The organism is Xanthomonas campestris pv. badrii (assembly GCF_012848175.1).
Lineage (GTDB): Bacteria > Pseudomonadota > Gammaproteobacteria > Xanthomonadales > Xanthomonadaceae > Xanthomonas > Xanthomonas campestris_C.
The window spans coordinates 1,376,444-1,607,129 of the sequence record NZ_CP051651.1; the positions used below are offsets into that span (position 1 = coordinate 1,376,444).

Annotated in this window: 193 protein-coding genes, 2 tRNA genes, 3 other RNA genes and 7 pseudogenes (2 of these 205 cut by a window edge); 106 read left to right on the forward strand and 99 right to left on the reverse strand. The window is 66.4% G+C overall.

What is annotated here, in order from left to right; translation table 11 throughout:
• Positions 1–506 carry the 5' portion of a 4'-phosphopantetheinyl transferase family protein gene (locus tag HG421_RS05820; protein ID WP_169705606.1) on the reverse strand. It extends 244 nt beyond the left edge of the window, so 506 of the gene's 750 nt are visible here — the first part of the coding sequence; it begins with the start codon at positions 504–506; its stop codon lies off the left edge, out of view.
• Positions 507–774: 268 nt separating this feature from the next.
• Here HG421_RS05820 and HG421_RS05825 point away from each other — a divergent pair, with 268 nt between their 5' ends.
• From HG421_RS05825 to HG421_RS05860, 8 genes and pseudogenes are all read left to right on the forward strand, one after another.
• Positions 775–1,950 (forward strand): acyl-CoA dehydrogenase family protein, encoded by a 1,176-nt coding sequence (locus HG421_RS05825; RefSeq protein WP_211161827.1) that lies wholly within the window; start codon positions 775–777, stop codon positions 1,948–1,950.
• An 88-nt stretch (positions 1,951–2,038) separates the two neighbouring features.
• Positions 2,039–4,580: pseudogene (locus HG421_RS05830) on the forward strand (DUF3857 domain-containing protein).
• Between the two features lie 142 nt (positions 4,581–4,722).
• Positions 4,723–5,361 (forward strand): glutathione S-transferase family protein, encoded by a 639-nt coding sequence (locus HG421_RS05835; RefSeq protein ID WP_169705608.1) that lies wholly within the window; start codon positions 4,723–4,725, stop codon positions 5,359–5,361.
• A 166-nt stretch (positions 5,362–5,527) separates the two neighbouring features.
• Positions 5,528–7,468, forward strand: coding sequence for an asparagine synthase (glutamine-hydrolyzing) (gene asnB / locus HG421_RS05840; protein ID WP_169705609.1), 1,941 nt, complete (start codon positions 5,528–5,530; stop codon positions 7,466–7,468).
• A gap of 214 nt (positions 7,469–7,682) precedes the next feature.
• The gene (locus HG421_RS05845; protein ID WP_169705610.1) at positions 7,683–8,237 is read left to right on the forward strand and encodes an NADPH-dependent FMN reductase; all 555 of its coding nucleotides are present in this window, start codon (positions 7,683–7,685) and stop codon (positions 8,235–8,237) included.
• 221 nt (positions 8,238–8,458) lie between these two features.
• On the forward strand, positions 8,459–9,889 hold the full coding sequence (locus tag HG421_RS05850) for a replicative DNA helicase (protein WP_169705611.1): 1,431 nt from the start codon (positions 8,459–8,461) through the stop codon (positions 9,887–9,889).
• 527 nt (positions 9,890–10,416) lie between these two features.
• Positions 10,417–11,835: a cryptochrome/photolyase family protein gene (locus tag HG421_RS05855; RefSeq protein ID WP_169705612.1), complete on the forward strand. Its 1,419-nt coding sequence runs from the start codon at positions 10,417–10,419 to the stop codon at positions 11,833–11,835.
• A gap of 249 nt (positions 11,836–12,084) precedes the next feature.
• Positions 12,085–12,810 carry an OmpA family protein gene (locus HG421_RS05860; protein ID WP_169705613.1) on the forward strand — a complete coding sequence of 242 codons (726 nt, stop codon included), beginning with the start codon at positions 12,085–12,087 and terminating at the stop codon, positions 12,808–12,810.
• Positions 12,811–13,055: 245 nt separating this feature from the next.
• Here the strand turns inward: HG421_RS05860 and HG421_RS05865 are convergent, their stop codons facing one another.
• Positions 13,056–14,087, reverse strand: a complete 1,032-nt coding sequence (locus tag HG421_RS05865; protein ID WP_169705614.1) for a LysR family transcriptional regulator — start codon at positions 14,085–14,087, stop codon at positions 13,056–13,058.
• A gap of 129 nt (positions 14,088–14,216) precedes the next feature.
• Between HG421_RS05865 and HG421_RS05870 the strand changes: the two genes are divergently transcribed.
• The 6 genes from HG421_RS05870 to HG421_RS05895 all read left to right on the forward strand — a co-directional run bounded on the left by HG421_RS05870 (position 14,217) and on the right by HG421_RS05895 (position 21,875).
• Positions 14,217–14,444, forward strand: a complete 228-nt coding sequence (locus HG421_RS05870; protein ID WP_169705615.1) for a hypothetical protein — start codon at positions 14,217–14,219, stop codon at positions 14,442–14,444.
• On the forward strand, positions 14,441–15,214 hold the full coding sequence (locus HG421_RS05875; protein WP_169705616.1) for an SDR family oxidoreductase: 774 nt from the start codon (positions 14,441–14,443) through the stop codon (positions 15,212–15,214). Before HG421_RS05870 ends, HG421_RS05875 begins: the two co-directional genes overlap by 4 nt.
• Entirely contained in the window at positions 15,211–16,401 is a 1,191-nt protein-coding gene (locus tag HG421_RS05880) for an efflux RND transporter periplasmic adaptor subunit (RefSeq protein ID WP_169705617.1), read from the forward strand. The genes HG421_RS05875 and HG421_RS05880 overlap by 4 nt, the downstream gene beginning before the upstream one ends.
• Positions 16,402–16,506: 105 nt before the next feature.
• Positions 16,507–19,683, forward strand: a complete 3,177-nt coding sequence (locus HG421_RS05885) for an efflux RND transporter permease subunit (RefSeq protein WP_169705618.1) — start codon at positions 16,507–16,509, stop codon at positions 19,681–19,683.
• A 42-nt stretch (positions 19,684–19,725) separates the two neighbouring features.
• Positions 19,726–20,457 carry an SDR family oxidoreductase gene (locus HG421_RS05890; RefSeq protein ID WP_169705619.1) on the forward strand — a complete coding sequence of 244 codons (732 nt, stop codon included), beginning with the start codon at positions 19,726–19,728 and terminating at the stop codon, positions 20,455–20,457.
• The gene (locus HG421_RS05895; protein ID WP_169705620.1) at positions 20,451–21,875 is read left to right on the forward strand and encodes an efflux transporter outer membrane subunit; all 1,425 of its coding nucleotides are present in this window, start codon (positions 20,451–20,453) and stop codon (positions 21,873–21,875) included. Before HG421_RS05890 ends, HG421_RS05895 begins: the two co-directional genes overlap by 7 nt.
• Positions 21,876–21,965: 90 nt before the next feature.
• On the opposite strand, the gene HG421_RS05900 is transcribed toward HG421_RS05895, so the two are convergent.
• Positions 21,966–22,940, reverse strand: coding sequence for a GGDEF domain-containing protein (locus tag HG421_RS05900; protein ID WP_169705621.1), 975 nt, complete (start codon positions 22,938–22,940; stop codon positions 21,966–21,968).
• A 95-nt stretch (positions 22,941–23,035) separates the two neighbouring features.
• On the opposite strand from HG421_RS05900, the gene HG421_RS05905 reads away from it, so the two are divergent.
• Positions 23,036–23,338, forward strand: a complete 303-nt coding sequence (locus tag HG421_RS05905) for a hypothetical protein (RefSeq protein ID WP_169705622.1) — start codon at positions 23,036–23,038, stop codon at positions 23,336–23,338.
• Between the two features lie 223 nt (positions 23,339–23,561).
• Here HG421_RS05905 and HG421_RS05910 read toward each other — a convergent pair whose 3' ends face one another.
• Positions 23,562–25,277 carry a sensor domain-containing diguanylate cyclase gene (locus HG421_RS05910; RefSeq protein WP_169705623.1) on the reverse strand — a complete coding sequence of 572 codons (1,716 nt, stop codon included), beginning with the start codon at positions 25,275–25,277 and terminating at the stop codon, positions 23,562–23,564.
• A 154-nt stretch (positions 25,278–25,431) separates the two neighbouring features.
• Between HG421_RS05910 and HG421_RS05915 the strand changes: the two genes are divergently transcribed.
• Positions 25,432–25,665 carry a hypothetical protein gene (locus tag HG421_RS05915; protein WP_169708101.1) on the forward strand — a complete coding sequence of 78 codons (234 nt, stop codon included), beginning with the start codon at positions 25,432–25,434 and terminating at the stop codon, positions 25,663–25,665.
• Positions 25,666–25,789: 124 nt separating this feature from the next.
• Here HG421_RS05915 and HG421_RS05920 read toward each other — a convergent pair whose 3' ends face one another.
• Positions 25,790–26,023, reverse strand: coding sequence for a hypothetical protein (locus HG421_RS05920; protein WP_169705624.1), 234 nt, complete (start codon positions 26,021–26,023; stop codon positions 25,790–25,792).
• A gap of 195 nt (positions 26,024–26,218) precedes the next feature.
• Positions 26,219–26,615, reverse strand: a transfer-messenger RNA (tmRNA) gene (gene ssrA, locus HG421_RS05925).
• A 133-nt stretch (positions 26,616–26,748) separates the two neighbouring features.
• On the opposite strand from ssrA, the gene HG421_RS05930 reads away from it, so the two are divergent.
• A complete protein-coding gene (locus HG421_RS05930; RefSeq protein ID WP_169705625.1) occupies positions 26,749–29,184 on the forward strand; it encodes a S8 family serine peptidase in 2,436 nt (811 codons plus the stop codon).
• 132 nt (positions 29,185–29,316) lie between these two features.
• On the opposite strand, the gene smpB is transcribed toward HG421_RS05930, so the two are convergent.
• Positions 29,317–29,820: an SsrA-binding protein SmpB gene (gene smpB, locus HG421_RS05935; protein WP_029221007.1), complete on the reverse strand. Its 504-nt coding sequence runs from the start codon at positions 29,818–29,820 to the stop codon at positions 29,317–29,319.
• A 60-nt stretch (positions 29,821–29,880) separates the two neighbouring features.
• Between smpB and HG421_RS05940 the strand changes: the two genes are divergently transcribed.
• Both HG421_RS05940 and HG421_RS05945 read left to right on the forward strand, forming a co-directional pair.
• Positions 29,881–30,312: a type II toxin-antitoxin system RatA family toxin gene (locus tag HG421_RS05940; RefSeq protein ID WP_169705626.1), complete on the forward strand. Its 432-nt coding sequence runs from the start codon at positions 29,881–29,883 to the stop codon at positions 30,310–30,312.
• 7 nt (positions 30,313–30,319) lie between these two features.
• Entirely contained in the window at positions 30,320–30,589 is a 270-nt protein-coding gene (locus HG421_RS05945; protein WP_169708102.1) for an RnfH family protein, read from the forward strand.
• Positions 30,590–30,642: 53 nt separating this feature from the next.
• On the opposite strand, the gene HG421_RS05950 is transcribed toward HG421_RS05945, so the two are convergent.
• On the reverse strand, positions 30,643–31,038 hold the full coding sequence (locus HG421_RS05950; RefSeq protein WP_169705627.1) for an outer membrane protein assembly factor BamE: 396 nt from the start codon (positions 31,036–31,038) through the stop codon (positions 30,643–30,645).
• Positions 31,039–31,142: 104 nt separating this feature from the next.
• Here HG421_RS05950 and fur point away from each other — a divergent pair, with 104 nt between their 5' ends.
• Positions 31,143–31,553 carry a ferric iron uptake transcriptional regulator gene (gene fur / locus HG421_RS05955; RefSeq protein WP_046963472.1) on the forward strand — a complete coding sequence of 137 codons (411 nt, stop codon included), beginning with the start codon at positions 31,143–31,145 and terminating at the stop codon, positions 31,551–31,553.
• A gap of 1,019 nt (positions 31,554–32,572) precedes the next feature.
• Here fur and recN read toward each other — a convergent pair.
• Positions 32,573–34,237 carry a DNA repair protein RecN gene (gene recN, locus HG421_RS05960; protein WP_169705628.1) on the reverse strand — a complete coding sequence of 555 codons (1,665 nt, stop codon included), beginning with the start codon at positions 34,235–34,237 and terminating at the stop codon, positions 32,573–32,575.
• 139 nt (positions 34,238–34,376) lie between these two features.
• Between recN and hrcA the strand changes: the two genes are divergently transcribed.
• The 6 genes from hrcA to HG421_RS05990 all read left to right on the forward strand — a co-directional run bounded on the left by hrcA (position 34,377) and on the right by HG421_RS05990 (position 41,945).
• Positions 34,377–35,408 carry a heat-inducible transcriptional repressor HrcA gene (gene hrcA, locus HG421_RS05965; RefSeq protein ID WP_169705629.1) on the forward strand — a complete coding sequence of 344 codons (1,032 nt, stop codon included), beginning with the start codon at positions 34,377–34,379 and terminating at the stop codon, positions 35,406–35,408.
• Positions 35,409–35,509: 101 nt separating this feature from the next.
• Complete coding sequence (gene grpE / locus HG421_RS05970) at positions 35,510–36,028, forward strand: nucleotide exchange factor GrpE (RefSeq protein ID WP_010366360.1); 519 nt, start codon at positions 35,510–35,512, stop codon at positions 36,026–36,028.
• A 141-nt stretch (positions 36,029–36,169) separates the two neighbouring features.
• Positions 36,170–38,095, forward strand: a complete 1,926-nt coding sequence (gene dnaK, locus HG421_RS05975) for a molecular chaperone DnaK (protein ID WP_169705630.1) — start codon at positions 36,170–36,172, stop codon at positions 38,093–38,095.
• A 160-nt stretch (positions 38,096–38,255) separates the two neighbouring features.
• Entirely contained in the window at positions 38,256–39,383 is a 1,128-nt protein-coding gene (dnaJ, locus tag HG421_RS05980) for a molecular chaperone DnaJ (RefSeq protein ID WP_169705631.1), read from the forward strand.
• Positions 39,384–39,912: 529 nt separating this feature from the next.
• The gene (pdxY, locus tag HG421_RS05985) at positions 39,913–40,821 is read left to right on the forward strand and encodes a pyridoxal kinase (protein ID WP_169705632.1); all 909 of its coding nucleotides are present in this window, start codon (positions 39,913–39,915) and stop codon (positions 40,819–40,821) included.
• Positions 40,818–41,945, forward strand: a complete 1,128-nt coding sequence (locus tag HG421_RS05990) for a prephenate dehydrogenase (protein WP_169705633.1) — start codon at positions 40,818–40,820, stop codon at positions 41,943–41,945. The genes pdxY and HG421_RS05990 overlap by 4 nt, the downstream gene beginning before the upstream one ends.
• 236 nt (positions 41,946–42,181) lie before the next feature.
• On the opposite strand, the gene HG421_RS05995 is transcribed toward HG421_RS05990, so the two are convergent.
• The 16 genes from HG421_RS05995 to HG421_RS06070 all read right to left on the reverse strand — a co-directional run bounded on the left by HG421_RS05995 (position 42,182) and on the right by HG421_RS06070 (position 65,009).
• Positions 42,182–42,376, reverse strand: a complete 195-nt coding sequence (locus HG421_RS05995) for a hypothetical protein (RefSeq protein WP_169708103.1) — start codon at positions 42,374–42,376, stop codon at positions 42,182–42,184.
• A gap of 196 nt (positions 42,377–42,572) precedes the next feature.
• Positions 42,573–43,976 carry a TolC family protein gene (locus HG421_RS06000; RefSeq protein ID WP_169705634.1) on the reverse strand — a complete coding sequence of 468 codons (1,404 nt, stop codon included), beginning with the start codon at positions 43,974–43,976 and terminating at the stop codon, positions 42,573–42,575.
• Positions 43,973–45,061 (reverse strand): HlyD family secretion protein, encoded by a 1,089-nt coding sequence (locus HG421_RS06005; RefSeq protein WP_169705635.1) that lies wholly within the window; start codon positions 45,059–45,061, stop codon positions 43,973–43,975. Before HG421_RS06005 ends, HG421_RS06000 begins: the two co-directional genes overlap by 4 nt.
• Positions 45,045–46,733, reverse strand: coding sequence for an ABC transporter ATP-binding protein (locus HG421_RS06010; protein WP_169705636.1), 1,689 nt, complete (start codon positions 46,731–46,733; stop codon positions 45,045–45,047). The genes HG421_RS06005 and HG421_RS06010 overlap by 17 nt, the downstream gene beginning before the upstream one ends.
• Before the next feature lie 88 nt (positions 46,734–46,821).
• Entirely contained in the window at positions 46,822–47,721 is a 900-nt protein-coding gene (locus tag HG421_RS06015) for a hydrogen peroxide-inducible genes activator (protein ID WP_169705637.1), read from the reverse strand.
• A 92-nt stretch (positions 47,722–47,813) separates the two neighbouring features.
• Complete coding sequence (locus tag HG421_RS06020; protein ID WP_169705638.1) at positions 47,814–49,583, reverse strand: ABC transporter transmembrane domain-containing protein; 1,770 nt, start codon at positions 49,581–49,583, stop codon at positions 47,814–47,816.
• Positions 49,580–50,182 carry an IMPACT family protein gene (locus HG421_RS06025; protein WP_169705639.1) on the reverse strand — a complete coding sequence of 201 codons (603 nt, stop codon included), beginning with the start codon at positions 50,180–50,182 and terminating at the stop codon, positions 49,580–49,582. Before HG421_RS06025 ends, HG421_RS06020 begins: the two co-directional genes overlap by 4 nt.
• Before the next feature lie 238 nt (positions 50,183–50,420).
• Positions 50,421–51,014, reverse strand: a complete 594-nt coding sequence (locus tag HG421_RS06030) for a TIGR00730 family Rossman fold protein (protein WP_169705640.1) — start codon at positions 51,012–51,014, stop codon at positions 50,421–50,423.
• Between the two features lie 221 nt (positions 51,015–51,235).
• On the reverse strand, positions 51,236–52,672 hold the full coding sequence (gene lpdA, locus HG421_RS06035; protein WP_169705641.1) for a dihydrolipoyl dehydrogenase: 1,437 nt from the start codon (positions 52,670–52,672) through the stop codon (positions 51,236–51,238).
• Positions 52,673–52,818: 146 nt separating this feature from the next.
• Positions 52,819–54,033, reverse strand: coding sequence for a dihydrolipoyllysine-residue succinyltransferase (gene sucB, locus HG421_RS06040; protein WP_169705642.1), 1,215 nt, complete (start codon positions 54,031–54,033; stop codon positions 52,819–52,821).
• 42 nt (positions 54,034–54,075) lie between these two features.
• The gene (locus HG421_RS06045; protein WP_169705643.1) at positions 54,076–56,904 is read right to left on the reverse strand and encodes a 2-oxoglutarate dehydrogenase E1 component; all 2,829 of its coding nucleotides are present in this window, start codon (positions 56,902–56,904) and stop codon (positions 54,076–54,078) included.
• Between the two features lie 180 nt (positions 56,905–57,084).
• Positions 57,085–58,017 carry a GNAT family N-acetyltransferase gene (locus HG421_RS06050; RefSeq protein WP_169705644.1) on the reverse strand — a complete coding sequence of 311 codons (933 nt, stop codon included), beginning with the start codon at positions 58,015–58,017 and terminating at the stop codon, positions 57,085–57,087.
• Positions 58,014–59,543: a cupin domain-containing protein gene (locus HG421_RS06055; protein ID WP_169705645.1), complete on the reverse strand. Its 1,530-nt coding sequence runs from the start codon at positions 59,541–59,543 to the stop codon at positions 58,014–58,016. The genes HG421_RS06050 and HG421_RS06055 overlap by 4 nt, the downstream gene beginning before the upstream one ends.
• A 630-nt stretch (positions 59,544–60,173) precedes the next feature.
• Complete coding sequence (locus HG421_RS06060; protein WP_169705646.1) at positions 60,174–61,343, reverse strand: hypothetical protein; 1,170 nt, start codon at positions 61,341–61,343, stop codon at positions 60,174–60,176.
• A gap of 940 nt (positions 61,344–62,283) precedes the next feature.
• The gene (gene purB / locus HG421_RS06065) at positions 62,284–63,651 is read right to left on the reverse strand and encodes an adenylosuccinate lyase (RefSeq protein ID WP_169705647.1); all 1,368 of its coding nucleotides are present in this window, start codon (positions 63,649–63,651) and stop codon (positions 62,284–62,286) included.
• A 35-nt stretch (positions 63,652–63,686) separates the two neighbouring features.
• Positions 63,687–65,009 (reverse strand): hemolysin family protein, encoded by a 1,323-nt coding sequence (locus HG421_RS06070; RefSeq protein WP_169705648.1) that lies wholly within the window; start codon positions 65,007–65,009, stop codon positions 63,687–63,689.
• A gap of 285 nt (positions 65,010–65,294) precedes the next feature.
• Between HG421_RS06070 and HG421_RS06075 the strand changes: the two genes are divergently transcribed.
• Positions 65,295–66,698 carry a class II fumarate hydratase gene (locus tag HG421_RS06075; protein ID WP_169705649.1) on the forward strand — a complete coding sequence of 468 codons (1,404 nt, stop codon included), beginning with the start codon at positions 65,295–65,297 and terminating at the stop codon, positions 66,696–66,698.
• 134 nt (positions 66,699–66,832) lie between these two features.
• On the opposite strand, the gene HG421_RS06080 is transcribed toward HG421_RS06075, so the two are convergent.
• The 7 genes from HG421_RS06080 to HG421_RS06110 all read right to left on the reverse strand — a co-directional run bounded on the left by HG421_RS06080 (position 66,833) and on the right by HG421_RS06110 (position 71,452).
• Positions 66,833–67,255, reverse strand: a complete 423-nt coding sequence (locus HG421_RS06080) for a hypothetical protein (RefSeq protein ID WP_029220976.1) — start codon at positions 67,253–67,255, stop codon at positions 66,833–66,835.
• 340 nt (positions 67,256–67,595) lie between these two features.
• The gene (locus tag HG421_RS06085; protein WP_169705650.1) at positions 67,596–68,126 is read right to left on the reverse strand and encodes a DUF2884 family protein; all 531 of its coding nucleotides are present in this window, start codon (positions 68,124–68,126) and stop codon (positions 67,596–67,598) included.
• A 22-nt stretch (positions 68,127–68,148) separates the two neighbouring features.
• Positions 68,149–68,973 carry a DUF4097 family beta strand repeat-containing protein gene (locus tag HG421_RS06090; protein WP_169705651.1) on the reverse strand — a complete coding sequence of 275 codons (825 nt, stop codon included), beginning with the start codon at positions 68,971–68,973 and terminating at the stop codon, positions 68,149–68,151.
• 10 nt (positions 68,974–68,983) lie between these two features.
• Positions 68,984–69,970 (reverse strand): ABC transporter permease, encoded by a 987-nt coding sequence (locus HG421_RS06095; protein WP_169705652.1) that lies wholly within the window; start codon positions 69,968–69,970, stop codon positions 68,984–68,986.
• Entirely contained in the window at positions 69,967–70,842 is an 876-nt protein-coding gene (locus tag HG421_RS06100; protein ID WP_169705653.1) for an ABC transporter ATP-binding protein, read from the reverse strand. The genes HG421_RS06095 and HG421_RS06100 overlap by 4 nt, the downstream gene beginning before the upstream one ends.
• Positions 70,839–71,201 carry a GntR family transcriptional regulator gene (locus HG421_RS06105; RefSeq protein ID WP_003483692.1) on the reverse strand — a complete coding sequence of 121 codons (363 nt, stop codon included), beginning with the start codon at positions 71,199–71,201 and terminating at the stop codon, positions 70,839–70,841. Before HG421_RS06105 ends, HG421_RS06100 begins: the two co-directional genes overlap by 4 nt.
• Positions 71,202–71,203: 2 nt before the next feature.
• Complete coding sequence (locus HG421_RS06110) at positions 71,204–71,452, reverse strand: hypothetical protein (RefSeq protein WP_169705654.1); 249 nt, start codon at positions 71,450–71,452, stop codon at positions 71,204–71,206.
• Between the two features lie 133 nt (positions 71,453–71,585).
• Between HG421_RS06110 and HG421_RS06115 the strand changes: the two genes are divergently transcribed.
• From HG421_RS06115 to HG421_RS06165, 11 genes and pseudogenes are all read left to right on the forward strand, one after another.
• Entirely contained in the window at positions 71,586–72,143 is a 558-nt protein-coding gene (locus HG421_RS06115) for a glutathione peroxidase (protein WP_169705655.1), read from the forward strand.
• A 90-nt stretch (positions 72,144–72,233) separates the two neighbouring features.
• Complete coding sequence (locus HG421_RS06120) at positions 72,234–73,205, forward strand: FKBP-type peptidyl-prolyl cis-trans isomerase (RefSeq protein ID WP_169705656.1); 972 nt, start codon at positions 72,234–72,236, stop codon at positions 73,203–73,205.
• Between the two features lie 24 nt (positions 73,206–73,229).
• A pseudogene (locus tag HG421_RS06125) lies at positions 73,230–73,361 on the forward strand (hypothetical protein); the annotation flags it as partial.
• An 11-nt stretch (positions 73,362–73,372) separates the two neighbouring features.
• Positions 73,373–73,536 (forward strand): annotated as a pseudogene (locus HG421_RS06130) (UDP-glucose 6-dehydrogenase); the annotation flags it as partial.
• Positions 73,529–73,765, forward strand: coding sequence for a SlyX family protein (locus tag HG421_RS06135; RefSeq protein ID WP_008576524.1), 237 nt, complete (start codon positions 73,529–73,531; stop codon positions 73,763–73,765). The pseudogene HG421_RS06130 and the gene HG421_RS06135, both read left to right, overlap by 8 nt.
• An 18-nt stretch (positions 73,766–73,783) precedes the next feature.
• A complete protein-coding gene (locus HG421_RS06140; protein WP_169705658.1) occupies positions 73,784–74,491 on the forward strand; it encodes a DUF2058 domain-containing protein in 708 nt (235 codons plus the stop codon).
• Between the two features lie 467 nt (positions 74,492–74,958).
• Positions 74,959–75,747 carry a transporter gene (locus HG421_RS06145; protein WP_429001909.1) on the forward strand — a complete coding sequence of 263 codons (789 nt, stop codon included), beginning with the start codon at positions 74,959–74,961 and terminating at the stop codon, positions 75,745–75,747.
• Positions 75,748–75,963: 216 nt separating this feature from the next.
• Positions 75,964–77,097, forward strand: coding sequence for a LacI family DNA-binding transcriptional regulator (locus HG421_RS06150; protein ID WP_248279472.1), 1,134 nt, complete (start codon positions 75,964–75,966; stop codon positions 77,095–77,097).
• A 13-nt stretch (positions 77,098–77,110) separates the two neighbouring features.
• Positions 77,111–78,421, forward strand: a complete 1,311-nt coding sequence (gene fucP, locus HG421_RS06155; protein ID WP_169705661.1) for an L-fucose:H+ symporter permease — start codon at positions 77,111–77,113, stop codon at positions 78,419–78,421.
• Entirely contained in the window at positions 78,418–79,404 is a 987-nt protein-coding gene (locus HG421_RS06160; protein ID WP_169705662.1) for a carbohydrate kinase family protein, read from the forward strand. The genes fucP and HG421_RS06160 overlap by 4 nt, the downstream gene beginning before the upstream one ends.
• Positions 79,401–80,606, forward strand: coding sequence for an AGE family epimerase/isomerase (locus HG421_RS06165; protein WP_169705663.1), 1,206 nt, complete (start codon positions 79,401–79,403; stop codon positions 80,604–80,606). The genes HG421_RS06160 and HG421_RS06165 overlap by 4 nt, the downstream gene beginning before the upstream one ends.
• 153 nt (positions 80,607–80,759) lie before the next feature.
• On the opposite strand, the gene metH is transcribed toward HG421_RS06165, so the two are convergent.
• From metH to HG421_RS06180, 3 genes are all read right to left on the reverse strand, one after another.
• On the reverse strand, positions 80,760–83,513 hold the full coding sequence (gene metH / locus HG421_RS06170) for a methionine synthase (RefSeq protein ID WP_169705664.1): 2,754 nt from the start codon (positions 83,511–83,513) through the stop codon (positions 80,760–80,762).
• Between the two features lie 304 nt (positions 83,514–83,817).
• Positions 83,818–84,957 (reverse strand): homocysteine S-methyltransferase family protein, encoded by a 1,140-nt coding sequence (locus tag HG421_RS06175; protein ID WP_169705665.1) that lies wholly within the window; start codon positions 84,955–84,957, stop codon positions 83,818–83,820.
• A complete protein-coding gene (locus HG421_RS06180; protein ID WP_169705666.1) occupies positions 84,954–85,949 on the reverse strand; it encodes an ArsR/SmtB family transcription factor in 996 nt (331 codons plus the stop codon). Before HG421_RS06180 ends, HG421_RS06175 begins: the two co-directional genes overlap by 4 nt.
• A 153-nt stretch (positions 85,950–86,102) precedes the next feature.
• Between HG421_RS06180 and HG421_RS06185 the strand changes: the two genes are divergently transcribed.
• Positions 86,103–87,221, forward strand: coding sequence for an acyl-CoA dehydrogenase family protein (locus tag HG421_RS06185; RefSeq protein WP_228331710.1), 1,119 nt, complete (start codon positions 86,103–86,105; stop codon positions 87,219–87,221).
• Between the two features lie 148 nt (positions 87,222–87,369).
• Positions 87,370–88,893: a platelet-activating factor acetylhydrolase IB subunit gene (locus tag HG421_RS06190; protein WP_169705668.1), complete on the forward strand. Its 1,524-nt coding sequence runs from the start codon at positions 87,370–87,372 to the stop codon at positions 88,891–88,893.
• Positions 88,894–89,053: 160 nt separating this feature from the next.
• On the opposite strand, the gene HG421_RS06195 is transcribed toward HG421_RS06190, so the two are convergent.
• Positions 89,054–89,140: transfer RNA gene (locus HG421_RS06195), tRNA-Leu, on the reverse strand.
• 121 nt (positions 89,141–89,261) lie between these two features.
• On the opposite strand from HG421_RS06195, the gene rnr reads away from it, so the two are divergent.
• The 5 genes from rnr (at position 89,262) to HG421_RS06220 (ending at position 96,883) form a co-directional block, all read left to right on the forward strand.
• A complete protein-coding gene (gene rnr / locus HG421_RS06200; protein ID WP_169705669.1) occupies positions 89,262–91,790 on the forward strand; it encodes a ribonuclease R in 2,529 nt (842 codons plus the stop codon).
• Between the two features lie 131 nt (positions 91,791–91,921).
• On the forward strand, positions 91,922–92,395 hold the full coding sequence (locus HG421_RS06205; protein WP_169705670.1) for a GFA family protein: 474 nt from the start codon (positions 91,922–91,924) through the stop codon (positions 92,393–92,395).
• A gap of 327 nt (positions 92,396–92,722) precedes the next feature.
• Positions 92,723–93,472 carry a 23S rRNA (guanosine(2251)-2'-O)-methyltransferase RlmB gene (gene rlmB, locus HG421_RS06210; protein ID WP_169705671.1) on the forward strand — a complete coding sequence of 250 codons (750 nt, stop codon included), beginning with the start codon at positions 92,723–92,725 and terminating at the stop codon, positions 93,470–93,472.
• Between the two features lie 95 nt (positions 93,473–93,567).
• Positions 93,568–93,644, forward strand: a non-coding RNA gene (locus tag HG421_RS06215) — sX9 sRNA.
• A gap of 206 nt (positions 93,645–93,850) precedes the next feature.
• Complete coding sequence (locus HG421_RS06220; RefSeq protein WP_169705672.1) at positions 93,851–96,883, forward strand: ligand-binding sensor domain-containing diguanylate cyclase; 3,033 nt, start codon at positions 93,851–93,853, stop codon at positions 96,881–96,883.
• A 241-nt stretch (positions 96,884–97,124) separates the two neighbouring features.
• Here the strand turns inward: HG421_RS06220 and rnt are convergent, their stop codons facing one another.
• From rnt to HG421_RS06260, 8 genes are all read right to left on the reverse strand, one after another.
• Positions 97,125–97,766, reverse strand: coding sequence for a ribonuclease T (rnt, locus tag HG421_RS06225; RefSeq protein ID WP_211161789.1), 642 nt, complete (start codon positions 97,764–97,766; stop codon positions 97,125–97,127).
• Between the two features lie 345 nt (positions 97,767–98,111).
• Entirely contained in the window at positions 98,112–98,822 is a 711-nt protein-coding gene (gene phoU / locus HG421_RS06230; RefSeq protein ID WP_104540581.1) for a phosphate signaling complex protein PhoU, read from the reverse strand.
• Positions 98,823–98,949: 127 nt separating this feature from the next.
• A complete protein-coding gene (gene pstB, locus HG421_RS06235; protein ID WP_064509259.1) occupies positions 98,950–99,780 on the reverse strand; it encodes a phosphate ABC transporter ATP-binding protein PstB in 831 nt (276 codons plus the stop codon).
• A 22-nt stretch (positions 99,781–99,802) separates the two neighbouring features.
• Positions 99,803–100,672: a phosphate ABC transporter permease PstA gene (pstA, locus tag HG421_RS06240; RefSeq protein WP_169705674.1), complete on the reverse strand. Its 870-nt coding sequence runs from the start codon at positions 100,670–100,672 to the stop codon at positions 99,803–99,805.
• A complete protein-coding gene (pstC, locus tag HG421_RS06245) occupies positions 100,672–101,646 on the reverse strand; it encodes a phosphate ABC transporter permease subunit PstC (RefSeq protein WP_169705675.1) in 975 nt (324 codons plus the stop codon). Before pstC ends, pstA begins: the two co-directional genes overlap by 1 nt.
• Positions 101,647–101,761: 115 nt before the next feature.
• Positions 101,762–102,853: a phosphate ABC transporter substrate-binding protein PstS gene (gene pstS, locus HG421_RS06250; RefSeq protein ID WP_064509256.1), complete on the reverse strand. Its 1,092-nt coding sequence runs from the start codon at positions 102,851–102,853 to the stop codon at positions 101,762–101,764.
• Positions 102,854–103,201: 348 nt separating this feature from the next.
• Entirely contained in the window at positions 103,202–104,221 is a 1,020-nt protein-coding gene (gene pstS, locus HG421_RS06255) for a phosphate ABC transporter substrate-binding protein PstS (RefSeq protein WP_169705676.1), read from the reverse strand.
• A gap of 193 nt (positions 104,222–104,414) precedes the next feature.
• Entirely contained in the window at positions 104,415–105,665 is a 1,251-nt protein-coding gene (locus HG421_RS06260) for an OprO/OprP family phosphate-selective porin (RefSeq protein ID WP_169705677.1), read from the reverse strand.
• Positions 105,666–106,001: 336 nt separating this feature from the next.
• On the opposite strand from HG421_RS06260, the gene HG421_RS06265 reads away from it, so the two are divergent.
• Together HG421_RS06265 and HG421_RS06270 are read left to right on the forward strand one after the other, a co-directional pair.
• Entirely contained in the window at positions 106,002–106,322 is a 321-nt protein-coding gene (locus tag HG421_RS06265) for a hypothetical protein (RefSeq protein ID WP_211161828.1), read from the forward strand.
• Positions 106,323–106,435: 113 nt separating this feature from the next.
• The gene (locus tag HG421_RS06270; protein WP_169705679.1) at positions 106,436–107,116 is read left to right on the forward strand and encodes a carbonic anhydrase; all 681 of its coding nucleotides are present in this window, start codon (positions 106,436–106,438) and stop codon (positions 107,114–107,116) included.
• Between the two features lie 131 nt (positions 107,117–107,247).
• Here HG421_RS06270 and HG421_RS06275 read toward each other — a convergent pair whose 3' ends face one another.
• Together HG421_RS06275 and HG421_RS06280 are read right to left on the reverse strand one after the other, a co-directional pair.
• Positions 107,248–108,072 carry an IS3 family transposase gene (locus tag HG421_RS06275; RefSeq protein WP_168968454.1) on the reverse strand — a complete coding sequence of 275 codons (825 nt, stop codon included), beginning with the start codon at positions 108,070–108,072 and terminating at the stop codon, positions 107,248–107,250.
• A complete protein-coding gene (locus HG421_RS06280; protein WP_169705294.1) occupies positions 108,072–108,389 on the reverse strand; it encodes a DUF1153 domain-containing protein in 318 nt (105 codons plus the stop codon). Before HG421_RS06280 ends, HG421_RS06275 begins: the two co-directional genes overlap by 1 nt.
• A 52-nt stretch (positions 108,390–108,441) precedes the next feature.
• On the opposite strand from HG421_RS06280, the gene HG421_RS06285 reads away from it, so the two are divergent.
• The gene (locus HG421_RS06285; RefSeq protein ID WP_169705680.1) at positions 108,442–109,914 is read left to right on the forward strand and encodes a SulP family inorganic anion transporter; all 1,473 of its coding nucleotides are present in this window, start codon (positions 108,442–108,444) and stop codon (positions 109,912–109,914) included.
• Between the two features lie 205 nt (positions 109,915–110,119).
• Here HG421_RS06285 and nth read toward each other — a convergent pair whose 3' ends face one another.
• The 3 genes from nth to HG421_RS06300 are packed head-to-tail and all read right to left on the reverse strand — an operon-like array spanning position 110,120 to position 111,996.
• The gene (gene nth / locus HG421_RS06290; RefSeq protein ID WP_429001913.1) at positions 110,120–110,785 is read right to left on the reverse strand and encodes an endonuclease III; all 666 of its coding nucleotides are present in this window, start codon (positions 110,783–110,785) and stop codon (positions 110,120–110,122) included.
• A 41-nt stretch (positions 110,786–110,826) separates the two neighbouring features.
• A complete protein-coding gene (locus HG421_RS06295) occupies positions 110,827–111,207 on the reverse strand; it encodes a hypothetical protein (protein ID WP_169705682.1) in 381 nt (126 codons plus the stop codon).
• Positions 111,208–111,213: 6 nt separating this feature from the next.
• Positions 111,214–111,996, reverse strand: coding sequence for an enoyl-CoA hydratase/isomerase family protein (locus HG421_RS06300; RefSeq protein ID WP_169705683.1), 783 nt, complete (start codon positions 111,994–111,996; stop codon positions 111,214–111,216).
• A gap of 164 nt (positions 111,997–112,160) precedes the next feature.
• Between HG421_RS06300 and HG421_RS06305 the strand changes: the two genes are divergently transcribed.
• From HG421_RS06305 to HG421_RS06320, 4 genes are all read left to right on the forward strand, one after another.
• Positions 112,161–112,859, forward strand: coding sequence for an FKBP-type peptidyl-prolyl cis-trans isomerase N-terminal domain-containing protein (locus HG421_RS06305; protein ID WP_169705684.1), 699 nt, complete (start codon positions 112,161–112,163; stop codon positions 112,857–112,859).
• A 117-nt stretch (positions 112,860–112,976) separates the two neighbouring features.
• A complete protein-coding gene (locus tag HG421_RS06310) occupies positions 112,977–113,774 on the forward strand; it encodes a CoA pyrophosphatase (RefSeq protein ID WP_169705685.1) in 798 nt (265 codons plus the stop codon).
• Positions 113,771–114,643, forward strand: a complete 873-nt coding sequence (locus HG421_RS06315) for a sulfurtransferase (RefSeq protein WP_169705686.1) — start codon at positions 113,771–113,773, stop codon at positions 114,641–114,643. The genes HG421_RS06310 and HG421_RS06315 overlap by 4 nt, the downstream gene beginning before the upstream one ends.
• A gap of 84 nt (positions 114,644–114,727) precedes the next feature.
• On the forward strand, positions 114,728–115,681 hold the full coding sequence (locus HG421_RS06320) for a DUF1684 domain-containing protein (RefSeq protein ID WP_169705687.1): 954 nt from the start codon (positions 114,728–114,730) through the stop codon (positions 115,679–115,681).
• 36 nt (positions 115,682–115,717) lie between these two features.
• Here HG421_RS06320 and HG421_RS06325 read toward each other — a convergent pair whose 3' ends face one another.
• Positions 115,718–116,293 (reverse strand): N-acetylmuramoyl-L-alanine amidase, encoded by a 576-nt coding sequence (locus tag HG421_RS06325; RefSeq protein WP_169705688.1) that lies wholly within the window; start codon positions 116,291–116,293, stop codon positions 115,718–115,720.
• A 23-nt stretch (positions 116,294–116,316) separates the two neighbouring features.
• Here HG421_RS06325 and HG421_RS06330 point away from each other — a divergent pair, with 23 nt between their 5' ends.
• The 10 genes and pseudogenes from HG421_RS06330 to HG421_RS06375 all read left to right on the forward strand — a co-directional run bounded on the left by HG421_RS06330 (position 116,317) and on the right by HG421_RS06375 (position 124,543).
• Positions 116,317–116,808 carry an MOSC domain-containing protein gene (locus HG421_RS06330; protein WP_169705689.1) on the forward strand — a complete coding sequence of 164 codons (492 nt, stop codon included), beginning with the start codon at positions 116,317–116,319 and terminating at the stop codon, positions 116,806–116,808.
• Positions 116,805–117,332 (forward strand): hypothetical protein, encoded by a 528-nt coding sequence (locus HG421_RS06335; RefSeq protein ID WP_169705690.1) that lies wholly within the window; start codon positions 116,805–116,807, stop codon positions 117,330–117,332. Before HG421_RS06330 ends, HG421_RS06335 begins: the two co-directional genes overlap by 4 nt.
• A gap of 40 nt (positions 117,333–117,372) precedes the next feature.
• A complete protein-coding gene (locus HG421_RS06340) occupies positions 117,373–117,879 on the forward strand; it encodes a GNAT family N-acetyltransferase (RefSeq protein ID WP_169705691.1) in 507 nt (168 codons plus the stop codon).
• A gap of 186 nt (positions 117,880–118,065) precedes the next feature.
• A complete protein-coding gene (locus tag HG421_RS06345) occupies positions 118,066–119,019 on the forward strand; it encodes a class I SAM-dependent methyltransferase (RefSeq protein ID WP_169705692.1) in 954 nt (317 codons plus the stop codon).
• A gap of 110 nt (positions 119,020–119,129) precedes the next feature.
• Positions 119,130–119,409, forward strand: a pseudogene (locus tag HG421_RS06350) (ABC transporter ATP-binding protein); the annotation flags it as partial.
• Positions 119,388–119,579 (forward strand): annotated as a pseudogene (locus tag HG421_RS06355) (hypothetical protein). The pseudogenes HG421_RS06350 and HG421_RS06355, both read left to right, overlap by 22 nt.
• Complete coding sequence (rlmKL, locus tag HG421_RS06360; protein ID WP_169705693.1) at positions 119,576–121,711, forward strand: bifunctional 23S rRNA (guanine(2069)-N(7))-methyltransferase RlmK/23S rRNA (guanine(2445)-N(2))-methyltransferase RlmL; 2,136 nt, start codon at positions 119,576–119,578, stop codon at positions 121,709–121,711. The pseudogene HG421_RS06355 and the gene rlmKL overlap by 4 nt, the downstream one beginning before the upstream one ends.
• 205 nt (positions 121,712–121,916) lie before the next feature.
• Positions 121,917–122,693, forward strand: a complete 777-nt coding sequence (locus tag HG421_RS06365) for an NAD kinase (RefSeq protein ID WP_169705694.1) — start codon at positions 121,917–121,919, stop codon at positions 122,691–122,693.
• 147 nt (positions 122,694–122,840) lie between these two features.
• The gene (locus HG421_RS06370; protein WP_064509238.1) at positions 122,841–123,806 is read left to right on the forward strand and encodes a 5'-nucleotidase; all 966 of its coding nucleotides are present in this window, start codon (positions 122,841–122,843) and stop codon (positions 123,804–123,806) included.
• Positions 123,803–124,543 carry a transferase gene (locus tag HG421_RS06375; protein WP_169705695.1) on the forward strand — a complete coding sequence of 247 codons (741 nt, stop codon included), beginning with the start codon at positions 123,803–123,805 and terminating at the stop codon, positions 124,541–124,543. The genes HG421_RS06370 and HG421_RS06375 overlap by 4 nt, the downstream gene beginning before the upstream one ends.
• Before the next feature lie 164 nt (positions 124,544–124,707).
• Here HG421_RS06375 and HG421_RS06380 read toward each other — a convergent pair whose 3' ends face one another.
• The 8 genes from HG421_RS06380 to can all read right to left on the reverse strand — a co-directional run bounded on the left by HG421_RS06380 (position 124,708) and on the right by can (position 134,062).
• A complete protein-coding gene (locus HG421_RS06380; protein WP_169705696.1) occupies positions 124,708–125,274 on the reverse strand; it encodes a DUF2939 domain-containing protein in 567 nt (188 codons plus the stop codon).
• Positions 125,275–125,396: 122 nt separating this feature from the next.
• Positions 125,397–126,083 carry a DUF2461 domain-containing protein gene (locus HG421_RS06385; protein ID WP_169705697.1) on the reverse strand — a complete coding sequence of 229 codons (687 nt, stop codon included), beginning with the start codon at positions 126,081–126,083 and terminating at the stop codon, positions 125,397–125,399.
• Positions 126,080–127,525 carry an exodeoxyribonuclease I gene (sbcB, locus tag HG421_RS06390; protein WP_169705698.1) on the reverse strand — a complete coding sequence of 482 codons (1,446 nt, stop codon included), beginning with the start codon at positions 127,523–127,525 and terminating at the stop codon, positions 126,080–126,082. Before sbcB ends, HG421_RS06385 begins: the two co-directional genes overlap by 4 nt.
• 171 nt (positions 127,526–127,696) lie before the next feature.
• On the reverse strand, positions 127,697–129,064 hold the full coding sequence (locus HG421_RS06395; RefSeq protein WP_169705699.1) for an FAD-dependent oxidoreductase: 1,368 nt from the start codon (positions 129,062–129,064) through the stop codon (positions 127,697–127,699).
• Positions 129,065–129,236: 172 nt separating this feature from the next.
• A complete protein-coding gene (kynU, locus tag HG421_RS06400) occupies positions 129,237–130,511 on the reverse strand; it encodes a kynureninase (protein WP_169705700.1) in 1,275 nt (424 codons plus the stop codon).
• A gap of 33 nt (positions 130,512–130,544) precedes the next feature.
• Positions 130,545–132,659 carry an FUSC family protein gene (locus HG421_RS06405; RefSeq protein ID WP_169705701.1) on the reverse strand — a complete coding sequence of 705 codons (2,115 nt, stop codon included), beginning with the start codon at positions 132,657–132,659 and terminating at the stop codon, positions 130,545–130,547.
• 124 nt (positions 132,660–132,783) lie between these two features.
• A complete protein-coding gene (locus HG421_RS06410; RefSeq protein ID WP_169705702.1) occupies positions 132,784–133,314 on the reverse strand; it encodes a 3-hydroxyanthranilate 3,4-dioxygenase in 531 nt (176 codons plus the stop codon).
• 85 nt (positions 133,315–133,399) lie between these two features.
• Positions 133,400–134,062 (reverse strand): carbonate dehydratase, encoded by a 663-nt coding sequence (gene can, locus HG421_RS06415; protein WP_169705703.1) that lies wholly within the window; start codon positions 134,060–134,062, stop codon positions 133,400–133,402.
• Between the two features lie 568 nt (positions 134,063–134,630).
• Between can and HG421_RS06420 the strand changes: the two genes are divergently transcribed.
• Positions 134,631–135,368: a hypothetical protein gene (locus HG421_RS06420; RefSeq protein ID WP_169705704.1), complete on the forward strand. Its 738-nt coding sequence runs from the start codon at positions 134,631–134,633 to the stop codon at positions 135,366–135,368.
• 251 nt (positions 135,369–135,619) lie between these two features.
• Here HG421_RS06420 and HG421_RS06425 read toward each other — a convergent pair.
• The 5 genes and pseudogenes from HG421_RS06425 to asnS all read right to left on the reverse strand — a co-directional run.
• A pseudogene (locus tag HG421_RS06425) lies at positions 135,620–135,871 on the reverse strand (FMN-binding negative transcriptional regulator); the annotation flags it as partial.
• Between the two features lie 4 nt (positions 135,872–135,875).
• On the reverse strand, positions 135,876–136,202 hold the full coding sequence (locus tag HG421_RS06430) for a hypothetical protein (protein WP_169705705.1): 327 nt from the start codon (positions 136,200–136,202) through the stop codon (positions 135,876–135,878).
• Positions 136,199–136,504 carry a hypothetical protein gene (locus HG421_RS06435; RefSeq protein ID WP_169705706.1) on the reverse strand — a complete coding sequence of 102 codons (306 nt, stop codon included), beginning with the start codon at positions 136,502–136,504 and terminating at the stop codon, positions 136,199–136,201. The genes HG421_RS06430 and HG421_RS06435 overlap by 4 nt, the downstream gene beginning before the upstream one ends.
• Positions 136,501–136,758 carry a hypothetical protein gene (locus tag HG421_RS06440; RefSeq protein ID WP_169705707.1) on the reverse strand — a complete coding sequence of 86 codons (258 nt, stop codon included), beginning with the start codon at positions 136,756–136,758 and terminating at the stop codon, positions 136,501–136,503. The genes HG421_RS06435 and HG421_RS06440 overlap by 4 nt, the downstream gene beginning before the upstream one ends.
• A gap of 1 nt (position 136,759) precedes the next feature.
• Complete coding sequence (asnS, locus tag HG421_RS06445; RefSeq protein WP_169705708.1) at positions 136,760–138,154, reverse strand: asparagine--tRNA ligase; 1,395 nt, start codon at positions 138,152–138,154, stop codon at positions 136,760–136,762.
• A gap of 205 nt (positions 138,155–138,359) precedes the next feature.
• On the opposite strand from asnS, the gene HG421_RS06450 reads away from it, so the two are divergent.
• From HG421_RS06450 to zipA, 6 genes are all read left to right on the forward strand, one after another.
• Entirely contained in the window at positions 138,360–138,698 is a 339-nt protein-coding gene (locus HG421_RS06450) for a HesB/IscA family protein (protein WP_169705709.1), read from the forward strand.
• A gap of 354 nt (positions 138,699–139,052) precedes the next feature.
• Positions 139,053–139,484, forward strand: a complete 432-nt coding sequence (rpsF, locus tag HG421_RS06455) for a 30S ribosomal protein S6 (protein WP_003485869.1) — start codon at positions 139,053–139,055, stop codon at positions 139,482–139,484.
• 11 nt (positions 139,485–139,495) lie between these two features.
• On the forward strand, positions 139,496–139,726 hold the full coding sequence (rpsR, locus tag HG421_RS06460) for a 30S ribosomal protein S18 (protein ID WP_002804494.1): 231 nt from the start codon (positions 139,496–139,498) through the stop codon (positions 139,724–139,726).
• Between the two features lie 192 nt (positions 139,727–139,918).
• Complete coding sequence (gene rplI, locus HG421_RS06465) at positions 139,919–140,368, forward strand: 50S ribosomal protein L9 (RefSeq protein WP_169705710.1); 450 nt, start codon at positions 139,919–139,921, stop codon at positions 140,366–140,368.
• Positions 140,369–140,579: 211 nt separating this feature from the next.
• Positions 140,580–144,083: a chromosome segregation protein SMC gene (smc, locus tag HG421_RS06470; protein WP_169705711.1), complete on the forward strand. Its 3,504-nt coding sequence runs from the start codon at positions 140,580–140,582 to the stop codon at positions 144,081–144,083.
• 56 nt (positions 144,084–144,139) lie between these two features.
• On the forward strand, positions 144,140–144,874 hold the full coding sequence (gene zipA / locus HG421_RS06475; RefSeq protein WP_169705712.1) for a cell division protein ZipA: 735 nt from the start codon (positions 144,140–144,142) through the stop codon (positions 144,872–144,874).
• 581 nt (positions 144,875–145,455) lie between these two features.
• Here the strand turns inward: zipA and HG421_RS06480 are convergent.
• On the reverse strand, positions 145,456–146,580 hold the full coding sequence (locus tag HG421_RS06480) for a pyridoxal phosphate-dependent aminotransferase (protein WP_169705713.1): 1,125 nt from the start codon (positions 146,578–146,580) through the stop codon (positions 145,456–145,458).
• Positions 146,581–146,971: 391 nt separating this feature from the next.
• On the opposite strand from HG421_RS06480, the gene ligA reads away from it, so the two are divergent.
• From ligA to HG421_RS06510, 6 genes are all read left to right on the forward strand, one after another.
• Entirely contained in the window at positions 146,972–149,473 is a 2,502-nt protein-coding gene (gene ligA, locus HG421_RS06485; protein WP_169705714.1) for an NAD-dependent DNA ligase LigA, read from the forward strand.
• On the forward strand, positions 149,470–150,432 hold the full coding sequence (gene epmA / locus HG421_RS06490; RefSeq protein WP_169705715.1) for an EF-P lysine aminoacylase EpmA: 963 nt from the start codon (positions 149,470–149,472) through the stop codon (positions 150,430–150,432). The genes ligA and epmA overlap by 4 nt, the downstream gene beginning before the upstream one ends.
• A gap of 283 nt (positions 150,433–150,715) precedes the next feature.
• On the forward strand, positions 150,716–151,399 hold the full coding sequence (locus HG421_RS06495; RefSeq protein ID WP_169705716.1) for a DUF3011 domain-containing protein: 684 nt from the start codon (positions 150,716–150,718) through the stop codon (positions 151,397–151,399).
• Positions 151,400–151,909: 510 nt separating this feature from the next.
• Positions 151,910–152,974, forward strand: coding sequence for an S-methyl-5-thioribose-1-phosphate isomerase (gene mtnA / locus HG421_RS06500; protein WP_169705717.1), 1,065 nt, complete (start codon positions 151,910–151,912; stop codon positions 152,972–152,974).
• 209 nt (positions 152,975–153,183) lie between these two features.
• The gene (gyrA, locus tag HG421_RS06505) at positions 153,184–155,892 is read left to right on the forward strand and encodes a DNA gyrase subunit A (protein ID WP_169705718.1); all 2,709 of its coding nucleotides are present in this window, start codon (positions 153,184–153,186) and stop codon (positions 155,890–155,892) included.
• Positions 155,893–156,115: 223 nt separating this feature from the next.
• Complete coding sequence (locus HG421_RS06510) at positions 156,116–158,578, forward strand: membrane-bound PQQ-dependent dehydrogenase, glucose/quinate/shikimate family (protein WP_169705719.1); 2,463 nt, start codon at positions 156,116–156,118, stop codon at positions 158,576–158,578.
• 162 nt (positions 158,579–158,740) lie between these two features.
• Here HG421_RS06510 and HG421_RS06515 read toward each other — a convergent pair whose 3' ends face one another.
• From HG421_RS06515 to hutI, 6 genes are all read right to left on the reverse strand, one after another.
• Positions 158,741–159,466, reverse strand: a complete 726-nt coding sequence (locus HG421_RS06515; protein ID WP_169705720.1) for a hypothetical protein — start codon at positions 159,464–159,466, stop codon at positions 158,741–158,743.
• Between the two features lie 130 nt (positions 159,467–159,596).
• A complete protein-coding gene (locus HG421_RS06520) occupies positions 159,597–160,706 on the reverse strand; it encodes an acyltransferase family protein (protein ID WP_169705721.1) in 1,110 nt (369 codons plus the stop codon).
• 469 nt (positions 160,707–161,175) lie between these two features.
• The gene (hutU, locus tag HG421_RS06525) at positions 161,176–162,843 is read right to left on the reverse strand and encodes a urocanate hydratase (protein ID WP_169705722.1); all 1,668 of its coding nucleotides are present in this window, start codon (positions 162,841–162,843) and stop codon (positions 161,176–161,178) included.
• Between the two features lie 16 nt (positions 162,844–162,859).
• Positions 162,860–163,717 carry an N-formylglutamate deformylase gene (gene hutG / locus HG421_RS06530; protein WP_169705723.1) on the reverse strand — a complete coding sequence of 286 codons (858 nt, stop codon included), beginning with the start codon at positions 163,715–163,717 and terminating at the stop codon, positions 162,860–162,862.
• Positions 163,718–163,904: 187 nt separating this feature from the next.
• Positions 163,905–165,446: a histidine ammonia-lyase gene (gene hutH, locus HG421_RS06535; RefSeq protein ID WP_169705724.1), complete on the reverse strand. Its 1,542-nt coding sequence runs from the start codon at positions 165,444–165,446 to the stop codon at positions 163,905–163,907.
• A gap of 17 nt (positions 165,447–165,463) precedes the next feature.
• Positions 165,464–166,669, reverse strand: coding sequence for an imidazolonepropionase (gene hutI / locus HG421_RS06540; protein ID WP_169705725.1), 1,206 nt, complete (start codon positions 166,667–166,669; stop codon positions 165,464–165,466).
• Positions 166,670–166,729: 60 nt separating this feature from the next.
• On the opposite strand from hutI, the gene HG421_RS06545 reads away from it, so the two are divergent.
• Positions 166,730–168,106 carry a formimidoylglutamate deiminase gene (locus HG421_RS06545; protein ID WP_169708104.1) on the forward strand — a complete coding sequence of 459 codons (1,377 nt, stop codon included), beginning with the start codon at positions 166,730–166,732 and terminating at the stop codon, positions 168,104–168,106.
• A gap of 4 nt (positions 168,107–168,110) precedes the next feature.
• Here HG421_RS06545 and HG421_RS06550 read toward each other — a convergent pair.
• Positions 168,111–168,187, reverse strand: a non-coding RNA gene (locus tag HG421_RS06550) — sX9 sRNA.
• A 106-nt stretch (positions 168,188–168,293) separates the two neighbouring features.
• On the opposite strand from HG421_RS06550, the gene hutC reads away from it, so the two are divergent.
• Positions 168,294–169,031: a histidine utilization repressor gene (gene hutC, locus HG421_RS06555; protein ID WP_169705726.1), complete on the forward strand. Its 738-nt coding sequence runs from the start codon at positions 168,294–168,296 to the stop codon at positions 169,029–169,031.
• A 418-nt stretch (positions 169,032–169,449) separates the two neighbouring features.
• Here the strand turns inward: hutC and HG421_RS06560 are convergent, their stop codons facing one another.
• The 3 genes from HG421_RS06560 to HG421_RS06570 form a co-directional block, all read right to left on the reverse strand.
• A complete protein-coding gene (locus HG421_RS06560) occupies positions 169,450–170,436 on the reverse strand; it encodes a restriction endonuclease (protein WP_169705727.1) in 987 nt (328 codons plus the stop codon).
• 354 nt (positions 170,437–170,790) lie between these two features.
• Complete coding sequence (locus HG421_RS06565) at positions 170,791–171,357, reverse strand: phasin family protein (protein ID WP_169705728.1); 567 nt, start codon at positions 171,355–171,357, stop codon at positions 170,791–170,793.
• Between the two features lie 160 nt (positions 171,358–171,517).
• Positions 171,518–171,793, reverse strand: a complete 276-nt coding sequence (locus HG421_RS06570; RefSeq protein ID WP_169705729.1) for a polyhydroxyalkanoic acid system family protein — start codon at positions 171,791–171,793, stop codon at positions 171,518–171,520.
• Between the two features lie 236 nt (positions 171,794–172,029).
• Here HG421_RS06570 and HG421_RS06575 point away from each other — a divergent pair, with 236 nt between their 5' ends.
• Positions 172,030–172,839: an FHA domain-containing protein gene (locus tag HG421_RS06575; protein WP_169705730.1), complete on the forward strand. Its 810-nt coding sequence runs from the start codon at positions 172,030–172,032 to the stop codon at positions 172,837–172,839.
• Here HG421_RS06575 and msrQ read toward each other — a convergent pair.
• On the reverse strand, positions 172,781–173,437 hold the full coding sequence (msrQ, locus tag HG421_RS06580) for a protein-methionine-sulfoxide reductase heme-binding subunit MsrQ (RefSeq protein ID WP_169705731.1): 657 nt from the start codon (positions 173,435–173,437) through the stop codon (positions 172,781–172,783). The genes HG421_RS06575 and msrQ overlap by 59 nt on opposite strands.
• Positions 173,438–173,561: 124 nt before the next feature.
• Positions 173,562–174,530, reverse strand: a complete 969-nt coding sequence (msrP, locus tag HG421_RS06585) for a protein-methionine-sulfoxide reductase catalytic subunit MsrP (protein ID WP_169705732.1) — start codon at positions 174,528–174,530, stop codon at positions 173,562–173,564.
• Positions 174,531–174,705: 175 nt separating this feature from the next.
• Here msrP and serC point away from each other — a divergent pair, with 175 nt between their 5' ends.
• From serC to aroA, 3 genes are all read left to right on the forward strand, one after another.
• Positions 174,706–175,791: a 3-phosphoserine/phosphohydroxythreonine transaminase gene (gene serC / locus HG421_RS06590; protein WP_169705733.1), complete on the forward strand. Its 1,086-nt coding sequence runs from the start codon at positions 174,706–174,708 to the stop codon at positions 175,789–175,791.
• A gap of 66 nt (positions 175,792–175,857) precedes the next feature.
• Entirely contained in the window at positions 175,858–177,102 is a 1,245-nt protein-coding gene (gene pheA, locus HG421_RS06595; protein ID WP_169705734.1) for a prephenate dehydratase, read from the forward strand.
• A 124-nt stretch (positions 177,103–177,226) separates the two neighbouring features.
• On the forward strand, positions 177,227–178,543 hold the full coding sequence (gene aroA / locus HG421_RS06600) for a 3-phosphoshikimate 1-carboxyvinyltransferase (RefSeq protein WP_169705735.1): 1,317 nt from the start codon (positions 177,227–177,229) through the stop codon (positions 178,541–178,543).
• Here aroA and HG421_RS06605 read toward each other — a convergent pair.
• Together HG421_RS06605 and HG421_RS06610 are read right to left on the reverse strand one after the other, a co-directional pair.
• Entirely contained in the window at positions 178,527–179,093 is a 567-nt protein-coding gene (locus tag HG421_RS06605) for an energy transducer TonB (protein ID WP_169705736.1), read from the reverse strand. The genes aroA and HG421_RS06605 overlap by 17 nt on opposite strands.
• A gap of 246 nt (positions 179,094–179,339) precedes the next feature.
• Positions 179,340–180,002 carry an energy transducer TonB gene (locus HG421_RS06610; protein ID WP_169705737.1) on the reverse strand — a complete coding sequence of 221 codons (663 nt, stop codon included), beginning with the start codon at positions 180,000–180,002 and terminating at the stop codon, positions 179,340–179,342.
• A 110-nt stretch (positions 180,003–180,112) separates the two neighbouring features.
• Here HG421_RS06610 and serS point away from each other — a divergent pair, with 110 nt between their 5' ends.
• Entirely contained in the window at positions 180,113–181,393 is a 1,281-nt protein-coding gene (gene serS / locus HG421_RS06615; protein WP_169705738.1) for a serine--tRNA ligase, read from the forward strand.
• A gap of 511 nt (positions 181,394–181,904) precedes the next feature.
• On the opposite strand, the gene HG421_RS06620 is transcribed toward serS, so the two are convergent.
• Entirely contained in the window at positions 181,905–182,483 is a 579-nt protein-coding gene (locus HG421_RS06620; RefSeq protein WP_169705739.1) for an FMN-dependent NADH-azoreductase, read from the reverse strand.
• Positions 182,484–182,584: 101 nt separating this feature from the next.
• Here HG421_RS06620 and HG421_RS06625 point away from each other — a divergent pair, with 101 nt between their 5' ends.
• From HG421_RS06625 to HG421_RS06635, 3 genes are all read left to right on the forward strand, one after another.
• The gene (locus tag HG421_RS06625; protein WP_169708105.1) at positions 182,585–183,601 is read left to right on the forward strand and encodes a LysR family transcriptional regulator; all 1,017 of its coding nucleotides are present in this window, start codon (positions 182,585–182,587) and stop codon (positions 183,599–183,601) included.
• Positions 183,602–183,981: 380 nt separating this feature from the next.
• Positions 183,982–184,071, forward strand: a tRNA-Ser gene (locus tag HG421_RS06630).
• A gap of 293 nt (positions 184,072–184,364) precedes the next feature.
• Positions 184,365–184,931: a UDP-N-acetylglucosamine acyltransferase gene (locus tag HG421_RS06635; protein WP_169705740.1), complete on the forward strand. Its 567-nt coding sequence runs from the start codon at positions 184,365–184,367 to the stop codon at positions 184,929–184,931.
• Between the two features lie 638 nt (positions 184,932–185,569).
• Here the strand turns inward: HG421_RS06635 and HG421_RS06640 are convergent.
• Positions 185,570–187,681: a methyl-accepting chemotaxis protein gene (locus HG421_RS06640; protein WP_169705741.1), complete on the reverse strand. Its 2,112-nt coding sequence runs from the start codon at positions 187,679–187,681 to the stop codon at positions 185,570–185,572.
• Between the two features lie 364 nt (positions 187,682–188,045).
• Here HG421_RS06640 and HG421_RS06645 point away from each other — a divergent pair, with 364 nt between their 5' ends.
• Together HG421_RS06645 and HG421_RS06650 are read left to right on the forward strand one after the other, a co-directional pair.
• Entirely contained in the window at positions 188,046–189,560 is a 1,515-nt protein-coding gene (locus HG421_RS06645; RefSeq protein WP_169708106.1) for an ATPase domain-containing protein, read from the forward strand.
• Entirely contained in the window at positions 189,547–191,619 is a 2,073-nt protein-coding gene (locus HG421_RS06650) for a PAS domain-containing protein (protein ID WP_169705742.1), read from the forward strand. The genes HG421_RS06645 and HG421_RS06650 overlap by 14 nt, the downstream gene beginning before the upstream one ends.
• Before the next feature lie 168 nt (positions 191,620–191,787).
• Here the strand turns inward: HG421_RS06650 and HG421_RS06655 are convergent, their stop codons facing one another.
• The 14 genes from HG421_RS06655 to HG421_RS06720 form a co-directional block, all read right to left on the reverse strand.
• Entirely contained in the window at positions 191,788–192,501 is a 714-nt protein-coding gene (locus HG421_RS06655; RefSeq protein ID WP_169705743.1) for a tetratricopeptide repeat protein, read from the reverse strand.
• Positions 192,501–192,986 (reverse strand): cytochrome c-type biogenesis protein, encoded by a 486-nt coding sequence (locus HG421_RS06660; protein WP_169705744.1) that lies wholly within the window; start codon positions 192,984–192,986, stop codon positions 192,501–192,503. The genes HG421_RS06655 and HG421_RS06660 overlap by 1 nt, the downstream gene beginning before the upstream one ends.
• Entirely contained in the window at positions 192,983–193,525 is a 543-nt protein-coding gene (locus HG421_RS06665) for a DsbE family thiol:disulfide interchange protein (protein ID WP_169705745.1), read from the reverse strand. Before HG421_RS06665 ends, HG421_RS06660 begins: the two co-directional genes overlap by 4 nt.
• Positions 193,522–195,510: a heme lyase CcmF/NrfE family subunit gene (locus HG421_RS06670; protein WP_169705746.1), complete on the reverse strand. Its 1,989-nt coding sequence runs from the start codon at positions 195,508–195,510 to the stop codon at positions 193,522–193,524. The genes HG421_RS06665 and HG421_RS06670 overlap by 4 nt, the downstream gene beginning before the upstream one ends.
• 64 nt (positions 195,511–195,574) lie before the next feature.
• On the reverse strand, positions 195,575–196,045 hold the full coding sequence (gene ccmE, locus HG421_RS06675) for a cytochrome c maturation protein CcmE (RefSeq protein WP_169705747.1): 471 nt from the start codon (positions 196,043–196,045) through the stop codon (positions 195,575–195,577).
• The gene (gene ccmD / locus HG421_RS06680; RefSeq protein ID WP_169705748.1) at positions 196,042–196,248 is read right to left on the reverse strand and encodes a heme exporter protein CcmD; all 207 of its coding nucleotides are present in this window, start codon (positions 196,246–196,248) and stop codon (positions 196,042–196,044) included. Before ccmD ends, ccmE begins: the two co-directional genes overlap by 4 nt.
• On the reverse strand, positions 196,245–197,003 hold the full coding sequence (ccmC, locus tag HG421_RS06685; protein ID WP_169705749.1) for a heme ABC transporter permease CcmC: 759 nt from the start codon (positions 197,001–197,003) through the stop codon (positions 196,245–196,247). Before ccmC ends, ccmD begins: the two co-directional genes overlap by 4 nt.
• 11 nt (positions 197,004–197,014) lie before the next feature.
• Positions 197,015–198,340, reverse strand: a complete 1,326-nt coding sequence (locus HG421_RS06690; RefSeq protein WP_169705750.1) for a S8 family serine peptidase — start codon at positions 198,338–198,340, stop codon at positions 197,015–197,017.
• A complete protein-coding gene (locus HG421_RS06695) occupies positions 198,337–198,984 on the reverse strand; it encodes a zf-HC2 domain-containing protein (RefSeq protein WP_169705751.1) in 648 nt (215 codons plus the stop codon). The genes HG421_RS06690 and HG421_RS06695 overlap by 4 nt, the downstream gene beginning before the upstream one ends.
• Positions 198,981–199,574 carry an RNA polymerase sigma factor gene (locus HG421_RS06700; protein ID WP_211161791.1) on the reverse strand — a complete coding sequence of 198 codons (594 nt, stop codon included), beginning with the start codon at positions 199,572–199,574 and terminating at the stop codon, positions 198,981–198,983. Before HG421_RS06700 ends, HG421_RS06695 begins: the two co-directional genes overlap by 4 nt.
• Positions 199,575–199,626: 52 nt before the next feature.
• A complete protein-coding gene (locus HG421_RS06705; RefSeq protein WP_169708108.1) occupies positions 199,627–200,367 on the reverse strand; it encodes a hypothetical protein in 741 nt (246 codons plus the stop codon).
• A gap of 462 nt (positions 200,368–200,829) precedes the next feature.
• Positions 200,830–201,219 carry a c-type cytochrome gene (locus HG421_RS06710; protein WP_169705752.1) on the reverse strand — a complete coding sequence of 130 codons (390 nt, stop codon included), beginning with the start codon at positions 201,217–201,219 and terminating at the stop codon, positions 200,830–200,832.
• 34 nt (positions 201,220–201,253) lie between these two features.
• Positions 201,254–202,600 (reverse strand): cytochrome C, encoded by a 1,347-nt coding sequence (locus tag HG421_RS06715; RefSeq protein WP_169705753.1) that lies wholly within the window; start codon positions 202,598–202,600, stop codon positions 201,254–201,256.
• A 71-nt stretch (positions 202,601–202,671) separates the two neighbouring features.
• The gene (locus HG421_RS06720; protein WP_169705754.1) at positions 202,672–203,292 is read right to left on the reverse strand and encodes a cytochrome b; all 621 of its coding nucleotides are present in this window, start codon (positions 203,290–203,292) and stop codon (positions 202,672–202,674) included.
• A gap of 309 nt (positions 203,293–203,601) precedes the next feature.
• Between HG421_RS06720 and HG421_RS06725 the strand changes: the two genes are divergently transcribed.
• The 11 genes from HG421_RS06725 to HG421_RS06775 all read left to right on the forward strand — a co-directional run bounded on the left by HG421_RS06725 (position 203,602) and on the right by HG421_RS06775 (position 214,914).
• Positions 203,602–204,024, forward strand: a complete 423-nt coding sequence (locus HG421_RS06725; protein WP_169708109.1) for a sugar 3,4-ketoisomerase — start codon at positions 203,602–203,604, stop codon at positions 204,022–204,024.
• A gap of 161 nt (positions 204,025–204,185) precedes the next feature.
• Entirely contained in the window at positions 204,186–205,304 is a 1,119-nt protein-coding gene (locus HG421_RS06730; RefSeq protein WP_282434635.1) for a DegT/DnrJ/EryC1/StrS family aminotransferase, read from the forward strand.
• Positions 205,301–206,554 carry an O-antigen translocase gene (locus HG421_RS06735; RefSeq protein ID WP_169705755.1) on the forward strand — a complete coding sequence of 418 codons (1,254 nt, stop codon included), beginning with the start codon at positions 205,301–205,303 and terminating at the stop codon, positions 206,552–206,554. The genes HG421_RS06730 and HG421_RS06735 overlap by 4 nt, the downstream gene beginning before the upstream one ends.
• Complete coding sequence (locus HG421_RS06740) at positions 206,551–207,504, forward strand: glycosyltransferase (protein ID WP_169705756.1); 954 nt, start codon at positions 206,551–206,553, stop codon at positions 207,502–207,504. Before HG421_RS06735 ends, HG421_RS06740 begins: the two co-directional genes overlap by 4 nt.
• 37 nt (positions 207,505–207,541) lie before the next feature.
• On the forward strand, positions 207,542–208,630 hold the full coding sequence (locus HG421_RS06745) for a hypothetical protein (protein ID WP_266103391.1): 1,089 nt from the start codon (positions 207,542–207,544) through the stop codon (positions 208,628–208,630).
• Positions 208,631–208,672: 42 nt separating this feature from the next.
• On the forward strand, positions 208,673–209,521 hold the full coding sequence (locus tag HG421_RS06750; RefSeq protein ID WP_169705758.1) for a Wzz/FepE/Etk N-terminal domain-containing protein: 849 nt from the start codon (positions 208,673–208,675) through the stop codon (positions 209,519–209,521).
• A 267-nt stretch (positions 209,522–209,788) separates the two neighbouring features.
• Complete coding sequence (locus HG421_RS06755; protein WP_169705759.1) at positions 209,789–210,631, forward strand: class I SAM-dependent methyltransferase; 843 nt, start codon at positions 209,789–209,791, stop codon at positions 210,629–210,631.
• A 12-nt stretch (positions 210,632–210,643) separates the two neighbouring features.
• Positions 210,644–211,864 (forward strand): amidohydrolase family protein, encoded by a 1,221-nt coding sequence (locus tag HG421_RS06760; protein ID WP_169705760.1) that lies wholly within the window; start codon positions 210,644–210,646, stop codon positions 211,862–211,864.
• Complete coding sequence (locus HG421_RS06765; protein WP_169705761.1) at positions 211,861–212,559, forward strand: class I SAM-dependent methyltransferase; 699 nt, start codon at positions 211,861–211,863, stop codon at positions 212,557–212,559. The genes HG421_RS06760 and HG421_RS06765 overlap by 4 nt, the downstream gene beginning before the upstream one ends.
• 115 nt (positions 212,560–212,674) lie before the next feature.
• A complete protein-coding gene (locus tag HG421_RS06770; RefSeq protein WP_169705762.1) occupies positions 212,675–213,805 on the forward strand; it encodes a glycosyltransferase family 4 protein in 1,131 nt (376 codons plus the stop codon).
• On the forward strand, positions 213,802–214,914 hold the full coding sequence (locus tag HG421_RS06775; RefSeq protein WP_169705763.1) for a glycosyltransferase family 4 protein: 1,113 nt from the start codon (positions 213,802–213,804) through the stop codon (positions 214,912–214,914). The genes HG421_RS06770 and HG421_RS06775 overlap by 4 nt, the downstream gene beginning before the upstream one ends.
• A 241-nt stretch (positions 214,915–215,155) precedes the next feature.
• Here the strand turns inward: HG421_RS06775 and HG421_RS06780 are convergent, their stop codons facing one another.
• Together HG421_RS06780 and HG421_RS06785 are read right to left on the reverse strand one after the other, a co-directional pair.
• Positions 215,156–216,370 carry a nucleotidyltransferase family protein gene (locus HG421_RS06780; protein WP_169705764.1) on the reverse strand — a complete coding sequence of 405 codons (1,215 nt, stop codon included), beginning with the start codon at positions 216,368–216,370 and terminating at the stop codon, positions 215,156–215,158.
• A 217-nt stretch (positions 216,371–216,587) separates the two neighbouring features.
• Positions 216,588–218,142 (reverse strand): annotated as a pseudogene (locus HG421_RS06785) (B12-binding domain-containing radical SAM protein).
• 155 nt (positions 218,143–218,297) lie between these two features.
• Here HG421_RS06785 and HG421_RS06790 point away from each other — a divergent pair.
• The 4 genes from HG421_RS06790 (at position 218,298) to HG421_RS06805 (ending at position 223,025) form a co-directional block, all read left to right on the forward strand.
• Positions 218,298–219,353: a serine kinase gene (locus HG421_RS06790; RefSeq protein ID WP_169705766.1), complete on the forward strand. Its 1,056-nt coding sequence runs from the start codon at positions 218,298–218,300 to the stop codon at positions 219,351–219,353.
• A gap of 58 nt (positions 219,354–219,411) precedes the next feature.
• Positions 219,412–221,136 carry an ATP-binding cassette domain-containing protein gene (locus tag HG421_RS06795; protein WP_169705767.1) on the forward strand — a complete coding sequence of 575 codons (1,725 nt, stop codon included), beginning with the start codon at positions 219,412–219,414 and terminating at the stop codon, positions 221,134–221,136.
• Positions 221,137–221,462: 326 nt separating this feature from the next.
• Complete coding sequence (locus tag HG421_RS06800; RefSeq protein WP_169705768.1) at positions 221,463–222,464, forward strand: LLM class flavin-dependent oxidoreductase; 1,002 nt, start codon at positions 221,463–221,465, stop codon at positions 222,462–222,464.
• Positions 222,465–222,524: 60 nt separating this feature from the next.
• On the forward strand, positions 222,525–223,025 hold the full coding sequence (locus tag HG421_RS06805) for a pyridoxamine 5'-phosphate oxidase family protein (RefSeq protein WP_169705769.1): 501 nt from the start codon (positions 222,525–222,527) through the stop codon (positions 223,023–223,025).
• 269 nt (positions 223,026–223,294) lie between these two features.
• Here HG421_RS06805 and HG421_RS06810 read toward each other — a convergent pair whose 3' ends face one another.
• Positions 223,295–223,966 carry an exopolysaccharide biosynthesis protein gene (locus HG421_RS06810; protein WP_169705770.1) on the reverse strand — a complete coding sequence of 224 codons (672 nt, stop codon included), beginning with the start codon at positions 223,964–223,966 and terminating at the stop codon, positions 223,295–223,297.
• A complete protein-coding gene (locus tag HG421_RS06815; RefSeq protein ID WP_169705771.1) occupies positions 223,950–225,290 on the reverse strand; it encodes a hemolysin family protein in 1,341 nt (446 codons plus the stop codon). The genes HG421_RS06810 and HG421_RS06815 overlap by 17 nt, the downstream gene beginning before the upstream one ends.
• Before the next feature lie 272 nt (positions 225,291–225,562).
• On the opposite strand from HG421_RS06815, the gene HG421_RS06820 reads away from it, so the two are divergent.
• The 3 genes from HG421_RS06820 to HG421_RS06830 all read left to right on the forward strand — a co-directional run bounded on the left by HG421_RS06820 (position 225,563) and on the right by HG421_RS06830 (position 228,196).
• Positions 225,563–226,189 (forward strand): DUF47 domain-containing protein, encoded by a 627-nt coding sequence (locus tag HG421_RS06820; RefSeq protein ID WP_039412104.1) that lies wholly within the window; start codon positions 225,563–225,565, stop codon positions 226,187–226,189.
• A gap of 9 nt (positions 226,190–226,198) precedes the next feature.
• A complete protein-coding gene (locus HG421_RS06825) occupies positions 226,199–227,326 on the forward strand; it encodes an inorganic phosphate transporter (protein ID WP_169705772.1) in 1,128 nt (375 codons plus the stop codon).
• Positions 227,327–227,434: 108 nt separating this feature from the next.
• Positions 227,435–228,196, forward strand: coding sequence for a YdcF family protein (locus HG421_RS06830; protein WP_169705773.1), 762 nt, complete (start codon positions 227,435–227,437; stop codon positions 228,194–228,196).
• Between the two features lie 218 nt (positions 228,197–228,414).
• On the opposite strand, the gene parE is transcribed toward HG421_RS06830, so the two are convergent.
• Positions 228,415–230,304 (reverse strand): DNA topoisomerase IV subunit B, encoded by a 1,890-nt coding sequence (gene parE / locus HG421_RS06835; RefSeq protein WP_169705774.1) that lies wholly within the window; start codon positions 230,302–230,304, stop codon positions 228,415–228,417.
• 161 nt (positions 230,305–230,465) lie between these two features.
• On the opposite strand from parE, the gene HG421_RS06840 reads away from it, so the two are divergent.
• Positions 230,466–230,686, forward strand: the 5' portion of a protein-coding gene (locus HG421_RS06840; RefSeq protein ID WP_169705775.1) for a hypothetical protein. It continues 22 nt past the right edge of the window; only the first 221 of its 243 coding nucleotides appear in the window; it begins with the start codon at positions 230,466–230,468; its stop codon lies beyond the right edge, outside the window.

Consider the following 230,686-nt stretch of genomic DNA (forward strand, 5'->3'; position numbering starts at 1 on the left):
GTCCATCGGCTCGATGTCTGCACTGCGTGCAGCAGCTCCAGCTCGACTGAATTCACCACCGCACCGAGCAAGGCATCGCGTGCTTCCGGGCTCACCAGATGTTCCAGGTCGATGCCGATGCCACGTCTGCTCTGCGCCGGTACCACGGCAGCGGCGGCCAATCGTTCGGTGTGGCTGATGCTGCCGATGATGCCTGGTGGCCACAGCGGTTCGCGGGCGCCGCCGGTGCCGACCTGCACAGCGATGGCAGGATCGATCAATGCCTGTTGCCGCATCGCTTGGCGAGCCGCCAGCCGGCCGAAGAAATACTCTGCCTGACGCTTGCGCACGCTACGGGCAATGGCCGCAGGGCAGGCAATGCCCGCTTGCGTGAATGCCTCGATGGCGAAGTCGTCGCGGCCGAAGGCGAGCACCTGCACCGATAACGCGGTTCCGTCCGGCCAGGGCAGGGTGTAGTGCCAGTGTTGGTGCAGGCCGGGCAGGGAGGCGGCGAGCGCGCTGTCCATCGGGGGCGGCTGCCTGCTCAGCACGGTTGGGTCGTGCTGGCTGCCGCGACACCGACCCCGGTCTGCTCATTCGGCACTGCGGTCGCCATCGATGCGGAAAGCCATTGTCGGTCGTTGCGCTGAAGGATGTGCCCGCGGCGGGGATCGCACCCGCATATTAAGTGAACGGCGTGCCTGCACACTACCGCTGTGTCGTTGTGGCCGGCGGGTACAGCGACACAACGATATCGCGCCGGCAACTGGCAGATAATCAGCGCTTGTCTCCTGGCTGGAAGCGACGATGCCGCTGCGTCCCGACGATTTGTTCGATGTACGTGCATTGCTGACCGACGACGAGCGGGCGGTGCAGGATGCGGTGGCGCGCTTCACCGACGAGCGCGTGCTGCCGGCGATCGGCGCTGCCTTCGATGCGGGGCGCTTCCCACACGAATGGGTGCCGGAACTGGCCGGATTGGGGCTGCTCGGTGCCAGCCTGCCGGTCAGCGACGGCGGTGCGGGCTTGGGTGCAGTGGCTTACGGACTGATCTGCCAGGAGCTGGAGCGCGGCGACAGCGGCCTGCGCAGCTTTGTCAGCGTGCAGTCTTCGCTGTGCATGTATCCCATCCACGCCTATGGCAGCGATGCGCAGCGGCAGCGCTGGTTGCCGGAGATGGCGGCCGGCCGGGTGATTGGCTGTTTCGGCCTGAGCGAGGCACAAGGCGGCTCGGACCCGGCGGCGATGACCACGCGCGCGGTGCGCGACGGCGATGGCTGGCGCTTGAACGGCGCCAAGATGTGGATCACCAACGGCAGCATCGCCGCGCTGGCGATCATCTGGGCGCAGACCGACGATGGCGTGTGCGGCTTTCTGGTGGAAACCGACAGCCCCGGCTTCAGCGCGCAGGACATCGCGCACAAGATGAGTCTGCGCGCCTCGGTCACCTCGGCCTTGTTCCTGGACAACGTGTTCGTGCCCGGGCAGATGCGTCTGCCGAACGCGGCCGGGCTGAAGGCGCCCTTGGGATGCCTGAGCCAGGCACGCTACGGCATCGCCTGGGGCGCGATCGGCGCGGCGGCGGCCTGCCTGCGCGAGGCACTGGCCTACGCCGGCGAGCGCATCCTGTTCGGGCGGCCGCTGGCTGCCACGCAGAGCGCGCAGATCAAGCTGGCGGAAATGGCGCGGCGGATCTGCACCGCGCAGCTGCTGGCGCTGCAGCTCGGTCGCCTGAAAGAGGCTGGTACGCTGCGGCCAGAGCAGATCTCGCTGGCGAAATGGAATAATTGCCGCATGGCGCTGGACGTGGCGCGCGAGTGCCGCGACCTGCTCGGCGCGGCCGGCATCACCACCGAGCATGTGGCGATCCGGCATGCCCTGAACCTGGAATCGGTGATCACCTATGAAGGCACCGAAACCGTGCATCAGCTGGTGGTGGGGCGTGCGCTGACCGGACTCAATGCGTTTTGACGAGGAGCAGGTGTTGATCGGCAAGGATGTGATGACGCGCGTACCGGGCGTGGTCCGGGCGCTGTGGGTGATGTGGGGACTGGCCGCCCTGGCGACTGCGCCGGCGCTGGCGAACGAGGCGCCGACCATGGCGCCTGCGCCGGCCTGGGTGGTGGCCGATGCCGTGCCCGACAGCGTGCCTGGCGCAGGCGGGCTGCGCTATGAGCTGGTCTCCGACCAGATCGATCTGACCGGGCGCGCCGCGCGTGCCTATCGACGGTTGAGCTATACCGTGCTGCGCGCCAAGAGCCTAGACGAGGCCGGGCAGATTTCGATCGACTACCAGCCGCAGTACCAGACGCTGGCGCTCAACAGCCTGGAGGTCTGGCGCGATGGCAAACGCATCGACATGCGCAACCGCGCGCATTACGCCAGGTTGCGTCGCGAAAGCGGGTTGGAAGACGGCCTGATCGACGGCGCGCTGACCGTGTCGATCACCCTGCCGGATCTGCGCGTCGGCGACCGGGTGGACTATGGCGTGACCATCACCGGCAGCAATCCGGTGTTCGGTAAGGGTTATCACGACGTGTTCGATGCGCGCTACGGCGTGCCGCTGGGCGAGCGCCGGGTCCGGCTGCGCTACCCGTCCGGCCTGGCGCTGCAGTGGCGGATCGGCGCGCCGGGTTTCAGCCGCAGCGTCGACAGCGCCGATGGCATCACCACGTTGAGCATCGCCGCGAGCCGCATCGCGGCCATGCAGCCGGAAAAGGATGCCCCCGACGATGTGGACCCGTACGGCCTGATCGAAGTGTCCACCGCCGGCAATTGGGCCGCCGTGGCGGACTGGGCGGCGCAGCTGTATCCGGATGCCTTCAAGGACCGGCAGGTGGCGGCCGGCATGGTGCAGAGCCTGCAGTTGCGTCGCGACGACCCGCAGGGCGCGTTGCTGCGCGCGGTGGCTTTCGTGCAGGGCGAGATCCGCTACGTCGGCCTGGACATGGGCGAGAACTCGCACGCCCCGCATGCGCCGGAAGTGACCTTGCGCAACCGCTACGGCGACTGCAAGGACAAGGCCACGCTGTTGATCGCGCTGCTGCAGCTGGCCGGCATCCGGGCCGAGCCGGTGCTGGTCAGCAGCGACAGGGGAAGCGCGCTGGACAAGCGCCTGCCCAGCCCGTACGCATTCGATCATGTGGTGGTGCGTGCGCACCTGCCGCAGGGCGAGGTGTGGGTGGACGCCACCCGCGACCGCGAGGACGGCCCGCTGGCGCAGCGCCGGCCGCTGCCGTTCGTGCGTGGATTGCCGGTACTGGCCGGGCAGGACGCGCTGGTCGCGGTGCCCTCGCCAATGCCGGCGTTGCCGCAGGTCGAGGTGAACGAAGACATCGTGATCTCGCTGCGCACGCCGCAGCGGGTGGCGACCTTCAGCGTGGACACCATTTACCGGCAGGGGCGTGGCGAGCGCGTTGCAGCGAGCTTCGAGAACGACGGCGCGGAGACGATCGGCGCGCACTATCTGGAATTCATGCAGCAGTACTACACCGCGCTGACCCAGGTGGAGGCGCCGACCATCGACGCGACCGATCCGTTGAACGTGCGCACGCGCGAGCGCTACCGCCTGCAATGGCCGGCAGAGGAGGGCGACAAGCTCGGGTTTGCGTTGTTCCAGCTGAGCGACTGGATGGACAGCTTGCCCAGGCAGGCGCGCACCAGTCCCCTGGCGCTGGGCGGCCCGCGGCTGGCGCGGCAGACCGTACGCGTGCAGGTGGACCCGCCGGTGCAGCTGAAGGCGGACACCCAGACCGTCTCCAACCCCTGGTTCCGCTTCACGCGCACGATCTCCCAGCGCGATGGCCGCATCGTCATCGTCGGCCAATGGCAGCGCTTCAGCGACCGCATTCCCGCCGATGGCGTGACGCGTGCGGCAGCCGACATGGAGCGCGCGCGCGTTGGTGTACTTCGATCACGACCTCGAGCCACAGCGCAGCAGGCAGTCAACCGACTGGCGCGCGCTGGGCTTTCCGCTGGCCGCGTTGCTGGCGCTGCTGGTGGCGGTGCTCGCCTGTCTGGCCTGGTGGCGCCGCGGTGGACTGGGCGGGATGCTGTTCGACCCGCACGCGACGGTGCAGCGCATGCCGCAGCAGGACAGCCTGCGCCGTGGCGCCTGGGTGGTGTTCGCACTGACCACGCTGGTGTCGGCATGGCTGTGGTTGCAGGCGCTGCCGTGGTGGCTGCAGGTTGCCGGTGCCATCGCCGTGGCGGCGCTGCTGGCGCTGGGCTGCGTGTTGCTCATGTATGTGCTGCGCTGGATGGGCAGTGCAGCGCAGGTGCAACGCCTGCTGCCGGCGATGGCGGGCAGCGTGCTGCCCTGGCTGGTCTGCGTGTTCGCCGCAGTGGTGGCGTCGCAGGGCCGGGTGGCGTTGTTGCAGACCGGGGCAAGCGATCCGGCCGGCATGGCGCAGGTGGCGATGGGCATCCTGCTGTTGCTGCTGGGCGGGCTGTGGTGGTCGGTGTGCGCGGTGCAGGCCATTGCCGGCGCCACCGGCTGCGCGCGGTCGCGCGCCTTCGGCGCCTGGGCCTTGGCGCTGTCGCTGCTGGGTGTGGTGAGCGCGGTGCTGGGGGTGCCGGTGGCCATCGTCGCGATGGGGTAGGGGCGGGCGAGAGATCCACGCCGCCCGTACTTCGGTCCGGCCGCGCTGGCCGCCGGCCGCTGCCGCGGCGCACAGGGCTTTGCAAAGGCGCACGGGGCTGTGACACTGCCAGCCCCCTCGTCGCTGCCGCGGAGCCAGCTTGATGTCGACCGTGCGTCCCCCGTTGACCGTCCATGGCATGTCCAGTTCCGGCAACTGCTACAAGGTGCGCCTGCTGCTGGAACAACTGGGCAGCCGCTATCACTGGGTCGAGGTCGACAGCGTGGCCGGGCAGACCCGCACGCCCGAGTACCTGGCCATCAATCCCAACGGCAAGGTGCCGATGGTGGAGCGCGACGATGGCCGCGTGCTGACCGAATCCAATGCGATCCTGTTCTGGCTGGCCGAGGGCACCCCGTACCTGCCGACCGACGCATGGCAACGCGCGCAGGCGCTGAGCTGGATGTTCTTCGAGCAATACAGCCATGAGCCGTACGTGGCGGTGGCGCGTTTCATCAGCCTGTGGACCGCGCCCGATGCGGCGCGTCGCGCCGAGCTGCCGCAGCTGCGCGTGCGCGGCGAGCAGGCATTGGCGGTGATGGAGCAGCACCTGCAGCAGCAGGCCTGGTTCACTGGCGGCGACTATGGCATTGCCGATATCGCGCTGTTTGCCTACACCCATTGCGCCGAAGACGGCGGCTTCGACCTGGGACGCTGGCCGGCGATCGGCGCCTGGCTGCACCGCGTGCGTGCGCTGCCCGGATTCGTGCCGATGCCGGCACCCGTCCCGGTGACAGCATGAGCGGCGTGCGCCACCGGTCTGCTACGGTCGTGCCCCGGTCGTACCTGCATGGTCGCTCCCCGGCGCCAAGCCGCGCGCGGCGCTCGGATCGGGTTGCAGACGCCGCAGCCGCAGCGCGATGGGGCGTTGCCGGCAGCACCGCGTTCTGCTGCGGGGAGCGCTGACGATGTGCGGATTGGCAGGATTGCTGATGGCCTCGCCGCGGCTGCATGGCGAACAGCTCGAGGCATTGGTGCGGCCGATGGGCGCGGCGCTGCGCCATCGCGGCCCCGACGATGCCGGCAGCTGGTGCGATGCGCAGGCTGGCGTGGCCCTGGCGCATCAGCGCCTGAGCATTCTGGACCTGTCGCCGCTGGGCCATCAGCCGATGCGCTCGGCCGATGGCCGCTACGTGCTGGCCTATAACGGCGAGGTCTACAACTTCGCGCAGCTGCGTGGCGCGCTGGCCGCGCTGGGGCATCGCTTCCGCGGGCATTCCGATACCGAAGTGCTGCTGGCGGCGGTGGTGGAGTGGGGCCTGGACGACACCCTGACCCGCTGCAACGGCATGTTCGCGCTCGCATTGTGGGATGAGCGCGACAACTGCCTGTTCCTGGCGCGCGACCGCGTCGGCAAGAAGCCGCTGTACTACGGCTGGGCCGGCGACACGCTGGTGTTCGGCTCCGAACTCAAGGCGCTGTGGCAGCACTCGGACTTCGACAACGGGGTCGATCGCGATGCGCTGACCCTGCTGCTGCGGCTGGGCTACATCCCGGCGCCGGCCTGCATCCACGAGCGCACCTTCAAGCTGATGCCCGGCCGGGTGCTGCGCCTGGATGCGCAGACCGTTGCCGCCGGTGCGGACGCGCATCGGCCCGATCAGGCGCAGCAGCCGTTCTGGAATGCGCGCGAGGCGATGCAGCGCGCGCTGGCAACGCCGTTCACCGGCACCGATGCGCAGGCCGAAGAGCAACTGGACAGCGTGCTGCGCGATGCGGTGGCGCTACGCATGGTGGCCGATGTGCCGGTGGGCGTGTTCCTGTCCGGCGGGACCGATTCATCCATCGTCACCGCGATGATGCAGGCGCAGAGCGCGCAGCCGGTGCACAGCTTCAGTATCGGTTTTGAAGGCTCGCACCACGACGAGGCGCCGCTGGCGCGCGAAGTGGCCACGCATCTGCGCACCGACCACACCGAGCTGTACGTCAGCGGCGCCGACGCGCTGGCGGTGGTGCCGGGCCTGCCGGACATGTTCGACGAGCCGTTCGCCGATGCCTCGCAGGTGCCCACGGCGCTGGTGGCGCGGCTGGCACGCGGTGGAGTGACGGTGGCGCTGTCCGGCGATGGCGGCGACGAATTGTTCTTCGGCTATGGCCGTTACCAGCGCGCGCTGCGTAACTGGCGCATGCATGGGCTGGTGCCCGGCCCGCTGCGTCGGCTGATGGCGCTGGCAGCGCGCAGCACTGGCGAATCCTCGCGTACCGGTGGGCTGGCTGCGTTGGTGGCCGAAGCCGGCGCACGCGGCATCGGCGACATCTACCGCAACCGTATCTCGCGCTGGCGCGATCCGGCCGCGGTGGTGCTGGGCGCCACCGAGCCCGAAAGCTTCTACAGCCTGGCCGACCCGCTGCATGGGTCGGGGACGCCGGCCGACGCCATGATGCTGGCCGATTTCGCCGCGTATCTGCCCGACGATCTGCTGTGCAAGGTGGATCGCACCACCATGGCAGTGGGGCTGGAGGCGCGTGCGCCGCTGCTGGACTGGCGCGTGGCCGAATTCGCCTGGTCGCTGCCGTTATCGCTGAAGTACCGCGACGGGGTCAGCAAGTACCTGCTCAAGCGCGTGCTGTGCCGGTATCTGCCCGACCCGATGGTCTACCGCGGCAAGCGCGGCTTCGGCGCGCCGGTCAGCGCGTGGCTGCGCGGCGATCTGCATGGCTGGGCCGATGATCTGCTGGCGCATGGCACGCTGCAGCGCGAGGGCGTGTTTGCCGCCGATACCGTGGCCGGCTTGTGGCGCGAGTTCAACGGCGGCGAACGCAAATGGCATACGCACCTGTGGACGGTGCTGATGTTCCAGGCCTGGCAGGCGCACTGGCGGCAACAACGCGCAGCCATCACGCGCTGATCGGGGTTGCGGCGACGCGCAGTGGTCAGGTGCTGAAGATGGCGCTGCGGTGCGCGGAGTGGTGCTGTTGCATGTAGCTTCGGCTCGGACATCGGACCGGGAAGGGTTCAGTGCTGCATGCAGCTGCGGCGCCGCAGACGGAGCCGGGCGCCGTTTCACCAGCCCTGAGCATGCTGCTGGGTAGGGTGGGGCCCTGTTTCCACGGAGCGTACCCATGAGCAAGCTCACCATCGCCGTGCTGGTCGGCAGCCTGCGTGCAGAGTCCTACAACCGCCAGCTGGCGCGCGCGCTGGCGCATCTTGCTGCCGACAAGGCCGTGTTCGAGTATGTGGAGATCGGCGATATCCCGCTGTACAACCAGGACCGCGACGGCGACTTCCCGGCCGAAGGCACGCGCCTGAAGCAACAGATCCGCGCCGCGGACGCAGTGCTGTTCGTGACCCCCGAATACAACCGCTCGATCCCCGGCGTGCTCAAGAACGCCATCGACACCGGCTCGCGGCCGTATGGCGACAGTGCATTTGCCGGCAAGCCGGCGGCGGTGGTCGGCATCTCGGTCGGTGCGATCGGCACCGCAACCGCGCAGCAACACCTGCGCAACGTGCTGGCGTATCTGAACATGCACGTGCTCGGCCAGCCCGAGGTGTTTTTGCACTACAAGGACGGCCTGTTCGGCCCGGACGACACCGTTGCCAATGCCGACAGCCGCAAGTTCCTGCAGGGCTTCGTCGACGCCTTCCTGGGCCTGGTTCAGCACCTGAAGCGGTGAGTTGATCACAGCCTGCGGCGCCCGCGCGGCGCGCGCCGCAGGCCCCGACCAAGGCGCGCAAACCCAGGCAGGGCAGGGGTCGCGGCCGGTGCGACCGGGTCGGCGTAGAAGAGTGCTGCACCGGCTGTCCACCAGTTATCCACAGAGTTGTGCATGGTCGCCGGCGTCGCCGATGACTATGCTTCCTGCCCTCGTGTCCCCTGCGTCAGGTCTGTTTGTCCATGTCCGCTCGTCCTGGTTTCCGTTCCAAGCGCAATCGCGATCGCGACGACGACGATTACGATCGTCCCGAGCCGCGTCTTGATCAGCTGCGCGTGCCGCCGCATTCGGTCGAGGCCGAGCAGGCCGTGCTCGGCGGGCTGATGCTGGCACCGGACGCGTTCGACCGCGTCAACGACCAACTGACCGAAAACGACTTCTATCGCCGCGACCACCGGTTGATCTACCGCGCGATCCGCGAATTGAATGAGAAGGATCGCCCGTTCGATGCCGTGACCCTGGGCGAATGGTTCGAATCGCAGGGCAAGCTGGAGCAGGTGGGCGATGGCGCCTACCTGATCGAGCTGGCCAGCACCACGCCGTCGGCAGCCAACATCGCCGCGTATGCGGAAATCGTGCGCGACAAGGCGGTGCTGCGGCAGTTGATCGAAGTGGGCACCACGATCGTCAACGATGGCTTCCAGCCTGAGGGCCGCGACAGCGTCGAGTTGCTGTCCTCGGCCGAAAAAGCCGTGTTCAAGATCGCCGAAGCCGGCGCGCGCGGGCGTACCGATTTCGTGGCGATGCCCGGCGCCTTGAAGGACGCGTTCGAAGAGCTGCGCAACCGCTTCGAAAATGGCGGCAACATCACCGGCCTGCCAACCGGTTACAGCGATTTCGATGCGATGACGGCCGGCCTGCAGCCGACCGACCTGATCATCCTGGCCGCGCGTCCGGCCATGGGCAAGACCACCTTCGCGCTCAACATTGCCGAATACGCCGCGATCAAGTCCAAGAAGGGCGTGGCGGTGTTTTCGATGGAAATGTCGGCCTCGCAGCTGGCGATGCGCCTGATCTCCTCCAACGGCCGCATCAATGCGCAGCGCCTGCGTACCGGTGCGCTGGAAGACGAGGATTGGGCGCGCGTGACCGGCGCGATCAAGATGCTGAAAGAAACCAAGATCTTCATCGACGACACCCCGGGCGTGTCGCCGGAAGTGCTGCGCTCCAAGTGCCGCCGGCTCAAGCGCGAACACGACCTGGGCCTGATCGTCATCGACTACCTGCAGCTGATGTCGGTACCGGGAAACAGCGAGAACCGCGCGACCGAAATTTCGGAGATCTCGCGTAGTCTCAAGGGCCTGGCCAAGGAGCTCAACGTGCCGGTGATTGCGCTGTCGCAGCTCAACCGCTCGCTGGAAACCCGTACCGACAAGCGCCCGGTGATGGCCGACCTGCGCGAATCCGGCGCAATCGAGCAGGACGCGGACATGATCGTGTTCATCTACCGCGACGATTACTACAACAAGGAAAATTCCCCGGACAAGGGCCTGGCCGAGATCATCATCGGCAAGCACCGCGGCGGCCCGACCGGCTCGTGCAAGCTCAAGTTCTTCGGCGAATACACCCGCTTCGACAATCTGTCGCACGATTCGGTGGGCAGTTTCGAGTAGTCGGCAGGTCGTAGTCGGCAGGTGATGCAGTCGCTCAGATAACGATCGCGCTCGCCGCTACGCAGGGGGCGCCGGCTTTGCGAGGGTATGGTGCGGATGTGTCAGGTGCGGAATGTGCGATCTGCGGCTTGGCCGCGTGGTGCTTGCCCGCCCACCATCGCAGGACACGCTGCAAGTACGTCCATGTAAGCTCCGTGGCGGCATCCATGCCGCCAAGGGTCCCGCGACGGTGGGCGGGCAAGCACCAGTCGAGATGGTCGGTGTGCAGGGCTTTGAATAAGCAGGCAGCCACGCGCTGTCCTTGCTCTTCAACAGCAACCAGCCAACTGTCTAGTGCGGTGCTCTCACCGATCCGCATGGAAGGGTTAACGGCGTGTCCCGCCAGCGCTGAGGGCGCCGCGCACTCGGCCGGGGCTGGGCGTTTGCCGCAGGGCCCTTGCCGCAGCACAAACGCCCGCCGCCGCATCGCGCCATCGTTGCATCTGCTGGCTTATGCTGCGCAACCTTGCCGCCGCTGCCGAGTCCGCATGTCCTACGCCATCGTCTGGTTCCGTCGCGATCTGCGCCTGGAAGACAATCCGGCCCTGCGTGCCGCACTCGATGCCGGGCACCATCCGATCCCGCTCTACATCGATGCGCCGCACGAAGAAGGCGAGTGGACACCGGGCGCGGCCTCGCGCAGCTGGCGGCATCGCTCGCTGGCGGCGCTGGATGCGGGCTTGCGCGCGCTAGGCAGCGGTCTGGTGATTCGCGCTGGCAACAGCGCGCAGGTGCTCGATGAGGTGATCGCGCAAACCGGCGCGGTGGCGGTGTACTGGAATCGCAAGTACGAACCGGCCACCCAGCCGCGCGATGCACAGATCAAACGCAGCCTGCGCGAGCGCGGCATCGAGGCGCAGAGCTGCAATGCGGCGCTGCTGTTCGAACCCTGGCAGCTGAGCACCCAGCAGGGCGGGCCGTACAAGGTCTTCACTCCATTCTGGCGCAACGCGCTGACCCAGTTGCAGTTGCCCGACCCGGTGCCTGCGCCGCGCAGCCTGCCGCCGCTGCCGGGCAAGCTCAAGGGCGAGGCGCTGGACACCCTTGGGCTGGTGCCGACGCTGAGCTGGGACCAGGGTTTCTGGGAGCACTGGCAGCCGGGTGAGGCCGGTGCGCACGAGATGCTGGACATCTTCATCGATGGCGCGCTCTCCGGCTACCTCGAAAATCGCGACCGTCCCGATCGTGTCGGCACCTCGCAACTGTCGCCGCACCTGCATTTCGGCGAGATCGCGCCGTGGCGGATCGCCGCTGCGTTGAATGAGCAGCGCAATGCGCGCAACGGTGCGCAGATCGATGGCTACATCCGGCAGCTGGGCTGGCGCGATTTCGCCTATCACCTGTTGCATCACTTCCCGGACACCACCAACCACAATCTCAATCCGCGCTTCGAAGGCTTCGACTGGGCCAAGGCCGATCCGGTGACATTGCAGGCCTGGCAACGCGGGCGCACCGGCATTCCCATCGTCGATGCCGGCATGCGCCAGCTGTGGCATACCGGCTGGATGCACAACCGCGTGCGCATGATCGTGGCAAGCCTGTTGTGCAAGCATCTGCGCGTGCACTGGGTCGAAGGTGCGCGCTGGTTCTGGGACACGCTGGTGGATGCGGACCTGGCCAACAACACCATGGGGTGGCAATGGGTGGCTGGTACCGGCGCCGATGCCGCGCCGTATTTTCGCGTATTCAATCCGGTGACACAGGCGGAAAAATTCGACCCGCAAGCGGCCTACATCACGCGCTGGGTGCCCGAGCTCGGCAAGTTGCCGGTGAAGGAGCGTTTTGCGCCGTGGCAGCATCCCTTGTCGCTGGCACGCCTGGCGCCGGAGTATCCGCGCTCCCCCATCATCGGGCTGGCCGAGGGGCGCGATGCGGCGCTGGCAGCGTATGCAAGAACACGCGGGTAGCGCATCCACGCCGCGTGCGGTGCCGCGCGAAAGCACGCAGAGGTTTGCTGCCCTGCTTCTTTTGCAGGATCGCTGCGGGCACGCTTGCTGCCGATCGGCGTTTCGATCCATATCGCCGAAAACGTTTTCCTGAATGGTGAGCCTGCCGCGCGCCTCCAGCGCGTGCCTTCATCATGCGCCAGTCGCGTGGCGCTGTTTATCCTCGCCGACACGATTGAGTGCCGGACGATCCGGCGATAGGAGAACACCATGTCCTCAGCAGCCACCAAGAGTCTTTCCGTTGCGCTGGCCAGCGCCATCGCGTTGTCCGCCTGCGCTACCGGCGGTTCGTACGTGCAGCGCGACCAGTACGGCGAGCAGACCCAACAGCAGAATCGCACCGGGCGCAACGCGCTGATCGGTACCGCCATCGGTGTGGCTGCCGGCCTGCTCACTGGCGACAGCGCCACCGAGCGTCGTCAGCACGCGATGATCGGCGCCGGCATCGGTGCGCTGAGCGGTGCGGCCGTGGGCCAGTACCAGGATCGCCAGGAACGCGCGCTGCGCGAGCGCACCGCCAACACCGGCATCGACGTGCAGCGCCAGGGCGACAACATCACCTTGAACCTACCGGACGGCATCACCTTCGACTTCGGCAAGTCTGCGTTGAAGCCGCAGTTCTATAGCGCACTCAACGGCGTTGCCTCGACGCTGCGCGAATACAACCAGACCATGGTGGAAGTGGTGGGCCACACCGACAGCGTGGGCAGCGATGCGGTGAACCAGCGTCTGTCCGAAGAACGCGCCGGTGCCGTGGCGCAGTACCTGACCGCGCAGGGCGTGCAGCGCGAGCGCATGGAAACCATGGGCGCCGGCAAGCGCTACCCGATCGCCGACAACAGCACCGATGCCGGACGTGCGCAGAACCGTCGTGTCGAAATCCGCCTGATTCCATTGCGCGCAGAAGGCGCTGCCAGCAATACCGGTATGCGTTGAGCAACTGGTAACCATGCACGGCACGGTGAGTGGCTCGCTAGCCCTGCAGCAGTCATGAAACAGGCCGCGAAAGCGGCCTGTTTCATGGTGTCGGCTGGAGTCTGCAAAGCGCAACGCGCTATTTGCTGGCTTCAGTTCTTCGTCTATGCGCACCATCATCCGCCCTTCGGGCACCTTCTCCTCCATGAAGGAGGGCACTGTCCCGGTGGGAGAAGGATGTCTTGAGCGCGTCGTCTCGGTCCGGCTTACGCAGTCACGTGTTCCAGAATGCGCTTGCCTTCCGCACGCTCGGCTTCCAGTTCGACTTCCACCTCTGCTTCGCTGTAGGCCTTTTGCGCAGCCAGCCGGGCAGGGCACTGCGCCATCATGTAGTCGGCGTCGAAGTTCATGCGCGTCACCAGGAAGTCCACGAAGGCGCGCACCTTGGGCGAGACCAGTCGCCCGCCGGCAAACACGGCATTGAAATCCACTTCCGGCCCGGTCCAACCCGCCAGCACACGGCGCACCAGGCCCGATTGCACGAACGGCTTGGCCATCACGTCGCCGGTCAGCAACAGGCCTTCGCCACTCAGCACCGCGCCGTTGAGCGCGGCCGGATCGTTGGCCACCATCAGTGGATTGACCGGGAAATCGCGCACGTCGCTGCCATCGCTGAGCGACCAGAAAAAGCGGTTGTTGTGCACGTTGCGGTTCTTGCGTAGCGCCAGCGTGCGGTGGAATTGCAACTCGTCCGGATGCAACGGCTCGCCATAGCGTTCGATATACGACGGGCTGGCAAACACCTGCGTGCGCAGGCTGCCGAGTTTGCGTGCGACCAGGTTGGAGTCGGGCAGGGCACCGACGCGCAGCGCCAGATCGGCTTCGCCACCGATCAGGTCCAGCTTCTCGTTGCCCAGATGCATGTCCAGCTGAATTTCCGGGTATTGCGTATGGAATTCGCCCAGCAACGGCGCGATCCAGGTGATGCCCAGCGAATACGGCACAGTGAAACGCAACCAGCCGCGTGGACCGGATTGCAATTGTCCCACCGCGCTTTCGGCTTCTTCCAGCTCGCGGGCGATGCGCTGGCAATGTTCGTGGTAGACCGAGCCGGCTTCGGTCAGCCCGATGCGGCGCGTGGTTCGATGCAGCAGGCGCGCGCCCAGGCGCGTTTCCAGCTCCTGCACCTTGCGACTGACGGTGGTCTTGGGCAGGCCAAGTGCGTTGGCTGCGGCGATGAAACTGCCTTGTTCGACCACCTTGACGAAGATCAGGGTGTCGTTGAGATCGTGTGTCATGGGACTGCCTTCCGGGGGTCAGGAGGGATTAGACCGCTTACGGGACGATTATTCCCCTAAATCCGGACTAATCAAGTGCTGCTTTGAGGCCTAGCTTATGCAGCATCCCTTCCATCCAGGAGCACGGCCATGTGGTTGTGCGATGTTTTCGGTTTGTCCTCTCCCTCGCGCAGCGCCATTGAAAGCGCCTTCGATCCGGTGCTTTCTCCGGTAAAAAGCCAGCGCGCCAGCGTTTCGCGCAGCTTTGCCGCCTCGCCGAAGCGGCAGGCCGGTGGTGCGCCAACGCAGCGGACTGGACTGAGTTCGCGTTGGGCGCAGCGCGGTATTGTCCCGATGTCGGGAACAAAAGTCCCATGAGCGGGATGGTCCGGTCCGAGACGGCCGTCATCGGCGGCGCTGGCGACGTGGGCACCGGCATCGTGGCCGCGCTGCTCGATGCCGGCATGCCGGTCGTGGCGATCGGACGCGACGCCGCCAAGCTGGCCGCCCTGCGTGCCCGGCATGGCGAGTCGGCGCTGCTGGACACCGTGCAGGGCTCGGTGGCCGACGACAGCTCCGCGCAGCGCCTGGCGGCCGAACTGGCGCAACGGCCGCGGCCGCTGGGCGCGGTGATCGCCAGCCTGGGTAGCCCGCCCAAGGCCGGCCGCCTGCTGGACCGGCCGGTGGCCGCGCTACGCCGCCGCCTGGAGCGCGACGTGCTGCCGCATCTGGCCGCCGCCCGCCATCTGCTGCCGCTGTTGGCCGAAGCCGATGGCGGCGGCCGTTATCTGCTGCTGGGCAGCCCGTGCGCGCTGCGTGCGTGGTCGGCGCACGGCGATCGCTCGGTGGCCGCGGCCGCCACCCGCATGCTGGCCCAGGTGCTGCACGAGGAAGCCAAGCCACTGGGCGTTCGCGTGCACCTGCTGTCGGTCGAGCAGCCGGTGAGCACGCCGGGCCGTACCAAGGGCGCGTGTCCGGAATGGATTCGCGCCGTGGATGTCGGTCGCGCCGCCGTTTCCCTGATCGCCGGGCCCGGCCAGCCCGGACAACCCATCGTGACCGTCAGCCGTCGTCCGCATGCCGCCCCGTCGGCGGACCGGCTGGCCGGTCTGCATTTGCCTATCACCACCCGAGAGATCTCCCCATGACCCCGAACGCCACCCCGTTCCGTTTTCCCGTGCGCCCGGTCCTGACCGCCGCTGTCCTGGCGGCCGTGCTCGCCGCGTGCGGCGGCGGTGCCGCGCAGACCGGCGCACCACCGCCGCCCAGCGTCAGCGTCGCCCCGGTGCTGATGAAGGAGATCAGCCAGTGGGACGAATTCAGCGGCCGCATCGAGCCGGTGGAAAGCGTCGAGCTGCGCCCGCGCGTGTCCGGCTACATCGACAAGGTCAACTACACCGAAGGCGCGGAAGTGAAGAAGGGCGATGTGCTCTTCAGCATCGACGACCGCAGCTACCGCGCCGACTTCGCGCGTGCCAATGCCGCGCTGGTGCGCGCGCGCACCCAGGCCACCCTGGCCAGGAGCGAGGCGGCCCGCGCGCGCAAGCTCTCCGAGCAACAGGCCATTTCCACCGAGATCTGGGAGCAGCGCCGCGCCGCCGCCGATCAGGCCGATGCCGACCTGCTGGCCGCGCAGGCCGCGGTGGACACCGCCAGGCTCAACCTGGACTGGAGCCGCGTGCGCGCTCCCATCGACGGCCGCGCCGGGCGTGCGATGGTCACCGCCGGCAACCTGGTGACCGCAGGCGATAGCGCCAGCGTGCTGACCACCCTGGTATCGCTGGACAAGGTGTTCGTGTACTTCGATGCCGATGAAGGCACCTTCCTGCGCTATTCGCAGATGGCGCGCAGCGGCGAGCGCCCGGACGAGCGCGGCGGCCAGTTGCCGGTGCGGATCGGCCTGGTCGGCGAGCAGGGGTTTCCGCACACCGGGCGGGTGGACTTCCTGGACAACCAGGTGACCCGCAGCACCGGCACCATCCGCGTGCGTGCCGTGCTCGACAACGCGCAGCGGCAGTTCACGCCGGGCCTGTATGCGCACGTGCAGTTGCTGGGCAGCGGCCAGTTCAAGGCCATGCTGGTCGACGAAAAGGCCGTGCTGACCGACCAGAACCGCAAGTACGTGTACGTGGTGGACAAGGATGGCAAGGCGCAGCGCCGCGACGTGGAGCTCGGCCGCAGCGCCGATGGTTTGCGCATCGTGCGTAGCGGCCTGGCCGCCGGCGACCGCGTGGTGATCGACGGCGTGCAGAAGATCTTCATGCCCGGCATGCCGGTCGATGCCAAGACCGTGGCCATGGCCGCGGCTCCAGACAAGCGCACCGCCTCGAACTGATCCATCGCTGCATCGCGCTTTGGACCGCCGGCCTGGTGACCAGGCCGGTCCGGGGCCGCTGTGCCGCGCCGCCACCCGGCGGCACCCTCTTTCAGGACCACCCCCATGGACTTTTCCCGTTTTTTCATCGACCGGCCGATCTTTGCCGCGGTGCTGTCGATCATCATCTTCGCGGCCGGCCTGATCGCCATGCCGCTGCTGCCGATCAGCGAATACCCGGAAGTGGTACCGCCGAGCGTGCAGGTGCGCGCGGTGTATCCGGGCGCCAATCCCAAGGTCATCGCCGAGACCGTTGCCACGCCGCTTGAGGAAGCCATCAACGGCGTGGAAAACATGATGTACATGAAGTCGGTGGCCGGCTCCGATGGCGTGCTGGTGGTCACCGTGACCTTCAAGCCCGGCACCGATCCGGACCAGGCCCAGGTGCAGGTGCAGAACCGCGTCAGCCAGGCGCAGGCGCGCCTGCCCGAGGACGTGCGGCGCCAGGGCGTGACCACTCAGAAGCAGTCGCCCACGCTGACCATGGTGGTCAACCTGACCTCGCCCAAGGGCAAGTACGACTCGCTGTACCTGAGCAACTACGCCACCTTGAAGATCAAGGACGAGCTGTCGCGCCTGTCCGGCGTGGGCCAGGTGCAGATCTTCGGCGCCAGCGACTACGCCATGCGCATCTGGCTGGATCCCAACAAGGTGGCCGCGCGCGGACTCACTGCCAGCGACGTGGTCGCGGCGATCCGCGAGCAGAACGTGCAGGTCTCCGCCGGCCAGCTCGGCGCCGAACCCATGCCCAACAAGAGCGACTTCCTGCTCCCGATCAACGCGCAGGGCCGGCTGACCACCGAAGAAGAGTTCGGCAACATCGTCATCCGTAGCGGCAACAGCGGCGAGATCGTGCATCTGAGCGACGTGGCACGGCTGGAGCTGGGCGCGGGCAACTACACCTTGCGTTCGCAGCTGGACAACAAGAACGCGGTGGGCATGGGCGTGTTCCAGTCGCCCGGCGCCAACGCGATCGAGCTATCGGACGCGGTGCGCGCCAAGATGGCCGAACTGGAGAAGCAGTTCCCGCAGGACGTGGCCTGGTCGGCGGCCTACGACCCCACCGTGTTCGTGCGCGACTCCATCAGCGCGGTGGTGCATACCCTGCTGGAAGCGGTGCTGCTGGTGGTGCTGGTGGTGATCCTGTTCCTGCAGACCTGGCGCGCGTCGATCATTCCGTTGCTGGCAGTGCCGGTGTCGGTGGTCGGTACGTTTGCCGCGCTGTACCTGCTGGGCTTTTCGATCAATACGCTGAGCCTGTTCGGGCTGGTGCTGGCGATCGGCATCGTGGTCGACGACGCGATCGTGGTGGTGGAGAACGTCGAGCGCAACATCGAAGAAGGCCTGGGCCCGTTGGCGGCCGCGCACCAGGCGATGCGCGAGGTGTCCGGGCCGATCATCGCCATCGCCCTGGTGCTGTGCGCGGTGTTCGTGCCGATGGCGTTCCTGTCGGGCGTGACCGGCCAGTTCTACAAGCAGTTCGCGGTGACCATCGCCATTTCCACGGTGATTTCGGCCATCAACTCGCTGACCCTGTCGCCGGCGCTGGCGGCCATGCTGCTCAAGGCGCACGACGCACCCAAGGACGGCCCGTCGCGGTTGATCGACCGGTTGTTCGGCTGGCTGTTCCGTCCGTTCAATCGTTTCTTCAACACCAGCTCGCACAAGTACCAGGGTGCGGTGTCGCGTGCGTTGGGCAAGCGTGGTGCGGTGTTCGTGGTGTATCTGCTGCTGCTGGTCGGCACCGGCGTCATGTTCAAGGTGGTGCCGGGCGGCTTCATCCCGACCCAGGACAAGCTGTACCTGATCGCCGGCGCCAAGCTGCCCGAAGGCGCTTCGCTGGAGCGTACCGATGCGGTAATCCGCCAGATCAGCCAGATCGCGCTGCAGACCGAAGGCGTGGACCATGCCATTGCGTTCCCGGGCCTGAATCCGCTGCAGTTCACCAACACGCCCAATACCGGCACGGTGTTCCTCACCCTCAAGCCGTTCGGCGAGCGCAAGCGCAGCGCCGAGCAGATCAACGCGGAGATCAACGCACGCATCAGTCAGATCCAGCAGGGCTTCGCCTTCGCCTTCATGCCGCCGCCGATCCTCGGCCTGGGCCAGGGTTCGGGCTATAGCCTGTACATCCAGGACCGCGCCGGGCTGGGCTACGGCCCGCTGCAGCAGGCGGTGACGGCGATGTCCGGTGCGATCTCGCAAACGCCCGGCATGCAGTTCCCGATCGGCACCTACCAGGCCAACGTGCCGCAGCTCGATGCCAAGGTCGACCGCGACAAGGCCAAGGCGCAGGGCGTGCCGTTGACCAACGTGTTCGATACGTTGCAGACCTATCTGGGCTCGGCCTATATCAACGACTTCAATCGCTTCGGCCGCACCTACCAGGTGATCGCCCAGGCCGATGGACAGTTCCGCGACAGCGTCGAAGACATCGCCAACCTGCGCACCCGCAATGCCAATGGCCAGATGGTGCCGATCGGCAGCATGGTCACGCTGGGCCAGAGCTACGGCCCGGACCCGGTGATCCGCTACAACGGCTACCCGGCCGCCGACCTGATCGGTGAAGCGGATCCGCGCGTGCTCTCCTCCACCGAGGCGATGCAGAAGCTGTCCAGCATGGCGCCGCAGGTACTGCCCAACGGCATGAACATCGAATGGACCGACCTGAGCTATCAGCAGTCCACGCAAGGCAACTCGGCGTTGATCGTGTTCCCGATGGCGGTGCTGCTGGCGTTCCTGGTGCTGGCCGCGTTGTATGAGAGCTGGACGCTGCCGCTGGCGGTGATCCTGATCGTGCCGATGACCTTGCTGTCTGCGTTGTTCGGCGTGTGGCTCACCAATGGCGACAACAACGTGTTCGTGCAGGTGGGTCTGGTGGTGTTGATGGGCCTGGCATGCAAGAACGCGATCCTGATCGTGGAGTTCGCCCGCGAACTGGAAATGCACGGCAAGAGCATCGTTGAAGCGGCACTGGAAGCCTGCCGCCTGCGCCTGCGCCCCATCGTGATGACCTCCATCGCCTTCATCGCCGGCACCGTGCCGCTGCTGTTCGGCCATGGCGCCGGCGCCGAAGTACGCTCGGTCACCGGTATCACGGTGTTCGCCGGCATGCTGGGCGTGACCCTGTTCGGCCTGTTCCTGACGCCTGTGTTCTATGTGGCGCTGCGTAAGTGGGTGACCCGTCGCGGGCCCGCGACACCGCCGGCAGTTGCGCACGATCACGCCCACGTCAACGCCTGAGCGCGCATTACTTCCCCCAACATACATTCGAAGGATTTACACATGAGCAATACCAAGATCGCACTGGTCACCGGCGCCACTCGCGGCATCGGCCTGGAAACCGTTCGTCAACTCGCACAGGCCGGCGTGCACACGCTGCTGGCCGGCCGCAAGCGCGACGACGCGGTGGCCGCCGCGCTCAAGCTGCAGGCCGAAGGCCTGCCGGTGGAAGCGATTCAACTGGACGTCAACGACGACATCAGCATCGCCGCGGCGGTCGGCACGGTGAAGGAGCGTCACGGCCACCTGGATATCCTGGTCAACAACGCCGGCATCATGGTCGAAGACATCCAGCGCAAGCCGTCCGAGCAAAGCCTGGATGCGTGGAAGCGCACCTTCGACACCAACCTGTTCGCGGTGGTCGGCGTGACCAAGGCGTTCCTGCCGCTGCTGCGTCGCTCGCTGGCCGGGCGCGTGGTCAACGTCTCCAGCATCCTCGGTTCGCTCACCCTGCACAGCCAGCCCGGTTCGCCGATCTACGACTTCAAGGTGCCGGCCTACAACGCCTCCAAGAGCGCCTTGAACAGCTGGACCGTGCATCTGGCCTACGAACTGCGCGACACCTCGATCAAGGTCAACACCGTGCATCCGGGCTACGTCAAGACCGACATGAATGGTGGCGGCGGCGAGATCGAGGTGGAGCAGGGCGCCCACAGCAGCGTGCAGATGGCGCTGCTGGATGCTCACGGCCCCACTGGCAGCTACACCCACCTGGGAGAGACCTTGCCATGGTAAGGACATTGCTCGGCACGGCACTGGCCGCGCTGGTGCTTGGCGGTTGCGCGGTGGGGCCGGATTACCGGCCCGACCCGCCCGCCTCGGTCACGCTGCAGGGCGCGCAGGACGCGTCCTTCAGCACCGAATCGCCGGTCGGCAACTGGTGGTCGCAATTCGACGACCCGGTGCTGGAACAGCTGGTGCGCGATGCGCTGTTCGCCAATCACGATCTGCGCATTGCGGTGTCGCGGGTCAAGCAGGCGCGCGCGGTGTTCGTCGAGCGTCGCCTGGACCAGGCGCCGCACATCACCGCACAAGGCAGCTTCGATCGTCGCGAACAGCAGCAGGTGATCGCCGGCAATCAGCGCTTCCTCACCGAGCAGACCACGCTGGGCCTGGATGCGGCCTGGGAGCTGGACCTGTTCGGCCGCCAGCGCCGTGCATCGGAAGCCGCACGCGCCGACCTGGACGCCGAGCAGGCCAACCTGCAGGACGTACAGGTCACCGTCGCGGCGGAGGTGGCGCGCAATTACTTCGAACTGCGCGGTACCCAGAAGCAGCTCGATGTCTCCAAGCGCACCCTGACCAATCTGCGCGACACCCAGAAGCTGACACAGACGCGTTGGGACTTGGGGGCCGGCAGCGAGCTGGATGTGCAGAGCAGCCTGGCGCGCCTGAAAGCCATCGAAGCGGATATTCCGTTGCTGGAAACCGCCGAGGCGCAGTACCGCCATCGTCTGGCCGTGTTGCTTGGCCAACAGCCCAATGCACTGGACGCCACCCTGGTCGCACGCAATATGCCGGCATTCGCGCGGCCATTGCCGCTGGGCGATACGGCCGGACTGCTGCGTCAGCGCCCGGACGTGCGTAGCGCCGAACGCCGGCTGGCGGCGGCCACCGCGCAGGTGGGCGTGGCCACGGCCGATCTGTTCCCGCGTATCAGCGTCAGCGGCTTTGTCGGCTTCCTGTCCGGCGATGCAGCGCGGCTGACCGAAGGCAATGCCAAGGCCTGGTCGATCACCCCGTCGATCAGCTGGGCGGCGTTCGATTTCGGCACCGTGCGGGCGCGCTTGCGTGCCAGCAAGGCGCAGGCCGAAGGTGCGCTGGCGCAGTATCAGCAGACCGTGCTGCTGGCGCTGGAAGACACCGAGAACGCCTTGACCGGCTACGGCCGCCAACAGACGCGCCTGGCCATCGTGGTCGAGCAGGCCAACGCCGCACGGCGTGCCGAACAGTTGGCACAGATCCGCTATCGCGAAGGTTCGGAGGACTTCCTGACCTTGCTGGATGCACAGCGCACCCAGCTGGCGGCCGACGATGCCCTGGCGCAGGCCGAGGCGGCAGTCAATGTCGGCGTGGTCGGGGTGTACAAGGCCCTGGGCGGCTGGAAGCAGGGCGAAGCACCTGCCGCACCGGTGGCGGTGGTCAAGCAGTGAACCAGGGACGGGGCGGCCGCTGGGTCGCCCTGTCGCTACAAACATAACGCGTCTTGCGTGATGTCACTGGACGAGCGAGCGGCGCCGCACTCAGTCGGCAACCCGCACGCTGTCGCGGCCACTGTTCTTGGCCAGATACAGCGCCGCATCGGCACGCGAAAACCAGTCCTGCCAGTGCGTCTCGCCGTCGTGCCGGGCTGCGCCCAGCGAGACGGTGATGCGCCCGCCGGGGCCGCGCAGCCCGTTGCGGATCACCTTGCGCAAACGCTCGGTGGCCGCTTCCAGTTCGGCCAGCGAACCGGCCCGCAGCAACACCACGAACTCTTCGCCGCCGAAGCGGAACACCTGGTGCGGCTCACGCACTTCGAAGCGCAGGATGGTGGCCAGATCCGACAGCGCTGCATCGCCGGCAGCATGCCCGTACAGATCGTTGACCTCCTTGAAATGGTCCAGGTCCAGGATGATCAGGCTGTTGAGCCGGTCCTGCGGCTGGCGCTGGTCGATCTGATGGGTGAGCGCACGTTCGAGCATGCGCCGGTTGGGCAGGCCGGTCAGCGCATCCAGCGAGGCCAGCTCTTCCAGATGCACGCGGTCGTCCTGCATGCGCAGCGAGAAGGAGTACCCCACCGCCAGCGTCACCAGCGTCACCACCACGGTCGACACGCCCTGGCCCGGGCTGACGATCAGCCCGGGCAGAAGCAGCAGCGCGGCCATCAGCGGCAGGCTCAGCAACACCGCCCGCTGCGGCCCGCACAGAAAATAATTGGTGGCCAGCACCGGGAACAACCATGGCAGGGCGCCATCGCCACCGGTCCAGCAAGCCACCAGGCAGCCTGCGACATTGATCGATGCCAGCCAGAGGCCGCCAGCGCCGGTGCGCTCGGCATTGCGCATCTTCCAGCCGCGCCAGATCGCCAGCATGCCGAGTGCGGCGGTGATCAGGCACGCCACGGCCTGGCCGGTGATGGCCAGGTACACCGCATAGAGGCAAAGCAACAGCGCGGTGATGGGCCCAAGCATCTTGACGATGCCAAGGCGGAAATCCCGCCGCAGGTGGAGGATCACATGGAAGGTTCTGTAGGAGTCGGCATCATTATCGGCCGGTCGCTGCGAAAGTTGAGCATGCAAGATGCCGCAGTAGCCGGTAGGAAAATGAAGCGTTGTCCGGCAAGACTTCGCACATCCTTGACGGCCTTGTCGCAACCGTAGTGGCTCTGTCGTTGGAGTCTGCCATGCCTACACGCGAAGAGCTCGATACACGCCTGGATGCGCTACAGGACGCCCTGCCGCAACTGTCCGCCGACGAGGACGCAGACTTCGACTACCTGGATTTCCAGGCGCGTGCCGAAGCGGTACTGCGTAGCGTCGGGCCTGACGACGCGGCATATGTGCGCACCCGCATCGACGGCATGCTGGCTGGCGCCGGCCTGATTCCGGGCGAGGACGGACAAGCCCAGCGTTGAGGCGCGTGCGCGTGCGTGGACAATCCGGCGCCTGTCGCCAGGCGTGACAGGCGCGGTAGCCGGGCATGCAGGATGCACGAAAGTTGTTTGGAGCGCGCACGTTTAGTGGTGCAATCGTTGACGGGGCGGTGCCCTGGTCGCTATGCGTGTTGACGCATAGAGCTGCCGACGCGGTCAGGGGTAATCCGCGTTGTGAAAGCGCTTGCCGGCCCACCCTGCGACTTCAAGATCCCTGCGTCGGCTCTGCACGTGGCGCCGCGGGCGCGCTGACCACCTGGTTGCGCCCGCCCTGTTTGGCCCGATACAGGGCCTCGTCTGCGCACCGCAGCAGTTGCGCCGCGCTACCGGCATGCTCGGGGAAACTCGCCGCGCCGAACGATGCGGTGACCTTCGGCAGCGACACGCCATCGGCCATCACCTGCAAGGCCGCGATGCCGGCACGCAATTTCTCGGCAATCCTGCCGGCGGTCGCCAGATCCACCTCCGGCAGAATGATCGTCAATTCTTCGCCGCCATAGCGGCAGCAGATATCTTCACCACGGGTCTGGGCCAGCAGCAGCTCGCCGATCGCCGCCAGCACGCGGTCGCCGCCGCCATGCCCATGCAGGTCGTTGAAGCGTTTGAAGTGGTCCACGTCCAGCATCAGCACCGATAGCGGCTGTACCCGGCGCGTGCAGCGCGCCAGTTCGTGATTGAGCGCATCTTCCAGGTAGCGGCGGTTGTACAGGCCGGTCAATGGGTCGCGGATCGATTGCTGGCGCAGCGTTTCGCGCAGGCGCAGGCTATGCAGCACCAGCGACAGTTGCTCCGCCGCCGCCTCGGCCACCGTCAGCGAGGCCAGGCCGCCCGGCGCGTCGCTGCGCAGCGCCAGCATGCCCAGTTGGGTGCCCTGTGCAGACAACGGGATGCAGACCGTGCTGGCGTGCGCCGCAACGGTGGCGCCGGCATGCCGGCACAGCATGCCCTGGCTGGCGTCTTCCACCACATGCGTGCGATCGCGGCGCAATGCCCAGCAGGTATCCGGTGCGATGCTGGCGTTGCCGTCGTCGGCCATCGCTCCCCAGGCCACGACCTGCTCGGCGCGGTCGCGTGATGCACGCAGCAGGTACACCGCGCCCGACGCGCCGGGAATCAGCGGTGCAATCGTGCGGGCGGTGATCTCCAGGGCCTCTTCGGCGTCGCGGCAGTTCTGCAGCAGCCCCGAATAGCGCGCCAGCGCTTCCAGTCCGGCCGAGGTGCGTTCGAGCGTGGCAAACGAATCGACCAGCCGCTCGCTGGCAAGGCTGGCCGCGTCCTCGGCACGCACGCGGCGTTGCAGTTCGCGCGCCAACAGGCGGTAGGCCAGCAGCATCACCAACAGCCCGCTGACGATACCGATCACCGTCATGCGCAACACCCACTGGGCGCTGACCGTCGTGGCCTCGGTACGCTTCACCAATGCATGGCGTTCCAGCTCGCTCATGGTCTGCACCTGTCGCCGCAACGCCGACGAGGTCTGGAACACGCCGCGTGCGATCGAGCTGCGCGCGCCCTCCAGGCCATGCGCCCGGTAGCTGTGCAACAGATCGTTGATCTGCATCAGCCGCTGGTCCACCAGGCGGCCAAGTGCGAGCGTGTTGCGCCGTTGCACCGGGCTGTCCTGCACCAGTGCTTCCAGCCGCACGATACGTTCGGGCAGGCGCCCGATGGCATCGGCATACACGCCCAGAAACGCCTCGTTGTCGGTCAGCACATAGCCGCGCACCGATGACTCGGCCGACAGCAGGCCGGCCTGGATTTCGTCGATACCGGCAAGCACCTCCTGCGTATGCGTCACCCAGCCGGCATTGGCCAGCGAACGCTGGGTGGTGAAGTAGCCGCCCACGCCGATCAGCACGAAGATGGCTCCCCCCAGCAGTAAGGCCCCGGCGGCACGGCGTTTGGCTTTCCTGGTCAGCATCTTGTTCCCCCGACACCGATGGTCTGGTTGAGGCCGATGCAAGTGGCGTGCCTCGAGGACCATCACGCGGCCGGTCAGGTGGCAGACGGGGCCGCGCTCGCCGCCATGCCGGTGCGGCGGTATGCTGGCCGCACTCCGTCGAGCCGCACACCCATTGGTCATTTTTCTTGGAAACTACCAGTTGACCTGCCACGCCGTGCAATGCAACGACGCGGCCATGTCCTGGAGCGCGGGCTGGCGTATCGACCAGATCGGCGTCAGCGGGGCCGGCGAGTTGGCTGGCGCCAGTTTGTCGCCAACCTTTCCCACCCATCGCAGCGCCATGGCCGCCGCTCGCGTTGCGGGCATGGTCACGCTGGAAGCGATGCACGCCGAAGCCCAGCGGTAACTCGAATACGTCTGAGCGCACGTCGCTGGCTGTCTGCCGTGCGCCTTGCCTGTTCGACGGCACAGGCTCTGCCAAACACCTTGTTGCAGCCCCCGCCGACGGTGGCTCGGCGGCCTTCAAGACGTCAGGCCGGGCAGGGCATGCTGATGCCGTTCGATGACGAGCGCTCCTGCGGGACGGGCATGGTCATGTTGGCATGCAGTTTGCTCTGATCAACCAGGACGCTGGGGAACGTCTTCGGAGCAGTGGAATGGATGAGCCCAACACGAGTGCCCTGGTTTTGCTGCAACAGGAAGCCACCGAGCTGCTCACCCTGTTCGACCAACTCCGTGGCGACAAACCAGCGCCACTTTCGCATGTGGGCCAACACCAGGTGTTGGCGACCGCCACCGACGATCCGACCACCTGCGTCAGTAGCTGACGCGCGGCGCGCTGTCGCCTGGCCCGCCCCGTCCAGGACGTTGCGCAGGTGTCGGCTCGGCCATGAAAAAGGCCGGGAATCCTCGGTGTCGAGAAATTCCCGGCCTTGGTCGGTCGTCTTAGGACCGTGGTGTGGTGGAGGTGGGCGGAATCGAACCGCCGTCCGGAAGCACTCCATCCCCGGCACTACATGCTTATCCCTCCGTTAGATCTCATTCTCAGGCAGCACGGCGGGCAAAGCGCACCTGAGAACCAGCCTGCTTGATCTGACCGGCAGCTGACAGGCAGCCACTACCGGCGGTTCCGTGATAATGACCCTACACTTACGAGCACGGGCACAAGTAAGTTCGGGGGTTCGCCTTAGGCGGCTGTAGAACTACAACTAAAGCCAATTAAGCGGCGATAGCGAAGTCCGAACCGTAGTTGTCGTCGTTGGCAACTAAAAGTTTGCTGCTGGATTAACGAGGAAAGCTGCCCCCTCGGCATGCGCCAAGCGACTTCGCGACCCCCGTCGAAACCAGTGCACCCCCGGGGAAAGCATCAAACGCTGACTCGGCTAGTGTAGGGATCGGCGCGCCCTGTCACAAGTGGTGCGACCTTCAGCGCTTACAGTGGCTTCAGTCCGTTCCAAACGGAAAAGTCTGTAAGCGAAGGAGCGAAGCAATGGCGACAGGCAAGCCCCCACGTTCACGGCCGGCGCGCGCGACAGCGGGCAAGACCAGCAAGCCCGTCTCCCGGCAGCGTGCCAAGGCACCGCAGGCGGATGCGGTGGAGGCCACCACCACCCGCGTGCAAGGCAAGGCACGCACGGTGATCTACATCCACGGCATCGGCAACAAGCCGCCGGCCGAGGTGCTGCGTTGCCAGTGGGACAAGGCCTTGTTCGGGCGGCCAATGGGCGAGCGCACGCGGATGGCCTACTGGGTCGATCGCGAACGCTATCCGGTGCCCGAGCCCGGAAGCTGCGATAGCCGCGATGTCGGGCCGGCGTTGAACCAGGGCGTGCAACGGGCGTTGAGCACGCTGGGTCTGGTGCCAGGCGCGCAAGACCTGCATCTGCTGGCCGACGCGTTGGCCAAGAACGCACAGGAACGCGCGGATCTGCACCGCCTGCTGGACGAACTGGAGGGCGCCAGCGCGCCGGGCAGCGTGCAGGCCAAGGGGCCGATCGATGCCATCAACCGGGTGCTGCTGCGGCTGATCTCCGCTGCGCTGCTGCAGGATGTGCATGACCTGTTCTTCGTGCCCGAACGTGCGGCGCTGATGCGCGAGAGCCTGGCGCAGCGGTTGCGTGCCGGTGGTGGGCCGTTCGTGGTGGTCGCGCACAGCCAGGGGTCGATGATCGCCTACGACGTGCTGCGGCAACTGCAGGCAGCGGAATGCGAGGTGGCGCTGTTCTTGAGCGTGGGGTCGCCACTGGGCTTGCCGCAGGTGCGCAGCATGTTCAAGCGCTGGACCGGCGCCCGCAAGTTGCCGTTTCCCGACTGCGTGCAGCGCTGGGTCAATGTGGCCGACATCCGCGACCCGATCGCGTTGGACCCCGATCTCAGTGACGACATCGGCAATGCCAAGGGGCGCTTCGAAAATCTGGCCGCTGCGCGCCTGAATCCGGATTGGCAGGACAACCCGCATTCGGGTTCGGGGTATCTGTCGATTCCGCAGGTGCGCGCGGCGGTGCGTCAGGCGGTTGGCGTCGGTTTCGATCAGCCGGTGTCCAACGCGGTGCTGATCAAGGATCTCAGCGAGCAGCTCGAAGCACATGGTGCGGAGTATCGGCATGAGGTGTTGATCGAGCTGGATCGGCGAGTGCTGGGCATCGACCCGGACGGCGTGCGCGCCCAGTTGCTGAGCCAGTTGCGGCAGGTCGCCGCGCACAGTACCGGGTTGAAGGGCGAGGCGCTGGACGAGGCGATCGAGCTGGAGGATGGCTTGCAGCGTTTCGTCTCCGCACGGCTGACGCGCTACGAGATCGAGTCGCTGCAGAGCCGTTACCGGGCACTAGGCTTTCGCCGGGTCTGGCGCGATGCCGGCAAGCGTGCGCTGATCCATGTCTCCGGCAATGTGCTGCACGCCGATGCGGCGCGCACCGCGTACCGCGCACGCGGCCAACAAATCGGCTGGGCAGTGCTGGACACCGGCATCGCGGCCAGCCATCCGCATTTCTACGTCAAGGGCCAGCGCGACAACGTGGTGGCGCAGTGGGATTGCACGCGGCGCGGCGCGCCCCGACAGCTCACGCGTGCCGATGGACAGGCGTTTGCCAGGCTCGATCGGCATGGGCACGGGACCCACATCGCCGGCATCATCGCCGGCCACTGCCATGCCTCGATTCCCGACGCGCAAGGCAATCCCGGCAGCCCGTTGGAATTTGTCGGCATGGCGCCGGACACCCGTCTGTATGGTTTCAAGGTGCTCGACGATGCCGGAAACGGCCGCGATTCGTGGATGATCAAGGCAGTGCAGCAGGTGGCCGCGATCAACGAACGCGCCGGCGAACTGGTGATTCACGGAGTCAATCTGAGCCTGGGCGGTTGCTTCGACCCGGAAAGCTACGGCTGCGGCTTCACGCCGCTGTGCAACGAATTACGCCGGCTCTGGCGGCAGGGCGTGCTGGTGGTGGTGGCAGCCGGCAACGAGGGGCTGACCTGGCTGTTGCAGAACGACGGCGGTGCGTATCCGGCCAATATGGATCTGTCGATCAGCGACCCGGGCAATCTCGAAGAGGCGATCGTGGTCGGCTCGGCGCACAAGAGCAGTCCGCACAATTACGGGGTGTCGTATTTCTCATCGCGCGGCCCCACCGCCGATGGTCGCAGCAAGCCCGACGTGGTGGCGCCGGGCGAAAAGATCGTCTCGGCCTACTACGACTTCGACCCGAAGGATCCTGCCAGCCTGATGGTGGAAATGAGCGGCACCAGCATGGCCGCACCGCACGTCTCCGGCGTGCTGGCCGGCTTTCTGTCGGCACGCCGCGAGTTCATCGGCTTCCCGGACCGGGTCAAGCAACTGATGCTCGACACCTGCACCGATCTAGAGCGCGACCGCTATGTGCAGGGCAGGGGAGTGCCGAATTTGATGAGAATGCTTGGAGCGACGTGAGGAATCGGGAATGGAGAATCGGGAATCGCAAGAGCTGGGTAGGCTCGCTGCGTCCACCTCGCGTTCGTTCAAGATGCGGACATTGCTGGATCATCGAGAAGCGCAGCGCTTCTACGATTCCCGATTCCCGATTCACGCATCGCGATTATGCCGCCGCATCACGCGCTGCTTGTCGCGCTGCCAGTCGCGGTCCTTGGCGGCGTCGCGCTTGTCGTGGTTCTGCTTGCCCTTGGCCAGGGCGATTTCCAGCTTGACCTTGTTGCTGCTCCAGTACAGCGCGGTGGGCACCAGGGTGTAGCCCTCGCGCTCGACCCGGGTGAGCACCTTGTCGATCTCGTTCCGGTGCAGCAGCAGCTTGCGGTCGCGGCGTTCCACCGGCACGGTGTGGGTGGAGGCCTGGATCAGCGGGGTGATCTGCGCGCCGATCAGGTAGATCTCGCCGGAGCGGACATACGCGTAGCCGTCGACGATGTTGGCGCGGCCGGCGCGGATCGCCTTGACCTCCCAGCCCTGCAGCGCCAGCCCGGCCTCGTAGCGTTCTTCCAGGTGGTATTCGTGGCGCGCACGCTTGTTCAACGCGATGGTTTTCGTGGCCTTCGCGCCGTTTGCTTTATCCTTGGATGGTTTCTTGCTCATGACGCCATTGTCGCCGATTCGGTGTCGTCAAACGATCTTCCGTCTTTCACAAGTTAGCGAATGCCTACCATCCGTCGTAGCGCCCTGGTCGAACACAGTGCCTCCCGCATGTTCGATCTGGTCAATGATGTCGCCGCCTATCCGCGCCGCTTCGGCTGGTGCGATGCCGCCCACGTGCTCGAGCAGGATCAGGCGCATATCGTGGCGCGGCTGGATCTGGGGCTGGGGACGTTCCGCACCTGGTTCACCACCGAGAACATCCTCGAACGCCCCGAGCGCATTGCGATGCACTTGCGCGACGGGCCATTCAAGCGCCTGGAAGGCCTGTGGGAATTCCAGGCGCTGGGCGAAAACGCCTGCAAGGTGAGCCTCACCCTGGAAGTAGAGACCAGCTCGCGCCTGCTGGGGCCGGCCCTGGCGCTGGGTTTCCAGGGCCTGGCCGACCGCATGGTCAACGACTTCGTGCGGGTCGCCGATCGCGGCGAGGTGTGAAGTGACGGTGCGGGTCGAGGTGGTGCTGGCCTGGCCGGACCGCTACAGCGCGGTGCAGCTCGCGTTGCCGGAGGGTGCCACGGTGGCCGAGGCGGTCGCAGCTTCAGGCTTGGCGGAGCAGCATCCGCCTGCAGCACTCGCCATCCATGGCCTGGTCACCCAGCCGACCCAGCTGGTGCGCGACGGCGACCGGGTGGAATTGCTCAGGCCGCTGCTGCTGGACCCGAAGGAGGCGCGCCGCCGGCGGGCCGGGCCGGGCAAGCGGGCAGGTGTGTAGCGTCCCGGGTGCAGGTCTGCGGCCAGGCGCCGAACGGCCCCTGACCTAGCTTATCAACGACCGCGCTGCTTCTTCTTGTCGCGTGCAAGGTTGCGGCCGAACTGCTTGGGTGCCGACTTGGCCAGCTGCTCGTCCTGCGACGGGAAATAATCGCCTTCCCAGCGTGCCACCTGGTCGTTCTCGAAGAACACGGTGAAATTCTTGATCTCGGTCCGCGCCAGACGGTCCACGCGTTGGGTGGAGGTATAGTCCCAGCGCTGTGCATGGAACGGGTCGGGGATCGACGGGGTGCCCAGCAATGCACTGACCTGCTGCTTGCTCTGGCCTACCTGCAGTTGCTCCACGGCGTTCTGCTTGATCAGATTGCCCTGGTAGATCGGCTGCTTGTAGATGATGCCGCAGCCAGCGGTGGACAGAGCAACGGCGGCGGCCAGCAGGAGATTGCGCATCGGGGAGTAAGTGCTGAGGAAATCACGCCGATGATACACTCCCACCGGTCGCCGCGACCCGTTTGAAGGCAGCTGGCGCTAAATCGCCAATGAACGGAGAACGTATGGAAACCCACGACCTGCGCAAAGTCGGGCTAAAGGTGACCCATCCGCGGATGCGGATCCTGGAACTGCTGGAACAGAAGAGCAACCAGCATCACCTCAGCGCAGAAGACATCTATCGCCAGCTGCTCGATCACGGCGACGAGATCGGGTTGGCCACGGTGTACCGCGTGCTGACCCAGTTCGAGGCTGCCGGCCTGGTGCTCAAGCACAATTTCGAAGGTGGCCAGGCCGTGTACGAGCTGGACCGCGGTGGTCACCACGACCATATGGTCGATGTGGACACCGGCCACGTCATCGAGTTCGAAAGCGAAGAGATCGAAGCGCTGCAGCGCCAGATCGCCGCCAAGCACGGCTACGAGTTGGAAGAGCATTCGCTGGTGCTGTACGTGCGTAAGAAGCGTTCGCGCTGAGTTTGGTGTCTGCAGAGATGGAATGACAGGGCGGCTTCGGCCGCCTTGTGCGTTCTGGGGCGCGTTGGTGGGGATGCATGCAGGCCCTGCCCCCATCCGCCCTTCGGGCACCTTCCCCCGCAAGCGGGGGAAGGGAGCAGATGGTGGTCGGTTGCAGTGCAACCGACAGATGCAGTGCAACCGATAGATAGATCACGCGCAGCCAGGCATTCCTTCTCCCGCTGGCGGGAGAAGGTGGCGCGCGGCGCTGGATGAGGGGCAACCCCGTTTGCGGCTGTCGGGCCTGTGGTGGTCGCGTCGCAGCGATGCTGCCCCCCATCCGCCCTCCGGGCACCTTCCCCCGCAGGCGGGGGAAGGGCGCGGTGGGTGGTCAGTTGCAGTGCAATCGAGAGATCACGCGCAGCCAGGCATTCCTTCTCCCGCTGGCGGGAGAAGGTGGCGCGCGGCGCTGGATGAGGGGCAACCCCGTTTGCGGCTGTCGGGCCTGTGGTGGTCGCGTCGCAGCGATGCTGCCCCCCATCCGCCCTCCGGGCACCTTCCCCCGCAGGCGGGGGAAGGGCGCGGTGGGTGGTCAGTTGCAGTGCAATCGAGAGATCACGCGCAGCCAGGCATTCCTTCTCCCGCTGGCGGGAGAAGGTGGCGCGCGGCGCTGGATGAGGGGCAACCCCGTTTGCGGCTGTCGGGCCTGTGGTGGTCGCGTCGCAGCGATGCTGCCCCCCATCCGCCCTCCGGGCACCTTCCCCCGCAGGCGGGGGAAGGGCGCGGTGGGTGGTCAGTTGCAGTGCAATCGAGAGATCACGCGCAGCCAGGCATTCCTTCTCCCGCTGGCGGGAGAAGGTGGCGCGCAGCGCCGGATGAGGGGGAGACCCGTTTGCGCCTGCCGCGCTTGTCGTGGTCGTGTTGCAGAGAGGTCGCCCCCATCCGCCCTTCGGGCACCTTCCCCCGCAAGCGGGGGGAAGGGAGCCTTGTCAGCCGGGGAGTAGAACGGGGCCTGTGAATTTTCGAGCTGCCCGCCCCGGTCAGGCGCTCTGCAGCAGCTTGCGTGCCGCTGCGCGTGCTTCCTTGCTGACTTCCACGCCGCCCAGCATGCGTGCCAGCTCTTCCTGGCGGGCCTGCGGGCCGAGCAGTTCGACCGCGCTCTGGGTCATGCCGTCCACCGGCGCCTTGCTGACCCGGTAATGCGCGTGGCCCTTGGCCGCGACCTGTGGCAGGTGGGTCACGCACAGCACCTGGCGTTCCTCGCCCAGCGCGCGCAGCTTCTGCCCGACGATATCGGCCACCGCGCCGCCGATGCCCGAATCCACTTCGTCGAACACCATGGTCGGCACGCTGTCCAGGCCAAGCGCGGCTACTTCGATGGCCAGCGAAATGCGCGACAACTCGCCACCCGAGGCGACCTTGCGCAGCGCGCGCGGTGGTTGGCCGGCATTGGCGGCGACCAGGAATTCCACCCGTTCGGCGCCATTGGGGTCCGGGCGGGCGCTCTCGTGCGGCTGCAGTTGGATCAGGAACTGCCCGCCGCCCATGCCCAGCTCGCCGATCAGCGTGGTGGTGGCGTCCGACAACGCCTGTGCCGCGCTCTGGCGGCTGGCACTGAGCACGCCGGCCGCGGCCTGCCAGACACCGGTAGCGGTGTCGATATGCTTGTCCAGCTGCTGCAGGCGCTCGTCGGCGCCGCGCAGGCTCTCGACCTCGGCGCTCAGATGGTCGCGGTGGGCGGCCAGCTCGTCCGGGGCGACGCGGTGCTTGCGGGCCAGGTCGTGCAGGCGGCCGAGACGGCGCTCCATCGCCTCGAACTGGGTGGGGTCGGCATCCAGGTCGTCGCGCACGCGGTCGAGCAGGGCCAGCGCTTCTTCGATCTGGATCACGGCGCTGTCCAGCAGCGCGTCCACCTCGCCCAGGCGCGGTTCGTGCTCGGCCACGCGCGACAAATCGTGGCGGCTGTCCTGCAACAGGCCCAGGGCGCTGGCGCCGTCATCGCCGTTGAGCTGCTGGGCGACGCTGTCGCAGGCGCCGATCAGCGCGGTGGCGTGGGCCTGGCGGCGGTGATTGACGTCCAGTGCGGCAATCGCGGCCGGGTCCAGGTCCTCGCGTTCCAGTTCGGCCAGTTGGTGTTCCAGGAAGCCGATCCGGTCGGAGACATCGCCCTGCGCCGACAGCGCATCACGCTCGTCCAGCAGCGCCTGCCAGCGCTGGCTGGCCTGGCGCACCTGCTCGCGCTGGGCGCTGTTGCGGGCGTAGGCGTCGAGCAGGGCGAGCTGGCTATTGCGGGCCATCAGCGCCTGGTGCTCGTGCTGGCCGTGGATTTCCACCAGCCGCGCCGCGAGTTCGGCCAGCTGCGAGGAGGTGACCGGGCGGCCGTTGATCCAGGCGCGCGAGCCGCCATCGGCGCGGATGATCCGGCGCAGCTGGCATTGGGCGTCGTCGTCGAGCTCGTTGTCGGCCAGCCAGGCCAGGCCGGGGTGCTCGGCCGGCAGCTGGAATTCGGCCGACAGTTCGGCGCGCTCGGCGCCATGACGGACCACGCCGCTGTCGGCGCGCAGGCCGGACAGGAAGCCCAGCGCGTCCACCATCAGCGACTTGCCGGCGCCGGTTTCGCCCGATACCACGGTCATTCCCGGCCCGAATTCCAGTTCGGTGGCGCGGACGACGGCGAAATCCTTGATCGAGAGGTGTCTGAGCATGAGGGTCGAGAGTGAATGCGTTGGGGAAGCTTAGGGCCTGATGGTGTGGGGAGGGAGTCGGATGCTTGCCATCCCCGGGGCCAGACATTATCTATGCGCTGTCTCACCGGATGATCCCATGCGCGCGTCCCAGTCCCCAATGCTCGACCCCCGCGCCCGCCAGTTGCTGCGCACGCTGATTGCGCGCTACATCCGCGACGGCGAGCCGGTGGGCTCCAAGACGCTGGCCCAGCATGCCGGGCTGGATGTCAGCCCGGCGACCATCCGCAATATCCTGGCCGACCTGGAAGACGTCGGCCTGCTCAGCTCCCCGCATACCTCGGCCGGACGCGTGCCCACTGCGCATGGCTACCGGGTATTCGTCGACAGCCTGGTGCAGATGCAGCCGCCCGGCGAAGAGGAAGTGCGCCGGCTGCGCGCGGAGCTGGCCAGCGGCAACGGGACCCAGTCGCTGCTGGGCAGCGCCTCGCAGATGCTGTCGGCGATGAGCCATTTCGTCGGGGTGGTCAGCGCCCCGAAGCGCGAGCAGTTCGCGTTCCGGCATATCGATTTCGTGTCCCTGGATGCGCGGCGGGTGCTGGCGATCCTGGTGTTTGCCGACAACGAGGTGCAGAACCGGGTGATCGAGCCGCGCCGCGCCTACGAGCCGGCCGAGCTGGAGCGGGTGGCCAATTACCTCAATGCGCAGTTCGCCGGGCGCGCGCTGTCCGATATCCGCGCCAGCCTGCTGCGCGAGCTGCGCATGGCCAAGAACGAGATGGAGCAGCTGCTGGCGCACAGCGTGGACCTGGCCAGCGAGGCGCTGGTGCCGGCCGAGACCGAGGACATGGTGATGGCCGGGCAGACCCGGCTGATGGGGGTGCAGGACCTGTCGGACCTGGATCGCCTACGCGAACTGTTCGAGGCCTTCGCCAGCAAGCGCGAGATCCTGCAGTTGCTCGAACGCACCATCCGGGCCCCGGGCGTGCGCATCTTCATCGGCGAGGAGACCGGCATGGTGTCGCTGGAAGACGTCTCGCTGGTCACCGCGCCGTATACCGCCGGCGGGCAGGTACTGGGCGTGCTGGGGGTGATCGGCCCCAAACGCATGGCCTACGACCGGGTGATTCCGCTGGTGCAGACCGCCGCCGACGTGCTGGGTGCGGCCATGGAGCCGCCCGGGGCGCGATAACCGCGCTCGATCAGGGCGATGGGTTTTCGCTTGAAACGCGCGCGGGCGCCCACATACGGGGTGACGTTGGGGCGGGCGTTCCGCTTGCCCGGGAACTGCACATGAACCAAGACCACCCCGAATTCGACTCCGAAGACCTGTCCCAGAATCCACCCGAGACCGATCCGCTCAAGGCCGAGATCGAATCGCTGCGCAGCGAGATCGCCCTGGTCAAGGCCGACGCCCTGCGCGAGCGCGCCGACCTGGAGAACCAGCGCAAGCGCATCGCCCGCGACGTGGAGAACGCGCGCAAGTTCGCCAACGAGAAGCTGCTCGGCGAACTGCTGCCGGTGTTCGACAGCCTGGACGCGGGGCTCACCGCCGCCGGCACCGAACCCAGCCCGCTGCGCGACGGCCTGGACATGACCTACAAGCAATTGCTCAAGGTGGCCGCCGACAACGGCCTGACCCTGCTCGATCCGGTCGGCCAGCCGTTCAACCCCGACCAGCACCAGGCAATCAGCCAGGGCGAGGCCGAAGGCATCGCGCCCGGCCATGTGGTGCAGGTGTTCCAGAAGGGCTACCTGCTCAACGAGCGTCTGCTGCGCCCGGCGCTGGTAGTGGTGGCCAAGCATGACTGAACCGCAGCGCCGGCTGAACTGCCAGGCGCAGACATGAAACACAGATGTGCGCCGGTGGCTTGAACACCTGCGCACCACCCCCACATCTCAGCCAGACCCGGCGTCGCCGGACACAGCTAAAGACTCATCAGGAGCGTATCCATGGGCAAGATCATTGGTATTGACCTCGGCACCACGAACTCGTGCGTGTCGATCATGGACGGCGGCAAGGCCCGCGTCATCGAAAACTCCGAGGGCGATCGCACCACGCCCTCCATCGTCGCCTACACCAAGGACGGCGAAGTGCTGGTCGGCGCCTCGGCCAAGCGCCAGGCCGTGACCAACCCGAAGAACACCTTCTACGCGGTGAAGCGCCTGATCGGCCGCAAGTTCACCGATGGCGAAGTGCAGAAGGACATCTCGCACGTGCCGTACGGCATCCTGGCGCACGACAACGGCGACGCCTGGGTGCAGACCAGCGATGCCAAGCGCATGGCGCCACAGGAAATCTCCGCGCGCGTGCTCGAAAAGATGAAGAAGACCGCCGAAGACTTCCTCGGCGAGAAGGTCACCGAAGCGGTGATCACGGTGCCGGCGTACTTCAACGACAGCCAGCGCCAGGCCACCAAGGATGCCGGCCGCATCGCCGGTCTGGACGTCAAGCGCATCATCAACGAGCCGACCGCCGCAGCCCTGGCCTATGGCTTGGACAAGAACGGCGGCGACCGCAAGATCGCCGTGTACGACCTGGGCGGCGGCACCTTCGACGTGTCGATCATCGAGATCGCCGAAGTCGATGGCGAAAAGCAGTTCGAGGTGCTGGCCACCAACGGCGACACCTTCCTGGGCGGCGAAGACTTCGACAACCGCGTCATCGAGTACCTGGTCGATGAGTTCAACAAGGACCAGGGCATCGACCTGCGCAAGGATCCGCTGGCGCTGCAGCGCCTGAAGGACGCCGCAGAGCGCGCCAAGATCGAGCTGTCGTCCAGCCAGCAGACCGAAGTGAACCTGCCATACGTCACCGCAGATGCCTCGGGCCCGAAGCACCTCAACATCAAGTTGACCCGTGCCAAGCTCGAAGCGCTGGTGGAAGATCTGGTCAAGAAGTCGATCGAGCCGTGCCGCACCGCGTTGAACGACGCCGGCCTGCGCGCCAGCGACATCAACGAGGTGATCCTGGTCGGCGGTCAGACCCGCATGCCGAAGGTGCAGCAGGCGGTTGCCGATTTCTTCGGCAAGGAACCGCGCAAGGACGTCAACCCGGACGAAGCGGTGGCCGTGGGCGCGGCGATCCAGGGCGGCGTGCTGGCCGGCGACGTCAAGGACGTGCTGCTGCTGGACGTGACCCCGCTGTCGCTGGGTATCGAAACCATGGGCGGTGTGTTCACCAAGATCATCGAAAAGAACACCACCATCCCGACCAAGGCTTCGCAGACCTTCTCCACCGCCGAAGACAACCAGTCGGCCGTGACCGTGCATGTGTTGCAGGGTGAGCGCGAGCAGGCCCGCTTCAACAAGTCGCTGGCCAAGTTCGACTTGTCCGGCATCGAGCCGGCGCCGCGCGGCATGCCGCAGGTGGAAGTGTCCTTCGACATCGACGCCAACGGCATCCTGCACGTGTCGGCCAAGGACAAGAAGACCAACAAGGAACAGAAGGTCGAGATCAAGGCCGGTTCGGGTCTGTCGGACGAAGAGATCCAGCGCATGGTCGCCGACGCGGAAGCCAACCGCGAGGAAGACAAGAAGTTCCAGGAACTGGTGCAGGCCCGCAACCAGGCCGATGGCCTGATCCACGCCACCCGCACCGCGATCACCGAGCATGGCAGCAAGGTCGGTGGCGATGTGATCGGCAAGGTGGAAGCGGCGCTGGCCGACCTGGAAACCGCCATGAAGGGCGACGACAAGGCGCAGATCGAAGCACGCAGCAAGACGCTGGAGGAAGCCGGCCAGTCGTTGTACGCAGCGGCCGCCGCGGCAGAGCAGGGCGGCAGCGCAGATGCGGCCAGCGGCAACGCGCAGGCCTCCAAGGCCGCCGACGACGTGGTGGACGCCGAGTTCACCGAGGTCAAGGACGACAAGAAGTAAGCCGTGATTTGGGAGTCGGGAGTGGGGATTCGCACGCCGCTGTGCGGGTGAATCCCCGCCCCGATATCCTCTACGCGTCGCGTCGCCAAGGCGGACCAGCACATGCTGTCCGCTTTCGCGTTTCAACGAATCTCAAATCACCAATCCCGAATCCCGGCTTATGAGCAAACGCGATTACTACGAAGTGCTGGGCGTTGCCCGTGGCGCCAGCGACGAGGAGCTGAAGAAGGCGTACCGGCGCTGTGCGATGAAGCACCACCCGGACCGCAATCCTGGCGACGCAGCTGCCGAAGCGGCGTTCAAGGAATGCAAGGAAGCCTATGAAGTGCTGTCTGATGGCAATAAGCGGCGTGCCTACGACGCGCACGGCCATGCCGCGTTCGAGCACGGCATGGGTGGCGGCGGCGGGCCGGGCGGCCCGGACATGGGCGATATCTTTGGCGATATCTTCGGCAATATTTTTGGCGGTGGCGCCGCCGGTCCGCGCGCTGCGCGACGTGGTGCCGACGTCGGTTATGTCCTGGAACTGGATCTGGAAGAAGCCGTCGCCGGCATCGAGCGACGCATCGAGATCCCGACCCTGATCGAATGCACGCCCTGCCACGGCAGCGGCTCGGAAGACGGCAAGGTCCAGACCTGCGGCACCTGTCATGGGCGCGGCCAGGTGCGCATCCAGCGCGGCATCTTCGCCATGCAGCAGAGCTGCCCGCATTGCGATGGGCGCGGCACGCTGATCCAGAATCCGTGCAAGACCTGCCACGGCGCCGGTCGCGTGGAAGAAGACAAGGTGCTGTCGATCAAGGTGCCGGCCGGTGTGGATACCGGCGACCGGATTCGTCTTGCAGGCGAGGGCGAGGCCGGCCCGGCCGGCACGCCGCCGGGCGACCTGTATGTGGAAGTGCGGGTGCGCGAGCATGCGATCTTCCAGCGCGATGGCGACGATCTGCATTGCGAAGTGCCGATCCGCATTTCGCAGGCGGCGCTCGGTGACACCGTGCGGGTTGCGACCCTCGGCGGCGAGGCGGAAATCCGCATTCCGGCCGAGACCCAGACCGGCAAGTTGTTCCGCCTGCGCGGCAAGGGCGTGCGTTCGGTGCGCAGCCGCAGCGAAGGCGATCTGTATTGCCGCGTGGTGGTGGAAACGCCGGTCAACCTCACCGCCGATCAGCGCGAACTGCTGCAGCAGTTCGAGGCCACGTTCACCGGTGAGGATGCCCGCAAGCATTCGCCCAAGTCGGCCACCTTCATCGATGGCGTCAAGGGTTTCTGGGACCGCATGACCTCGTAAGCGGCGTCTGCTTTTGCTTGGGACGCCCATCGACGTGGGCGCACTTTCCCGCGAGCGCAATCCTCGCGAGAGGCGCGAGAAGAACACATCCTTTCTCCCCTCGGGAGAAGGTGCCCGAAGGGCGGATGAGGGTGCGAGTACCGGGCACCGGCCACGCGCTTCGCACGCTCGATGCCGAGCGGCGCAGCCACGCCATGTCCACTTGCCACAGATCCTCGCGAGAGGCGCCAGAAGAACGACATCCTTCTCCCCCTCGGGAGAAGGTGCCCGAAGGGCGGATGAGGGTGCGAGTACCGGGCGCTGGCCACGCGCTTCGCACGCTCGATACCGAGCGGCCAACCACTGGATGTCGAATCGCCACAGGCACCCGAGCGCTGTCACGATCGATGGCGCTCGGCACCGTGGTTGCGCCGGTCGGCGCTCCATCTCATGCCATCCGCCCACAGCAGATCGCACTGATTGCCCACCTCGCATGTGCTCACGCATTGCAGGGGATAATGCTGCCATCTCTTCCACACACGGCCGCCTCATGAGCGATGCAACCGATAGCCATCTCGTCCACGGTCGCCGCCAGCGTCCCGACGGTCCTTCGCCGATCGATGTGATCTCGGTGCAATCGCAGCTGGTCTATGGCCATGCCGGCAACAGTGCCGCGGTGCCGCCGCTGCGTGCGCTCGGCCTGCGCGTGGCCGAAGTGCCCACCACGCTGCTGAGCAATGCGCCGTTCTACGCCACGTTGCGCGGCCGCATCCTGCCTGCCGACTGGTTGGCGGATCTGCTGCTTGGCGCGACCGAGCGTGGGCTGCCGCAGCGCGCCCGCATGCTGGTCTCCGGCTATTTCGGCAGCCTGGCCAACGGTGAGGCGTTTGCCCACTGGCTGGAGCAGACCCTGCCGCAGGCGCCGCAACTGCGCTACTGCCTGGATCCGGTGATCGGCGATACGCATACCGGCCCCTACGTCGAACCGGGACTGGAGCGCGTGTTCGCCGAGCGCCTGCTGCCGCATGCCTGGCTGGTCACGCCGAACGCGTTCGAGCTTGGGCGATTGACCGGGCTGCCGAGCCTGCAACAGGACGATGCCATTGTCGCCGCGCGCGCGTTGCTGGCGCGTGGGCCGCAGTGGGTGCTTGCCCATAGCGTGGCCGGTGCAGCGGGCGAGCTGGTCACCCTGGCGGTCAGCAACGCCGCGGTGTATCGCTGGGCGACACCGCATCTGCCGGTGGATGTGGCTGGCACCGGCGATGTGTTGATGGCCTTGCTGATCGGTTTTCTGCTGCGCGATGTGCCGTTCGAGCAGGCGGTGGGGCACGCGCTCAGCGGAGTGCATGGCGCCCTGGAAGCGACCCTGGCCGCAGGTTTCGAGGAATTCGATGTGCTGGCTGCCGCTCCGGCCGCCCTGGCTGCGGCGCCACGCTTCGCCCTCGAGCGCCTGGCATGATCGCCCAGCCGGTCGTCGGCATCGTCGGCATTGCCGGCGCCTATGGACGATGGCTGGCGCAGTTCCTGCGCACGCGCATGCAGCTGCAGGTGATCGGCTTCGATCCGGCCGAGGCCGGCGGCACGGATGAGGCGACGCTGGCCCAGCAGGCCGATGTGCTGATCTTCTCGGCGCCGATCCGCCACACCGCGGCGCTGATTCAACGCTATGTCGCGCTGGCCGGCCCACGCGCGGCTTCGCAGTTGTGGATGGATGTCACCTCGATCAAGCAGGCGCCGGTGGCGGCGATGCTGGCATCTTCGGCCGAGGTGGTGGGCCTGCATCCGATGACCGCGCCGCCCAAGTCGCCGACCTTGAAGGGCAGGGTGATGGTGGTCTGCGAGGCGCGCCTGCAGCACTGGTCGGCGTGGGTGCAGACGCTGTGTACGGCCTTGCAGGCGCAGCGCGTGGACGCGACCCCCGAGCACCACGACCGGGTGATGGCACTGGTGCAGGCGATGGTGCACGCCACCCATCTGGCACAGGCCGGCACCTTGCGCGACTACGCGCCGCTGCTGGGTGAGCTGCAGACGCTGATGCCCTACCGGTCGGCCTCGTTCGAATTGGATACCGCGGTCATCGCGCGCATCCTCTCGCTCAATCCGGCGATCTACGAAGACATCCAGTTCGGCAATCCGTATGTCGGCGAAATGCTCGACCGGCTGTTGCTGCAATTGCAGCAGTTGCGCGCATTGGTGGCGCAAGGCGACGATGCGGCGCGTGCGCAATTTCGCAGCCAATTTCTGCGTGACAACGCGCAGGCCCTGCAGCCTGACGCGCTTGCCGCTGGCAATTACACCTATGAGCGCGTGGGCTACTTGCTGGCCGATCTCACCGAGCCGCTGACCCTCAGTGTGTATCTGCCCGAAGACCAGCCCGGTTCGCTGCGCGCGCTGCTGCATGTGTTCGAACAGCACGGCGTCAACCTGTCGTCGATCCATTCGTCGCGCACACCGGTAGGCGAGCTGCATTTCCGTATCGGCTTCGACCCTGGCAGCGATCGTGCGGCCCTGGCGCAGGCGGCAGGCCAGATCGATCGCAGCGGTATCGGGCGAGTGCTGGAGCGTCACGACCGGGGCGGTTAGCAGCGTGGGAGCGCGTGGGCTCTAACGTAGCGTGTTCCGCGTCGTCGTGGCGCGCGTGTCCCTGTGCCATGGCGCGAGTGGATGCACACGCTCTGCGCTCCACAGGTTCCACACCGGCATGGCGATTCCATCCACACAGGGTGTGGATGAAAGTCGCACAAGCGTGTGGATAACGATGCATCGCCCCGCGGCGCAAGGGCGATGCGGTGTGTGGTCAAAAATTGATCAACGGGATGTCAGGGGGTGGAAAGGCGGAGTTCGCCACCCTCGGTCACGAAGCGCTGCCCCTGCCTTTGCAGATGCCGGCCATCCGGAAGCTCGTAACGTGGTGCAGACGGCCTGGTGGGGCGTGGTTGCTGCTCATCGCGGAATTCGATGATGACGTAAGGCTCGCCATCTGTACCGATTGCGGGAAATTGCCGGAAAGACATACGCACCTCCGAAAGATCCTGGGTTGCAGTGCAGATCGCATGGATCGCACGACCGGCCTGGCCGGTAGGGCGAGCATGCGCACCCAGATGTTACCCAGGCGTCGTCGTGCAGTGAGGCGCGCCAGGGTGCCGCTTGAGCTCGTCAGGCGGCTAGCGGCGGTGATGTGTCGCTCGGTCGGGACCGCGACGCAGACGCTCAGCGACTGAGCTGCAACGCATCGCGGTCGGCTGTCGCCGCGGCCAGTTCGGCGCGCGCCGAGGCGATGCGCGCCTGCGCATCGATCAGGCGCACGCGTGCATCGTTGGCGGTTTCTTCGCGCTGGTTGACCAGGAAGAAGTCGCCGGACCCCAGTTCGAAGCGGCGCCGTTCGGCAGCAGCCAGGCGGTCGGCCAGGCTGCGTTCCTCGTCGGCGATCCTGGCCAGGCGTTCGGCGGCATTGAGCGAGATCACGATGGATTCCACTTCCACCGAGATCTGGTCACGCAGGAGGCGGCTGCGCTGATCCAGCGCTTCGATCTCGGCACGCGCTTCGGCCACGCGCCCCTTGGCGGCGCGGTTTTCCAGCGGCACGCTGAAGCGGAAACCGATGATGGCATCGGTGGGCGAGCGGTTGGGGCCGCCCACGCCAGGCGGGCCCAGGTCCTTGCTGACTTCCACGCTGACATCCAGGCGCGGTTTGAGATCATTCTGGGCCAGCATCAGCCGGGCAGTGGCCTGGTCGATGCGGGTCAGCACGGCGCGGTAATCCGGGCGCTCGACCGGCGCGGTGATCTTGCTGGCGCCGGCCAATCCTTCCAGCGCGGACGTATCGGCCGGCAGGCGCTGCTCGGAGACGATCATCGGCATGCCCGCCTCATCGCGCAGGTATAGCGACAAGGCATTGGCCGCGTTGGCGAAATCCTGCTCCGAGCGCACCACCAGGGCGCGCCGGCGCACCAGGTTCTGGTCGTTCTCGGTCAACAGGATCGTGGGACGCGCGCCCAGCGTCACCTGCCGCGAGATCGCGTTGCGGCGGCGCTCGGCCAGGTCCAGCAGATCCCTGTAGGCACGCAGTTTCAATCCGGCAGCGACCCAGCTCTGGTAGGCGTCCACGGCACGCCGTTGCACCCCGATCGCCACCATCTCCGCCTCGTACCGGGCAACGTCGATGTCGGCGCTGGCCACGCTGCGGCGGGTGCGGCGCTCGTCCACCACGCGATCGCGCAGCAACGCATACAGCGCGCCGACCTTCACTTCGCCGCCGCGGTCGGTGTAGGACTTGTCTTCGTAGACCGGAAACGCGCCACGCGAGGAGCGGTAGCCGCCGTAGTAGTAGCCGCCGTTTTCCTCGAACGGACGCTTGACGCCGGTTTCGATGGTGCTGCCGTCGTAGTAGCCGGCTTCGCGCGAGCGTCCTTCGATATCGAACACGGTATCGAAGGCGCCGTCGGCGGAGATGCCCTTGCCCTCGGCCTGGCGGACCTTGGCCAGCGATTCGATGATCTGCGGCGCGGAGCGGGCCGACGATTGCAGGACCTCGTCCAGGCTCAGTGGCGTGGCCTGGGCGAGTGCCGCACCGGGGCAGAGTGCGATCAGCAGGGCAACGAGACGGCGCATCACTTCTTGCCCGTCGCGTCGTCTTCGGACTTGTCGCCGGCTGCCGGCTTGGCCTTGCCCTCGTCCTGCGTGGTCGCTGCCGGACGCCGGCCGAATTCCAGCGGGAAGTTGTTGAGCTGGCGCCACAACTCATAGCCCACCCGCACCGTTTCGCCCTGCACCCAGCCGCGCACCTTGCCGCCCTGGCGGGCGAATTCCTGCGCCGGCCAGGCCGGCTTGCCCGGCATCGGCTCGACCAGGATGCGGAACAGCCCGTCCGGCGCCGCATTGGGGTCGATCGCCCGCACGCGGCCGTCGAACATGCCGTGCGCCACCGACGGCCAGCCGCTGAACTGGATGGCGGGCCAGCCTTCGAACTCCAGCCGCACCGGGCGGCCCGGACGGATCAGGGGCACGTCGCGCCCGTCGATGTACAGCTCCACCGCACGCTCCACGCGCTCGGGTGCGATCACGGCCAGCACGGTGCCCGGCGACACCATCGCGCTGCCGCTGGCGGCGTTGAGCTGCTGCACGCGGCCATCGCGCGGGGCGCGCACCAATTGCGCGGACTGGCGGTTCAACTGGATATCGATGCGGGTCAGCTTGGCGCGCGATTCGGCCAGCTTGGCATCGGCTTCGGCCACCTTGATCTGGGTCAGTTCGAAATCGCGGCGGCCGGCCAGGCCTTCGGCAAGCAGTTGCCGGCTGCGTTCCACATCGATGCTGGCCACCGCGCGCGATTGCTGGAGAGCGGCGATCTCCGCGGCCACCTGCGCACGCTCGCTGGCAAGCCGGGTGAGCAGGTCCGGGTCCAGGTCGCTGACCCGGGCGATCGGGTCGCCCTTGGAGACGTGCTGGCCATCGTGCACATACCAGCGCTCGACCCGGCCAGGCACGAAGGCGGTGACCTGCTGCTGGCGGTCGCCCGGATCCAGCGAGACCACCTGGCCCTTGCCGCTGGCGGTCTGTACCCAGGGCGCAAACGCCAGGATGGCGCCAGCAATGGCAACGCCGATCAGCAGCATCCAGGCCAATGCCTTGGCGATGCTGGGCGGGCGCATCGCCGCCAGGGTGGGGAAGTGCGCGCTCCGGTCAGAGACGTGCTGCATCGTTCGCCTCCTGCGTGGACGCGATCAGCTCGGCGCGCGTGGCGTAGCGTTGCTGGCGCTCCGGTTCCAGCCGGAACCAGCCGTCCAGGGTGATGTCCTCCGGCCGGCCGGTGCACAGCAGCACCGTGGTGCCGGCATCCTTCAGGCGTCGCAGTATCTGGGTGAGGCGTTCTGCCGGCAGCAGGTCGTACAGCTGCGACAGCATCAGCACGCGCGGACGCACCAGCAGCGCGTTGGCCAGTTTCAACGCCATCACATCGCCGATCCACAGCGGATAGCCGGACGCGGCAAGCCGGGTGTCCAGGCCTTGCGGCAAGGCCGCGATACGCGCGCGCAAGCCCACCGCATCGATGGCCTGCAGCATGGCCTCGGAGGTCACGTCGGCCGAGGCCATCGCCAGATATTCGCGGATGGTGACCTCCACGATCGTCGGCCGATCGAGCACGGTGACCTCCGAGCGCAGCAGGTACATGTCGAACGTGGCCATGTCGGCGCCGCCTACCATCACCAGCCCGCGGTCGGGCACGACGTGGCGCTTCAGCACCATGGCCAGCAGGCGTTCGGCGCCGCCACCTGCCAACGTCACCAATTGCTCGCCGGCTTCCAGCGCGAAATTGAAGCGCGCGCCCTCGATCACCACGTCGTCCAGGCGCACGGCGCTGTTGCCCGGGGTCTCGCCTGCGGCAGCCACCGGGCGCTCCTGCGGGATGGCGTACAGCAGCGACAATTCCTCGGCGCTGGCGACCAGGTCGTAGAACACGTCCAGATAGCTGCCCAGTTGCGCGATGCCGTAGAACACCGCGCTCAGGATCAGCTCGGCGGCCACCAGCTGGCCGATCGACAGCTCGCCGCGCAGGATCAGGCTGCCGCCCAGCGCCAGCAACGCCGCGCTGGCCACCGCATAGGTCAGCAGGAAGGCCACTGTCTGGGTGAAGGTGTAGCGGAAATGGCGCCGGTGCCGCGCTACATAGGTCGCCGTCACCGCTTCGGAGCGGTCCATCGCAAAGTTGAGGTGGCGGCTGGATTTATAGAACCCGTTGGAGCCACCAACGCTCTCCAGCCAGTGCGCGGCGTTGTGCTTGGCATGGCTCAGTTCCACCGCCGAACGGATCGAGCCGCGCGACCAGATCATCCAGATCGCGAAGATGGTCAGCAGCAACAGCGCGTTGAAACCGAGGAAGAACGGGTGATAGAAGCTGGTGACGATCAGGCCCACCGCTGACTGCAGCACGATGGTGAAGGCGCCGACCGCCAGGCTGGGCACCGCCTTTTGCACCACCACCAGATCGAAGTAGCGGTTGAACATGTCGTTGCGGTTCTGGTCGGCGAAGAACGGGTTCTGCGCATGCACCGCGCGCACGGTGATTTCCGCCACCACCCGCGCGAACAGGCGGCGCTCGAACAGCGCCATCACCCACACCCGCATTGCGCTCAAGGCCGCCACCAGCAACAACAGGCCCAGCAACAGGCCCGACAGGGTCCACAACGGCGTGGGCAGCGCGGTGTTGGCGACGCTGTTGATCAGCAATTGCACCGAGATGGGGGTGGCCAGCGACAGCAGGCTGATCGCAACGCCATATACCAGGGCAAGACGCACATACGGCATGTCCGGCCCGACGATCTCCGCCAGCCAGGCCACCGCTTCCCGCCATCCGATCCGCTGCGCCGCCATTGACGATCCATTGATGAGTTCAGTGAAGCATTGACGAGTTACGGCCACAGGACAAGGCCGATGCGCTTATCCGTTGTATAGGATTTTCCTATGCGGCTGCGGCGCGCAGCAACTCGGCGATCAAACCGAACGCTGGCGCGCGTCCGGCGCCCTGGCGCCAGAGCAGGCCGATGTCGCGGTAATAGCGGCCGCCCTTGATCGGGCGCACCACCACATCGTCGCCTTCGCGGATTTCCTGGCGCACGTACAGGTCCGGCAGCAGCGCCAGGCCCATGCCCATGCCGGCCATCTGCCGGATCGCATCCAGACTCGTGCCTTCGTAATCGCGCAGCACATGCGCGCCGACATCCATCGCAATCGCGGCCACTTGTTCGGCCAGGCGATATTCGGGCATCAGCGTGAGCAGGTTGGCGCCGCGCAGATCGGCGGGGGTGATGTGGCGCTTGCTGCGCAGCGGGTGATCGGCGGCCATGGTCACGTGCAACGGCTCGCGGAACAGGCGCTCGCTGTGCAGGCTGCGGCCGGCCACCGGCAACTGCGCCAGGATCAGATCGTGTACGCCGTTGGCCAGGTCGCTGGCGAGCACGGTCGGCAGGCCTTCGCGCACGTGCACGCGCAGCGCCGGATGTTCGCGGTGCAGGCGTGCCACCAGGCTGGGCATCAGATAGGCGCCCAGGGTTGGCGAGACGCCAAGCCGGATGGTGCCGATCAGGGTGTCGGCCGAGGTGGCGCGCACATCTTCCAGGTCGGCCACGTCCAGCAGGATGCTGCGCGCGCGGTCGCGCAGGTCGCGTCCCAGCGGGGTCAGGATCGCCGGCACGCCACGTTCGAACAGCGGCGCGCCGATGATGGTTTCCAGCGCGCGGATCTGTTGCGACAGCGACGGCTGCGAGACGCCCATCTGCTCGGCTGCGCGGGTAAAGCTGCCGGTGTCGGCCAGTGCGACGAAATAGCTGAGCTGGCGGATGGTGGTTCTGGGGCGGGCCATGGCGAGCTCAGTGCGTTGGGTGGAGCGGGGCACGCCGCCCGTGCCGGGCCGCTCTACGAAACAGGGCAGCCGGCGTGGGCCTCGTCCAGCAGTCATTGATCGATGAACTGCAGCCGCGCCAATTCCGCATACAGGCCGCCTTCGGCGATCAGCTGTGCGTGGGTGCCCTGCGCGACGATGCGGCCGGCGTCCATGACCACGATGCGGTCGGCCTTGAGCACGGTGGCCAGGCGGTGCGCGATGACCAGGGTGGTGCGGCCCTGCATGAGCCGGTCCAGCGCTTGCTGTACGGCGCGCTCGCTCTGCGCATCCAGTGCGCTGGTGGCCTCGTCCAGCAGCAGGATCGGCGCGTCCTTGAGCAAGGCGCGCGCAATCGCCACGCGTTGTTGCTGGCCGCCGGACAGGCGCGTGCCGCGCTCGCCCAGCTCGCTGGCGTAGCCCTGCGGCAGCGCCCGGATGAAGACATCGGCTTCGGCAGCGGCAGCGGCGGCTTCCACCTCCGCGTCGCTGGCCTGCAGCCGGCCGTAGCGGATGTTGTCGGCGGCGCTGGCGGCGAACAGGGTGGGTTGCTGCGGCACCAGCGCGATGTGTTCGCGCAGGTGCACCGGGTCGGTGTCGCGCAGGTCCACCTCGTCGATGCGCACGCGGCCACTGACCGGGTCATGGAAGCGCAGCAGCATCGACAGCACCGTGCTCTTGCCGGCGCCGGAGGGGCCGACCAGGGCCACGGTCTCGCCGGGGCGGACATGCAGGTCGAAGCGGTCCAGTGCCGGCGCATCGGGGCGCTGCGGGTAATGGAACACCACCTGGTCGAAATGGATCGCGCCCTGCAGCGGCTGCGGCAACGGCGTGGGCGTGGCCGGTGCCACGATCGCCGGCTGTTCGTCGAGCAGTTCGCCGACGCGGCCCATGCCGCCGGCTGCGCGCTGCAGTTCGTTCCAGACCTCGGCCAATGCGCCGACCGAGCCGCCGCCGATCAGGGCATACAGCACGAACTGGCCCAGCGTGCCTGGCGTCATGCGGCCGGCCACCACATCGTGCGCGCCCAGCCACAGCACGCTGACGATGGCGCCGAAGATCAGCATGATCGCCACCGCGGTGACGCCTGCCTGAGTACGCACCCGCAGCCGTGCCGTGTCGATGGCGGACAACAGCGCCTGGCTGAAACGCTGGCTCTCGTACTGCTCGCGCGCATGTGCCTGCACGGTACGCACCGCACCCAGGGTTTCGGCGGCCAGCGTATTGGCATCGGCCACGCGGTCCTGGCTGGCGCGCGAGATCTTCTGCAGCCGGCGCGCGCCCAGCACGATCGGCAGCACCGCCAGCGGGATGCCGATCAGGGTGAAGCCGGCCAGGCGCGGGCTGGTGACCAACAGCATCACCATGCTGCCGATCACCGTCACCGAGCTGCGTAACGCCACCGACATGGTGGTGCCGATCAAGCCGCGCAGCAGTTCGCTGTCGGCCGACAGCCGCGACACCAGTTCGCCGCTGCGGCTACGGTCGTGAAAGCCGGCGTCCAGCCCGATCAGATGCGCATACAGGCGGCCACGCAGGTCGGCGACGACCTTTTCGCCCAGCAGCGAAACGAAGTAGAACCGCGCCGCCGTAGCCAGTGCCAGTACCACCGCAACCGCGAACAGCAGGGCGAACGCCTGGTTGATCTGTGCCCCGCCGGAGAAGCCATGGTCGATCATGCGCTTGACCGCGGCCGGCAGGCTCAGCGTGGCCGCCGAGGAAATCGCCAGCGCGATCAGCCATGCGGCGAACAACCCGCGCTGGCGCTGCACGAACGGCCACAGGGTGCGCAGGCTGCCAAGCTTCCGCAATGGGTTGGGCCTGGCAGCGGCTGGCTGATTCATGCGGCTTCCGATGTTGAGAGGTGGACATGGTTGCGAGTGGCGTCGCACAGACGGCTTTTCAAGCCTGCAAGCTGATCTGCAGGCACTTGCACGCGCAATGCCGCGCCATCGGCATCGAACCGCTCGTCCAGCTTGTCGGCATGGAAGGCGACCAAGGCGGCATGCACCAGCCCCAGGTCGTCGAACCGACAGTGCAGATCGAGCAGCGTCAGTGCGATCAATGGCCGTCGCGTCGCCAGCCGCAGGCACTCGGCCGCAGTGCCGCCATAGGCGCGCACCAACCCGCCGGCACCGAGCTTGATGCCGCCGTACCAACGGGTGACCACTACCACCACGCGATCGAAGCCCTGGCCATCGATCGCCGCCAGGATCGGCCTGCCTGCCGTCCCGCTGGGCTCGCCATCGTCGCTGGAGCGGTACTCCTGCCCGAAGCGGTAGGCCCAGCAGTTGTGGGTGGCATCGGGTACCGACACGCGCTGCACGATCTCCAGCGCCTGCGCGGGAGCCTCCAGTGCACCGGCGTGGGCCAGAAAGCGGCTGTGCTTGATGTCCAGGCTGTGGTGCGCGTCAGCGGCAAGGGTATCGAGCATCGCCGTCATTCTATGCGAGGCGGGGGTGACGGTTGCTGCGGGCCCGTCGTGACTGCGGTTACCAGCTCGCAGATCGGTGCGGTGCTGGGTGCTGGTGCTGCGGTGGCTCTGCAGTGAGGCTGCGGCAATGCAGTTGCTGGGCGGCAGCGCTGCTGCGGATGCCGCTGCGGTGACGCGCGCAGTGCATGCATCCGCACACTGTCGCAATGCCGCTGCGTTGGGCGCAGACGAGCTTACCGGCCGACGTTTACACCAGGGTAGAGCGGCGCTTCTCGTCGATCCACTTGGAGGCCTGGGCCGGCGTGTAATGCTGCATCCATTCCAGCATTTGCTCGATGTCGCTGCCATACCACAGGTCGGTGCGCTGGTCCGGGTGCAGGAAGCGCTCTTCCACCATGCGATCGATCATGCCGATCAGCGGCGCGTAGAAATGTTCGATATCCAGGAAGGCGCAGGGCTTGTTGCCGATGCCGAGCTGGCGCCAGGTCAGCATTTCGAAGATCTCCTCCATGGTGCCGAAGCCGCCGGGCAGGGCAACGAAGGCGTCGGAGAGTTCGAACATGCGCATCTTGCGCTCGTGCATGGAGCCGACGATCTCCAGCGTGGTCAGCCCGCGGTGCGCCACTTCCCAATCGGCCAATTGCTGCGGAATCACCCCGGTCACTTCGCCACCGGCGGCCAGCACCGCATTGGCCACCGTGCCCATCAGTCCGACATTGCCACCACCGTAGACCAGGCGCAGGCCTTGTGCAGCAATGCGCGTGCCCAAGGCAGTGGCGCGTTCGGCATAGGCCGGTTTGTTGCCGGCGTTGGAGCCGCAGTAGACGCAGATGCTTTTCATGGGATTCGGGATTCGGGATTGGGGATTAGGGATTGGTAAAAGCGGGCGCGCGCTGCGTCGATGCCATCCAGAGGCCCGCCCAGATGAACTTTGCAGGATCTTTTTGACTGTGCCTGAAAAACATAACGCCGGGTCTTAGCCCGGCGTCATGTCCTTGCCGGGAAAGGATCAGGCTAGGGAGTCGTTTACGAATCCCCACTCCCGAATCCCAAATCCCGGCCTCAGTTAGCCTTATGGATCGCCCGCTTGCTGACCGCCATCGCGGCGTCGTGGATCGCTTCGGACAGCGTCGGATGCGCGTGGCAGATGCGTGCCAGGTCATCGGCCGAGCCGTTGAATTCCATCGTCAGCACGCCTTCGTGCACCAGCTCGGACACGCCCACGCCCACCAGGTGCATGCCCAGCACGCGGTCGGTTTCGGCATCGGCGATCACCTTGACGAAGCCGGCCGGCTCGCCCATGGCCACCGCGCGGCCGATCGCCGCGAACGGGAAGCTGCCGGCCTTGTAGGCGACGCCCTCGGCCTTCAGCTGCTGCTCGGTCTTGCCGACCCAGGCAATTTCCGGCTCGGTGTAGATGACCCACGGAATGGTGTCGAAGTTGACGTGGCCGGGCAGGCCGGCGATCAGTTCGGCCACCGCGATGCCTTCCTCGAAGCCCTTGTGCGCCAGCATCGGGCCGCGCACGCAGTCGCCGATCGCCCACACGCCATCCACGCCGGTGTGGCAATGCCCATCGACCTCGATCTGGCCGCGGTCGGTGACCTTGACCCCGGTGCCCTCGGCCAGCAGGTTCTTGGTCGCGGCCTTGCGGCCCACGGCCACCAGCAGCTTGTCCACGGTCAGGGTCTGCTCGCCGGCCGCGTCGGTGTAGCTCAGCACCACCTGCTTGGCGTCGCCGCTGCCGGTGATCTCGGTCTTGCCGACCTTGGCGCCCAGCTTGATGTCCAGACCCTGCTTCTTGAATTCCTTCAGCGCGGTCTTGGCCACTTCGGCATCGGCCAGCGCCAGGAAGTCCGGCAACGCTTCGAGGATGGTGACCTCGGCGCCCAGGCGCTTCCACACGCTGCCCAGCTCCAGGCCGATCACGCCGGCGCCGATGACCGCCAGGCGCTTGGGCACCGCAGTGAAGTCCAGGCCGCCGACGTTGTCGACGATGGTGTCGCCATCGAACTTGGCGAACGGCAGTTCGATCGATTCCGAGCCGGCCGCCAGGATCACGTTGGTGCCCTTGAGCTCGATCTCGCCGCCTTCGTGCTGGGTGACCTTGACGATGTTGCCCGGCTGCAGCTGGCCGAACCCGTAGTACGGGGTGATCTTGTTGGCCTTGAACAGCATCGCGATGCCGCCGGTGAACTGCTTCACGATCTTGTCCTTGCGGCCGATCATCGTGGGCACGTCCATCTTGGCGTCGTTGAAGCTGATGCCGTGGTCGCCGAACAGGTGACCCATGTTCCAGAACTGGCGCGAGGAATCCAGCAGCGCCTTGGACGGAATGCAGCCCACGCGCAGGCAGGTACCGCCGAGCGCCGGCTTGCCGTCCTTGCCGAGTGCCGCGTCGATGCAGGCGACCTTCATGCCCAGCTGGGCCGCGCGAATCGCCGCGTGATAGCCGGCCGGGCCAGCACCGATGACGACGACGTCGAATTGTTCGCTCATTTCATTTGCTCACGGGAATGGGGAATAGGGAATGGAGAATCGCAGCAGCGCATGCGCCTGTCGCGTCCCATCCAGGTCCAGGCGGGAATGGAGCGGTCGATGGGTGCTTGTCCCATTCCCGACTCTCCATTCCCGATTCCCGGCGCTTACAGACCGAACAACATCCGGCCCGGGTTTTCCAGCTGATTCTTGATGTCCACCAGGAACTGCACCGAATCCTTGCCGTCGATGATGCGGTGGTCGTAGGACAGCGCCAGGTACATCATCGGGGCGATCACGACCTGGCCGTTCTCGGCGATCGGACGCTCCTTGATCGCGTGCATGCCCAGGATGGCGCTCTGCGGCGGGTTGATGATCGGGGTCGACAGCAGCGAGCCGAAGGTGCCGCCGTTGGTGATGGTGAAGGTGCCGCCCTGCAGGTCGTCCAGGCCCAGCTTGCCGGCGCGCGCCTTGGCGGCGTAGTCGGCGATGCCCTGTTCGACGTCGGCGAACGACTGGCGCTCGACGTTGCGCAGCACCGGCGTGACCAGGCCCTTGTCGGTGGACACCGCGATCGAGATGTCGCTGTAGCCGTGATAGATGATGTCGTCGCCGTCGATCGAGGCGTTGACCAGCGGGAAGCGCTGCAGCGCGTTGGCGGCGGCCTTGACGAAGAAGCTCATGAAACCGAGCTTGATGCCGTGCGCCTTCTGGAACTCGTCCTGCAGTTCCTTGCGTGCGGCCGACACCTTGGCCAGGTTCACTTCGTTGAAGGTGGTCAGCATCGCGGTGGAGTTCTTGGACTCCATCAGACGCTTGGCGATGGTCTTGCGCACGCGGGTCATCGGCACGCGCTCTTCCGGGCGGGCGCCCGAGGCCTTGCCCACGCCGCCGGCCTTGGCGAAGTTGACGATGTCTTCCTTGGTCACCGCACCGCGACGGCCGGTGCCTTCGACCTGCGACGGATCCACGCCCTGGGTGATCGCGGAGAACCGCGCACCCGGGGGCAGGGCATCGGCAGCGGACTTGGACGCAGCAGCTGGCGCGGCGGCGGCGGCCGGTGCCGGAGCAGCGGCCGGCGCAGCAGCGGCAGGCGCCGGTGCGTCGGCCTTCCTCTCTTCGGCGGGCGCGGCAGCGGCCACGGCGCCTTCTTCGATGATCGCCAGGATCTGGTTGCTGGTGACCGTGCTGCCGGTGTCGAACTTGATTTCCTTCAATACGCCATCGACCGGCGAAGGAACTTCCAGCACGACCTTGTCGGTTTCCAGGTCGACCAGATTCTCGTCGCGCTTGACCGCTTCGCCGGCCTTCTTGTGCCAGCTGGCGATGGTGGCGTCGGAAACGGATTCGGGCAGTACCGGAACTTTGACTTCGGTGGCCATTCGGGGAGCGTCCTAGGGTTTTCGTTCTTTGGGGAAGAGGAGTTATTCAGCGACTTGGTCGTTGAACGGATTGAGCAGCGCATCGGCGACCAGCTTCTGCTGTTCGACGATGTGGTCGGCCATGTGGCCGGCGGCAGGCGAGGGCGAACGGGCACGGCCGGCGTAATGCAGGCTCTGACCGCCGGCCAGGCAGAAGTTCAGATGGTGGCGGATCTGGTACCACGCGCCCTGGTTCTGCGGTTCTTCCTGGCACCACACCACGTCGGTGGCATTGGCATAGCCCTTAAGCTCGGCCGCCAGCTGCGCACGCGGGAACGGATACAGCTGCTCGATGCGCACGATGGCGACATCGTCCTGGCCACGCTTGGTCTGGTCTTCGAGCAGGTCGTAATAGACCTTGCCCGAGCACAGCACCACACGCTTGACCTTGGCCGCGTCGGCCTTGGCATCCGGGATCAGGTGCTGGAACTGCCCGTCGGCCAGTTCCTCCAGGCTCGACACCGCCAGCTTGTGGCGCAGCAGCGACTTGGGCGTCATCACCACCAGCGGCTTGCGGGTGGTCATGCGCATCTGGCGGCGGATCATGTGGAAGCACTGCGCCGGGGTAGTCGGCACGCAGACCAGCATGTTCTCCAGCGCGCACAGCTGCAGGAAGCGCTCCAGGCGCGCGGAGCTATGCTCCGGGCCCTGGCCTTCGTAGCCGTGCGGCAGGAACAGCGACAGACCGGCGATGCGGCCCCACTTGGCTTCGCCGGCGGCGATGAACTGGTCGATCACCACCTGCGCGCCGTTGGCGAAGTCGCCGAACTGCGCTTCCCAGATGCACAGCGCATTCGGGTCGGTGGTGGAGTAACCGTATTCGAAGCCCATCACCGCTTCTTCGCTCAGCAGCGAGTCGATGACGGTGGCGTCTTCGGGGTTCTGCACCAGCTGGCGCAGCGGCAGGTAATAGTTGTCGGTCTTCTGGTCATGCAGGATGGCGTGACGGTGGAAGAACGTGCCGCGGCCGGCGTCCTGGCCGACCAGACGCAGCTTGTGACCTTCGGCCAGCAAGGTGGCGTAGGCCAGGTTCTCGGCGAAGCCCCAGTCGCCAAGCTGGTCGCCTGCCGCCATCTTGACGCGATCTTCGTAGATCTTCGCCACGCGGGCATGCAGCTCGACGCCCTCGGGGATGGTGGTGATCAGCTTGGCCAGGCGGTCCAGCTGCTCGCGCTTGACGCGGGTGTCCACCGGATCGGCGGCGGTGCCGACCAGATACCTGGACCAGTCGATGGCGAATTCGTCCGGCTTGCGCTTGGCCAGTTCGGTGGTGTATTCGCCCGAATCGAGCTTGTTGCGGTAGCCGTCCACCAGCGCCTTGGCCTCGTCGGCGCTCAGCACGCCGTCGCTTTCCAGCTTGGCGGCATACAGCTCGCGGGTGGTCTTGTGCTTGCGGATGGTCTGGTACATCACCGGCTGGGTCGCTGCCGGTTCGTCGGCCTCGTTATGGCCCCAACGGCGGTAGCAGACCAGGTCGATGACCACGTCCTTCTTGAACTGCTGGCGGAATTCGTAGGCCAGCTTGGACACGAACATCACCGCGTCCGGGTCGTCGCCGTTCACGTGGAAGACCGGTGCGCCGATCATCTTGGCCACGTCCGTGCAGTACAGCGTGGAGCGGGCATCGTCGCGGGTGCTGGTGGTGAAGCCGATCTGGTTGTTGACCACGATGTGCACGGTGCCGCCGACCGCGAAACCGCGCGCCTGCGACATCTGGAACAGTTCCATCACCACGCCCTGGCCTGCGAATGCGGCGTCGCCATGGATCAGGATCGGCAGCACGGCCTTGCGCTCGGCATCGCCGAAGCGCTCCTGGCGCGAACGCACGCTGCCGACCACGACCGGGTCGACGATTTCCAGGTGCGAGGGATTGAACGCCAGTGCCAGGTGCACCTGCTTGTCGCCGCCGACTGCGATATCGGCCGAGAAACCCATGTGGTACTTGACGTCGCCAGTGTGCGCGCGGTCGTCATGGGCATGCTCGAACTTGCCTTCGAATTCGTCGAACAGCTTGCGCGGGTTCTTGCCCAGCGTATTGACCAGCACGTTGAGACGGCCGCGGTGGGCCATGCCGATCACGATGTCCTTGACCTGGTCATTGCCGGACTGGCGAATGATCTCGTCCATCATCGGGATCAGCGAATCGCCGCCTTCCAGCGAGAAGCGCTTCTGGCCGACGTACTTGGTGTGCAGGTAGCGCTCCAGGCCTTCGGCGGCGGTGAGCCGCTCCAGGGTGCGCTTGCGGCTGGCCGCATCGCCGGCAATCTTGCCGCCGGCATCTTCCAGGCGACGGTAGATCCACTGGCGCTGGTCGAATTCCTGGATGTGCATGAATTCGGCGCCGATGGTGCTGGCGTAGGTCGCCTTCAGGCGCACCAGCAGGTCCTTCAGCTTCATGCGCGGCTGGCCACCGATGCCGCCGGTGCTGAACTCGCTGTCCAGATCGGCCGGGGACAGGCTATGGAACGGCAGGTCCAGATCGGGCGGATTGACCGGCGGGACCAGGCCCAGCGGGTCGAGCTGCGCGCCCAGGTGACCGCGCGCGCGGTAAGCGGTGATCAGGCGGCCGACGTTGCGCTCGCGCTCGTCGCTGGCCGCGGCGCCGGTTCCGGCATGGGCGGCCTGCCTGGAGGCAGAAAGAATGTGGGCGATGGCGGCCGAATGCGGCACATCACCGGCATCGCGACCCTTGAAGCCGTCGAAATAACTCCTCCACTTCGGATCGACACTGTCCGGGGCGACGAGGTACTGCTCGTACAGATCCTCGATGTAGGCGGCGTTGCCGCCGGCGAGCTGCGATGACTGCGCGAAGTGCTTTAGGAGATTATCCACGATGGTAAGTCGGGTCTGCTGTGGGGATGATTGTGCGGAAGCGGCAGGGCAGGATGCCGTGTCGGTCGGTCTCAAATCTCAAAAAATTATACCCCCTTGCGCTTGTGAGGGGGCGTATGCGAGCTGACCGGCGGGGTAGACCACTGACGCGCGCGCCTACGTGCGAAGGGCCTTGCGGCATCAGATGCCGAGCGCGCGCGGTTCGTTCCAAAGTGCGCTGCGCTCCCATATCTGCGCGAATTCGCGCTCCAGCTGGCGGCTGCGGGCCGCGCCGGACAGCCAGGTTTCGCCGTCGTCGTAGCGATGACCTGTTGGACGAAAGTAGTAGGCGTCGTCGCCGACCACGTAGGCTGACGCATAGCTGGTATCGACCGGGTCGCTGACCGCGCGGAACCGGAACACGCTGGGCAGGCGTTGCGCCAGGCGCAGCATCGCGCTGCTGCTGGCAGTGGCGCTGGCGGTGTCCTGCACCAGGACCTGAACCCGCTTGTCGTGGCGGGCGGTGGCGAAGCGGCGCAATGCGTCCAGCACCGCGGCGTTGTCGAACAGCGGTGGATCCAGTGCGCGGGTATAGATCAGTACCTGCCGGCGCGCGCTGCACAGCAGGCCGGTGGTGGCGGCCAGGGCGGCACCCAGGGTGTCCACTGCCATCGGGCCGTCGAGCCGGCGATGGACCGGCGTGCCGGGTGGATCGCCGGCATCGACGCTGCGGTCCGCTGACAGGTCCGCAGCGCCGTCGGGAAGAAACCCCTGGCGTGCGAAGAGCGCCTCGGCGCCTGCGGTGACGCGGGCCTGCAGGCGTGGCCAGCCACGCTGGGCGGCGTTGGCCACGGCGGCGGCGAGCAGCTGGTCGGACAGGCCGCGGCGGCGCCAGTCCGGCAGCAGGCCGAGCCGGTCGATGCGCCGGTCCGGGGTCAGCCGGACCGATGCGACCAGTTGGCCCTCCTCGGTCCGCGCGGCCAGGTGCAGGCTGAGCGGGTCCAGCGCGTCCCACTCGGTCTCGGCCGGATCGCCCGGGGCCGCGCTGCCCCAGGCCAGGCGCAGCGCACGCAGGGCAGCGGCGTCTTCAGCCAGGTCCAGCGACACGATCCGTGGCCTGCCATGCGGGCTCATGTGCGCGCAGAGCTGCCTTGGTCTTCGCCGCTGTGCGAGGCATCTTCTTCGCCGTCCTCGTCCTCGTCCTCGTCCTCGCCTTTGCCTTCGTCTTCGCCGAGGTCCGCTTCGACGGCATCGACGCGCTCCTCCGGGGTGTCCGCGTCGTCGGCGACCTCCTCCACATCCGCGTCGTGGTCGATGGCGTCGTCGGCGTCCACGCTATCGGCATGGTCATCTGCGTCGTGGTGACCGGCCGACACGCTCAGCGCAGCGGCCTGTGCGTCGTCGATGTCCTCGATGTCCTCGTGCGTGTCGTCATGGGCGCGCTGGTAATGGCCCTGGGCCAGCAGCTCCAGCACCACCTCGCGGCCGCGCGCCGACAGCTGCCCATAGAGCGTGCCATCGATCTGGTCGGCTGCCGCCAGGCGAGCGGCGTCCTTGGCCGAGAGCGCGAATTCCAGGCCGCTGCAGAACAGGGTGGCGCCGCGCTTGGCCCGCCGCCAGGCCAGCCGCGACCACGGGTGGCGATACAGCACCACGCCTTCGTCCAGTGCCTGTTCCACCGCCTCGCGCGGAATCGGCTCGCGTGCCGGCACCACGTCGCCGGAGGCGCGGTAGGTGGTCATGAAGCGGCCGAACCAGTCGCCCAGGCGATCGGGGTCGTTCATGCGCAGGGCATTGAGCGCGGCGACCACGCGGTTCATCGCGGTAACGTCGATTTCGTACGGATCGGCCGGTACCTTCAGGTCTTCGTCGTGATAGCGCACCGCCTCGTCGGCATCGGCGATCAGGGTGTCCAGGTAGTCGCCGATCAGCTCGGCCGATGAGGGCGCGCGGGTGCCGATGGAGAAGGTCAGGCAAGGATCTTCGGCCACGCCGTGGTGCGGCACCAGCGGCGGCAGGTACAGCATGTCGCCCGGGCCCAGCACCCAGTCGTGGGTGGGCTTGAAGTCGCGCAGCAGCTTGAGGTCGACATCGTCGCGGAACGCCTGCGGCGTGGGCTTGCGGCCCTGCGAGGCGCGTGCGTCGATCTGCCAGCGGCGGTGGCCTTGGCCCTGCAGCAGGAACACGTCGTAATGGTCGACATGCGCGCCGACCGAACCGCCGGTGGCGGCGAAGCTGATCATGATGTCGTCGATGCGCCAGCGCGGCAGGAAGCGGAAGTGCTCCAGCAGTGCGCGCACGTCGGCGTCCCACTTGTCCACGTCCTGCACCAGCAGGGTCCAGTCATGGTCGGGCAGGCCCGGGAAGTCGGTTTCCTGGAACGGGCCGGTGCGCACGTCCCAGCCGTCGGTGGCGCGGTCGTGGCTGATCAGGCGCGCCAGCACGCCATCCTCGCAGGCCAGCCCGGCCAGGTCTTCCGGCTGCAGCGGCGAGACGAAGTCGGCGAAGGCATTGCGGATCAGCAGCGGGTGCTTGTGCCAGTAATTGCGCAGGAAGCGCTCCACCGGCATGCCCAGCGGCTGGTCGCGGGTCGCGTGGATCTCAAAGGGCAGGGGCGCGCCTTTTCTGGCGGCGGTCTTCTTTGCGGCAGTTTTTTTCATTGCGTGACGGGTCCGACCGGGAAAGCCGGCGCGGTGCGTCCGGCGAAGTGGTCTATTGTCACCCAGCCCGCTGCGCAATGCCTACAGTGCCTGCCTGATGGGTGTTGCGGTCTCATGAAAAAGGAAGCAATACAACGCTGGTGCGGGTCCGGTTCATGCGCCGCCAATGCTCGATGTGGTCGAGTCCATGAGCGACGGATCCGTCGACAGCACGGCAGAAATGCCAATGGCGATCGCGGCGCCATGGCATCAGCGTGTTGCCGGTGCCGCGGTCTTGCAGGGCGGGTTTACTGGATGGATTGGACGGTATTGTCGTCGCCGGGAAACGCACATGTTTCACCCCGGGACCAAGACCAGAGTCTTGTTGCCCTGGCGCACCAGCGCACGACGCGCCGGTGCGCCCACCACTTTTTCGCAGTGCATCCTTGATCAGGTCGTTCTCGAACAGCTGGGGAAGAGCCGGACGTACTTGCGATGACTGTGTTGCAGAAACTAAATCTGGGCTGACTCCGTTGGCAAGCCGCCTCCCACGATCAGATGGCGCCTATTTCATAGCCTCAGCTTGATGCATGAGCATTTTTAAAATGCTTATGCATCAAGAAACGATCATTGGCAATGCGCGGACGATCGCTAGGCTTGGCAATGTGCCCGGAACATCTCCTGTCCTTCCTTGATCCGCGCCACCAGTTCATCGTTGGAGTAGCCGTCGAATTCGTTGACATCAGGGAACATGGATGGTGATAAACCCGCTGAAAGCAGCAGTTTGTTGAGTAGCAGGCAACCAAAAGTTCGTGCGTTGCCATCCTCGAACACATGCGCGCGCTCCAAGGTGGCGCACGTTTGTGCCACCACATGCAGGGCGGCCTCTGCGTCGGTAGCCCTTTTTATCTTGCGATAATGCGTTCGAAGCACTTCTTGCACCAGCTTCTTGATATTTTTGCGGCCTTGTCCCTTGCACGCCCAATAATCGCTGGCATTGCCACGCGCTACCTCATTCCAGTCGATCGGACGATTATCGAGGCTTCGAAACGCAGCCCAATCGGGGAACCGGGATTGGAACTCTTTGAGTTCGTCGATCCCGGCTGGACTCAGATTCTTGGAGGTAGAAAGCTCAAACCCGACCAGCTGGTCTCGATACCCATCCTGCAATGGCATCAGGTAAACCGGCACTTCATAGCCGGCTGCCAAGTCTGCGCTTTTGATCTTATCGTTGATATTGCTGCCAGGCGCGGTCAGGGCGGCAACTGCATTCACCGCTTCGTCGGAATCGACGTACGACGGCCAACTACGCATGAAGCTGCGCCTGAACACGCCATTGACAGCGATGTCGTGCAGATTCTCCAACCAAGTCGAATCGATTTCGCGCTTTTTACGGGACGAGGAATCGGTTTCAGAGTCGATGACGAATTTCAAGCCGCGCGACATGCCGCCCATGTAGCCGGGCTCGTTGTCGAATCGCATGCCGGATGCCGCGCCTTCATCATTCCAGTGCTCTTGCTCAATGCAAAATTTCCAGGTGTGTGCAACCGGGAAAGACTGAAAAGCCGGGTGTGCGCGCATCGCGCCGGCGAGATCGGCTTCTCCTTGCAGTTTTTCCCTGACCGCATAAAGTCCGAATTGCAGCACGTTTTTTAAATCTGCGTCCATATTGTTCGCTCCGTGTCCGCGACTAATAGCTTGTCGAAGCGTTTCTGCGACCTCGATCGGCGACAAGTTTTCCGCGTTTGAAATCGCGGCGATATCGTCGATCACATGGGTCAGCAAAGCGCCAAATTCAGGGCCGTCAAATAGATCTTTCATGGTCGAACGGCCGCTGTCTAGCTCCGCTTCGAGCTGTTGCAGATGTTGGGCAGCCTGGCCCTGCCAGAACCTGCTTGTCAAAGCGCCAGCTGATGTGCCGCCCGGAGAATTGAGAAAAGTCCTAAGCCTATCCAGCGATGCGCGGGGAGAGGTTCTGTTGGATGCGCGGCCAGATCGACTGAGCCCACTATCGGCGATCTCTTGCCTGGGGCGTTCCTGGGCTATCGAACCCCTATCTTCGTGGTGTTCAACAACATAGTTGTTCGCTCTGCCACTGGCACCCGTAACGTTGAAACACCCCATGGCTCAGTTCTCCGCTCAATGATGGTGGATCTGCATACAACACCGGCAGGAATCTCTGGCGGATCGGCGTTAAATCGCTGCCGTTTTCAAACACCGAGGCGCGACCAGGCGCGATCGATTATCGAGGTTGGCTGCCGCTGAAGGTCCAATGGCGTCTCGGCGTCGGCATGCGATCGCACTATCATTACTCAACAACGGCACGCACGAGTGAGAGCAGCCAAATGGTGCTTGAGTAATTTTCATTGTTTTATATATAAGATTACAGCATCAATCGTAGTAAACCACGATCATTCTCATCACCGGGAATGGTGAGCGAATGAGCGATGCCGGATCCGAAGTCGAAGGACACGGAGATGTGGGCGCATGACCCATGGCTGCAGTCTGCGATCTGGTTGAGATATGCGCCGTCTGTTGCCAGCGGCGCGATCAGGTCGGGACAGACTCGGGCGATGCCGTGGCGATGATTGCACGGGCGGCAATGCTCCAGCACCACATGGCGGCGCTGGGTACATCAGCAATCTTAATGAGCCCGGGCCGTGCCCCATCTGCGGCGAGCGCGGCAGGTGGATGCTGCTTGGGATCTGGGCAGGCTGGCGGACAACGCCCGTCCGGCGAACCGATTGGCCTTGCCGGCAGATCAGATGGCGCGCGCCATCTGCTCGGCCAGGCCGGTGTAGCCGCCCGGAGTGAGTGCGCGCAGGCGCTGCTTGTCGTCCTCCGGCAGCTGCAGGCTTTCCACGAAGGCCTGCATCGAGGCAGCGGTGATGCCCTGGCCGCGGGTCAGCGCCTTCAATTGCTCGTACGGATTGGGCAGGCCGTGGCGGCGCATCACCGTCTGTACGGCTTCGGCCAGCACTTCCCAGGCCGCGTCCAGGTCCGCGTCCAGGCGCTCCGGGTTGACGGTCAGCTTGCCCAGGCCCTTGGCCAGCGAATCCAGCGCCACCTGGGTGTGGCCGAACGCGGTGCCGAGCGCGCGCAGCACGGTGGAGTCGGTGAGGTCGCGCTGCCAGCGGCTGATCGGCAACTTGGCGGAAAAATGCTCGAACAAGGCATTGGCGATGCCGAAATTGCCTTCGGCATTCTCGAAGTCGATCGGGTTGACCTTGTGCGGCATGGTCGAGGATCCGACTTCGCCTTCCTTCAACTTCTGCTTGAAGTAGCCCAGCGAGATATAGCCCCAGATATCGCGCGCCAGATCGATCAGGATGGTGTTGGCGCGGCGGGCGGCATCGCCGATCTCGGCGAGGTTGTCGTGTGGCTCGATCTGGGTGGTGTAGGGGTTGAACACCAGGCCCAGGCTTTCGACGAACCGCTGCGCGAACGCCGCCCAGTCCAGCTGCGGGTACGACACCAGGTGCGCATTGTAGTTGCCGACCGCACCGTTGATCTTGCCGGTCAGTTCGACCGCGGCGATCTGCCTGCGCTGGCGTTCCAGGCGCGCCACCACGTTGGCGATTTCCTTGCCCAGCGTGGTGGGCGAGGCGGTCTGGCCATGGGTGCGCGAAAGCATGGGCTGGGCGGCCTGCGCATGCGCCAGGGCGCGCAGCGAGGCGACGATGCCGTCCAGCGTGGGCAGCAGCACCTCGCGGCGGGCCTGCTCCAGCATCAGGCCGTAGCTGAGGTTGTTGATGTCCTCGCTGGTGCAGGCGAAATGCACGAATTCCAGTGCCGGGCCCAATTCGGCGTCGTCGGCAAGCTGCTCCTTGATGAAGTATTCCACCGCCTTGACGTCATGGTTGGTGGTGCGCTCGATCTCCTTGACGCGGGCGGCATGGGTGACGCTGAAGCCGTCGGCCAGCGCACGCAGGCGCTGCGCGGCGCTGTCCGAAAACGGCGCCAGCTCGGCGATCCCCGGTTCGGCGGCCAGGGCCAGCAGCCACTCGATCTCGACCTTCACCCGCGCCTTGATCAGGCCGTATTCGGAGAAGATCGGGCGCAATGCATCCACCTTGGAGGCGTAGCGGCCGTCGAGCGGGGACAGGGCGAGCAGGGCGGAATCCGACATGGGCAGGGCACTGGGAAGCTGGCGGGGCCGATATTCTACGCCGCCCCGGCCCCGGCTTCGCCCACCGGCCGCACCGTCACCGCCTGGATGCGATGGCCGGCCATGCGCCGCACGGTCAGCGCGTGGCCGTCCAGTTCCAGGGTTTCGCCTTCTTCGGGCAGCCGCTGCAGCTGGTGCACGATCAGCCCGCCGACCGAATTGACATGGTCCGGCGCGCTCAGGTCCTGGCCGAGCAGACGCTCCAGGCGGAAGATCGAAGTGCTGCCGGCCACCAGCAGCGAGCCGTCCTGGCTGCGCACCGGGGCATCGCGCACCACGTGGCGGTGTTCGTCCTCGATCTCGCCAACCACCACTTCCAGCAGGTCTTCCAGGGTGAAGAAGCCCAGGATGCGGCCTTCGTCCTCCACGCACAGCGCCAGATGGGTGGTGCCGGTGCGGAATTGCTCCAGCGCATGGGGGATCGGCGTTTCCAGGGTCAGCAGGGTGGGCGGGCGCAGCAGCGGGCGCAGGTCGTCCAGGTCCTGGCCGCGTGCCATCGCCACCAGCAGGTCCTTGGTATGCAGGATGCCCAGCACCTGCTCGCCGTCGGTGTCGAACCAGGGGTAGCGGCTGTAGCGCGACTCGCTGAATTCGGCGAGCACCGTATCCAGGCGCATGCCCTCGCGCAGGCTGCGCATGTGCTCGCGCGGGCGCATCAGGTCGCCGGCCACCAGGTCCGGTAGCTCCAGTGCGTGGCTCATCAGGGTCAGCCCATGGTCGGGCGCGGGCGCATTCGGGTCCTGGCGCCCCACGATCAGCTTGAGTTCCTCGCGCGAGTAGCGGTGCGACTGATGTTCGACATCGCCCCAACCCAGCAGCCGCAACAGGCCGTTGGCGCTGGTGTTGAGCAGCCAGATCGCCGGGAACATGATCCAGTAGAAGACATACAGCGGCGCCGCGGTCCACAGCGAGATCCGCTCCGGGCGGCGGATCGCCATGGTCTTGGGCGCCAGTTCGCCCAGCACGATGTGCAGGAACGAGATCAGGCTGAAGGCGATCGCCAGCGCGGTGAACTGTGCCGCTTCCGGCGACAGGCCGAGCATGTCCAACAGCGGCTGCAGCAGATGCGCGAAGGCCGGTTCGCCCACCCAGCCCAGGCCGAGCGAGGCCAGGGTGATACCCAGCTGACAGGCCGACAGATACGCATCCAGGTGCGCATGCACGCCGAGCAACAACCGCCCGCGCCACCCATTGTTCTGTGCCAGGCCCGCCGCCTGGGTGTGCCGCAGTTTGACCAATGCAAACTCGGCGGCAACGAAGAATCCGTTCAACAGCACCAGCAGCAGCGCGACGAACAGCAGCAAGACGTTACCGAGCATGTCCGCCTCCGCAACGATCGACTGCAACGCCCGACTGCATCAGCGCGGACAGGGGCGAAACGATGGGGCGTACAGCGAAGAACGACACGCTCGGTGCGTTTCTACAGTCAGGGTCGTCGCCCATGGCGGCGTGGTACCTCGGATGGATGAACCGGCAGTCTAGCCCACGCGTGCGACGACACCGTCGCAACGTGCCTGGCGAGTATCGTAGAGGGCCTCGCCAGCGTGGGTGCGCCCGCGGCCAGTCATTGCGTCACCACAGATCACCGATTGCGGAGAGTGCAGATGAGCGAACGTTTCAGGACCGAACACGACAGCATGGGCGAGTTGCAGGTGCCCGCCGATGCGCTATGGGGCGCGCAGACCCAGCGCGCCGTACAGAATTTTCCGGTCTCCGGCCAGCCGATGCCGCGCGGTTTCATTCGCGCGCTGGGGCTGATCAAGGCGGCTGCGGCGAGCGTCAACGCCGACCTGGGGCTGTTGCCGAAGGCGATCGCCAGGACCGTGCAGGACGCGGCCTTGCAGGTGGCCGAAGGCGCGCACGACGCGCAGTTTCCGATCGATGTGTACCAGACCGGCTCGGGCACCTCGTCCAACATGAATGCCAACGAGGTCATCGCCACGCTGGCCACGCGGGCCGGCAAGACTCCGGTGCATCCCAACGATCACGTCAATCTGGGGCAGAGTTCCAACGACGTGGTGCCTACCGCGATCCGTGTCTGTGCCTTGCTTGCGGTGCAGGAACACCTGCAGCCGGCGCTGAAGCATCTGCGCAAGACCATCGACAAGCGCGCCAGGTCGCTGGACAAGATCGTCAAGACCGGCCGCACCCATCTGATGGATGCGATGCCGCTGACCTTCGGGCAGGAATTCGGCGCCTGGTCTGCGCAACTGCGCTCGGCGCAGGAGCGGATCGACGACGCGCTCAGGCGGCTGCGTCGCCTGCCGCTGGGCGGCACCGCGATCGGCACCGGCATCAATGCCGATCCGCGCTTCGGCGCGAAGGCGGCCAAGGCCTTGTCGACGTTGAGCGGAGCCAGGTTCGAAAGCGCGGAGAACAAGTTCGAAGGGCTTGCCGCGCAGGACGATGCGGTGGAGCTGTCCGGCCAGCTCAATGCGCTGGCCGTGGCGTTGATCAAGATCGCAAACGATTTGCGCTGGATGAATGCCGGGCCGCTGGCCGGGCTGGGCGAGATCGAGTTGCCGGCGCTTCAGCCGGGCAGCTCGATCATGCCGGGCAAGGTCAACCCGGTGATTCCCGAGGCCACCGTGATGGCCTGCGCCCAGGTAATTGGCCACCACACCGCGATTACCGTGGCCGGGCAGACCGGCAATTTCCAGTTGAACGTGACCCTGCCGCTGATTGCCTACAACCTGCTGGATTCAATCACGTTGCTGGGCAATGTGTCGCGGCTGCTTGCCGATAGCGCCATTGCCGGCCTGAAGGTGCGCCAGGAGCGCGTGCGCGAGGCGCTGGACCGCAATCCGATCCTGGTCACCGCGTTGAATCCCATCATCGGCTACGAAAAAGCGGCCGCTATCGCCAAGCGCGCCTACAAGGAGCAGCGCCCGGTGCTGGAGGTGGCCAGGCAGGACAGCGGACTGAGCGAAGCCGAATTGCGCCGGTTGCTGGACCCGGCCGCGCTGACCCGCGGCGGCATCCACGCCGGTGGCGGTGGCGGCGGCTGATCGCCGCCAGCCATGGGGGGGGGGCGCATGCGGTCTTGCCGTCGATGCGGCAAGACCGGTGGCGTGATGAGGCGGGGGGCATCGCGCCCGCCGCCTGCGATCGAAGCGTCAGCGTAACTGCGCGGTTGCGTGGTTCAGTGCCGTTCGGCCTGGACGTTCCCGAAGCTTTCGCGGTACGGCTGCAGCGGCGGGATTTCTTCCAGCAGCTCAGTACTGAGCCGCTGGATTTCCGGCGTCGCGGTCAGCTTGATCGACTTGTAATCCGGGTCCGGGCCGGCGTCGTTGACCGCCTGCTGGCGCAGCATCTGCAGATGCCCGAACAGCAGTTGCAGCTTGGCGCGGGTCGGCTCCTTCTGCGGTAGCGCGATATCGTCGATCTTGAGCGTGCCGTCCGGAGTGATCTCCGCATTGGCGGCGGGCGGGCGACGGATCATCACCGATTGCGTGGTGATGGCGACGCGCGGCTTGCCGCGTTCGGCACGCCGGGACGACTGATCGCCGCAGGCGGCGAGTGTGCACAGCAACAGCGCCATGCAGAGCATCACGAACTTGTTCATGGGGTCGAAGGGTCGAGGGAAGCGCACTAGTGTAATCCCGCGCCGGTCGATCGGCCGGGCAGGGGGCTACCGGGAGCGCTGACAACATGTCGCAGGTCCTTCACCTGTGAGGTGGGGCCGCTTTCGCGCAGTCTCGACGATCGAACGGCAACTGCGCAGGTCAACCCATGCGCAGCCGCCAAAGCGCCGCGTTCAAAGGTGGCCAACGCACCTGGCGGGCGGTCGTCAGGCGGATGCGGGCGGTGCGCTCAGAACTGCGGCGTACAGCGTTGGTACCTGCCGCTTCCGGGTACAGACCGTGCCCGCCTGGCGGTGAGCACGGTCGTGTTGCCGGCCGCTGTTAGTTGCGGCAATTGTCGACATCGTGTTGCGTCAGGCTCGAGTACGGTGCGAACGCGGGCACCAGTTGTGCAGCGGCGTCCTGCGCGGTGCGTAGTTTGCCCAGCTGATCGCAGATCTGCATGGCCTTGTTCTTGAAGGTTTCCGCTTCGGCTTGGATCTTGTCGCCGATTTGATCCGGGTTGCCGCTGAGCACGCCCTTGAGCGCTTCGCCCGCCGCATGTGCGCCGAAAGCCGCACCCTGGGTGCCGATATCGACACCTTTGCTGGCCACGCCCTGGACCTGCGCGTAGTAGCTGCGCATGGCTTCACGCTGTGCCTGGTTCAAGGCCACCGGCTTGCCCCCGATGCTGAGCGCCCCATCCACGCCGATGGAGGCGGCGGGCAGGCCCTGGCGTTTGAGCGTCAGGCTCTTGCCGTTGAAGGTCACGCCGGCGCTGTCGTTCTCGCCCGACACCACCACCTTCGGCTCGGACTTGCCGCAGCCCACCAGCAACACGCTGGCCATTACCGCAGAAATAAGCAGTTTCATACGCTATCCCCCGAATGAAGAGTTACTTGTCCGCCGGTACGCGCGTAGCGCCGCCCACATCGCTGGCGCTGATGTCGCCGCTGCCCTTGCGCGCAAGGCTCACATCGCCACTGACCTTGCGCACCTCGATCGAGCCGGACTTGATCGCCTCGATCATGACGCTTCCCTGCACGTGCTCGATCTCCATCTCGCCCGACCCCACGGTGCCGACGGTGACGTTGCCTGCCACCTCGCGCAATGTGACCTCGCCGGAGCCGACCGTGCCGACGTCGGTTGCGCCACGGATCTGCCTGGCCTTCAGGTCGCCCGAGCCCACCGCCAGTACACGCAGCGCACCGATATCCTCCAGCTCGATGTCGCCGGAGCCCACCTTGGCGGTGACACGTCCCTTGCTGCGGCGGACGGTCATATCGCCCGAGCCGACATCGGCGCTGACCGATGCGGCACCGGTGATCTCGGCATCACCGGAACCCACATCGAACTGCACCAGCAGGGTGTTCGGCACGCTGCCGCGCAGGTCCAGGTACGAATAGTTTTCGCCGATGGACATGCGGATCAGGCGGTCTTCGGCCAGGGTCACCACCAGCTTGTCGCCGACCCGCTTCTGGGTCACGGTCAGCTGCTTGAGCAGCTCGGCCTTGGCCGCACAGGCACGACCATGCAGGCGTCCGCCGGTACCGGGCGCGGCGTCCAGGCGCAGGTCGTTGGAGGCGACTTCGAACACCACCGACTTCACTCCCCTCAGTTGCAAGTCCAGGCTGCGCGGCTCGGAGAACCTGCATTGCTCTTCGGCAGCCGCGGCGCCGGGCAATGCGAACAGAAGGGCCAGGGTCAGGGGCAGGCGCATGGAATGTCCTTCAGGCTTCGGAGCGCCGGCGGCGCAGGTAGATGGAGGCGACGATCAGGGCCACACCGATGGCGGCACCGATCCAGATATCGGCATTGCCGTAGACGCGTGCGCTGTCGGTGTGCTGCAGGGCCCACTGCACCAGGTCGCTGGGGTTCTGCATGGCGCTGCTGTCCAGGTTGCCGCTGACTGCACGCGGCGACCAGGTGCCTGGCAGCGCGCTGAGCAGGCCGCGATAGGCGACGATGTACCAGATCCAGCCGATCGGCAGCGACACGCCCGGCATCGCCGACAGGATGCTCAGCATCACGCAGGCCAGCAGCGGGAACAGCACCGCCCACAGGAACGGCTTGCTGTTGGCCCAGGCCGAGCAGAACATCAGCCAGCCAACGGTGGGCAACGACCACAGCAGGCTCATCGGCACGGTCTTGAGCAGCAACCAGAGCATCGTGAACGGATGCGAGTGGGTGGCCATCGCCCAGGGGCTGGGTGCACCGGCGATCAGGGCGCCGACGATGGCGATCAGCCACAGCGCCAGACCTACCACCAGGCCGATCGCGATGGCGATCAGCGGCGCCAGCAACAGCGCCCAGGCTGCCTTCGACAGTACCGTCTGTACATCCGACACCGGCAGCGATTTCCAGAACAGCACGCTGCGGTCGCGGCGATCGTCGTACAGGCTGCCCAGTGCGTAGAAGAACACCACGAAGGCCAGCACCACCGAGGCGATGCCGATCCCGCCCAGCAGCAGGCCGTCGCCAACCTGGCCCAGGGTGCGGGTGTACTCGGCCATGTCGTCCAGCTTGACGCTGTCGCCAACCATGTTGCGGCGCGCGGTGATCGCACCTATCACCGCGCCCAGCAGTGCGAAGAACACGGCGATGCCGCCGGTGATCACCTGCGCCCAGACGAAGCCGCCACGGTGTTCCCAGTATTCGCGTTTGAGCAGCCAGCCGAAGCTGCGGGCAGGCGATGCGTGCGTGGTCACAGTGTTCATGCGTAGGTCCCCTTCATGACGGCAACAAACAGGTCGGCCAGGCCGGGATTGCGGGTTTCGCCAAAGCCGGCGAGCTGTGCCTTGGGCACCCCATCGAACAGCATCACGGTCTTGCCGAACGGCAGGCTGCGCTCGTCGATCGGCTTGAGCGCACGCACGGTATCCAGGTGCTCGGCGCCGACCAGCACTTCGGTATAGCGCTCGGCCACGTCTTCCATATCGGCGGTCAACACGATGCGGCCATCGCGGATGAACAGCACATCGGTCAGGATGTGTTCGATTTCTTCGACCTGGTGGGTGGTGACGATGATGGTCTTCTGCTCGTCGAAGTAATCCTCCAGCAGGCGCTGGTAGAACTGCTTGCGGTACAGGATGTCCAGCCCCAGGGTGGGTTCGTCCAGCACCAGGATGCGTGCGTCGATGGCCATTACCAGCGCCAGATGCAGCTGCACGATCATGCCCTTGGACAGCTCGCGCACCCGCGACTTGCGATTGAGCTGGGTGTTGGCCAGGAAGCGCTCGCACTTGGCACGATCAAAGCGCGGGTGCACGCCGGCGACGAAGTCGATCGCTTCGCCTACCCGCAACCAGCGCGGCAGCACCGCCACGTCGGCAATGAAGCAGACCTCGTTCATCAGCGCGTTGCGCTCGGTGCGCGGGTCCATGCCCAGCACCTTCAAGTCGCCGTCGAAATCGGTCAACCCCAGCACGGCCTTGAGCGCGGTGGTCTTGCCGGCGCCGTTGGGGCCGATCAACCCGACGATGCGACCGGCGGCGATGGTGAAGCTGGTGTTGTCCAGCGCCAGGCGGTGTTTGTAGGCCTTGCGCAGGCCGCGTGCGTCGACGACATGGTCGGTGGAGACGGCGGTCATGGTGTTTTCCCCTGTGGCAACAGATCGTCGATGGACAGGCCCAGCCGCTGGATCCGCTCCAGCACCGCCGGCCATTCTTCATTCAAGAAACGCTCGCGTTCGCTTCCGCGCAGCTTCTGTGCCGCTTCCGGGGTCATGAACATGCCCAGGCCGCGACGCTTTTCCACCAGGTTCTCGTCGGCCAGTTCCTGATAGGCGCGCGAGACGGTGATGGGATTGAGTTGATAGTCCGCCGCCACCTGGCGCACCGACGGCAGGGCGTCGCCGGGCTTGAGGATTCCATCGAGCATCATGGCAATGACCCGTTCCTTGAGTTGGCGGTAGATGGGAGCGCCGTCGCTCCACTGGATGTCGTTCATGATCAGCTCCGTGGGCGCAGAACCTGCGCGAAGGAGAAATAGGGCATCGACAGCGAAGCGCGCAGGTGCCGGCCGGGCCGGGTGCGCGCTTCGGGGGGAGGTGTCGCGTTTTCCGTAACCGCCTCCGACACGCCATAATCGGCGCCGGACTCCGTCACCTGACTGGAAGCGGCTCCCAGCCAACCAAGAACACATAGGGTGGTGCCGAACAGCAACAGCGGAACTGGTCGCGTGACACGTGTGCTGTTCATGCTTTCCCCCTGCGTTGGATGACTGGTGTTGTATTCAACTATAACACCGACACGCAGACAGTCAACTCCCTGTCACACCCAACTGATGGCACCCCGCACGCACCGGGTCGCCCACCCAATCGAGGACCTGCCCATGTTGCTCAGACGTCTGTTGGTGATTGTATTTGCTGGCGTTTTGGCGAGTTCGGCGATGGCAGCCAGTGCGCCGCTGCTGGACCTGGACTACCGCCCGCTGGCCGGCAAGGCGCCGATCAACCTGAACCGTAGTTACGGCGGCAAGGTGCTGATGGTGGTCAACACCGCCAGCAAATGCGGCTATACCCCGCAGTACGAGGGCCTGGAAGCGCTCAACCAGCGCTTCGGCAGCCGCGGCTTTGCGGTGCTGGGCTTCCCGTCCAACGATTTCCAGGGGCAGGAACCGGGATCTGAGAAGCAGATCCAGGAATTCTGCACGCTGACCTATGGCGTCAAGTTCCCGATGTTTGAGAAGGTGCATGTGCTGGGCAAGGAGGCGACGCCGCTGTACCAGCGGCTGACCCAGGCCACGGGTGTGGCGCCGGTCTGGAACTTTCATAAGTATCTGATCGGTCGCAATGGACAGGTGGTGGCGCAGTTCCCCAGCAAGATCAAACCGGACGATCCGAGCGTGCTGGCGGCAATCGAACGCGAGCTCAATGCACCGTCGCGCTGAGCGCGGCTCTCGCAACGCCGCGTGCGCGTGCGACAATGCGTGTTCAGCGCCGTCGGTGGCGCGTCTTTTCACTTTCTGGAATTGCATCGAATGAAGATGGGAAAGCGCGGCGCGGCGACGTCGCTACTGATGGTGGCAATGGCGGCTTCGATGCCGGCGATGTCGCAGCAACCGGCCGCAGCGGCCACCAAGGAGAAGCCAGTTTTGAATGCATCGTCTGAGAAAAGCACGCGCGAGAACGTCAGCTACGCCATCGGTATGGACGTGGCGCGCTCGTTCGAGCCGATTGCCCAGGACATCGACCTGGGCGCGATGCAACGCGCCATCGAAAATGCGTTCAAGGGTGGCAAGCCGCTGCTGTCCGACGAGCAGACCCAGGCCACCGACACCGCCCTGCGCACCGCGCTGGCGGCCCGTAACGGCCAGCAGGTGCCGGGCATGGCGCCGGGCTCCGCGCCGGCCGCGCCGTCCAAGGAAAACGTCGGCCTGATGCTGGGCGACCGCGCGGTCGGTCCATCGCTGGCCGGCATCAAGGACGAGATCGACCTGTCGATCCTGATGGAAGCGGTACGCACCGTGTTCGCCAAGGGCACCACGCGTCTGACCCAGCAGGAGGCGGCCGCCACCATGCAGGCCTTCGCCACTGCCAAGCAGGGCGCTGCCGGCGCCAAGAACCGCGAAGAAGGCAATGCCTTTTTGGCCAAGAACAAGACCGAGAAGGGCGTGATCACCACCGCGTCCGGCCTGCAGTACATGGTGTTGCGCCAGGGCAGCGGCGAGCGCCCGATGCGCACCAACAAGGTCCGTGTGAACTACGAAGGAAAGCTGCTCAACGGGCAGGTGTTCGACAGTTCCTACCAGCGCGGCCAGCCGGCCGAGTTCGGCCTGGACCAGGTCATTCCGGGGTGGACCGAGGGCGTCGCCCTGATGCCGGTCGGCTCGAAGTATCGTTTCTGGATTCCATCCAACCTGGCCTATGGCCCGAATGGCACCCAAGGCGGGCCGATCGGACCGGACGCAACGTTGACATTCGATGTCGAACTGATGGGCATCCTTCCCTGATCTTCCGCAGGAGTCATTCCATCCATGCGCGTTGCGATCTTCGGCACCGGCTACGTGGGTCTTGTCACCGGTACCTGCCTGACGGAAGTCGGGCATCGGGTCGCCGGCGTGGACCTCGACCGGGCCAAGGTTGATCGGCGCAATGGTGGGGTGATTCGGACCCCGGGGTGACCGAGTGGAAGCGTTTGGCAGCCCGGATCGTGCCGGGGTCGAGCAGGCCTTGAAGGACCATGTCGTGTTCGACGGGCGCAACCTGGATGACCGGCAGCAGATTGAAGCTGCCGGTCTGGCGTATGACGCCATTGGACGAGGTCGTTCGTTGTATGCATGAGCAACTCCCGCTGCACGACCGCGCGCTGGAAGCGCGGTTGATCGAATTGGAAACGCGACTGTCCTTCCAGGAACAGGCGCTCAACGAACTGAGCGAGGCGCTTGCCGATGCCCGGCTCACCGGTGCGCGCAATGCCGAACTGATCCGCCACCTGCTCGAGGATCTGGGCAAGGTGCGCTCCACGTTGTTTGCCGATGCAGCGGATGAGCCGCCGCCTCCGCACTATTGATTGCAGATTGCCATCACCATGAGCGATACCTTACGTGACCAATTGCTTGGCCTGGGCTTCAAGTCCGCGCCCAAGCCCGAACGCAAGCCCGACGCACGGTCTGCCGCGCGTCCACACGGCAAGGGTGGCAAGCCCGCTCCCGGCGGCAACACGCCGGGTGGCCAGGGCCGCGGACCGCAGCGGCCACAGGCCGCCCCCCTTGATGGCGGCAACCTGCGCAAGCACGACGGACGGCCCGGTGGGCCGCGTCCGCCGCAGGCCGGCACCGACCGGCGCGGCCCCAGGCCCGCCCGCACGCGCGAAGACATCGACCTGGCCAAGGCCTATGCGATCCGTGCGCAGCGCGAAAAGGACGAGCGCATCGAGGCCGAGCGTCTCAAGCAGGAAGAAGCGCGCCTGCGCCGCGAAGCCAAGGCCAGGCTGGAGGAATTGCTCAAGGACAAGGGCCTGAATCACCCCGATGCCGATATCGCCCGGCATTTCCCGTATGGCGGCAAGATCAAGCGGATCTACGTCACTGCCGATCAGCTCAAGGCGCTCAATGCCGGCGAGCTCGGTGTGCTGCAACTCAACGGGCGCTACGTGCTGGTGACCGCCGAAGTGCTCGCCGAAGCCGAAGCGGTGTTCGCTCCCTCGGTCGCATTGAAGGTGGACCCCAATGCGCCTGCGGGCGACGACCCGTATGCCGACCCCAAGTACCAGGTACCCGACGATCTGGTCTGGTAACGCCTGGGAGCAGGTTGGGTTGTTCATGGGCACCTTGCGGGTGCCCATCTTGTTTGTGGCCAATCTACAACGCGATGTGTGCCCCACCGACGGCATTGCCGGGTAATTTGCAGTCGCCAGGCAGGCTGTCGATGATCGTTGCGCCATGGCAAGCGCCTGAGACCCCGAGTGACCTGGTGATGTCACCGGGCGGCGGCGCCGAGGTAATCACCACGCGTCCGTACAACGGCGGCATCACACGACGTCGTCTGCTTGCTCACGGCATGGCTGGTGCAGGCATTGCAGAGGCACGAATGGCCGCGGTCGACAATCCGGTCACGGCCGGGGCTGCACCATGCGGGCCGTTGCCGGTTGGCGCGGTCGGGCCTATGGTCGGCTGCGCTGCTGCTCACTTCCTACCGATGGTGCCGCCCATGTTCCAGTCTTCCGATGCCCTGCAACCTCGCGCCGATAGGGCGCGGTCGTCGATGTCCGCTGCCGTACCGGGCGGTGTGCGTGTGACGGCACAGCGCACTGTGGTGCTGGCCGGCGTCCTGCTGGCGCTATGCATGACCAGCGGGCAGGTGGCGGCACAGGCCGAGGATCCGCCGGCGTTCGATCGCCCCGGCATTCCGTTTGCTGCCGAGGTGCTGCAGCCCGGTGCATTTGCCTGGGAGCAGGGCTTGCCGGATGCGAGCACCGACCGCGCCGATGGCCAGCGCACTACGCTCTACACCGCCGACACCGTGCTGCGTCTGGGCCTGGCGCAGCATGTGGAGCTGCAGCTCGGCAGCGACAGTTACAACTGGCAGCACGGTGGTGGCACACGGGTCCGCGGCGGGGGCGACAGCCATGTCGGCCTGAAGGTGGCCCTGCCGTCGCGCTCGCAGAGCTTTCATTGGGCGGCGCTGGGCACCTATAGCGTGCCGACCGGCAGCCCGGCCTTCAGCGACGGCTACGCGCGCGAACTGGGGCTGACCGCATCCTGGGACCTTGCGCAGCAGCGTGCGCTGGCGCTGTACGTCAACTACGCGCGCGACGACGACGGGCATAGTTGGACCTTTGCGCCCAACTACACGTTCTTTTCCGGCGAACGCTTCAGCAGCTATGTGGAAGCGGGCGTGGAGACCGGCAGCGAGCACTCGCGTGTCGCCGGTGCCGGCGGCGCCTGGCAATTGCCGCACGCGATGCAGCTGGATGTGTCGGTGCTGCGCGGACTGACGTCGGAAAGCCCGGACTGGCAGGGCGGGATCGGGTTGTCGATCGCCTTCCAGTAACCGGCCTGCCTGGCTCGACGCAGAACGAAGCTGCCGAGCAGCAAGGCCGTGCCCAATCCTCGGAGAAGGTAGTCACGTTGCGCAATGACGCCGACTGACAGCGGTAGAGTCCAATGCTGCACTGCCGCATGCATTGGGTGCGGGGACAAGGCTTAATTGGATCGATCCAATTTCAGTCCATTGCATGCACGATTTCCATCCAGCGGGGGCGGGCGCTTGACGCGTTCCGGGCAGTCACCGGCCACGCCGGAGGCGGGCGAGACGCGCGCGGTGCGTCGTGGTGCCGTGACGCTGCGCGACATTGCCAGCGCAATCGGCGTGTCGCGCGCCACGGTGTCGCTGGTGCTGCGGGGCAGCCCGCTGGTGCATGCCACGACCCGCGCGCGGGTGGAAGCCGAGCTGGATCGGCAACACTACGTCTATAACCGCGCTGCGGCCAACCTGCGGCAGCGCACCTCGTCCAGCATCGCACTGGTCATCAACGATCTGTCCAACCCGTTCTTCGCCGAATTCGCCGCCGGTGTCGACGAGGCGCTGGGTGCGACCGGTTATGTGACCCTGCTGGGCAGCACCGGTGAGTCGACGCAGCGCCAGCACGCGGTGCTGGCCTCGCTGATGGAGCACACGCCGGCCGGCATCATCCTCTCGCCCGCCGAAGGCAGCCAGGCACAGGCGCTGGCGCAGGTATTGGGCCGTCAGCGCAACGTGGTGCTGTTCAACCGCGAAGTGGAAGGAGCCGGCTGGGATCTGCTGGCGCTGGACAACGAGCAGGGCGCCTTGCTCGCCTGCACCCATCTGATCGCGCAGGGGCACCGGCAGATCGTGTTCTTCGGCGGCCATGCCGATTCCAGCTCCTGCCGGCAGCGTCGTGCCGGCTACGCGCGGGCGATGTCCGCGGCCGGGCTGGCTGTGCAGTACGTCGAATCGGCACCCAATCGCCAGGATGCCGCCTCGTGTGGCGCACGCATGCTCGGCAGTGGCGCGCACAGCGCCACCGCGGCGGTCTGCTACAACGACAGCGTTGCACTGGGCCTGATGGCGGCCCTGGCGATGCGCGGCATCGTGCCGGGGCGCGACTTCGCGGTGACCGGCTTCGACGATATTGCCGAGGCCGCGCTGTTCACTCCTGCGCTGACAACGCTGGCGGCCGACCCGCGCGCGCGCGGCCGCCAAGCTGCGCAACTGGTGCTGCAACGCATCGGCAGCCCCGACCTGGCGGCGCAGCGGCTCACTGCCGCGGTGGCGCTGCAGATTCGCGCCAGCAGTGCCTGCGCACCGATACCTGCGGTTTCGTCCGCTCCGTTACACCGTTCTCCCGCCCATTCCCCCACCAAGGCCTCCGGCCGCTGACCAGGCAACTCCTATGGTTTCCCTTTCCACGCAATCCACTGTGCCAAGCGGCAACAAGGCGCCCGTCAACAACGGCGTCGCGTTGTCGGTGGTCACCACGATCTTCTTCATGTGGGGCTTTCTCACCTGCCTCAACGACATCCTGATTCCGCATTTGAAGTCGGTGTTCGAGCTCAACTTCGCGCAGGCGATGCTGGTGCAGTTCACCTTCTTCGGTGCGTATTTCCTGATGTCGCTGCCGGCCGGTTGGCTGGTGAACCGATTGGGCTACAAGCAGGGCATCGTGGCCGGGCTGGCAGTGGCGGCGGTTGGCGCGCTGGGCTTCTGGCCGGCGGCGGAGTTGCGCGTCTACGGCGCCTTCCTGGGCGCGCTGTTCGTGCTGGCCACCGGCATCACCATCCTGCAGGTGGCGGCCAATCCCTACGTTGCGTTGCTGGGTCCGGAGCGCAGTGCCTCCAGCCGGCTGACCCTGGCGCAGGCGCTCAATTCCCTAGGCACCGCGATCGCGCCGTTGCTGGGCGGCTGGTTGATCCTGTCCAACACGGTGATGAGCAGCGACGCGCTGAAGGCGCTGCCTGAACCCGAGCAGCTCGCCTACCGCGTGCAGGAAGCGCAGGCGGTGCAGGGCCCGTACATCGGCCTGGGCGTGGTGCTGTTCCTGCTGGCGATCTTCGTGTTCCTGTTCCGCCTGCCGGCATTGACCGACTCTGGCGCGCAGAAGGAAGAAAGCAGGCATTCGCTGCTGGATGCGCTGCGCCACCCGCATGTGCGCTTCGGTGTGCTGGCGATCTTCTTTTATGTGGGTGCGGAAGTGGCGATCGGCAGCCTGATGGTCAATTACTTCTCGTTGCCGGAGATCGGCGGATTCACCGAGCGTGAGGCGACCAAGTACGTGTCGGCCTACTGGACGCTGGCAATGATCGGCCGCTTCATCGGCTCGGCGCTGCTGGCCAAGCTCTCGCCGCGCGTGCTGCTGTCGGTGTTCGCAGCCATCAATGCACTGTTCCTGGGGCTGACCATGGCCAGCGGCGGCATGCTGGCGGTGTATGCGCTGGTGGCGATCGGGCTGTTCAATTCCATCATGTTCCCGACCATCTTCACTCTGGGCATCGAGCGCCTGGGCGCATTGACCGGCCGCGCCTCCAGCCTGCTGATCATGGCCATCGTGGGCGGCGCGATCGTGCCATACCTGCAGGGCCTGCTGGCCGATCGCATCGGCCTGCATGAGTCGTTCGTGCTGCCGCTGGTGTGCTACCTGTACATCGTGTTCTACGGCATCTGGGGCTCGCGCCTGCGTGGCGCCCTGGCGGAGGCACGCGCATGAGTGCGGTCAGGAATCAGGTGATCTGCTTCGGTGAAGCCTTGATCGACATGCTGGCCTTGCCGCAGGCCGCCGGCGACGATGCGCGTACCTTCGCGCAATACGCCGGCGGTGCGCCGGCCAACGTGGCGGTGGCAGTGGCCAAGCTCGGCGGTGCGGCGCATTTTGTCGGCATGCTGGGCCGCGACATGTTTGGCGACTTCCTGCTGCAGAGCCTGCAGCAGGCCGGCGTGGCCACCGACGGCATCGTGCGCACCGACCAGGCCAAGACCGCGCTGGCGTTCGTCGCACTCGATGCCGCTGGCGAGCGCAGTTTCAGCTTCTACCGGCCGCCGGCGGCGGACCTGCTGTTCCGTGCCGAACATTTCGCCGCCGACGGCTTCGCGCAGGCAGCGGTGCTGCACGTGTGCTCCAACAGCATGACCGAGCCGGAGATCGCGCAATGCACGCTCGATGGCATGCGCCGCGCGCGCGCTGCCGGCGCCATCGTCAGCCTGGATCTCAACCTGCGCCCGATGCTGTGGCCGCAGGACGTGAACCCGGCGCCGGTGCTGTGGGAGGCGCTGGCCCTGGCCGATGTGGTCAAGCTTTCGCGCGAAGAACTCGACTATCTGGCCGGCACCTTGAATGCCGACGCTGGCGCGGTGACGCAGAAGCTGTGGCAGGGGCAGGCGCGTTGGCTGCTGGTCACCGACGGCGGTGGCCCGGTGCATTGGCGCACGCGTACCGATACCGGCCAGGTGCCAACCTTCGATGTGCAGGTGCGCGACAGCACTGCGGCAGGCGATGCCTTCGTCGGCGGCCTGCTGTACCAGCTGGCAGCGCGTGCAATTGCGCTCGAGCAGCTGTGCGGCGACCCCACGACGATGGCCGAGGTGATCCGCTTCGCCGCCGCGGTCGGTGCGTTGGCGGTGACGCGCAAGGGCGCGTTTGCAGCGATGCCCGGCATCGATGACGTCCATACCCTGATCCAGGAACAAGCATGAGCCCGTTGCCCGCTTCCCCCGCGCCCGATTTCCGTTCGGCCGACGTCCTGCGCCAGCACATCGCCGACACCATGGCGTTCTACCACCCGCGCGCGATCGATCCAGCCGGTGGCTTCTTCCAGTATTTCAAGGATGACGGCAGCATCTACGATGCCGGCCACCGGCATCTGGTGAGCAGCACGCGCTTCGTCTTCAACTACGCAATGGCCTACCGCGAGTTCGGCAATGCCGAGTACCTGGAGGCAGTGCGCCACGGCCTGGATTACTTGCGCAACGTGCATCGCAACGCCGCCACCGGCGGTTATGCGTGGACCTTGCGCGATGGCGTCGTGGAAGACGACATGAACCACTGCTACGGCGTGGCCTTCGTGCTGCTGGCGTATTCGTGCGGGCTGAAGGCCGGTATCGCCGAGGCGCGTGCGTGGATGGACGAAACCTGGCAGCTGCTGGAGAAATACTTCTGGGAGCCGGAATTCGGCTTGTACCGCGATGAAGCCGATGCCCAGTTCACCTTCACCACGTACCGCGGCCAGAACGCCAACATGCACATGTGCGAGGCGATGATCGCCGCGTACGAAGCCAGTGGCGAGCAGCGCTACCTCGATCGTGCGCTGCAGCTGGCCGATCACATGACCCGGCGCCAGGCGGCCAAGGCCGATGGCCTGGTGTGGGAGCATTACGACCGGCAGTGGAACATCGATTGGGACTACAACCGCGACAATCCCAAGCATCTGTTCCGGCCTTGGGGCTTCCAGCCGGGCCACCAGACCGAATGGGCCAAGCTGCTGATGCTGCTGGATCGCTATGCGCCCACGGACTGGTTGTTGCCGACGGCGCAGCATCTGTTCGATGTGGCGGTAGAGCGCTCCTGGGATGCGCAGCGCGGCGGGCTGTATTACGGCTTCGCGCCGGATGGGCAGGTGTGCGACGACGACAAGTATTTCTGGGTGCAGGCCGAATCGCTGGCCGCCGCTGCCTTGCTCGCTCAACGCAGCGGCGATGCGCGCTATTGGCAGTGGTACGACAAGCTGTGGGACTACTCCTGGACACACATGATCGACCACCGTTACGGTGCGTGGTATCGCATCCTGGATGCGGACAACCGCAAGTACAGCGACGAGAAGAGCCCGGCCGGCAAGACCGACTACCACACCATGGGCGCGTGCTACGAAGTGTTGAACGTGTTGCGGCCGGCAGCGTGATACGGCTGTGACAGGGCGCGGCCGTCCCTATGCGGCCGCGCCCTGATGTGGGAGCGCAGCCGGGCGCGATGAGGCTTTATCGGTAAAGCCCTTTCGCGCCCGGGTGCGTGCCTACGTTGGTTTGCTGGTGCCTGCGATGATGGCGGGCCGCTGTTATTCCGGGTCGTAATCCAGGTTCGACGCCAGCCAGCGCTCGGCCAATGCCAGCGTAACGCCCTTGCGCCTGGCGTAGTCGGCGACCTGTTCCTTGCCCAGCCGCCCGACCACGAAATACTGGCTCTTTGGATGGCTGAAGTAGTAGCCGGACACCGCGGCGGTGGGCAGCATCGCAAAACTCTCGGTCAGCGACATTTCGGCATGGCGTTCGGCGTCGAGCAGATCGAATAGCGTGCGTTTCTCGCTGTGCTCGGGACAGGCCGGGTAGCCGGGCGCCGGGCGGATGCCGCGGTAACGCTCGGCGATCAGCGCCTCGTTGTCCAGGTTCTCATCGTCCACATAGCCCCAGAACTCGGTGCGCACGCGCTGATGCAGGCGCTCGGCCAGCGCCTCGGCCAGGCGGTCGGCCAATGCCTTGAGCAGGATGGAGTTGTAGTCGTCGTGCGCGGCTTCGAAGCGGGCGATATGCGGATCGATGCCGAGGCCGGCGGTGACCGCGAACGCACCGATCCAGTCCTGTTTGCCGCTGTCCTTGGGCGCGATGAAATCGGCCAGGCAAAAGTCCGGGCGGTCGATGGGTTTGTCGACTTGCTGGCGCAAGAAATGCAGCAAACGCCGGGATTCGGGATTGGGAATTGGAGATTGGCTAGGCTGCTGCGAATCCCCACTCTCGGTTGCCCAATCCCGGTGGTCCGTCAGGACCACTTCAACATCATCGCCTACCGCATTGGCCGGCCATAGCCCGAACACCGCCTTGGCCGTGAGCCATTTTTCATCGACGATCCGCTTGAGCATGCGTCGCGCATCGCGATACAGCTCGCTGGCCTGGGGGCCGACGATCTCGTCGCTGAGGATGGCCGGAAACTTGCCGGCCAGCTCCCAGGCCTGGAAGAACGGGGTCCAGTCGATCAGCTCCACCAGCTCGGCCAGCGGATAGTCGTCGAAGACGTGCAGGCCGGGTTGGCGCGGAGTGGGAGGCGTGTAGTTGCCCCAGTCGCCGTCGAACTTTTGCGCGCGCGCCTTTTCCAGCGACACCAGCCGCTTGGCGTCGCCACGGTTGCGATGACGTGCGCGGATCTCCGCATAGTCGGCATCGTTGGCGGCAACAAACGCCTGCCGCAGGTCGCGCGAGATCAGCGATTGCGCCACGCCTACCGCACGCGAGGCATCCTTTACCCACACGGTGGGCGCGGTGTAGTGCGGGTCGATCTTCAGTGCGGTGTGCGCGCGCGAGGTGGTGGCACCCCCGATCAGCAACGGAATCTCGAAGCCCTGGCGCTGCATTTCGCGCGCCACGTGCGACATCTCTTCCAGCGATGGCGTGATCAGGCCGGACAGCCCGATCAGATCCGCATGTTCTTCGCGCGCGCGGTCCAGGATCACCTGCGCGCTGACCATCACGCCCAGGTCGACCACATCGAAGTTATTGCAGGCCAGTACCACGCCGACGATGTTCTTGCCGATGTCGTGCACATCGCCCTTGACGGTGGCCATGATGATCTTGCCGTTGGACTTGCCGACATCGCCGGTGCGCAGTTTTTCCGCTTCGATGAAGGGCAGCAGATAGGCCACAGCCTTTTTCATCACGCGCGCGGACTTGACCACCTGCGGCAGGAACATCTTGCCGGCGCCGAACAGGTCGCCGACCACGTTCATGCCGTCCATCAGCGGGCCTTCGATCACATCCAGCGGGCGGGGGGAGTGCTGGCGCGCTTCCTCGGTATCGATGTCCACATAGGCGTCGATACCGTGCACCAGTGCATGCGCCAGACGCGCACGCACCGGCTTGTCGCGCCACGCCAGGTCTTCGGCTTTCGATGCGCCCTTGGTGCCCTTGTAGCGCTCGGCGATTTCCAGCAACCGTTCGGTGCCGTCGCGGCGCCGGTTGAGGATCACGTCCTCCACGCGCTCGCGCAGCTCCGGGTCTAGCTCGTCGTAGATCGGCATGCCGCCGGCATTGACGATGCCCATGTCCATGCCGGCCTCGATGGCATGGAACAGGAACACCGAGTGGATCGCCTGGCGCACGGTCTCGTTGCCGCGAAACGAGAACGACACATTGGAGACGCCGCCGGAAACATGGCAATGCGGCAACGTGCGCTTGATCTCGCGCGTGGCCTCGATGAAGTCCACCGCGTAGTTGTCGTGCTCCTCGATGCCGGTGGCCACGGCAAAGATGTTCGGATCGAAGATGATGTCTTCCGGCGGGAAGCCCACCTGTTCGGTCAGCACCTTATAGGCACGCGTGCAGATTTCCACCTTGCGCGCGCAGGTATCGGCCTGGCCCACCTCATCGAAGGCCATCACCACCGCGGCAGCACCGTAGCGCAACACCTTGCGCGCCTGTTCGATGAAGATCGCTTCGCCTTCCTTGAGCGAGATCGAATTGACCACGCTCTTGCCTTGCAGGCACTTCAGGCCTGCTTCGATCACCGTCCACTTGGACGAATCCACCATCACCGGGATGCGCGCGATGTCCGGCTCGGACATGATCAGGTTGAGAAAGCGCGTCATCGCCTTTTCGGAATCGATCAGGCCTTCGTCCATGTTGACGTCGAGGATCTGTGCGCCGTTGGCGACCTGCTGGCGCGCCACCTCCACCGCCTCTTCGTAGCGCTCCTCCTTGATCAGCTTGCGGAACTGCGCGCTGCCGGTGACGTTGGTGCGCTCGCCGACGTTGATGAACAGCAGGTCCGGGGTGATGACCAGCGGTTCCAGGCCGGACAGGCGGGTGTAGCGGGGAGTGCTCATGCAGGGCTCTGCTGGACGGTGACGGCGCGGTGGGTCTTGGCGGGGTGGTGCTTAGGGCAGGAAGATGTGGCGCGATGAAATGCGGCCCTCATCCGGCGCTGCGCGCCACCTTCTCCCGCGGGCGGGAGAAGGGCAATTCCCTGCGCACGGCGCGTATGTGTGGCAAGCCAAGTCATGCGCCGTCCTTCTCCCGCCTGCGAAGGATGCGCACGGCGCGTCCTAGTGGCAGCCCAAGCGCCGCGCAGTCCTTCTCCCGCCAGCGGGAGAAGGTGCCCGAAGGGCGGATGAGGGCGCACTTGCCGCATCACGCCGCCAACTCCTGCGCGCCAGGCAATTGCCGCGGCGGCAGATCGGCCACCGCGTCGGCGATGGCGCGGATATGGTCCGGCGAGGTGCCGCAGCACCCGCCGACCAGATTGAGCAGGCCGGCCTGGGCGAACTCGCGCAGCGTGGCCGCCATTTCTTCCGGGGTTTCGTCGTATTCGCCAAAGGCATTGGGCAGGCCGGCATTCGGATGCGCGCTGACGTAGCCGTCGGCGATCTGCGCCAGGGTCTCCACGTGCGGGCGCAGGTCCTTGGCGCCCAGCGCACAATTCAAACCCACCGACAGTGGCCGCCCGTGCGCCACGGAGGCGTAGAACGCTTCGGCGGTCTGCCCGGACAGGGTGCGCCCGGACGCATCGGTGATGGTGCCGGAGATCATCACCGGCAGCCGTCCGCCGCGCGTTTCGAAGACTTCTTCGATGGCGTACAGCGCGGCCTTGGCGTTGAGCGTGTCGAAGATGGTTTCCACCATCAAGGTGTCGGCGCCGCCGTCGATCAGGCCTTCGATCGCTTCGCGATAGGTCTGCCGCAGTGCGTCGAAGCTGGTATTGCGATACCCGGGATCGTTGACGTCGGGGCTGATCGAGGCCGTGCGGCTGGTCGGGCCGAGCACGCCGATCACGAAGCGCGGCTTGTGCGGGGTCAGCGCTTCGACCGCATCGCAGCAATCGCGCGCGACCTGGGCGCCGGCCTTGTTCAACTCGTAGACCAGGTGTTCCAGGTGATAGTCGGCCTGGCTTACCGAGGTCGCGTTGAAGGTATTGGTCTCCAGCAGATCGGCACCGGCATCCAGGTAGGCGCGGTGGATGCCGGCGATGATCTGCGGGCGCGTCAGCAGCAGCAGGTCGTTGTTGCCCTTCAGGTCATGCCCTTCCGGCGCGTGTGCGTGATCGCACCCCGGCCCATGCACGTGCGCGCTGTCGTAGCCGTCGGCAAAGCGCGTGCCGCGGTAATCCGCCTCCTGCAGGTCGTGGCGCTGGATCATGGTGCCCATCGCGCCATCGATGATGAGGATGCGCTCGGCCAGCGCGGCAGTCAGCCTGGCGGCACGCTCCGGATGCAGCCACGGCAATGCAAACGGGATTGGGGATTCGGAATTGGGGATACGCGCGTGCGTCATGGTTCGGTTCTCCGTGCAGCGGTGTCTGTGTTTTCCACCAATCCCGAATCCCGACTCCCCAATCCCGGCTTCACAGCAATCAACGAGATCACCTCGAAATGCGGCGGCCGCTTTTCGCGCGTCACCGTCTCCAGGCTGGACACCTCCAGCCCGGCCTTCTCGACAAATCTGCGCAATTCCTTGGCGGCAAAACCCAGGTTGACGTGGCCATAGGCATGCACGGCCGCGCGATGTTCGTGTTTGGCCAGGCTGCACAGCAGCAGCCGGCCGCCGGGGCGCAGCACGCGCGCCGATTCGGCCACGGCCTGCGCCGGCTTTGCGGCATAGGTGAGTGCATGCATCAACACCACCAGGTCGAAGCTGGCATCGGGGAACGGCAGTGCATGCATGTCGCCCTCGCGCACTTCCACGTTGCGCAGCTTGCGCAGACGCTCGCTGGCGGCGGCCACCACGCGCGCACTGGTGTCGATGCAGATGTAGCGGGTGGCGTGCGGGGCCACCAGTTCGGCCAGCACGCCATCGCCGGAGGCGATGTCCAGCACGTCGCCGGTTTCCAGCAGGGGCAGCGCGGTGCGCGCCAACGCTTCCCAGGTGCGCCCGGGGGAGTAGTGGCGCTCCATGTCGCCGGCCACCGAATCGGCCCAATTCTGGTCGGCGGCGCGGTTGGCGAGCACGGCGGCCACGCGCTCGGCATCCTGGCGTAGCAGCGGATCGTCGCTGCCGGTGCTCAGCGCCAGCCACAGCGCCCGTTGCGCCGGGTCCAGCGACACTTCGTCGAAGCGGTAGTACGCGGACACGCCGGCGCGGCGGTCGCGCACCAGCCCGGCTTCTTTGAGCTTGGCCAGGTGGGTGGACACCCGCGGCTGGGCCAGGCGGGTGATGGCCGACAGCTCGGCCACGGTGAGTTCTTCCTGTTCCAGCAGGGCCAGCAGGCGGACACGGGTGGCGTCGGCGAATACTTTCAGGCGGGCCGACCAGTCTTCCAGATCCATGAATATCTCTATATCGCGATATGGAGATATTTTCGGCCGGGCAGGGGATGGGGTCAACTACATACGCATGCGAATGGTTGTGGCTACAATGGGCGCACAGCCAATACCCGGGAGGGGTCGAACGTGGATTTCAGCTTTACCGAAGAACAACTGATGATCCAGGACGTGGCCCGCCGGATCGGCCAGGAAAAGATCGCCCCCAGCGCCGAGCAGTTCGATCGCAGCGGCGAATTTCCGCTGGAGAACATCCAGCTGCTGGGTGAGAACGGTCTGATGGGCATCGAGGTGCCGGCCGAGTACGGCGGTGCCGGTATGGACCCGATCAGCTATGCATTGGCGATGATCGAGATCGCCGCCGCCGACGGCGCGCATTCCACCATCATGTCGGTCAACAACTCGCTGTTCTGCACCGGCATCCTGAAGAACGGCACCGAAGCGCAGAAGCAGCGCTACGTGCGCGCGATTGCCGAAGGTACCCACATCGGCGCCTTCGCACTGACCGAGCCGCAGTCCGGCTCCGATGCCTCGGCAATGCGGTGCCGCGCGGTCAAGCAGGGCGATGGCAGCTTCGTCATCAACGGCAAGAAGAGCTGGATCACCTCCGGCCCGGTGGCCAGGTACATCGTGCTGTTCGCGGTGACCGAGCCGGACAAGGGCTCGCGCGGCATCACCGCGTTCATGGTCGATACCGAGCGCGCCGGCTTCCATCGCGGCAAGACCGAGCCCAAGCTGGGCATCCGTGCCTCGGCCACCTGCGAGATCGAGTTCGCCGACTATGTGGCACAGCCGGACGAGGTGTTGGGCACCGAGGGCGAGGGTTTCAAGACCGCAATGAGCGTGCTGGATGCCGGGCGCATCGGCATTGCCTCGCAGGCGGTGGGCATCGCGCGTGCCGCCTATGAGGCCACGCTGGCCTACGTGAAGGAGCGCAAGGCGTTCGGCGCGGCGATCGGCACCTTCCAGATGACCCAGGCCAAGATCGCCGACATGAAATGCAAGCTGGATGCGGCGCTGTTGTTGACGCTGCGCGCGGCCTGGCTCAAGGGCCAGGGGCAGAAGTTCGGCACCGAGGCGGCCGTGGCCAAGCTCACCGCGTCCGAAGCGGCGATGTGGATCACCCACCAGGCAGTGCAGATCCACGGCGGCATGGGCTATTCGAAGGAAATGCCGCTGGAGCGTTACTTCCGCGATGCCAAGATCACCGAGATCTACGAAGGCACCTCGGAGATTCAACGCCTGGTGATCGCGCGCGGCGAGACCGGCCTGCGCTGAGGTCGTGAGCGCTGCGGCGTCCCGCACACTGCGGTCACGCTGCAGCGCCCTCCGCGGTATCGAGATAGTCGAGAACAGCGACGCCAACGCTTGTCGCATGCAGCACGCGCGGACCACAATCGGCGCTTGTCCCGTGTCTGGTGCGCGCATGTCCCGGTCTTCGCACGCTGCTTGGTTTCGCGTTTCGCTGTCTGGCCTTGCGCGCACGCTGTGCTGCTGGGGCATGTTGCTGGTCTGCGCCGCGGCAAGCGCGCAGACCTCTCCGCCCTCGATCGTGCCCACCGACCGTCTGCAGGAGCCCTGGTGGGCGCAGCGGCATGCACAGGTACTGGAGCAGGTGAAGCAGCATGCCAACACGCCGTTGCTGCTGATCGGCGATTCGATCACCCAGAACTACGAGAAGGCCAAGGCGCCGGACGAAGACTTCCAATCCACCTGGCAGACCTTCTACGGCAGCCGTGGCGCGCTCAACCTGGGGTTCAGCGGCGATGGCACCGAGAACGTGCTGTGGCGGCTGGCCAATGGCGAAGTGGACGGCCTGGATCCGAAGGTCGCGTTGGTGCTGATCGGCACCAACAATACCGGTCATCTCGGTCAGACCGCGGCGCAGACCCAGCTCGGCATCGATGCGGTGGTCGCGGCGATCGAGCAGAAGCTGCCGCGCACGCACATCCTGCTGCTGAGCGTACTGCCCACCGATATTTCCGCAGAGAAGTCGCGCCGCGATGCGCAGGTCAATCAGGACCTGGCGGTGCGTTACGGCGACAACCCGCGCGTGACCTATCTGGACGTGAGCACGGTCTTCCAGCGGGCGGGCAAGCTGCGGACCGAGCTGTTCTACGACACCCGCTTCCGGCCTGCCGCCGGCGCCCTGCATCCGGATACCCGGGGGCAGCGCATGCTGGCCGAGGCAATCGAACCGACCCTGGCGCGGCTGCTTGGCGAGCCGCCGGTCAGGCCGGTGGCCGAGCTCGGCCGCGATGCGGCGACGTCGTTGATGCCGGTCGATTGGCTGGAGCAGGATTCTTACGACTGGTATGCGCGCCATCATGCCGCGCTGGCGGCGGCACGCACGCTCAGGCCGGAGGTGGTGATGATCGGCGACTCGATCACCCATTTCTGGGCCGGTCCACCGCAGGCCACCCGTGTCAGTGGTCCGGAGTCCTGGCAATGGCTGTACGGCAAGCGGCCGGTGCTGAACCTGGGCTTCGGCTGGGACCGCACCCAGAACGTGCTGTGGCGCATCCGCCAGGGCGAACTCGACGGCCTGGATCCGCAATGGGTGGTGTTGCATATCGGTACCAACAATCTCACCGGCACCGCGCAGTCGCGCGCCAGCACCCCGGCCGAGGCGGCCCAGGGCGTGGAGGCGGTGGTGGCCGAGGTGCGTCGCCGCTTGCCCAACAGCAGATTGATCCTGATGCAGATCATGCCGCGCGGTTTCCGCGCCGATAGTCCGCTGCGTGCGCCGATCGCCGAGACCAATCGCCTGCTGGTCGCCCGTTTCGCCAAGGACCCGTCGGTGCGTCTGCTGGATATCGGCCCGCAGATGCTGCAAGCCGACGGCTCCCTGCCCGAAGCCCTGATGCCCGACAGCACCCATCCCAGCGAAGCCGGCTACCGCATCTGGGCACAGGCACTGCGCGCGGCCGGCATCACGGCAACGCAATGACGCGGTGAGGGCAGGGGGCCTGATCATGTTGCGGGCCAGTGAGTAGGGATGACAGTGCCGCTGATGCTGACACTGTGCGGCCGGTCATCGATCACGACACCGCAAGACTCCCGACCCCAGAAACCAGAAGACCCCCGATCGCTCGGAGGCCTTTTTAAACTGGTGCCCAGAAGAGGACTCGAACCTCCACGAAGTTGCCCCCGCTAGCACCTGAAGCTAGTGCGTCTACCAATTCCGCCACCTGGGCAGGTGAGCCGCGAATTTTGCAGACTCCTGGCGGCCTTGTCAACGGGTTTCGAACATCCGTGACGGGCCGCCGGGGCCCGCTTGCTGCCCACGCCAGGACCGCAGGGGGTACCATTAGGGCAATGACAAAGAAAACCCCCCACGATTCCGCCCGGCCCAGCCGCCGTAAATCCGCCAGCCCGGGCGACTCTTCCACCGCCGAACAGCAGAAATTGCCGGGGTGGATGCCGGACTTCCTGGTCCGCGCCGCCGCCGGCGCATCGACCAAATCCGCCAACAAGCGCGCTGCCGCCAAGGCCGCCGGCACGGCGCCACAGCCGGCAGACGCGCTGCCCACCCCGTCGGCCCCGCGCGCGCCGCATCCGCGCAAGAGCGGCCCGCCGGCACCGCCGCCCGAGCGCTTTGCACAGGCCGCTGCGGTGCCTGCCGCCGGCTTCAAGGACCCGCATGCCGACCGCGAGGCGCTGCGCTATGCCGAGCCGATCGCCAGCCGTGAGGCCATCCTGCAGTTGCTGGACGCCTGCGACGGCCCGCAGACCGCCGAAGAAATCGCCGAACGGCTCGGCCTGAGCGATCGGATCGATGCGCTGGGCAAGCGCCTGGCCGCGATGGTGCGCGAAGCGCAGCTGGTACAGAACCGTCGCGGCGGCTACGCGCCGGTGCAGCAGACCAGCCTGATCGCCGGCGTGGTGATCGCCAACCCCGAGGGCTTCGGCTTCCTCAAGCCCGACGAGGGCGGCGATGACCTGTTCCTGCCGCCGTTCGAAATGCGCAAGGTGATGCACGGCGACCGTGCATTGGCCAACGTGACCGGTATCGACCGCCGCGGCCGCCGCGAGGGCGCCATCGCCCGCGTGCTGGAGCGTGGCATGTCGCGCATGCTCGGGCGCTTCTTCTACGAGCACGGCGTGGCCTACGTCGACCCGGACGACAAGCGCATCCAGCGCAACGTCCAGATCGCGCCGGACGGCATCGGCGAGGCCCGCGAAGGCCAGCTGGTGGTGTGCGAACTGATCGCACCGCCGGATGCGCGCCGCCCGGCCATCGGCAGGATCATTGCAGTGCTCGGCGACAAGCTGACCCCGTCGCTGGTGGTGGAAATGGCCATCCATGGCCATGAACTGCCGCACGAATTTCCGCAGGAAGTGCTGGACGAAGCCGCGGCCGTGCCGCTGGTGGTCGAGCCGCAGATGATCGGCGGGCGCGTGGACCTGCGGCAGATGCCGCTGGTCACCATCGACGGCGAAGACGCCAAGGATTTCGACGACGCGGTGTATTGCGAACCCAATGCCGACGGTTTCCGTCTGGTGGTGGCGATCGCCGACGTGTCCAACTACGTGCGTCCCGGCACGCCGCTGGACGAGGAAGCGCAAAAGCGCGCCACCTCGGTGTATTTCCCCGGGTTTGTGGTGCCGATGCTGCCGGAGACCTTGTCCAACGGCATCTGCTCGCTGATGCCCAAGGTCGACCGCATGTGTTTCGTCTGCGACATGCAGGTAGGCCGCGATGGCGAAGTGACCGGCTCGCGTTTCTACGAAGCGGTGATGAACTCGCACGCACGCCTGACCTACAACCAGGTCTGGAAGGCGGTGGGCGAAGACGATGCCGACACCAAGGCCTTCATCGGCCCGCTGATGCCGCAGGTGCAGCGCCTGCATCAGCTGTATCACCTGTTGTCGAAGGCGCGCACGCACCGCGGCGCGATCGAGTTCGAAACCTCCGAAGTGCGCTTCGTGCTCGACAACACCGGCGAAGTCACCCAGGCCGGAATGCTGGTGCGCAACGATGCGCACAAGCTGATCGAAGAATGCATGATCGCCGCCAACGTCGAGGCCGCGCGCTATCTGCTGGGCGTGCATGTGCCTGCGCCGTACCGCGTGCACGAGCGCCCGCCGGAGAGCAAGTACCAAGACCTGCTGGAGTTCCTCAAGGAATTCCAGCTCAGCCTGCCGGCGTGGAGCAAGGTGCGCCCGGGCGATTACACCAAGCTGCTGAAAAAGGTGCGTGCGCGCCCGGATGCGGCGTTGCTGGAATCGGTGTTGCTGCGCAGCCAGAGCCTGGCGGTGTACTCGCCCGACAACAACGGTCACTTCGGCCTGGCGCTGGAGGCGTATGCGCACTTCACCTCGCCGATCCGCCGGTATCCGGACCTGCTGGTGCACCGCGCGATCAAGCACGCGCTGACCGGTGCCAGCCCGGAAAAATTCATCTACACGCCGCGGCAGATGGCGGCACTGGCGCTGCAATGCTCCGAGCGCGGCCGGCGTGCCGATGAAGCCGAGCGCGAAGTCGACGAGCGTTATCGCGCCGCCTGGATGGAAAAGCATGTCGGTGGCCAGTTCGATGGCGTGATCAGCGGTGTGACCGGCTTCGGCCTGTTCGTGGAATTGAACGAATCCAAGGTCAACGGTCTGGTGCATGTCACCCAGTTGCCGCAGGACTATTACCAGTTCGACCCGATTCGCAAGACGCTGAGCGGAGAGCGCCGTGGCCGCGAGTTCCGTCTGGGCGACCCGGTGCGCGTGCTGGTGCTCAAGGCCAGCATGGAAGAGCGCAAGATCGATTTCCGCCTGGCCGAAGAGCGCGACCCCGGCGAGGCACCGTTGCCGCCGCGGGAAAAGCCCGCCAAGCGCAAGAAGAAGTCGCACTGATGTGAGCTTGACCCTTGCCGGTGGCCGCGTGCCGCCGGCAACCGGTTGGATCGGCAGGTGGAGTGTGGTGCCGCCAGGGATGCTCCATATCCGCAGCGGCGATTCCGGCAGACTGGCGTGCGGAGAGCGCAATGGACGCAACGAACGAATACAGCGGCGGGTGCCAGTGTGGCGCCGTGCGTTTCCATGTGCGCGGGGCACTGACCGACGCCTCGATCTGCCACTGCCGGATGTGCCAGAAAGCTTTCGGTGCGTATTACGCGCCCCTGGTGTCCGTGCGCGGCACCGAGTTTCGCTGGACCCGTGGCATGCCCAGGCGCTTTGCATCCTCGTCGGTGGTGCAGCGGGGTTTCTGCGCCGACTGCGGCACGCCGTTGACCTATGAAGCGCCCGATGGCGTGGCCATTGCCGCCGGGGCATTCCATACGCCGGAGCGGTTGCCCCCGCATATTCAGTACGGGCTGGAGCGCAAGCTCCCCTTTGTCGATCACTTGGCCCGGCTGCCCACGCGTCCACCGGAAAACGATGCCGCCGCGCAGGTCTTCTTCGCCAGCGTGGTGTCGCGGCAACATCCGGATCACGACACCGACCAATGGCCGGTATGAGGCCAGGTCCGGCGCTGGGGTGCGGCTGATTCGGGCATCTGAGCCGTCTGGTTCTAGGCGTCAGGGCGCTTGCCACCGTGGGTCGGCGCAGAGTCGGACACCCTCACGGCCGGTCCGACGGTCGATCCATTGGCACGACGATGGGTACGGCAGGCAGTCAGGCGTTCTAGCCAGGCGCGCGTCAGCGAGATCCGCACAAGGCCGCGTGAGTCCCGCTGTCATCACGGCACCGTTTCGCCGCTGCCATCCGGGTTTCCACTGCCCCGGCCGTGACGTAACCGGCCGCAGGCCCTACCATTCCCCCTTCATCTTCGTAGCACCGGCGCAATGAGCAAGCAGAACCAGTGGATCGTCGGCGTCAACGCCGTCGCCTCGTCCGTCGAGAACGACGCCGACAACGTGCGCGAGGTCCTGATCGAGGCCGGTAGCAAGAACCCGCGCCTGACCGAGATCGAGGAACAGGCGCGACGCAAGGGCATCGACGTGCGCCGGGTCACTACGCAGGCGCTGGACGGCGTGGGCGGGCAGGTGCGCCACCAGGGCGTGGCGGCACGCTATGCGGCCGCAAGGCTATGGGCCGAAAACGAGCTGGAAGGCCTGGTCGAGGCCGCCGAAGGGCGCGCGCTGGTGCTGGTGCTCGATGGCGTGCAGGACCCGCACAACCTGGGCGCCTGCCTGCGCAGTGCGGCGGCGGCGGGCGTCACCGCAGTGGTGATCCCCAAGGACAAGTCGGCCACGGTGAATGCCACCGTGCGCAAGACCTCGGCCGGTGCTGCCGACCGCATCCCGGTGGTGGCGGTGACCAACCTGGCGCGCTGCCTGCGCGATCTGCAGAAGCAGGGTGTATGGCTGTACGGCCTGGCTGGCGAAGCAGAGGCCTCGCTGTACAGCGTGGACCTGCGTGGAAACGTCGGACTGGTGCTCGGTGGCGAGGCCGATGGCCTGCGCCGGCTCACCCGCGCGCATTGCGACGGCCTGGTCAAGATTCCGATGCCGGGCGATATCGAAAGCCTCAATGTGTCGGTGGCCACCGGCGTGACCCTGTTCGAAGCCGTGCGCCAGCGCTTGGGCAAGTAACCTTCCAAGGGTCGCACCGCGCGTGAAGCGCTGAGAGCAGCGAACACACCTGGTGCGCTCACCGCCAGGCGGGCGCGGCCGGTGCCCGGTGCGGCATGCACCGCTCGTACACTCCGCTTCCGCCACGCCGTCCGCACCCATCTGAGGAGCGCTCGCGACGTTTTGGGTAGCGCTCTTGGGCTGCCGCGTGCGTGCCGCCCACGTGCGCAGTGCCGATCGAATCTGCGCAGATCGTCGCCTGGAACCGGCTGATGCAGCCACGCGGGATGCGCGTGCAAGGCTGCTGGATCAACGCTTCCGGCGCCCGGTGCCGTCATCGCGCAGCGCGCGCGTGGCTTTTTGCCTACCATATCGGCAGCAAACGGCGTGTCGTGTCTGATGAAACTTGGGGTGGGCGCCTGCGGTAGGGGCGAGAATGGGGGCGCCGGCCAGGCGTCGGCACGACGGCATAGGCAGTGGCGGCGCTGGCTCGGTGCCGGTGTGTGCGTGTTGCTGATGCTGTGCTCGCTCGCGGCGACCGCAGCGCCCGTCGGCACCGCGCCACTGCGCGATTACGCCATCGACAGCTGGAGTTCGCGCAACGGCCTGCCGCACAACTCGCTGCGCGACATCGCCCAGACGCCCGATGGCGCGCTGTGGTTCGCCACCTGGGAAGGGCTGGTGCGCTACAACGGCCTGGAATTCAGCGTGATCGACCGCAGCACCCGACCCGGACTGCCCGACAACGGCGTGGGCGCACTGTACGTGGATCGCGATGGCGCGCTATGGCTCAGCGATGCGCGCGGCAATCTGGTGCGCCGGAGCGCCGATGGGCAATGGCGGCACTGGCAGCGTCGCGGGCAGTGGCCGCAGGCGCTGATCCACGCGATGACCATGGATGCTGAAGGCCGCATGTGGCTGCTGTTCGAGGGGCATGGGCTGGGCTGCCTGTGGCCGGATGGGCGCTTTGACTATTTTCCGCCGCGCGATGGTGTGCCGCTGCAGAGCAGCTTTCCGCGCATGCTGTTCGACGACCGCGGCCGGCTGCTGATCGGCACGCTGGACGGGATGATCTATCGCGAGCCGGACGGGCGCATGCACCGCGCGCCGGCGGCCTTCGGCTTGCCGCCCGGCCTCGCCTGGCCGTACCGCGCCCCGGACGGCACCGTGTGGGTGGTGGCGGGTGAGGGGTTGTACCGGTTGCACGATGAACGCGCCGAATTGGAGCATCGGGTGCCGGGGCAGGGCCACTTCACCGCGATGCTGCAGGATCGCCATGGCGATCTGTGGCTGGGCAGCGAAAACCAGGGTCTGCTACGCATCGGCAGCCATGGCGTGGAGTATCTGCCTGCTGGCCGCAGCCTGCCCACCGGGCGCATCGTCAGCCTGCGCGAGGATGCCGAAGGCAGCATCTGGGTGGGCGCCAACGGCGGCCTGTTCCGTCTGCGCGAGACCTTGTTCAGCAGCTACAGCCAGCGCGACGGCCTGAGCGGCGACTACGCCCGCGCGGTGCTGGAAGACCGCGATGGCAGTCTGTGGATCGCCGGCACCGCGGGCCTGGACCGCATGTTGCCGGATGGCCGGATCGTCCAGGTACCGGTAGCCACGCCATCGGGGCGCCGGCTGTCGGTGCTCAGCCTGGCGCTGGATCGGCGCGGCGATCTGTGGGTGGGCACCTACGCCGACGGCGTCTTCGTGCTGCGTAACGGACAACTGTTGCAGCACTTCGGTGAGGCGCAAGGCATTCCCAGTGGTCATATCCGTGCCATTGCAATCGACGCGCAGGACGCGGTGTGGCTGGCCAGCCAACGCGGCGTGGTGAAGCTGGTGGATGGCAAACGCATGCCGCTGGCGATCGCCGGCATGCCCGATGGCGTGATCACTGCGCTGGCCAGTGTCGATGGCGCGTTGTGGATCGGCTCGGTCGACGGGGCGGCGGTGTTGCGCGATGGCAGGTTGCAGCAACTGGATCTGGAACGCCTGGGCGGCGCGCGCAGCGTGTTCGGTTTCCAGGCGGTCGGCGACGCGGTCTGGATCTCCACCGATCGCGGCCTGTACCGCGTGCGTGGCGGCACGCTGGCGCGCGTTGGCCTGGAGCAGGGCATGCCGGTGGACACGGTATTCCAGCTCATCGACGACCGCCTGGGCAATGCCTGGATCAGCAGCAACCGGGGCGTGTTGCGCACCGAGTTCGCCGCGCTCGATGCGGTTGCCGACGGACGCGGCACGCTTGCCATCGAACGCTATGGCGAGATCGACGGCATGGGCAATGCGCAGGCCAACGGTAGTTCCGGTCCGAGCATGATCGAGCGTGCGGACGGGTCGGTGTGGGTGGTCACCGCCGGTGGCGTGAGCATGGTCGATCCCGCGCGGCTGCAGCGGTTTCGCGAACGGCGCCCGCCGCCGGCAGTGATCGAAAGCGTGCAGCAGGATGGCCGCCCGCTCGCCTGGCGGCAGCAGGCCCAGTTGCCCGGTGGCGACCGGCTCAACATCTCCTATGCGGGCATGAGTTTTCTGCTGTCCGAGCGCATCGAGTACCGCACCCGCCTGGATGGGCTGGACAACGTGTGGATCGAACGCGGCCGCCAACGCAGCGTGGAATTCATCGGCCTGCCGCCGGGGCATTACACCTTGCGGGTGACCGCGCGCCACCCGGGCGGGGCATGGAGCCGGCAGGAAGCGCGCTGGACCTTCGACGTGCTGCCGCTGTGGTGGCAGCGTCAGGACGTGCGGTTTGCCGCCGTGCTGGGCGCGCTGTTTGCGCTCGCCCTGTTGTATCGGGTGCTGCTGCATCGCTACAAGACCCATAGCGACCGCCTGGCAGAGCTGGTCCGCAAGCGCACGCATGACCTGCAGCAGCAGGCGCAACGCCTGCTGCAGGCCAATCAGGAAAAAAGCGAATTGCTGACCCGGCTGCGTATCAAGTCCGATGTGTTCGAACGCCAGGCGCACGAGGACGCACTGACCGGGTTGCCGAACCGCCGCCACTTCGATGAAGCACTGGCGCGCGATCTCAGCCGCGCCCGCCGCAGCGGCAGGCCGCTGGTGCTGGCGATCCTGGACATCGACCATTTCAAGCGCATCAACGACCGCTATTCGCATGCCAGCGGCGATGCGGTGCTGCACGAGGTCGGTGCGTTGCTCACCGCAGCCGCACGCGCCTCGGATCTACCCGCCCGCCTGGGCGGCGAAGAGTTCGCCCTGCTGCTGGCCGACACCACCCTGGCCGACGCACGGGCGTTGTGCCTGCGCATTCGCGCACTTTTCCACGCGCGAAACGACTGGGGCGGCGTGGAAGGTCTGCAGGTGACCTTCAGCGCCGGCATCGCCGAACTGCGCGACGACGACACCGGCTCATCGCTGATGCAGCGCGCCGATCACGCGTTGTACGAGGCCAAGAGCGCGGGGCGCGACCGGATCAGCGGGGCTTAGAAGCTGGGAATAGGGAATGGAGAGTAGGGAATCGGGAATCGTAAAGCGGGCGGCGTCGGCGTCTTACCGTTCGGGAGGAACCATTACGCCTTGCAAGAATGATGTGCCTTATCCGATTGCCAGGGCATGGCCTCACGCATACGCGAGGCCATGCACCAAGCATTTGCTACGCCAGCCTCAGCAGGACAAGCGTGCAGCAGGCAGCTGCACGCTCTTGCCATTCCCCATTCCCCATTCCCGCCTAAACCGGCCCCGGCCAGGCATTGGCGATCGTGCAGAACAGCCGTGCGGTCTGCTCGGTGTCGTAGACCGCGCTGTGCGCGTCTGCCGTGTTCCAATCCAGGCCGGCGGCCTGCGCAGCGCGCGCCAGTACCGTCTGCCCGTAGGCGACGCCGGCCAGGGTGACCGTATCGAACACGCTGAAGGGGTGGAACGGGTTGCGCTTGTGTCCCACACGCGCCACTGCCGCGTTGAGGAAGTTCAGATCGAAATGCGCGTTGTGGCCGACCAGGATCGCGCGTTGGCAGCCGTATTTCTTCACCGCCGCGCGCACCGGCGCGAATACGTGGTCCAGCGCATCTTTTTCCTGCTTGGCGAAGCGGAACGGGTGATCGAGCACGATGCCGGTGATCTCCAGCGACTTCGGGTCGATCTCCAGTCCGGGGGCCGGCACCAGATGCGCGCTGGCGGTCTGGCCGGGGAAGAATCGCCCCTGGTCATCCATCTCGATCGGCACGCAGGCGATCTCCAGCAGCGCATGCCTGTTCCAGTCGAAGCCGCCGGTCTCCACATCGACCACCACCGGCAGATAACCGCGGAAACGCCGTGACATCGGCAGGAAGGGAGGGGCAGGCTGTGGGTCGACCGGTTCGTTCATCCGCATAGCCTAACAGGTCGCACCGCGGGCCTGACTGGCTCATCGTCGGCCGTCTCCGCCTTGGCGTTCGGCACGTCCAGCCGGTGGATTGCGGCCTTGCGTCGGCAGGCACGTGCGCGCGGTGGGCGCGGCGAACAGGGCGTGCGCGGTCAGCGAGTGGGGACCTCCGTGGTGCCGGACTCGTCGCCCGTAGGGGCGACGCGCAGCGCGATCGAAAAAAGAAGGCCCGACCCAAGTGCCTGCGGGTCGGGCCACTCTAACGACGCTGTGAGCGACAGGCGGCGATCGGCGGGGCAGGCGCTCGCGCGACGGCGCTAGCCGGGCGTGCCGTGCGCGCGCCTGTCCAGCGGCTCAGATCACGCCGGTGGTGCTGGTGTCGTCGCGCTTGACGCGCGGCGGCAGCGGCTGTTCGCCATGCACCAGGAACCACACGTTCTCGGCGATGTTGGTGGCGTGGTCGCCGATGCGTTCCAGGTTCTTGGCCATGAACAGCAGATGCGTGCACGGGGTGATGTTGCGCGGGTCTTCCATCATGTAGGTGAGCAGCTCGCGGAACAGCGCGGTGTACTGCGCGTCCAGGCGTGCGTCTTCGTCGCGCACACGGATCGCGGCGTTGGCGTCCTTGTCGCGATACGCCTGCACCGCTTCGCGCACGGCATCGGCCGCCATCTGGCCGAGCGCGCGCAGGCCCACCGTCTGCGGCAGCGGCGGCGCGGCGTTGAGCGCGATCGAGCGCTTGGCCACGTTCGCGGCGTAGTCGCCGATGCGCTCGATATCGGCCGGAATCCGCAGGCCGGCCAGGATTTCGCGCAGGTCGCGTGCCATCGGCCCGCGCAGCGCCAGACGCATCACGTCATGGCTGATCGCGTGCTCCAGCGCGTCGATCGCTTCGTCGTTGACCACGATGCGGTGCGCGGCGTTGTCGTCGCGGCGCTCGACCACGTCCAGCGCCGCTTCCAGCTGCGCCACCGCCGTGTCGCCCATGCGCACGATCTCGGCAACCAGACGGTGCTGCTCCTCGTCATAGCTTTTGACGATATGGTCGTTGAGGTGCTGGTTCATCGTGGTCTCGCTCGTGGCAATGGTGGATGTCCGCCGTAACCTCGGCGACAGGGCAGACGGTGCAAATGTCGTGCCGGGTGGTGCGGCGCAAGTGCGTCGATGCGGCGTTGCGCTGGAACGCCTTGCATCAACCGAACCGGCCGGTGATGTAGTCCTCGGTCTGCTGCTTGGAGGGCTGGGAGAAAATGGTCTCGGTGCGGTCGTGTTCGATCAGGTCGCCCAGGTACATGAAGGCGGTGTAGTCGGACACGCGCGCGGCCTGCTGCATGTTGTGGGTCACGATCACGATGGTGTAGTCGCGCTTGAGCTCTTCCACCAGCTGCTCGATCCGGCTGGTGGAAATCGGGTCCAGTGCCGAGGTCGGTTCGTCCAGCAGCAGCACGTCCGGCCGCAGGGCCACCGCACGTGCAATGCACAGGCGCTGCTGCTGGCCACCGGACAGGCCCAGCGCGCTTTGCCCCAGCTTGTCCTTGACCTCGTCCCACAGCGCGCCCTGGCGCAGCGCCTGCTCGACGCGGTTCTGCATGTCGGCCTTGGAGAGTTTTTCGTGGTGGCGGATGCCGTAGGCCACGTTCTCGAAGATCGTCATCGGAAACGGCACCGGCTTCTGGAACACCATGCCGACCTTGCTGCGCAGGCGGTTCATCGGGTACTTCGGCGACAGGATGTTCTCGCCGTCCAGCAGCACCTCGCCGCGTGCTTCCATCTTCGGATACAGCGCATAGATGCGGTTGAAGATGCGCAGCAGGGTCGACTTGCCACAACCGGAAGGTCCGATCAGCGCGGTGACGCGCTTTTCCGGGATCTCCAGGTTGATGCCTTTCAGCGCGTGGTACTTGTCGTAGTAGAAGTCCAGATTGCGTGCGGCCACCTTCACCGGCGCCTGCGCCGTCGGCGCCCCCTTGGCGGCCGGAACAGCGATGCGATGCATCGGCTTGGCGTTTTGGAGATCGTTCATGTCAGGTGTCCGGAAGGAAAGGTCAGTCATTGGAAATCTTGTTGCGCAAGAGCAGCGCACGCGCACCCAGGCTCACCAGCAACACGAACACGGTCAGCACCAGCGCGCCGGCCCAGGCCAGCGTCTGCCAGGATTCGTACGGGCTGCCGGCGAACTGGTTCATGATCACCGGGACGCTGGCCATCGGCTGGAAGATGTTGCTGTTCCAGTACTGATTGCCGAACGCGGTGAACAGCAGCGGCGCGGTTTCGCCGCTGATGCGCGCCAGCGCCAGCAGCACGCCGGTGACGATGCCGGCCGAGGCGCTGCGGTACAGCACCTGCACGGTCACCTTCCACTGCGGAATGCCCAGCGACAACGCCGCTTCGCGCATCTGCGCCGGCACCAGCCGCAGCATCTCGTCGGTGGTACGCACCACCACCGGCAGCACGATGAAGGCCAGCGACAGCGCGCCGGCGAATGCCGAGAAGCGCCCGCCGGTCTGCATCACGTACAAGGTGTAGACGAACAGGCCCAGCACGATCGATGGCGCCGACAACAGGATGTCGTTGACGAAGCGCACCACGATGCCGGCCTTGCGCGCATTGCCGTATTCGGCCAGCCAGGTGCCGGCGGCCACGCCCAGCGGGGTGCCGATCGCCAGCGCCAGTCCGCACATCACCGCGCTACCGAAGAAGGCATTGAGCAAGCCACCTTCCTGCATCGGCGGCGGGGTCATCTTGGTAAACAGGTCGAGATCGATACCGGGCACGCCCTTGGACACCAGCGTCCACAGGATCCAGGCCAGGAAGAACAGCCCGAACAGGGCAGTGATGCACGACAACAGCAGCGCCACCGCATTGGTGATGCGGCGCCGGTTGTACAGCGATTGCGACACCGAGGCAGCGGACATCAGTTGCCCTCCCGGCGCGAGAGCTGCATCAGCATGAAGCGCGCGATGGCCAGCACGATGAAGGTCACGATGAACAGCACGAAGCCCAGCAGCAACAGGGCCGAACGATAGGTCTCGGTGGCCTCGCCGAAGTCATTGGCGATCAATGCCGCAATGGTGGTGCCCGGCTCCAGCAGCGACGGCGACAGCCGTACCGTGTTGCCGACCACAAATGCAACTGCCATGGTTTCTCCCAGCGCACGCCCCAGGCCCAGGAAGACGCCGCCGATCACCGCCGAGCGGGTATACGGCAGCACGATGTCCCAGCTCACTTCCCATTTGGTCGAGCCCAGCGCGTACGCAGATTCCTTCAGGCGCGTGGGCACGGTCAGGAACACTTCGCGCATCACCGAGGAAATGAAGGGAATCACCATGATCGCCAGCACGAAGCCGGCCGTCAGCAGGCCGATGCCCAACGGCGGGCCCCGAAACAACGGGCCGATCAGCGGCAGCGTGCCGAGATGGTCGTTCAGCCAGGGCGTCACGTGCTCGGTCATCACCGGCACCAGCACGAACAGGCCCCACATGCCGTAGATGATCGACGGGATGCCGGCCAGCAGTTCGATGGCGGTGCCCACCGGGCCACGCAGCCAGCGCGGCGCCACCTCGGTCAGGAAGAAGGCGATCCCGAAGCTCACCGGCACCGCGATCACCATCGCGATCAGGGCCGTGACCAGGGTGCCGTAGATCGGCGCCAGCGCGCCGTACTTGTTTTCCACCGGGTTCCAGTCGGCGGAATAGAAAAAGCTCAGGCCCTGCATCTGCAGCGCATGGCGTCCGCCCCACAGCATCGACAGTGCCGCGCTGCCGAGCGCCAACAGCACGAACACGACAGTGGCGGCCAGCGCAAGCTTGAACAGGCGATCGGCGCGCGCATCGCGCAGGTCGCGGCCGCGGGGTGCGGTCATCGCTTCGGGGAGTGCGGTGGCATTCATTCGATTGGACTCGTCACCCGCGCGGTGGCGGGAGCGTGAGACATCAGGAACGGCGAGGGGCCCTCATCGGGCACCTCGCCGCCGCGCAACCCGCCCTGCAGGCGGGATGCAGGCATTACTTGAACTCGCTGCCCCAGTAGGCTTCGATCTGCTTCACCAGCTCCGGCGGCAGCGGCACGTAATGCAGCTCGCTGGCCTGGGCCTGGCCGTTTTCCAGCGCCCACTTGAAGAAGTCCAGCGTCGCCTTGCTGCGGGCGGCGTCCTTGGCCTGCTTGTGCATCAGCATGAAGTTGGTGGCGGTGATCGGCCAGGCCTTCTCGCCCGGTGCATTGGTGATCACCAGGTTGAAATCCTTGGCGTTGGCCCAGTCGGCGCTGGCGGCCGCAGCGGCGAAGCTGTCGGCATTCGGCTCGACCCACTGGCCGGCCGCGTTCTGCAGCGAGGTGTAGGGCATTTTGTTCTGCAGCGCGTAGGCCAGTTCGACATAGCCGATCGAGCCCTTGATCTGCTGCACGTACGAGGCGACGCCTTCGTTGCCCTTGCCGCCCACGCCGCCCGGCCACTGCACGGAGGTGCCTTCGCCGACCTTGCTCTTCCACTCCGGGCTGACCTTGGACAGGTAGTTGGAGAAATTGAAGGTGGTGCCCGAACCATCCGAGCGATGCACCAGGTTGATCTTGGTGGCCGGCAAGGTGACGCCCGGGTTGGCCGCGACAATGGCCGCGTCGTTCCACATGGTGACCTTGCCCAGGAAGATGTCGCCCAGCAATGCGCCGGTCAGGCGCAGCTTGCCCGGTGCCATGCCTTCCAGATTGACCACCGGCACCACACCACCGATCGCCGACGGGAACTGGCCCAGGCCGGCCTGCTGCAATTCGGCGCTATCGAGCGGCTTGTCGGTCGAACCGAAATCCACCGTGCCGGCCTTGATCTGCGCAATGCCGCCGCCGGAACCGATCGACTGGTAGTTCACCTTGTTACCGGTGGCGGCGTTGTAGTCGGCCGACCACTTGGACACCAGCGGGTAAATGAACGAAGCGCCGGCACCGGAGATCTCGGCGCCCTTGCTGTCGCTGGCCGTGGCGCCGGCGCTGGGGGCGCCCTTGGCGGCGTCGCCGGACTGCGCGTCCTTGCCGGGCGAGCACGCAGCCAGGGCAAGGGCGATGGTGAGGGACAGGGCGGTCAGGCTGGCCGACTGCAATTTCATGGAAGCTCCGAGGCTGGATTGGCTGGATTGGCCGGGTGTCCGGCAGACCACGCTATGAAATGATGTTTTTGTTACACGTGCATGACAGTGCCTTCTGGCGAAGGCATCACAAAAAAAGACGCGGACCACGGAGGGCATCGCACCCTCCGGGATCCGCGTCCCGGTCCCGACGCCGGGGAGAGAGACGGCGTCGTTCCTGTACGTTGTCAATCCGGGCCGCGGGCAACGGCAGCCCCGGGGTCCCAAGCGCCATCCGGTGCCGGCATGGCCATGTCGCGTGAACCGGAGTGTCCGGGTCGATGGACGACTGGTGACCAGCCGCCCATCGCGCCCGCCGTGCTGGCCTGATCAACGCGGCAGGTTCTTGGCCCAGTAGGCCTCGATCTGCGTCACCAGGCTGTCCGGCAGCGGCACGTAGTCCAGTTGCTTGGCCTGCGCATCGCCCTTGGTATAGACCCAGCGGAAGAAGTCCAGCGTGTTCTTGAGGCCGGCCGGGTTCTTGGGCTTCTTCTGCACCAGGATGAAATTGGTGGCGGTGATCGGCCAGGCGTTGTCGCCTGCCGCGTTGGTCATCACCAGATAGAAGTCCTTGGCCGTGCCCCAGTCGGCGCTGTTGGCCGCCGCGGCGAAGGTTTCATCGGACGGCTGCACGAACTTGCCGGCCGCATTCTTCATCGCGGTGTAGGCCATCTTGTTCTGCAGCGCGTACGACAGCTCGACGTAGCCGATGCCACCCTTGATCTGCTTGACGTAGGCAGCGACGCCCTCGTTGCCCTTGCCGCCGATGCCGGTCGGCCACTGCACGGCAGTGCCTTCGCCGACCTTGCTCTTCCAGTCCGGATTGACCTTGGACAGGTAGTTGGTGAAGTTGAAGCTGGTGCCCGAGCCGTCGGAGCGATGCACCACGGTGATCTTGCCTTCGGGGAGCTTCATGCCGGGGTTGAGCGCGGCAATTGCCGGATCGTTCCAGGTGCTGACCTTGCCCAGGAAGATGTCGCCCAGGGTCTTGCCATCGAGCTTGAGCGCGCCGGCGGCGATGCCGGGCACGTTGACCACCGGCACCACGCCGCCGATCACCGACGGAAACTGCGCCAGCCCGGCAGCGGACAGTTCTTCCGGCTTCAACGGGGCATCGGAAGAGCCGAAGTCCACGCTGGCCGCCTTGATCTGAGCAATGCCGCCGCCCGAACCGATCGATTGGTAATTGACCTGCTTCTTGGTGGCGGTGTTGTAGTCGGCCGACCACTTGGACATCACCGGGTAGATGAACGACGCACCGGCGCCAGTGACATCGGCGGCCTGGGCACACAGTGCCAGCGAGGCGGCAAGCACGCCCACGGCCAGACGGGTCTTGAAGGAATGGATCACGGAACAGCTCCAGTAGGGTTGAGGTCAGGACGTCCCGCAGGCCTGCCATTGCAGGGCAGGGGCATGACCGCGCGGTGTCGAGGAGATGACAGTGCAGTGACGCGCAGGCGCAGGCGCCTGCTGGATCGAGCGCGGCGCGGATGGGGACGGGGATGCTCAGCGAGCACCTCCGACAGCCGGCGCAGCGGATGGCTTACCAATAGAATTGCGCGCGTGCTTCGATGATCGACGGGTTGTCGTCGACCAGGCCACGGGTGGCGCTGTTGTAGCGCGTGCTTTCCACCTTGGCGTAGTCCAGTGCGAACTTGAAGTTAGAACGCCAGTACCAGTTGGCGCCGACCGTCCACACATTCATCTTGCCGCCCAGCACGCCATCGACGAACGGCGTGGTGCCGTTGGAGACCAGGTGGCCGTCGTTGAGGTCCAGGGTGTCGTAGCGCACTGCGAGCTGCCACATGCCCGAGGCCGGCTCGTTGGGCAGCGGAGTGGTCGGCACGCCGGCCTTGTAGCCCCAGGTCTCGCCGGTGATGTTCCAGACGCCGCTGACGTACCAGCCGTCACTCTTATAGTCACGCGCGTTGGCGCCGATGCGGTTGGCGTTTTCCTGGAAGTACTCGCCCTGCAGCTTGAACGGGCCGGTGATCCACATCGCCTCGGCACCGGCCACGCCCACGTCGTCGACATTGGTGATGGCGCCGCTGTCGATCAGGCGGATGGTGGTCAGGTCGGCATCCGGGCGGGCACGCAGGCGCAGGGTATCGTCGTCGGTGTCGTAGGCCAGGTAGCTGAGGCCGAAGTGCAGCACGTTGCCGGTCTCGTTGATCGGCGCCCAGGTGCCGCGCGCGCCGTAGCCGCTGCCGTGTGCCTGGTTACGGGTCAGTTCGCGGCCGAACGCACTGGCGGTCAGGCTCCAGTTGTTGTCGCCCATGCCGTAGGCCACGCCCAGACGGCGCGAGATGCCGTAGGTATTGGTCACCGACGCCTTGGAAACGAAGTCGTTGTTCTTGGTGCTGGACAGTTCTTCCAGGCTGTTGGGCTGCTTGAACTGGCCGATCTGCAGGTAGTTGTTGGCGTTGCCGCCAAACTTGTACTTGATGTTGTTGTCCAGGAACCGCCCGGTGCTGCGGATGGTGGTGCCGCGGATGGTGACGTCCTTCAACACGCTCGGGTCGTAGCCGGCCACCCATTCGACGTTGCCCGGACCCTTGCCCTTGAGCACCAGCTCGGCGCGGCGGATGCTGAATTCGGAGTTGTCGCCATTGGCACCGATCGGGCCGTTGAGGTCCTGCACATCGTTGTGGAACCAGTTGCCGTCGGCCTGGACCAGGCCTTCCAGCGAGATCTCGGAACCGCCGATCACATCGATGGCGATTTCGGCATGCGCTGCCGGAGCGGCAAGCGCCAGCAACAGCGCGGAACCAAGCAGGGTAGGAGCGAGTTTCATAGATGCCTTGCGACCTGAGAAAGTGGGCGCAGGCTATGGCGTGAAAGTTGCGTTAATGTGACAAGGCGACAAAAACGTCACAATTGATTTTTGCCAATAAAGACAAGAGTTTACGTTCGTTTCAACTGTGTCAATGTGTGTCAAAAATCTGAACACCAACGGTTTGTGACAGCGCTGCAATCAGCCCGATAGCGGCTGTTCTGAGGGCTGCGTCACTGGCGACCTGAACCGCAACCTTTCCAGTTTGAACATATGTGTCAGTTTGTGCGACGCACCACTTGCGCACGCCGCGGCTAAATTGTTAGTTTCGAGGCCATGTTTCCTCGATTCCTCCAACTGTTGCTGGTTTGCCTGCTCGCGCTCAGCGCGTGGTCGGTAGCCAGTGCACACACGCGCATCCAGGATGCGCTGGTGGGCGACGGTCTGGCGGTCACGGTGGATGCTGGCGAAGAACGCGATGCAGCAGAAGATCCGCAGGACGATGGTGATACCCAGAGCCAAGTCGATACCCAGCCTGCAGACGATATCCCCTTGCTCTCCCAAGCATGGCCGATGCTGGCGCGGTATTCCCCTTCTTGGCACGCGCATCACGCGCCGGCAAATCAGAAACGCGACCTGATCCCGCAACTGCGTCCTCCAAACGCGTTGATCGGCTGATCCCCGCTGTCGCTGCACCCGGTGCTCTGCGCGCCGGATTTTCTCTTTTGTTTTCTTTTGCGACCTGCGGTTTGCGCCGCGGGTAGCCATCCGTTGCCTAGAAGGAATCTCCCATGGAAAGTTTGCTCGAAGGTTTTCGCCATTTCCGCAAGGAAGTCTATCCACAGCAGAGTGCGCGCTTTCAGGAACTGGCCGGCGGCCAGAGCCCGCATACCCTGTTCATCACCTGCGCCGACTCGCGCGTCATGCCGGAGCTGATCTTCTCCGCGCAGCCCGGCGAACTCTTCGTATATCGCAATATCGGCAACGTGGTGCCGCCTTACTCCCAGCATGTCAGCGGCGTGGTGGCAGCAATCGAATACGCCATCGCGGTACTCGGCGTGCGTCACATCGTGATCTGCGGCCACACCGACTGCGGCGCGATGAAGGCCGTGCTCAAGCCGGAATCGCTGGAAGACGTGCCCTCGGTGGCGGCGTGGCTCAAGCACACCGATGCGGCGCGCCATGTCACCGCCCACCATGGGCATGACCCGCACAGCCCGGACGCGCTGAGCTGCATGACCGAAGAGAACGTGGTCTCGCAGTTGGACCACCTGCGCACGCAACCGGTGGTGGCAGCGCGTCTGGCCGCCGGTACCCTGCGGATCCACGGCTGGATCTACGATATCGCCCACGGCGATATCCGCGCCTTCGATGCCGAGAAGGGTGGTTTCCGTCCATTGTTGGCGGACCACACTCCTGAAGCCACCCCGCGCCCGCGACTGCAGCAAGTCGTGCGCGCCGAACTCGCCTGACGGAGTCGATCATGAGCACATCAGGTATCGGCGGATACTTCCGTCAGGGACTGTTCGGGCGCGATTTGTTGTCGTCGGTCGTGGTCTTCCTGGTCGCATTGCCTGTAATGACCCACCGGTTTCTGCACAGGTCAGGTGGTTAATGTAGCGGCATAGGCTTGGTCAGGCGTCATCATGTTCAGTGCCTGATGCGGGCGCTGCCGGTTGTAGAACCCAATCCAGTCGCTGATGACGCGCAAGGCGTGGGCCAGGCTCTCGAACCGGTGCCGATGGACGCACTGTTCCTTGAGCGTGCGTATGACGCGCTCGACCATCCCGTTCTGCTGGGGACAGTGTGGCGTGATGAACTCCTGCTTCATGCCGTAGCCAGCGACCAGGCGGGTGTAGTCGCGGCTGGTGAAGACCAGGCCATTGTCCGAGCGCAGCAGGAACGGCTCCTTGACCTTGCCCAGCGTGCCGAAGCGGGTGATCAGTGCTTGCTCCAAGGCCGCCACGGCGGTGCTGGCCCTGCCCGTGCGCGAGAGCTGCCAGCCCAGCAATTGCCGGGTATGGCAATCGATCACCAGGGCCAGGCTCAGCCAGCCGTCCTTACCGCCCCAGATCCGACACAGGTCGGTGGCCCAGCGTTGGTTCGGTGCGCTGGCCACCGAGGGCAAGGCCTCGATCCGCGGTCGCTTGCCCACGGCCCGCTTGCGCACCTGCCAGCCCTTGATCTGAAAGATCCGCTGCACCGTGTTCTTGTTCATCCGCAGTAGCCCAGCCACCGTCCGATACCCGAACGACGGCTCGGCCTCGATCATGGCCTTGATCGGTTCGGCCAGCTCTGGCTTCACCTTCGGCGCTGCCTTGCGCGGCGTGTAGTACACGCTGCGCCGTGGTACACCGAACCAGCGGCACAGCTTGACCATCGAGACGTCGAACCCGTCCTCCTTCAGGCCCTGCTGGATCGAGGCCATCAGCTCTCGTCCTTGCCCAGCAGGGCTGCCAATTTTTTTCGGGCACGCAGTTCCAGCATGGCTTCGCCGTAGGCTTCCTGCAGCTCCTTGAGCTGGCGTTCGTACTGCTCGCGCACGTCTTCGGGCTTGGCCCGCAGCGCGTTCTCCAGGCCGCGCTTACCTTCCTCGACCCAGCCTTCGATCTCATTGGGCGTCAGGTCGAACTGCCGGCTGGCCAAGGCCACCGTCGTCTTCCCCTGGATGATCTCCAGCACCAGCGCCGACTTGCGCCGGGCCGTCCAGCGCTTGATCTGTTCTTCGTCCATTACTGCACTCATCGATGTCTCCTCTGAAGGCTAACACCTGAGCAGATTTTCAGTGGGTCATTACATGCCCTTGTGCATGGGTATCGCGATCGCCTCCGGCATGCCGCCAGCCGCAGGCTTGATCACCGGCATCATCGGTGGTCTGGTCGTCGGCTTTCTGGCGGGCTCTCCTCTGCAGGTGAGTGGGCCGGCCGCCGGCCTGGCTGTGTTGGTCTTCGAACTGGTTCGCGAGCACGGCGCCGCCGCGCTCGGGCCGGTGATCCTGGTGGCTGGTGCGATCCAGCTGATTGCCGGTCTGTGCCGGGCAGGCGTGTGGTTCCGGATGACATCGCCGGCCGTGGTGGCCGGCATGTTGTCGGGCATTGGCATCCTGATCGTCGCATCGCAGGCGCATGTGCTGATGGACGCCGCGCCCAAGGCGCGTGGTCTGGAGAACTTCGCCGCATTGCCTGCCGTGTTGTGGCAGGCGATCAGCGCAGGCACCGGCCGCACCGCATTGTTCGTGGGTCTGGCCACGATCGGCATCATCCTGGCATGGGAGAAGCTGCGTCCGCAGCGTCTGCGCTTCCTGCCCGGTGCCTTGATCGCAGTGGTTGCAGTGACCGCGACGGCGCAGCTGCAGGGCCTGGACGTCAATCGCGTCGACGTGCCAAGCAACCTGTTCTCCGCGATCAGCATCCCGAGCTTCTCCGACATCTTTGGGGTGTTCAACCACACCCTGCTGGTCTCGGCAGTGACCTTTGCCTTCATCGCTAGTGCCGAGACCTTGCTCTCGGCGGCAGCGGTGGATCGCATGCACCAGGGCGCTCGCACGCAGTACGACCGTGAGCTGGCGGCGCAGGGCGTGGGCAATATGCTGTGCGGCTTCCTGGGTGCGTTGCCGATGACCGGCGTGATCGTGCGCAGTGCGGCCAATGTGCAGGCCGGTGCGGCAACGCGTGCGTCGACCATCCTGCACGGCAGCTGGCTGCTGGTGTTCGCGATGTTGCTGCCGTGGTTGCTGCGGATGACGCCGGTGGCGTGTCTGGCCGGCATCCTGGTCTACACGGGCGTGAAGATGATCAAGATCGGGCAGGTCAAAGAGCTGGCGACCTACGGTCGTGGAACGGCTGCGATCTACCTGGCCACCACCTTTGCGATCGTGGCGACCGACCTGCTGACCGGCGTGCTGATCGGCTTCGGTCTGTCGCTGTTCCGCCTGGCGCTGCATTCCTCGCGTCTGAAGGTCGAAGTGCGCGAGCACGCCGACAAGAAGGACGAGATGCATCTGACCCTGCAGGGCTCGGCCACCTTCCTGAAGGTGCCGGCGATGGCGCGTACGCTGGAAAGCGTGCCACCCAACACTGCGCTGCATCTGGATGTGGCCAAGCTGCACCACGTAGACCATGCCTGCATCGAGTTGCTGCGCGACTGGAGCCGCAATGCGGCATCGCGTGGCTGCGAACTGGTGGTGGACTGGAAGGAGCTGGACCGGCGCGTGGAGGGCAAGCGCACCGTGGAAAGCGCGCCGTTGGTGGAATCACGCAAGGCGGCGTAACCTTGGTTGTCGTCCCGGCGTTCGCGCCGGGAACACTGCTGTCGTGACCGGATGATGCATGGCGCCGCAAGACGCATCATCCGGTCGCGATTTTTTTTGGGGCCGGGATTGGGGAGTCGGGATTGGGGATTCGCAACGGCATCGGTTCGCGCGGCTGACATGATTGTTGGTGTCGGCTGCAGGTTGCTCGTTGCGTGGCCCCTGGTCAGTTCTTTGGTGTTGTCGGCCGTTCGGTAGGTGCGGGGGTCTTGTCGCGGTAGCGGCACAGGTCGTGGATCACGCAGCCCGGGCAATCCGGTCTGCGGGCCTTGCAGACATAGCGGCCGTGCAGGATCAGCCAGTGATGGGCGTCATGCAGGAATTCTGCGGGAATGACCTTGACCAGCGTGTCCTCCACCGCACGCACGTCCTTGCCGGGTGCAAGGCCGGTGCGGTTGGCGACCCGGAAGATATGCGTATCCACTGCCATGGTCGGTTCGCCGAAGGCAGTGTTCAGTACCACGTTGGCGGTCTTGCGGCCGACCCCGGGTAATGCCTCGAGCGCTGCACGATCGTGCGGCACCTCGCCGCCGTAGTGCTCCAGCAGGATGCGGCAGGTGGCGATGACGTTCTTGGCCTTGGCGTTGAACAGGCCGATGGTGGAGATATAACGCTTCAGGCCTTCTTCGCCCAGGTCCAGGATGTCGCGCGGGGTATTGGCCACCGGATACAGCTTGCGGGTGGCCTTGTTGACGCCGACATCGGTGGCCTGCGCCGAGAGCAGTACGGCGATCAGCAGCTCGAACGGCGTGGTGTATTCCAGCTCGGTGGTGGGATGCGGATCGAGTTCGCGCAGCCGCACGAACATTTCCTGGATCTCGGGTTTGCGCATGGTGCCGCCGCGGCGTGGCGCAGCGGCGGAGCGAACGGTGTTCAAGACTGCGCGCCTCCGGCGGCCTTGGCCTTGGCGCGCGCCAGGATGGCGGCAGCCAACGGCGGCAATGCGGGCGCAGCCGCCTGGCTGGGCGCCGGGGCAGGCGCACGTCGCGCCTCTCGCTCGGCGGCGCGGCGTTGCAGGCGTGCTGCGCGTGCGCGGTAGCGTTCGCGTGCGGCCCAGGCAGTGCGCAGGCGCTGTTGCGCGGCAAGCAGCGCGGCGACGACGTCGGCTGGCGTGGCGTCCGCACCGTCCTGTTGCGACGTCGGCTGGTAGTCCATCAGTCCGAGTGCAAGCGCACGATCGAGATCGTCCGCCTGCACGCAGTCGAACAGTTGCAGTGGCAACGCGGGTGTGGCTTGCGTGGAGTCGGGCAGCATGATGCGTCAGCGATTGCGGAACTGGGCGGGGCGCTTGTCGAGAAAGGCGCCGGTGCCCTCGCGCATGTCCTCGCTGGCGAACAACAGCGCAAATTCCGCGGTTTCCAGCTGCAATCCCTCTTCCAGCCCGCATTCGCCACCGAAGACCACCGCGTCCAGGATGCCGCGTACCGCCAGCGGCGCCGAGTCCGCCAGACGCTGCGCCACGGCCAGGGTTTCTTGCTGCAGGGCATCCGGTTCGACCACGCGATTGACCAGGCCCAGCTGCAGGGCACGGGCCGCATCGATGGGCTGGCCGAGCAGGCACAGCTCCAGCGCGGCGGCACGTCCGGTCAGGCGCAGCAGGCGCTGCGTGCCGCCGAAGCCGGGGATCAGGCCAAGATTGATTTCCGGCTGGCCCAGTCGTGCGGTGCTCGCGGCGATGCGCAGGTGGCAGGCCATGGCCAGTTCCAGCCCGCCGCCGAGCGCGAATCCGTTGACCATCGCAATGACCGGCTTGGGCATGCGCTCGATCCGACGCATCAGCTGCTGCCCCACCAGCGAGAAGTCGCGGCCCTGGATCGCTGACAGCCCACTCATTTCGGCGATGTCCGCACCGGCCACGAAGGACTTGGGCCCGGCGCCGGTAAGGATCACCACGCGCACCTCGTCGGCCTTGGCCGCCTCGGCGAAGGCCTGGTCCAGTGCCAGCATGGTGTCGCGATTCAAGGCGTTCAGTTTGTCCGGTCGGTTGACCGTAATGGTCCGGACACTGGCGTGATCGGCGATCAGAATGACGTGGTTGGACATCGAAAACCCTTGTGAACGTAAAAAAATAGTAAATGCGGAACTTCCGAAAGCCTTGCTGGTCATAGCTTTCGTGATAGGTAGCGGTTCGCTACCGCGGCCGCTATCCTAGCGCGTCATCTCAGGCGGCAGACCCGTCCTGTGCCACCACCCTGGAGAATTGTTTGATGAAGTTGCGTTCTATCGCGGTCGCTGTGGCGGCCCTGGCCCTGACGGGCAATGCACTGGCCCAGGACACGACGTCCGAAAAGGGCAAGTTGAGCTATTACTTCGGTTACGACTACGGCAACAATCTTGCCGAACTCACCGGTCGCGGCGAGCAGCTCGACATCAACTCGGTGGTCAAGGGTCTGCAGGACGCCTATGCCAAGAAGCAACCGGCGATCACGGCCGACCAGTTGAAGCCGGCGGTCGAAGCGTTCCAGAAGCGTGAGCAGGGCCGTGCCCAGCAGGCCAAGGCCGAGTACGACAAGGCCGCTGCGGCCAACAAGACCAAGAGCGAGGCGTTCCTGGCCAAGAACAAGAGTACCGCTGGCGTGCAGACCTTGCCGAGCGGCGTGCAGTACCGCGTGATCGAAGCCGGCAAGGGCGCCAAGCCGACCCAGGCCAGCACCGTGCAGCTGGAAGTGGCCGGTCCGTTCCCCTTCGGCGACCGTGAGAAGGCGCGTCCGGCGCAGCAGATTCCGGCCATCAAGGTCAGCGAAGTCGAAATGAAGGCCATGCGCGAGACGCTGCTGCAGATGCCGGCCGGCTCCAAGTGGGAAGTGACGTTGCCGTCGGATCAGGCCTATGGCGCCGACCCGCGTACGCCGTTCCCGCCGAACGTGGCCGTGCAGTTCGAGATCAAGCTGGTCAGCGTCAAGTAATCGCGTTTGTTGGTGCAGTGACAACGCCGGCCACCAGGCCGGCGTTGTCGTTTTGGATCGGCAGACGGGCGCGAGCAGAGCGATGGGAAAACCGCACCAGGGTCGCAGGAGCGAACGATGAGCGACACCGTTTCGGCCGGTGCGCAGCTGGCCAGCCCGTGTATCGGTGTATGTTCGTTGGACGCGCAGTCGCACTGCGTCGGCTGCCTGCGCAGCCTGGATGAAATTGCACGCTGGATGAGCATGAGCGAGGCCGAACGCCAGGAGTTGTTGCACACCGTCTTGCCGGCGCGCGCGCTGCTCGCTGCGCTGCCCGAATATGCGCGGTTGCGGCGGGCGGTGTATCCACTGGACACCGCACCCGACGGGCCGGGCTGGAACCATGCCGAGCTGATCGATCTGAGCGAAGGCGGTGCCTGCGCCGAAGCGGCGGTGCTGTGCGGCCTGGTGCCGCGCGAACAGGGCACCACGGTGCTGCTGACCCGGCGCACCGAGAGCCTGCGCCATCATGCCGGGCAGGTCAGCTTTCCGGGCGGGCGCATGGAGCCGTCCGATGCGGACGCGGCGGCGGCAGCCTTGCGCGAGAGTTGCGAGGAAATCGCGCTGGGCGCGGGGCAGGTGCATGCGCTGGGCTATCTGGATCCGTTCCTGACCGTGAGCGGCTTCCGGGTGACACCGGTGGTGGCGGTGATCGACCCCGGTTTCGTGGCGGTGCCGCAGCCGGAGGAAGTGGCCGAGGTCTTCGAGGTGCCGCTGGCTTATTTGATGGACCCGGACAACCTGCGCAGCGTGGAGCTGGAGTTCCGCGGGCGGCCGCGCCGCGTGCTCGAATACGACTGGCCGGGGCAACGCATCTGGGGCGCCACGGCCGCCATTCTTCTCAATCTTCGTCGTCGCCTGGAGCAGGTTGCATGAGTGTCGATCCGAACTGGACCACGTTGGTGGACAGCGCCACGCTGGCGGGCGCCTTGTCGTATCCGCAGCTGCGCGTGCTGGACGCGCGCGCCGCGCCGCCGACCGCGCCGGACCCGGATGCGGCAGGCAAGGCCTACGCGCAGGGGCATCTGCCCGGTGCGCAGTACGTGGATCTGGAGCATGACCTGGCCGATCTGTCGCGGCCCGGGCAGGGGCGGCATCCGTTGCCGCACAGTGCCGATTTCGCCACTCGTCTGGGCGCATGGGGTATCGATCCGGAGAGCCAGGTGGTGGTCTACGACGCCGGCGATGGCAGCATGGCGGCCGCGCGCGCCTGGTGGATGCTGCGGCTGATGGGGCATCGCCGGGTGGCGGTGCTCGATGGCGGGCTGGCTGCCTGGCGCGGCGCAGGCCTGGCGGAGACCACCGAGCCGCCGGCAGTGCAGGCCGGTCCTGCGTATCCGGGGTGTTTCGATGCCGATGCGGTGGTGGAGGCCGAGCAGATCCAGGCCCGGCTGCAGCAGGCGCCGGGCTGGCTGCTGGATGCGCGGGCCGGCGAGCGTTTTCGCGGCGAAGTGGAGCCGATCGACCCGGTGGCCGGACACGTGCCCGGTGCGCTCAACCGCCCGCTGGGCCTGAGCCTGCGCGATGGCCGTTTCAAGCCGGCGCACGAGTTGCGTGCGGAGCTGTCCACGTTGCTGGGCACGTATCGGCCCGAGCAGGCGGTGGTGATGTGCGGATCCGGCGTGACTGCCTGCCATCTGTTGCTGGCGCTGGAAGTGGCCGGGCTGCCCGGTGCGCGCGTGTACGCCGGTTCCTGGAGTGGATGGCTGCAGGATCCGTCGCGTCCGGTCGCCACCGCTGCCTGATCAGGCACACTACGGGCAGGAATGGTGTCTGTGGGGACGCAGGCTCGCGGCGCGGAGCGCGATTTCTTGCAGGGTTGGGGTGACATGCGGTTGCATTCGCAGGCTGGCGTCGTGTGCGCCGCGGTAATGTCGATGGCGGCGTGCTCGGCGGGATCCACTGCCGGCACCGACGGTGTGCGGATAAGCGGCCGCCATGACACGGACGCGGTGCAGGTCCATCAAGTCGCACTGGAAGCCGCGCGCGCCCGGCGACTGGACCAGGTGCGCGCAGCCGATGGCTGGCTGAGCTACACCGGCTCCGGTCGCCTGCGCGCAGGACGTTACCGGGTCGGCAGCGATCCGCACGGCGATCTGGTGCTGCCGGCCGGGCCGGCGCAGCTGGGCGAGCTGAGCCTGGATGCCGAAGGACATGTGCGTTTCCGCGCTGCGGCCGGCGTGACGGTGCGCTTGAACGGGCAGCCGGTCGATGAGGTCAGTCTGGAGCCCGAACGCGCAGGCCGGCGTGGCGACCGGCTCGAGGTGCAGAACCGGCAGTTCTATCTGGTGCAGACCGGCACGTTGTTCGGCTGGCGCTTCCGCGACCCGGGCGCGGCGGCAATCAGCCGTTTTCAGGGTTTCGACTATTTCCCGACCGATCCGCACTGGCGCCTGCAGGCGCGCTGGCAGCCGTATGCCACGCCACGCAGCATCACCTTGCTGACATCGATCGGCACGCCGTTGACGGTGGAGGTCCCGGGTGAAGCCGTGTTCAAGCGCGATGGCCGGGAGTATCGCCTGCAGCCGATCACGCAGGACGACGGCAATGGATTGTTCTTCCTGTTTGCCGACCGCACCAGCGGCAAGGAAAGCTATGGCGGCGCGCGTTATCTGTTCACCGCGATGCCACGCGACGGGCAGCTGACCCTGGATTTCAATCTGGCCGAAAATCCGCCCTGCGCCATCACCCCGCATGTGGTCTGCCCGATCGCGCCGCCAAAAAATCGGTTGGACGTGGCGGTGAACGCGGGCGAAAAGACCTATCGCTCGCTGGACCCCTGACCGCTCCGGCGGTGCGCGCCGCGACCGGGCATGCGTTCAACGCAGCGCATGCGACCAGTCGACCGCCGCTTCGATGTGGGGCCACGGAAACAGGGGGCCAGGATCGAGCTTGCGCTGGATCTTGCGCGCCGGATCGTCGCTGGCCGCTTCCAGCGTGGTATCCAGTTCCTGGTGACCGGCGATGCGGCGCACCGCAGGCAGCTGTTGTTGCAGCCATTGCAACAGCGTGACAAGCGCTGCGATCTGCGCCTGCGGATACGGCTCGTGCATCAGCTGATGGCGCGAATCCAGCCAGTGCGGATACCGCCCGCTGTTGACCAGTTCGATCCCCAGCGTGTGCGGGTTGTGCCCACGCACGTGATGGGCGATGCGCTCGAGCGCGACGTACTGCTGGATGCTGCCATTGCGGTCGATGTAGTAATGGCCGCTGTTGCCGGTGCCGCTGTCGTAGAGCACGCGCTCGCCGTAGTCGCGCGCCATCGCCATGTCCGGCAATTCGGTGCAGTGGATGACCACCATGTCGATCTGGCCAAGCGCGCGGCGGGCCAGGCGCGATTCGTAGGGCAGCGGCGCGTAGGTGATCGGTGGCGACGGCAGGACGGCATCGGACATGGAGCGGATGCTAGCATTGCCCGATGGTTTTGAATCCCGACAGCCCCCTGGGCAAATTGATGGCGACGCTGCCGCAGACCGGCCAGGTGACCTGGATCGGCGTGCGTCCGGCGCGTGACGTGGAGATGCTGGAGGTGGACGCGGTCCAGGCCACCGCCGGCATCGGGTTGGTGGGCGATCGTTACAAGGGCGGCAGTGGCAAGCGTGGGGTCACCCTGATCCAGGCCGAGCATCTGCCGGTGATCGCGGCGCTGGCCGGGCACGCGGCGATCGCGCCGGCCACGCTGCGACGCAATCTGGTGGTCAGCGGGATTGCGTTGATCGCGTTGAAGGGGCGGCGTTTCCGTATCGGCGATGTCGAGCTGGAAGGCACCGACCCTTGCGACCCTTGCTCGCGCATGGAAGACGCGCTGGGAGCAGGTGGCTACAACGCGATGCGCGGGCACGGCGGCCTGTGCGCGCGCATCCTGCGTGGCGGCGTGGTGCGGCTGGGCGATACGGTGCAGGCGCTATGAGCCGCGGTCACTGCATACTGGCGCACGGCTTCGAAAGTGGCCCGGCGGCACGCAAGGTCACCGCGCTGGCAGAGGTGGCCGAGCGTCTGGGCTGGACCCACGAGCGCCCGGATTTCACCGACCTGGATGCGCAGCGCCAGATCAGCCGGCTTGGCGATGTACAGGGGCGGCTGCTGCGGCTGTTGCAGATTGCGCGAGCAGCCGCAGACAGGGGCCCGCTGGTGCTGGCCGGTTCCAGCCTGGGCTCCTATATCGCCGCACAGGTGTCGCTGCAGGTACCCACCCAGGGGCTGTTCCTGATGGTGCCGCCCACCACGATGGGCCCGATGCCGGCACTGGATGCGGCGCCGGTACCGATCTCCATCGTGCATGCCTGGCGCGATGCGTTGATCCCGGCGGCAGAAGTGATCGCCTGGGCGCAGGCGCGGCGTGCGCGGTTGTTGCTGGTCGACGACGAACACGATCTGGCTGCGCATGTGGATGCGGCGTCGGCCGCGTTCGCCGATCTGTTGAACGGCCTGTGATGCACGCGTGCGGTGGCTGGCGCTGCCAGCGAGGTAGCCGATGAACGTGCTGATTCGCCAAGCCAGCCAAGACGATGCGGCCGCCATCGAGATCCTGACCATGGTCGCGTTCATGCGCGAGGACCACAGCCGCCACGACGAGCAGCACGTGATCGCGGCACTGCGCGAGGACGGGGCGCTGGTGTTGTCGTTGGTGGCCGATCACGACGGCTACGTGGTCGGGCATCTGGCGGTGTCGCCGGTATCGCTGTCGGACGGCTCCACCGGCTGGTACGCGTTGGGGCCGTTGGCGGTGGGGCCGGGGCATCAACGCCAGGGTCTGGGCACGCGGTTGGTGCAGGCGGCCTTGGCGAATCTGCGCGAACGCGGCGCGGCCGGTTGTCTGGCGCTGGGTGCGCCGGGCTTCTTCAAACAGCTGGGATTTGCGGTCGAGCCCGGACTGACCCTGCCCGAGGCGCCGGTATCGGAACTGCAGGCGCTGGCCTTCGGCGACCGCCTGCTGCCACTGGCCGATGTGGCGTATCACCCGGCATTCGGACTGGGCTGACTGGGCTGAATTGGCGCGCCTGGGCAGGACGCCATGCTGTCGGCGAAATGGTGCCGCCGCGCGCGCCGATGCCGTGCAGTGGACGTGTTCGTTTCGCGGCAACGGTCATCGCGCGGTCGTCGACGGCGCGGCAGGCAGGGCTGCGACACTGCATCGCATCAAAGACCATCACTGCCGAGGTGCCCGATGCCGCCTGTCGACTTGCAGTCCGAAGGGTCCGCGCCCAGCGGCCGTCTGCTCTCCCATTCGAATGATCCGTCCACGCAGGACGAGCAGGCACTGACGGCGGTGCGGGCCCGGTTGCTCCGCGACGAGGCCCACACACCCGAGCGGCTGGATGCGTTGCTGTGTCTGGTCGATGCGATGTCGACCTTCGAACTGGGCCGGTTCCTGCTGCACAACCGCGGACTCAATGCGCACTGGGCGCACCAGATGGTGACCTATCAGCCCGGTACATTGGCGCGCGATACTGCGCCCATGCTCGAGCATGCGCTGTTCGAGCGAATTCCGCTGCTGGTTGCCACCCGGCATCGTTTCGGCATCTTCCAGCACCAGCTGCAGGCGCTGTTGCGTCCAGGCATGACCCTGGTGTCGGTCGCCTGCGGCTTCATGGGCGAGCTGTTGATGCTGGACTACCGGCACTGCCCGGACGTGCGGCTGCTCGGCACCGACCTGGATCCGCAGGCGCTGGACGGCGCGCGTGCGCTGGCCCGGCAGCGGGGGCTGGAGCACCTGGTATCGCTGCAGTTGCAGGACGCCTGGGAGGCGGGCGAGCCCGGCAGCGCGGATGTGCTCACCAGCAATGGCCTGAATATTTACGAGCCGGACGATGCGCGGGTGCTCGCGTTGTATCGCGTCTTTTTCGATTGGCTGCGGCCGGGAGGCACGTTGGTGACCAGCTTCCTGACGCCGCCGCCGCAGCGCTCTGATCAGTCGCCATGGAAACTGGAGGCTGTCGACGCCTCGAATTGGCATCTGCAGGAACTTCTCACCAAGGTCAGCCCGCCGAGCGTCACCTTCCGCACCCAGGCACAAACGCTGGAGCTGCTGCAACGCGCTGGCTACGGCGATGTGACATTCATCGACGATCCTGTCGGGGTATTTCCGACCGTCGTCGCGCGGAAGCCGCCTGCCGCCTGAGCGGCCCTTGGTTCAGGGCGAGCCGGAGTGGCGAGCTGCGTCGTCCTGACCGCAGCGGCTGGGTTGGAGCGGTCGGTTGCCGGTGACCCGGGGCGCTGCAGGTGGCCGCGCAGCGTCCTTCGGGTCTGCCGTCCGGCCAGTTCAGCGGCGGCCAGCGCCTCAAGGCTGCGCTGGCCTGCGCGCCGTACCGGGCACGGCCGGCGCACCTGCCGTTGCTGGACGAGCTACCAGCGGCCTGGCTCTAGGGTGCTGGAGGCAATCGAGGAACTGCTGCGCAGCGACATCGGCGCACTGCTGGTGGCCTCGCACGCCGCCGCCTTGCTGCAGCGGCTGGGCCTGCAGCAGCGCCTGGACACCGCGCAGCCGCAGTGGCGGCTGGCGCCGTGGTGAACCGCGCGGCGGGCGATGCGGCCGGCGGGGGTGGTAATGCCGGCCGCGATGGCCGACCATTTGCGCCCGTCCCCGGCGGCCACGGCACTGCCCCTGCGGGCGCCGGCCCGCCGTCCTGCTCCCACGCTCGCCGCCGCGGCCAGCGTCTTTATCGATACCTGCCCACGTGAAATTCTTCGCATCCTGCGCCAAAGGCCTGGAATACCTGCTTGTCGATGAGCTGCTGACGCTTGGCGCCAGCAAGGCCACTGCCACCATTTCCGGCGTCAACGTCGAGGGTGAACCGCGCGATGCGCTGCGCGCGGTGATGTGGTCGCGCCTGGCCAGCCGCGTGCTGTGGCCGCTCACCGAGTTCGACTGCCCGGACGAGGATGCGCTGTACGCCGGTGTTGCCGAACTGCCGTGGGACGAGCACCTGTCGGTGGGCCACACCTTGTCGGTGGATGCGCACGTCTTCGGCACCGCGATCACGCACGCGCGCTACGCCGCGCAGCGCATCAAGGACGCGGTGGTCGACACCATGCGCCGGCAGGGGCTGGAACGCCCCTCGGTGGATGTGGAAAGCCCGGACCTGCGGTTGAACCTGTCGCTGCGCAAGGGCCGCGCCACCATATCGGTGGACCTGGGCGGCGGCCCGTTGCACCGGCGCGGCTGGCGCATGGCGCAGAACGAGGCGCCGTTGAAGGAGAACCTGGCCGCGGCGGTGTTGCTGCGCGCCGGCTGGCCGCGCGTCTATGCCGATGGCGGCGGTCTGCTGGATCCGATGTGCGGTAGCGGCACGCTGTTGATCGAAGGCGCCTTGATGGCCGCCGACGTGGCCCCGGGCCTGCAGCGCTATGGCAGCGATGTGCCCAGCCGCTGGCGCGGCTTCGACCGCGAGGGCTGGCAGCAGCTGGTGAACGAGGCGCGCGATCGCGACAGCGCCGGGCGTGCCGCGCTGAAGCAGGTGATCCATGGCAGCGACATGGACCCGCACGCGATCCGTGCCGCCAAGGAAAATGCGCAGGTGGCCGGCGTGGCCGAGGCGATCTGGTTCGGTGTGCGCGAGGTCGGCGACTTGCAATCCCCGCCGCAGGCCACCGGCGTGGTGGTGTGCAACCCGCCCTACGACGAGCGCCTGGCTGCCGATGCGGCCTTGTATCGCAAGCTTGGCGACACCCTGCAGCGCGTGGTGCCGCAGTGGCGTGCGAGCCTGCTGTGCGGCAACGCCGAGCTGGCCTATGCCACCGGGCTGCGCGCCGGCAAGAAGTACCAGCTGTTCAATGGCGCGATCGAGTGTGCGCTGATCGTCTGCGACCCGATCGCGGTGCCGCGCCGTACGCCGTTGGCGGCGCCGACTGCGCTCAGCGAAGGCGCGCAGATGGTGGCCAACCGGCTGCGCAAGAATCTGCAGAAATTCAAGAAGTGGCGTGCGCGCGAAGGCATCGAGTGCTTCCGCGTCTACGATGCCGACCTGCCGGAATATTCCGCTGCCATCGACGTATATCAGCAAGCCGATGGCGACCGGCGCATCTTCCTGCACGTGCAGGAATATGCCGCGCCGGCGACCATTCCCGAGGCGGATGTGCGCCGTCGCCTGGGCGAGTTGTTGGCCGCTGCGCGCGAGGTGTTCGAGGTGCCGGCCGAGCGTGTCGCATTGAAGTCGCGCGAGCGGGGCAAGGGCGGCAGCAAGTACGGCCGCTTCGAGCAACGCAACGAGATCGTCAACGTGCGCGAGCACGGCGCGCTGCTGCGGGTGAACCTGTTCGATTATCTGGACACCGGCCTGTTCCTGGATCACCGCCCGCTGCGCGGCACCATGGCGCAGCAGAGCAAGGGCCGGCGTTTCCTCAACCTGTTCTGCTACACCGGCGTGGCCAGCGTGCAGGCGGCGGTGGCCGGTGCCAGCGCCACCACCAGCGTGGATCTGTCCGGTACCTACCTGCAGTGGTGCGCCGACAACCTGGCCTTGAACGGCCAGGCCGGCAGCAAGCACAAGCTGGTGCAGGCCGATGCGCTGGCCTGGCTGGAAGCCGAGCGTGCGCATTTCGATGTGATCTTCTGCGACCCGCCGACCTTCTCCAACTCCGCGCGCGCGGAAGACTTCGATATCCAGCGCGAGCATGTGCGCCTGCTGCGCGCCGCGGTGGCGCGGCTGGCGCCGGGCGGCGTGCTGTATTTCTCCAACAACTTCCGCCGTTTCAAGCTGGACGAGGAAGCGGTGGCCGAGTTCGCGCAATGCCAGGAGATCAGCCCGCGCACCATCGACCCGGATTTCGAGCGGCATGCGCGCATCCATCGCGCCTGGCGGTTGACGGCCTGAGCCTAGCCTGGTCGTGTGCGATGCAGTGCTGGGTGCGGTGGCAAAGTCGCCAGCACGCGCAGTTGCCGCATCGGCACACGGCGAAGTTGCGGTAGCGCCTGAACGCGCGGACGCAACTGCGGCCGCGCAGGCGAGGGCGGGGCGCGGCGGCAACAAGCCCGCCACGGGGCTGCGGTATGCTGATTCGCACGTTCTGGAGTCGACGATGACCGCACCACCCCGTATCGCTTTTCTGGCCAGCCCGACCGAGCCCGCTGCCAATGCGCGCGCGCGCCTGGTGCAGCGCTATGGCGATCATCCGCTGGAAACGGCCGACGTGGTCTGCGCCCTGGGCGGGGACGGCTTCATGCTGCAGACCCTGCATCGCCATGGCGCTGCCGACAAGCCGGTATTCGGCATGAAGCTGGGCTCGGTCGGGTTCCTGATGAACCAGTACCGCGACGACGAAGACGATCTGCTGGTGCGCCTGCAGCGCGCCGAGCCCGCCCACCTGCGGCCGCTGGAAATGCTGGTGCAGACCGAATCCGGTACCAGTGCCGGCTCGCTGGCCTACAACGAGGTGTCGCTGCTGCGGCAGACCCGCCAGGCTGCGCATCTGAGCGTGGATCTCAACGGCCAGACCCGCATTGCCGAGCTGATCGGCGACGGCGTGATGGTGGCCACCCCGGCCGGCAGCACCGCGTACAACTATTCGGCGCACGGGCCGATCCTGCCGCTGGGCTCGCATACGCTGGCGCTGACCCCGATCGCGCCATATCGCCCGCGACGCTGGCGCGGCGCCATCCTCAAGGCCGATACCGAAGTGCGCTTCCGCGTGCTCGATCCCTACAAACGCCCGGTCAGCGTCACCGCCGATTCGCACGAGATCCGCGATGTGGTGGAAGTGACCATCCGCGAATCCACGCAGCGTCGCGTGACCCTGCTATTCGACCCGGAACATAACCTGGAAGAACGCATCTTCAGCGAGCAGTTTGCGGTGTGAGGGGCGGGGATTGGGCATTCGGGAATCGGGATTGGTCAATCACCGGCCCGCTGTCTGCGGTTGACGTGCGATCATCCTGGCATCGTGCAGCGGCGGTGTCCGCTTCAAACCAATCCCGACTCCCGACTCCCCAATCCCGACACCCAAATGGCTGACAACTCCCCCAGGTTATTGACCGTCGCGGTGACCTCGCGCGCGCTGTTCGATCTCGAAGAGGGCCATGCCTTGTTCGAATCCAGCGGGGTGGAGGCGTATTCGGCATTCCAACGCGAGCACGAGGACGACATCCTGCAGCCGGGCGTGGCGTTTCCGGTGGTGCGCAAGCTGCTGGCGCTCAACCACGACGTGCCCGAAGAAACCCCGCGCGTGGAAGTGATCCTGCTGTCGCGCAATTCGGCCGATACCGGCCTGCGCATCTTCAATTCGATCCAGCATTACAACCTGGGCATCGTGCGCGCAACCTTCACCTCCGGCGAGCCGACCTGGCCGTACGTCAAACCGTTCGGCACCGATCTGTTCCTCTCGGCCAACCCGGACTCGGTGCGGCGTGCGCTGACCCACGGCATTGCCGCAGCCACCATCATGCCGCGTGCGCCGGGCGAGCGTGCCGAGGCGGCTGCAGCGATCGTGGACAACGACGAAAGCCGGCTGTCCACGCAGTTGCGCATCGCCTTCGACGGCGACGCGGTGATCTTTGGCGATGAGAGCGAACGCATCTCGCGCGAGCAGGGTGTGGAAGCTTTCGGGCGGCATGAGCGCGAGCGTGCGCGCGAGCCGTTGTCGGTGGGGCCGTTTCGCAACTTTCTGTCGGCACTGCATACGCTGCAGGCGGCATTTCCACCCGGCGAAGCCTCGCCGATCCGCACCGCGCTGGTCACCGCGCGCTCGGCACCGGCGCACGAGCGGGTGATCCGTACCCTGCGCGAGTGGGGCGTGCGGCTGGACGAAGCGCTGTTTCTCGGCGGCCGGCACAAGGGGCCGTTCCTCGAAGCCTTCGGTGCGGATATCTTCTTCGACGATTCGCAGCACAACATCGACAGCGCACGCCAGCACCAGCATGTGGCCGCCGGGCATGTGCCGCACGGCGTGGCCAACGATCCGCCGAGCCGATGAGCGAAGCGCCGCCGCCAGTACGCGCGGCGTTGCGCCGCACCTGGCGCACGCTGGAGCTGTCTTTCAGCGATGACACGGTGCAGACCCGCATGGCGCGCTGGGCACCGCACCGGCTGGTATTGCCGTATACGCGCAGCATGCTGGCCGCAATGTGGTTGCAGCCGCAGCCTGCATGCATCGGCGTGATCGGCGTGGGCGGTGGTGCGCAGTTGAAGTTCTGCCACCGCTATCTGCGCCATGCGCGTATCGAAGCGGTGGAGGCCGATGCGCAGGTGCTGGCACTGCGCGATGCATTCGCAATTCCCCGCGACGATGCGCGGTTGCGGATCACGTTGGGGGACGGCGCCGACTGGATCGCCAGCCGCGGCGGGCGCTATGACCTGCTGCTGCTGGATGCCTACGATGCCGACGGCATCCCGCCGGCGTTGTGCACCCCCGAGTTCTACGCGCAGTGCCGCGCCGCGCTGACCCCGGGCGGCGTGTTGGCGTTCAACCTCTACGACGTGCCCATTGCCGCACATCTGGCGCAGCTGCGTTCGCTGTTCGACGGTCTGGTGCTGGTGTTGCCCGAGCCGGATCTGCGCAATCAGGTGGTCTTCGCCTGGAACCGCAGGCATACGCCAGCGCCCCCGGCGCACGCCTTGGCGCCGTTGCCGTGGGCGGCGCGCCGCCAGCTGCGTCCTGCGATGCTGCGGCTGCAGGCGGCATGGACGGAGCGCGCCTGGCGGTTTTCCTAAGGCATGGCCTGACCGAGCGAGAAGGGGCCTGCTGCTGCGCTACCGCGTCATCACGAACAGCGATCAGGCGTTGCGCGTCGCTTGTCCGCTGACACGCCGCCCACTTTGAAAACCTGGCAATTGCAGGTGACTGCACGCCAAGCCATCGCGTTGGCGCGCAACGCCTAGGGCGCAGGTCGAGCGGGTTGGTCGCCGAGCGGTAGCTGGATATCGGTCAGCCGCCACCTCAGGCCCTGGCGGGTCAGCACGAAGGTCACCGGCGCACCGTTGGCGGTCTGCGTGGTGGCGGTGAAGCGTTGGGTGGATTCGAAGCGTTGCGTGGCGCCCTGCAGCGGTCGCGCCGGTGCTGGCGCCGCGTAGGTGTCGGCACTGACGGTATCGCCGATCATGCGATTCCACACGCTATGGCCTTGCAGCAAGGCACCGATGCCCAGCGGCGTCACCAAGGTATCCACGCCGGCGCCGCTGATGCCGCTGGCCAGTTGCAGGGCGAAGCCGCCGAGCAGGCTCGATTGCATGCCGCTGCCGGCCTGTCGCACCAGGTAATCGTCCAGCTGCGCCTTGAGATTGACGCGCAGGCTGGGGAAATCCACATGGCGGTCCAGCTGCGCAGCATCGCGCTCGGCGATCGCGTGGCTGATGCCACGGATGGCCAGATACGGCCCGGCCACCACATAGCCGGCCAGCAGGACCGCCATTGCCAGGGGCACCCACCACCAACGCTTCTTCATCGTTCGCACTCCGTTGCCAGGGACGGGGGGGGGGTGGTTGCGCGCAGCCAGTGCGTGCGGGCATGGGTCACAGGATCACCGGTACTACGTCGAAGGCGGCACGGCGCATGCCGCCTGCCGCATCAGAATTCCAGATCCAGCGCCGCACACAGGTAATCGACGAACGGCGCCAACGTCACCAGGTCCGCCTCGATGGTCTGGCGCAGGCGTGGCCCGGTCATGACGGTGTCGTCCAGGTGGCGCAGGTAGGCCCAGTTGCGGTGCTTGAGATCGTCGATGAACTCGAAATCGTTGGGGAAGCCACGCGGTGCACGCACCAGCTTTTCGCTGTCGTCCAGCGCAAACTTGCGACGCAACTTGGGGTTGTGCGCGGCCGCTTTCCAGCTGCCGGGGTTGTCGAAGATGAACTGCCGCAGCTTGCGCTGGGTGTCCGGTTCCGGATGCCACAGACCTGCGCCAACGAAGCTCTCGCCCGGCTGCAGATGGAGATAGAACGAGGGGGCCGGTACTTCGCGCCGGCGCGCATGGAACAGACGCGCGCCCTGCCAGTTCTTGTACGGCGATTTGTCGTTGGAAAAGCGCGCGTCGCGGTAGATGCGAAACAGCGAGCCGCCCTGGGTCTTGGGGTCGGCGCGATAGTGTTCGCTCACCTGCGCCAGGCCCGGTTGCAGATCGGTGATCAGCTGCAGGAACGGCTGGCGCACATGCGCCTCGTACTGATGGCGGTGGTCGTTGAACCAGGTCTTGTCGTTGTGGCGGGCCAGGGCGCGCAGGAACTTGAAACTGGCGTCGGAAAAATAGCGGGTCATAGCGTGCGTTGGAGGTCCGAACCCCAGGCGGCGAGCTGGTCGAGTAGGGCTTGCTTGTTAGCATCGTCGGGGTGAGCAAGCCGTAAATCCGCAATCTGTGCGTGGTACTGGTCCAGGGTGACTTCGCCCAGCCCATGGTCTTCGAGCAGGCGCTTGCGGCGGTACTGGTTCCAGCGTTCCTGCTCGTCGAACGACAGCGTCTGCGGCCAGTTGCGCGCGCGGTAGCGGAACAGCAACTCGATCAGGCGCGGGTCGCGGAACCGCGCTTCCAGCGCGCCCAGCTCGGCGGGCGCGCTGGCGCGCACCTGGGCCAGCAGGCGCTTGTCGCCTTCGGCCAGGAAGCCGTCGTAGAGCGAGGCGTCGGCATCGTTGCCTGCGGCATCGGCGCCGCGCTCGTTGGCGTAGACCTGGCGGACCTTCTCGGCCAGGGCGGGGCCGAGGGCGCGCAGGCGTTCGGCCTTGGCCAGCACTGCGTCGCGGTCCACGCCCAGGCGCTGGAAATCGGCGTCGCGCAGATGCTGCCAGGCGACCAGCGCCGGCGACTTGTTCAGATGCACTTCCTTGAGCGCAATGCGTTGTTCGCCCTCGGGCAGGTCGGCGGCGCGGATGTACAACCGCTCGGCGATCTCCTCCGGGCTCAGCCGCAGCAGCACCTCCGGGTCGCCGTCCAGATCGAACACGATCACTCGGCTGTCGATGCTCGGATGCCGGGTCAGCGGCAATACCACTGCCGCGCACAGGCGCGAGGCAGGATAGCGCTGAGAGATGTGCAGCACCGGCTGCATGCCGATCACATCCAGCAGCGTGGCGGCAAAGCGCTTGTCGCGCAGGCGCAGCGCGTAGTCCCACAACTTCGGCTGGTGCTGCTGGAATTTGCGCGCCATGCCGATGGTGGCGTACACGTCGGACAGCGCTTCATGCGCATCGCCCTCGCGCACGTCGTTGGCATTGGCCAGGTGTTCGAGCTTGAACGAGGTGGAGCCGTCCTCGCGCTGCGGCCAGACGATGCCGTCCGGGCGCAATGCATGCACCAGGCGCAGCACATCCAGCAGGTCCCAGCGCGAATTGCCGCCGCGCCACTCGCGCTCGTAGGGGTCGTAGAAATTGCGGAACAGGCCGCAGCGCACGAACTCGTCGTCGAAGCGGATCGAGTTGTAGCCCAGCGTGCAGGTCTGCGGGCGGCTCATCTGCTCGGCGATCCGTGCGAACGCTTCGGCTTCGGTCACGCCTTCGCGCAGCGCATGCTGCGGCGTGATGCCGGTCACCATGGTGGCGTAGGGCGAGGGCAGCAGGTCGTCGGCAGGCTGCACGAAGAAGCTGATCGGCTCTTCGATCATGCGCAGCTGCGCATCGGTGCGCACGGCGGCAAACTGCGCAATGCGGGTGCGGCGCGGGTCCTGGCCGAAGGTTTCCAGGTCGTAAAAGAGAAAGCTCTCGGGCATGCGGTTGCGACATCCAGATCCGCGGCGCACGGCGTATGCGCCGCCTAGTGACCGCTAGTATCCCTCATCGCGGCGCTGGCACGCTGAGGCGCAGCTGTGGGCCGGGTCGGGCGCCCGCTGCGCGGACACGCGTGCGCGTCTGCGCGCACTGCACAGGCTGCGATGACACCCTCAGTGCGCGCCTTCCAGCGGCTCCAGGCGTGCATGCACCACCGCTTCCAGCGCGCTCCAGTCGATCCGCGACAGGTCGTTGTGCCCACGCGTGGCCTCGACCAGGATTTCACGCTGGATCTCGCTGCGCGCCAGCGCGATCGAATAGCGTGTGCGCAGGAAGGTCACCATGGTGTAATGCGGCACGAAGCGGGTGGGCCAGCGCGCCTGCAGTTGCTGCTCGAGTTCGCGTTGCAGCAGGAAGTCGGCATCGCCCACGCGGTCGCGCATTTCCAGGTAGTTTTCCAGCGCCATCTGCTGGATCGCGGCGGCATCGTCGCGGCGCGCTGCTTCGAACGCAGCGAATGCGCTGCCGATGTCCTCGTGCGCATCCATCTGCTCGGCCAGCGCCACGCAATCTTCGAATGCGCAGTTCATGCCCTGGCCGTGGAAGGGCACCATTGCGTGCGCAGCATCGCCGATCAGCAGTGCGCGGCTGTCCAGATGCCAGCGCTCCAGGGTCAGGGTGCCGAGCAGACCGGGCGGATGTTCCTCCCAGTGTTCTTCCAGCTGCGGAATCAGCGGCAGCGCATCGGGGAAATCGCGGGAAAACAGGGCATGCGCTTCTTCGCCGGTGCGGGTGGTGGCGAAGCTGGGGTCGCCGGCGTTGGGCAGGAACAGGGTGACGGTGAAGGTGCCGCCATCGTTGGGCAGGGCGATGCACATGTAACGCCCGCGCGGCCAGATGTGCAGCGCATTGCGTTCGATGCGGAAGCCGCCATCGGGCAGCGGCGGAATTTCCAGCTCCTTGTAGGAGTGATCCAGGAACTCGATGCGCTCGCCCAGCGGCGATTTGCGCTGCATCGCCGCGCGCAGCGCCGAGCCGGCCCCGTCGCTGCCGATCAGGCTCTGGAAATGGATCTCGTGCGGCTGGTCGTCGCGGTCGTCGATGAAGCGCGCGTAGCCGGCATCGAAGTCCACCGTATGCAGGCGGCGATGGAAGTGCACGCGCGTACCGGCCTGTTCGGCCAGATCCAGCAGCGCAATATTCAAGGCCGCGCGGTGGATCGACCAGATCACCTCGCTGTCGTTGCGGCCATAGCGCTGCAGCTGCGGCTGCCCGCTGACCGGGTGCACCATGCGCCCGCGCATCATCACCGCCTTGGCCATCACTGCGTCTTCGGCCCCGGCCTGGCGCAGCGCATGGCGGCCGCGCTCGGCCAGCGCCAGGTTGATCGAGCGCCCGGACTCGTAGCCCTTGATGCGCGGATCGCCGCGGCGTTCGTAGACGGTGACCTGCCAGCCGCGACGCGACAGCAGGATGGCCAGCAGGCAACCGGCCAGGCCGGCGCCGATCAGGGTCAGGGAGCGAGGGGAGACTGGGCTCAATGCAATGTCCGGCAGCAGCCGGACGCAGCGCCGGCAAAAAGGGGGAGACAGCAACTGGCAGTGGCGGCCGCCCTTGTATCAGCCATGGGCGGGGCTCGGAGTGTACGTGGGCATGCAGCGATTGCGCATGCCGGCCGCGCGGCCTGGTGGCGCGGCAGTCAGCCTGCCGCGCTCAGGTGGCGGCCCAGGCTTCCACCTGCTCCACGAATGTGTGCAGATCGCTGAAACGGTTGTACAGCGGTACCGGCGCAATGCGGATCACGTCCGGTTCGCGCCAGTCGCCAAGCACGCCGGCGGCATGCAGATGCTCGAACAGTGCGCGCCCCTGTGCGCGCCCGCCGGCCACCCGCAGCGACAGCTGGCAGCCGCGCCGCGCCGGTTCGGCCGGGGTGACGATCTGCAGCACCTGCGGCAGGCGTGCGTGGATCAGCTGTTCCAGATGGCTGGTGAGCTGTTCGGACTTGGCGCGCAACGCGGCCATGCCGGCCTGGTCGAACAACTCCAGCGACGCGCGCAGCGGTGCCAGTGCCAGCACCGGCGGGTTGCTCAGCTGCCAGCCTTCGGCGCCGGGCGAGGGCACGAACTGCGGCTCCATGCGGAACCGCGTGGGCTGCTCATGTCCCCACCAGCCAGCCATGCGCGGCAGATCGCTGGTGGCGTGACGCGCATGCACGAAGCAACCGCCCACCGCGCCGGGGCCGGCATTGAGATATTTGTAGTGGCACCACACTGCGAAGTCGGCGCCATCGTCGTGCAGGGACAGCGGGAGATTGCCCACCGCGTGGGCCAGGTCGAATCCCACCGCGGCGCCCTGCGCGTGCGCCAGGCGCACGATCTCGGCCAGATCGAAGGCCTGGCCGGTGCGGTACTGGATGCCGGGCCACAGCACCAGTGCCAGCCGCGGGCCATGTGCGGCAATGGCCTGGGCAATGGCGTCCATCGACAGCGTGCCATCGGCCTCATCGGCCTGCACTTCGATCAGATGGGTGGCCGGATCCAGCCCATGCAACCGCAACTGCGACTCCACCGCATGGCGGTCGGACGGGAACGCACCGGCCTCGATCAGGATCGCACCCCGCTCGGTGGTGGGGCGATAGAAGCTCGCCATCATCAGATGCAGGTTGACGCTGAGGGTGTTCATCGCCACCACTTCGCCAGGCTGCGCGCCGACCACGCGCGCCAGTCCGTCGCGCACCAGCTGGTGATAGGTCAGCCACTGGGTGGGGCCGGTGAAGTGGCCTTCCACCGCCAATGCGCCCCAGAGATCGAGCACCTCGGTCACCATGGCGCGCGCCTTGCGGGGTTGCAGGCCCAGCGAATTACCGACGAAGTAGGTCTGATCGGCGCCGGCATGCTGCGGAAACAGGAAAGCATCGCGCAGTGCGTGCAGCGGGTCGGCGGCATCCAGTGCCGCGGCATGGGAGCGGGACAGTGCGTCGGTGGTCATCGGGCTCGCAGTGGTCTGAATCGATGCGGCAGTTTACCCGCCGGCTTGCACTGCCGCCGCATCGGTCGAGGTCGCTCGGGCGGGGCGCAGCAGATGGGTGAGCGTGCCGATGCTGTCGGTGACCCGGTCGATGGTATCGGCCAGCGCAGCGGTGGTTGGCGAGTTCTCGGGCAAGGCGGCCAGCGCATCGGAGAGCGTGCGCTCGGCGCTGCGCAAGGTGGCCGCGGCCGGCGTGCCGCCGTTGGCCAGGCAGGTAATGAGCTCGGCCAGGGCCTGGTCGGCGCGTTCGGCAAATGCCGGCAGCGCGTCCAGCGTGGGCAAGGGGTGGCCATCGCGCAGCACCGCTTCCAGCAGCAAGGTGGCGCGGATCAGCCGGTTGCCGTTGGCCAGCAGCGACTCGGCCAGTTTGAGCTCCTGCAGGTTGCGCCGGCTACGCGGCTCGCCACGCAGCCGTTCGATCGAGGCCTGCGTATTGGTGCGCGCCACGCGCGCGGCGGCGCGACTGTCGCTCAGGTGCTCCATCCGCCCGAGCAGCAGAGTGTGCAGGTGCTCGCGGTAGGCAGCGAGCAACTGCGCCAGCGCGCTGCGGATGTGCCGGCGTTCGCGCGTGGGCCATAGCGCATAGGCGATCAACGCCAGCGCGCTGCCGGCCACGGTGGCCTGCAGGCGCGCACCGACGGCTTCGCCGGGCGTGACGCCTTCGAAGGACAGCAGCAGCACCAGCATGCCGGTGAGAAAGGCCACGCCGATGCCGTAGTTGACCTGGGTCAGCAACCGGAAGCCCAGGCAGAACAGTGCCAGCAGGGCCAGGCGGATGCTGGCGCCATCCATCGCCAAGTGCGCCAGCAAGGTGGCCAGCAGCAGGCCGACGAAGGTGCCCGCCACGCGCAGCGCGCCAAAGCTGAAGGTGCCGCCGAAATCCGGCTTGAGCACGATGGCAGTGGTCATCGGGATCCAGAAACCGTGCGGAATCTGCTGCCAGCGCTGGAACGCGATCGCCAGCGCCAGGCACACCCCGCAGCGCAGCGCATGCCTGAATGCCACCGAGGACAGATCCAGATTCGCACGCAGGGTGGCCCAGGTCGCGGCTGGCCGCAGTGCCGCGGGAAGCCGCGCTTCGGCCAGCTGCGCCTGGATTTCGCCACGGCTGCTGGCCCAGTGCGCATTGCGGATCAGGGCACGCAACTGACCGCCCAGGCCCTGCGCGCGGGCCACCGCCACGCGCACCAGCCGGCGCTCGCGGGTGTCGGCGTTGTCGTGCTGAAACTGCGCCAGTGCGGCGATCAGAGCGTCGAAGCCGGTCATCGATGCATCGGCCGCCTTCGGGTCTTCGCCTGCCGTCATCGCATGCGCCAGCTGTTCCAGCACGATGGCGCTGCGTTCGAGCACGCGTTCGATCGCCGGGCGCGCCTGCGAATCGCTCAATCGGGTGTCGGCGTCGGACAGCGACAACAGCTCCAGCCGCACGCGGTCGCACAGCTCGGCGATGATGCGAAAACTCTGCACCGCGATCGCGCGCGAGCGATGTTCGCCGTGCAACATCACCATCGCGTCCAGCACTTCCTGGGTGGCCGGTGGTGCGGCGCTGGCTTCCGGACGTTGCCGTGCGATGCCGGCCAGTTGCCGCATCAGCTCGGCCAGCGCAAAGCGTTCCGGGCGATAACGCTGCAAGGGCCAGGCCGCCAGTGCCAGCACCACCTGCAGCAGTCCGCCGGCAAAGATCAGGGCGGCTACACCGGGTGCCTGGTCGACCGGCAGCCGCATGTCGGCGCTGACCACCAGCAGGATCATGCTGGTCAGCCCGACCCGCGCCGCCACCGGGCCCAGCGCGACCAGCAGGCCGCCACCCAGGCCGAGCAGCAGCCCGGCCAGGACCAGGGCCGGCGTGTCGTGCCCGACCCACACACCCAGCAAGGCTGCCAGGCCCGCCGCCAGTGCGGCCATCAGCATGCGCTGCAGGCGCGCACGGTACGGGCCGGGCTGGTCGGAGAACATGGTGTTGAGCGCGCCGCTGCACACCGCCAGCCCGGCGGCGACATGCCCGGTGGCAACGCCTACCGCCAGCGGTAGCACCACCGCAGCCGTATTGCGCAAGGCAACGCGCAGCGGCACATCGCGCGGCTTGAGATCGATCAGTGCGCGCAGCATGGTGCCGATGACGGACGTGACGCTGGCAGCAGGCAGATTCGCGCGGGTACCACGCTCACTTCAGCACGGGCGATCACCTGCATCGCGCTGCATGTGCCCGCCGTGACCGCATGCGGTTGACCACTCACTGTTCGGCGGTGGCATAGCGCTCGGGCGCTGGATGCACATGGCCGCATTGCGTGCAGGTCCGCAGCGCCAGCGAGCGATAGAAGTGATCGAACACCGGCGGGAAATCGGTTTCGATATTGCGCAGCGGGAACATCGCCTCATACAGCTGGTGATTGCATTGCGGGCAATACCACTGCAGCCCATCGTGCTCGTGCGGCAGGCGCTCGCGCTCGATCACCAGACCCACCGAACCGGCGGCGCGCTGTGGCGAATGCGGCACTTTGGGCGGCAGCAGGAAGATCTCGCCGGCGCGGATCGGGATGTCGCGTGCTACGCCGTCGTCCTGCACCTTCAGCACCATCTCGCCTTCCAGCTGGAAGAACCACTCCGGGCCTTCGTCGTAGTGATAGTCGGTGCGCGCATTCGGCCCACCGACGATCATGATGATGAAGCCGTCCTGCTGGATGCACTTATTGCCCACCGGCGGCTTGAGCAGGTGGCGGTGTTGCTCGATCCAGGCGTGCAGATTGATCGGCGGGATCAGCATCGGCATTTCTCGACAGAAAGATGCGCAGCATAGCCAACCCGCGGCGCCGAGGGGCGCCGCGGTGGCTCAGGCGTGCGGCGGTGAGTCAGCGTTCGGCGTGGTCGGCCTGGATCTGCGCCAACGCGGCGTCGTAACGCTCCTGCAACAGCTCCGGGCGATCGATCGACATGCCCAGATCATGCGCACGGCCATCGCGCAGGCTGTAGACCCAGCCGTGCACGCACAGCGCCTGACCGCGGTCCCAGGCATCGCGCACGATGGTGGTGCGGCAGACATTGACCACCTGTTCCAGCACATTGAGTTCGCACAGGCGCGCGTGCTGCACCGGCAGGTCGCCGGCGTCGTGCAGGCAGGTTTCGTGCTTGTCGGCCACATCGGTGACGTGGCGGATCCAGTTGTCCACCAGGCCCATGCGCTTCTGGGTGAGGCTGGCGAACACGCCGCCGCAGCCGTAGTGGCCCACCACCAGGATGTGCTTGACCTTGAGCACGTCGACCGCGAACTGGATCACCGACAGGCAATTCAGATCGGTGTGCACCACCACGTTGGCGATGTTGCGATGGACGAACACCTCGCCCGGCGCCATGTCGATGATCTGGTTGGCCGGCACGCGCGAATCCGAGCAGCCGATCCAAAGATACTCGGGCGTCTGCTGGGTGGACAGCTTGGCAAAGAATTCCGGGTCTTCGCGGCGGATACGCTCGGACCAGGCGCGGTTGTTTTCAAGCAGATGGTTGAGCTCGTTCATGGGGTCAGTATTCCAGAAAACGCGGTCGTGGTGGCTCCTGATGGAGGCCGGAATGAATCAGCTTTCAGCCTCGGTAGTATCGGCAAACGGCGGATGTCCAGCCATTGCATCGATGCGGGCACTGGCGCCGCAGATCGACTCGACCGGTGGTGCCGATAGCTGACGTCAACCATCCAGCAGCCTCGCGGGATCTCCATGCCGCCGTACGCTTTTGCACGCGCTGAAAATCGGCGATCAATGAGGCGAATGTCCGCGTGGCGTGCTTTGGTTTGATGGCATTGCGTTGAAGCAGTGGCCGCTTCATCCGTTCGTGGACGTGCCACTGTCCGGTCTCGGCACGGTGCCGTGAGGTCGCTGCTGTCAGACGCCGATGCCCGTGCGGTGGCCGAGCGGCTGGCTACCGATGTGGCCGCCTTGCAGACAGATCTCTGTCGGCGGTCTCGGTGCCGTCGGCGATTCATCTTCATCATAGGCCTGGCTGCCGTTCTGGTGACTGCTACAAGTGGCGTGCCGAGCAGTGGCTTGATCGGACTTTCCATGCCGTTCAACTTCCTATTGGAGCTTTCCCATGTCTGGTCAAGGTCAACGTCACATCTTCCGCGTCACCTGGGCATTGGTCTTTTGTCTTTCGCTGACTGCAGTACAGGCTGCTCCGGCTGGCGGCATTCCGGCCGGTGACTGGCGCGGTATCCTGCCCGCCAACGGCGGCGCCGGCCCGGTCTATGTCCGCCTGAGCGGGCGCGCGGCGGGAGCCGACGGCATACAGACGGCGGACTTGCGGTTTGGTCCTCCTTTCAATTGCGCGCTTGAGCTACGCGCGCAGCCGGACGGCTATGCGCTGTCGTCGCGCAATGGCGGCAGGTTTTGCGATGCGCTGGCCGGCGGGCGTGCCCAGCTTCAGGTGTCCGATGGTGCAAGCTCCGGCATGCAACTCACGCTGCCAGGCAGCGACTCGCCATTGATCGTTGTCCTGGACCAGAGCAGCGCAGGGCTGGCCGAAGCCGGGCGCTGGCGCGGGGCGGGCCTGATCTCCGCACAACTGGAGATCGTGGCGACCACAGTCCGCCCGGGAGACGTGCTCGGTCGCCTGCGCTACGGCGCCCCTCGCGACTGCCAAGTGGAATTGCGCTATGCCGGGCGTTCGGCAGACGCGTTGAATGCCTGGATCGTGGCCAACGATAGGGGCTATTGCCGTCAGCTCAGCGATGGCCAGGCCAGTCTGCGGATCCGTGCCGATGGCAGTGCAGAGCTTGCGCTTGTTGTCAGAGGTCAGCGCGATACGACGCTGTTCGAGCGGATGCCCTGAGGCGGTTGCAAGGGGGCGTCTGCCAGTTGAGGATATTTCCTCAGGCAGCACGCTGGGCTGCAATGTGATGGTCATTCTGGCCTGTGCCGGACTCGGCGCAGGGGCGGCGCATCTAGGCTCAGTGCGGTACAGTTCGCCACGGCCCCGGTTGAACCTGCGTACCACGCGCTGGACGCACGTATCCGTCGCGGCAGCGCATCGCCATCTGCACCATTGCGAACACCAGCATCTGACGATGGCTACATCAGTCAGGTGGGCGACACATAGGCGTGCGGCCCGTGCACCACGATCACCGCATCGCCAGGGGCGCGGGCCTGCGGATCGGGGCGTGCCCAATGGCCTTCGATGGCGATGGCCTCGCCCTCGCGGTGGTACAGCACCGGCAGGTGCGAGATGGCCGGCGCTCCGTCCTCGCCCTGGCTGATCAGGGTGACGAACGCGTCGCGTGCCGGCAGCCAGTCCAGCAGCGCCAGATCGGTCTGTGCGAAGGCGCGCGGCGCGTACCTCTCAGGCGCGGCCGCCCATGCTGATCACCATGCGTTCGCGCAGGTCGGCATCGTCGCTGCCCTGCGGCGGCGAAATCTCGTGCAGTGAAAATCCGCGGACCAGCGCGTCTTCTTCGTCCAGCCCGTCCAGTGCGACAAATTCCGCGTCGAACAGTGCGGCGCGCGCGCTGTCTTCGCTGTCGTAGGGCAGCGTCTTGCCATCGCTGTCCAGCACTTCGGCGGTGCCGGCGGCCTTGATGCGCAGGCGTGCCCAGATCAGGGTGCGGCCGATGGTGGCCAGCCACCATTGGTCGCGGTCGAGGTCGGTATCGGGTGCAGCGTGAGTCATGTCAGAACCTTGGAGAGCAGCCCGAGCAGGGCCGCCATGCCCAGGCCGAAAAAGATGGTGAGCAGCGAGAGCCAGGCGGGCGTGGCCAACCCGGACAGCGCACTGTCGCGGTAGCTGCGGTAATGGCGCGCCAGCAACCAGCGCAACGCCACGGGGCTGACGAAGGCCGGGTCGCCGAAGCTGGCCAATGCCTCCGGATGGCGGTCGCGCAGGTGCACCAGGGTCAGCGGCCAGAAGATCAGCAGCGCGGTCAAACCTGCGACGGCCAGGCCGACGAAGCACAGGGCGAAGAACAGGATCATGCGGCCGCCAGCATCAGGAAACGTTTCGGGAGTACCGCGCCAATGATCAGCGCGGCAATGGCCCAGCGCATCGGAGCCGTGGCATGCCGGGTAGCGGCGCGCGCGGTGTTGGTCTGCCACCAGCGTTGCGGGTCGAGCTGGTGCGACGCCAGCCGCGCCAGCAACACGCGACGTATCGCTGTCAGCCCGCCCGTGATCCCCGCCAGCCCGAAGGCCAGCGATTGGAGTAAGGGAATGGCGGCCGGCACGCTCACCTCAGAATTCCGCGCTGCCCGGCGCACGCGGGTAGGCGATGGCGTCGCGGATGTTGCTCAGCCCGCACACGTAAACCACCAGGCGCTCGAACCCAAGGCCGAAACCGGCATGCGGCACCGAGCCGTAGCGACGGAAATCGCGGTACCAGCTGTAGTGCTCCTGATCCAGGCCGAACTGCGCCATGCGCGCGTCCAGCACGTCCAGGCGCTCTTCGCGCTGGCTGCCGCCGATGATCTCGCCGATGCCCGGCGCCAGCACGTCCATCGCCGCGACGGTCTTGCCGTCATCGTTCAAGCGCATGTAGAAGGCCTTGATGTGCTCGGGATAATTGGTCACCACCACCGGGCGGCCGATGTGTTCCTCGGTGAGCCAGCGTTCGTGCTCGGTCTGCAGGTCCAGGCCCCATTCGACCGGGAAGTCGAATTTCTTGCCGGAGTTCTGCAGCAGCTTCACTGCATCGGTGTAGTCGATCTGCTCGAACGGCGCATTGATGAAGGCTTCCAGCTTGCTGATCGCGTTCTTGTCCACGCGCTCGGCCAGGAATGCCAGATCGTCGCCACGCTCATCGAGCACCGCGCGGAACAGGTACTTGAGGAACTGCTCGGCCAGGCGCGCGTCCTCGGCCAGATCGGCAAAGGCGATCTCCGGCTCGATCATCCAGAATTCGGCCAGGTGGCGCGTGGTGTGGCTGTTCTCGGCGCGGAAGGTCGGCCCGAAGGTGTAGACCTTGCTCAGCGCCAGGCAGTACGCCTCCACGTTGAGCTGCCCGGACACAGTGAGGAAGGTCTCCTTGCCGAAGAAGTCGCGGCTGAAATCCACATTGCCGCTGGCATCGCGTGGCAGGTTGACCATGTCCAGCGTGGAGACGCGGAACATCTGCCCGGCGCCTTCGGCGTCGGAGGTGGTGATGATCGGCGTGCTGATCCAGTTGAAGCCGTTCTGATGGAAGAAGCGGTGCACCGTCTGCGCCAGGCAGTTGCGGATACGCGTGACCGCGCCGAACAGATTGGTGCGCGGGCGCAGGTGCGCCACCTCGCGCAGGAACTCCGGCGTCATCGGCTTGGGCTGGATCGGGTAGGTCAGCGGGTCTTCGACCCAGCCGACGATCTCCACGCCGCTGGCCTGGATCTCGAACGACTGGCCCTTGCCCTGCGACTTGACCAGTACGCCCTTGGCGATCAGCGAGCAGCCGCTGGTCAGCCGCTTGATCTCGTCGAAGTTGGGCAAGGTGTCGTTGGCCACCACCTGGATCGGCGCGAAGCAGGAACCGTCGGTCACGTTGATGAAGGCCAGTCCGGCAGATCCACGCAGCGTGCGCACCCACCCCCGTACCGTGACTTCGCCGCCTTCGGGGAGCTTGCCCGCAAGCGCATGTTCAACGCTGACCACCGTCATGACTATTCCCGCCGTTACGATCTTGAATGACCTGCGAGTTTACTGGCTGCGGGCGCGCCGGCGCGAGCATCTGAATGGCGTGCCGGCGGTGTGCGCTTGTCGCAGGCGCACACCGCCCCCATCTATCGCAGACATCGCTGCCCGGCGTCCCGCCTGGGTGTTGCGGTCTCGCTATACTTGTCACCATCCGTTTTGGAGTGCCCTCATGGCCGTCAGTCTCACCCCCGCCGCGCTGGAGCGCGTGCAGCGTTTCGTGCAGCAGACCCCGGGTGCGCTGGGCCTGCGCTTTGGCGTGACCAAGACCGGCTGCTCCGGCTGGGGCCACATCACCGATCTGGCGCGCGAGCAGCGCGATGACGACGCGGTGTTCGAGCAGGGCGGGGTGCAGATCTTCGTCGACCCGGTCAGCCTTCCGCTGGTCGATGGCACCTGCATCGATTTCGGCAAGCACGGCCTGAGCGAGACGTTCACCTTCAGCAATCCCAACGCGACCGCCGAGTGCGGCTGCGGCGAGAGCTTCACCACGGCAGAGGAGCACCGCTGAGGCGCACCTCCCTTCTCCCGTCGGGACATTGTCCCCCTTCATGGGGGAGAAGGTGCCCCGAAGGGGCGGATGAGGGTACGGGCGAAGCCTCGTGGAGTTGAACGACGCGAGAGGCTTCGCCCGTACCTTCACCCCAACCCCTCTCCCGCAGGGGGAGGGGCTCGAACGCCTGCGAGGACGTCGCGTCCGTAGGCTGACTGCCGGCGAGGTCAGGTTGCGGCCAACTGCCTGGCCTGCCATACTTTCCCGCTTCCTGCCCGGGTCTCGGGTGGGATCCCTTGCTCCACCAGCCGCTTGTGCGGACTTCCGGGGAGCTGTCCGGCCCACGTGGCCACATCCGAAAGGTAAAACAACATGAGTCGTCATTACGAAGTCGTGTTCCTGGTCCATCCGGACCAGAGCGAGCAGGTCCCGGCCATGATCGAGCGCTACAAGTCGCTGATCGAGGGCGGTAACGGCACCATCCACCGTCTGGAAGACTGGGGCCGTCGTCAGCTGGCCTACCCGATCCAGAACCTGGTGAAGGCGCACTACGTGCTGCTCAACATCGAAGTGGACCAGGCCGTGCTGAGCGAGCTGGTGGAAAGCTTCCGCTTCAACGATGCGGTGCTGCGTCACCTGGTCGTCAAGCGTGATGGCGCCGACACCGAGCAGTCGCTGATCATGAAGAGCAAGGACGAGAAGGGCGACAAGCCCGAGCGTAGCGAGCGTCGTCGTCGTGACGACGAAGAGGGCGAAGCCCCCGCCGCCAACGATAACGACGGCGACAACGCCGAAGCCGCTTAAGGAGCGCTGTCATGTCCAAGTTCTTCCGTCGTCGCAAGTTCTGCAAGTTCACCGCCGAGGGCGTCAAGGAGATCGATTACAAGGATCTCAACACCCTGCGTCAGTACCTCACCGAGAACGGCAAGATCGTGCCGAGCCGCGTGACCGGTACCAAGTCCAAGTACCAGCGCCAGCTGGCCACGGCCGTCAAGCGCGCGCGTTTCCTGGCGCTGATCCCGTACACGGACAACCACGACGTTTGATCGGTGATGTGAGTCCCTCACAAAAGCCCGCACATCCATGTGCGGGTAATAAATATAGAGGTCGGTCATTCGAGATGCGGTGTTGATCGTGCTGTTGCGATTCCCAAATCCCGATTCCCGAATCCCGTCTTTTCGGACAGCAAACGTTGCGTCGGCCAAAGCGCCGGCGCTAACGAATAACGGAGTACCACCATGGATCTGATTCTTCTGCAGAAAGTGACCAACCTGGGCAACCTGGGCGACAAGGTCAGCGTCAAGCCGGGCTACGGCCGCAACTTCCTCGTGCCGCAGGGCAAGGCCGTGCCGGCCACCGCTGCGAACGTCGAGGCGTTCGAAGCCAAGCGCGCCGAGTACGAAGCCAAGGCCAACACCATCCTGGCCGATGCACAGGGCCGCGCCGCCAAGTTCGAAGGCGCCAGCGTCACCATCGGCGCGCATGCATCGACCGAAGGCAAGCTATACGGTTCGGTTGGCCCGCGCGACATCGCCGAGGCCTTCACCGCCGCCGGCCTGCCGCTGGAAAAGAGCGAAGTGATCCTGGGCGAAGGCGCATTCCGCAATGTCGGCGAGTACGACGTTGTGCTGCACCTGCACGCCGATGTGGAAACCTCGGTCAAGGTCATCGTCGAATCCGACGCCTGATCCTTGCTGCATGTGTGAAGCGAAGGGCGCCTTGTTAGGCGCCCTTCGTCTTTTACAGCCAGCCGCAGCGTAGCGACGGCGCCCGTTATACTCATGCCCCATTGTCGGTTCCACAGCCTGCAGATCTTGTCGATCAAGGGCTTGGGTGCCGGCTTCACAGGAAAAGCGCCTGCCGGCTGTGTCCGCGCGGTGCCCGGAACCCGCCCTTCCCATGCGCCTGTCCACGATCAAGCTGTCCGGTTTCAAGTCGTTCGTCGATCCGACGACCTTGCACCTGCCCACCAACATGACCGGCATCGTCGGTCCCAATGGCTGCGGCAAGTCCAACATCATCGACGCGGTGCGTTGGGTGATGGGCGAGAGCTCGGCCAGTCGCCTGCGTGGCGATTCGCTGACCGACGTGATCTTCTCCGGCTCCTCGGCGCGCAAGCCGGTGTCGCAGGCGACGGTGGAGCTGATCTTCGACAACTCCGATCACACCATCAGCGGCGAGTTCGCCTCGTTCAACGAGATCTCGGTCAAGCGCCTGGTCAGCCGCGACGGCAACAGCGCCTATTACCTCAACGGCACCAAGTGCCGGCGCCGCGACATCACCGACCTGTTCCTGGGCACCGGCTTGGGGCCGCGAAGCTACTCGATCATCGAGCAGGGCATGATCAGCCAGATCATCGAGGCGCGCCCGGAAGACCTGCGCGTGTACCTGGAAGAAGCCGCCGGCATTTCCAAATACAAGGAACGCCGCAAGGAAACCGAAACCCGCATCCGCCACACCCGCGAAAACCTCGACCGCCTGGGCGACCTGCGCGAGGAAATCACCAAGCAGCTGGCGCATCTGCAGCGCCAGGCACGCCAGGCCGAGCAGTACCAGGCCTTGCAGGAAGAGCGCCGGATCAAGGATGCCGAGTGGAAGGCGCTGGAATACCGCGGCCTGGACGGGCAGCTGCAAGGCCTGCGCGAAAAATTGAATCAGGAAGAGACGCGCCTGCAGCAGCTGATCGCCGAACAGCGCGATGCCGAAGCGCGCATCGAAACCGGACGCGTGCGCCGCGAAGAGGCGGCAGAGGCGGTGGCCAAGGCGCAGGCCGATGTCTATCAGGTGGGCAGCGCGCTGGCGCGGATCGAGCAGCAGATCCAGCATCAGCGCGAACTCTCCCATCGTCTGCACAAGGCGCGCGACGAGGCGCACAGCCAGCTGCAGGAACTGACCCAGCACATCAGTGGCGACTCGGCCAAATTGGCCGTGCTGCGCGAGGCGGTGGCGTCTGCCGAACCGCAACTGGAGCAACTGCGCGAAGACCACGAATTCCGCCAGGAAGCGCTGCGCGAGGCCGAAGCGCGGCTGGCCGACTGGCAGCAACGCTGGGAAACCCATAACCGCGACACCGGTGAAGCCTCGCGCGCCGGTGAGGTGGAGCGCACCCGCGTCGATTACCTGGACCGCCAGTCGCTGGAGGCCGAGCGCCGCCGCGAAGCGCTGGTCAATGAACGCGCCGGGCTGGACCTGGACGCGCTCGCCGAGGCGTTCGAGCAGATCGAGCTGCGCCACGAAACGCAAAAGACTTCGCTGGACGGATTGAACGAGCAGGTGGAAGCGCGCAAGCACGCGCTGGCCGCACTGCAGGACCAGCAACGCGCCAGCCAGGGCGAGCTGGCCGAGGTCCGCAAGCAGGCGCAGGCCGCGCGTGGCCGGCTGTCCTCGCTGGAAACCCTGCAGCAGGCTGCGCTGGGCCAGGAGCAGGGCGCGGCAGTGGCATGGTTGACCTCGCGCGGGCTGGACTCGGCGGCGCGCGTGGGCGAACGCATCACGGTGGAAAGCGGCTGGGAAAATACCGTCGAAAGCGCGCTGGGGCAGTTGATCGAAGGCGTGCTGGTGGAGGCGCCCGAGCAGCTGGTCGATGCGCTGGGCGAGCTGGGCGAGGGCCGCATTGCGTTGGTGTCCAACGCCACCGATGCCGCCACCTTCGCACCAACCTCGTTGGCGGCAAAAGTGCAGGGGCCGATCGCGATCCGCCGCCTGCTCGCGCGCCTGCACACCGCCGAGGACCTGGACGCCGCGCGTGCATTGCAGCCCAGCCTTCCCGAAGGCGACTCGGTCATTACCCGCAATGGCGAGCGTTTGGGCGAAGGCTGGGTGCGCGTGTCGCGCTCGGGCGCGGCCAAGCAAGGCGCGCTGCTGCGCGAGCGCGACATCCAGGAGCTACGCACCCAGATCGAAACCCTGCAGGAGCGCGAGGCCGATCTCGAACACCGGCTTGCCGGCTTCCGCGAGCAGTCGCTGGCGGCCGAGCAGCAGCGCGAAGATGCACAGCGCCAGTTGTACATGGCCCACCGCAGCGTCTCCGAACTGGCCGGCCAGTTGCAGAGCCAGCAGGGCAAGGTCGATGCGGCGCGCACGCGCATCGAGCGGATCGAAACCGAGTTGTCGCAGCTGCTGGAAACGCTGGACACCAGCCGCGAACAAGCCCGTGAGGCACGTGCCAAGCTCGAAGACGCGGTCACCCTGATGGGCGATCTGCAGGGCACGCGGCAGGCGCTGGAAAACGAGCGCCGCCAGCTCACCGATGCACGCGATCAGGCGCGCGATGCTGCACGCGGCGTGCGCGATGCGATGCATGCGCTGGCGCTCACGCTGGAATCGCAGCGCACCCAGATCACTTCGCTCAGCCAGACCCTGGAGCGCATGGACAGCCAGCGCGGCCAGCTGGATACGCGCCTGGAAGACCTGGTGGCCCAGCTCAGCGAAGGCGATTCCCCGGTAGAGACGCTGGAACACGAACACCAGGCCGCCCTGAGCGAGCGCGTGCGCACCGAGCGCGTGCTCGGCGAGGCGCGCACGCTGCTCGACAGCATCGACGGCGAGCTGCGCAGCTTCGAGCAGACCCGCCAGCAGCGCGACGAACAGGCACTGGCGCAGCGCGAGCGCATCAACCAGCGCAAGCTCGATCAACAGGCGCTGGTGCTCAACGCCGAGCAGCTCTCCGCTGCCGTGGTCAAGGCCGGCTTCGTGCTCGAGGACGTGGTCAATGGCCTGCCCGAGGCGGCCAATGCCGCCGAATGGGAAGCGGCGGTGAACCAGATCGATGGCCGCATGCGCCGCCTGGAACCGGTGAACCTGGCGGCGATCCAGGAGTATGGCGAGGCCGCGCAACGGTCCGAGTACCTGGACGCGCAGAACGTGGATCTGATGACCGCACTGGAAACGCTGGAGGAAGCCATCCGCAAGATCGACCGCGAGACCCGCGGCCGCTTCAAGGACACCTTCGATCGCGTCAATTCCGGCGTGCAGGCGCTGTATCCGCGCCTGTTCGGCGGCGGTCACGCGTACCTGGAACTCACCGGCGAGGACCTGCTCGATACCGGCGTGACCATCATGGCGCGCCCGCCCGGCAAGCGCGTGTCCAGCATCTCGCTGCTGTCCGGTGGCGAGAAGGCGATGACCGCCGTGGCGCTGGTGTTTGCGATCTTCCAGCTCAATCCGGCGCCGTTCTGCCTGCTGGACGAGGTGGACGCGCCGCTGGACGAGGCCAATGTCGGCCGCCTGGCCAACATGGTGCGCGAGATGAGCGAGAAGGTGCAGTTCCTGTTCGTCAGCCACAACAAGGCCACGATGGAAGCCGCGCGTCAGTTGTCCGGCGTGACCATGCGCGAGCCGGGCGTCAGCCGCCTGGTCAGCGTTGACCTGGAAGAGGCCGCCCGTTTGGCGGGTGCGGCATGACGTGCCATGCTTGTCGGAATGACGATACCTGTCACTTTACTGCGGAGGCACGCTGAATGTCCGACATGGCCATGATCCGGATCGGCATCCTGATCGCCGGGCTGCTGCTGGTCGCAGCCATTTTCCTGTTCGGCCGCCCGAAGAAATCGCCGCAGGGGCGCCGGGTGGACAAGGACGAGGGGCAGCCACGCGAGCGCCGCGAGCCGGTGATGTCCGGCGATGCAGGCAGTGAGGGCGAGGCGGCCGAACGCAGCGAGCGCCGTGCCGAACAAAGCGAACTGGAGCTGGATGCGCAGGATGCCGTTGGCGGCAATGACGTCGGCAAGCGCCCCAACCAGGATTTCGACAAGATCGTGTCGCTGTTCGTGGCGGCCAAGGCCGGCCAGATCCTGCGCGGCGAAGACGTGGTGGTGGCCGCCGAAAAGACCGGGCTGGTGTTCGGCCACATGAATGTGTTCCACCGTCTGGTCGAGGGCCATCCCGAGCGCGGACCGATCTTCAGCATGGCCAGCATCCTCAAGCCGGGCAGTTTCGACATGGCCAACATCCGCGAGATGCAGACGCCGGCGATCGCCTTCTTCCTGACCTTGCCGGCGCCGATGACGGCGCTCGATGCCTGGGAAAAGATGCTGCCCACCGTGCAGCGCATGGCCGAATTGCTCGATGGCGTGGTGCTGGACGACAGCCGCAACGCGCTGGGCCGGCAGCGGGTGGCGCACATCCGCGACGAGCTGCGCGCCTACGACCGCCAGCACCAGGCGCCGCCGCTGACCAAGTCGCCGCGCTGGTGAGCTGATTGGCTCGTACGGGCGCAGCCCCCATCCGCCCTTCGGGCACCTTCCCCCGCAGGCGGGGGAAGGGCGGGCCCGCAGTCATGGATGGTTCGTGCGGAGGCGCGGCGAAGCCGATCGGGCACCTGGCGCAAGGATGCAGGCCGGATCGTCCGCTTCCCCGCTTCAAGGGGACCGTGCATGCTTTTGACACCTGAGGGGGCAGGATTGCTTCTTCCCTGCCTTCAGGGCCATGCGGTCCTTCCCGCCAGCCGGACAAGACCATCGTCCTCCACCCTCCGGTTCGGACATGCCCTCTCCCACGTGCGGGACAGGCATCCCTCTCCCACGCGCGGAACGGGCAATCCCTCTCCCACGTGCGGGACAGGCATCCCCTCTCCCACGTGCGGAACGGGCAATCCCTCTCCCACGTGCGGGACAGGCATCCCCTCTCCCGCCTGCGGGAGAGGGGTAGGGGTGAGGGCAATCGGTGAAGCCCATGCGCTCCGCGGCGCAGCAACGCGCCAGCATCCCATCGCTCCCGCCGGGCCACACCGCCTGCCTCGGCACTGCGCTGGCTCCAACCGGCAACGAAGCCCTCGTCAGCGTTTGGCTTTGGCGAACGCCTCGCAAAAGCGCAGCATTTCCGCCTCGGTGCCCACGGTCACGCGCACGCGCTTGGGCCAGATCGGCCAGCTGCGTCCGACGATGACGCCCTGCTTCTGCATCGAGTCGGCGAACACCTTGGCATCGCGCTTGATGTCCACCATAAAGCAGTTGGCCTGCGATGGCAGGCAGGTGTAGCCCTTGCCCTTGAGCCAGGCGATGGTGTCCTCACGCACGCGCGCGTTCTCGGCGCGCCGGGTCTGCACCAGCAATGGGTCGCGCAGGCTGGCGATGCCGGCCGCCATGGCGGGCACCGGCAGCGGGTTGCCACCCAGCGTGGCGAGCTTGCTCAGCAGCCCCGGAGCGGCGATGGCCGCGCCCAGGCGCAGGCCGGCCATGCCGTACAGCTTGGAAAACGTACGCAGCACGATCAGATCCTGGCGCTGACGCACCAGGTCCACCACCGAGGTCTCGTTGCTGTACTGGATATAGGCCTCGTCGACCACCAGCACGGCGCCGGCCGGTTTGTTGGCCAGCAGCCATTCGATGTCTGCACGCGGGGTGATCGAACCGGTGGGATTGTTGGGGTTGCACACGTAGATCAGGCCGGCGGTCGGATCGGCCTTGGCCATTGCCTTGACGTCATGCGCACCATCGGCACGCAAGGGCACACGGTGCACCGGTGCGCCATGCGCGGTGGCGACATCGGCCAGCGCTTCGAAGGTCGGGTCGGCGATGACCAGGCCTGCGCGTGGCGAAGTGAACAGCGACCCGGTGCGGTTCAACGGGTCGCTGGAGCCTGGAAAGAACGCCATGTGATCGTTCGGCAGCTGCAATTGGCCGGCCATCAGGTTGCGCAGATCCTGCTCCATCTCGAACTGATAGCGGCCAGCACGCGCCAGCGACCGCGTCGCCGCGTCCAGGGCGGCGGGCGAGGGGCCGAGCGGATGTTCGTTGTAGTTGAGGTACACCGTGCCGGCGGCCGGGGCGACGCCGGGGGCGGCAGGCGCGGCCGCGCGCTTGCGGGCTGCCTCGGCCGGCGACATCAGCCCCAGTGCGGACACCGCCACGCCGGACGTGGCAAGGCTGAGAAACGAACGGCGCGAGACGGGCAACGACACGGGCGGGCTCCAGACGGACAGGGCAACGAGGGCGCCACGCTAGCGGGTTTGGGGCGCTCTGCCTATCGGGGGGGTGTCCGCATGGCCAATCGTGCAGCCGTGCATGCTGGAATCAGGCGGCAGCGACGGTGGTGTTTCCAGCATCGGCGTGCACAGGTCCGGCAACCGCCGAGCTCGTTTTTCAACTGGATCGGCAGTGGCTCACCACTTGCTTCGCTCCGATGCAGACACCCTGGCAGGTGCGGTTTACGCATGGCCAACACGGCAGTCGCCGCCAACGCCAACGACTTCATCCGTCGATCAATCTGCGCGACCAGAGGCTGTATCGCCAACGCTTGGCATCGGCATGGCCCGCTAGAATGAGCGGCCCAGAGTCAGCCCAGCGATCAGTATGACTGTCAGCCCGGATCCCGCGCAGCGCATCGAGGCCTTGCGCCGTCGCATCGAAGACGCGAACTACCGCTATCACGTGCTCGACGAGCCGCAGATGGCCGACGTGGATTACGACCGCCTGATGCGCGAGCTGGAAGCGCTGGAGGCCGAGCATCCGGCGCTGGCCAGCGCGGACTCGCCGACCCAGCGCGTGGGCTACCTGGCCGCCTCGCGCTTTGCCGAAGTGCGGCACGCCCTGCCGATGTTGTCGCTGGGCAATGCTTTCAGCGATGAGGAAGTGAGCGAGTTCGTCCGCCGCATCAGCGAGCGGCTGGAGCTCAAACAGCCGGTGTTCTGCGCCGAACCCAAGCTCGATGGCCTGGCGATCAGCCTGCGCTATGAAGACGGCGAATTCGTGCAGGGTGCCACCCGCGGCGACGGTGCGACCGGCGAGGATGTCAGCGCCAATCTGCGCACTGTCAAGGCGATTCCGCTGCGCCTGCGCGGGCAGGGCTGGCCGACGGTGCTGGAGGTGCGTGGCGAGGTCTACATGCCGCGCGCGGCCTTTGAAGCCTACAACGCGCAGATGCGCGCACAGGGCGGCAAGGTGCTGGCCAATCCGCGCAATGGTGCGGCTGGTTCGCTGCGGCAGCTGGACGCGCGCATCACCGCGCAGCGCCCGCTGAGCTTCTTTGCGTATGGCGTGGGCGAGGTGCGTGACGGAACGCTGCCACAGACGCATTCGTCCATCCTGGCGCAGCTGCGCGAATGGGGCTTTCCGGTCAGCCAGCTGGTCGAGGTGGTGCAGGGTAGCGAGGGCCTGTTGATGTATTACCAGCGCATCGGTGCCGCGCGCGACGGGCTGGCCTTCGATATCGATGGCGTGGTCTACAAACTCGACGATCTGGCCGGCCAGCGCGAAATGGGCTTTGTCTCGCGCGCGCCGCGCTGGGCGATTGCGCACAAGTTCCCGGCGCAGGAGCAGTCCACCACGGTGGAGGCGATCGAGATCCAGATCGGCCGTACCGGTGCGGCCACGCCGGTGGCGCGCCTGAAGCCGGTGCATGTGGCCGGGGTGATCGTCACCAACGCGACCTTGCACAATGCCGACCAGATCGCACGGCTGGATGTACGCGTGGGCGATACGGTGATCGTGCGGCGTGCCGGCGATGTGATTCCGGAAGTGGCCGGGGTGGTGGCCGATCAACGGCCGCCCGGCACCCAGCCATGGCAGATGCCCACGCAATGCCCGGTCTGCGGGTCGGAAATCGTGCGCGAGGAGGGCCAGGCGGTGTGGCGGTGCTCGGGCGAGTTGACCTGCCCGGCGCAGCGCAAGGAGGCGTTCCGGCATTTCGTCTCGCGGCGTGCGATGGATGTCGACGGCCTGGGCGAGAAATTCATCGAAGTGCTGGTCGATAGCGGGCTGGTGCAAGGTGTGGCCGATCTGTATCTGCTCACGGTCGATCAGCTGTTGCAGTTGCGCCTGATCAGCACCGCCGACAGTCCGCACGCGTTCCTGCGCGAGGCGCGCGAGCACCTGGCCAGTGGCGCGTATGCGCAGCTGGAAACCACCGTCGCAGGCATCGGTGTGGATCTGGCCGGCGAGCGCGAGGCTCCGCCAACCTGGCAGGCCGACCTGCTGCGTGCCGGGTTGCCGAGCTTCGACTGGAACCGCCGCAAGATCGCCACCAAGTGGGCCGAGAACCTGATCGAGGCGATCGAGAAGTCGCGCGACACCACGCTGGAGCGGTTCCTGTTCGCACTCGGCATCGAGCATGTGGGCGAAAGCACCGCCAAGGCCTTGTCGGCCTGGTTCGGCGATCTGGAACTGATCCGTCATCTGCCGTGGCCGCTGTTCAAGCGCGTGCCGGATATCGGCGGCGAAGTGGCGCGCTCGCTTGGGCATTTCTTCGATCAGCCCGGCAATCAGCAGGCCATCGATGATCTGCTGCAACGAGGGGTGCGCATCGGCGATGCGCATCCGCCGTCGCCCAGGCTGCGCGACGCGCTGAGCTTTGCCAGCGTGCTGGAAGATATGGACATCCCCAAGGTCACGCCGGTGCGTGCGCAGCAGCTGGCCGCCGCAGTGCCGTCGTTCGATGCGCTGCGTACTGCCGGCGGCGATGCCTTGCAACAGGCCGGCGTGCCGGCGCCGGTGGTCGCCGCGCTGCTGCAATGGCTGGATCGCCCCGAAAACGCCGCCCTGGCCAGCGCCGCGCAGCAGGCGATGGAAACCGTGCTGGCGCGTCTGCCGGAAGCTGCCGCGGTACAGGCCGGTCCGCTGGATGGCCAGACCGTGGTGATCACCGGCACGTTGGCGGCATTGACCCGCGACGCGGCCAAGCAGCGGCTGGAAGCCCTGGGTGCCAAGGTCGCCGGCAGCGTGTCGAAGAAGACGGCGTTCCTGGTGGCGGGCGAGGAGGCCGGCTCCAAGCTCGACAAGGCCCAGTCGCTGGGTGTGGAGATCTGGGACGAGGCACGCCTGCTGGCCTTCCTGGGCGAGCACGGGCAGCAGCCGTGACCGCCGCGACGCTGGACCTGGCCGCGTTGCAGTTGAGGGCGCGGCTCAATGCCACGATCCGCGACTTCTTCGCCGAGCGCGGCGTCATCGAAGTGGAAACGCCGGTGCTGTCGCAGGCCGGCAACACCGAGCCGAACATCGAAAGCTTCAGCACCCGCTTCAGCGGGCACGTGGATGCCGGCGCACCGGTGCGCTGGTTGCGCACCTCGCCGGAGTACCCGCTCAAGCGCCTGCTCGCCGCCGGCCTGGGCGATTGCTATGAGCTGGGGCGGGTGTTCCGCAATGGCGAAGCCGGTGGCCGCCACAATCCCGAATTCAGCATGCTCGAGTGGTATCGGGTGGGCTGGGAGGACCGGGCGCTGGCGCAGGAAACCATCGCGCTGGTGCGCCGTGCGCTGGCCCTGGTCGACCGCGAAGCCACCGTACAGGTGCTCAGCTACCGCGAGCTGTTCGTGCAGCGGCTGGGCATCGATCCGTTGCTGGCCCCGATCCAGGCGCTGCGTGCGCCGTTGCAGGCGATCGCCATCGATCCGCAGGGGCTCACGCGCGACGATTGGCTGGACCTGCTGATGACCCACTGCCTGCAGCCCGGTTTTGCCGCCGATACGCTGACCGTGGTGCACGATTGGCCGGCCAGCCAATGCGCGCTGGCGCGGATCCGCCACGACGATCCGCCGGTGGCCGAGCGCTTCGAGCTGTATCTGGGGGCCTACGAGGTGGCCAACGGCTACCACGAGTTGAACGATGCGCACGAACAGCGTGCGCGTTTCCAGCGCGACAACGCGGTGCGCGCTGCGCGTGGACTGCCGCAGCTGCCGCTGGACGAAGCATTGCTGGCGGTATTGCCGCAACTGCCCGATTGCGCCGGCGTGGCGGTGGGCGTGGATCGGTTGTTGATGGCCATGCGCGGCACCACGCAGATTGCCGACGTGCTTGCCTTCGCGTTCGCCCGCGCCTGAGTCGCGCCGGCTGCGCGGCCAGCGCGAACGCGCATGCCGCGAACTGCGTCCTGCGCCGCAGGGGCAACTGCGCCGGAACCTGCGTGCGCAGTTCAATGGCTACTCGTACCAATAATGGCTACTTGCAGTACCGCAGTTGATACGTCATCTGCGGCAGGCCGGCCACGCCGGGTTGCCACGGCATTGTCATGCCCGTCGTATTGCTATCTTCACATCGATGGTGGTCTCATCTTCACGTCCACGGGGGCGCGACGTACATCGTTTCGGGGTGAGGATTGTTGGCATGAAGTGGCTGATCAGCTTATGCGGTCTGTGGTGCTTGCCGCTGCTGATGCTTGCCGACGCACGCGCTGCCGATCGCGGCTCCGGCGTGGTGCGCTGCGAGTCCAAGGACATGGCGCGCGTGCATTGCCCGATGGCGGTGGCCGGCGGCGTGCAACTGGTGCGCCAGCTGTCCGAGACCAGCTGCATCCGTGGCAGCGAGTGGGATGTCGACCGCGAGGGCGTGTGGGTGGAGCAGGGCTGCCGTGCCGAATTCGCCAGCAGCGCGCCCAAGGCCACCGTGATGCGCCGGGTGGTGCGCTGCGATTCCAATGGCGGCAAGGTGGCATGCCCGGTGGTACTGCGTGGCGCGCCGGTGCGGCTGCTGCGCCAGCGCTCGATGTGGCCGTGCAAAGAGGGCCGCACCTGGGGCGTTCGCCGTAACGAGATCTGGGTGTCGCGCGGCTGCGATGGCGAATTCGAAGTGGGTGCCGAAGATGGCTCCGGCTTCGTCGCCATACCGCGCATGGTCACCTGCGAATCGAAGAAGAGCGCGCGGCGCACCTGCGGGGTGTCGGTGGAACGTGCCGTGCGCCTGGGCCGGCAGATGTCCAGGACCCCGTGCGTGGAAGGCCAGACCTGGGGCTGGAGCCGCGATGGAGTGTGGGTCAACGACGGTTGCCGCGCCGAATTCATCGTCGACTGAGCGACTGGCAGCGCCGCTGCGCTACTGCGCGCCGGTCTATTGCCGGGCGAAGGATTCAGGTCCTTGCCGCGAGGCGACTGCTCTGCGGTTTGGCTGCAGGGCCCTTGCCCGCCCACCATCGCAGGACACGCTGCAAGTACGTCCATGTAGCTCTTTGGCGGCATCCATGCCGCCAAAGGTCCTGCGACGGTGGGCGGGCAAGGACCAGTCGAAATGGTCGGCGTGCATGGTTTCGACAAGCAACCGGCAAGCAGCGGTGCACCGCCCTCGTTCTTCAACAAATCACCAGCCAACTGTCCGGCGCGGTGTCCTCACCGATTGCGGGACCCTTGGCGGCATGGATGCCGCCACGGAGCCTACATGGACGTACTTGCGGCGTGTCCCGCGAGCGGTGAGGGCACCGCGTCCTCGACGAGTCAGGCGTTTGCGCTTGATGCATCGCCGCACGCACTGCGAGCTGTCCATTGAAGGCCCACTGACTGCACCGCCCCTGCGCCTTACAATAGACGCATGAACGACAGCGCCCATATCGATTACGCCCGCTACGACCACATCCGCCCGCTGTTGTGGACCGGCGATGCCCTTGAACTGCTCGACCAACGCAAGCTGCCCTTCGTGGTGGAGCATGTGCGTTGCGACAGCAGCGATGCGGTGGCCGAGGCCATCCATGCGCTGGCGGTGCGTGGTGCGCCGGCAATCGGTATCGCAGCCGGGTGGGGCGTGGTGTTGGCGGCGCGCGACATCGAGGCCGACGATGGCAGTGCGGCCTTGCAGAAACTCGAACCGGCGCTGTTGCGGCTCAACGCCGCGCGCCCGACCGCGGTCAACCTGGCCTGGGCATTGATGCGCATGCGCCGGGTGCTGGGCGCGGCCGGCGCCGACTGGCGCGAGGTGATCGCGCGCGAGGCGCAGGCCATCGCCGATGAAGACCTGGCCGCCAATCGCCATATGGGCGCGTTGGGTGCCGGGCTGATCGCCCCGGGCAGCGGCGTGCTCACGCACTGCAACACCGGCTCGCTGGCCACGGCCGGCTTCGGTACCGCACTGGGCGTGATCCGCGCCGGCATGGCGCAGCAGCGCATCGCCAAGGTGTTCGCCGGCGAAACACGGCCGTGGCTGCAGGGCGCGCGCCTGACCGTGTGGGAGCTGCAGCAGGACGGCATCGATGCCACCCTGATCGCCGACTCGGCCGCCTCCCATCTGATGAAATCCGGGCTGGTGCACTGGGTGATCGTCGGCGCCGACCGTATCTGCGCCAATGGCGATACCGCCAACAAGATCGGCACCTACCAGCTGGCCATCGCCGCCCGCCACCACGGGGTCAGGTTCATGGTGGTGGCGCCCTCGTCCACGGTGGACATGGCCACCGTGGACGGCGATCAGATCGAGATCGAGCAGCGCGATCCGGGCGAACTGTTCGGCGTGGGCGGGGTGCGTACGGTGGCCGAGGGCATTCATGCCTGGAACCCGGTGTTCGACGTCACCCCGGGCAGCCTGATCGATGCCATCGTCACCGAGCGCGGGGTGATCGAGCAGCCCGACCTGGGGCGCATGCAGGCCGCGTTCGGCAGCTGAACCCGGCGCCGGGGCGGGATGCCGCAAACGTCGCGTAAAGTCCTGCAAGTGCTTGTTTCTGGCCGCTAAACCGGCGGCATCCGGGTGTCCCTTCATGGTACAATCCGACGCTTGAATCGATCGGCGGGAGCGTGGGGTCGGCAGCCTGTCGCCAAGGCGCCCCCGACGCGGCTTTCCGGCTCGCCCGCCACCTCACTTACGGAACCCGAATGGCAGAAACCGCCAAGGAAATCATCCAGGTCAACCTGGAAGACGAGATGCGCAAGAGCTATCTCGATTACGCGATGAGCGTGATCGTGGGCCGCGCACTCCCCGATGCCCGTGATGGCCTCAAGCCTGTGCACCGGCGCGTGCTGTACGCGATGCACGAGCTTGGCGCACACAGCAACAAGGCCTACTTCAAGTCGGCGCGTATCGTCGGCGACGTCATCGGTAAGTACCACCCGCACGGCGACCAGTCGGTGTACGACACGCTGGTGCGCATGGCGCAGCCGTTCTCGCTGCGCTACATGATGGTGGACGGCCAGGGTAACTTCGGTTCGGTCGACGGCGACTCCGCCGCGGCAATGCGTTACACCGAGTCGCGCATGTCGCGGCTGGCGCATGAGCTGATGGCCGACATCGACAAGGAAACCGTCGACTTCCAGCCCAATTACGACGAAAAGGAATTGGAACCGACGGTCATGCCGACCCGGTTCCCGAGCCTGCTGGTCAATGGCTCGGCCGGTATCGCGGTGGGCATGGCCACCAATATCCCGCCGCACAACCTGACCGAGGCGATCAACGCCTGCATCGCGCTGATCGACACCCCGGAGCTGGATGTCGAAGGCCTGATGGAATACATCCCCGGCCCGGATTTCCCTACCGCCGGCATCATCAACGGTACCGCCGGCATTGCCGCTGGCTACCGCACCGGCCGTGGCCGCGTGCGCATCCGTGCCAAGGCCGATGTGGAAGTGGCCGACAACGGCCGTGAGGCGATCGTCGTCACCGAGATCCCGTACCAGGTCAACAAGGCGCGGCTGATCGAAAAGATCGCCGAGCTGGTCAAGGAAAAGAAGCTCGAAGGCATCAGCGAGCTGCGCGATGAGTCCGACAAGGACGGCATGCGCATCTACATCGAAATCAAGCGCGGCGAGTCGGCCGAGGTTGTGCTCAACAACCTGTACCAGCAGACCCAGATGGAGTCGGTGTTCGGCATCAACATGGTGGCGCTGATCGACGGCCGCCCGCAGTTGATGAACCTCAAGCAGATGCTGGAGGCGTTCATCCGCCACCGGCGCGAGGTGGTCACCCGCCGCACCATCTTTGAGCTGCGCAAGGCGCGTGCACGTGCGCACGTGCTGGAAGGTCTGACCGTTGCGCTGGCCAACATCGATGAAATGATCGAGTTGATCAAGACCTCGGCCAATCCGCAGGAAGCGCGCGAGCGCATGCTGGCCAAGACCTGGGAGCCGGGGTTGGTGGGGGCGCTGCTGGGCGCTGCGGGTGCCGAAGCGTCCAAGCCGGAAGATCTGGCGCCGGGCGTGGGCCTGATCCAGGGCTTCTACCAGCTCAGCGAAGTGCAGGCCTCGCAGATCCTGGAAATGCGTCTGCATCGCCTCACCGGCCTGGAACAGGAAAAGCTGACCGACGAGTACAAGCAGTTGCTCGGCGTCATCGAAGGCCTGATCCGCATCCTGGAAAACCCGGATGTGCTGCTGCAGGTGATCCGCGACGAGCTGATCAACGTGCGCGAAGAGTACGGCGATGCGCGTCGCACCGAGATCCGTCACAGCGAAGAAGACCTGGACATCCTGGATCTGATCGCGCCGGAAGACGTGGTGGTGACGCTGTCGCACGCCGGCTATGCCAAGCGCCAGCCGGTGAGCGCGTACCGCGCGCAGCGTCGCGGTGGCCGTGGCCGCTCTGCCGCAGCGACCAAGGAAGAAGACTTCATCGACCAGCTGTGGCTGGTCAACACGCACGACACGCTGCTGACCTTCACCAGCAGCGGCAAGGTGTTCTGGCTGCCGGTCCATCAATTGCCGGAGGCCGGCTCCAATGCGCGCGGCCGCCCGATCATCAACTGGATTCCGCTGGAATCCGGCGAGCGCGTGCAGGCGGTGCTGCCGGTGCGCGAATACGCCGACAACCGCTACGTGTTCTTCGCCACCCGCAACGGGACGGTCAAGAAGACCCCGCTGAGCGAATTCGCGTTCCGTCTGGCGCGCGGCAAGATCGCGATCAATCTGGACGAAGGCGATGCGCTGGTTGGCGTTGCCCTGACCGATGGCGACCGCGACGTATTGCTGTTCGCCTCCAACGGCAAGACCGTGCGCTTTGGCGAGTCCACCGTGCGTTCGATGGGCCGGACCGCCACCGGCGTGCGCGGTATTCGCATGCCCAAGGGCGAGGAAGTGGTCAGCCTGATCGTCTCCGACCCGGCCGGTGGCATCGAGATCGAGTCCGATGAAGACGCTGCCGAGGAGATTGTCGACACCGCCGACAGCGCTGATGCAGCCGTGATCGAGGTTGCCGACGACGGCAATGTGGCCTACATCCTCACCGCCACCGAGAACGGCTACGGCAAGCGCACCCCGCTGGCCGAGTACCCGCGCAAGGGGCGTGGCACGCAGGGCGTGATCGGTATCCAGACCACCGAGCGCAACGGCAAGCTGGTGCGTGCGGTGCTGCTGGGCGCCACCGACGAAGTGCTGCTGATCTCCGATGGCGGCACCCTGGTGCGCACGCGCGGTTCGGAAATCTCGCGCGTGGGCCGCAATACCCAGGGTGTGACGCTGATCCGGCTGTCCAAGGGCGAGAAGCTGCAGGCGGTCGAACGCCTGGACGCATCGCTGGATGAAGTGGACGAGGTGGCAGAAGAAGCGAGCGCAACCGCAGGGCCGGTGGCGCTGCCACCGGCAAGCGAAGAATGATCGGGTAAGGTCATCGCTGCAGTTGAACAAAAGCGTCGGCAATGCCGGCGCTTTTTTTTTGCGGGCGTTTTGTTGCGCGCACGGTTTATTGCAGGCGACGACATGTGCAACGCAGTGTTAAGCGCAATCCCCGCGAAAAATGCGGTGTTTTCACCATTAAAGGTCGAAGGTAGGTGGCGGTGCGGCGGCGTTGCGTCGCCGCTGAGTCGAAGAGGAACAACTGATGACGAATGTGGATCGTCCTTCCGGTCGCGGCCATTGGGCGCTTGCGATCCTGGGAGGCGTGATTGCCGTGCTGGGCGCGGTGTTGCTGGCCGGTGGCGTGTGGTTGGCCGCGCTGGGTGGCTCCTGGTATTACGCACCGGCGGGTGCGGCGATGCTGGTTTCAGGCGTGTTGCTGTTCCGTGGCCGCAACGCGGGCGCGTGGTGGTTCGCGGCCGTGGTAGCCGGCACGCTGCTGTGGACCTGGTGGGAGTCGGGCAGCGATTACTGGCGTTGGGTGCCGCGTCTGGGCCTGATCGTCGGCTTGGCGTTGGTGCTTGCGCTGCTGCTGCCCAAGCTGCAACGCCCGGTATCGCGCGCGCTGTCGCGCGCCGTGGCGGGCGTGTTGGCGGCCGTGTTTGTGGTCGCGTTCGCGCTGGCGTTCGTGCCGCACGGCGTGACCGAGGCCGATGGCGCGTTGGCCCGTACTGCAGGGATGGTCGGTGGCCTGGTCAATCGCAGTGCGCCGGCAGCATCTGCAACGACCGATGTGCAACCGGCCAACGCGCCGGCCGATGGCGATTGGGCGGCCTACGGGCGCAGCCAGGCCGGTCAGCGCTATTCGCCGCTGCAACAGATCAACCGCGACAACGTCGCGCAGCTGCAGCAGGCCTGGGTCTTCCATACCGGCGATCTACCTGGCAAGCGCTGGGGTGCGGAAACCACGCCGTTGAAGGTGGGCGACAGCCTGTACCTGTGTACTGCGCGCAACCAGGTGATCGCGCTGGATGCGTCCAGCGGCAAGCAGCGCTGGCGCTACGACCCCAAGGTCAAGGACGAGGCGATTCCATATACCGCCGCCTGCCGTGGCGTGTCGTATTACGAGGTGCCCGCGGTGGCCGCTGCAGAGGCTGCAACCGCGGGTTCGACGCTGTGCCGCACGCGCGTGATCGAAGGCACGCTGGATGGACGCCTGATTGCGCTGGATGCACGGAGCGGTCAGCTGTGCCCGGACTTCGGCAGCAATGGCCAGGTCGATATCACCGTGGGCATGGGCCAGACCCCGCCGGGCTATGTGTCGATCAATTCGCCGCCGGCCATCGTGCGCGGCGTGGTGGTCACTGGCCATCAGGTGCTCGATGGACAGAAGCGCTACGAACCCTCCGGTGTGATCGAAGGGTTCGACGCGGTCACCGGCAAACTGCGCTGGGCCTGGGACATGACCCATCCGGACTGGAATGGCGCACCGCCGCCGGGCCAGACCTGGACGCGCGGTACGCCCAACATGTGGACCACCGCCGCTGCGGACGAGCAGTTGGGCTATGTGTACCTGCCGATGGGCAATTCCACCGCCGATTACTGGAGCAGCTCGCGTACGCCGCAGGAAAATCGTTACGCCACCTCGCTGGTGGCGCTGGATGTCACCACCGGCAAACCGGTGTGGAATTTCCAGACCACCCATATCGATGCCTGGGATTACGACCTGGGTTCGCAGCCGAGCCTGATCGACTTCCCCAAGGATGGTGTCAACGTGCCGGCGGTGTTGTTGCCGAGCAAGCAGGGTGAGTTGTATGCGCTGGACCGACGCACCGGCAAGCCGCTGGTTGGTGTGGAAGAACGTGCGGTGCCCGGTGGTGGCGTGGAGCCGCAGATGCGCGCAAAGACCCAGCCGTTTTCGCTGTATCACACGCTGCGCAAGCCGGACCTGACCGAACGCGATATGTGGGGCATGACCCCGATCGACCAATTGGTGTGCCGCATCCAGTTCCGCACCGCCAGCTACAAGGGCATCTATACGCCACCGGAAGCCGATCGGCATTCGATCGAATATCCCGGCTACAACGGCGGTTCGGACTGGGGCAGCGTGGCGGTGGATCCGCACCGCGGCGTGATCGTGGCCAATTACAACGACATGCCGAACTACAACCTGCTGGTTCCGCGCGCCAAGGCCGACAAGCTGGGCTGGGCACCGCGCGATGAGGTGCGCGGCGATGCTGGTGGTGCAGAAGGCGCGGGCGATCCGCAGGCCGGCACGCCGTATGCGATCAACGTCAATGCCGGCTGGCGGCTGCCGTTTACCAAGCTGCTGTGCAAGGAACCGCCGTATGGCGGCATCCGCGCCATCGATCTGGCCAGCGGCAAGACGCTGTGGGACCGCCCGTTCGGCAGTGCGCGCGGCAATGGCCCGTTCGGCATCCGCTCCGGTCTGCCGATCGAGATCGGCACGCCCAACAACGGTGGCTCGGTGGTCACGGCGGGCGGGCTGATCTTCATCGCGGCGGCCACCGACGACCTGATCCGCGCCATCGACCTGGCCACCGGCAAGGAGCTCTGGCACGCCAAGCTGCCGGCCGGTGGGCAGGCCAACCCGATGGTGTATTCGTATGGCGGCCGCGAGTACCTGGTGATCATGGCCGGCGGCCACCACTTCATGGAAACCCCGGCCGGCGACGCAGTGATCGCCTATGCATTACCGCAGCATTAGTGCTGGAAGTGGAAACGAAAAACGCGCCGGTAACGGCGCGTTTTTTTTGGGGGGGGCAGCAAAGCGGCTCCACCGTCATCAATGCATATGCACACATTGACCCAACAACGACTCGGCACCCACGCTCTTGCGAATCCCGAATCCCGAATCCCGAATCCCGATTCACCGCGCCACTGCCACCGCATCGTCCTGCACCGCGTCCTGCACATCCTGCGCCAGCGTCGCCTTGACGATGATCGAGCGGATGGCGTCGGTGGCTTCCGACAGCGGCACATCGCTGCTCAGGCGCTGGAAGGTATCGCGGCTGTTATAGCCGGAGCCGTCCTTCAGATAGTGGTCGTACATCGACAGCAGATCCTGGCAGGCCGTGATCAGTGCAGCGGTATTGCCGCGCAGCAGCGCATGGCCGATCTGGTCGAAGCTGTGCAGGCAGTCCGCCAGCCAATGCAGGTCGTAGCGGGCAGTACCGGGCTCCGGCGCGCTGTGGCCACGGCTATAGGCGCTGTAGCGGCGCAGGCTGCGCGCCACGCGCGCCACGTGCGCGAACAGCGTGCCGATCTCGTTGGCGATATCCAGCCGCTGCACCATGACCACGGGGATGACCTGGCTGGCGGCCGGGTCGTCGTGCTGGGCTGCGGTCTGCTCCTGCTGTTCCAGCGACTGCTTGAGCACGGTGTAGCTGCGTTGCAGCGATTCCAGCTCCAGTGCGCTGGCGGCCGCGCGTGCCTTCAGCTGCGACAGGGCCGCCTGGTAGCGCCCCAGGCTGTCCTGGGTGCTGGCCAACTGCCCCGACTCGGCACGCAGTTGCCGACCGCGCACAAAAGCCAGCGCAGTGGCGATCAGGGCCCAGAGTGCGAATGCAGGCACCAGGTAGATCAGGATGCCCATGGGAGATTCCTCGAAACGTTGCATACCTTGTCGGCCTGGCAGCAACGTTCTTGAGGGCAATCGACGTGAACCGTGGAAACCGCACGTGGAAACGCGCGTCAGGACGCCATCCCGCACGCATGCAGCCGCATCAGGGCAATCGCGTGGTGCCTGGCGCCGGTTCCGTTGCCAGCGGGGCGGGACTGATCGCGGCCACCGGCACGACCGGTGCGCTGCGCGGACGCAGCAACAGCCACGTGCCGAGCCGGCGCAGCAGGGTATTTCCCGGCATTTCGATCAGGCGGAACATCGCCCAGGCGGCCGCGATGGTGATCGCGATGATCGGCAAGGCCAGGGCAGGCCTTGGCGGCAGGCCGTCCATGACCACCAGGGCGGCGTAGATGACCGGAATGTTCAGCAGATACATCGAGAAACTGCATTCGCCGCTGAGCATCATCAAGCGGTTGCCGAGCAGGCGCTTGCTCAGCCCGGTGTCGAAGGAGAACAGGAACACGAAGATGCCGGCGAAGCCGGCTGTCTCCAGCGTGAGGTAAAGCGCGCGCTTGGAACCCGGATCGACGTCGATCATGCCCAGGATGACCGCAAGCACCAGCCCGATGACGCCGGCCTGCAGCGCCGCCAGGGTGGTCATGTTGACGCTGGTGCCAACCCGGGTGCGCACCAGGCCGAACACCACGCCGGACAGGAAATAATGGATCTTGGAGCCGACAAAGGTGCCGGGCAGCTGTGCCCTGTGGGCGATGAGCATCAGGATGGTGCCGAGCACCGCCACCATCAGGGTGACATTGCTGTTGCTGCGGAAGGCACGCAGCGCAAACCAGATGCCCACGAAGATCACGTAGAACTGGACTTCCGGCGGAATGCTCCACAGCGCGGACACGTTGCCGGAAAACAGCAGGTGGCGCAGCAGGTTGTCGTGGCTGATGGCGTAGACGAACTGCGGATCGACCAGGGTGTAGATCAAGTAGGACGCCAGCACGACGGTCAGGTAAACCGGCGCAATGCGCGAGAATCTGGAAATGGCGTAGCGCGCCACCGAAGGATAATTGGGCTCTTTCTCTCCGTAGAGAAAGGCCATCAGAAACCCGCTCAGGGTAAAGAACACCATGACGCCCATCTCACCGGGAAACAGGTGGGTATCGGTGAAGAATTTTTCTTCCGCCAGATGCGCGTAGACGACAAGCAACGCAGCAAGACCGCGGATGCCGGTCAACGAATCGATGCGCTGTTCCTGCTGCATGAGTGAGGGCTCTCAGTGTGATCCCTACGAAAAACCCCGCGCCTGCCGAGGGCGCGATGTCGTCTGCGTGCGTTGCAAAATCAGCAGGGTCAGGCGCTCCCCCCGGTTGCCTGACCCGTCGCAAGCTTACTCGATCGGCAGAATCCGCGTCATCGCCGTGCGCGCCGATAATGCGAGCCGTGATCAGGATCACTCTGCGTCCAGCTCGCTCGCAGATCTGAATTCAACGAATGCAGAGCGAGCGGATGTGTGCGACGCGATGCAGCGGAGTGAAGCGCTGCACCGGCGTCACTGCATCAGCGAAGTAAATCCGCGCCTGTGTGCGGCGATTCAGTGGCGACCATGCGCACGATGCAAGTGTTATAGGCTGCGGCTGCCGTCGAATGCGACAAGGGCGCTCGGACGCTGCAGCGTGTAGCAGCGACCGCAGCCGCCATCCGCTCCCGCCGCATGAGCGGCAGTAAGAGCGTCAGGACAGGATGGCAGGTAAGTCCAGCCCCTTCTCGCGAGCGCAATCGGTTGCAATGGCATAACCGGCATCGGCGTGTCGCATCACGCCGGTCGCGGGGTCGTTCCATAGCACGCGTTCGATGCGCCGGTCGGCGGCTTCGCTGCCGTCGCAGACGATGACCATGCCGGCATGCTGCGAGAAGCCCATGCCGACGCCGCCGCCGTGATGCAGCGACACCCAGGTGGCGCCGCTGGCGGTATTGAGCAGGGCATTGAGCAGCGGCCAGTCGGAGACCGCGTCCGAGCCGTCGGCCATGGCTTCGGTTTCGCGATTGGGCGATGCCACGCTGCCGGAATCCAGATGGTCGCGGCCGATCACCACCGGCGCCTTCAGCTCGCCGCTGCGCACCATCGCGTTGAAGGCCAGGCCCAGCCGGTGGCGGTCGCCCAGGCCCACCCAGCAGATCCGCGCCGGCAGGCCCTGGAAGGCGATTTTCTCGGCGGCCATGTCCAACCAGCGGTGCAGATGCGCATCGTCGGGAATCAATTCCTTGACCTTGGCATCGGTCCTGGCGATGTCTTCCGGATCGCCGCTCAGCGCCACCCAGCGGAACGGGCCGATGCCGCGGCAGAACAGCGGGCGGATGTAGGCAGGCACGAAGCCGGGGAAGTCGAACGCGTCGGACACGCCTTGCTCCAATGCCATCTGGCGCAGGTTGTTGCCGTAGTCCACGGTGGGCACGCCCAGTGCGTGGAAGGTGAGCATGGCGCGGATGTGATTGGCCATCGTCTCGCGCGCGGCGGATTCCACTTCGTTCGGTGCGCTGACGCGCTTGTCGTCCCATTCGTCCACGCTCCAGCCCTGCGGCAGGTAGCCGTTGACCGGATCGTGGGCGGAGGTCTGGTCGGTCAGCAGATCCGGTTTGATCCCGCGTAACAGCAGTTCGTCCAGCACGTCGGCCACGTTACCGAGCAGGCCGACCGAGAGCGGCTTCTTCGCCGTGCAAGACGCCTCGATCAGGCGCAACGCCTCGTCCAGCGAATCGGTCCAGGTATCCAGGTAGCCGGTGCGCAGGCGCATGTCGATGCTGGAACGGCGGCATTCCACCGCCAGGCAGGACGCGCCGGCCATCACGGCGGCCAGCGGCTGCGCGCCGCCCATGCCGCCGAGCCCGCCGGTGAACAACCACTTGCCGGCCAGGTTGCCGCCATAATGCTGGCGCCCCATTTCCACGAAGGTTTCGTAGGTGCCTTGCACGATGCCTTGTGCACCGATGTAGATCCAGCTGCCGGCGGTCATCTGGCCGTACATCGCCAGGCCCTTTTGATCCAATGCGTTGAAGTGGTCCCAATTGGCCCAGCGCGGCACCAGGTTGGAATTGGCGATCAGCACGCGCGGGGCATCGGTATGCGTGCGGAACACGCCGACCGGCTTGCCCGATTGCACCAGCAGGGTCTGGTCGTCGTCCAGGCGGGTGAGTGCGGCGACGATCGCATCGAAGGATTCCCAATCGCGCGCGGCGCGGCCGATGCCACCGTAGACCACCAGTTCCTGCGGGCGCTCGGCCACGTCCGGATCCAGGTTGTTCATCAGCATGCGCAACGGCGCTTCGGTCAGCCAGCTCTTGGCGGTGAGCGTGCTGCCGGTGGCGGCGCGGATGACGCGGGTTGCATCGTGACGGGTCATGCCGGGTTCCTTGCAATCAACGGTGGGCCGCGGGCGGCGCGGTATCGGGTGAGGGCGCATTGGCAAACTGCAGGCAGGCCAGCAGCACATGCCGCAGCACTGCGCGCAATGCGGCCGCGTGCACCGGCTGCCATGGCGTGGGCCAGTTGTCCGGGGTGATGGTGTCCGGCTCGCGCATGTAGCCGCGGCAGGCCAGCTCCATCTGCAGCGTGTGCACGCCGTGCTCGGGCTGCGCGTAGTGGCGGGTGATCCAGCCGCCCTTGAAGCGCCCGTTGCGCACCGTGCTGGAGCCGCTGCTGCGGCAGAGCCGTTCTACGGCGTCGACCAGCACCGGGTCGCAACTGCGGTCGTCGTTGCTGCCGATGTTGAACTGCGGCAGCTCGCCGTCGAACAGGTGCGGGATCACCGAGCGGATCGCGTGCGCGTCGTACACCACGATCCTGGAATGCAGCTGGCGCAAGCGCGCAATTTCTTCGCCAAGCGCCGCGTGATACGGGTCGAACCAGCGCGCACGGCGCTGATCGATCTGTGCCTGGTCCGGCGCCAGGCCGTCGGCATACAGCGGCTGGTCGTCGAAGGTGGTCAGCGGGCACAGGCCGGTGGTGTTCTGGCCGGGGTATAGCGATGCGCCGCTGGGGTCGCGGTTGACGTCGATGACCGAGCGCGAGATCGCGGTGCGCACCGTGGTGGCGCCCAGCGATTGGGCGAAGTCGTACAGGTGATGCACCCACCAATCCGCATCGCGCCGCGCCAGCCATGGCGACACCAAACGGTCGGCCACCTCATCGGGCAGCTCGGTGCCGGTGTGCGGGAAGCTGATCAGCAGGGGCGCCTGCCCTCGATGAATGTCCAGCCAGTCGGGCAGGGCGCTCATGGCTGGGCTCCGGTTGCCTGCGCAGCGGCGTGCGATGCGTGCCGGTGATGTGCGTGGATTCGGTCATCGTGCCGCGCGAAACGTGCACCTGCAATGCCGGGATGTACGGCATTCGCCAGGGGGGCGATACCCGGCACTGCATGGCCGGGTGCCAACGCGCTGCGCAGGCGCTCTGCAGATCGCCGCATCATGCGTGCTGCTCCACGCCCGGCAAGGCGATCGCCACTGCGTCGGCCAGTGCGCCGGAACGCACCAGTGCGCTGGCGGCCAGCATGTCCGGATGGAAGTAGCGGTCGTCCTGCAGCGTCGGCACCCGTGCGCGCAGCAGGGCACGTGCGGATTCCAGCGCGGCGCTGGAGCGCAGCGGCGCGTGGAAGTCGCAGCCCTGCACGGCGGCCAGCAGCTCGATGCCGATCACGTGCGCGGCGTTTTCTGCCATCGCCAGCAGGCGGCGCGCGCCATGCGCGGCCATCGACACGTGATCTTCCTGGTTGGCGGAGGTGGGAATCGAATCGACGCTGGCCGGATAGGCGCGCTGCTTGTTTTCCGACACCAATGCCGCAGCGGTGACCTGCGCAATCATGAAGCCCGAGTTCAAGCCGGGGCGCGGGGTGAGAAACGCCGGCAATCCGGACAAGGCCGGGTCCACCAGCATCGCGGTGCGGCGTTCGCTGATCGAGCCGATCTCGCACACCGCCATTGCCAGCATGTCGGCGGCGAAGGCCACCGGCTCGGCGTGGAAGTTGCCGCCGGACAGTGCTTCGCCGGTGTCGCTGAAGACCAGCGGGTTATCGGAGACGCCATTGGCTTCGATTTCCAGCGTGCGTGCAGCCTGGCGCATGACGTCCAGCGCCGCGCCCATCACCTGCGGTTGGCAGCGCAGGCAATACGGGTCCTGCACGCGCACATCGCCAAGCCGGTGCGATTCGCGGATGGCCGAATCGGCCATCAGGGCGCGCAGCGCGGCAGCGGTGGCGATCTGCCCTGGCTGCCCGCGCAGGACATGGATGCGCGCATCGAACGGCGTATCCGAACCCTTGGCCGCTTCCACCGACAAGGCCCCGGTGACCAGTGCCGCCTGCAACACGGTCTCGATCTCGAACAGGCCAGCCAGCGCGCAGGCGGTGGAGAACTGGGTGCCGTTGAGCAGCGCCAGCCCTTCCTTGGCGCCGAGCACGCGCGGTTGCAGCTGCGCCTGCGTCAAGGCGGTGGCTGCCGGCAACCGTTGTCCATCGACGAAGGCTTCGCCAACGCCGATCATCACCGCCGCCAGATGCGACAGCGGCGCCAGATCGCCGGATGCCCCCACCGAGCCCTGGCACGGCACCACCGGGGTGATGCCGGCGCGCAGCATCGCCTCGAGCAGGGCCAGCGTGTCCGGCTGCACCCCCGAGGCACCCTGGGCCAGGCTGGTGAGCTTGAGCGCCATCATCAGCCGTACTACCGGCACCGGCGTGGGCTCGCCGACGCCGGCGGCATGCGAGAGCACGATATTGCGTTGCAGGGTGGCCAGATCGTCGCGCTCGATGCGCACGCTGGCCAGCTTGCCGAAGCCGGTGTTGACGCCGTAGACCGGTTCGCCGCGCGCGACGATCGCTTCCACCGTCTGCGCGCTGCGCAAGACCGCCGCCGCGCAGGCCGGATCCAGCGCCGCGGCGGCGCCGCGATACAGCGCACGCCACTGTGCAAGCGTGACAGCGCCGGGTTGCAGGACAACAGAAGCACTCATGACAACTCCAGAGATCATCAGGTCAGATGCCCGCGCCAGACGCGGGCATGCAGCGGGTTGAAGCCCATGCGATACACCAGGTCGGCCGGCGCCTCGATGTCCCAGATCGCCAGGTCGCAGTCCATGCCGGTGCGCAGCCGTCCCAGCCGCGCAGCGCGGCCGAGCGCGCGCGCCGCTTCGCGGGTGAACCCGGCGATGCATTCGTCCACCGTCATGCGGAACAAGGTGGCTGCCATGTTCATCGCCAGCAGCGGGCTGGTGAGCGGTGAGGTTCCCGGGTTGCAGTCGGTGGCCAGGGCCAGCGGCACGCCGGCCGCACGCAGCGCGGCGATCGGCGGCAGCTGGGTATCGCGGGTGAAATAGAACGCGCCGGGCAGCAACACCGCCACGGTGCCGGCAGCGGCCATCGCCTCGATACCGGCCTGGTCCAGGTATTCGATATGGTCGGCCGACAAGGCGCCATGGCGCGCAGCCAGCGCTGCGCCGTGCTGGTTGCTCAATTGTTCGGCGTGGATCTTGACCTGCAGGCCGTGCGCCTGCGCGGCGACGAACACCTGTTCGGCCTGCGTGGTGGAGAAGGCCAGATGTTCGCAGAACACATCCACCGCCTCGGCCAGCCCTTGCGCGGCCACGGCGGGAATCATCTGCGTGCAGACCACATCGATATACGCCTGTGCATCGCTTCCCGGCGGCACCGCATGCGCGCCCAGAAAGGTGGGCACCACCTCGACCCGGCGCACGCTGGCGAGCTGGCGTGCCACGCGCAGCTGCTTGGTCTCGTCTTCCAGGGTGAGCCCGTAGCCGGATTTGATCTCCAGCGTGGTCACGCCTTCGGCAAGCAGCGCATCCAGGCGCGGCAGGCCGGCAGCGAGCAGCGCCGCATCGTCGGCAGCGCGGGTGGCGCGCACCGTTGCCAGGATGCCGCCACCGGCTGCAGCAATCTGCGCATAGCTGGCGCCACGCAAGCGTTGTTCGAATTCGTTGGCACGATTGCCGGCATGGACCAGGTGGGTATGGCAATCGATCAGTCCCGGGCTGATCCAGCGCCGCTGGCAATCGTGCGCGATGCCGGCAGTCAATGCCGGCGCCTGCGCGGCCGGGCCGGCGTAGACGATGCGGCCGTCCTGGCCGGCGACCACGCCGTCGTCCACGACGCCCAGGCCACCATCGGCGGCGTCCAGGGTCATCAATTGCGCGTTGTGCCAGAGAACGTCGCAATGCATGGCGCAGGCTCGTGGTGTCTGATATGTATATACAATAGGGTCGTCAACCGGAGGTGTCCAGTGGCAGACGAGCAGGCACATGCGCAGGTGTTTTGGGCCGCCCGGGCCTTGTTGCCGGAAGGCTGGGCCAGCCAGGTGCGGATCACGCTGGCGCAAGGCCGCATCGCCTCGGTCCAGCCGGAGGCCGCGCCCGGCGGCGCCGACCTCCGCTGCGAGATGCTGCTGCCCGGCCTGGGCAACCTGCACAGTCATGCCTTCCAGCGCGGCATGGCTGGGCTGACCGAAGTCGGCGGGCGCAGCGGCGACAGTTTCTGGAGCTGGCGCGAGTTGATGTACCGCTTCGTCGACCGGCTGGACCCCGACAGCCTGCAGGCGATCGCCGAGCAGGCCTATGTGGAAATGCTGGAGAGCGGCTTCACCCGGGTCGGCGAGTTCCATTACCTGCACCACAGCCCCGGCGGCACGCCCTACGCCAATGCCGGGGAGATGTCCGGGCGCATCGCAGCGGCGGCGGCCAATACCGGGATCGGGCTGACCCTGTTGCCGGTGTTCTATGCGCATTCGGACTTCGGCGCTGCCGCACCAAACGTTTCGCAGCGGCGGTTGCTCCACGACATCGACGGCTTCGCGCGCCTGCTCGAGGACTGCCGACACGGCCTCGAGGCGCTGCCGGATGCGGTGCTCGGGCTTGCGCCGCACAGCCTGCGTGCGGTCACGCCGCAGCAACTGGTGGAGTTGGTGCCGCTCACCGATGGGCCGATCCACATCCATATCGCCGAGCAGCAGCGCGAGGTCGACGCCTGCCTGGCGTGGTCGGGCCAACGGCCGGTGGAATGGCTGCTGGCCCATGCGCCGGTGGATACGCGCTGGTGTCTGGTGCACGCCACCCATGTCACCGCCAGCGAGGTGCAGGCGATGGCGCAACGCGGCGCAGTGGTCGGGCTTTGCCCGATCACCGAGGCCAACCTGGGCGACGGGATCTTTCCGATGCAGGCCTTTGCCGCGGCCGGTGGTCGCTTCGGGGTCGGTTCGGATTCGAACGTGTTGATCGATGCCGCCCAAGAGCTGCGCCTGCTCGAATACGGCCAGCGGCTGACGCTGCAGGCGCGCAATGTGCTGGCGCCGGCCGATGTTTCCAGCGGCCGCTGGTTGTACGACCGCGCCGGTGCGGGCGCGGCGCAGGCGCTGGGTGTCGCCCAGCACGGGATACGGGTCGGTGCGGCGGCCGATCTGGTGGAGCTGGAGCTGACGCATCCAGCCTTGCTGGCACGCAGCGACGATGCAGTGCTGGACAGCTGGCTGTTTGCCGCGCGCGGCACTGCGGTCCGCAACGTCTGGCGCAATGGTCGGCCGGTGGTGCGCGACGGACAGCATGTGGAGCGTGCGCGGATCGCCGCGCGTTTTGCCGACACCCTGCGAACACTGCTGGGCAACTGAGAGCGGCTCGCAGAACGTAGCGAGCGGTCGTCGGGTTGCGGCGGACGGCGCTGAGGAGGCCGGAGTGGATGAGCGGTACGTGCCGCACCCAGCGCTGGCCGCGCGCGCCTGGCGGTGAGCGCAGTAGTTCTGTTAGGTACTCTAAGCGGATGCGCGCACAATGCAGGCCTGACCGGAGACCTCTGTCTTGACCGCCCCCCCCATCACCGCGCCCGGCACACTGCACCAACGCATCCGGCAGGATCTGGAGCACCGGATTCACAGTGGCGACTGGCCGCCCGGGCACCGCATTCCGCCGGAGCACGAGTTGATGGCGCAATACGGGTGCTCGCGCATGACGGTCAACAAGGTGCTCGGCCTGCTGGCCGACGCCGGCATGATCGAACGCCGCCGCCGCACCGGCTCGTTCGTGGCGCGGCCGCATCCGCATCTGGAACAGGTGGCGCTCTCGATCCCGGACATCGCGGTGGAAATGACCGCGCGCGGTCACTCCTACCGGTTTTCGCTGCTCTCGCGGCGGCTGCGCAGCGTGCGCCAGCGCGTGCCGCAAGAGCGTGCGCTGGGCAGCACCGGCAAGCTGCTGGCGCTGGAAAGCGTGCATCTGGCCGATGGTAGCCCGTTCGCGCTGGAGCAGCGCGTGATCGATATCACCACCGTGCCGGATGCCCTGGCGCAGCCGTTCACCGAGGTGGCGCCGGGCAGCTGGCTGCTGCGCAACGTGCCGTGGACGCGCGCCGAACACCGCATCAGCGCCGTCGGTGCCGACGCCGCGCAGGCCAGGCAATTGCAGGTGGAAGAAGGTGCCGCCTGCCTGGTCATCGACCGTCACACCTGGCGCGGCGAACAGCCGGTGACCTACGTACGCCAGCTGTTCCTGGGCGGCTCCTACGACCTGGTGGCGCGGTTCGCACCGGGAATGCGCTGAAGGCCGCGCGCGGAAGGGCGTACAGCACCTCCGCGATGCGGTAGCTCCGGCGGCGATGCACGCATCCGCATCACCAGATCGTCCGCGAGCGAGCGCTCTCGTGCGGTCGCAGTGGCTCACGAGGGCCGCCTGGCGACGGTCACGCAAGCGCCGCGGCGACGGCTACTCACGCACAGTTGCTGCAGCGTTTTGCATCAACAGCCATTGGGAACACAGCTAACGAGTCGCACCGTCTCGAGTCGCACCGTCGATCGCGCAAACACCAGACCACGCGCAGTGGATCAACTACAGCAGCAACCTCGTGTCCCACCCGTTGAAACCAGACTGGCACGATGGCGCGACATACCTCTCACCGCGCAAATCCCCAATCCCGAATCCCCAATCCCCAATCCCCAATCCCCAATCCCCAATCCCGGCCTCAAATCGTCGTGCATTGCCGCCAACGCACCGGTTCTGCCACCCCTGCACGTGGATTGAGCTGTACCCGCACGGTGCGCAGATACGGGTAGCGCGTCAGTTCCTCGCAGATCAGCGGCCATGCGGCGCTGTCTTCGATGGTGCGATCCACCGCCAGCGTGGCCTGCGTGATCCAGATGCCGCGCACCAAGCCGGGTTTCTGTGCCAGGGCCTTGGAGACATCACGCCGGTAGCCCTGCAGCGTTTCCGCATCCGGTTCGCCGGCATCCGCTGCCGGCACGGGAGCGGGTACCGGTGCGGCCGCAACCGGCGGTGCGGCGGACGCGGCTGGCGTCGCCGGCGGTGTCTTGACCGCCGCTGTGCGCGGGGCCGCGGCAGCGGGGGCTGGCGTTGGGGTGGGCTCCGGCGGACGCAGTCCCACAACCGTCACCAGCGCCAGCGTGGCCAGGGCCGCACCGGCAATGATGCTGTGGCGGATGGCACGGCGCCTGGCCATGCCTACCACGCCGGTCTCCACATCCCCTGGCAGGTAGGGCTTGAGCAGGGGCCACAGGCGCGTGCCGTCCAGCACTTCGATGGATTGCTTTTCGGCCGCAGCCAGGCCTTCGCGCTCCATGCGCCCTTCGGTCACCATCACGCCGCCACCGGCGCCGGCCAGGCGCGCCATCGCGCCCAGTTCATTCACCGCGGCCACGCCGATGCGGTAACCGCGACCATGCTTGCAGGTCACCAGGCGGGTGCCGTGATCGGTCTGCATCATGAAGTCGGCAGTCGGCAGGCCGTCCTGCGGCAGCTGGGTCGGTTGCCAGCCACGCTGGTCCTGCAGCACGCGCAGCACCACCGCGGAAAAGTCGCGCCAATGCATGGCCGCCAGGGCGCGAATGCCTTCGGTGGTTTCGTTGGCGCGGCGTCGCACCAGCCAGAGATAGGCACACATTGCCAGCCAGAGCAGCAGTGCAGCCAGGAGCGCCAGGATCCAGGAAGGCATAAGTATCAAGCGAAGGTATGGCGCGTATTACGAATCGATGCGCCTAGAAGAATCCTTCGCGCCGGATTCGTCAATGGATCGCTGGCGGAGATATCACAGGCCGTGACCCAGGCAGCGAAAGACCCGCCAGTCCGAAGCCGTGAGGGGAGGGGAGCAAACGGACTTCGTACAACAGGACTGGCGGGTCGTTCCCGATTGTCTGAAAAACCATGTTGCTTTGCAACATCACGCCGCTCAAATCACAACCGCCGTTCGTTCAGTCGCTAGGACCATGCGCAGAGCGCGCGCCGCATCCAGCTCCGACGCGACGCTCCGATGATGGCGACCGGCCCGCATGCCCGCGCGAGCCGGGTCTTATTCGCCGTCGAACGCCGCGGCAGTGCCGGTGCTGGATGCACCGCTGGAACCGGTCGAGCCGCCGCCACCTGCCGAATCGCTGCTGGCGGCCTGCGCGGCCTGGTTGGCGGTCCGGTTGGCGCGCTTGGTTGCGGCGGTATTGGCCCGCACCTGGGCCTTCAACGATTCGACCTCGCGACGCAGGTTTTCCAGCTCTTCCTGCTCGGGGATATTGAGCGTGCGCAGCACGCCCTTGACGCGCTCGTCGAAGGCCTTGCCCAGCTTGTCCCAGCCGCGCACCGCGGTATCGCGGGCCTGCTCGAACTGGGTCTCCACCTCTTCGCGCAGCCCGTCCACGCTGTCGGCGGCCTTGCGCTGGCCAGTGCGCTCATAGGCGGCACCTTCGCGCACCAGCGAGTCGAACAACTTGCTGCCTTCGCTCTGCACGCGTCCAAGTGCACCTAGCCCGGCCAGCCACACGGTCTGCGCCGATTCGCCGAGCCGGCGCGAAATCTGCTCCGCCTGGGCCTGGAAGCCCGAAGCCGCGGTGTCGCGGTTGCCGTTCTGATCGTATCCGGTCGTCATGCGATGCTCCTGTCGATTGCCGAAGTGACGTTGGGGTTCACCCTAGTGCCGGCCTTGCATCGGACAGGTGAAGCGCGGTCCGGTCAGGCCTGCCCAAGCATCCGCCCATCCCACGCGGGGCGGGTGACTTGGCGCTGAAGCAGCGGCAGCGGCGACGCGCTCAGGCCAGCTTTTCCGCCAACAGCCGACGGATTTCCGATTCCACCATCGGCTGCATCGCCGACAGCAGGAAGCCAAGCTCGACCGTCACATGCACCTGCTGCGGCAGCAGGGCAATCGCGCCATCCACGCCTGACCGCGAGATGCGCAAGGTGTCGCCTTCCCACTGCGAGGCCACGCCGTAGCGATCGGTGAGCTTGCGCGCCGCCTCGTCGATCGCTGCGCGGGCCTGTGCCGGCGTCAAGGAGTGGTCGTGGCGGATATCGATGCTGGACATGAGGTGCCTGGGTGATACGAAAGTAGGCGCGCATTGTGCGCATGCGCGCGGCTGGCTCCAAGTGCGCCGGTACGTCGGGCCTCGCCAGCCTGGCGGTACGGGGGCATTGCGAAGCGGCACAGGGCCCCGGATCCGGCTGCAAACGCGGCACCTCATCAACGCATGCTGGCCGGCGGCGCGCAGGCGCGGTGAGGTTGTTGGCCGCTCTCAACCGCAAACCTGCTAGGCTGCGCCCGGTGCGCGACCTGCAAGTTCATTTCACCCACCGGCAGCAGCCGGATCATTCCCTCAAGCCCGGTGTCCACCGGATCGTACGGCATGCCTCCGGCAGCGTGCGGGTGGTGGCCGATGCGCAGGGGGCGCTGCTGTTGGCGCAGTTCTGCCTGGACCAGCGTGGCCTGTGGCTGCAGGTGGCCAATGGCATCCGCGGGATCCACGTCAACGGACGCCCGGTGCGTCGCATGGCCTTGCTGCGGCCCGGCGATGCGATCTACGCCGACGGCGTGGAGATGCTGCTGCGCAGTGCGCCCTCCAGTGCGCCATCCAACGATCTGCCGCCCGACGATGCCGGCCTGGGCGAGGTCTGCCTGCTGCTGCGTGGGTTGGGCGGGCGCCATCACGGGCGCAGCTTCACCCTGGATCGCCCACGCCTGGTCGGCAGCGACCCGGCCGCGGACATCGTCATCGACGATCCGGCCTTCACCGCCCAGCACGCGCGCCTGGAGCGCCACGGCGACCGCGTGCTGATCCGCGATCTGGGTTCGGAAGAGGGCAGCTGGATCAACGGCGTGCAGGTGCGCGATGGCTGGCTGCAGGCCGGCGACCAGGTGGTGTTCGACGCCCGCCACCGGTTCGTGGTGGAAGTGCCGCGCATCCATCACGGCACCACATGGGATATCCCCGATTCCGAGCCGCCCCTGCCACCGCGCGCAGTGGCCGAACCGGTGCGTGCGCCGATGAAGGTCGCCCGCTGGCCGTGGCTGCTGCTCAGCGCGGTGCTGCTGGCGGCGGCACTGAGCGCCTTGCTGTGGTTCGGCGCGCGCTGAGTTTTTTCCAGACCCGCCAGCCCAGCAGGGCGGCGAGAATGCCGGCATACAGCGCCGGCTCGCGGATATCGGACTTCACCAGCCACCAGAAGTGCAGCACCGCCAGCACCCCGATCGGGTAGATCAGCTGGTGCAGCCGGCCCCAGTTGCGCTTGAGCCGGCGCATCCAGCCCTGGGTGGAGGTGATCGCCAGCGGCAGCAACAACAGCCATGCCGCAAAGCCCACCGTGATGTAGGGACGCTTGAGGATCTCTTCGAAGATCTGCGTCCAGAAGCCGCGCAGGTCCAGGCTGAGATACGCCGCCAGATGCACGCTGGCATAGAAGAACGCATACAGCCCCAGCATGCGCCGGAAGCGGATCACTACCGCCTGGCCGGTGAGCTGGCGCAGCGGTGTGATTGCCAAAGTGATCAACAGAAAACGCAGCGCCCACAGCCCGGTGCGATGCTCGATCTCGGCCACCGGATCGGCGCCCAGCGCGTCGCTACCGCTCTGCCACACCTGCCAGAACTGCCAAGCGAGCAAGGCGATCGGCGCCAGCGCGGCGACATGCACCAGGGTCTTGGCGGCGATCAGGGGTGCGGAGGTCTTGGCCATGTGATCTCGAAGAAGGAAGCGATGCCGAAGCGCAGGAGCGCACCTGGGCGCGACGGGCGTTGCTGGTCATGCCCGTCGCGCCCGGGCGCGCTCCTGCGCAGGTCGATATCGGAGTGTGTATTGCCTAGAACCACTTCTTCAGGTCCATCCCCGCATACAGCGAGGCGACCTGATCGGCGTAGCCATTGAACGGCTTGGTCGCAATCCGCTCGGCAAACAGCTTGCTGGCGGTGCCGGCGATGCGGCGCTCGGTCTTCTGGCTCCAGCGCGGGTGATCCACGGCCGGGTTGACGTTGGAAAAGAACCCATATTCAGACGGCTGCAGATCGTGCCAGGCGGTTTCGGGCATCGTCTCGACGAAGCGGATTTCCACGATCGACTTGATGCTCTTGAAGCCGTATTTCCACGGCACCACCAACCGCAGCGGCGCACCGTTCTGCTGCGGCAGCGGCTTGCCGTACAGGCCGGTGGCCAACAGGGTCAGCGGATGCATCGCCTCGTCGATCCGCAGGCCTTCGCGATACGGCCAGTTGATCGAACGGTAGCGCACGCCCGGCATCTGCTGCGGGTCGGCCAGCGTGGTGAAGGCCACGTACTTGGCCTTGGAGGTCGGCGCAAAACGCTTGAGCACCTCGCCCAGCGGCACGCCCGTCCACGGGATCACCATCGACCAGCCTTCCACGCAGCGCAGCCGGTAGATGCGCTCTTCCGACGCGATGCCCTTGAGCAGCTCATCCAGCGACAGGCTGCCGGGCTTTTCGCATTCGCCGCCCACCTTCACCGACCACGGCGACAGCTTGAGCGTCTTGGCCGCCTTCGACGGGTCGGTCTTGTCGGTGCCGAACTCGTAGAAGTTGTTGTAGCTGGTGATGTCCTCCAGCTTGGTCAGTTCTTCGGCGGTGCGGAAGCCGCTGCGCGCCTGCGCCGGGGTCACCACGGTCTTGGGTGGCGGCGGCGGGTCGGCTTCTGCGCAACCGGCCACGCCGATTGCCGGGGTCAATGCCAACAGCTGCAGCAGCCGACGCCGCTCGCGGTAAACGGACTCATCGGTGATCTGGCTGGCGGGCAGTTTGAAGGCATCGCGAAACGACATGGCAGGCTCCGGCAGTGGCTGCAGCGTGAGAGTAACCAACCGGGACAAAAGTTCGCTCCGGTGCACCACCACGTTACGTCACGCTCAGTCAAAAGGATGCAGCTGCAACTTTTTTGCCCGCTGCCAACCCCGATGCGCTGCGGCATACTAGAAGGCTAGCTCGACAAGGTGTGCCATGACTCGCGCGTTCAATTTCAGTGCCGGCCCTGCGACATTGCCGGAATCGGTCCTGCGCCAGGCGCAGGCGGAGATGGTCGAGTGGAATGGCGTGGGCGCCTCGATCGTGGAAATCAGCCACCGCAGCGCCGATTTCATGGCTGTGGCCGCTGCCGCCGAAGCCGATGTGCGCAGTTTGTTGTCGATTCCCGACGACTACGCAGTGCTGTTCACCGCCGGTGGCGCCACCACCATCCAGGCGCTGCTGCCGCTGAACTTCGCCGCGCCGGGCCAGGCTGCCGACTACGTGATCAGCGGGCACTGGGGCAAGACTGCGATCAAGCAGGCGGCGCCGTACGTGGATGCGCGCATCGCCGCCGATGCGCAGGCCGACGGCTTCATCGACATCCCGCCGGTGGCCAGCTGGACCCTGTCGCCGCATTCGGCCTATGTGCACATCACCGCCAACGAGACCATCCACGGCGTCGAATTCCGCGATATTCCGGCGGTGGGGACGCTGCCGCTGTTTGCCGACTTCAGTTCCTCCATCGCCTCCGAGCCGCTGGATATCTCGCGCTACGGGCTGATCTATGCCGGTGCGCAGAAGAATCTGGGGCCGGTCGGGATCTCGGTGGTGATCGTGCGGCGCGACTTGCTGGAACGCGCCGGCCAGCCGCGCGCGGACATCTTCAACTACGCCTCGCACCTGGCGCGCGACTCGATGCTCAACACGCCGCCGACCTGGAACTGGTATCTGCTCGGGCTGACCGTAAAGTGGATGCTGGAGCAGGGCGGGGTGGAGGAATTTGCGCGGCGCAATGCGGAAAAAGCCGCGTTGGTGTACGGCGCCATCGATCGCTCCGGCGGCTTCTATCGCAACCTGGTCAAGCCGGCAGTGCGCTCGCGCATGAACATCCCGTTCTTCCTGCCCGATGAACAGCTGGATGCGCTATTTGTCAGCGAATCCAAGGCCGCCGGCCTGCTTGCATTGAAGGGCCACAAGGCGGTGGGCGGTATCCGCGCCTCGCTCTACAACGCCATGCCGGTGGCCGGTGCGCAGGCGCTGGCGACCTTCATGCACGACTTCCAGCAGCGTCACGGCTGAGCCCACTTCCATCCGCGGCGCAGGCCGCGCAGGCGCATGCGCCGTCTTTTCGAGGAACGCCCAGCGATGGCATCCAGATCCAGCAAATCCACGCCCGCCGCCGGCAGCAAGCGTACACCGGCGAAAGCTGCCGGCGAGGCCGCCGCGAGCGCGCCGGTTGCCAAGCCGGCGGGCAGACACGCCAAGTCGGCAGGCAAACAGGCCAAGTCGGCCGGCAAGCCGGTCACCGCGGCACCGGTACTGGCCGATGTGCGCGCCAAGATCGACGAGATCGATCGCAACATCCAGGCGCTGATCGCCGAGCGCGCCAACTTCGCCCATCAGGTCGGCAAGGCCAAGGGCAAACTGGCCGCGGCGGTGGACTACTACCGCCCCGAGCGCGAAGCGCAGGTGCTGCGCATGGTGGTGGACCGCAACGAAGGCCCGCTCAGCGATGAAGTGCTGGTGCACGTGTACCGCGAAATCATGTCCGCGTGCCTGGCCCAGCAGGAACCGTTGAAGATCGGCTACCTGGGGCCGGAAGGCACCTTCAGCCAGCAGGCGGTGCTCAAGCACTTCGGGCGCTCGGCGGTGGGCTTGCCGATGGCAACCATCGAAGAAGTGTTCCAGGAAGTGGAAGCCGGCAACGCCGATTTCGGCGTGGTGCCGGTGGAAAATTCCGGCCAGGGCACCATCCAGGTCACCCTGGACATGTTCCTGACCTCCAACCTCAAGATCTGCGGCGAAGTCGAACTACGCGTGCATCAGTACCTGCTCTCGCGCAACGGCCGGCTGGAAGATATCGAACGCATCTACGCGCATTCGCAATCCTTCGCGCAGACCGCCGGCTGGCTGCGTTCGCACCTGCCCAAGGTGGAAAAGATCGCGGTCTCCAGCAATGCCGAAGGCGCGCGCCGCGCACGCAATGCGGAAGACGCGGCAGCCATCGGCGGCGAGAGCGCCGCGCATGTGTATGGCCTGAAGAAGGTCATCATGAAGTCGATCGAGGACGACGATGACAACACCACACGCTTCCTGGTGATCGGCCGGCAGATCTTCCCTTCGTCCGGGCACGACCGCACCTCGGTGCTGGTGTTCATCCACGACAAGCCGGGCGCATTGTTCGACGTGCTCAGCCCGTTCGCGCGCCATGGCATCAGCATGAGCCGCATCGAGTCGCGGCCCTCGCACCAGGCCAAGTGGGAATACGGCTTCTTCATCGATCTGGTCGGCCATGTGGAAGACGAGGCGATGAAGCAGGCGCTGGCCGAGCTGGAAGCGCATTCGGCACAGATCAAGGTACTGGGGTCGTATCCGGTGGCCATTCCCTGAGCAGGCGTGCCCGGCCCCAGCCCGGCCGCCACCGGCGCGCCGCCGCCTCGGCGTTGACGGCGCCGCCATTTCTTACCCAGCGCATCGCCCAGTACGGCGATGCCGCAGCACTCGGATCATTCGCATGAGCAGCAGCACCCAGCACTGGATCGCGCAGCAAGGCAGCGCCTTGCGCGGCACCCTGGCCATTCCCGGCGACAAGTCGGTCTCGCATCGGGCGGTGATGTTCGCCGCACTCGCCGATGGCGTGTCGCAGATCGACGGCTTTCTGGAAGGCGAAGATACCCGTTCCACCGCGGCGATCTTCGCCAGGCTGGGCGTGCGCATCGAAACGCCATCGGCGTCGCGGCGCATCGTGCATGGCGTGGGCGTGGACGGGCTGCAGGCGCCCAGCGAGGCGCTGGACTGCGGCAATGCCGGCACCGGCATGCGGCTGCTGGCCGGCCTGCTGGCGGCGCAACGCTTCGACAGCGTGCTGGTGGGCGACGAATCCCTGTCCAGGCGGCCGATGCGGCGCGTGACCGGCCCGCTGGCGCACATGGGCGCGAAGATCCAGACCCAGGACGATGGCACGCCGCCGTTGCAGGTGCAGGGCGGGCAGGCACTGCACGGCATCGACTTCGTCTCGCCGGTGGCCAGTGCCCAGGTCAAATCGGCGGTGCTGCTGGCCGGTCTCTATGCGCAGGGCGAAACTGCGGTGAGCGAGCCGCATCCCACCCGCGATTACACCGAACGCATGCTGTCGGCATTTGGCGTGGAGATCGACTTTTCGCCCGGCAAGGCGCGCCTGCGGGGCGGCCAGCGCCTGCGTGCCACCGACATCGCGGTGCCGGCAGATTTTTCCTCGGCGGCATTCTTCATCGTCGCCGCCAGCATCGTTCCCGGCTCGGACGTGGTGTTGCGTGCGGTAGGCCTGAATCCACGCCGCACCGGGCTGCTGGCAGCGCTGCGCCTGATGGGCGCGGACATCAGCGAGGAAAACCATGCCGAACATGGCGGCGAGCCGGTGGCTGACCTGCGCGTGCGGTATGCACCGCTGCGTGGCGCGCAGATTCCCGAAGCGCTGGTGCCGGACATGATCGACGAGTTTCCCGCGCTCTTCGTGGCGGCGGCTGCAGCCTCCGGACAGACCGTGGTCACTGGCGCGGCCGAACTGCGGGTCAAGGAATCGGACCGCCTGGCCGCAATGGCGACCGGACTGCGCACGCTGGGCGTGCAGGTGGACGAAACGCCCGATGGCGCCACCATCCACGGCGGGGCCATCGGCAGCGGCGTGATCGAAAGTCATGGCGACCACCGCATTGCGATGGCATTTGCCATCGCCGGGCAGCTGTCTACCGGCAAGGTGCAGATCAACGATGTGGCGAACGTGGCCACCTCGTTTCCGGATTTCGACACCCTGGCGCAGGGCGCCGGCTTCGGCCTCAGCGCTGCGCGCTGAACTCCACCGGCACCTGCACGGTGCTGGCCACGGCATGCCCGTCGCGTGTGGCGGGCTCGAAGCGCCATTGCTGCAAGCTGCGCACCACCGCCGCATCCAGGCGGGGGTCGCTGCTACCGTCGCGCTGGACGATGCTCACCTCACGCACGTGCCCTTGCACATCCAGCTGCAGCCGCGCAGTCCGGCTGCCTTCGAGCCCGGCACGGGCCAGCTCAGCCGGGTAGGCGGGCAGGGCATTGCCTGGCAGCGGGATGGCCTCCTTGCTGCTGACCGGTGCACGCATCGGCTGATGCGCCACCATGGTCATCGCACGCGGGCCCTCGGCGCTGGGCAGGATCTGCCGGCTGGCCGCCGGAGCAGGGGCCGTGTCGGTGGCGAACGATTCGTCGCTGTGGCGCGCCCACCACCAGGTCGGGATCACCACCAGCACGGCAACCAGGGTCGCCCATAACCAGGGCGAGGCACCGTCGTTCTCGGTGTCCTGCCTGCGCGTCTTTGCAGCACCTGGCAAGGCCGGACCGTGGGTTGAAGGATTCGAGGTAATGGACATGGCCGACCTCCTGGCGCATCTGTGGGATGACCCGGTCAGTCTGGTCGGCATTGGCTGAGGGGCAGCTAAGGCGGGGCGGATCTGCCACACCCAGGCTATGTCGTGATTCAGCTTAGTGACGCTAACGGGCTGCAATGCGGGACGGGTGTGGATCGTCCAAGTTCACGATTTAACAGTCTTTTATCGATTGCCGGCGCTGGACGACGGCTGGCCCCGCCAGTGCCCAGTGCGCGCTGTTAGCCCGGCTTACTGCGCCGGCTTGAACTCGAAGGGGATGTCCAGGCTGCCGGCCACCGGCTGGCCGTTGCTCTGCGCCGGATGGAAGCGCCAGTGCCGCACCGCCTCCATCGCCGCGCGGTCCAGGTCGCGCGAGCCGCTGCGCTGCACCAGGGTGACCCCGCCCGGATTGCCGGCCGCGTCCACATCCACGCGCACCACCACGTCGCCAGCGTCGCCGCGGCGCAGGGCCGCCGAGGGGTAGCGCGGCGGCGGCATCTGGCCCTGCATCGGAACCGGGCGGTTGCCGCCGGCCATCGGTGCAGAAGGCGCTGCCGCGCCCGGCGCTCCGGGAGCAGCGTCTTCAGGCAAGGGGGTAGGTGCTGGCGGGGGCGTTGGCGCGGTTTCCACCAGGGTGGGGGTGTCTTCCTGCGGCTTGGCCTGCGGCATGTCGCTGGCGCTGTCCTGCGCCGGCAGTGGTGCAGGCAGCGGCTGCAGCGTGTCCTCCGTGGCGGTCGCGTTGGCGCTGGCCTGGGTGGGCGAGGGCTTGTAGAAGTCGTCCTTGCGGCCGGTGGCCCAGACCAGCAGGAACAGCAGCAGGCCGGCGCCGAAGGCAATGCCGGCAATTTTCAGGGTGTGGCGGGGTAGGCGCAGGACGATCTGGCGATCTGACGCAGGGCGGGGCGCGGGCATAGGGCTCACCTGAAGGATCGCCGCAATTCTGGCATAGCCCCGGTGAATCGATCGCAGCAGGTGGCGGAACAGGCGATAATCCCAGGCTCCCACCGACACACAGACTTCCGATGCTAGATCCGGCCCTGCTTCGCCAACATCCCGCCGACCTTGCCGAGCGCCTGCGCAGCACGCGCAGCTTCTCCCTGGACACTGCGGAACTGGAGTCGCTGGAGAGCGAGCGCAAGCGTATCCAGGTGCGCACGCAGGAGCTGCAGAGCCTGCGTAATTCGAAATCCAAGGCGATCGGGCAGGCCAAGGCCAAGGGCGAAGACGTTGCCGCACTGATGGCCGAGGTGGCCGGCTTCGGCGACGAGCTCAAGGCGTCGGAAGAGGCCCTGGACCGCATTCGCGCCAAGCTGGAAAGCATCGCACTGGGGCTGCCCAATCTGCCGGCCGACGATGTCCCGCACGGCAAGGACGAGGCCGACAACGTGGAGCAGTCGCGCTGGGGCACCCCGCGCAACTTCGACTTTGCGGTCAAGGACCATGTGGAACTCGGCGCGCCGCACGGCTGGCTGGATGGCGAAACCGCCGCCAAGCTCTCGGGCGCACGCTTCACCGTATTGCGCGGGCCGATCGCGCGCCTGCACCGCGCGCTGGCGCAATTCATGCTCGACCTGCACGTCGGCGCGCACGGCTACGAAGAAACCAACGTGCCGCTGCTGGTCAATGCCGATTCGCTGCGCGGCACCGGGCAGTTGCCCAAGTTCGAAGAGGATCTGTTCCAGACCGAAGTGGGCGATTCGCGGCGTTATCTGATCCCCACCTCCGAAGTGCCGCTGACCAACATCGTGCGCGACGAAATCATCGATGCCGAGCGCCTGCCGCTGCGCATGACCGCGCATTCGCTGTGCTTCCGCGCCGAAGCCGGCAGCGGTGGCCGCGATACCCGCGGCATGATCCGCCAGCACCAGTTCGAGAAGGTGGAGCTGGTCACCGCCTGCGCGCCGGAAGACAGCGACGCCGAACACCAGCGCATGACGCGCTGCGCCGAAGTGGTGCTGGAACGGCTCGGCCTGCCGTATCGCAAGGTGCTGCTGTGCACCGGCGACATGGGCTTTTCCGCAATCAAGACCTACGACCTGGAAGTCTGGCTGCCGTCGCAGAACACCTATCGCGAAATTTCTTCGTGCTCCAACTGCGGCGATTTCCAGGCGCGGCGCATGCAGTCGCGCTGGCGCAACCCGGCCAGCGGCAAGCCGGAACTGCTGCATACCCTCAACGGCTCGGGCACGGCGGTGGGCCGGGCGATGATCGCGGTGATGGAAAACTACCAGAACGCCGATGGCTCGATCGATGTGCCGCAGGTGCTGCGTCCGTACATGGGCGGGCTGGAAAAAATCGGTTGATGCCACTCGCATCGGGGCTGGTGCGCTGCGCACGGCTCCGATGCGCGGCAACGGGTCTGCGTGACGTCGATACCGTTACGCACGGCCGATCCGCAGCCCGGTTGGTGCTGGCTGCTGCGCAGCAGGCGGCAGCTGGCCACCATCAGCAGCATCACAGAACGACGAACAAGAGGGGCCTGCGAAGGCCCCTCTTTGTTTGCCTTGCGATGCGCACGCGCGCGATCGAAGGTGTTGGTGCAGGCGCCAACCAGGATCTCGCATGCCCACAGCGGGATGCCTAGATACGCTGGCAGCGGAGCCGCAGACACGAGCCATGCACATCCCGCATGACGCGATGTGCTGCGACGCGTGCTGTGAAACTGCGCGCTCAAGAGCGGCTGATACCACTTGGCGAGCAATCGTCAGACGGGTGCAGACGGTGCGGCCAGCACCGGAATCTGCACGCAGTCCATGCCGATTCCGGGCACTGGCCGCGCCCGCCTGGCGGTGCGCAGTCGTCCGGCGACCCGCTCTAGGCCGCCACTTCTTCCGGCTGCTGCAGCGATGCCAGGGCCTGGGCAAGCGCGTCGCTGCGATGCTGCGGCGAAAAGGCAACCCCTTCCGCACGCACGAAGCTCACCTCGTCGATGCCGAGGAAGCCGAACACCTGGCGCAGGTACGGTTCCTGGAAATCGGTGCCCGTCTCCGGATAGATGCCGCCACGCGCACTGGCGATGATGACGCGCTTGCCGCCGGCCAAGCCCTCCGGCCCCGTGGCGGTATAGCGGAACGTGCGCCCGGCCACCGCGATCCGGTCGATCCACGCCTTCAGCGTGGACGGAATGCTCAGGTTGTACATCGGCGCACCGATCACCACGATATCGGCATCCAGAAACTGCTGCATCACCTGCTCGGCGTCGGCTGCCTCGGCCGCATCGGCCTGCGCCAGCGACTGGCCGGTGAGATGGGGGATCGGGTCCTGGTCCAGGTCGCGGTAGCTCACCTGCAGGTCCGGGTGAAGCAGGCGCTGCTGCGCCACCACGGCAGCACTGAGTTCGCGGCTGATGGAATTGGCGCCCAGGGCGCTGGAATCGAGATGGAGCAGCTTCATGGCAAGAACCTGATGGCATGCGGCAGCGCCGCGGAGGGATGCAGCCTAGGTCGTTGCTCTGTTGGGATAAAGGTGGTTAAATGTCACTTATCGTTCTATCCATGGATACCTGCGCCATGCACGACCTGAATGACCTGTACTACTTCGCGATGGTGGTGGACCACGGCGGCTTCGCCGCAGCCGAGCGCGCGCTCGGCATCCCCAAATCGCGCCTGAGCCGGCGCATCAGCCAGCTCGAAACCGACCTGGGCGTGCGCCTGCTGCAGCGCTCCACGCGCCGTTTCGCGGTCACCGACGTGGGCACCAGCGTGCACCGCCATGCCCAGACCATGTTGGCCGAGGCCCAGGCCGCGCGCGAGGTGGTGGATCGTCTCAGCGCCGAGCCGCGCGGTCTTGTACGTGTGAGCGTTCCTGTCTCGCTCGCGCAGATCCAGTTGCCCAAGCTGCTGCCGGAATTCCTGGCCAAGTACCCCAAGGTGCGGCTGCAGCTCAACATCAGCAACCGCCGCGTCGACGTCATCAATGAAGGCTACGACATCGCCCTGCGGGTACGCTCGCGCCTGGACGACGACGGCAGCCTGGTGATGCGCAGCTTCGGCCAGGTGCAGGAATTGCTGGTGGCCAGCCCCAAATACCTGGACCGCGCCGGCCGTCCCAAGGATCCCAGCGAGCTCGCCAACCACACCACCATGAGCACCAGCGAAGACGAGGCCCATCAGCGCTGGGAACTGCACGGCCCCAACGGCGAAATGCGCCGCGTGGACCTGCAGCCGCGCCTGGCCGGATTCGATTTCCCGCTGCTGCAATCGATGGCGCGCGATGGCTTCGGCATCACCATGTTGCCGGAAACCGTCTGCGCCGAAGCGGTGCGCAGCGGCGAACTGGAAGTGGTGCTGCCGCACTGGTCGCTGCCGCAAGGCATCTGCCACGCCGTGTTTGCCTCGCGTCGCGGCCTGCTGCCGGCCGTGCGGGTGTTCATCGACTTCCTGGCCGAACACCTGCCGCAGGAAATCGAACGCTCGCGCCTGGACTGCGGCGGCAACTGCGCCGAACTGGCCGAGAAGCTCAAGCGTGCCACCGGCACGGCGGCGCGCCTGGCGGTAGCCGAGGCAGGCTGAGCAATCGTTGCCGAAGCCGGCTGAGCGCTGTGTTCGGCTACTGCGCTGGCTGCCCGGTTGCTTGGCAGGCTGCGAGCTGCTCGGCAGTCAGTTCGCTACAGACGTCCGGCAGGCTACGTCCATGCTTGGGTGCATCCCGCCGACCACCACCTGTAGCGGCCGGCCACGCGTAGCGCCGCACTACGCTGCGCCAGCCACAAGCCAGTGGTGCCACCAAGCAAAACGCGCCCGGGCATGCGAGAATGCGCACCCGGGAGCACTCCTGGGAATGGCGGTGGCCCTGCACAAGATGCCCGTGCGGCCACCATCAGGCGTCACCCGCGCAACGCGGGCCGCCAGCGTGACAACCGATGCCTTCGGCGGTCATGCGCAGCAGCATCGGAGAGATGGCCGAGCGGTTTAAGGCACCGGTCTTGAAAACCGGCGAAGGGTCAAACCTTCCGTGGGTTCGAATCCCACTCTCTCCGCCACATGCCGCTGGAAATTACTGAGGCGATGGCCTTGTTTGAAGGCCAGCCGATTCGTCCCATCTTCTATCCCATGCTCTGCGTCGCAGTTTCTTCAATGGGCTATGTGGGTCACGACAATGATAGCGAGCACAGCTTGTTCTGCAATCCAAGGAACTCGGGACCACATTTGTGCCTAGATGTGACCTCTCAGTAGGTTGTTAACCATCTTGGCCCACTGCATTTTGTTATTATTGCGTGAGATGTCGGGGTGCGGCCCCATGCCGCGTTGGATGCAACTGGAACAGGGGAAAGGAATGAAGAAGCTACTCGCCGCTGCGATTGTGATTGCAGTGCTCTCCGGCTGCGCGGCCAATCCGCCGCTCAATTTTTCGGTCCCGGGTGTGGGGGTCAGCAGCAAGAAGATTGATGCCGAACTGAAGTCCCTTACGGTTACGCTGGCGCGGCCAGACGAAGCGAAAGGCAAGGTTCCGCCAGAAGCGCAGCATGAGGTGCCGCAGATGTGGGAAAACGCGCTGACCGAAGCACTCAATCGGATGGCGATCTTTCGTGACGACGCGCCGCGCAAGCTGAGCTTGTCAGTCAAGATTCTCGCGATCGACATCCCGTCGTTCGGTGCGTCCATGACAACCAAGACTATCGCTCGCTACGAGCTTATTGATCGGGCGAACGGCAGTATCGTATATACGCAGGATGTGAGCGCATCGGGTACCGTGCCGGCCACATATGCCTTCGCTGGCGTTATTCGTGCTCGTGAATCTGTCAGCCGGGCCGCTCAGAATAATATTGCGCAATTCTTGCAGGCATTGGAAACGGTGGATGTCGGTAAGCCGATGTTTCCGAGCAGCCAGGCGAACCCGTGAGGTCGCTTTTACTCATCTGCATTGCTGCTGCTTTAGCTGGGTGTGCACCAAATGTGCGCACCGATAGCTATTCGGTCGGCTCGGTGGGTCAGGTCAATAGAACGGTGGCAGGCACTGTGATTAGTGCGCGCGTTGTCTCCATTGACGGCACCCAGGGTGGCGGCGCAGCCGCAGGAGCGGCAGCAGGCGGCATTGCTGGATCATCAATCGGCGGCAGTGGCCGGGCTAACGCTGTGGGAGCGGTTGGCGGCATCGTGGCAGGCGCCATCGTGGGTGCTGCTAGTGAGCGCTCGGCATCAAGGGCCGATGGCATGGAGTACGTCGTGCAGACGGAGAATGGCGCACTAATGACTGTGGTGCAGGGAGCGACACCCGCATTTCCGGTAGGCGTCAGGGTGCTTGTTCTTTATGGTTCGCCATCCAGGCTGATCGCTGATCCTCGTAACTGACGAGAACTCATCACCCAGCACACTGCAGAACCCCGCACTAGCGGGGTCACCCACGATGAACTTGCAAGCCGTTGTCACGCAGCGGTGTATTGGGTTCCGCAGAAATCGGTCAATCAAGCAGTACTTCGGAATTGTATTGGAGGCCTGACGTCTTGCGTGGCTGGTAATGCTTCAATTTGTCGTCGACGTTTATATCGTCGCGATGTTGACCTTGAACACCTCCACAGCACGGATCAACTGCACGGAGTGGTCTTCCAGCGCACGCGCGGCGGTGCTTGCTGCTTCGACCAGACGCACATTTTGCTGGGTGGTTTCGTCCATCTGGGCGATGGTGTGGTTGACCTGTTCGATGCCGCCGGCTTGTTCCTGCGAGGCGGCGGAGATGTGGCCCATGATGTCGGTGACGTGCTGGACGCTGGTGACCACCTCGCCCATGGTGGTGCCGGCGGTGTGCACCAGTGCCGAGCCGTCGGCCACGCGTTGCACCGAGTCGTCGATCAGGCGCTTGATCTCCTTGGCGGCATCGGAGGAGCGGTGCGAGAGGGTGCGTACTTCCGATGCCACCACGGCGAATCCGCGGCCTTGTTCGCCGGCGCGTGCAGCTTCGACGGCGGCGTTCAGGGCGAGGATGTTGGTCTGGAAGGCGATGCCGTCGATGACCGAGATGATGTCGGCGATGCGCCTGGACGCCGCTTCGATGCCGGACATGGTGTCGATGACCTGGGCGACCACATCGCGGCCCTGCGAGGCAATGGACGCGGCACCAAGGGCAAGCTGATTGGCGCGGCCGGCGTGCTCGGCGTTCTGCTTGACGGTGGAGGTCAGCTCTTCCATCGAGGCGGCGGTTTCCTCGAGGCTGGCGGCCTGCTGCTCGCTGCGGCGCGCCAGTTCCTGGTTGCCGCTGGCGATGTCCTCGGCGGCGAAGCCAATACTGTTGGAGGTGCTCTGGATATGCGTGACGATGTCGGTGAGGCGGTGCACGGTGCTGTTGGCATCGTCACGCATGGATGCGAACACGCCGTGGAAGTTGCCGGACATGCGCACGGTCAGGTCGCCGTCGGCAATCGAGCGCAGCAGTTCGGAGAACCGGGCCAGGTTGGTGTCGGAGGTGGCCATCATGGTGTTGAGGTTTTCCACCATCAGGCGAAAGTCGTGCTCGAAGTGTTCCGGCTGGCCGCGTAGCGCGAAGTCGCCGGCGCATGCGGCCTGGGTCAGTGCGTGGATCTGCGCATTGATGGCGCGCAGGTTTTGCTTGACCTGCTGCATGGTGGCAGTGATGGCGGCTTTTTCGCCGGGATAATGTTCGATCTCTGGTGCCAGGTCGCCAACGGCGTAGCGCCCCATGACTTCGGTCATGCGCAGCTGGGTCTGGACATGCGCGTGCACCAGTGCATTGGTGTCCTGCACCATGTGGCCGTATTCGCCAGGAAAACGCTGCGCGTCGGTGCGGTAGCTGATCTCGCCGGCGTCATGCCGACTCGCCATGGTGCGCTGTGCGGAGATCACCTCCTGCAGGCGGTGCTGCATTTGCTGCATGGCACGCAGCAACTGGCCGGATTCGTCGTTGGCGGTCGGGGTGTCCTGGCTGCGCAGATCACCTTCGTTGATGCGCTCGGCCAGCCGCAGCGACTGGCGCAATGGCAACACCACGCTGCGGGTGAGCAGGAACGCGATGCCTGCACCGAGCAGCAATGCGACGACGGTGGAGACCACCATCAGCATCGCAAATCCCCGCGCGGTGGCAACGGCCTGTCTGGCGGCGACGCGGTTCTTGGCTTCCTGCAGGTCGATGAAGGCGTTGATGCTGGCCAGCCAGTCGATGAAGGCGGGGCGTGCCTGCTTCAGCAGCTGCTGTTCGGCGTGCGGTTTGTCTGCGGCATCCCGAAATGTGCGGACCTGCGCGATCAACGGCATGGTGCGCTGTTCGATGGATTTGATCCGCTGCAGGATCGCCTTTTCGTTTGCGTCCGTCGATGCCGCAATCAGGGCATCCAACGGTTGCGCGGAGCGGGCGTAGTCGGCGGCGAGCTTGTCGATCAATTGCTCGGCGCCATGGCGGTCTGCCGGCTCATCCATCAGCACCACATCGCGCAAGGCGATCGCGCGGTCATGCACGCTGCCGCGGAAGTTGATGGCATAGCGTTGTTTGACGCTGTTGACTTCGTTGATGGCAGTGAGCTGCTGGTCGATGCTGTGGACGCGCTGGATCCCGACCACGGTCAGGATCACCATCAAGACGATGATGGCGAGAAAGCCGAGCGCCAGGCGCTGACCGATGCGCAGATTCGAGAGCAGGTGCATAGGATGATCCGACAGGCAGAAGGGCGGGAGGTCCCGACAACAGGGGCGAAGGCTTGCGATACGGCCGGGGGACAGCAGGACGCTGCAGCAACGGACAGGTCTCGACCTGACTGTTAGCGGCCTCGGCCGATAAAACTGAACTCTGCGCCGCAGCAGGTTCAGGTGCGGTTGGACCAGCAGTCGCATCCGCTGGAAACGGCATGGCTTGGCTCACATCCGCCAGCATCGGCAACAAGTCGAATCGTCGATAGTGCTTCACCGATCACAGTAGGCGCGGCCGACGGCCTGCTGGATCAGGCCAGGCGAGCTGATCAGTACGGCTGCAGGCAATGGGTGACCAGGCTTGCGTGATAAATTTGACGGCATGGATAACGTAAAGCCGACGATCGCAAACCGTATCACCACCGGGACGACGGGGCTCGACACCATCCTCCGCGGTGGCCTGCCGGCCAACCGGCTGTACCTGCTGGAAGGCCAGCCCGGCTCCGGCAAGACCACCCTGTCGCTGCAGTTCCTGCTCGATGGCGCCGCCAAGGGCGAAAGTTGCCTGTATGTCACGCTGTCGGAAACCATCGATGAGCTCAACGAGGTGGCTGCCTCGCATGACTGGTCGCTGGAGGCGCTGCACGTGTTCGAGCTTGCCTCGGCCGAGGCGTTTCTGGGCGATGGCCGCCAACAATCCATCCTGCACCCCTGGGAGATGGAGCTGGACGGCACGATCAAGCTGATCCAGGCCGAGGTCGATCGGGTCAAGCCGACGCGGGTGGTGTTCGACTCGTTGTCGGAGTTGCGTCTGCTGGCGCAGGATTCGCTGCGTTACCGGCGGCAGGTGCTGGCGCTCAAGCAATTCTTCGCGCCGCGCAATATCACCGTGTTCCTGGTGGACGACCTCACCGACGAGAACGGCGAGCGCGACGCGCATCTGCACAGCCTGTGCCACGGGGTGATCTCCCTGGAGCGGATGACGCTGGATTTCGGCGCGGCGCGGCGGCGGATGCAGGTGCAGAAACTGCGTGGCGTCAATTTCATCGCCGGCTACCACGACATCACCATCGCCACCGGTAGCATGCGGATCTATCCGCGCCTGATCGCCTCAGACCACCATGTGCCGTTTATCGGTGATGCGGTGTCCAGCGGCGTGGAGCGCATCGATGCGCTGCTGCACGGCGGCCCGTTGCGCGGTACCAGCACGCTGCTGACCGGGCCGGCGGGCTCGGGCAAGACCAACGTCGCCCTGCAATACGTGAGCGCGGCCTGCGAACGGGGCGAGCACTGCTGCGTGCTGCAGTTCGACGAGCGCACCGGCACGCTGCTGACGCGTGCCGAGAACCTGGGCATGGATCTGCGCAAGCGTCTGGCATCGGGGCTGCTGGAACTGCATCAAATGGATCCGGCCGAGCTGACGCCTGGAGAGTTCGCCTGGGCGGTGCGCGAAAGCGTGGAGGCGCGCAACTGCCGCGTGCTGGTGATCGACAGCCTCAACGGCTACCTGTCGTCGATGCCGCAGGAAAAGCAGCTGATGTTGCAGATGCATGAGCTGCTGTCGTATCTCAACCAGAGCGGCGTGACCACGTTCCTGATCAATCCGCAAGATGGCCTGGTGGGCACGATGTCCACCGGCAACCTCAATATTTCCTACATGGCCGACACCGTCATCCTGTTCCGCTTCTTCGAGGCGCATGGGCGGATTCGCAAGGCCTTGTCGGTCATCAAGAACCGTAGCGGCGCGCATGAAGATTCGATCCGCGAGATGCGGATCGGCAGCACCGGCCTGCACCTGAGCGAGCCGCTCGAGCACTTCCATGGGGTGCTGACCGGCACACCGCAATTCGTTGGAGACGGTGCGCCGTTGCTGGATCGTGCACTTGACCAGGTGTGATGCGGATGGATCGATTGTCCATATCATTGCGCCGTTCGGGCGCGATGCAGACAGCATTGCCAGCATCGTCGGCGAGCGCGGGCTGACGCGTAAGGTCTATGGCGCATTGACCGCGCTGGCCGGCGACCTGCGCGACAGCTCTGGGGTGGTGGTCCTGACCGAAGAAGCGGTGGGCGGCAATCTGCAGGAGCTGCAGCAGATCCTGCAAGACCAGGCGGCATGGTCGGATATTCCGTTCGTGCTGCTGCGCGCACCGCGTGGCAGCCATCGTGGCCGGCATGCCAACCTGCCGGCCGAAATGACCAATGTCATCGAGCTGGAGCGTCCGCTCAGTTCGGCCTCCCTGTTGAGTGCGGTCTCCACCGCGCTGCGGTCGCGGCAGAAGCAATTCGTGATCCGCGACCAGATGGCGCAGCTGGCCGAGAGCCGGGCCGCACTGGCATTGAGCGAAGCCGAGCTGCGCCGGGTCACCGACGCCTTGCCGGTGCTGATCGCCTTCATCGACAAGCACCTGGTGTACCGCTTCGCCAACCGTTCCTACGAAGACTGGATCGGTATTCCGCCGCAGGAGGTGATCGGCCGGCCGCTGGTGGATGTGGTGGGGCCGGCGGTGGTGGCCGAGCGTCGCGCCTGGATCGAGGCGGCACTGGCGGGCCAAGCGCTCACCATGGAAGCGAGCTGGCCGCATGCCGACGGGCGCCGCCGCGATGCCGAGATCCGCTACATGCCACGGTTTGACGCGGACGGGCAGGTGGACGGGTTCCATGTGTTTGCCACCGATATCACGGCGCGCGCGCAGGCAATGGAGTCGGTGCAGCAGCAGGCCAGCCTGCTCGAGGCCAAGGTGGCCGAGCGCACTGCCGAGCTGCAGCAGCAGATGCAGGCGCGCGAATCCAGCGAGGCTGCGCTGCGCCAGGCACAGAAGATGGAAGCGGTGGGTCAGCTGACCGGCGGCATTGCGCACGATTTCAACAACATGCTGACCGGTATCCTGTCGGCGCTGGACCTGGCGCGGTTGCGCATCGATCAGGGGCGCACCGAAGGGCTGGGCCGCTTTCTGGATGTAGCCGCGGCATCGGCCCTTCGCGCGGCTGCGCTGACCCAGCGCCTGCTGGCGTTTTCTCGCCGGCAATCGCTGGAAGCGCGGCATCTGCACGTCAACGATCTGGTGCTCTCGCTGCAGGATTTGCTGGCGAGCACGCTTGGCGAATCGGTGCGCCTGGAGGCCGATCTGTGCGAGGCGCTGCCACAGGCCTATGTGGACGAAAATCAGCTGGAAAGCGCGCTGCTCAACCTGGCCATCAATGCCCGCGATGCGATGCCCGATGGCGGGCTGTTGCGCATCGCCACGCGGCATCTGCGTGTGGAAGACAGCGCGCTGGAGCTGGGCCGTGGCATCGCCCTGGCGCCGGGCGACTACGCGGTGGTGTCGGTGACCGATACCGGCACCGGCATGCCGGCGGATGTGCTGGAGCGCGTGTTCGAGCCGTTCTACACCACCAAGCCGATCGGGCAGGGGACCGGCCTTGGCATGTCGATGATCTATGGCTTCATGCAGCAGTCCCATGGACAGGTGTGGGTGGAATCGCAGCTGGGCGTAGGCACCACGGTCAGCCTGTACCTGCCGGCCGGCAACAGCGTGCAGAGCGTAGCGCTGGAACCGCCGACCGGCACGGTGCTGGCGGGCCAGGGGCAGCAGGTGCTGGTGGTGGAAGACGACGAACAGGTGCGCCTGCTGGTCACCGAGTTGCTGGGCGAGCTGGGCTACCAGGCCGAAGTGGTGGCCGATGCCGACGCCGCGCTGCCGATCCTGGCATCGCCGCGACGGATCGATCTGCTGGTCACCGACGTCGGCCTGCCCGGTCTCAACGGGCGCCAGCTGGCGGAGATCGCGCGGCAGTCGCGCGGCGATCTGCCGGTGATCTTCATGACCGGCTATGCGGAGACCGCGCGCGACCGCGGCGAATTCCTTGGCGAGGGCATGAGCATGATCGCCAAGCCATTTACGCTGGGCGAGTTCAGCGGAAAATTGCACGAGGTGCTGGGGCCGTCGTCCTGAATCATGGCGTGGCATGTGCTACGCCGATGGTCTGGCAAGCGTCACCACTGCTGGCGTGGTTGGCGACCTGGGCGCAGCGCTGCCGGGCAGCACCAACGAACACCAGGGCTGTTCGAAGCGTGCATGCGCGAAGACCTCGCGCTTCGATCAAGGCAACCGCAGCAATGCTCAGCGCGCCGCGCGACCGGGTTGCCGCGCACTGGCCATCGATTCGACCACGGCAATCTTGTCGGCGACCGCCTTCTGCATGGGCGAGCCGTTCTCCAGTAATCCGTGCAGATGGCGCCAATGTGTGGTGGCCGCGGTGTAGTCGTGCTGCTGGAAATCGCTGATGCCCAGCAGCCACAGCCCGCGCTGGTTGTCCGGCTCGCGCGCGATCAACTGCTGCAGCCGCGTGCGTGAGGCCGCATCGATGGCGAAGTCGCTGTGGGTTGCCATGTCGGCGGCGATCCAGCCGACGATGGCGGCACTGGTCTGCGGCGCGATCTTCAACGCTTGCGCATAGGCATCGCGGGCCTCTGCGGGGCGGTTGTTCTGCTCGTGCGTCTTGGCCTGTTGCATCCACGACTCCAGCGCCTGCATCCGTACGGCCTCTGCGGCACTGGCAGCTTGCGTTTGCGCAGGCTCGGCCATGGGCACGGCTTGTGCGCTTGGTGGTGCGGCCGGTCGCGGCGGCGCAGCGACCACCCGCTGCACGATCGCCTCGGGCGCGCCCACCAGCCGATACAGCCCGGCGGTGGCGATCGGCAGGGCCACCGCCAACAAGACCGGCAGCGCGTAACGCCCACTGCCATGACGCGTCGGGTTGCGCAGCAGCGGCAACAGCACTAGCAGCAGCGCGGCGGCGACCAGCACGGCGCTGGCGAGATAGAAACCGGTCATCACCACTCTTCCTCTGCCTGCGGTGCTGCCGGTGTGCCCACCCGCGCGCGTTTGCGCACGGTATGGATCACCACGCCGGCCCCGGCACCCAGCATCAGCAACGGCCCGAACCACAGCAGCCAGGTGCCGCGCTTGACCGGCGGGTCGTACAGCACGAAATCCGAATAGCGCTCGACCATGTACTGCTTGATCTGCGCATCGCTCCTGCCGGCCTGCACTTGCGCAAATACCTGATGGCGCAGGTCGCGTGCCAGGCTGGCGTTGGAATCGGCCAGATTTTCGTTCTGGCACACCAGGCAACGCAGTTGTGCGGTCAGCCGTTGATAACGCGCTTCTTCGCTGCGGTCCTTGAAGGGCAGCGGGTCCACTGCCTGCGCCTGCACGCACGGCGCCAGCAGCACGCCCAGCAGCAACACCAGCAACAGGCGCAGCTGCCGGGCCTGTCGACGGCGGTGCGCCTGCAGGCGGCGATAGCCCGGAATCATGGCGCCCCCTTGGGCAACGCGGCGATGGCGGGCAGCAACTCGGCATCGATGACGGCGGGGGTGAGCACGCCGATATGCTTGTAGCGGATCATGCCCTGCGCATCGATCAGGAAGGTTTCCGGCGCGCCGTAGACACCGAAGTCGATCGCGGTCTGGCCCGGCTCGTCGGCGATCACCACGGCGTACGGGTTGCCCAGTCGTGCCAGCCAGGCGGTGGCATCGGCTGGTGCGTCCTTGTAGTTGTAGCCGATCAACGCCACGCCAAGCCTGCCGGCCTGCGCCATCAGCACCGGGTGCTCATGCACGCATTCGGCGCACCAGCTGCCGAACACGTTGAGCACATAGGGCTTGCCCAGCAACTGCTCACGGGTGACGTGCTGGTCGGGCGCATCCAGTCGCGGCAGCGAAAACGCCGGCGCGGGCTTGCCGATCAACGGCGAGGGCACCTCGCGCGGGTTGTGCTGCATGGTCCAGTAGATGCCGAAGCCGAACAGCGCGGCGACCGACAAGAACCCCAGCAGGGGCAGAATGCGCTTCACGGGTGCGACTCCTGCGCGAGCAGGCGCGCATCGTATGCCGGCGAGGTAGCGGCCGTGGCTGCGGCCACCGGCGCGCGGAAGCGGCGGGCGCAGGCGCTGACGAAGCCGCCCAGCATCATCAGCAGGCCGCCGGCCCAGATCCAGCGGATCAGCGGCTTGTAGTACAGCCGCAGCGTCCAGTCGTATTCGATGTGCTGATCGTCCAGCGGCTCACCGAGCGCCACGTACAGGTCGCGGGTGATGCCGGGGTCGATCGCCGACTCGGTCTGGATGCGCTCGCTGCTGTACAGGCGTTTTTGCGGATGCAGCTGCGCCACCACCTGCCCATCGCGGCTGACCTGCACGCTGCCCTGTTCGGCCTTCCAGTTCGGCCCGTCCACCAGCTGCACGCCGTCGAAGCGGAAGCTGTAGCCGGCGATCTGCGCGCTCTGCCCGGGCGAGAGCCGCACGTCGCGTTCCACCGACAGGCTTTCCGAAACCAGCACCCCGGCCACGAACACCGCCACACCCGCATGCGCGATCAGCATGCCGGCCATCTCCGCCGGAAAGCGGCGGCCGCGCGGCATCTCGCGCCAGCGCTTGACCACGTACAACGCAGTACCGGCCGCCACCCACGCGGCGACACCAATCCCGGCAATCGCCTTGGCCTGCCCGTCGGCAACCAGGCTGCCACCCACTGCACAGGCGATGGCGGCAATGCCTGCCCGCGTGCCCAGCGCCTTCAGCGGCGCGGCCTCGGCCTTGCCCCAGCGCAGGTACGGGCCGAACGGCAGCAGCAGCACCACCGGCAGCATCAGCAGCGGAAACAGCAGGCCGAAGTAGGGCGGGCCGACCGACACCTTGCCCATGCCGAACGCGTCGGCGACCAGCGGGAACAGCGTGCCCAGCAACACCATCGCCGCGGCCACGCTCAGCAGCAGGTTGCCGATCAGGATGCCGGTTTCGCGCGAGGCGGCGGCGAAGGGTTTGCCGCTGGCGATCTTGGGCGCACGCAACGCGTACAACAACAGCGAACCGCCGACCACCGCGACCAGGAAGATCAGGATGTACAACCCGCGTCGCGGGTCGGCGGCAAAGGCATGTACCGAGGTCAGTACGCCCGAGCGCACCAGGAAGGTCCCCAGCAGCGACAGCGAGAACGCCAGGATCGACAGCAAAATCGTCCACGCCCGCAGGCTGCCGCGCTTTTCGGTGACCGCCTGGGTGTGGATCAACGCGGTGCCCACCAGCCATGGCATGAAGCTGGCATTTTCCACCGGGTCCCAGAACCACCAGCCGCCCCAGCCCAGTTCCGCGTACGCCCACCAGCTGCCGGCCACGATGCCGGCGGTGAGGCAGGCCCAGGCCACATTGGTCCACGGCCGCGCCCAGCGCACCCAGGCCTGTTCCAGTTCGCCACCGAGCAGCGCGGCAACCGCAAACGCGAAGGCCACCGAAAACCCCACATAGCCGGTGTACAGCACCGGCGGGTGGAAGGTCATGCCCGGGTCCTGCAGCACCGGATTGAGCTCGTTGCCGTCCAGCGGAATCGGCGACAGCCGCCCGAATGGATTGGAGGTCAGCAGGATGAAGGCCAGAAAGCCCACCGACACCAGCCCCAGCACTGCCAGCACGCGGGCGGCGAAGTATTGCGGCAGATGCCGGCTGAAGGCGGCCAGCAGCACCGTCCAGGTGGCAAGGATGGCGATCCACAGCAGCAACGAACCTTCGTGCGCGCCCCACACCGCGGCGAAGCGGTAATACCAGGGCAGGGCGATGTTGGCGTTGGCGGCGACATAGGCCACCGAAAAATCCAGCGACAGCAGCGACCAGGCCAGCAGGCCGAAGGCCAGCCATACGAACACCGCCTGGCCGGCAGCGGCAGGCCGTGCGATGGCCATCAATGCGCAGTTGCCGCGCCAGGCTCCGATCAATGGCAACACGCCCTGGGCAAGCGAAAGCAGCAGCGCCAGGATCAGTGCGATCTGGCCAAGTTCAGGCGTCATGGGCGAGTGGCACGGTGCGGCAGAAGGAAGGTCATCGGGACGGAACGAAGCGGGCGGCGCCGCATCAACGCGGCGTGGTCAATGGCGCGGCGGTGGCTGGGATCGGCTTGCCGAGATGGCCTTCGGCCATCGCGTCCTTGAGTTCTTTCGGCATGTAGGTTTCGTCGTGCTTTGCCAGCACTTCGGTGGCGACAAACCGCGCGCCCTGCATGCGCCCGTTGGCGATCACCGATTGGTTGTCGCGGAACAGGTCGGGCAGGATGCCGGTGTACTCGACCTGGGTGGCAGCATGTTTATCGATGACGGTGAAGCTGACTTTCAGCGAGTCGCTGGCGCGCTGGATCGAGCCGGCCTTGACCATGCCGCCCAGGCGAAACTGCCGATAGCCGGATGCCTCGCCGGCATGCACCTGGCTGGGCGTGAACAGGTAGCTCATGTTCCGTTGCAGCGCCAGCACGATCAACGTTCCGGCCAGCGCGGCGGCGGCCAGCACCCCGACCACCAGCCACAGGCGGTGCTTGCGCGTTGCATTCATGGCGCGTCGCGCTCCAGCGGTGGTGCGGGTTGATCGCGCAGACGCCTCGGGGTTTGCCGCTGCATCTGGCCACGCAATTCGCGCGGCAGGCGCCGACGTCGCAGCCACGGCGCTGCAAGATCGGCCAGCAGCACCAGCATGAACACTGCGTACGACGTCCACACGTACTGGCCGTAGCCGCCCATCGTCAGAAAGCTGCTCATGCGGTGCGCTCGGTCAATACGATGCGGCGTGCCCAGTCCTTACCGCTTTCCAGCGCCAGCAGGTCCACGCGCACGCGGCCGAACAGGCTGGCGATGTAGTAGCACTTGGTGGCCAGCATCATCGTCAGCAACGGCCACAGCATGTCCGCGCCCATCTTGGACGGGCCGAGCAGGCGCACGGTCGAGCCTTGATGCAGCGTGTTCCACCACACCACCGAGTAATGCACGATGGGCAGATTCACCAGGCCCACCAGCGCGAGCAGGCCGGCCGCGCGCATCGCCTGGCGGCGGTCTTCCACCGCGTAGTACAGGCCAAGCACGCCCAGGTACAGGAACAGCAGCAGCAACTCCGAGGTCAGCCGCGCGTCCCAGGTCCACCAGGTGCCCCACATCGGCTTGCCCCATAGCGACCCGGTGCACAGGGTGATGAAGGTGAATGCCGCGCCGATCGGTGCAGAGGCCATGGTCACCACTTCGGCGAGCTTGATCCGCCACACCAGCGCGATGAACGCCGACACGCCCATCGCGGCGTAGATGAAAAGGCTCATCCAGGCACTGGGCACGTGGATGAAGATGATGCGGTAGGCGTCGTGCTGCTGATAATCCGGCGGCGCCAGCACCAGCCCGCCGTAGGCGGCCACTGCGCCGAGCAGCAGCGCCAGCGCCAGCGCCCACGGGCGCACGGCACCTGCAAAGCGATAGAACATCGGCGGCGAACTGAGCTTGTGCAGCCACAACGGGATCCACTTGGCCATTGCCGGTGTCGTCAGTTGGAATGTCTGGAAGGCGACAGCGCATCGACTGCCGCGCCGGCATTGACCTGTAGCTGGCCGTCGGAGACCTTGCTGGTGCGCTGCAGGAGCTCGCGCAGGGCACTGGCGTCCATCGATGGCTGCAGCGACAACAACAGCGCCGCCATGCCGCTGACGTGGGCGCTGGCCATCGACGAGCCGGAGGTGAAGTCGTAGCGGCCGTTCGGCTGCGTGGTCAGGATGTCCTTGCCGGGTGCGCTCAGCACGCCGGGCATCGCCGCGCTGGCGCTGCTGCTGCGCACTACCAGCACGCCGGGCACATCATTGGGAAACCCATCCAGCCGGCCATTGGGCGGCATCGCCGCGACCACGATGCGGCCCTGCTGCACCAGGTGCGCCAGCATCTTGCTCAGCAGCGGGTCGGCTGGCCCGCCCAGGCTCAGGTTGACCACACGCGCGGAGCTGTTGTTGATTGCCGCCAGCGCCTTGGCCAGGGTGAAGGTATTGCAGCGTGCAGGGGCGCCGACGGTGGGCGCATACCAGCAGGCCTTGTAGATGTTGAGCATGGCCTTGGGCGCCATGCCGACGATGCCCTGATGGTTGTTGCTGCCGGCGGCGATGATCCCGGCCACTTCGGTGCCGTGCGAATCGCTGCTGGTCATGACCGGAGTGTTGTCGACCAGATCGTGCACTTCGCGGATGCGCGCCTTCAGGTCCGGGTGGCTGGTGTCCACGCCGGTGTCGACCACCGCCACCACCACGCCGCGGCCCTGCGTGATGGCCTGTGCGCTGGCGGCATCGGTGTCGATGAAGCCGCGCTGCATGTCCACGTACGGGTCGTTGTAGCCGGACAGCGGCGTGGTCTTTTCCGCGGCATCGGCGGAAAACACCGAGAAATCCTGCACCGGCTGCACCAGCTCCACGCCTTCGTCGTCGGCCAGCGTGCTGACCAGCTCATCGCGCGAGACGCCCGGCGGCGGCTGCAGCACTGCGCAATACAGGCCCAGCGAGGTGATCGGCCAGCCGGACACTTCGCGCAGCTTGTAGCGCTGCTTGATGGCTTCCATGCGCACGGCGGCCTTCTGGCCGGCGCCGTAGTAGCTGGAGGCATAGCCGATCAGGCTGGAGCCGGCGCGCGCCGGTGGTGCGCTGAGCGGGTTGGCCACCGCCAGCAGGATGTCGCGGCTCGCATCCGGTGTATGTGCATCGGCCGGGGCCGATGCCGCGGCGATGGCGGCGACCTTTGCAGGCTCCTGCATGGCCGCGGCAGCGTGGGCGCTGCCCTGCATGCCCAGGCCGATGATGGCGACGCACAGGCCGATGGCGAGAAGGCGGTTCATGGGGCGGAGACGATCTCGGCCAGCCGGATGCCCGGATTGGCGCGCAGTTGCTGCAGGGTCTGCTGCTGCTGGGGCGGCTGCGGTGCGGCCGGCACCACGGTGTAGGCGCCCATGTCGTTGGGTCCGCCCACCACCTGCAGCTGCTGCGCATGCAGCAGGCGGTCCCAGTCGGCAACGGTCATCTTGGCGTCCGGCACCACGCGGATGGCGCCTTGCGGCACCGGCAACGCGGTGGCGCTGCTGAGTGTGCGGTAGTCGTGCGACGGCGCCGGCGAAGCCAGCTTGACGCCCATGACGCCCAGGCCGATGGCCTGGACCAAGGCAGCAGCGGCCAGGGCGCGCACCGTCCAGCTGCCGGAGCGGCGGGCAGGCACTGGTGGCGCGATGCGCTGCTCGGGTGCGTCCAACCGGCCGAGCAGGCGCTGCAACCCGGCGTTGGGGTCGAGCTTGACGGCGCACGGCAATGCCAGCGCCTGACGCAGGCGGTTCTGCTGGGCGAACTCGGCGCTGCAGGAGGCGCATTTGGCCACGTGCGCGATCAGCCAGGTACTCTCTTCCTCGGTGGCGCTATCCAGCAAGACAGCTGGCATCAGCTCCCAGGCGTGTGAGCATTCCTTGCCAGGCGCGATGAAAAACGTCTTCATTGCAGGGTCTCCGTGTAAGGAGCGCTGCCGGCCAGGCCGGGCAGCACATTGCGTAATTTGACCCGGGCGTGGAACAGCCGGGCTTTGATCGTGCCCACCGGGCACTGCATGATGTCTGCCACTTCTTCCAGCTTGTGGCCGACGCCGTAGACCAGTTCGATCACCAGGCGCTGGTCCGGCGACAGCCGTTCCATGCCCTTGTCCAGCCAGTCGCGTAGCTCGCGGTCCTCGCCATCGTCGGCGCTGGGGGCGTGGTCTTCGACCATGGCGGTGTCGTCGATGGCCTCGCCGTCGTGCTGGCGCAGGCACTTGAGCCCGCAGCGGTAGGCGATGCCCATGATCCAGGTGGATACCTGCGAATCGCCGCGGAAGTCGCCTGCCTTTTGCCAGGCGATCCAGAAGCAGTCGTTGATGGCCTCTTCGATGATGTCCGGCCGGCGGGTCAGGCGCGACAGGAACCGGCACAGCCGTCCGTGATAGCTGGTGTACATGCTGGCCAACGCATCGCGATCGCCCGCCGCCATGCGGCGCAGCAGCATGCGATCGGTGGCATCGCCCAGGGTGTCGGTGTCATTCATCGAGGCAGGCATGGCGTAGGACACTTCTTAAGTGCCCGCAGGCGGGCAAAAGGTTGCGGGTGGGTCAGAACGCGCGCGACAGCATGCCCACCCACGGCGTTTCGCCGGGCCCGCCCTGCGCGCGCGGGGTGTTGCTGCTGGTCAGGATCCGGTCCAGCTTCACGGTCCATGCGGCATGGTTCCACTTCAGGCCCAGTTGACCGTATTGATAGCGGCCGGACCTGGCGGCACCGTAGGCCATCGCCGGAAAATCGGAGATGCCGGCACCGGCCGAAAGGCTGAGATTGGCCGACAGCGGCACGCTGGCGGTGATGTCGACCACCTTGTTCCAGGGCGAGCGCTGCGCACGCGGGAAATTGAAGGTGGACAGCGAAAAGGTGAGCATGTCGCGGTAGGACCAGGCCAGGCTCGCTTCCTGGCGGTCGAAGGTGCGCGACTGGCGGTCGGCCGGGTAGGCGTAATACAGCAGGCTGGCCTGCATCTGCCAGCGGTCGTCCAGCATCCAGGCGCGCGCGCCCTGCACGGTGAATGCCACCGGCTTGCTCAGCGACGGCGCCTGCAGCGCGGCGGAGACCGACACCGACCAGCCCGGGGACGGCAGCCAGTAGCCGGCGGTCTGCAAGGTGACGCGATTGGGCGCAATCGCGATGCCACGATCGATCAGGGTGGAGGTGATCGCGACCGCGCCGCCCAGGTTGTCGGCCAGCGCATGCCCGCAGGGGCTCGTGACCAGGGCGAGCAACAGTGCATGGCGCAGGCGCGCGCGATGGGGTGGCGGACTCGGCCATTCGCACGCTGGGTGCAGGCAGCGGGGCCGAGCGGACAGTGCGTGCCTCGGCACGCTGCCACGTGTTGCGGCCCACGGCTGCCCGCCGCAGACGCAGCGGCGTCGCATTCGGGAAGGAGACTGCCTGGCGGGCAAAACGGTCGGCAAGGGCGTAGGACAGGGGCACGGGGCGGGGCGCGATAGTGACCCATCACGCAGGACGAGACCGCCCAGGCTGCGGCGGTTTCGTCCGTATACGCGAAGGTGTCGGCTCAGGCAACGCAAACCGTGCACCAGTCCTGGTGTGGTGGGTGATCGGCTGCCGACCGCGGAGACTGCGGCCGGCAGGCTGTACCGGGCTTGAAGCGCCAGCGCTTGCCTGAGCGCGGCCTTCGGAAAGCTGCATCGGCGGCGTGTCCGGCCTCGGCTGCCGCAGCGGCCCTATGCTGCCAGAGGCATCCGTGCCTGCCGGCAGTGATCGCTAACCGCAACGGCCTCGGCTCAGCGGAGCGTGCTCAGATAGGCGATCAGGGCATCCAGCTCTTTCTCGTCTTCCAGCCCTTCGTACTTCATCTTCGTGCCTGGTATCGCCTTTTTGGAATCTGTCTTCAGGAAAGCCTTGAGGCTGGCCGCGTCCCAGGTGCGCTTGCTGGCCTTGAGCTCCGGGGAGTAGCCACTGAAGTCGGCCACGCTGCCGGCGGGACGGTTGATGACGCCGAACAGGGACGGGCCTTTCTTGTTCTTGCCCTGGGTGGCGCTATGGCATTCGGCGCACTCGGTCGCAAAGACGCTCTTTCCATCTTCGGCGCGCGCCGGTGTGGCCAGGGTTGCGCTGGCCAGCAACACGCCAGCCAGTGGTGCGCATAACAATGTCTTGTGGAATGGATGCATGTGGGTCCGTACGGGTGCGTGCAGCGGTGGGGGATCAGAATGCCAGGTTGACCGACAGCGTGAAGCTGTCGAGATCGCGCGGATTGGTGATCGGCGGGCCACGGAACACGTTGGAGGTGCTGCCGTTGAACTTGTCGAACCGGAACCAGCCAGCCGACACGCGCAGATTGGCGTTGGTGGTGTAGGTGCCCTCGCGGCCGAACGGGCTCCAGTACAGCAGGATCAGATTGCTGGTGGTGTCGGGAATGCCGACCGGCGAGTAGCGCGCCGCATCGAACGAGCCGGTGTTGATCATGTGCGCGGCCAGCACGCCATAGGTCTGCTTGTAGGCGTAGTTCACGCTGAAGGTCTGATCGCGCACGCTGCCACGATCCAGCGCAGGCATGGTCGGGTCGGACGACATCAGCGGGCTGCCGTACTTGCGGCGCTCGTAGATGTTGACGTAGGCCAGCGACGCCACGTGTTCGCGCGTGCCGAGGAACTGGTAGGTGAGGTCGTAGCCGAAATCGGTGAGGTCGTCGCTGGGCCCGTTGCGCGGGCGCTGACGGCGCGTGTTGAGTGCGGTCAGCCCCACCGAGAAGAACTGCCGCTTCATGTCCTTCATATAGGCCAGGCGCGCGTAGGTGGTGTCGCTGAGCTTGCCCGGGTCGCCGTTGACCGGCCAGCCGAGGCGATCCTGCGCCGAGGGCGACAAGGCGCGGTAGCTGCCCAATTCGCCATACCAGTTCTTGTCGTACAGCCCGTACACGCTGGCACCGATCACGCGGTTGGACAGCGACGAGGAACTGAGCATGGTGGACGCGCCGCCGTTGGAGGCCGGGGTCAGCGTGGAGGCATTGGGCAATACGTGGATCGGGTCGGAAATGCCCGGGTTGTTGTTGACGCTGACACCGATCATGGTGTCCTTGCCGCCCAGCTGGAACGGCTTGGTGACGAAGCGCAGATCGACGTCGTCCAGGCGCGTATCGAAGGTGGCGTTGCCGCTGTTGTTGGAGCGGATCTTGGAGTAGCCGCCCACGTTGTCGCTGACCCGGCCGGCCAGATACAGATCGGCCTGGGTCAGCCGCGCGGTGCTGTCGCCGCGGCTGGGGTTGTTGCGCGCCCAGGTGAGCTGGCCGGAGACCGGGATCTTGGTGCCCTCGCCATCGGTGTCGGTGAAACCGCCCAGCTTGAAACGCATGCCGTAAGGCGTAAGCGAGGGGCCGTAGGAACCGACGTGGCAATCCGCGCACGAAGAGCCGGTCTGGCTGGCGAACGAGGGGATCGCCTGCGCCTGCGTGCTGGCCAGCAGCAACAGCGGGCCGGACACGCACAACAAGGATGTCAGGGAGGCAGTGCGCGATGCGGTGGCGCGGCGCGGAGCAGGCTGGGAAGTAGGCATGGAAAGTCCTTGTTCGACGGAGCGGGGTGGGGCAGGGCGGAAACGGCGGCGGGTGCGGAAAACGGCGGTGCTCATGCGTGCTTGCCCGGCAACACGCGGCGCAGCAGGCCGTCGCGCAGCACCAGGTGATGCCACAGCGCGGCACCGATGTGCAGCAGCACCAGTGCCAACAGCGCCCAGGCCGCGTTCAAGTGCCAGGTGCCCAGGGTGTCGCCCAGGTCCGCATCCACCTCGATCAGGTTCGGCAGCGGCAGCCCGAACAGATACACCGTCTTGCCGAAGGCATTACTCAGCGACCAGCCGATCAGCGGCAGTGCGAGCATCAGCCCGTACATGGCCAGATGCGTGGCGCCGGCGAGCAAGCGGGTGATCAGCGGAGCGGGCGGGCCGGGCAGCAGCTTGCGCAGACGCAGGCGCAGGCCAACGCGTAATACGAACAGCAGTAATACCATCAAGCCGAAATGGCGGTGGCCCTCCAGCAGCCACTGACGCAGTGCGCGTCCATCGAGTTCGGCGCGAAGCAGGATCAGGCTGGCCGCCATCACCAGGCACAGCACCGTGAGCCAGTGTAGGACGCGCATGGATCTGGGGAGCGGGGTCACGCGCACGGACGGCGCGGTCTGCTCCGGCAGTGGTAGCGCGGGGGCGCTGGCGGTGGCTGCCGTGTCGGGCGCCTGAGGGGATGAACGCATCTGGTCGGTGTCCTCACCGGTGGTGGTCGTTGGTTCCGGCAGTTCGCAGTGCGCTGCCAGGCCTGGCTCCCCACGCCGGCCGAACCGCGGCCAGGTGAACGTGCACCGATGGGTGCGGCGATGCCGGTGAAAGGTTGCATCGCGCCAACGAATTTTTATCGTAACGGGGCAAGGCCGGCGCGGCGTGGTGCTGCTACTGCGCTTTCGCGCACGTGGCTTCGCAGCGCCAGGACCTGGCGCAACCTTTCGCGCATCGCGGCGCACTCAGGCATGTCGCACTACGCGCAGTCAGCGGTAACGCCCCGGATCATGGCCTTCGAACCCATCCAGTTGCATACCCATGGCGACGATCGCGGCTTGCTCATTTCGCTGGAGCAAGAGCGCAATGTCCCTTTCCAGATACGTCGCGTGTACTACCTGTTCGGCACCCGTGATGGCGTGCATCGTGGCCAGCATGCGCACCGTCAGCTCAATCAACTGGCCGTGGCCCTGCATGGCTCGGTGACGATTCTGCTGGACGACGGCAAGGGCGATGGCCCGACCGAGGTGCGCCTGGACGACCCGTCGCAAGGACTGCTACTCGGGCGCATGGTCTGGCGCGACCTGCACCACTTCAGCCCGGATTGCGTGCTGATGGTGCTGGCCGACCAATTCTACGATCCAGGCGATTACATCCTGGATTACGACGAATTCCTGACCGAAGTCCGCGGCTTAAGCCGATTGGAGGCCTGATCGTGGAGAAACCGCCATCCAGCGATGCTGTGTTGCTTTCAGCAAGAGCACATCCCCGTCGTTCTACTGACAACGTAGGTTCTGCCCCCTTTGCCACCCAGTCGCTGTCAGTGAGTCGCAGCCATCATGAACGGCTGGAAGTCGTGGCGCATAAGAATGCCCTGCAGCAGGATGTTCCGTTTCTGGATCTACGTGCAGTCAATGCCGCTTACGCCGAAGCACTCAAAGCTGCTGCGGCTCGTGTCATCGATTCGGGTAGGTATGTGCTTGGTCAGGAGCTGTCATCGTTCGAGCAGGAGTTTGCTCACTATTGCGGCACCGCACACGCAGTCGGTGTGGGCAATGGGCTGGATGCCTTGTCGTTGATCTTGCGCGGCTATCGCGATCTGGGCGCGTTGCGCGAAGGCGATGAGATCATCGTCCCGGCCAATACATTCATTGCCACATTTCTCGCTATCAGCCAGAACAATTTGGTGCTGGTACCGGTGGAGCCTGAGCCGGGTAGCTTCAATCTTGACCCGGCAGCAGTGGAAAAGGCGATCGGGCCGCGGACGCGGGCCATCATGGCAGTACATCTCTACGGCCAGCTTGCCGACATGACGGCACTGCAGGCTCTGGCGCGATGCTATGGGCTGCTGCTGATTGAAGACGCCGCTCAGGCGCACGGTGCTAGTTGCGGCGGTATCCGTGCAGGCGCATTCGGAGATGCTGCTGCGTTCAGTTTCTTTCCCAGCAAGAATCTAGGAGCGCTGGGCGATGGCGGGGCAATCACGACCTCTGACACCGCGCTGACCCAGCGCATCCGCGCGCTGCGAAATTACGGGTCCGAAGTCAAGTATGAGCACCTGTATCAGGGGGTCAACTCTCGCTTGGACGAGATGCAGGCAGCGATGCTGCGGGTCAAGCTTGAGCATTTGGATGAGGACGTCCAGCGCCGCCGTGCCGTGGCGCAGCGATATCTGGACGCGATTACGCATCCTCTGATCGCATTGCCTGCGGTGACGTCGCCGGAGCGGCACGTCTGGCACCTTTTTGTCATACGCAGCCCCCAGCGCGACGCCCTGCAGAGCCACCTGGCCCACCATGGCATCCAGACCCTGATTCATTATCCGGTTCCCCCGCATCGGCAGCCTGCCTACGCCATGCTTGGGACGGCCTCTTTGCCGATCAGCGAACAGCTGCATCGTGAGGTGCTGAGCTTGCCCATTGGGCCTGCGCTGGAGGAATCGGATGTGGCACGCGTGATCGCTGCCTGCCAGGTATTCAAGGCGTCAGCATGAGTGTGTTGCGCAGCAGCGCCTATACCGGCCTTGCCACGCTAACCAAGCTGTTTGCGGCGCTGGTGGTGCTCAAGCTCGTTGCGCTCTACGCCGGCCCGGAAGGTGTCGGACGACTCGGCCAGTTCCTTGCGCTGATGTCGGTGTTGGCCGTGCTAGCCGGTGGTGGCATCGGCACCGGGATCGTCAAGTATGTGGCCGAGTACCGCCATGATGCTGCTGTACTTGCGCGGCTGCTCGGCGCGGCGCTTTGGTACACCGGATGCGCATCGCTGCTGATGGCCGCGCTGGTGCTCGCCTGCAGTGGCCTGTTGGCGGAGCGGCTGTTTGGCGATAGAAGCTACCAGACGGTGATCTGCATCCTGGCCCTGGCGCAGGTAGGCATTGCGCTGGTGAACTACATCCTGGCAGTGATCAACGGCTTCAGTGATGTTCGCCGCCTGGCGATTGTGCAGGTCAGCGGCTCGGTGGCAAGCGTACTGGTTGTGGTTTGGGCGTCCGGTCGCTGGCATTTGCAGGGCGTGCTGATGGCCTGGGTGCTGGGACAGGTGATGTGCTTACTTGCCTGTGTGCCTGCGCTAAGGCGCAGCCCATATTTTTCCGACGCAATGCTGCGTACACATTTCGATCCGGGGATGACGCGAAAGCTCGCCGCATTCTCGGCGATGACGCTCACCTCCACATTGGCGCCACAGCTTGCGGCCATGCTGGTGCGCGACCATCTGGCAGCGCATTTTGGCTGGCAGCAGGTGGGATACTGGCAAGCAGTCGGTCGGGTGTCGGACGCGTACCTGCTGTTTTTCACCACTGCAATCAATGTCTACTATCTGCCACGGATCGCCTCGCAGCATGGGCGAGAGGCGCTAGTAAAAGAGTTGCGTGCGGCCTACCGCCACGTCATGCCGGCGGTGATCGTCCTGGCGCTCGGCATCTATCTTTGCCGTGAGTGGTTGACCGCCCTGTTGTTTGCCGCCGAGTTCGCCGCTGCGCTTCCGTTGTACGGTCCGCAGCTGCTGGGCGACGTGATCAAGATCTCTGCGTTCGTGCTGTCATATGTGATGCTTGCCAAGGCAATGACGCGCACCTTCGTGATTTCCGAGTGTGTGTTCGCTGCCAGCTATGTGTTGCTCGTGTATGGTTTCGGCGCACGTTTCGGCGTACTTGGCGCCATGTACGCGTTCGTCGCCAACTATGCGCTGTATCTGCTGTTTAATCTGGTGGTAATTCGCCGTTATCTGGTGCAGTCGGCATGACGCTTCATGCACAGGATCAGATGCGTGTGCGACTGCCCCTGGTGTCGGTCCTGATTCCTGCGTTCAATCACGCATGTTTTATTGGTAGGTGTCTGGATAGCGTCTTGGAAGATCCGTATCCGGAAAAGGAAATCGTCATCATTGATGATGGCTCCGTTGACGGGACCGGAGAGGTGATTGCGCAGTGGATATTGGTGCATGGAAGCAGGATTCCGGTGCATTTTGTACGCCGACCCAATCGCGGCGTAGCAGCCACCCTGAATGAGCTGGCGCTACGCGCGCATGGTCAGTTCCTTCGTGTCGTGGCCAGTGATGACTATCTGATCCCAGGTGGCCTGGAAGTGCAGGTCAAATTTCTCCTAAAAAACACTGAAAAGAGCGCCGTCATCGGTGATGCATGCGTCGTTGATCAGTGTGGAAGACTGCTGCACGCCAGCGCAATGTCTGATCTGCATGGCGCTCGCAAGAGCGAATACCTGTCCGATCTCGGAATCCGCCGCGTGATCATCTCTCGATGGGCGATCAGCGGGGCGGTCATTATGCTCAGAGCCAACGCATTCGATGCTCGAACTGCCTGGGACGAGCGTTTGAAAATCGAAGATTGGGATTTTTTTCTTAGGCTTGTGGCGCGCGATGGGTTGGGCTTCGTGGACAGCACGGTCTGCGCCTATCGATTGCATGGGAGCAATGCCAGCAAAACCCGGGACGTGCAGAGGCGTCTTGCCAATTTGCGTGAATTCAGGGATGTTGCGATGCGCCATCGGCCTCTGTTCGACGTGCCCGAAAGCATCTTGCTGCATGCCGAAGCTGACTACATCGCCGCCAAGATTGCGTTTTTGCAGCGGCGGCCACTGCACGTTGGTTACTGGCTCGTGCGCTATGGGTGGAAGTGCTGCTTGGCGGCAGTGGCCCGCCCGGCGCTGCGTCCTCGGGGAGTGTTAGGTGGTTGAGGCTCTACGCTGGCCGTCGTCCTATCTTTTGCCAGCAATGCTGGTCAGCTGTAGTGTCACATGGCTGATCTACGTACTGCCACCTGGCTACATGCAAGGGGTTGTAGTGCTGGCGGTCATGGCTTTGCTGACCCCTGTGCTGGATGTACTGCTGCGCATCCGGCTGCCGGCGGCCGAACAGTTCCGCAACTATCGCTATGCAGGCACCCGCGACGCGTTTCTGGCGATGACGCTGGCCGCGGTGGTCGCGCTGTTCTGCATCGCGGACGTGGTGCTGTTTCCGATCCCATTGTTCAGCGATCCGTCCTCGTATGCCACCTTGAGCCCGCTGCGCTCGCATGTGCGGCACATCTCCAACATGTGCTGGATCCTGCCGCCGATTGCGTTGCTCTGCGTGCGCCATCGCGGCCTACGTGCGGCGATGGTGGCGTTCGGGTTCGTCTTTCCCATCGTGGTGATCGACCGTAATCGCATCTTTGCCGGCCTGTTCTCCTTCGTGCTGGTGATGCTGCTGCGGCGCGACCCGGTGCGCCGGCTGCCGTGGAAGACGATCTGCGTTCTGGTATTGGCCGGCGGCGGGGTGTTTTCGGTGCTGGGCGCGCTGCGTTCGGGCTCGTTGGCCACGGTGGCGTTGCCGTTCGGCACGTTCTATCGCGCCATGCCGCAAGGCGTGCAGTGGCTGTTGCTGTACATCAGCGCCGGGCCATACAACTTCGGTGCGATGCTGGCCAAGGGGTACGTCAACGCCAGCTTCCTGATCAACCAATTGGTGCCATTCAGTGGCTCCATTGCCACCGCCGGGACAAGCATTCCGCTGGATGCACCCAATATCAACGTGGGTACCGAGTTCTTCCCGTTCCTGATGGCCTGGGGCGCGCCAGGCGCGCTGCTGGCGCTGTTGACGCTGTACGCGGGGCTGGTGTGGAGCGTGCGGCGGCTCAACGGATCGCTGTCGATCTTCCACGTGCTGATCTTCCTGCGCCTGGCCTATGCGTGTCTGATGTCGCCGTTCGCTCCACAAGCATTCACCTGGACCAACTTCGGCTTTATCGCGCTGTGCCTGGTGCTGCATGCCTGCACCGTGCTGTTGCCCAACCGCCACGCGGCACATCCGTCTGCCGCGTGAGCGCGGCGAATTTCCATCCTCTTGTTGCAGAGCTTGCGCACCATGAATCAACACGACGAAATCTATCTGATCGACCTGTGGCGCATCCTGCGCCGCGAATGGCGCTGGGCGCTGGCCGCGTTCGTCGTGGTCGTGGCGCTCAGCCTCGTGTTCCTGCGCGTGGCCAAACCACAGTGGGAAGCCACCGCATGGATCCAGGTGGGTGAAATCGGCCCGACGCCGGCCGGCCGCGATCCGAAGGTCGAGCCGTTCCAGCGCGTGATCGACCGGATGAAGACGCGGCTGTTTCAGGATGCGGTGCTGCAGCGCGCCGGCGTGCCGCTCAAAAGCCGTGCAGCGCAACTGTATCGGAGCAGCCTCAAGCCCGATCCCGACCCATATGCCAATCTGATCGGCATCACCATCCGTGCCGATTCGCCGCAGCAGGCGCGCAGCCTGGCCATGGCGACGGTGGATACGCTGAAAAATCTGCATGGCGACACCAACACCACCGCACTCACGCTCGCTCGCACCCGCCTGCAAGGCCTGAGCGAGGACCTGCGTGTTGCCGTGCGCAACCGCGAACAGCTGCAACGGCAACTCGACGCCGGGCCGGGTGGAGCGACGAGCCCGGCGCAGGTGCTGGCCGGCGTGCTGCTGACCGACAGCAACACCACCATCCGCGCGATCAAGGCCGAGCACGACGATCTGGTGGCGCGGCTGACCGACCGCTACACCTACCAGACCTCGTTGGCGTGGCCGGTGTATGTGCCAGAGCAGCGCGCATTTCCGAACACCGCGATGGTGGGAGCGCTCGGTCTGCTCGGTGGTGCGGGGCTGGGCGTGTTGGTGGCGGTGCTGCGCAATGCCTGGCGGCGCCGTAGGGTGGCGACGGCGGCGGCCATCGCCTGACCTCGGCGGCTGCGGCCCGGCGCCGGAGCAGGCATTCGGCAAGGCTGCGGTGCGCACGCCTGTCGCATCACCGCTGCTGTCGGGGGCGCGCCGGGCGCCAGTCAGTTGCTGCAGTTTGCGGGTGATCCTCACGCATCTGCGCAGTAACCCGCCTGCAACCAAACCGGCGGGCGCTGGCACTCACGGGTCTATCAAGCGATGCCGCAGTGGCGGCTCCGCGTCCGGAGAGTGCCGTGAGTTCAGCAGGACAGGTGTGGGAGGCGATGCATGTCGGTGGTCAGTGAGCATGCGGCGCGTGGCGGGACGGTCGCACCGGAGCAATTGCTGGAGACGCAACGTGCGTTCGACAGCGTCGCCCCCGATTACGATGGCCCGCGCGGCAACAATGCGCTGATCCAGCGCATGCGCACCACCTTGTGGGACACCGTGGCTGCCGAATTGCCGGTGGGCTCGCGGCTGGTGGACCTGGGCTGCGGAACCGGGCTGGATGCCGGCGAATTCGCACGGCGCGGGTACCGCGTGCTGGCCACCGACTGGTCGCCGGCCATGGTCGAGCGCACCCGCCATCGCGCTGCCAGCCAGGGCCTGGAAGAACGGCTGGCTGCCGCGCACGTGGGCATCCAGCAGCTCGATCGGCTCGACGGCACCTTCGATGGCATGTACTCCAATTTCGGCCCGCTCAACTGCGCGCCGGACCTGCCGGCCGTGGCCGCCGAATGCGCACGTCTGCTGCGTGCCGACGGCTGCCTGGTGTTTTCGGTGATCGGGCGGATCTGTCCATGGGAAATCGGCCACTACGCGCTGCGCGGCCGCTTCAAGCGGGCGGCGGTGCGGGCGGCCAGGGGCGCAACGGCAGTCGGCATGAACGGCCACACCATCTGGACCTGGTACCACCTGCCGCGCGAGTTCTATCGCGCGTTTGAGCAGCACTTCGTGCTGGACAGCTATCGCGCCCTGAGCCTGTTCCTGCCGCCGCCGTACCTGGTGGATGTCTGCGAGCGCCACCCGCGCCTGGCACAGCGCCTGGGTGCGTTGGACGATCGGTTTGGCGGATTGCCAGTGTTGCGCGATATGGGCGATCACTTCCTGATCGTGATGCGCAAGCGCTGAGTGGAGAGCTCGATGGCCATGGCCGATGTCTGCCTGCAGGGCGCGCGCGCGATCACCCTGGCCGGGGTGTCGCATGCGGCGGTCAGCATGCGCAACGGCCGCTTCGGTGGCACGGTCGGCACCGGAACCTTGCGGCTGGATCTGCAGGGCCATGTGCTGGTGCCGGGACTGATCAATGCGCATGAGCATTTGCAGGTCAACGGCGTCCCGCCGCTGCCGCAGGGGGCGCCGTTCGCCAATAGCTATGCGTGGATCGAGGCGTTCCAGGCGCATTTCCAGCATCCGGACGTGGCCGCGGCACTGCGTGTGCCCAAGGCGGTGCGGCTGCGTCACGGCGGCTTGAAGAATCTCCTGGCCGGCGTGACCTGCGTGGCGCAGCACGACCCCTGGCACGCCACCCTGGATGAAGCCGGGTATCCGGTACACGTGCTGCGCGAGTTCGGTTGGAGCTACGCGCTGGGCTGGACGGGCTACGGGCCGCCGGTGCAGGGCAGCTTTGCGGCCACCCCTTCGGCGCATCCATGGATGATCCACCTGGCCGAAGGCACCGATGCGGTGGCGCGCGCCGAGCTGGACACGCTCGATCGGCTGGGCTGCCTGGCGTCCAATACGGTGCTGATCCATGGCGTGGGCATGGGCGAGCAGGACATCGAACGGGTCATCGCGCGCGGTGCGGCGGTGGTGTGGTGCCCGTCGAGCAATCTGGCTCTGCTCGGTCGCACCCTGGACCCCTGGCGCCTGTGCATGGCCGGGCGGCTCGCGCTGGGCAGCGATTCGCGCGTGAGCGGCTCGCGCGATCTGCTCGACGAACTGCACGTTGCCGCCGACAGTGGCCTGGCGCCGGACCTGCTGCTTGGCCTGGTCACCGATCAGGCAGCACGCATCCTGCGGATGGCAAGGCGCGGGCGTATCGCGCCTGGTGCGGTGGCGGATCTGGTGATCGTGCGCGACCGCGGCGGCGAGGCCGCCAGCAGCATCATCGGTTGCGATCGCAGCGCGCTGCGCGCAGTGATCCGCGACGGCAAGCCACGCATTGCCGATCCGGATTTCGCCCCGTGGTTCGATGCTGCCGGCATCCAGACCATTCCGGTGCTGCTGGACGGCCGCCCCAAGTTGCTCGACGCCGCGCTGGCAGATCCGGCGGTGCTGGCACTGGAACCCGGTCTGGAATGCATACGGCACGCAGCGCCGTCGGCATCTGATGCGCTGGTTGCCATCGGGGGCGCGTCGTGAGCGCAGTGCCGGTGCTCGATCCGGTGGATGCGTATGCGCTATGGGCGTCGGCGTATCCGCCGCATGCGCACAATCCGGTGATGCTGGCCGAAGAGCGCGCCATGCTCGGCCTGATGCCGGCGCTGCTGCAGGGCCAGCATGTGCTGGATGCAGGCTGTGGCAGCGGCCGTTACATGGTTCATGCCTTGCGGCGGGGCGCACGGCACGTCACCGGCGTGGATCTGTCGCCGCAGATGCTGCAGCGTGCCGGTAGCGAACTGGCGCGGCACTGGCCACCTGCGCGGGTGAGCCTGCAGCAGGGCAGCCTCGATCACTTGCCGCTCGCCGATGCGGTGGCCGATTTCAGTGTCTGCGGGCTGGTGGTCGGGCATCTGCCGCGGTTGTGGCCGGCGCTGGAGGAGCTGCATCGGGTCACCCGTCCCGATGGCATCGTGCTGTGCAGCGACGTGCACCCGATCGGCGATGCGCTGGGCTGGCGCCGCGACTTCAAGTCCGACGGCCGCCACTACGCGGTGCGTCATACCCAGCATCTGTATAGCCACTGGCATGCGGCGTGCACGGCATTGGGCTTTGCGATCGAAGCCGTTGCCGAGCCGATGCTGGATCCGGCCGATATTCCCGCCGGCGCGCGTTTCGACAAGGTGGCGCTGCAGGTCCCGGTGGCCCTGGTGCTGCGGTTGCGGCGCGTCGCGTGAACGCGCGGATCAATAGGCGGTGGTCGCGCTGTGCGAGCGGTGCTGGCTGCTGTGGGCAGTGCTGCGGACGTGGGCGATGTGGCGTACACGTCCATCGCGCGTTGCTGTGCACGCCATGACCCTGCATGTGGCCCAGCTCAATCTGGTGGCGACTCCTGATGGCCTGAGCATCGAGCAGGTGTTCGCGCAGTGGCCGTCGCTGGCCGACATTGCCGAGGCGGTGGCCAGTGCGGGTATCCGCGTGTCGGTGATTCAGGCCTCTACACTGGAGGCACGCGTGTCGCGGCACGGCGTGCAGTATTGGTTTACCGCGCTCGGTACGCGTGGCAGCGCTGCCCGCGCCAACACGCTGCACGCGCTCCTGCAGGAACTCGACGTCGATGTGATCCATGTGCATGGCCTGGAATTCGCCGGGGATGCGCGACGGCTTGCGCGTCTACTGCCGCGTATGCCGATCCTGCTGCAGGATCATGCCAATCGTCCGCCGCGATGGTGGAGCCGCATGCTGTGGAGGGCACGTTATGGTGCCGCTGCCGGAATCGCGTTCACCTCCCTGGCGCTGGCGCGGCCGTTCCAGCGTGCGCGTCTGTTCGGTACCGGCACGCAGCTATTTGCCATTCCCGAATCCAGCAGCCGCTTTACGCCGGGCGCACAAGCGCTGGCGCGCGAGCAGACCGGCCTGCACGGCGACCCCTGTGTGGTGTGGGTGGGGCATCTGAGCCCGGCCAAGGATCCCCTGTGCGTGCTCGATGCAGTCGCCGTGGCCGCGCGTCGCGTGCCCGGCCTGCGCCTGTGGTGCGTTTTCGACCAGGCGCCGCTGCTGGCGCAGATCCAGCAACGGCTGCGCGCCGATCCGCTGCTGGCGCGCTGCGTGCAGTTGCTGGGCAAGGTGGAGCATGCGCGTGTGCAGACCTTGCTGCAGGCCAGCGACATCTTCGTCTCCGCCAGTCATACCGAAAGCTGCGGCTACGCGGCGCTGGAAGCCTATGCCTGCGGCAGCCTGCCGCTGCTGACCGATATCCCTGCGTTCGATGCGCTCAGCGCTGCCGGCACGGTGGGCGAACTGTGGCCGGTGGGCGATGCCGCCGCGCTGTCGGAACTGTTGGTGCGCGTATCGCGGCAGCGGCCCAGCCGGGCGCAGGTGCGCGCCCATTTCGATGCGCGCCTGTCGTTCGCCGCAGTGGGGCGGCAGTGGGCACAGGCCTACGCCAGCGTGCTGGGCCATGCGCAGGAGCGTGCGCGATGAAACTGGCGCTGGTGGTACCGGGAGGGGTGGACCGCAGTGGCGAGGTCCGCGTGATTCCGGTGTTCCTGACCTTGATCGAGTGGCTGGCGCGCCACCATGAGGTGCACGTGTTCGTCCTGCATCAGGAGCCGCTGCCGGCCACCTGGATGCTGCGCGGCGCCAAGGTGCACAACATCGGTGAGCGGCGCACGCGCCTGCGTGCAGTGGTGGCCATCGTCGAGGAACATCGGCGCGCGCCGTTCGATGTGATCCAGGCGATCTTCTCCGGCTACTGCAGCCTGATCGCCGTCCTCGCGGCGCGGCTGTTGCGGCGTCCCAGCGTGGTGCATATCGCCGGCGGTGAACTGGTGGCCTTGCATGCGATCGGCTACGGCGGCCGCCGGCGTTGGCGTGGGCGTCTGCGCGAAGCGGTGATCCTGCGCCTGGCCGACCGGGTGACCGCTGCCAGTGAACCCATCATTGCCTCCCTGCAGGCACTGGGCCTGCACGCGCAGCGGGTGCCGTTGGGCGTGGATCTGCGCGCATGGCCGGCGGCGGCGCCGCGTGCACGCCACGGTGCGAGCGCGCGTCTGCTGCATGTGGCCAGCCTCAATCCGGTCAAGGACCAGCGCACCTTGCTGCAGGCAATGGCCGCACTCTCGCGCGCCGGTGTCGCCTTTACGCTGGACATGGTCGGCGTCGATACGCTGGACGGTGCCATGCAGCGTCTGGTGCAGCAGCTCGGCCTGCAGGAGCAGGTGCGCTTGCTCGGCTTCAAGACCCAGCGCGAATTGCGCCCGATCATGCTGTCGGCCGATCTGCTGGTGCTGTCCTCGTTGCATGAAGCCGGCCCGTTGGTGCTGCTGGAAGCTGCCGTTGCCGGCGTTCCCACCGTCGGCACCGCGGTTGGCCACCTCATCGAATGGGCACCGGTCGCAGCGTTGGCGGTTCCGCCGGGCGATTGGGCGGGCATGGCCGAGGCCATCCGCCAGGTGCTTGGCGATGACGAACTACGCCTGCGCCTGGCATGGGCCGCGCAATGCCGCGCGGTCCGCGAAGATGCGGCATTCACCACGCGTCAGTTCGAAAAAATCTACCGTCAGCTGTGCGAGCGTCGGCCGCTGCGCTGAGCGTTGGTCCAGGAATGCGTGTCGTCAGATCAGTACGGCTGGCCGGGCCGGTTGCAGCGCTGGACGATGGTTGCCATCGCCGTGTGCGCAGCTGCATATCGGGGAGTGTTGAGCTGGCGTCTTCGCCTGTGTTTCACGTGTCCAGCATGATTGCGGCGCATGCTCCGGCAACGGTGCTGCCGGGCTAGCGCGTTCATCAATGCGTGACGTCGCAGCGACACGCGCCGCCGCCGGCCCAGCCTCACGCCGGCTGCAGATAGCCATCCAGCGCCGCGCGCACCACGTACAGCATGTCGGTGCGCGGGACCGGGCGGGTCAGCCGCGTCATCAGCCGGCGTGCCTGGGTCTGGCGCACCCATGGCTGATCCTGCAGCCAGAGTTGGGTGTGCAGCATGTCGGCACGCTCCTTGCGGCTTTCTGCCGACGGCACCACGCGTTCGCGCACATACTGCCGCGCCTCGCGCAACGAACCAGACCACTCGATCCCGGGCAGGGCCGACAGCCACAGGTTGGAACACGAGGCGGTGGTCAGGGTCTGCCGGCCGGCACGCAGGCGCAGCAGGGGTGGGCACTCGGCATGCAGTCGCGCCATCACCTGCGCCGGCACCACCGCGCGGTAGTACCGCTGCAGCAAGCGCAACGGCGGCAACGCCCACCAGGGCGACGCCGCCGGGTCTTCCCATAATTGCTGCCAGTCGCGCGGACCCATGCGGGTCGCCAGCAATGCAAGATCGTGCAGATGCATCAGCCGGATGCTGCGATGGCAGATGCCTCCGGCTGCGTGCAGCAGCAGGTGGCACATCAAGGCGCCAATGGATGGGTAGGGGTTCAGACCTGGCTGCGCGTGTTCCGGCCAGATCCGTGCAGTGATGTCCACGCTGCGCACCGGCAGGCGTTCCTGGATGCGCGTATGCACTTCGATGTTGATGGGCGCATCGCGGTGTTCGCCCAATCCCGCCACGGCCTCGCCTTGCACCGGTTTGAACACCTGGTGCTTCCATTGCTGGAACGAGGCTTCATACCCGAGTTCGCACAACAGCGCAGTCATGGCCAGCGCGTCTTCGGGCGCCACCAGCAGGTCGATGTCCGCCATCGGGCGGTCGCCGGGCAGGTAGACGCCCAGCCGATGCAGGGCGGTGCCCTTCAACCCCACCAGCGCGATGCCGGCGCTGCGCGCGGCGCGGTCGATGCGGGTCAGCAGCAGCGCGATACGCCGATGGCGGTCTTGGACATGATCGCGCTGCTCGCTCAGGAAGCTGTTCCATTGCGCGTTCTGCCACAACGAGCGGCGCTGCAATAGCGGCGACACGCCATGTGCCGCTGCCGCCGCTGCGGCCAGCTGCCACTGCAGGCGGTCCCATTGCGGTGTAGCGTCGCCTGGCTGCGCCAGCTCGTGCGCCAGCTGCTCGGTGGCCGTGTGCAGGCCGTGTCGGATGGTGCGAAGCGAAGGCTGCATGCGGGCGTGATCCGGGAGGTCGAAGGGGCGGGGCGTAATGGTGATGCTACGAGTCGGTGGTGGTGCTGCGTGGTGGCGTATCGGCGCAACGATGGCGCTGTTGCACGCCACGATTGCGTCGGGCGCGTCGGCGGGGCGGCACTCCTGCTCGGTCGCACGAGCGATGGCGTGCATGCGCACCCGGCTGTTTGGCGTCCACAGGCAAGTGCATGAAACGCTAGCCCACCAGCACCGTGGCCAGCTGCCGTGGTGGCCGTGCGGCCAGGGTGGCCAGCGGCTCGGTACGGTGTAGCTGTTCGGAGGCGATCAAGGCGGACCAGCGCGCTTCCAGCTGCTCGGAGGCCTGCGCCGCGGCGTCTGCCGTCATCGTGCCCCGCGCCTGCTGCAGGTCCACCTGGGTGTGCAACAGATCGCGCACGCTGCGGTAGAACTCCGAGTCGTAGGCGCCATGGAACATCATCGCCAGGTCGTCGCTGTCCTGCCAATGCGTCTTGCCGCCGAGCTGGTTCTTTACTTCTTCGTAGAACTTGGTGCCCGGCAGCGGATAGGACACGCTGACGCCGATGATGTCCGGATTGGCCTGGGTCACCAGTGCACGCGTGGCCAGGATGTCGTCGAGTTCTTCGCCCAGATAGCCCAGCTGGATGAAGAAGCCCACGCGGATTCCATGCGCGCCCAGCCGTCGGCGGGCGGCGATCACCTCGGCCACCTCGGTGCCCTTGGTCATCCGGTCGAGGATGCGCTGGCTGCCGCTTTCCGCACCGATCCAGGCCTCCGCACATCCGGCGCGCGCCAGTGCCGCGGCCATGCGCTCGCTGGCCAGATCCGCGCGGGTCTGGATGGTGAACGGAATGGCGCCGTCGGCCTCGCTCAAGCGCTGCGCAAACGTCTCCACCCAGTCGATATGGAAGCCGAAGATGTCGTCGGCCATCCACAGGTGATCGGGCTGGAAGTTGCGCTTGAGATGGATCATCTCGGCAGCCACGTCCTCGGCATTGCGACGGGTGTAGTGGTTGCCCCAGATCGGCTTGGCGCACCAGTTGCAACGGAACGGACAACCGCGCGAGGCGGCCATGTTCAGGCTGAAATAGCCGTGCCGCTCCCGCCAGAAGCGCTGGTAGCGCGGCATGTCGACCAGGTCCCAGGCGGGTAGGCCGCCCAGGCGCGCGTCCGGCGGCTGTGCACCCGGATGCGCGCGGACCGCTGCCGGATCGCTGGTGGCGATGCGTGCGACACCGGACAACCAGGCCTGCGTGTCGATTTGCGGATTGCGTTCAACCCGCTCGATCAACTCGATCAACGGTGCGATGCCTTCGCCGATCAAGACCGCGTGCGCACCGGCGGCCAGAAACGCGTCCGGGTTGTCGGACGCATCCGAGCCCGCCACCAACACCCGGCAGCCGGCCGCGCGCGCCTGCCCGATCATGCGGCACGCCGCCTCGCGCATGCGGCTCAGACACATCTTGGTGAGGAAGTTGAAGTTGTCCTCGTAGAACACCACAAGCTCCGGTTGCGCATCGTGCAGCGCGCCGGCGTAGTCCTCGACATCGTCGGCCAGCATGGCGTCGAACAGGCTCAGCACATGCCCGCGTTCGCGCAGCAATGCCGCGATCTGCAAGGTGGCCAGCGGGGGGTATGGCTTGCCGCGTTCCCATTGCTTGGGGTCGTAACGCAGGAAATACGAATGACTGACCTGGATCTTTAGCATCTGCACAAGGCTCTCGTTCTGTCGCCAGGTGGCGCGCAGCGGCGGCGTGCGCAGACACCGGCATTCGGCTCGGCAGTAGGTGCGCGCACAGGCGTCTTTGGTTGCGCTGCTGCGCTGAGCGAAGTGGCAACCGGTAACGACTGTTCAGCGCATACAGCGATGCAACCTTTGCGCGCGCAATCGGCACACACCGGCTGATCGGTGCATTGGATGACAGGCATGCCGCAGTCGGCTGCGTTGGCGCAATACCAGCCGCTGGAAGAACGCGCACGCGACGCGGCGCAGGCCGCCGTGGCGGCGGACCCGTTCGGCGAGCGACGTGCGCGTGCCTTCAGCGTGCAGCGGCAGATTCTCGGTGCGCTGTTCCATTTCCACAGCGACAGCCCGGCGCTGCTGGCCCTGGTCGATGCCGCCTATGCCGGCTTGCCGGCCCATCACCTGCCGGGTGCGCCGCAGTTCCACATCACCCTGGATCTGCTGCCGCGCGCGCATGGCAGCGTGGTCGCCGAGCCGCCGCCGGTGCGCACGCATGCAGTGGGCGGCCTGGTCTGTGGCGTGATGGATGCCTGCAACTACCTGATGCTGTCGATCCCGGAGCGCCGCGCCATGCTGGTGGTCTCGGAGGACATGCTGGCGCATGCGTACCACGTGCGCTACGAGCTGATCGAGTTTGCGGTGTTCCTGCTGGCCGCGCGTGGCATGGGGCTGGTGCCGCTGCACGGCGCCTGCGTGGGCCGGCGCGGCCGCAGCGTGCTGCTGCTCGGCGCCAGCGGCGCGGGCAAATCCACGCTGGCGCTGCACAGCCTGCTGCACGGGCTGGAGTTCATCGCCGAAGACGGCGTCTTCGTGGCCCCGGACAGCCTGCTGACCACCGGCGTCGCCAACTTCCTGCATCTGCGGCCCGAGGCCCTGGGCCTGGTCGATGCGCCCACCCGCGCCTGGATCGCTGCCTCGCCGATCATTCGTCGCCGCAGCGGCGTGGAAAAGTTCGAGGTCGACATTCGTCACGGCCATGCCACGCTTGCACCCACGCCCTTGCAGCTGGGTGCCGTGGTGATGCTGTCCAGGCAGCCGGCCAGTGCATCGGGCAACGGCCTGATGCCCGTGCCAGCCGCGCAGATCGCGCAGTGCCTGCAGCGCGACCAGCCCTATGCCGCCGGCCAGCCGGGGTGGCAACGCTTCGTGGCGCAGGTGCAGCGTATCGGCATGTTCACCCTGCACCGTGGCGCGCACCCGCAGGCCTGCCTGGACGCCCTGCTGCAGGTGCTGCAGTGAGGCCGCTGCGCGACCGGCAGCAGGCGCGGGCCGGCACCGCAGGCGATGTGCGCGGCTGATGGTCCGGCACGCACGCAATCGGAGCCGGGCGGTGCTGCATGGCTTCGTCGACACGCTGGTGCCGGCGGACCGGCCGGCCGTCGCACTGTACGTGGCATTGTCGCTGGCGGCCGCATTCGTCGGCAGCCTCGTGGCGGTGTGTCTGTTGCCGCTGGTGCAACCCGGCCACAGCGTGCAGCTGGCCGGCTATCGGCTGGCCGTGCCCGGTGGCCTGCCGGTGCAGGCAGGCGTGTTTGTGCTCGTCAGCGTGCTGTTCGCGCTGTTGCGTTGGCACGGCGCGCGGCTGGCCGCACGCCTGACCAGCCGTTATGCGCTGGGCCTGCGCCGGCGCGTGCATGCGGCGCTGATGGATGCGCCGCTGCCGGCCTTGTCGGGCGCCAGTTCGGCGGAAATCGCCAACGTGCTGACCTACAACATCGAAATCGCAACACAAGGGTTCAGCGCGGTGTTGCAGCTGCTGGTGGCCGGCATCACCGCACTGGTCAGCGTGTGCGTGGCGGTGTTGATCGTGCCTGCGTTGCTGCTTGCGACACCGCTGCTCGCGCTGCTGGCATGGCTGGGGCTGCGCATCTCCCGCAGCGATGTACAGGCGCGCATCAGCCGCGACTACGTCGCCGACATGACCCAGCTGTTCTGGTTGAGCGAGGACTTCCCGCGCCGCCTGCGCCATGTGCGCTCGTTTCAGCGCGAAGCGGTGGAAACCGGGCAGTACGAGCACATGTCCGCCCGCCTGGGAAGCGGATACGCGCAGCAGCAGGAACTGGTGGCCGCCAGCCGCCTGGTGCTGGAGCTCACCGCGGTGGCTGCCATTGCCGGCATCCTGGTGCTCGCCAACCTGTGGCAGGGCGCCGACCGCGCCGCGTTGATCACGGTCAGTCTATTGCTCGGCCGCCTGCTGCCGTACCTGGTCACCACGCGGCAGAGCGTGCAGCAGTTGCGCTCGGCCTGGCCGGCCCTGCAGCTGTGGCGGCGCTACGTGGATCTGGGCACGGCAGGTGCGCCTGCATCGAATGCGGCTGTCGAACGTTTGCCGGCCGTGCTGCATCTGGAGCGCATCGATCTGGCACCGCCGCTGCCCGCGCTTGCGATCGACGGCTTGCTGCTGGCGGCGGGGGAGATGACCCTGGTGGTCGGCCCATCCGGCGTCGGCAAGAGCAGCCTGATGGACGTGCTGTCCGGGCAAACGCCGCCGCTGCTGTTCGAGGCGCATCTGAGCGGGCGTCGGCTGGATTTTGCCGCCTATCGACAGCTGATCCGCCATAGCGCCTATGTCAGTCAGGCCGTGCGGCCGTGGCAACGCAACGTGCGCGAGTGCCTGGACTGGGCGCTGCCGGGGACGCCCGATGAGCGCATGTGGGACGTGCTGTGCGATGTCGGCCTGGGCGCACGGCTGCAACGCGAGGGGCAGGGCCTGGACACCGTCATCAATGGGCAGGACGGCCGCCTGTCCGGCGGTGAGTTGCAACGGCTGCTGCTGGCGCAGGTGTTGTTGCGCGCCCCGACCCTGGCGGTGCTGGACGAGGCCACCAGCGCCCTCGATGCGGACGCCGAACAGCAGGTCCTGGTGACCCTGCGGCAGCGCTTGCCGCAGACTGCCTTGGTGGTGGTGTCGCACCGCACCAGTCTGGCCGCGGTGGCCGATCGCACGGTTGCGCTGGGCGGCGCAGCGGTTGCGCAGGCGCAGGGCAGGGTCACGGCCATGGCGACCCGCCGCGGCGCCTGATCGCGCCGCCTCTCCATACAGCGCTCAGCCGGCGATCTCTTCCAGCGCGCGATTGCGTGTCCGCGGCCCGAACACCGCGATCACGCTCGCCACGATCGTATCGTGCAGCCAGGTGAACGCCGGCATAGCCAGCGGCCGGCAGATCTTTGCTTGACGGGGAGCATGGGCGTATTGCACATCCTTCGTGCACGGCCGAGGTCGCTGGCTGTCCGCTCCGCTGTTCGATTGCTGGAATGCTGTAATCCTGCGCAGCGGCCGCAAGGCGACTGGCAAAGCCACCGGTCGGCCCCATCTCCTATGCATCCTCTTTGATCCGGAGTCATTCCATGACCCCCATTTCCGTGCTCGATCTGGCGCCGGTCTGCGAAGGCAGCGACACCACCCACGCCTTTGCCAACATGCTGGACCTAGCGCAGCACGCCGAGCGTTGGGGTTATCAGCGCTACTGGCTGGCCGAACACCACAACATGCCGGGGATCGCCAGCGCCGCCACCGCGGTGCTGATCGGCCACGTGGCCGGCGGCACCAAGACCATTCGCGTCGGCGCCGGCGGCATCATGCTGCCCAACCATGCGCCGCTGCAGGTGGCCGAACAGTTCGGCACGCTGGCCTCGCTGTATCCGCACCGTATCGACCTGGGCCTGGGGCGCGCGCCCGGCACCGACCAGCCCACCGCACGCGCGCTGCGCCGGTATTTCGACAGCGCCGACCAGTTCCCGCAGGACGTGGCCGAGTTGCTGCGCTACTTCGCGCCGGCCGTGCCGGGGCAGCTGGTGCAGGCCGTCCCCGGTGCCGGCCTCGACGTGCCGGTGTGGCTGCTGGGTTCCAGCCTGTTCAGTGCACGGCTGGCGGCGGCCATGGGATTGTCGTTTGCCTTCGCCTCGCATTTCGCGCCCGACGCGATGGATGAAGCGGTGGCGATCTACCGCCGCGAATTCCGCCCGTCGGCGCAGTTGGCCAAGCCGCATGTCATGCTGGCCTTGAATGTGGTGGCCGCCGAAACGCAGGCGCAGGCACGCCGGCTGTTCACCACCCAGCAGCAGAGCTTCGTCAATCTGCGGCGCGGCAAGCCGGGCAAGATTCCAGCGCCGATCGACGACATCGACAGTTTCTGGCAGCCGCACGAGCGCGCCGGCGTGGAGCGCGCGCTTGCGTGCACGGTGCTGGGCGACGCAGAGCAGGTGGCGCAGGGCGTGGCGGCCTTCATCGAGCGGCATGCGCCCGACGAGTTGCTGTTCACCGCCAACATCTACGAGCACAGCGCACGTTTGCGCTCGTTCGAAATCGCTGCCGCCGCAGTGCGCGAGCTGGACGTGACCACTGCGTGATTCACGTCGCTTTGCGCGGCAATCCGCTCAGATGCGTGCACATCCATCAGGAAGGCACGCATGCAACTTCACGAACGCAGCGAGAGCATCAAGCAGCTGGCCGAATTGATCCGCGGGGTGGACATCGCCATGTTCACCACCGTCTCGGCCGACGGCAAGCTGGTGAGCCGCCCGCTGGGCACGCAGGAAGTCGAGTTCGATGGCGACCTGTGGTTCGCCACCGCCGCCGACAGCCCGAAGGTGGCAGAAATCGCCGCCGATCCGCGCGTCAACGTGGCCTACGCCTCGGCATCGAAGAATACCTATGTGTCGGTGGCCGGCACCGCGCAGGTGGTGCACGACCGCGCCAAGATCGAGCAACTGTGGTCACCGGCGATGAAGGTGTTTTTCCCCGGCGGCAAGGACGACCCAAGCTTGCGCCTGATCCATGTACGCGCCGAATCGGCCGAATACTGGGACGGCCCCAGCGGCCTGCTCGGCAAGGCGCTGTATTTCGTCATGACCGCCGTCACCGACGACACCGGCAGCCTGTCCGACAACCGCGTGGTCGATCTGAAGTAAGGCACCAACGGGCCACCGCCGGTAAGCGCTGAATCGGCTGCTAGCACCGCATAGCGGATATAGCCCCTCTCCCGTCGGGAGAGGGGTTGGGGTGAGGGTACGGAACTGCAACAAACACCGATAGCCTGCGTTTTGAGGCTAGCTGGACCAACTGCAGCAACCCGCCCAACAACATCCCCTGCGTACAGCTCAGCACCGGGTAACCCAAACACGCGCAGCGCCAAGAAACATGCAGGCAAGGACGCTACAACCACGTGCCCCCTCCGGCCTTATCGCCAGGCCACCGGCCACCAGCCGACAATCAGGTCCACCAGCTGATCCGAGGTCACGCCGAACACGGCCACCGAGATCAACGCCGCCGCCCAGCCGGCCAGCAGCAGCGCGCCGTCGCGTTCCAGCAAGGCCAGCGCGAACAACAGCAGGATCAGCCCGAAAAGATAGTTGGTGAACGGAATCGGCAACGTCAGCAGGATGCCGACCAACACCAGCAGCAACCCGCTAAACACCTGCGCTGGCAGGCGATCCAGCAGCACATCCAGGCGTGGCTTGAGCAGGCGGTCCAGCCGCCGCAGGGTGGGCGCAAGCTTGGCCACGAAGCGCTGGCTGGTGCGTCGCCGCGGCCCGCGTTCGCCAATGAAGCCCGGCACCCACGGTTTGCGCAGGCAGCACATCATCTGCAGCCCGATCAACACGGTCAGCGGGCCGCTGATGCCGCCGGCCACGCCGGGAATCGGAATGAACGAGGGCAGGATCGCCAAAAACAGGAACACGCCGAACGCGCTCTGTTGCAGATCGGCCAGAATCTCGCGCACGCGCAGCACCTGCTCCGGATCGCCATCGCTGAAGGCCGCCAGCAGGCTGCGGATGCCTTCGTTGCGATAGCGCATCTGCTCTTCGTCCGCGTCCCCGGGCGGCGGCCTACCCTCAGCCGACGATGTCATCGCCATCCTCGTCGCCAACCCTGCGCAGCAACAGCTTGTCCACGCGCGCGCCGTCCAGGTCCACGATCTCGATGCGCCAGCCGGCCCAGTCGAAGAACTCGCCGGCCTGCGGAATCCGCCCGAAGTAATAGATGCACAGCCCGGCCAGCGTGTGGTAATCGCCATCCTCGGCGTCCGGCAATTCGGCGCCCAGCACTTCGCGCAGTTCTTCCACCGGCAGCGAGCCGTCGATCAGCAGCGAGCCGTCGGCGCGCGTGACCACCAGCGCGTCCTCGTCGGTGTTTTCCACAGCCTGCAGACGCCCGACCACCGCGCCCATCAGGTCGCTGATGGTCACCAGGCCGCGGATCTCGCCGTATTCGTCCACCACCAGCGCCATCGACTGCTGTTCTTCGCGGAAGATCTCCAGCAACTTCATCGCATGCGTGGATTCGGACACGAACACCGTGTCGCGCAGCGCCTGGAACAGCTGCGCGCCATGCCCATCCAGGCGCGTGACCAGCGATTTGACTTCCAGCACGCCGGCGATGTCCTGGTCGCTGCCGCGATACACCGGATAGCGCGAGAATTCGTGTTCGCGCATGACTGCCAGGTTGCGTTCCGGCTCGGCGTTGGCGTCCAGCCAGGCGATGCGGTTGCGCGGGGTCATCAGGCTGTCGGCGGTGCGGTCGCCCAGCCGCATCACGCGGTTCATCATGTCGCGCTCGTGCGCGTCGATCACCCCGGCCTCGTGGCTTTCGGCCACCAGCATGCGGATCTCCTCTTCGGTCACCGAGGCCGATTCGTCCTTGCCCATGCCCAACAGGCGCAGCACCAGCCGGGTGGAGCGCGCCAGCACCCACACGCCGGGCGCGGCAATCCTGGCCAGCCAGGCCATCGGCACCGCGACGACGCCTGCGATGTCCTCGGAATTGCGCAGGGCCAGTCGCTTGGGGACCAGTTCGCCGAAGATCAGCGTCAGGAAGGTGATCAGCGCTACCGCCAGCGTGCTGCCGATCACCACCGAATACGGACGCGGCTTGCCGACCAGCTCGAAGGTGGCCGACAACGCGGGGAACAGCCCCTGCAGCCAGTTGCTGATCGCCTCGCCGATCGCCTCGCCACCGAACACGCCGGTCAGGATGCCGATCAGGGTGATGCCGATCTGGACCGTGGACAGGAAGTTTTCCGGGCTTTCGGCCAGCGCCAGCGCCCGCGCAGCACGCTTGCTGGAGCCGGCCATCTGCTTCAGGCGGCTCTTGCGCGAGGTCATCAGCGACATCTCCGACATGGCGAAGAAGCCGTTCAACACGATCAGGGCGATGACGATCAGAAACTCAACCACGGGCACGGTCCCCGGTCAATGAAGGGGAGGGCGGGGTTGCATTGCGATGGCCGGCGCGCACGGAGGCGGGGCGGCAAGCGGGGGGATTAGGGTCGTCTTCCATAGGGTGCACCCGAAGGCGCGAGGGCATGGTAGCAAACCACAGGGTGGTTCGAGCCGGGAAATGCCGATGTGAAGGCGGTCGGCGGCACCGATATACCCAGACAGGTCATGGAACGGTCATAATTCGCCCTTGGTGCCGTCCTCCCTCGACGGCAGGAAGTTCTCCACCCATGTTCTCGTTGCAGACCATCTTCGGTTCCGGCAAGCAGTTCTATTCGCTCCTGAACGAAGCGGCGCAGGCCGCCTACGACAGCACCAAGGCCTTGCACGCCATGATGCGCGAGTCCGACCGGCAGCCCGCGCTGGACGCCTTCAAGCTCGCCCGCCTGCGCGAACGCGCGGCCTCCGACAAGATCGGCCAGGCCCTGGTGGACAGTTTCATGACCCCGATCGAGCGCGAAGACATCGAAGCGCTGGGCTCGGCGTTGTACAAGATTCCCAAGCAGGTGGAGAAATTCGCCGACCGCTATTCGCTGGCCACCCAGCACCTGGAACACATCGACTTCGCCCCGCGCGCAGCGATGCTGGAACAGGCGGCCGCGGTGGTGGTGGAAATGGTCGACGACCTGCCGCGCATGAACATCGATCGCATGACCGCGCTCAACGACAAGCTGCGCATGCTCGAGAACGAGGCCGACCGGCTGATGCTGGAGCTGTACCGCGACATCTATTCCGGCCGCCTGGACACGCTGCAGATGTTCCTGCTCAAGGAGTTCTTCGAGATCCTGGAAAAAGCCATCGACCGTTGCCGCGAGGCGGGGGTGGTGGTGTACCAGATCGTGTTGAAGAACAGCTGAGGCCGCCGCGTGCTTACCCTTGTTCTGGTGGTGATCCTGGCCGCGCTGGTGTTCGAGTTCATCAACGGCTTCCACGACACCGCCAACTCCATCGCCACCGTCGTCGCCACCAAGGTGCTCTCGCCGGGCTGGGCGGTGATGCTGGCGGCCGGCATGAACCTGATCGGCGCCCTCACCGGTACCGCAGTGGCGCTGACCATCGCTTCGGGCCTGCTCAACACCAACGTGGTGGACGTCACCCCGCAGGTGATCCTGTGCGCGCTGCTGGGCGGCATCATCTGGAACCTGATCACCTGGTGGAAGGGCCTGCCCTCGTCGTCCTCGCATGCGCTGATCGGTGGCCTGTGCGGCGCCGGCCTGGCCGCCGCGCACAACAACTGGGATGCCTTGATCTGGTCGGAGAACATCGGCAACTGGGCCAAGAACAAGGGCCTGTTGTGGAAGGTGTTCGTGCCGATGGTCACCTCGCCGATCGCCGGTTTCCTGCTCGGCATCGTGGTGATGGTGCTGCTGTGGGCGATCATCGCCGGCATGTCCAGGCTGGGCGGCCCGATCGGGCGGCTGGCAAGGCCGCGCTGGGTCAACGCCTTCTTCGGCAAGGCGCAGATCGCCTCGGCCGCGTACATGGGTTACGCCCACGGCCACAACGATGCGCAGAAGACCATGGGCATCATCGCCATGACCCTGATCGGCGCGCAGTCGGCCGGCGCGCTGGACGATCTGCCCGGCTGGCTGGCGTTCCTGCATCCTGGCACTGGCCTTGCGGCCGGCGACGGCATCCCGATGTGGATCGTGCTGACCTGCGCAGTGGTGATGGCGGCGGGTACCGCGTCGGGCGGCTGGAAGATCATCAAGACGCTCGGCCACAAGATGGTCAAGCTGCATCCCATCCATGGCTTCGCCGCCGAAACCAGCTCGGCCACGGTGCTGACCATGGCCGCGCATTTCGGCATGCCGGTGTCCACCACCCACAGCATCTCCACCGCCATCATGGGTGTGGGCTTTGCCAAAAATCCGCGTTCGCTGCGCCTGGGCGTGATCGAGCGCATCGTCTGGGCGTGGATCCTCACCATTCCCGCTGCCGGCGGCGTGGCGTACCTGATCCTGCGCGCCTTCGAACTGTTCGGCTGGACATGAGTGGTGTCGCGGTGCGGTCATGCGCCGTGATCACGATGCAGTGCCATTGGTGCCGGCCGTCCGCGTGCAGCGCGATCGCCGGCGCGCCCTGAGCGAGACCCTTCTTCGATGATGCTGGCATTGGTGTGCGTGTTGTTCGGGCTTGCCTGGTTGATCGACCGCCGCGGGCTGCGGCGGTTTTCGCGCACGCTGGGCGCGCTCACGCTGGCACTGGTGCTGGCGGTGGGATGCGGACCGCTGCCATCGTGGATGTTGCAACACCTGCAGCGCACCGGGGTCAACGATTTCAATGCATGGGGTGCGCGCAACGTCATCGTGCTGCTCGGCGCCGGCACCGTGCGGCCGGAGGGCCCGGATGCGGTGGCCGAGGCCAACCTGTTTGCGTATGGCCGCATCGTCGAGGCGGCACGGCTGTACCAGCAGTGCCATCGTGGTGGCGGCGACTGCAAGATCGAGATCAGCGGCGGCGATGCGCGAGGCCTTGGCCTGTCCGAAGCGGTGGTCTACCAACGTGTGCTGATGGGGCTGGGCATCGACCGCGCGGACCTGATCATGGAACCGTCCAGCATGAACACCTGGCAGAACGCCCAGTTCAGCCAGCCGCTGCTGCGCGCGCATCGGCCCGATCGCATCGTGCTGGTGTCGTCGGCCACCCACCTGCGCCGCGCCGAACTGTACTTCCGCCACTTCGGCATCGATGCGGTGCCGGTACGCGCCGACTGGCTGACCGCCTCGTGGTCGATCCTGCCGCAGAGCTACAACTTCACCCTGGCCGATGTCGCCCTGCACGAGTACCTGGGCATCGCGCGCTATCAGGTCTACCAGTGGTTGGGGTGGAACGTGGAGGCTAGCGAGCCTGGGGCGTTGTGAGTGGGAGTCGGGAGTCGGGATTCGTAACAGCTGGTGCGCTGACGGGTCTGCTCGGGTGATGTGCTTGCGACGGTGCTTGCCACTTCCAGTTTGACGGCAGCCATGCGGAGCCCCGGCCCGCGCTCGCAGCGCAGGCGCTCCAAGGCACGCGCGCCAGTAGCGCGCAACCGGTGCCTTCTCGCCCCGAGGGGAGAGGGGCTCTCAAAGCTTCCGGGTTCTCAAACTTCCAGCGACGCCAAATCGCCCTTGGTTTCCAGCCACTGCTTGCGGTCGCTTGCGCGCTTCTTGGCCAGCAGCATGTCCATCAGCGAACGGGTCTGCTCGCCGTCGTCGATGGTCAGCTGCACCAGGCGGCGCGTATCCGGATGGATGGTGGATTCGCGCAACTGCTGCGGATTCATCTCGCCCAGGCCCTTGAAGCGGGTCACGCTGATCTGGCCCTTCATCTTCTCGCGCGCGATCTTGTCCAGCAGCGTGGTCTTTTCCTCTTCGTCCAGCGCGTAGAACACCTGCTTGCCCACGTCCACGCGGAACAGCGGCGGCATCGCCACGAACACGTGGCCGGCGGCAACCAATGCGGGGAAATGCTGCAGGAACAGCGCGGTCAGCAGCGTGGCGATATGCAGGCCATCGGAGTCGGCGTCGGCCAGGATCACCACCTTGCCGTAGCGCAGCCCGGTGATGTCGTCCTTGCCCGGATCGCAGCCGATCGCGATCGCCAGGTTGTGCACTTCCTCCGAGGCGAGCACGCTGCCGGAGGCCACTTCCCAGGTGTTGAGGATCTTGCCGCGCAGCGGCAGGATCGCCTGGAAGTCCTTGTCGCGCGCCTGCTTGGCCGAACCGCCGGCCGAATCGCCTTCCACCAGGAACAGCTCGGTGCGCGACAGGTCCTGGCTGATGCAATCGGCCAGCTTGCCGGGCAGGGCCGGGCCCTGGGTGACCTTCTTGCGGACGATCTGCTTTTCGGTCTTCAACCGTGCGCTGGCGCGGTCGATGGCGATCTGCGCGATCTTCTCGCCGATCTCCACATTCTGATTGAGATACAGGCTGAAGGCATCGTGTGCGGCGCCTTCGATGAAGCCGGCGGCCTGGCGCGAGGACAGCCGCTCCTTGGTCTGCCCGGAGAACTGCGGGTCGGTCATCTTCAGGCTGAGCACGAAGGTGACCCGGTCCCATACGTCTTCCGGCGCCAGCTTGACCCCGCGCGGCAGCAGGTCGCGGAAGTCGCAGAACTCGCGCAACGCATCGGTCAGGCCCGAACGCAGGCCGTTGACGTGGGTGCCGTGCTGCGCGGTGGGGATCAGGTTGACGTAGCTTTCCTGTACCAGCTCGCCTTCCGGCACCCAGGCCGCGGCCCAGTCCACGACCTCGGTGTCTTTCTTCAGGCTGCCCACGAACAACTCGGCCGGCAGCAACTCGTGCTGGGCCATCTCCCCCTTGAGGTAGTCGCGCAGGCCATTTTCGAAATACCAGCTGTCCTGTTCGCCGGTGGCCTCGTCATGCAACTTGACGGTCAACCCTGGGCACAGCACCGCCTTGGCGCGCAGCAGGTGGCGCAGCGCACGCACATTGAATTTGGGCGTGTCGAAATACTTCGGATCGGCCCAGAAGCGCAGTCGCGTGCCGGTGTTCTTCTTGCCCACCGTGCCGACCACTTCGAGCTTGGAGGCGGCGTTGCCGTCGCGGAACTCCATGCGGTGCTCGCTGCCTTCGCGCTTGATGAACAGCTCGACCTTGGTCGAGAGCGCATTGACCACGCTCACGCCCACGCCGTGCAGGCCGCCGGAGAAGGTGTAGTTGCGGTTGCTGAACTTGCCGCCGGCATGCAGGCGGGTCAGGATCAGTTCCACGCCCGGAATCTTCTCTTCCGGATGGATGTCCACCGGCATGCCGCGGCCGTCGTCGGACACCTCGCAGCTGCCATCCTTGTACAGGGTCACTTCGACCTGCTTGGCGTGGCCGGCGAGCGCCTCGTCGACGGAGTTGTCGATCACTTCCTGCGCCAGATGGTTCGGGCGCGCGGTGTCGGTGTACATGCCCGGGCGGCGTTTGACCGGGTCCAGGCCCGACAGCACTTCAATATCGGCGGCGTTATAACGGGTGTTCATGCATCTCGTTGGCACGTGAAACGACGCGCAAGTGTGCGGGCTGGGGCGACTTTTTGCACGCGGCAGGCGTTCAGTGCAGGGCTGGGTGGGCGTGGCTACCCTGGCGTTGGTTTCGGAACCGAACGTCCCCACCTGAGGATGTGACCGAACCGGAGGACACCATGAAGCTCAAACACATTCTGATGCTCACCCTGGGTGCGGCCGCCGTGGCGGCATTGCCGGCGCTGGCCCAGGCCGCCCCGCAGCAGACCGGGCAGGGCGCCACCACGCAAAAAGCCGACGACGCCAAGGCCAAGACCGAAGCCGAGCGCAAGGCCGAGCGCCGTGCCGCCGCTGCCGCGCAGAAGCCCAAGGCCGACAGCGCGCCGCGCGAGGAAGAAGA

Excerpts from the sequence above, each read along its gene's own strand:
- HG421_RS06750 (WP_169705758.1), top strand. The coding sequence starts at position 208,673 with ATGAATCAACACGACGAAATCTATCTGATCGACCTGTGGCGCATCCTG.
- HG421_RS06770 (WP_169705762.1), top strand. The coding sequence starts at position 212,675 with ATGACCCTGCATGTGGCCCAGCTCAATCTGGTGGCGACTCCTGATGGC.
- nth (WP_429001913.1), bottom strand. The coding sequence starts at position 110,785 with ATGCGCAAACCCGAGATCCAGGAAATGTTCGTGCGGCTGCGCGAACTC.
- HG421_RS06775 (WP_169705763.1), top strand. The coding sequence starts at position 213,802 with ATGAAACTGGCGCTGGTGGTACCGGGAGGGGTGGACCGCAGTGGCGAG.
- HG421_RS06080 (WP_029220976.1), bottom strand. The coding sequence starts at position 67,255 with ATGAACAAGTTCGTGATGCTCTGCATGGCGCTGTTGCTGTGCACACTC.
- rlmB (WP_169705671.1), top strand. The coding sequence starts at position 92,723 with ATGAGCAAGCAGAACCAGTGGATCGTCGGCGTCAACGCCGTCGCCTCG.
- HG421_RS06660 (WP_169705744.1), bottom strand. The coding sequence starts at position 192,986 with ATGATTCCGGGCTATCGCCGCCTGCAGGCGCACCGCCGTCGACAGGCC.
- HG421_RS06275 (WP_168968454.1), bottom strand. The coding sequence starts at position 108,072 with ATGGCCTCGATCCAGCAGGGCCTGAAGGAGGACGGGTTCGACGTCTCG.
- HG421_RS06695 (WP_169705751.1), bottom strand. The coding sequence starts at position 198,984 with ATGAAGACGTTTTTCATCGCGCCTGGCAAGGAATGCTCACACGCCTGG.
- HG421_RS06110 (WP_169705654.1), bottom strand. The coding sequence starts at position 71,452 with ATGAACAGCACACGTGTCACGCGACCAGTTCCGCTGTTGCTGTTCGGC.
- asnS (WP_169705708.1), bottom strand. The coding sequence starts at position 138,154 with ATGACGGTGGTCAGCGTTGAACATGCGCTTGCGGGCAAGCTCCCCGAA.
- HG421_RS06025 (WP_169705639.1), bottom strand. The coding sequence starts at position 50,182 with ATGACGGCGATGCTCGATACCCTTGCCGCTGACGCGCACCACAGCCTG.
- HG421_RS06330 (WP_169705689.1), top strand. The coding sequence starts at position 116,317 with ATGGTTTTGAATCCCGACAGCCCCCTGGGCAAATTGATGGCGACGCTG.
- rnr (WP_169705669.1), top strand. The coding sequence starts at position 89,262 with ATGACAAAGAAAACCCCCCACGATTCCGCCCGGCCCAGCCGCCGTAAA.
- HG421_RS06280 (WP_169705294.1), bottom strand. The coding sequence starts at position 108,389 with ATGAGTGCAGTAATGGACGAAGAACAGATCAAGCGCTGGACGGCCCGG.
- sucB (WP_169705642.1), bottom strand. The coding sequence starts at position 54,033 with ATGGCCACCGAAGTCAAAGTTCCGGTACTGCCCGAATCCGTTTCCGAC.
- HG421_RS06270 (WP_169705679.1), top strand. The coding sequence starts at position 106,436 with ATGGAAAGTTTGCTCGAAGGTTTTCGCCATTTCCGCAAGGAAGTCTAT.
- HG421_RS06165 (WP_169705663.1), top strand. The coding sequence starts at position 79,401 with ATGAGCCCGTTGCCCGCTTCCCCCGCGCCCGATTTCCGTTCGGCCGAC.
- HG421_RS06560 (WP_169705727.1), bottom strand. The coding sequence starts at position 170,436 with ATGCCTTCCTGGATCCTGGCGCTCCTGGCTGCACTGCTGCTCTGGCTG.
- purB (WP_169705647.1), bottom strand. The coding sequence starts at position 63,651 with ATGTCGGATTCCGCCCTGCTCGCCCTGTCCCCGCTCGACGGCCGCTAC.
- kynU (WP_169705700.1), bottom strand. The coding sequence starts at position 130,511 with ATGACCACCGACGCACTGTCCCGCTCCCATGCCGCGGCACTGGATGCC.
- hutI (WP_169705725.1), bottom strand. The coding sequence starts at position 166,669 with ATGCATTGCGACGTTCTCTGGCACAACGCGCAATTGATGACCCTGGAC.
- HG421_RS06805 (WP_169705769.1), top strand. The coding sequence starts at position 222,525 with ATGCAACTTCACGAACGCAGCGAGAGCATCAAGCAGCTGGCCGAATTG.
- ligA (WP_169705714.1), top strand. The coding sequence starts at position 146,972 with ATGACTGTCAGCCCGGATCCCGCGCAGCGCATCGAGGCCTTGCGCCGT.
- HG421_RS06640 (WP_169705741.1), bottom strand. The coding sequence starts at position 187,681 with ATGCACCTGCTCTCGAATCTGCGCATCGGTCAGCGCCTGGCGCTCGGC.
- HG421_RS06090 (WP_169705651.1), bottom strand. The coding sequence starts at position 68,973 with ATGCGCCTGCCCCTGACCCTGGCCCTTCTGTTCGCATTGCCCGGCGCC.
- ccmC (WP_169705749.1), bottom strand. The coding sequence starts at position 197,003 with ATGGCCAAGTGGATCCCGTTGTGGCTGCACAAGCTCAGTTCGCCGCCG.
- HG421_RS06725 (WP_169708109.1), top strand. The coding sequence starts at position 203,602 with ATGGCCTTCGAACCCATCCAGTTGCATACCCATGGCGACGATCGCGGC.
- HG421_RS06625 (WP_169708105.1), top strand. The coding sequence starts at position 182,585 with ATGGATACCTGCGCCATGCACGACCTGAATGACCTGTACTACTTCGCG.
- mtnA (WP_169705717.1), top strand. The coding sequence starts at position 151,910 with ATGAACGACAGCGCCCATATCGATTACGCCCGCTACGACCACATCCGC.
- HG421_RS06420 (WP_169705704.1), top strand. The coding sequence starts at position 134,631 with ATGTCTGGTCAAGGTCAACGTCACATCTTCCGCGTCACCTGGGCATTG.
- pstS (WP_064509256.1), bottom strand. The coding sequence starts at position 102,853 with ATGAAATTGCAGTCGGCCAGCCTGACCGCCCTGTCCCTCACCATCGCC.
- HG421_RS06405 (WP_169705701.1), bottom strand. The coding sequence starts at position 132,659 with ATGCTGCGCGCACTGATCGATCTCAAGCCGCGCGATGTGCCGCTGCGC.
- pdxY (WP_169705632.1), top strand. The coding sequence starts at position 39,913 with ATGAGCGATGCAACCGATAGCCATCTCGTCCACGGTCGCCGCCAGCGT.
- lpdA (WP_169705641.1), bottom strand. The coding sequence starts at position 52,672 with ATGAGCGAACAATTCGACGTCGTCGTCATCGGTGCTGGCCCGGCCGGC.
- HG421_RS06220 (WP_169705672.1), top strand. The coding sequence starts at position 93,851 with ATGAAACTTGGGGTGGGCGCCTGCGGTAGGGGCGAGAATGGGGGCGCC.
- HG421_RS06030 (WP_169705640.1), bottom strand. The coding sequence starts at position 51,014 with ATGAAAAGCATCTGCGTCTACTGCGGCTCCAACGCCGGCAACAAACCG.
- rpsF (WP_003485869.1), top strand. The coding sequence starts at position 139,053 with ATGAGTCGTCATTACGAAGTCGTGTTCCTGGTCCATCCGGACCAGAGC.
- HG421_RS06620 (WP_169705739.1), bottom strand. The coding sequence starts at position 182,483 with ATGAAGCTGCTCCATCTCGATTCCAGCGCCCTGGGCGCCAATTCCATC.
- smpB (WP_029221007.1), bottom strand. The coding sequence starts at position 29,820 with ATGAGCAAGAAACCATCCAAGGATAAAGCAAACGGCGCGAAGGCCACG.
- HG421_RS06605 (WP_169705736.1), bottom strand. The coding sequence starts at position 179,093 with ATGTCCATTACCTCGAATCCTTCAACCCACGGTCCGGCCTTGCCAGGT.
- dnaK (WP_169705630.1), top strand. The coding sequence starts at position 36,170 with ATGGGCAAGATCATTGGTATTGACCTCGGCACCACGAACTCGTGCGTG.
- hrcA (WP_169705629.1), top strand. The coding sequence starts at position 34,377 with ATGCTCGACCCCCGCGCCCGCCAGTTGCTGCGCACGCTGATTGCGCGC.
- rnt (WP_211161789.1), bottom strand. The coding sequence starts at position 97,766 with ATGCGGATGAACGAACCGGTCGACCCACAGCCTGCCCCTCCCTTCCTG.
- HG421_RS06800 (WP_169705768.1), top strand. The coding sequence starts at position 221,463 with ATGACCCCCATTTCCGTGCTCGATCTGGCGCCGGTCTGCGAAGGCAGC.
- HG421_RS06345 (WP_169705692.1), top strand. The coding sequence starts at position 118,066 with ATGCCGCCTGTCGACTTGCAGTCCGAAGGGTCCGCGCCCAGCGGCCGT.
- HG421_RS06340 (WP_169705691.1), top strand. The coding sequence starts at position 117,373 with ATGAACGTGCTGATTCGCCAAGCCAGCCAAGACGATGCGGCCGCCATC.
- ccmE (WP_169705747.1), bottom strand. The coding sequence starts at position 196,045 with ATGAATGCAACGCGCAAGCACCGCCTGTGGCTGGTGGTCGGGGTGCTG.
- aroA (WP_169705735.1), top strand. The coding sequence starts at position 177,227 with ATGAGCAGCAGCACCCAGCACTGGATCGCGCAGCAAGGCAGCGCCTTG.
- HG421_RS06365 (WP_169705694.1), top strand. The coding sequence starts at position 121,917 with ATGACCGCACCACCCCGTATCGCTTTTCTGGCCAGCCCGACCGAGCCC.
- HG421_RS06260 (WP_169705677.1), bottom strand. The coding sequence starts at position 105,665 with ATGAAACTCGCTCCTACCCTGCTTGGTTCCGCGCTGTTGCTGGCGCTT.
- HG421_RS06310 (WP_169705685.1), top strand. The coding sequence starts at position 112,977 with ATGAGCGACACCGTTTCGGCCGGTGCGCAGCTGGCCAGCCCGTGTATC.
- recN (WP_169705628.1), bottom strand. The coding sequence starts at position 34,237 with ATGCTCAGACACCTCTCGATCAAGGATTTCGCCGTCGTCCGCGCCACC.
- HG421_RS06190 (WP_169705668.1), top strand. The coding sequence starts at position 87,370 with ATGTCCCGGTCTTCGCACGCTGCTTGGTTTCGCGTTTCGCTGTCTGGC.
- HG421_RS06370 (WP_064509238.1), top strand. The coding sequence starts at position 122,841 with ATGGCTGACAACTCCCCCAGGTTATTGACCGTCGCGGTGACCTCGCGC.
- HG421_RS06300 (WP_169705683.1), bottom strand. The coding sequence starts at position 111,996 with ATGTCCAACCACGTCATTCTGATCGCCGATCACGCCAGTGTCCGGACC.
- HG421_RS06120 (WP_169705656.1), top strand. The coding sequence starts at position 72,234 with ATGAAGATGGGAAAGCGCGGCGCGGCGACGTCGCTACTGATGGTGGCA.
- HG421_RS06740 (WP_169705756.1), top strand. The coding sequence starts at position 206,551 with ATGACGCTTCATGCACAGGATCAGATGCGTGTGCGACTGCCCCTGGTG.
- metH (WP_169705664.1), bottom strand. The coding sequence starts at position 83,513 with ATGAGCACTCCCCGCTACACCCGCCTGTCCGGCCTGGAACCGCTGGTC.
- HG421_RS06520 (WP_169705721.1), bottom strand. The coding sequence starts at position 160,706 with ATGCAGCAGGAACAGCGCATCGATTCGTTGACCGGCATCCGCGGTCTT.
- HG421_RS06715 (WP_169705753.1), bottom strand. The coding sequence starts at position 202,600 with ATGCCTACTTCCCAGCCTGCTCCGCGCCGCGCCACCGCATCGCGCACT.
- HG421_RS06710 (WP_169705752.1), bottom strand. The coding sequence starts at position 201,219 with ATGCATCCATTCCACAAGACATTGTTATGCGCACCACTGGCTGGCGTG.
- HG421_RS06430 (WP_169705705.1), bottom strand. The coding sequence starts at position 136,202 with ATGACTCACGCTGCACCCGATACCGACCTCGACCGCGACCAATGGTGG.
- HG421_RS05995 (WP_169708103.1), bottom strand. The coding sequence starts at position 42,376 with ATGTCTTTCCGGCAATTTCCCGCAATCGGTACAGATGGCGAGCCTTAC.
- HG421_RS06060 (WP_169705646.1), bottom strand. The coding sequence starts at position 61,343 with ATGAAAGATCTATTTGACGGCCCTGAATTTGGCGCTTTGCTGACCCAT.
- HG421_RS06145 (WP_429001909.1), top strand. The coding sequence starts at position 74,959 with ATGTCCGCTGCCGTACCGGGCGGTGTGCGTGTGACGGCACAGCGCACT.
- HG421_RS06570 (WP_169705729.1), bottom strand. The coding sequence starts at position 171,793 with ATGTCCAGCATCGATATCCGCCACGACCACTCCTTGACGCCGGCACAG.
- phoU (WP_104540581.1), bottom strand. The coding sequence starts at position 98,822 with ATGAACCAGCACCTCAACGACCATATCGTCAAAAGCTATGACGAGGAG.
- HG421_RS06285 (WP_169705680.1), top strand. The coding sequence starts at position 108,442 with ATGCCCTTGTGCATGGGTATCGCGATCGCCTCCGGCATGCCGCCAGCC.
- HG421_RS06795 (WP_169705767.1), top strand. The coding sequence starts at position 219,412 with ATGGTCCGGCACGCACGCAATCGGAGCCGGGCGGTGCTGCATGGCTTC.
- msrP (WP_169705732.1), bottom strand. The coding sequence starts at position 174,530 with ATGTCGTTTCGCGATGCCTTCAAACTGCCCGCCAGCCAGATCACCGAT.
- HG421_RS06315 (WP_169705686.1), top strand. The coding sequence starts at position 113,771 with ATGAGTGTCGATCCGAACTGGACCACGTTGGTGGACAGCGCCACGCTG.
- serS (WP_169705738.1), top strand. The coding sequence starts at position 180,113 with ATGCTAGATCCGGCCCTGCTTCGCCAACATCCCGCCGACCTTGCCGAG.
- HG421_RS05920 (WP_169705624.1), bottom strand. The coding sequence starts at position 26,023 with ATGCGAAAGTGGCGCTGGTTTGTCGCCACGGAGTTGGTCGAACAGGGT.
- HG421_RS06175 (WP_169705665.1), bottom strand. The coding sequence starts at position 84,957 with ATGACGCACGCGCGTATCCCCAATTCCGAATCCCCAATCCCGTTTGCA.
- HG421_RS06020 (WP_169705638.1), bottom strand. The coding sequence starts at position 49,583 with ATGAATCAGCCAGCCGCTGCCAGGCCCAACCCATTGCGGAAGCTTGGC.
- HG421_RS05850 (WP_169705611.1), top strand. The coding sequence starts at position 8,459 with ATGTCCGCTCGTCCTGGTTTCCGTTCCAAGCGCAATCGCGATCGCGAC.
- HG421_RS06325 (WP_169705688.1), bottom strand. The coding sequence starts at position 116,293 with ATGTCCGATGCCGTCCTGCCGTCGCCACCGATCACCTACGCGCCGCTG.
- HG421_RS06450 (WP_169705709.1), top strand. The coding sequence starts at position 138,360 with ATGGCCGTCAGTCTCACCCCCGCCGCGCTGGAGCGCGTGCAGCGTTTC.
- HG421_RS05930 (WP_169705625.1), top strand. The coding sequence starts at position 26,749 with ATGGCGACAGGCAAGCCCCCACGTTCACGGCCGGCGCGCGCGACAGCG.
- HG421_RS06670 (WP_169705746.1), bottom strand. The coding sequence starts at position 195,510 with ATGACGCCTGAACTTGGCCAGATCGCACTGATCCTGGCGCTGCTGCTT.
- HG421_RS06180 (WP_169705666.1), bottom strand. The coding sequence starts at position 85,949 with ATGGATCTGGAAGACTGGTCGGCCCGCCTGAAAGTATTCGCCGACGCC.
- HG421_RS06005 (WP_169705635.1), bottom strand. The coding sequence starts at position 45,061 with ATGCAGCACGTCTCTGACCGGAGCGCGCACTTCCCCACCCTGGCGGCG.
- fucP (WP_169705661.1), top strand. The coding sequence starts at position 77,111 with ATGGTTTCCCTTTCCACGCAATCCACTGTGCCAAGCGGCAACAAGGCG.
- HG421_RS05885 (WP_169705618.1), top strand. The coding sequence starts at position 16,507 with ATGGACTTTTCCCGTTTTTTCATCGACCGGCCGATCTTTGCCGCGGTG.
- HG421_RS06690 (WP_169705750.1), bottom strand. The coding sequence starts at position 198,340 with ATGAACCGCCTTCTCGCCATCGGCCTGTGCGTCGCCATCATCGGCCTG.
- rpsR (WP_002804494.1), top strand. The coding sequence starts at position 139,496 with ATGTCCAAGTTCTTCCGTCGTCGCAAGTTCTGCAAGTTCACCGCCGAG.
- HG421_RS05910 (WP_169705623.1), bottom strand. The coding sequence starts at position 25,277 with ATGCTGACCAGGAAAGCCAAACGCCGTGCCGCCGGGGCCTTACTGCTG.
- HG421_RS06745 (WP_266103391.1), top strand. The coding sequence starts at position 207,542 with ATGCTGGTCAGCTGTAGTGTCACATGGCTGATCTACGTACTGCCACCT.
- HG421_RS06010 (WP_169705636.1), bottom strand. The coding sequence starts at position 46,733 with ATGGCGGCGCAGCGGATCGGATGGCGGGAAGCGGTGGCCTGGCTGGCG.
- HG421_RS06720 (WP_169705754.1), bottom strand. The coding sequence starts at position 203,292 with ATGCGTTCATCCCCTCAGGCGCCCGACACGGCAGCCACCGCCAGCGCC.
- HG421_RS06810 (WP_169705770.1), bottom strand. The coding sequence starts at position 223,966 with ATGACATCGTCGGCTGAGGGTAGGCCGCCGCCCGGGGACGCGGACGAA.
- HG421_RS05940 (WP_169705626.1), top strand. The coding sequence starts at position 29,881 with ATGCCTACCATCCGTCGTAGCGCCCTGGTCGAACACAGTGCCTCCCGC.
- HG421_RS06295 (WP_169705682.1), bottom strand. The coding sequence starts at position 111,207 with ATGCTGCCCGACTCCACGCAAGCCACACCCGCGTTGCCACTGCAACTG.
- HG421_RS06735 (WP_169705755.1), top strand. The coding sequence starts at position 205,301 with ATGAGTGTGTTGCGCAGCAGCGCCTATACCGGCCTTGCCACGCTAACC.
- HG421_RS06140 (WP_169705658.1), top strand. The coding sequence starts at position 73,784 with ATGAGCGATACCTTACGTGACCAATTGCTTGGCCTGGGCTTCAAGTCC.
- msrQ (WP_169705731.1), bottom strand. The coding sequence starts at position 173,437 with ATGGCCAAGACCTCCGCACCCCTGATCGCCGCCAAGACCCTGGTGCAT.
- HG421_RS06645 (WP_169708106.1), top strand. The coding sequence starts at position 188,046 with ATGGATAACGTAAAGCCGACGATCGCAAACCGTATCACCACCGGGACG.
- HG421_RS06515 (WP_169705720.1), bottom strand. The coding sequence starts at position 159,466 with ATGGGCATCCTGATCTACCTGGTGCCTGCATTCGCACTCTGGGCCCTG.
- HG421_RS06830 (WP_169705773.1), top strand. The coding sequence starts at position 227,435 with ATGATGCTGGCATTGGTGTGCGTGTTGTTCGGGCTTGCCTGGTTGATC.
- HG421_RS05855 (WP_169705612.1), top strand. The coding sequence starts at position 10,417 with ATGTCCTACGCCATCGTCTGGTTCCGTCGCGATCTGCGCCTGGAAGAC.
- HG421_RS06305 (WP_169705684.1), top strand. The coding sequence starts at position 112,161 with ATGAAGTTGCGTTCTATCGCGGTCGCTGTGGCGGCCCTGGCCCTGACG.
- parE (WP_169705774.1), bottom strand. The coding sequence starts at position 230,304 with ATGAACACCCGTTATAACGCCGCCGATATTGAAGTGCTGTCGGGCCTG.
- pstB (WP_064509259.1), bottom strand. The coding sequence starts at position 99,780 with ATGAACGATCTCCAAAACGCCAAGCCGATGCATCGCATCGCTGTTCCG.
- HG421_RS06205 (WP_169705670.1), top strand. The coding sequence starts at position 91,922 with ATGGACGCAACGAACGAATACAGCGGCGGGTGCCAGTGTGGCGCCGTG.
- hutU (WP_169705722.1), bottom strand. The coding sequence starts at position 162,843 with ATGACCCGTCACGATGCAACCCGCGTCATCCGCGCCGCCACCGGCAGC.
- HG421_RS06085 (WP_169705650.1), bottom strand. The coding sequence starts at position 68,126 with ATGAAACTGCTTATTTCTGCGGTAATGGCCAGCGTGTTGCTGGTGGGC.
- HG421_RS06160 (WP_169705662.1), top strand. The coding sequence starts at position 78,418 with ATGAGTGCGGTCAGGAATCAGGTGATCTGCTTCGGTGAAGCCTTGATC.
- HG421_RS06015 (WP_169705637.1), bottom strand. The coding sequence starts at position 47,721 with ATGGCCCGCCCCAGAACCACCATCCGCCAGCTCAGCTATTTCGTCGCA.
- fur (WP_046963472.1), top strand. The coding sequence starts at position 31,143 with ATGGAAACCCACGACCTGCGCAAAGTCGGGCTAAAGGTGACCCATCCG.
- asnB (WP_169705609.1), top strand. The coding sequence starts at position 5,528 with ATGTGCGGATTGGCAGGATTGCTGATGGCCTCGCCGCGGCTGCATGGC.
- HG421_RS06095 (WP_169705652.1), bottom strand. The coding sequence starts at position 69,970 with ATGAACACTGTGACCACGCACGCATCGCCTGCCCGCAGCTTCGGCTGG.
- HG421_RS06135 (WP_008576524.1), top strand. The coding sequence starts at position 73,529 with ATGCATGAGCAACTCCCGCTGCACGACCGCGCGCTGGAAGCGCGGTTG.
- HG421_RS06635 (WP_169705740.1), top strand. The coding sequence starts at position 184,365 with ATGAAGAAGCTACTCGCCGCTGCGATTGTGATTGCAGTGCTCTCCGGC.
- HG421_RS06760 (WP_169705760.1), top strand. The coding sequence starts at position 210,644 with ATGGCCATGGCCGATGTCTGCCTGCAGGGCGCGCGCGCGATCACCCTG.
- HG421_RS05865 (WP_169705614.1), bottom strand. The coding sequence starts at position 14,087 with ATGACACACGATCTCAACGACACCCTGATCTTCGTCAAGGTGGTCGAA.
- HG421_RS05875 (WP_169705616.1), top strand. The coding sequence starts at position 14,441 with ATGAGCGGGATGGTCCGGTCCGAGACGGCCGTCATCGGCGGCGCTGGC.
- HG421_RS05990 (WP_169705633.1), top strand. The coding sequence starts at position 40,818 with ATGATCGCCCAGCCGGTCGTCGGCATCGTCGGCATTGCCGGCGCCTAT.
- pstA (WP_169705674.1), bottom strand. The coding sequence starts at position 100,672 with ATGTCCGCTGCCTCGGTGTCGCAATCGCTGTACAACCGGCGCCGCATC.
- ccmD (WP_169705748.1), bottom strand. The coding sequence starts at position 196,248 with ATGAGCAGCTTTCTGACGATGGGCGGCTACGGCCAGTACGTGTGGACG.
- HG421_RS06790 (WP_169705766.1), top strand. The coding sequence starts at position 218,298 with ATGCCGCAGTCGGCTGCGTTGGCGCAATACCAGCCGCTGGAAGAACGC.
- HG421_RS06435 (WP_169705706.1), bottom strand. The coding sequence starts at position 136,504 with ATGATCCTGTTCTTCGCCCTGTGCTTCGTCGGCCTGGCCGTCGCAGGT.
- HG421_RS05835 (WP_169705608.1), top strand. The coding sequence starts at position 4,723 with ATGTCGACCGTGCGTCCCCCGTTGACCGTCCATGGCATGTCCAGTTCC.
- can (WP_169705703.1), bottom strand. The coding sequence starts at position 134,062 with ATGAACGAGCTCAACCATCTGCTTGAAAACAACCGCGCCTGGTCCGAG.
- HG421_RS05860 (WP_169705613.1), top strand. The coding sequence starts at position 12,085 with ATGTCCTCAGCAGCCACCAAGAGTCTTTCCGTTGCGCTGGCCAGCGCC.
- HG421_RS06115 (WP_169705655.1), top strand. The coding sequence starts at position 71,586 with ATGTTGCTCAGACGTCTGTTGGTGATTGTATTTGCTGGCGTTTTGGCG.
- HG421_RS05845 (WP_169705610.1), top strand. The coding sequence starts at position 7,683 with ATGAGCAAGCTCACCATCGCCGTGCTGGTCGGCAGCCTGCGTGCAGAG.
- hutH (WP_169705724.1), bottom strand. The coding sequence starts at position 165,446 with ATGAGTGCTTCTGTTGTCCTGCAACCCGGCGCTGTCACGCTTGCACAG.
- zipA (WP_169705712.1), top strand. The coding sequence starts at position 144,140 with ATGTCCGACATGGCCATGATCCGGATCGGCATCCTGATCGCCGGGCTG.
- HG421_RS06700 (WP_211161791.1), bottom strand. The coding sequence starts at position 199,574 with ATGCCTGCCTCGATGAATGACACCGACACCCTGGGCGATGCCACCGAT.
- HG421_RS06070 (WP_169705648.1), bottom strand. The coding sequence starts at position 65,009 with ATGCTCGGTAACGTCTTGCTGCTGTTCGTCGCGCTGCTGCTGGTGCTG.
- dnaJ (WP_169705631.1), top strand. The coding sequence starts at position 38,256 with ATGAGCAAACGCGATTACTACGAAGTGCTGGGCGTTGCCCGTGGCGCC.
- HG421_RS06375 (WP_169705695.1), top strand. The coding sequence starts at position 123,803 with ATGAGCGAAGCGCCGCCGCCAGTACGCGCGGCGTTGCGCCGCACCTGG.
- HG421_RS06495 (WP_169705716.1), top strand. The coding sequence starts at position 150,716 with ATGAAGTGGCTGATCAGCTTATGCGGTCTGTGGTGCTTGCCGCTGCTG.
- HG421_RS06410 (WP_169705702.1), bottom strand. The coding sequence starts at position 133,314 with ATGCTGATCCCGCCGATCAATCTGCACGCCTGGATCGAGCAACACCGC.
- gyrA (WP_169705718.1), top strand. The coding sequence starts at position 153,184 with ATGGCAGAAACCGCCAAGGAAATCATCCAGGTCAACCTGGAAGACGAG.
- HG421_RS06055 (WP_169705645.1), bottom strand. The coding sequence starts at position 59,543 with ATGAAAAAAACTGCCGCAAAGAAGACCGCCGCCAGAAAAGGCGCGCCC.
- HG421_RS06510 (WP_169705719.1), top strand. The coding sequence starts at position 156,116 with ATGACGAATGTGGATCGTCCTTCCGGTCGCGGCCATTGGGCGCTTGCG.
- HG421_RS06655 (WP_169705743.1), bottom strand. The coding sequence starts at position 192,501 with ATGACCGGTTTCTATCTCGCCAGCGCCGTGCTGGTCGCCGCCGCGCTG.
- HG421_RS06385 (WP_169705697.1), bottom strand. The coding sequence starts at position 126,083 with ATGACCCGCTATTTTTCCGACGCCAGTTTCAAGTTCCTGCGCGCCCTG.
- HG421_RS06050 (WP_169705644.1), bottom strand. The coding sequence starts at position 58,017 with ATGAGCCCGCATGGCAGGCCACGGATCGTGTCGCTGGACCTGGCTGAA.
- smc (WP_169705711.1), top strand. The coding sequence starts at position 140,580 with ATGCGCCTGTCCACGATCAAGCTGTCCGGTTTCAAGTCGTTCGTCGAT.
- HG421_RS06100 (WP_169705653.1), bottom strand. The coding sequence starts at position 70,842 with ATGACCGCCGTCTCCACCGACCATGTCGTCGACGCACGCGGCCTGCGC.
- HG421_RS06075 (WP_169705649.1), top strand. The coding sequence starts at position 65,295 with ATGAGCGAACGTTTCAGGACCGAACACGACAGCATGGGCGAGTTGCAG.
- grpE (WP_010366360.1), top strand. The coding sequence starts at position 35,510 with ATGAACCAAGACCACCCCGAATTCGACTCCGAAGACCTGTCCCAGAAT.
- HG421_RS05880 (WP_169705617.1), top strand. The coding sequence starts at position 15,211 with ATGACCCCGAACGCCACCCCGTTCCGTTTTCCCGTGCGCCCGGTCCTG.
- HG421_RS06780 (WP_169705764.1), bottom strand. The coding sequence starts at position 216,370 with ATGCAGCCTTCGCTTCGCACCATCCGACACGGCCTGCACACGGCCACC.
- rplI (WP_169705710.1), top strand. The coding sequence starts at position 139,919 with ATGGATCTGATTCTTCTGCAGAAAGTGACCAACCTGGGCAACCTGGGC.
- pheA (WP_169705734.1), top strand. The coding sequence starts at position 175,858 with ATGGCATCCAGATCCAGCAAATCCACGCCCGCCGCCGGCAGCAAGCGT.
- HG421_RS06105 (WP_003483692.1), bottom strand. The coding sequence starts at position 71,201 with ATGAACGACATCCAGTGGAGCGACGGCGCTCCCATCTACCGCCAACTC.
- sbcB (WP_169705698.1), bottom strand. The coding sequence starts at position 127,525 with ATGCCCGAGAGCTTTCTCTTTTACGACCTGGAAACCTTCGGCCAGGAC.
- HG421_RS05870 (WP_169705615.1), top strand. The coding sequence starts at position 14,217 with ATGTGGTTGTGCGATGTTTTCGGTTTGTCCTCTCCCTCGCGCAGCGCC.
- HG421_RS05950 (WP_169705627.1), bottom strand. The coding sequence starts at position 31,038 with ATGCGCAATCTCCTGCTGGCCGCCGCCGTTGCTCTGTCCACCGCTGGC.
- HG421_RS06820 (WP_039412104.1), top strand. The coding sequence starts at position 225,563 with ATGTTCTCGTTGCAGACCATCTTCGGTTCCGGCAAGCAGTTCTATTCG.
- HG421_RS05895 (WP_169705620.1), top strand. The coding sequence starts at position 20,451 with ATGGTAAGGACATTGCTCGGCACGGCACTGGCCGCGCTGGTGCTTGGC.
- HG421_RS05890 (WP_169705619.1), top strand. The coding sequence starts at position 19,726 with ATGAGCAATACCAAGATCGCACTGGTCACCGGCGCCACTCGCGGCATC.
- HG421_RS06565 (WP_169705728.1), bottom strand. The coding sequence starts at position 171,357 with ATGACGACCGGATACGATCAGAACGGCAACCGCGACACCGCGGCTTCG.
- HG421_RS06755 (WP_169705759.1), top strand. The coding sequence starts at position 209,789 with ATGTCGGTGGTCAGTGAGCATGCGGCGCGTGGCGGGACGGTCGCACCG.
- HG421_RS06185 (WP_228331710.1), top strand. The coding sequence starts at position 86,103 with ATGATCCAGGACGTGGCCCGCCGGATCGGCCAGGAAAAGATCGCCCCC.
- HG421_RS06610 (WP_169705737.1), bottom strand. The coding sequence starts at position 180,002 with ATGCCCGCGCCCCGCCCTGCGTCAGATCGCCAGATCGTCCTGCGCCTA.
- pstC (WP_169705675.1), bottom strand. The coding sequence starts at position 101,646 with ATGAATGCCACCGCACTCCCCGAAGCGATGACCGCACCCCGCGGCCGC.
- serC (WP_169705733.1), top strand. The coding sequence starts at position 174,706 with ATGACTCGCGCGTTCAATTTCAGTGCCGGCCCTGCGACATTGCCGGAA.
- hutG (WP_169705723.1), bottom strand. The coding sequence starts at position 163,717 with ATGAGCGCCCTGCCCGACTGGCTGGACATTCATCGAGGGCAGGCGCCC.
- HG421_RS06335 (WP_169705690.1), top strand. The coding sequence starts at position 116,805 with ATGAGCCGCGGTCACTGCATACTGGCGCACGGCTTCGAAAGTGGCCCG.
- HG421_RS06320 (WP_169705687.1), top strand. The coding sequence starts at position 114,728 with ATGCGGTTGCATTCGCAGGCTGGCGTCGTGTGCGCCGCGGTAATGTCG.
- HG421_RS06380 (WP_169705696.1), bottom strand. The coding sequence starts at position 125,274 with ATGAAGAAGCGTTGGTGGTGGGTGCCCCTGGCAATGGCGGTCCTGCTG.